Consider the following 228,820-nt stretch of genomic DNA (forward strand, 5'->3'; position numbering starts at 1 on the left):
AACGAAACACACCCTCACAGCTTAGCATGCTGTTTGACTTTTTGCGCCATCCGGACAAGAAAACGATATTTGACTAAAAAAGAAAGAGCCAATGGGCTCTTTCTTTTTTATAATGTAATGTGTTTTTCGTTGGCGAGTTTTAGAAGGGTCAAAATAGAATCGGCTTGTTTATGGCCGAGTTTTTGCTTTAATTTGTTTTCTTCAACTAATCGGCTGCCATAAATTTTGACAGAGGCTTTGTCGACGACAGTATGCCAGTTTTCCTGTTTTTTTCCCTCAACAAGCGGTTTTTCATGTCTCTCAGAAAAAGAGAACACAAAGAGTACGAATGCAAGTGAAAGTAGGATGCCGACAACTTGTTTTTTGTAATCAGTCTGTGCTGCCACGTTGTTCTCTCCTTCACCTTTTACCTTCTATTTAATCATAGAATCAGCTTATTTTACATAATGGGAAAGTCATTTTTGGAGTTAGTGCATTTGGTTGAAAACAGAGACGTTTTTTGAGCGGAGCGGTGCAATTGAATCCATATTGGATTTGCGTGCTTATGCCTAAGGTCACGTTGTGAGCCAAAACAGCAGTGCAGAATAGAAAAAAATTGAAAGATTATGGTAAGATGAACGAAATTCGAGGGGGAATATATGATGCCTGCATCGAACATCGTGATCGCCTGCCTGCTGTTATCAATTTGATTATTTGTGGTAGTCCCTCTCTTTTTCGAAAGCGGGAGGTGAAGTGGAACATTAATTGCTGATTCTTTCAAGGGGAGTGACCGTACATGAATGTGTTAAACCGCCGGCAAGCCTTGCAGCGAGCGCTGCTCAATGGGAAAAACAAACAGGATGCGTATCATCCGTTTCCATGGTACGAATCGATGAGAAAGGATGCGCCTGTTTCCTTTGATGAAGAAAATCAAGTGTGGAGCGTTTTTCTTTATGATGATGTCAAAAAAGTTGTTGGGGATAAAGAGCTGTTTTCCAGTTACATGCCGCAGCAGACAAGCTCTATTGGAAATTCCATCATTAACATGGACCCGCCGAAACATACAAAAATCCGTTCAGTCGTGAATAAAGCCTTCACTCCGCGTGTGATGAAGCAATGGGAACCGAGAATTCAAGAAATCACAGATGAACTGATTCAAAAATTTCAGGGGCGCAGTGAGTTTGACCTTGTGCACGATTTTTCATACCCGCTTCCGGTTATTGTGATATCTGAGCTGCTGGGAGTGCCTTCAGCGCATATGGATCAGTTTAAAGCATGGTCTGATCTTCTGGTCAGTACACCGAAGGATAAAAGTGAAGAAGCTGAAAAAGCCTTTTTGGAAGAACGAGATAAGTGTGAGGAAGAACTGGCTGCGTTTTTTGCCGGCATCATAGAAGAAAAGCGAAACAAACCGGCACAGGATATTATTTCTATTTTAGTGGAAGCGGAAGAAACCGGCAAGAAGCTGTCCGGTGAAGAGCTGATTCCGTTTTGCACGCTGCTGCTGGTGGCCGGAAATGAAACCACTACAAACCTGATTTCAAATGCGATATACAGCATATTAGAAACGCCAGGCGTTTACGAGGAACTGCGCAGCCATCCTGAACTGATGCCTCAGGCAGTGGAGGAAGCCCTACGTTTCAGAGCGCCAGCCCCGGTTTTGAGGCGCATTGCCAAGCGGGATACGGAGATCGGGGAGCACCTGATGAAAGAAGGTGATATGGTTTTGGCGTTTGTGGCATCGGCAAATCGTGATGAAGCAAAGTTTGACAGACCGCACATGTTTGATATCCGCCGCCATCCCAACCCGCATATTGCGTTTGGCCATGGCATCCATTTTTGCCTTGGGGCTCCGCTTGCCCGTCTTGAAGCAAATATCGCGTTAACGTCTTTGATTTCTGCTTTTCCTCATATGGAGTGCGTCAGTATCACTCCGATTGAAAACAGTGTGATATACGGATTAAAGAGCTTCCGTGTGAAAATGTAATAGATAAGGAGACTGGAGATTCATGAAAAAGTACCATATTTCGATGATCAATATCCCGGCGTACGGACATGTCAATCCTACGCTTGCTTTAGTAGAGAAGCTTTGTGAGAAAGGGCATCGTGTCACGTACGCGACGACTGAGGAGTTTGCACCCGCTGTTCAGCAAGCCGGTGGAGAAGCATTGCTCTATCATACATCCTTGAATATTGATCCTAAGCAAATCAGGGAGATGATGGAAAAGAATGACGCGCCCCTCAGCCTTTTGAAAGAATCACTCAGCATTCTGCCACAGCTTGAGGAGTTATATAAGGATGATCAGCCTGATCTGATCATCTATGACTTTGTTGCGCTGGCTGGTAAATTATTTGCTGAAAAGCTTAATGTTCCGGTCATTAAGCTCTGTTCGTCATATGCCCAAAATGAATCCTTTCAGTTAGGAAATGAAGACATGCTGAAAAAAATAAGAGAAGCAGAAGCTGAATTTAAAGCCTACTTGGAGCAAGAGAAGTTGCCGGCTGTTTCATTTGAACAGTTAGCTGTGCCGGAAGCATTAAATATTGTCTTTATGCCGAAGTCTTTTCAGATTCAGCATGAGACGTTCGATGACCGTTTCTGTTTTGTCGGCCCCTCTCTCAGAGAACGGAAGGAAAAAGAAAGCCTGTTGATTGACAAGGATGATCGCCCGCTTATGCTGATTTCTTTGGGTACGGCGTTTAACGCATGGCCGGAATTTTACAAGATGTGCATCAAGGCATTTCGGGATTCTTCATGGCAAGTGATCATGTCGGTTGGGAAAACGATTGATCCAGAAAGCTTGGAGGATATTCCTGCTAACTTTACCATTCGCCAAAGTGTGCCACAGCTTGAGGTGTTAGAGAAAGCTGATTTGTTCATCTCTCATGGCGGGATGAACAGTACGATGGAAGCGATGAACGCAGGTGTGCCACTTGTCGTCATTCCGCAAATGTACGAGCAAGAGCTCACTGCAAATCGGGTTGATGAATTAGGCCTTGGCGTTTATTTGCCGAAAGAGGAAGTGACTGTTTCCAGCCTGCAGGAAGCGGTTCAGGCTGTATCCAGTGATCAAGAGCTGCTCAGCCGCGTCAAGAATATGCAAAAGGATGTAAAAGAAGCTGGCGGAGCGGAGCGTGCGGCAGCTGAGATTGAAGCGTTTATGAAAAAATCCGCTGTCCCGCAGTAAAAACATAAAAACCGAAATCAATTTGATTTCGGTTTTCTGTTTAAATATTTTTTTTCATCCCGCATCTCCGGCATTCTCTAAGAAATTTTCCGCCTTTTACAGAGCTTTTGAACAGTGTGTAATCACAGTTGTCGCAGCGCCCGCTGCGGGCGTCCGGATATTCATTGAATTCGTAAACAATCGATGTATCGTAGCCTTTTGTTTCATATTCTTCTTTTTTTGTTTCCATGTCGATCCTCCGTTACAAGACGTGTCTGCTGTTTATCTTACAGCAAGCTTCCGGCGTATTCAATGGATTTTAGAGGTTTGGGTTTATCTTGATTTCTCCCTTGGTTTGCGCCAAAATAGCTTTATTAAGCTTATATACATAAAAAGCCTATGCAAAGAGGAGAGGAAACGGGTATGGGAAAAGGGTTACTTGGAAAACGCGTGGCAATCGGTGGCTCACGAAAAACGGAAGAAATTAGTACAATCATTGAAAAACAGGGCGGAATACCTGTCATCCGGCCTCTCCAAGGCACGGTTTACTTAGCAGAGAAGCAGGTGGAGCCGGATTTGCGGACGTTTGCGGAAGAAAAAGCTGACTGGGTCATTTTCACGACAGGCATCGGGTTGGAGACTCTTGTCGATATGGCAGAGAAAATTGGACTGAAAGATGAGTTTCTGCAGGCCATTCGCCAAGCGAAAGCGGCATGCCGGGGATACAAAACGCTGTCTGCGTTGAAAAAGCTTGGGATCACACCGGAAGCTTCGGATGAAGACGGGACAACAAGAGGCTTAATCCGTTCTTTGGAGCCTCACGACTTTTCAGGAAAAACAGTCATGGTGCAGCTTCATGGCGAAAAAGCGCCAGCTCTCATCGCATTTCTTGAAGAAAAAGGCGCGTCTGTCCTGCCGATTCTGCCTTATCAGCACATCCCGCCGGAGGAGGAAACGGTGGAGCGGTTATGCCGAGAGCTGATGAACGGTGAGGTCGATGCCGTTTGTTTTACAACGGCCATTCAGGTTCGTTCCCTGTTTGATTTTGCTAAGGGGCGAGGTTATATCAATGAAGTGAAGAAGGTATTCGAAGAACGCGCCATCGCAGCTGCTGTCGGAAAAGTGACTGCTGAAGCACTGCGGGAAGAGGGCATTACGAGACTGCTTGCGCCAGAGATTGAGCGGATGGGTGCGATGATTGTTGAGCTGGCCAAGTATTATGAAGAAAAGGAATAACAAGTACAAAAAGCCGCTTTTCCCTCGGAAAGCGGCTTTTGTCTGTCATTCATTCTGCTTCAGCTGCTGATGAACGGTGAATAATGATGGGTATGTCAGGACGCTTAAGATTACACAAGTCAGCGCGGCTGAGGCCATCGTTGTAAACACGATTAAGAGTTGAAAGCGTACTGCCTGAATCGGGTCCGCGCCGGCTAGAATCTGGCCAGTCATCATGCCGGGAAGCTGGACAAGACCCAGTGTTTTCTGGCTTTCGAGCGTCGGGATCATACTCATTTTCATCGCTGAAGTAAGAATGCGCTGTATGGATTGCTTCGGTGTGCCGCCAAGTGACAATATTAATTGAATTTCTTCTTTGCGAACGCCGACTTCTGAGTTAAGCCGGTTTAGAAACAAACTTGAGAGCACCATCGAATTTCCGATGACCATCCCGCTGATCGGAATGACATATCGTGCCGTAAGCGGAATGATATGAAGAGACAGCAGAATTCCCTGCGTCACAATTTCTACGATTGCTAACGCGGCAAACACCCTCCAAAACGAACCGATAGTATTTTTCTTTCGCTTGATGACATTTTGCGCCGCCACCGCGAGCATTAACAGCACCATCAGCAGGATAAAAACAGGGTGGTCTCCGCGAAAAATCAGCGACAAAACATAACCGATGATAAGCAGCTGCACTGCGGCCCGGATGGTGGCGATGATCATGTCTTTTTCTACACCTGCTTTAAAGGATTTTGATAAAAACAAGGCGATCAAAACAAAGATCATCGTTAAAGAGAGAGAAAGGTAATCCATTACCGAGTGCCTCCCTTCAAAAATTCTTTTGCTGCTTCATGCTGCGGAGCGGAGAAAAATGTTTCGGTTTCAGCGATTTCAAGCAGCCGGCCATCTGCCATAAACCAAATGGTATCGGCTACTCGTTTTGCCTGCTCCATATTATGAGTGACCCACATGACTGTCCATTTTTTCTCTTGATGCTGACGTTTGATCAGTTCTTCAATCTCAAGAGCAGAAACCGGGTCCAAGGCCGATGTAATTTCGTCCAACAATAGAATGGAGGAAGGATTTGAGAGCGTTCTGGCCAGTGACAGTCTTTGCCGCTGCCCGCCCGATAAGTCTCTGGCGCTTCTGTCTAACAACTCTGGCGGCAGCCCTGCAAGAGAAGCCAGCTTTTCAGGAGAGTACAGCTGGGATTGATGCAGCCTTTGTACAAGACTTAAATTGTCACGCACTGTCCCGTCGAGCACGGGAGCCGATTGAAACGCGAGGGCTGCCGTTCGCCTCAGCTCATTGACATTCCATTCTCTGACTTCCTTTCCGTATATGTTGACTTCGCCGCTGTCAGGCGTTCTCATTAAATTACACATAGAAAGGAGGGTGCTTTTGCCTGTGCCGGAAGGACCTAAAACGGCTACGATTGCGCCCTGTTGAATGTCTCCGGTGACATCCTGCAGCACATCATAGGTTTGTCCATCTTGTTTATAGCTTTTTCGGACTGATCTGAAGGAGATGGCTGGTATGTTTTGTGTTTGATCGTTTGCTTCCATTACAATAATCACCTTTCAATATAAGTAGGCTGACATTATATTTAACTATAACGTGAAACAGATTCCTTTTGGTAGCACAAATAAAGGAGAACAGGCTTTCACCCATTCTCCTGCAGATGCTACGCAGTCAGATTTGACTGTGCTTTCTTTTTCGGTTTTCTCGGCTGTGAAGCGAAGGTATGTAACATCATCCCTGCTATTATAATGAATAAACCGGCAAATGATAAAAGAGATGGAAAAACGCCTGACAGCAGAACAATTTCACCAAGCAGCGCGAAAATCACTTCACCAGATTGAGTGGCTTCAACAGCTGCGAGTTTTTGCGGATTGTCTCTTACCATATCAGTGGCCCAGAAAAATAAAACCGTCGCAATGATGCCTGAGCTGACGGCAACGATAAAGGATTGAACGGTTTGGCTTGCTGTTGGAAGGCCATCTGACCACCAGCCGTAAGCTGCTAATATAAGCCAGAATGGGAGGCTTGCCAATGTCATTCCAAGCACGCGCTGAAATGTATCAAGCCGGCCTCCGTATTCTTCGAGCATTCTCCTGTTTCCTAACGGATAGGCAAAAGCCGCAATGACAACCGGCAGCACACTGAAAAGCAGCATCCTCCCAGAAAGCGATTCTGCATGCTGAAGCTGGATCAGAGCCGCTCCAATCAGGATGATCATGGAAGTGCCAAGTGAAACCAGGGGAATCTTTTGGCGAACGAGCTGCGGACCGCCCGGCATATCTTGTTTGACATAAAACAAAGGAGATAAGAGCACCCCGGCTACAATTGTAATTTGCCAGGTTCCGGCTATGAGCCACCCCGGACCGTATGCAGCCGCAAATGTAATCGGCGCGTAAAAAAGCACGAAGCCGACGAAGCTCCATTTGATCCAATAAAACGGCTTTTTCCTCATCTCTAGTAAGAGAGGCGTGAATGTCCCTCTCATGATGACAATCAAACATAAAAACGGCACCATAAAAATAAAGCGCAGCGAAGAGCTCCAAAGCCAGCTGCCTCCTGATAACTCCATCGCTCTGTTTAATATAAAGGTAACGGCGAAAAAGAGTGAAGCCAATATTCCGATAACGATAGCTTTCATGATATCCCTCATTCTGGCATTATTTTTTTATACTATACTATTCGGTATCATGCAGATCAATGGAATCATGAGAAAAACATCATGTTTTGCGAACCGCTATGTGTGGAAGACAAAAAAGGGAGGTGAAATTGATGGAAAAAGAGACACAGACATACCTCTTTCCGGATGACGGCAGGATTCCGAATCACCCTGATTTTCCGCTCGTGGTGTATCAAAACGCGCTTAAGGACACCGGACTGGCAGAGCGGATCGTCATCCGGCATGGCTGGTCAAACAGCTGGTCAGGGAGTGTTTTTCCATACCATCATTATCACAGCAATACGCATGAAGTCCTGATTGCCCTTAGGGGAGAGGCTGTGATTCAGTTTGGGGGAGAAAAAGGGGCTGCCATCCCTTTCAAATCAGGCGACGCAGTCGTGATTCCAGCCGGAGTCGGACATAAAAAGCTCAGCTCAAGTCCCGATTTTACTGTCCTTGGCGCCTATCCCGGTGGCGTTCAGTATGATATGAAGACGGGGAAGCCCAATGAGCGGGAGGAAGCGCTCAAACAGATTAAGCAGGCGGCGTTGCCGACGAATGATCCGATCACAGGAAAAAGAGAGCCTCTATTGGAAATATGGGTAAAGTGAAGGGGAGAAATTGCTGGATTGTCAATAACTAGTGCCGCAGAAACGATATGACATGAGCTCCATATAAATTAATTTCATAATCGAAGCAATTCACGTTCAAATTTTGTTCAAAAAGTGTTATCATATAGAAGGTAATCGAATTGGAGTTTTTTGTGTTTGCTATTTTCAGAGAGAGTAAAGGATTTTGACTTATTCAATTGTTTATTTTTAGATAAAAATAATACTGAATATGGCAAGATGAAAAACTGGGTAGTAAACATTTATTTTTGTAAATGATTGTGCACGAATTCACAATCCTTATTCTTATGCCTTAAAAGCGTGAGACAGGGAGAGGCACTACCCTTTCCAAAAAAATCAGCAAACTGCTTATAGTAAAGGAGAATTGGATATGCCAGAAACAATCGATCAAACAAATGCGTCTGTCAGCCAAAGCCAGCAAGATCTTATTGATCAGCTATTAAAGCCAGAAGTTCAAGAATCATTGACTGTTTTAGTTGACCAGCTTCCGAAGCTGACTGAGTTAGTGAATATTTTAACGAAGTCTTATGATTTCGCTCAGTCTGTAGCGACTGACGAAGTGTTAAAGAGCGACACAGTCGGTGCGATCACTGAAATTCTTGAGCCTGTAAAAGAAACAGCGAAAGAAGTAGCTGCGACTGCGATCGAAGCAAAAGACCGCGCGGAAGCAAGCAACGAAACAATTGGTCTTTTCGGCCTATTGCGTATGCTGAAAGATCCTCAAGCTCAAAAGCTGTTCCGTTTTGCTAACAGCTACCTTGAAGTCATGAACGAACGCGAAAACCAAAAATAATCTCAGATTCAAATTGATATAAAGGACGGAGGATATACGATGTCAAAACATATTGTCATTCTAGGCGCTGGTTATGGCGGAGTTCTTTCTGCTCTAACAGTTCGCAAACATTACACAAAAGAACAAGCACGCGTGACAGTGGTAAACAAATACCCTACTCACCAAATCATTACGGAATTACACCGCCTTGCTGCAGGCAACGTGTCTGAAAAAGCGGTTGCAATGCCATTAGAAAAACTTTTCAAAGGCAAAGACATTGATCTTAAAATTGCGGAAGTAAGCTCTTTCTCTGTTGATAAAAAAGAAGTTGCGCTTGCTGACGGTTCTACATTAACTTACGATGCGCTTGTTGTAGGTCTTGGTTCTGTAACGGCTTACTTCGGCATCCCAGGTCTTGAAGAAAACAGCATGGTATTGAAATCTGCTGCTGATGCGAACAAAGTCTTCCAGCATGTTGAAGATCGTGTGCGCGAGTACTCTAAAACGAAAAACGAAGCAGATGCAACAATCCTTATCGGCGGCGGCGGCTTAACAGGTGTTGAGCTTGTTGGTGAGCTTGCTGACATCATGCCGAACCTTGCGAAAAAATACGGCGTAGACCATAAAGAAATCAAATTAAAACTTGTTGAAGCAGGTCCGAAGATCCTTCCTGTTCTTCCGGATGATCTTATCGAGCGTGCGACTGCAAGCCTTGAAAAACGCGGCGTTGAGTTCTTAACAGGTCTTCCTGTTACAAATGTAGAAGGAAACGTAATTGATCTGAAAGACGGATCTAAAGTTGTTGCCAACACATTTGTTTGGACTGGCGGCGTACAAGGTAACCCATTAGTCGGTGAATCAGGTCTAGAAGTGAACCGCGGACGCGCGACTGTAAATGACTTCCTGCAATCTACATCTCATGAAGATGTATTCGTTGCTGGAGACAGCGCAGTTTACTTCGGTCCAGACGGCCGTCCATACCCGCCAACTGCACAAATCGCATGGCAAATGGGTGAGCTGATCGGTTACAACCTATTCGCTTACCTGGAAGGCAAAACGCTTGAAACATTCAAGCCAGTAAACTCTGGTACACTTGCAAGCCTTGGACGCAAAGACGCGGTTGCCATCATTGGTGCTAATTCTACACCGCTTAAAGGTCTTCCTGCTTCCTTGATGAAAGAAGCAAGTAATGTACGATATTTGACACATATTAAAGGACTTTTCAGCCTGGCTTACTAATCCTTTTAATGAATCTGGCATTGCCAAAAGCATTCCTTTCTGAGTGCTTTCTGGCAATGTCTTTTTTATGTTTATGACAGCGTTAACATTTCATTTTCAAAAAAGAGATTGATCCCAGAGGAATATAAAGGTAAAATAAAAACAAATCAAAATGTTAACGTTAACATTTTGAAATAGAATGAAAGACGGTGAGGACATGGAACCCTTCATGGGCGAAAACTTTTTATTGAAAAATAAAACCGCTGTCAGCCTCTATCATAATTATGCGAAAGACATGCCAATTATTGATTACCACTGCCACTTAAGTCCGAAAGAAATCTATGAAAATAAGACATTTCAAAACATCACGGAAGCCTGGCTGTATGGTGACCATTATAAATGGCGCATCATGAGAGCCAATGGAATTGAGGAGACATACATCACCGGAGATGCGCCTGATGAGGAGAAATTTATGGCTTGGGCGAAAACCGTGCCGATGGCGATCGGCAATCCGCTCTACAACTGGACTCACTTAGAATTGCAGCGTTTTTTTGGCATTTATGAAATTTTAAACGAGAAGTCCGGGCCGGCTATATGGAAACGAACAAATGAACTGCTCAAAGGGGAAGGCTTCGGGGCAAGGGATTTAATCGTGAAATCAAATGTAAAGGTTGTGTGCACCACGGATGACCCTGTCGATTCTCTTGAATACCATCTATTATTAAGAGAAGACAAAGACTTTCCTGTCAGCGTGCTGCCTGGATTTCGGCCGGATAAAGGACTTGAGATCAATCGTGATGGCTTTACTGAGTGGGTGCAGGCGCTTGAAGATGCCGCCGCCATATCCATTACAACCTATGATGAGTTTTTAAAGGCGTTGGAAAAACGAGTGCGATTCTTCCACTCAGCCGGCGGCAGAGTTTCTGATCACGCGATAGATTCAATGGTATTTGCCGAAACAACAAAAGAAGAAGCTGGACGGATTTTTTCTGACAGATTACAAGGAACAGAGGTTTCTTATGAAGATGAGAAGAAATTTAAGACACATACGCTTCAGTTTCTTTGCGGTTTGTATGCGGAGCTCGATTGGGCGATGCAGTTTCATATCAACGCTTTAAGAAACACGAATACAAAAATGATGAAAAGGCTCGGACCTGATACAGGCTATGATTCAATGAACGATGAAGAAATTGCTAAGCCTTTATACAAGCTGCTGAACTCAGTTGAGATGAAGAACCAGCTGCCGAAAACGATTTTATATTCATTGAATCCAAATGATAACTATGTCATCGCCAGCATGATCAACAGTTTTCAGGACGGTATTACCCCGGGAAAAATACAATTCGGCACAGCCTGGTGGTTTAACGATACTAAAGACGGGATGCTCGACCAAATGAAAGCGTTATCAAATGTTGGCCTTTTCAGCCGTTTTATCGGCATGCTCACCGATTCCAGAAGCTTTCTTTCGTATACGCGCCACGAATATTTCAGGCGGATCGTCTGCAATTTGATTGGAGAATGGGTGGAAAACGGCGAAGTGCCACGCGATATGGAGCTTCTGGGAAGCATCGTTCAGGGGATTTGCTATGACAATGCGAAACACTACTTTCAATTTCAAGAAGAGAAAGCAAACGTGTAACAAAGTGATCCGCTCAGTATCGCTGAGCGGATCACTATCCGAAAATTCTTAAGACACAGAGGTGGAACATGCGAACTGAACTGGCAAATAAGGTTGTGTCGGTCGAAACGGAAAAAAGGCTTTCATTGAAAGAGAAAATGTCCTATGGCTTTGGTGATTTTGGCAACGGTTTTATGTTTGATCTCGGCCAGATTTATTTATTGAAGTATTTCACTGATGTAGCGGGAATCCCCGCTGCGATGGCCGGCGGCATTTTTTTAGTCAGTAAGCTGTTTGCAGCGATAACAGATCCAATTGTCGGCTCATCAATCGATTATCGCAAAAACATCGGCAAACGGGGGAAATTCAGGCCTTATCTATTAATCGGCAGCATCGTGCTTGCGGTGCTTACTGTTCTTATTTTTCTGTCTCCCAATGTATCAACGACCGGAAAACTGATATATGCATATGCATCCTATATGATTTGGGGCATCGGTTATTCGTTTGTGAATATTCCGTACGGCTCATTAGGGGCAGCGATGACTCAAAATTCTGAGGACCGGACCTCCATTTCGACGTTCCGCCAAATCGGATCACTTGGCGCCTTGTTTATCACAAGTGTTGCCGTGATGCCGTTGCTCGTCAAGTTTGATAATCCGAAGGTCGGCTACCCGGTGGTCATGGGCTTGTTCGCCGCGCTCGGTGTGTTTTGGTTTTATATTTGCTACCGCAACTGCAAAGAGCGCATTGTCATATCGGAAGCACCCAAAGAAAAATTAACACTCTCATCTGTCGTCAAAACATTTATTACAAATAAACCGCTGTTAACCCTTGTCCTGATGACGATTTTTTCAATTTCCGCATACAACATTAAATCCGCTATGCTAGTCTATTTCGCACAATATAACCTGGGCAATGTTGAATTAATGGCTTATATGAACTTCATCATTATTGGTTCTTCCTTTTTGGGCGTCGTATTCCTTCCAAAGCTCGTCAAGATGTTTGGAAAGAAACGAACGGCAATGATCGGCTTCGGCATCAGTGTGGCCGCGGACCTGATCAACTTTATGCTCCCATCTAACGTGTATGTGTTTACAATTCTCGCCAGTATCGCCTTTATCGGAATCAGTATCCCAAATGGCATCACGTGGGCTCTTGTCTCCGATATTATCGACTATGGCGAATGGAAATCCGGTGAACGGAAGGAAGCAACGACATATTCACTTTTCAATTTCTCAAGAAAGCTTGCTCAATCTTTGTCTGGCTTTCTCTCGGGGATCGGTTTAGGGATTATCGGCTATGTGCCGAATGCAGTCCAGACAGCACAGGCGCTGATTGGCATCAAAGCGCTGCTTCTTCTGTATCCGGCCATTGCTTTGGCATTAGCGATGATCATTATCGGCTTTCTTTATAAACTCACAGACCAGCAGCATGCTCAGATCGTTCAGGATCTTCATCAAAAGAGCTGACAATATAATATAGAGAATATTTAAAATAATTTGTAAATAAAATGTGTTTGTAGGGGTTTCGCTAGGAAAGTGCCCAAAAAACTGAAAAGGAAGGAGGCTCTTACTTGAAAACGATAACAATTGCATCTGAAGAAGCAAAGGAACTCGTTCGGAAAAAGCTGGCCGGTGCCGGTTTGAATGAACGAGATGCTGAAAAAGTAGCAGATGTTCTCGTGCACGCTGATTTGCGCAATGTACATTCGCATGGCGTGCTGCGCACAGAACACTATGTGAACAGGCTTTTAGCGGGAGGGATCAATCCTGGGGCACAGCCTGTTTTTAAAGAAACGGGGCCTGTGACCGGGGTGCTTGACGGAGACGATGGTTTCGGTCATGTGAATTGCGACATGGCGATGGACCATGCAATTGACATGGCGAAGAAAAAAGGAGTCGGCATGGTCACGGCCGTAAACAGCAGCCATTGCGGAGCGCTAAGCTATTTTGTGCAAAAAGCGGCTGACGAAAAGCTGATCGGAATGGCAATGACGCATACAGACAGTATCGTTGTCCCATTTGGGGGGAGGACTCCTTTTTTAGGGACAAATCCGATTGCTTACGGTGTTCCGGCTAAGCATAAAAAACCGTTTATCCTAGATATGGCGACATCCAAAGTGGCTTTTGGGAAGATTCTGCAGGCCCGTGAAGAGGGCAAAGAAATTCCTGAAGGATGGGGAGTCGATGAAAACGGAGAAGCAGTAACTGATCCTGACAAGGTCGTCTCACTTTCAACATTCGGCGGCCCGAAAGGCTATGGACTATCGATTGTTGTGGATGTATTTTCAGGATTGCTGGCGGGCGCGGCCTTTGGCCCTCATATTGCCAAAATGTACAGCGGCCTTGATCAAAAAAGAAAGCTGGGGCATTACGTTTGCGCGATCAATCCAGCCTTTTTTACTGACTGGGATACGTTTTTAGAGCAGATGGATGCCATGATTGATGAACTGCAGCAATCAGCGCCGGCTGTTGGATTCGAAAGAGTGCATGTGCCCGGCGAGATCGAGCAGCTGCATGAAGAAAGAAATAAGAAAAACGGAATTTCTATTGCCCGGAGCGTGTATGAATTCTTAAAAAGCAGGTGAGTAAAATGAAAGCGGTTCAAGTGCGAAAAGCGTATGATCTGATGACAGCGGAGGTGAAGAAGCCAGTTCTTTCAAAGGATGATGAAGTGCTCGTGAAAGTCAAGCGAGTCGGCATTTGCGGTTCAGACATGCACATTTATCATGGAACGAATCCGCTTGCTACCCTCCCGAGAGTTATCGGACACGAGGTAACGGGACAAGTGGAGGTAGTTGGTGCGAATGTACAGAGCCTAAAACCCGGTGATCATGTGGTGATTGAGCCGATTTCTTATTGCGGATCGTGCTATGCCTGCCGCAAAGGGCGGCCGAATGTTTGCGCCAAGCTTTCTGTATTTGGCGTACATGAGGACGGAGGCATGCGGGAATATATTGTGCTTCCGGAAAGGCAGCTTCACGCGGTCTCAAAGGACTTGCCTTGGGAGGAAGCAGTCATGGCCGAGCCTTATACGATAGGCGCCCAGGCAGTGTGGAGAGGCCAAGTGGAAAAAGGTGATACCGTCCTGATCCAGGGAGCGGGGCCTATCGGGATCTGTGTGTTGAAAATGGCAAAGCTGGCGGGCGCTGCTGTCATGATGACTGACTTGAACAACGAGCGGCTGTTATTTGCGAAAGAAAACGGCGCCGATGCTGTTGTAAATGTCCAATCAGAACATGTTGCCGAGCGGGTCCTTGAATGGACTGGGAATGAAGGAGCAAACGTGGTCATTGATGCTGTTTGCCTGCCGGAGACTTTTGCACTTTCAATTGAGGCTGTGTCACCGGCGGGACATGTGGTTGTGCTTGGACTTGATGAAAGAGCGGCTCAGATTTCTCAGCTGCCAATTACAAAAAAAGAAGTCACGATAACCGGATCGCGATTGCAGACCAATCAGTTTCCAAAAGTGATAGGGCTTTTGAATGGAGGCCGGTTAGTGCATAACGGGCTGGTGACCCATACATTTTCAGTTGATGACGTTCATCATGCATTTCAGTTTATTAAGGAGCATCCAGATCAGGTGCGAAAAGCCGTCATCACGTTTGATTAAATGACTGAATCCGGAGGTGCGAGCATGAATATGACATTCCGATGGTATGGACGAGGCAACGATACAGTCACACTTGAACACGTGAAGCAAATTCCCGGAGTCAAAGGCATCGTTTGGGCTCTCCATCAAAAGCCTGTCGGCGACGTGTGGGAAAAAGAAGAAATCGGAGCCGAGACTGAATATATTCAATCCTATGGTTTTCATGCTGAAGTTGTAGAAAGCGTGAATGTTCACGAAGCAATTAAACTTGGGAACGAAGAACGTAGCCGGTATATTGAAAACTACAAGCAAACGATCCGCAACCTTGCCGGATTTGGCGTGAAAGTGATCTGCTATAATTTTATGCCGGTTTTTGACTGGACACGCACGGACATGTTCCGGCCGCTAGAAGATGGATCGACCGCTCTGTTTTTTGAAAAGGCCAAGGTGGAAAGCCTTGATCCTCAAGAGCTGATTCGGACGGTGGAGGATGCATCTGACATGACACTGCCGGGGTGGGAGCCCGAAAAATTGGCTCGGATCAAAGAGCTTTTTGCTGCCTACAGAACGGTCGATGAAGAAAAGCTATGGGACAATTTATCATTCTTTTTGCAGGAAATTCTTCCTGTTGCTGAGGCCTATGGTGTTCAAATGGCCATTCATCCGGATGACCCGCCGTGGCCGATTTTCGGACTGCCGCGCATTATCACAGGAGAGGCAAGCTATAAGAAACTGCGGGCGATATCAGATTCACCGTCTAATTGTATCACCCTTTGTACAGGTTCAATGGGAGCCAATCCCGCTAACGACATGGTGGAGATCGCTAAAACGTATGCCGGCATCGCTCCATTTTCACATATTCGCAATGTGAAAATTTATGAGAATGGTGATTTTATTGAAACATCTCATTTAACAAAGGATGGTTCAATCAACATTCAAGGCGTGATGGAAGAACTGCATAAGCAGGATTACGAAGGATATGTCAGACCGGATCATGGGCGCCATCTTTGGGGCGAGCAATGCCGCCCGGGATATGGCTTATACGATCGGGCACTTGGCATCATGTATTTGAACGGGCTGTGGGACGCCTATGAAGCAATGGCAAAAAAAGAGGTGGGCGTATGATCCCGCTGCATGAGAACCTGGCTGGTAAAACGGCTGTCATCACTGGCGGCAGCGGCGTGCTTTGCTCTGCGATGGCACGGGAGCTAGCCCGTCATGGCATGAAGGTGGCGATATTGAATCGGACGGCTGAAAAAGGCCAAGCGGTCGTGAAGGAGATAACGGCGGCTGGCGGCACAGCGTGCGCTGTTGCTGCGGATGTGCTGGACAGGATGTCACTGGAGCGGGCAAAGGAAGACATCCTTGGCCAATTTGGCGCTGTTGATCTGTTAATTAACGGGGCTGGCGGCAATCATCCTGCCGCGATAACCGATGTGGAGACATATGAAGAAGCGGGAGAAGGCCAATCCTTTTTTGATATGGATGAGAGGGGCTTTCTAACTGTATTCTCCACCAATTTCACCGGTGCGTTTCTGGCCTCGCAAGTGTTTGGAAAAGAGCTGCTGAAAGCCGATTCACCGGCGATTATCAATCTTTCTTCGATGAGTGCTTATTCACCTATGACGAAGGTTCCGGCATACAGTGCCGCCAAAGCATCGATCAATAATTTTACGATGTGGATGGCTGTTCATTTTGCCGAAACCGGGCTGCGGGTCAATGCGATTGCCCCAGGCTTCTTTCTGACAAAACAAAATCATGATCTGCTGATCAACCAAGACGGAACGTTCACCAGCCGATCTCACAAAATTATTGCGGGAACACCGATGAAGCGCTTCGGAAAACCCGAGGATTTGCTCGGTACGCTTCTTTGGCTGGCGGATGAATCCTATTCCGGTTTTGTCACTGGGATCACCGTTCCTGTCGATGGAGGATTTATGGCTTATTCAGGTGTGTAACGAAAGCGATGCAACAGAAACTGAACCAACATAGGGGTGAGGTTGAGATGTTTTCAAAAGATAAGCTTCCCGTTATCCTTTTTTTGTTCCTGGCAGGGGTGATTAATTACCTGGATCGCTCGGCGCTTTCCATTGCAGCTCCTTTTATTCAGGATGATCTCACATTGTCTGCAACGCAAATGGGCTTGATTTTCAGCAGTTTTTCGATTGGTTATGCGATTTTTAACTTTCTTGGGGGCGTGGCATCCGACCGCTATGGGGCAAAGCTGACCTTGTTTGTCGCGATGGTTGTTTGGTCGCTGTTTAGCGGAGCAGTCGCCCTTGCTTTTGGCTTTGTCAGTCTGCTGATTATACGCATTCTCTTCGGAATGGGAGAAGGCCCGCTTTCGGCGACCATCAACAAGATGGTGAACAACTGGTTCCCGCCGACCCAGCGGGCGTCTGTTATCGGTGTAACCAACAGCGGCACGCCGCTCGGGGGAGCCATTTCCGGCCCGATAGTCGGCATGATCGCAGTGGCGTTTAGCTGGAAGGTATCCTTCGTTCTCATTATGATTATTGGATTGATATGGGCAGTGCTCTGGTTTAAGTTTGTCAAAGAAAAGCCGCAAGAGACGATCAAGGAAGCACCGGCAATAAAAGCAGAAACGTCTCCCGGAGAAAAAATACCGCTCACCTTTTACCTGAAGCAAAAAACGGTCCTGTTCACGGCGTTCGCTTTTTTCGCTTACAACTACATCCTCTTCTTCTTTTTAACATGGTTTCCGAGCTATCTTGTCGACGAACGGGGATTAAGTGTTGAATCGATGAGTGTCATTACGGTCATCCCGTGGATTTTAGGCTTTATCGGGCTGGCTGCGGGGGGATTTGTTTCTGACTATGTGTACAAAAAAACGGCCCGAAAAGGTGTGCTGTTCTCGCGCAAGGTTGTGCTTGTCACGTGTTTGTTTTCATCAGCTGTCCTGATTGGTTTTGCCGGGCTTGTGGCAACGACTGCGGGGGCTGTCACTCTTGTCGCTCTGTCAGTGTTCTTTCTTTATTTGACCGGTGCTATCTATTGGGCTGTCATTCAAGATGTGGTTGATCAAAACAATGTCGGTTCTGTTGGCGGCTTCATGCATTTCCTCGCCAACACGGCAGGAATTATCGGCCCGGCTCTAACCGGATTTATTGTTGACCAAACAGGCACGTTTTCTGGAGCATTTTTGCTTGCCGGAGGGCTGGCTGTCTTCGCTTCACTTGCTGTGATTCGTTTTGTCCGTCCAATCATTGGCAAGCCAGCAGGAACAGAAGCTGAGAATCCTGTGTCTTATTAATCTGGAAATATAGTGGGAGAGGCGGTATGTTTGATGATACAATATACAGTAAATAATCGCAGCCGGTATGATAAGGAAGGGAATTAGATGGTAACCATAAAAGATATCGCAAAACTCGCAAACGTATCCCACACAACCGTTTCCAGAGCACTCAACAACAGTCCTTACATCAAAGAACATACGAAGAAAAAGATATTAGAGCTAGCAGAGCAGCTCAACTATACACCAAATGTAAATGCGAAAAGCCTGGCGATGCAAAAGTCGCATACGATCGGGCTATTCTTTACAAGCATTACAAACGGAACCTCACACAGCTTCTTTGCAGACACAATCAAAGGCGTCAATCAAGCCATAAGTGAGGATTACAATCTGTATGTGCGCGGCATTGATGATCTGAAAAACTATGACTCCGTTACACCGATGAGGTATGACGGCATCATTTTAATGAGCCAAAGTGACATTGATAATTCTTTCATTTACCATATTCGCGAAAAAAACATTCCGCTTGTCGTGCTGAATCGTGATATTGATGATCGCACCATCACGAATATTTTGTCCAATGACAAGGAAGGCTCTCAAGAAGCTGTAGAATACTTCATTCAGTCCGGCCATCAAGACATCGCCATCATCGAGGGGATCGAAGGCTTTAAATCCTCCCAGCAGCGAAAGGAAGGCTACTTATCTGCACTGATTCAACATCATATTCCGATCAAGCATGAATACAGTGTCAAAGGACAGTACGATATGGAAAGCGGCTTTCAAGCGATGGAGAGGCTGCTGGCACTGCCGAATCCTCCAACCGCTGTTTTTTGTTCGAATGATGACATGGCAATCGGAGCGATGAATGCGATATTCGCAAAGGGCCTGCGCGTTCCTGATGATATTTCGGTGATCGGGTTTGATGATATTGGGTTTTCACAGTACATCACGCCAAGACTTACAACAGTAAAGCGCCCAGTGGAGAAAATCAGCGTGCTCGGTGCGCAAAAACTCTTGTCTCTGATCAGCGAGCCCGAAACAAAAGCAGAAAAAATCTTGGAAAACACAGAATTCATGGTGCGTGATTCAGTCAGACGATTGACGACGTGATGCCCCGTTTTTCAGCGGGCATTCTTTTATAAAGAAAAATGTTAACGTGTGCATAAGAAGAGGGAGGCAATAAGGATGCAGAAACTGAATAAAAATGTGTACGATCACTATACTCGGTATCCAGAAAAAATTCTCCAATTCGGAGAAGGAAACTTTCTTCGGGGATTTGTTGATTGGCAGATTGATCAATTGAATCAACACACTGATTTTAATGGGAGCGTGGCAGTTGTCCAGCCAAGAGGCTCAGAAAAAATCAAACGATTAAATCAGCAAGATGGATTATATACGCTTTTTTTACAAGGAATGAAAGACGGAGAAGCGGTAAACGAGCATATGATTATCAACTCAATCAGCCGGGGGATTGACCTGTTTTCTGATTATGAAGCATACAAAGAATTGGCATCAAGCGAAGGGCTTCGGTTTATCATCTCCAACACCACTGAGGCTGGGATTGTATGTGATGAAAAAGATCGTTTAGAGGATAGGCCGCAAAAAACATTCCCTGGGAAATTAACAGCATTTCTCTACTTCCGCTATCAGGCTTTTAAAGGAGATCAGACAAAAGGGTGTGTCCTAATCCCATGTGAACTGATTGAGAACAACGGCGAAAAGCTGAAGGAAACGGTTCTTCATTATGCACATCTGTGGAAGCTGGAGGAAGGATTTACACAGTGGATTCATGAGGCCAATACATTTTGTAATAGTTTAGTCGACCGGATTGTCCCGGGTTTTCCCGTCGACAGCATTGATGAGATCACGGCAGAGCTTGGCTATCAGGATGATTTGATAGTTGTGGGAGAGCAATATTATTTATGGGTTATCGAGGGGCCTGATTGGATTGGAAAAGAACTTCCCTTTGCGGCTGCAGGGCTCCAGACAAAGATCGTCAGCGACCTCACCCCATACCGGACTAAAAAAGTAAGAATTTTAAATGGCGCTCATACAGCAATGACGCCAGTGGCTTTATTATACGGCTTAAAAACTGTTAGGGATGCTGTCGAGCATCCGGAAGTGGGGCAATTTATAAGAGAGCTGATTGACGACGAAATTCTTCCTGTTTTAAAAATGGAAGGTCTTTCTCAGTATGCTGACGATGTGCTGAACCGTTTTAAAAACCCGTATATTAAGCATTACCTGGAAAGCATTGCATTGAACTCCGTTTCCAAATTCAAAACGAGAAACCTGCCGACTCTTAAGGAATATGCTGAACAAAAGGGACAGCTTCCTGAACGCTTGGTGTTTTCTTTCAGCGCTCTTCTGTATTTTTATCATGATAACGAGACATTGCAGGATGATCCGGCAGTGCTTCAATTTTTCAAAGAGGTTTGGTGTCAGGAGGATGGCGACATGCTTCGGATTGCATCAAGAGTGTTAGGCGAACAGCAGCTATGGGGGGCAGATCTCAATGAGATACCGAGGCTGACTGATAGAGTCGCTGTTTACTTGAATCATATTCATGAGCTGGGCATGCAGCGGGCTCTTGAGCAATACTGCATACAAGGGGGAGAGGTACGTTGAAGTCGTTTATAAAGATTCATAAGCAAGATAATGTCCTTCTTGCTCTGCGGGATATCCAAAAGGGAGAGAGGCTGCATGCGGACGGCGTGTCGCTTGAAGTAAAGGATGATATAAAAAGAGGTCACAAGATTGCATTGCAGCCTATTAAAGAAAATGACAGCATCATCAAGTACGGGTTTCCAATCGGTCATGCATCACAAGATATCTCGATCGGAGAGCATATTCATGTCCATAATACGAAAACAAACCTGTCTGATATCCAATCATACAGCTATACACCAAGATTTGATGAAAATCCGTATTCTAATGAGAACCGGACGTTTAAAGGTTTTAGAAGAGAAAACGGAGATGCGGGTGTACGGAATGAATTGTGGATTGTCCCAACTGTCGGCTGTGTCAATGGGATAGCAGAAAAAATGCTGCAGCGTTTTGTCAGAGAAACAGGGGATATCGCTCCATTTGATAACGTACTGGTGTTAAAGCATCAATACGGATGCTCGCAGCTTGGCGACGATCATGAAAATACGAAGCAAATCCTGCTGAATGCCATTCGCCATCCAAATGCCGGCGGCGTCTTGGTGCTAGGGCTTGGCTGTGAAAACAATGAGCTGGCCGGAATGAAGGAAGCACTGCAGGATGTGAATCTGAAGCGGGTAAAGTTTCTGGAATCCCAGTCGGTGACCGACGAAATGGAGGCAGGTGTTGCTTTGCTGAAGGAAATTCATGAAGCGGCCAAAGGAGATAAGAGAGAAGACATTCCGCTGTCTGAACTGAAGATCGGGCTGAAATGCGGAGGTTCGGACGGTTTTTCCGGCATAACCGCAAACCCGCTGCTAGGCCGTTTTTCAGATTATCTCATTGCACAGGGAGGAAGTACTGTGCTGACGGAAGTACCGGAAATGTTCGGCGCAGAAACCATCCTGATGCAGCGGGCTGCCAATGAAGAAGTGTTTCATAAGATAGTCCAATTAATCAATGATTTTAAACAATATTTTATCAAACATGATCAGCCGGTGTACGAAAATCCCTCACCGGGCAACAAAGCGGGCGGCATTTCTACACTTGAGGATAAATCGCTAGGCTGTACGCAAAAAGCGGGGATTTCTCCTGTCACGGATGTCTTGAAATACGGTGAAGTGCTCAAGACAAAAGGGCTGACGCTTTTGAGCGCACCGGGCAATGATTTGATCGCCTCCTCCGCATTGGCGGCGGCCGGCTGCCAAATTGTCCTCTTTACAACGGGGAGAGGCACGCCGTTTGGCACCTTTGTCCCGACGGTGAAAGTAGCGACAAACACCGAGCTGTATGAAGCGAAGCCGCATTGGATTGATTTTAACGCAGGCCTTTTAGCAGAGGATGATGTTCATGAGGAATATGTGCTGCGTGAGTTTATCCACTATATGGTTGAGGTGGCAAGCGGCCAGCTTGTGAACCATGAAAAAAATGATTTCAGAGAACTCGCCATTTTTAAATCGGGTGTGACGCTATAATAAGAAAAGGCTATCCTTCAAGCGGATAGCCTTCTTCATTAAATCAATTTTAAACCGCTGACTAAAATAATGGACGCCATAATAAATTGCAGCGGACGCGGGGAGAATCGAGGCGAAAGATGGCTCCCGATCAGCACGCCGGGAATTGAACCGAGGAGCAGATTAGCTGCCAGCATGTAATCCACGCTTCCGAAGCTTGCGTTCAAAATGCCTGCTGCCGTAACAAGAAGAAATGCATGCGCGATATCGGTTCCGACAATCTGTGACGCTTTCATGTTAAATAAGTAAATCATGGCAATTGCAAATAATGAGCCGGAACCGATTGATGTTAATCCGACGATAAACCCAAACACAACACCAATAAGAATTGTCAGAGCCCTCTTATTTTCAAGCGGCATCAGCTGCCAGCGGTTGGGACGAAGTTTTCTATCCAAAAACAAACGAACGATGATTGAAATGGCAACCAGCGTTAACACATATCCTAGAGCGTGTTTAATAATTTCTTCCTGATGCTGGTGAAAGGCGGGGAACAAATGCAATATGCCAATGGCTAGCGAAGCACTCGGAATACTGCCGATGGCTAAGTATTTTACCAATTTAAAGTTAATCGTTTTCTGCCGCCAATGGGAGGCAACGCCAAACAGCTTTGTGATCGAGTTATATACAAGATCTGTACCGACCGCGATGGAAGGATTAATTCCAAGCACAATTAAAAGCGGAGTTAATAAGGCCGCTCCACCCACTCCCGTCAATCCGACTAAGGCTCCGACAAACAAACCCATCAATATGATGCTTACACTCATGATAAAGGCCTCCTGAAAACCCGACTATTTTTATCAGATTATATATGATTAGGACGCGTTAATCAATTAAATTTTTTGAATTTTTGCACGTTAGCTGCTTGAAATTTTGGTATGCTCAATATCTCTATTCATTTGCCCTATAATGAGTGTCTGGACGAAATCGAGAAGTACTAAAGGCGCAAAAAAAAGATACCTCTTAACAGGTATCTTTTTTCTTGTTTACGCTACATGCGCTGCTGATAGAAAGGAAGCTCAGTGTGGCCCATTTCCCGCACATACACGAACAGGTTGCCTTTATGGTGAATTTCATGCTCCATTGCAAGCTGAAGCAGCGCGCGGCCTGTGACTTTTCTGCCGAAAGCGGATGTCAGATCAATTTCTCTGTCCAGCTGCTCTTCAGTCAGCTGTTCAAGGATAGCGACCGTTTTTTCTGTATATGTTTTTGCCAGAACATTGAGATCTGTTTCTGTTTCTTCCTGCTTGTTTTGAAATGGTGAGGCATTGCCTTCCTGAATGACATTTGCGAACAAGTGGAAAGACGTAAGAATGTGTTTGACCAGCTCTTCTGCTGACATTGATGTTTCTGCCGGTTTGTAGCTGTAATGGTCTTTGCTGATTTTTTCGGCAAGCTCATTGGTCACGTTTCGATGGGATAAAAAATGGCTGACAATTTGATTGGATTGGCTCATTATGATCTCCTCCATATGTAAAAATAAATGGTGCAATGAAATCCTATATCAACGGTTATGAATTCACAAGTAATATGCTGTGGGATGAAACAAAATGCTATGTCAATCGTATATATAACGTTCACAAAACATGAAATGGAGTATAAACATGACTAACATACCTTTCATTTATCAGTACGAAGAAAAAGAGAATGAAAGAGCTGCGGCGGGCTACGGCACTTTCGGTTACCTTATCACACGGATTGAAGAAACGCTTTATGATCAATACGGTGTATTCTATGAGCTCTATGCCAGTGATGATCCAAATACGGAATACTGGGAGCTTCTTGTAGAAGATGTCCGCAGCGGTTCATTGGAGCCTGAGCATGTGGCATATATATTTGAAAAGCTTGAAAAGAAAACCTTTGCTTACGATGAAGATGAGAAAGAACCGGATTATACCGTCCATAAGTCTATAAGAAACAGTGTATACGCGTATCCTGAAAAGGGAGTTGCTTTTGCCAGAATTCCATATTTTCAAGATGGGAGCATTATGAGTTTTGATTGTCTGTTTGCGGTTAACGATGAAAAGATGCGTGCATTTCTGGAGGGAGTCAGACCGCGTCTTTGGGAAAAAAGCAAGCGGAAAGTGACCGTGTTTACGGATGGAGATGGAGGGACTTCAAGAGAGCAGGAAGCCATTGTCAGAGAGGTTCAGCGGAGTCAAGTCATCATGAATCCGCTATTGAAAAAAGAGATATACAGATCAATTGATCAGTTTTTTCATAGTGATAAATCGTTTTATCAAACATATGACATCCCTTACAAGCGCGGCATTCTGTTATATGGACCTCCTGGAAACGGAAAGACGACGTTAGTGAAGTCGATCGCAGGCAGTATCGATGCACCTGTTGCTTATTGGCAAATTACTGAATTTACGTCGAGCGAGACAATAGAAGAAGTCTTTCAGGCAGCGAGACGCCTCGCTCCTGCAGTTCTGGTCATCGAGGATATAGATTCGATGCCGGAAGATGTGCGGTCCTTTTTTCTCAATACGCTGGACGGCGCGACATCAAAAGAGGGGCTATTTCTCATCGGTACGACAAACTATCCCGAAGAGATCGATCCAGGTTTGATGAATCGTGCAGGGCGATTTGACCGTGCCTATGAAATCGGGCTTCCGGATGAAGAGCTGCGGCTGGAATATATGAAAATGAGAGGCTTTGGCATCTTTTTGAGTGAAGGAGAAATAAAAAACGCCGCAAAACTTACAGAAGGCTTTTCCTTTGCACAGCTGGGAGAATTATATGTATCTTCAGCCCTTCAATGGCACCAAGAAGGGAATCACCATATTGAAACCATGGTGAAAGACATGACAGGAGAGCAAAGAAAAAGCCAGCGGGGAAGCTGGATGGAAAGAAACAAAGTCGGTTTTCACTAAAAGAAAGCACGGGTGTTTGAAAAACCCGTGCTTTTTTGTTGCGGTTAGCCGAAATTCGACAATTGCGGTTATTTTGCGTTCTTCTTTTTCTTGTAAATATGATAAAATATGACATATCTCGGGTAATTCAAAAGGGGGGATTAATTGAGGATGAAGCAGACGATTCCGTCCTCTTATGTCGGGCTTAAAATTAATGAATGGTATACTCATATCCGGCAGTTCCACGTCGCTGAAGCCGAACGGGTCAAGCTCGAAGTAGAAAGAGAAATTGAGGATATGGAAGAAGACCAAGATTTGCTGCTGTATTATTCTTTAATGGAGTTCAGGCATCGTGTCATGCTGGATTACATTAAGCCTTTTGGAGAGGACACGTCGCAGCTGGAGTTTTCAGAATTATTAGAAGACATCGAAGGGAATCAGTACAAGCTGACAGGGCTTCTCGAATATTACTTTAATTTTTTTCGAGGAATGTATGAATTTAAGCAGAAGATGTTTGTCAGTGCCATGATGTACTATAAACGGGCAGAAAAGAATCTTGCCCTCGTCTCGGATGATATTGAGAAAGCCGAGTTTGCTTTTAAAATGGCTGAGATTTTTTACAATTTAAAACAAACCTATGTTTCGATGAGCTACGCCGTTCAGGCATTAGAAACATACCAAATGTATGAAACGTACACCGTCCGCAGAATCCAATGTGAATTCGTTATTGCAGGTAATTATGATGATATGCAGTATCCAGAAAGAGCATTGCCCCACTTAGAACTGGCTTTAGATCTTGCAAAGAAAGAAGGCAATCCCCGCCTGATCAGTTCCGCCCTATATAATCTCGGAAACTGCTATGAGAAAATGGGTGAACTGCAAAAGGCAGCCGAATACTTTGAGAAATCTGTTTCTATTTGCAAGTCGGAAAAGTTCGATAATCTTCCGCATTCTATCTACTCTTTAACACAAGTTCTGTATAAACAAAAAAATGACGCCGAAGCGCAAAAAAAGTATCGTGAAGGATTGGAAATCGCCCGTCAATACAGTGATGAATTATTCGTGGAGCTTTTTCAATTTTTACATGCGTTATACGGAAAAAACATAGACACAGAATCAGTCTCACACACCTTTCAATTTCTTGAAGAACATATGCTGTATCCTTATATTGAAGAGCTGGCGCATGATGCTGCCCAATTCTATATAGAAAACGGACAGCCCGAAAAAGCACTTTCATTTTATGAGAAAATGGTGCACGCACAAAAACAAATCCAGAGAGGAGATTGTTTATATGAAATCTAAATGGATGTCAGGTTTGTTGCTCGTTGCGGTCGGGTTCAGCTTTACTCAGGTGATGGTTCATGCAGGTGAAACAGCAAACACAGAAGGGAAAACATTTCATATTGCGGCACGCAATCAAACATGATGCATAAAAAAAGACCCTTAGGGGTCTTTTTTATTTCAGCTTCCATTCTTTTATCGTCAGCTCAGAAGATCCGCTTGCCACCAGCGGATCCGCATGCCCGATTTCCGCTGCCTCTTCCAGCGAATCTGCTTCGATGACATACGCTCCGCCTGTGGCGTCGCTGAATGGCCCAAACATTTTTAAAACGTTTTTCTGCCTGTAAACGATCCAGAAATTCATAGTGCCCAGCCACATGCTCCTGATTAAATTTCTCCGTTCTCATTGTCAGCATTAAATATGTATACATTTTCAGACCCTCCGTGAACTTCAGTTTAACACATTTATCCATATTACGGTGATAGATGATATGAGCTTTTCGTCCTACGAATGCCACCTATTTATGAAAAAAGAAAAGGAGAGATGATAGGTGAGCATTCCAGTAAAGAAAAATTTGGTTTCTGAGGCGAAATATGCGTTGAAGTGTCCTAATGCAATGTCCGCTGAATACATTACCATTCACAACACGGCAAACGATGCGTCAGCGGCCAATGAAATCAGCTATATGATCGGGAACACAAGCTCGACAAGCTTTCATTTTGCGGTCGATGATAAAGAGGTAATTCAAGGTCTGCCGCTTAACCGAAACGCCTGGCACACAGGTGACGGCACAAACGGTCCGGGAAACCGCAAATCAATCGGCGTTGAGATTTGCTACAGCAAATCGGGAGGCCCGAAGTATGAGGCAGCTGAAGCCTTGGCGATTTCATTTGTTGCACAGCTGTTGAAGGAGCGCGGCTGGGGCATCGATCGGGTGAGAAAGCACCAGGACTGGAACGGAAAGTATTGCCCGCACCGCATTTTATCAGAGGGGCGCTGGGATCAAGTGAAGGCGGCAATTGAAAAGGAATTAAACGGGGGCTTATCAGCTAAAAAAGCTGCAGTCTCTTCTTCAGCGTCTGTATATCATGTGAAAAAAGGCGACACATTGTCAGGGATTGCCGCATCACACGGAGTCAGTGTGAAAACGCTGCAAAGCATCAATCATATTACTGACCCGAATTACATTAAAGTCGGACAAGTGATCAAACTGCCTCAGACGGCATCTGCTTCTAAAAGCCATGCCGCATCCTCATATCCGCTCCCATCCGGCGTGATCAAAGTGACAAGCCCGCTGACGAAAGGGACAAAAGTAAAGCAGGTGCAGACCGCTTTAGCCGCTCTTTATTTTTATCCTGATAAAGGAGCGAAAAATCACGGCGTTGACGGCGTTTATGGACCGAAAACAGCAAATGCAGTGAAACGTTTTCAGTCTGTCAGCGGTTTAACGGCTGATGGGATTTACGGTCCGAAAACGAAAGCGAAGCTGGAGGAAAAGCTGTAAATGAAAAGCCGGAAGCTGTGAAGCTTCCGGCTTTTTATCTTACATACAAACTGCGGCAAGCACCTTTTGAATATCATAAATGCTCTCATCTTTTTTAAACTGCTTTGAGACGGCTGGAAGTTCCGCGCCAGAGATCCAAATTTTCAGCTCTGAATCAAGGTCAAAGCGGCCGGCGGTTTCCACGCTGAATCTGGAAATGCTTTTGTACGGAATCGATTGAAATTCCGTTTTCTTGCCTGTGATTCCCTGTTTATCTACAAGGATAAGCCGCTTTTCAGTAAAGACAATCAAATCGCGAACCAGCTTAAACCCGGCTTCAACATTCTCACCCTCCAGCAAAATATGGGCAAGCTCTTCTTTCACAGCTGCCGTTGACAGTGTTGACGCATTGCCGAGTAATCCATCAATAAACCCCATCATATACCTCCTCTGCGTATTCTATCAAATCATACTATAAAAAAGGTTTTCATTCATAGATGAGTAGAGTAAACTGGTGCTGACTGGTAAAGGGGGCGTTCAAAATGGAAGATATGTATGACAACTTTGCGGCCCTTTCTGCTTCTGAGTCGGAGTACCGGATTATTTATGAGGAGAAAAACGGAAGTGAGCTTATCGTCCTCGGTCCTCACGGCGGCAGAATTGAGCCTGGCGTCAGTGAACTGGTGCGGGCATTTTCTGATCGATGTTCCATCTATTTATTTGAGGGTCTAAAGCAGCGAAACAACCGTTCCTTGCATCTCACTAGCATTCGTTTTGATGAGCCGCTGGCTTTAGAAAAAGTGAATGACCACCATTACGCATTAGCGTTTCACGGGTATTATGATCCGAAAATCCCGCATACATTGGTCGGCGGGGCGGATCGTAAAAAAGCCAAGCTCATTTGTGAGCGTCTGAATGAAGCGGGTTTTAGCGCCGAGCTCACTAATGAGAAAGACCGCCTGGCAGGTGTACACCCAAACAATATTGTCAATCGGACGAAAAGAGAAATGGGATTGCAATTGGAGGTGAGCACGGCGCAGCGAAACGCGCTATTCCGCAATTTTGGGTGCCGTGATAAAAGCTACATACAAAACGATTTGTTTGATCGATATGTGGAAGCCGTCAAGCTTGGCTTTTATACATAAAACGAAACGGGACCTGCACTGTCAGCCTATTCCTTCATACGCTGGGGTTGTGCGAAAGTGTGGGGAGGAATGATTCATGTTTTATCATATAAAAGAGCTTCAATATCAAGCAAAGCCAGCTCATCCCGATCCGGTTTATGCGAAAAAACTTCAAGAGGTGCTCGGCGGCCAATTCGGTGAAATTAGCGTCATGATGCAGTATTTGTTTCAAGGGTTTAACTGCAGGGCGGATGCTAAGTATAAAGATTTGTTATATGATGTGGGGACCGAAGAGATCGGGCACGTAGAAATGCTGGCAACGATGATTTCCAGGCTTCTGGACAATGCACCCGCGGATGTACAGGAGGATGCTTATAAAAGCAATCCTGCTATCGCAGCAGTCATGTCAGGGATGAATCCTCAGCACGCGATTGTGTCCGGATTGGGGGCGATGGCATCAGATAGTGAGGGCTATCCGTGGAATGCAAAATACATTATCTCAAGCGGAAACCTGCTGGCCGATTTTCGCGCTAACTTAAATGCGGAGGCCCAAGGACGCCTTCAGGTGACACGGCTTTATGCCATGACCGATGATCCAGGGGTAAGAGATATGCTGTCATTTTTGATTGCAAGGGATACCTATCATCAAAATATGTGGTACGCGGCCATTAAAGAGCTGGAGGAAAGAGAACGGGATATTGTCGTCCCGACGACGTTTCCGCGTGAGCTCGAAAAGCAGGAAGTCTCCTATGACCTGTTTAACTTTTCCAGGGGGGATGAAAGCTCACAAGGAAGATGGGCACATGGGGAAGCCTTTGACGGCCGGGGTGAATTCAGGTATATCCCGGCTCCGATTGCGTTCGCATCTGCGCCTCATCTTAAACCGGCGCCCATGTGGCTGCATAATACAGTTCCCCCAATGTTGAAATGTTAGGTTCTCTTCTGGGCTGAGGAATATATCCTTAGCCCGTATTTGATCAGATGTTTTTGCCAATATGATATAACGCTTTTTCCTCAGCGACCTGCAAGTGCTGCTGATCGCCTTCCTCGTACGCATTTGGCCGCTTGTGAGATAATAAATAAGCGAGCCGCTTCTGAAATTGAATACCTGCTTTACGCCGTTCAAACATGTCAAGCCTTTTATCAGCAAATTCCTTTGTTACCCGGAATACCGCCGCAATTGTGGCGAGTGCCTGGCTTCTCCATTGCGGCAGTTCCATCTGCAACAGCATAAAGGTTGGCACACAGAAGTGGTACATAAATTGATTTGCCTGGAATTCTTGAAGCTCTCTGAAGAGCTTGTTCATCTGAAAATGATTGCCTGCATGCTTTAACACGTGGCACAGTTCATGGCCAAAATCCTCCCATTGCTCTTCCCGTGACTTTTTTTGGTTCAATACGATACTGTACATGCCGTCGTATTTCACCATCATGCTCCCCATATCCTCAAAATGCACCCAAATATCCAGATCCTTTGCGATTTTCAGCATGTCAATGTGATGAGGGGATGTGATGCCCAGCCGGCCGTATAAATTTTTAACGTATTCTTCCAGATGTGATAAGTAATCGCCCAATTGAATACTCCCTTTCGAACATTTGTTCTGTTTTTAGCGAGAAAGAAAAGCCCGTATAGGACTGGAAAGTAGTGTAGAAATCTTTCCCTTTTCTTTAAAAAATAAACACTTTTTTCTTTATATCGGTCTACTTTTTATATGTTTTAGAGAACAGAGAACGATTTATTTATTTTTCGGTTTGCGGTTTTTCTCTTTTTCTTTTAAATAGTTGATAAATTCGATGGCCTGCTGTTTGCTTTCTGGGGAAAAATCCTGCATATCGCGGTATGCAAGCTGCAGGTCCGGATCTGAGAACATATCGTCATCGGATTTTTTGTCTTTTCCCGTTAATAAGTAATCAGTCGTTACTTGAAAGTAATCAGCCAGCTTTTGGAGTGTGTCGTAATCAGGTTCGCTTCGCCCGTTTTCATAGTGGGAATATCGTGCCCGTGACACACCGATGTGTGATGCGATTTCTTCCTGTGTCCTTTTCCCTCTGAGACTCTTCAATCTGCCGCCTATCATACTATGACCTCTCTTTTTTAAACTCCCTAAGTTACTTATGATTATAGATACAATATGTATCAAAATAAAGTTATGATAAAAAAAGTATCAAAAATAACTTGATGATACAGTTCGTATCGTTTATACTTGGTAACAGCCGATACAAAATGTATCAAAAAAAGATCAGGAGAGTGATCACATGTATCCGATCCAAATCGTTTTTAGTGAAAATCCCATAGATCAGCGCCACCTTGGACAATCCGGCGGCACCATTTCGTTTACCGCTTGCGGACTTCCGGTGTTTCACTTTGAAACGCAGGAACAGTTTCAAGCATACATGATGTTAAAAGGAGAAGCGGCGTACAATGAAAAACGATAAAAGCTATCCTTTTCCGACGTATTCAGGGTTATTGAATTCAGAACATTATGACAAAATCGGCCCGGCGCTATGGCTGTTTCTCTGGTTTATCAGCTCAACAACAAAAGAAATCGAAAAAGACGGCGTAAGCTGGGGCATCGTACTCGGCCATAAGCCTTTAAAAGCGAGAGAAATGGCGGTAGTCTTCGGCGTAAGTGAAAAAACCGTCAGAAGATGGCTGGAGCTTCTCGAAAACCATGATTACATAAAGGCCGTCCGTGCGCCATACGGACTGATGATTTCGGTCAAGCATTCCAAAAAATTCAGCTTCAGATCGGACAATACTGTACACGGGAGTCTAAAAGAACGGCCATTTTCGCCGCAGACACCGGACACAAACGACCGTACAGATATAGATAAAACAAACAAATATACTGCTGCTGATGATGCAGTGGATCACATTGCGAAGCGGTTTACACAATTACGGTCGGCTCAAGAAGGACGCACCGTGTATCCTTCCTCAAGAGATTATCAAGCCATCGCCCGCATTGTTGCCATCGGCGTTCCTGTCACGCAAACAATCAAATGGCTTGAAGAATGCTTTCAGGCTTTTGAAAACCGGCGGACCGCCGCTTCTGAAACAATCAAGGCTTTTCGCTACTGCTCGAAATTCATTGAAGATCGATTTTTCGCGCAGCAAGCCAAAAAGAATGCCGCAATTCAGAATGAGAGGATGAAAAAACATGACAAAACGAACAATCGAACAGATTTTGGACGAGCTGAGAAGAGGGAGACGTCCATTACTGGCGGACAAACCGGCCGAATCAGACGCAAGCAGGTATGATTGCCTGCGCTGCAAGGATCAGGGAGGCTATCTCGTCAGGCAGAATGGCCTGGAAGTCTGGACGATGTGCAGCTGCATGGCAGAACGAAAAGTGAAGCGACTGCTGGGTGCAAGTGAGATTACCCACGCTTTCCGACAGCTCGGCTTCAAGGAATTCCGCACGGAGGGGAAGCCGCAGGCCATAAAAGACGCATTTGAATGTACAAAAGAGTATGTTGCCGATTATGAACAAATCAAGGATTGCCGAAAAAACAGCATTGCCCTTTTAGGACAGCCCGGATCAGGGAAAACACACCTTTTGACCGCCGCTGCCAACGAATTAATGAGAACATGCTATGTGCCTGTCATTTATTTTCCGTTCGTGGAAGGCTTTACTGATCTGAAAAATGATTTTGCCCTATTAGAAGCGAAGCTGAACCGGATGAAGCAGGCGGATGTGCTGTTCATAGATGATCTGTTTAAACCGGTTAACGGCAAACCCCGCGCTACAGATTGGCAATTAGAGCAAATGTATTCGGTACTCAACTATCGCTACTTAAATCATAAACCAATTTTGCTTTCGAGCGAGCTGACAATTGAAGCACTTGTACGGGTCGATGAAGCGCTCGGCACGAGAATCTATGAGATGTGCAGTGACTATTTAGTGATTATCAAAGGAGCAGCCTACGAGCTTAACCATAGATTGGAGGGCGTCAGATAATGTGTAAGCTTTGTCAAACAAAGAAAGTCATTGTGGAACATACCGGTATTGGAGTCGTTTTTCATCCATGTCCGAACTGCCGGTCCGGCACTGACTTAACGCCTGTCATTCAAAAGCTGGAGCAAATGCTGACAGCGGGAAAAGCGAGGCTGAATATCTATGATTAAACAGCTGACTGCTCTAATCGCTTTGCTGTTTCGGGCAAAGCGAACAGAAAAAAACATTGAACAATGGTATAAGGACGACGGGAAGTGAAAGTGTTGGCAAAGACAAAACAGGCAGAGAAAAGCCCTGCGCCGTGGCGTGCTGTCCCGTGCGGGGATACGAAACCGATCTATATTTATTCAGCTTATAGTGAAGAAGAAAAAGAAAGATTCCCATATTCAAACGGACGGCTGATTGCCGCTGTATTTGACCTCAGCTCTTATTCGCAAAAAAGCAATGCCGCTTTGATGGCCGCTGCGCCTGAATTGCTGGAAGCGTCTAAAGCTGCACTTGATTTTCTGAAAGGGAATTCTGTTCATTCAAAGGAGCGCATCATTCAGCTATTAGAAAAAGCCGAAGCAAGCGCTGCACCGAAAAAGGGAGGAAATAAAACATGATTCATCCTAAAAAACTGCTGCATATTGATTCCGTCACGCTTAAGAGCCAGCTGGAGGACGGAAAAATCCGTGTCATTATTGTGGACGGGATCAAGCAAGAAGCATGGATCACAGAAGCGCCGGAGCATGGAAAAACGCTCGTCGAAACAAGAAAGGGCGATCTTGCCCGTGTGGAATTTGAAATCGGCTACAAATTAAATTAAAGCGAAAACAGAATACGTCCAAGACGGAAAGCCTGCGGACACTGATCAACTGCACAGCATTTGTGCGTTGATTGGTGTCCGTTTTTTATTTGCCAAAAATAAGGAGGATCATAGAATGCAAGACTTACTATTTGAATATAAACGCACGCTCAAACAAACAAGAATACAATATAAACCGCTCGCTGAGGCAGATGAATCTGTGCTCTCAGCTGAAGAGCTGAAGGATAAAAAAATCATCAGAAATATGATTACTGATCTTGAATATGTAACAGAATGGCTTGAAAAAGGAAGGCAGCCCGGCATCAGACGGGCGATTGACCGGCGTGATGCCTACCAGCGGCTGATGATCAAAGACCCGAGAATCATCGAATCATTTTCCAGCGCTATGATGTTTGAGCCGGACGGACAGGTATCAGAAGAAGACAGAGAGAAAATTCGAGAAGCATTAGCCCTGTTAACGGACAGAGAAAAGGAAATGTTTTTGCTGCATAAGGTAGAATGTTTTTCTTATGAACGGATCGCCGATCTTCTCGGCGTGAAAAAATCGACAGTGCAAACGACGATTAAACGGGCGAGTTTAAAGATGCAAAGACAGCAGGAAGACATGAATCGATCACTTGCCTGAAAGCTTGTCATACGTTTGCCACCTATAAGTGAATAGAGCATGACACATAAGCGGCTGGCATGATCAGCCGCTTTTATGAATAAACAACCATGCTGGAGGTGGCGGTGATGCCGTAGCATGAAAACACAACTTCGCGAACAAGCATTAGCAATCTATCAACAACATCAAGGAAAGATCACAAATCGGGCGATTGCGGACACAATCGGTGTTTCCGCGAAAACAATCGGCATCTGGAAAAAACAAGACAAATGGAAAACGGCCTTGTTTTCTGAAGCTGGAAATGAACCAAAACAGCGGCGGATAAACAACGATGAATTAAATGAACGCCAGCGGCTGTTTTGCCTGTATTACGTCAAAAGCTTCAATGCCACACAGTCAGCAATCAAAGCGGGCTATTCTCCGGACAGCGCTCATGTGACGGGCAGCCGGCTCTTAAAAAACGAAAAGGTCGCTGCTGAAATCAGACGCATAAAAAAAGAAATGGTCAATGAGATGTTTATTGAAGCGATGGATGTGCTGCAGGTTTATATCAAGATCGCGTTTGCGGATATTACGGACTATGTGACCTTTGGAAAAAAAGAGGTCCAGGCTGTCGGGAAATCGGGTCCGCTGTTTGATGAAGATGATAACCCGATTATGAAGGAAATCAGCTTTGTCGATGTCAAAGACTCGGGGCTCGTTGACGGCACCATTGTAACGGAAGCAAAGCTTGGCAAAGAAGGCATTGCCATCAAGCTTGCAGATAAAATGAAGGCGCTTGAGAAGCTGTCCTTATATTTTGATTTGTTTCCAGATCAATTTAAACAAAAAATTGAAAATGAGAAATTGAAGCTTGCCAAACAAAAAGCGGAGAAAACAGATGACAGCCAGGAGCCGATTGAAATTATGATCAAACGAAAAGAGGGCAAGTCATGATTGTAAAAGAAATCAATCCTCATTTCGAAGATTACGTGTTCAATTGGGAGCAGACGTACCAGTTTCTCGTCGGCGGCTACGGCTCCTCCAAAAGCTATCATACCGCATTGAAAATCGTGCTAAAGCTGCTGAAGGAAAAACGGACGGCCCTTGTGATCCGGGAGGTGTTCGATACCCATCGGGATTCGACCTTCGCCTTGTTTCAAGAGGTGATCGAAGAGCTCGGTCTCACAAAGGCTGTGGCATCTCTTTCTTCCCCGCTGCAGCTGCGATTTCACAATGGCAGCCGGATCATGTTCAAAGGAATGGACAATCCGGCAAAATTAAAATCGGTTCATAACATTTCATTAATATGGATTGAAGAGTGCTCAGAGGTGAAGTATGAGGGGTTCAAGGAGTTAATCGGACGTCTTCGCCATCCTGAGCTGAAGCTTCATATGATCTGTACCACCAATCCCGTCGGCACCTCCAATTGGACGTACAGACATTTTTTTCGGGATGAACGCAAGAAACGGTTTGTGCTGGATGACAGCGAACTTTACGAAAAGCGGACGATTGTGAAGGGAGATACGTATTACCATCATTCCACCGCTAACGACAATCTTTTTCTCCCGGAAAGCTATCTGAAACAGCTTGACGGACTCAAAGAGTATGATCCCGACCTGTACCGGATTGCCCGCAAAGGACGATTCGGCGTCAATGGGATCAGGGTGCTGCCGCAGTTCGAGGTACTCCCGCATAATCAAATGAAAAAATGTATCGCAGCCATCAGCAAGCCAATCTTTCGTACAGGCATGGATTTTGGATTTGAGGAATCCTACAATGCCGTCGTCCGGCTTGCTGTAGATCCTGAAAAAAAATACCTCTACATTTATTGGGAGTATTATCAAAACAAAATGACAGATGACAGGACGGTTGAGGAGCTGCGTGAGTTTATTGAGACACAGGAATTGATCAAAGCCGACTCGGCTGAGCCGAAAAGCATTCAATATTTCCGCCAGCAGGGCTTTCGGATGGTTGGAGCCAGAAAGTTTCCTGGCTCCAGGCTTCAATATACCAAAAAGGTAAAACGGTTCAAAAAAATCTTCTGTTCGGATCGCTGTGAAAATGTCATCTATGAGCTCAAAACGCTGACGTATGCCAAAGATAAAAACGGAGCTCTGATTGAGGATGAATTCACGATTGACCCGCATACGCTTTCTGCCATTTGGTATGCGCTTGATGATTATGAGGTTGCTGATATGAAAGAGACAGCACACAAACGAATCCGGCCGAACCGAGAAAGGAGGAGGTCATAAATCATGCACAATCAAACAGTCAGAGCAACTGTATTTAAAGCCAATGCCGCGGCTCCTCAGACAAAGCAAATCTATGAAGATGACTTTTCTGAGCTGTACGGAGAGGACATTATCGCTCCGCCCTACAATATCATCGAGCTCAAAACCATTGCCGAATACTCGACCATTCTTCAGCAATGCATTGATGCGTACAGAGTGAATATTACAGGCTTTGGATTCGACGTTGAGTACACATTTGATGTCAACGCAAGTGATGTCGATCAGGCAAAAAAGAAAAGAGCGGAAAAAGACTGGGCCAGACTCGAAGCCTTTTATAAATGTCTTCACTTTGATGAATCAGCTGAAATGATTTTAGGCTATGCCATCGAAGACAGAGAAAAAACAGGCAACGGATTTATGGAAGTGCTTCGCGACGGGGCGGGAAAACCTGCCGGCATCGAATATTTAGATGTGAAATATATGCGTGTATGCGGAGCCGGCGAGCCTGTAGAGGTCTCATTTGTATATGAAGAAAACGGGAAAATGAAAAGGATCAAAAGGCAAAAACGCTTCCGAAAATATGTGCAGATGATCAATGGAAAGAAAGTATTTTTTAAAGAATACGGCGATCCGCGAAAAATGGATATGCGCACAGGTGAATATGTAAACACATTGGCAGAGAAGTATCAAGCAAATGAAGCCATTCACCTTAAAATTGGAAGCGGCGTATACGGTGTACCCCGCTGGATCGGCAATATTGTCAATTTATACGGAGCCCGAAAAGCAGAAGAGCTCAATTTTATGTATTTTAAGCAGGGGCGTCACGTCCCCGCTGCGATTACAGTGGAAAACGGGATGCTGTCTGAAGCTTCTTACCGGGAGCTGCAGGAATACATGAATGATCTTGAAGGTGTTGAAAACGCCCATAAATTTCTCCTGATCGAAGCGGAAGGAATCGCAAAAGAAAAGGATCTCCATGGAGGCGAGGATATTACGCCGGTTTCCGTGGAAATCAAATCCTTGGCGGAAATTCTCCAAAACGACGCCTTGTTTCTTGAATACGATGAAAAAAGCAGAAATAAGCTGCGGTCGGCGTTCCGCCTCCCGCCGCTGTATACAGGCGAGGCCCAGGAATACAACCGGGCGACAGCGGATACTGCTAGAAAAATTACGGAGGAGCAGGTCTTTCAGCCGGAGCGAAAAACGCTCGTGAATAAACTGAACACGCTGCTTTTGCCGGAGCTGAATATCCATGACGTCAGGCTGACATTAAAAGGACCGGACTTTCGTGATCCGCTTGAGATTGCGAAGGTGCTCGGTCCTTTTATTACAGCAGGAGCAGTCTCGCCGAATGATTTACGCGACCTTGCCGGACGGGTGCTTGGCAAAACACTGGAGGAGTGGCCGGAGGACATTTATAAACGGCCTGCAGGACAGGATGCGGAAAAGACAAACCTGACTGCGCTCATGCAGGAGTTGAAAGAAAGCATCGAAGATATCAAAACGTCCTGAAGGGAGGTGAATCAAGCAGGTGGCGCGAGAATTAAGAAATGCCAAAATCAGCTTTGTCAGTTATGTGGACAAGGCGGCTAACCAGACAGAATTTTTCTTTACGAAGTCAGCCAAACCTCCGTCATTTGAAAAAAAGGTTCGGCTGTTTACAAAAAGTGAGCAGGATGAACAAAAGCTCGTGTACGGAATCGTGTATGAGCCTGATGTTCCTGATGCCCACGGCGATTTTATGACCGCCGAGGAAATTGAAAAAGCGGCGCACGGTTTTCTCGCGGAGGCACGGGAGATTGATATCAATCACAGCTTTGAGGGCGGAACCGGCGTCGTGGTCGAGTCCTATGTGGCGCCCGATGATTTTATGATCGGATCAAAGCGGATTACAAAGGGCTCATGGGTGCTCGTGACAAGAGCGTCAGACGAGGTGTGGGAACAGATCAAGGCTGGAATCATCACCGGCTACAGCATGGCGGGCACTGCAGATGTGTATGAAGAAGAACCGGTCGAAAAAGCAGGGTTCTTCAGTGTATTCAAGCAAATGCTTGCTGACAAAACAGGGAAGGAGACTGAAGAAATGAGAAAAGAAGACATGAGAGAATCATTCGAGCATGCGCTTTACCCTCTGCTCAAACGGCTTGAGCGGATTGAAAAAAACACAGACACGGAGGAAAAGCCGGAGCAGACGGGGGATGACGAGCGTCTGAAAAAGCTCGTTGAAGACATGCTTGCCCCGCTGATCGAACGCATTGAGGCTTTGGAAAAAGCGCGAGGCGCGTCTAAGCAGACAGCGGACGATACGGGCGGCAATACAGAGCAAGTCAAAAAATCAATCTGGAGCGGACTGCTGTAAAACCAGTCAAGGAGGAGGAAATCAATTGAGAAATCAAGAGATCATTCGGAAAGCGGAAATGTCGCTTTCTGCTTTAAAAAGCGGCGGGCTTATGAACCCTGCGCAAGCATCGGCTTTCATCCGCATGGTGCAAAACACGCCGACCATTTTTAGTGAATCCCGCGTGATTCAAATGGAAAATGACTCGCAAAAATTTGAGAAAATCGGCTTCGGCCAGCGTATTCTGCGGGCTGCGCAAGAAGGAAAAGCACTGTCAAACGACGAGCTGACAGTTCCAACGACAAGCACTGTCCAGCTGAACACGAAGGAAGTCATTGCGGAAATTAACATTACGTATGACACACTTGAAAACAATATTGAAAAAGACGGCCTGCAGCAGACAATCATGCAAATTTTAGCAGAGCGCGCAGCAGTTGATATTGAAGAGCTGATCGTTAACGGCGATACAGCATCAGCTGATCCGTATCTGGCACAGCTGGACGGCATCCGCAAACAGGCAGTTTCCCATATCGTTGACATGAACGGTGAAGAACTGTCCAGAGCGACATTCAAGAAAGGCTTAAAGGCAGTTCCGCCAAAATATTTGCGCATCCCTCAGGAATTCAGATTCTATACGTCTCACGGCTTAGAAGTTGAATGGAAGGACCGCATGGCAGACCGCCAGACAAACCTTGGGGACCAGGCTGTGCAGGGTGGCTTGTCAACAGCATTCGGCGTACCGGTCAAAGGGGTATCCAATATTCAGCCGTACACAGTCGGTGAGGGAGACGCGCAATATGACGCTTCTGACATCATTCTCACACATCCGAAAAATATCATTCTCGGCTTCTCCCGCAATATCCGAATTGAAGTCGACAAAGACATCCGCTCCCGTAAATTCATTATTGTCTTAACGGCCAAGCTGGACAGCAAGTTCGAGGAAGAGGATGCCTGCGCGAAATTAATTAACGTAAAAGAATAATAGAAACGAGGTGGTCAGCTCATGCTCATTGAACCGACTGACGTAGCCTCCTATTCGGTCTATGATCGGGTGAAAAACAGGCCGGAAGAGCTGCTGGCGCAGGATATCATCGAGGCGGAAGCAGAAGTGGCTCTCATCACGGGCTACCGCTTTGAAGACAGCTTGTATGATCCGCTGCCCGGTAAGGTGAAGTTGGCTTTGCTGAAGCTTGCCCAGTATTTTGCGCTTGTCAACAGCGATGAATCTGCCTCATCAAGCTATCAGTCTGAGAAAATGGGGGATTATTCCTACACGGTTTCCGGAGAGAGCGGGATTCAGCGGCCTGAGGTGTATCATTTGCTCGAAGAGTTTATCAAGCCGGGCTACGTTCCTGAATCCTCCAGACTGAAGGTGAGATCTTTATGAGCTACAAGCAGATGCTTATTCACCGTTGCGATATTTATCATGAAGCAGCGCAAGCGCCGTCTGCAGGCCGATTTGGGATTCCGGCAGACAGGCTGCAGCCGGTGATTTCATATCCGGATACACCCGATGAACAAGATGTCCCTTGTTATTTTACCGAAAAAACGCAGCAGCTGATTCAGGAGAAGCCGGATCAAACTGTATATCATAGCTTTCTCGTCCATTTTCCGTTGTCAGCGGACATCCGCGTGAACGATAAAATCATTTGGGAGAATCATAAATATATACTAAAGCTGCCGAAAAGGATCAGACATCATCATTGGGAGGTCGTCGCAGTCAGGGATGAAAGCCTATGAAAATAGCGGGATTGAAACAGCTGAACACGGCATTAAAAGAAGCGGCTTCAGGCGGTTTTTCCAGACAGGCGTCCCGGTGGCTTGAGGAGTGCGGCCAAGATTTTCTGGAGATCGTCCAATCTGAACTCATCAGCACACAAACGATTGATACAGAAAAACTGCTCAGTTCCTTTGAGAAAGGCGCAGAGGACAATCTCTGGATTGTGCAAAGCGGCGGGCTTTCGCTTGAGGTGGGAACACAGCTTGATTACGCCTCATTTCTTAATGACGGCCATTGGACGTCAAAACAAGATGTGAGATGGGTGCCGGGGCGTTTTCAAGGCTCACGGTTTATTTATGATCCAGCGGCTTCAACGGGAATGGCGCTCAAGAGAAAATGGATACCGGGCACGGGCTACTGGGATCATGCACTGCTTTTATATGAACAGCTGTTTGGAAAATCGCTGGAAAGCAAACTGCGCCAGTGGCTGAAGAAGCTGTAAAGGAGGAGCAGGATGAACAGTGAAACAGGATCGATCATGGCGTTTTTGTACAGCCGGTGGTCTGTTCCCATTTATGAACGCGAGCTTCCTGATCACTTTCAGGTGCCGTCGTTATACGTCCCGCTACCATCTGTTTTCGAGGAAACAGATACGGTCTCCACATTTAAAAAAACCTACAGTCTCAATGTAAAACTGTTTCATCTGGACTCCGTTCAGGCGCTGGGTGAAGCGGACAGGCTCGCGGATGCCATCAGAGAAGCGAGAAATATGATTCCGCTGCTGAGTGAATCCGGTGAGAAGACGGGGGATATGGTTCGCATCTCCCGAATCGAGACAAGGGTAGGAGACAGGGGCGAGGCGGCCATGGTGATCAGGTGGAGCAGCCGATATTATTATCACAAAACAGAACAGCCTGTCTTACAGGATATCGACATGAACAGCGGGGTGAAATAAACGGTGTCAAAGGACAAACAACAGAAGAAGGCTGTACATACAAAGAGCCGGGAAGCTCTATTTGATACAGCGGATTTGATTAAGCACGCGAAGGAACTGTTCGGCGTTAAGCCGGATATTCTTCAGGGGGCTTTATTTGGCGTGGATCAACCACGTATGACGAAATCAGAAGCCAACCAATTGATTCAAACATTTCTAACCAAGGAGGTCATGTCATCATGAATGGCGGAACATTTACAACAGGCAAAGAAAAAGAACGTGCAGGCATTTATTTTAACTTTAAAACGACGGCACAGGAGCGGGTATCACTCAGTGAACGGGGAACAGTCGCACTTCCGGTCGCATCAAGCTGGGGTGAAGCGAAAACGTTCGTCTCCATTTCCAGTGTTGAAGACCTAAACAAAAAAGTGGGCCTCAGCATCGATGACCCGTCTTTATTGCTGCTGCGTGAAGCGAAGAAAAATGCGAAAACGGTATTGATGTACCGTCTAACCGAAGGTGTCCGAGCGTCTGCTGATATTGCTGAAGGCGTCAAAGCAACTGCAGTATATGGCGGAACAAAAGGAAATGACATTATCATCCGCATCAATCATAATGTGCTGGATGCTAATTCTTTCGATGTGACAACATATATGGACGAATCAGAGGTTGATAAACAGACTGTCAAAAAGGCTGAAGAATTAACAGCTAACGGCTATGTCACTTTTACCGGAACAGGCGATCTTTCTTCAACGATTCCTCTCACTGGATCAGAAGGAGACACTGCAGCTGAGACGCTGAATGCATCCGCGGGAATCCGTTTATCCGGCGGTACGGATAAAGCCCCTGTCAACTCCGACTATACAGATTTCTTAGCAGCGGCTGAAACGGAGAGCTTTGATGTGATTGCGCTGCCTGTTGCAGAAGGTGACCAGTTGAAGGCGACGTTTGCTGCTTTCATTAAACGCCTGCGCGACGGCCAAGGACAAAAAGTGCAAGGCGTCACAGCCAATTATGCCGGTGATTATGAAGGCATCATCAACGTAACCGAGGGTGTGCTGCTTGAAGATGGCACGGAAGTTACACCGGACAAAGCAACAGCTTGGGTAGCTGGAGCGAGTGCAGGAGCAACCTTTAACCAATCACTTACATTTGTAGAGTACGAAGGCGCAGTTGATGTGTTACACCGCCTTGACCACGATACGATTGTTGAACGTCTGGGCAAGGGTGAATTTTTATTCACATTCGACGCCCGTGATAAATCCGTCAGCGTAGAAAAGGACATTAACTCACTCGTGACGTTCACAGCTGAGAAAAACAAGAAATTTGCGAAGAACAAAATCGTTCGTGTCCTGGATGCTGTGAATAATGATTTAACACGCGAGCTGAAAGCCTTAATTAAATCAAGAAAAGGCAGCGGAAGCGATATCCCGGCATCTGAAGACGGACTGCAGTATGTAAAAACGATGATCACACAATACATGACAACGCTTCAGGATGCAGGCGGCATCACTGGCTTTGATTCCGATGAAGATATCACAATTTCAATGAATGAAGATCGTGATGGCTTCTTGATTGACCTGGCTGTTCAGCCTGTCGACGCAGCAGAAAAATTCTACTTTAATGTGGAGGTAAATTAATATGGCATTAAAAGCACAAAACACAATCTCAGGAAAAGAAGGCCGTTTATTCCTCGATGGCGAGGAAATGGCGCACATCAAAACATTTGAAGCAAACGTTGAGAAAAACAAATCTGAAGTCAACATTATGGGCCGCCGCATGACAGGCCATAAAACAACAGGGGCAAATGGAACAGGGACCGCGACGTTCTACAAAGTCACATCAAAATTCGTGCTATTGATGATGGACTATGTCAAAAAAGGAAGCGACCCTTATTTCACGCTCCAAGCCGTGCTGGATGATCAATCCTCCGGCCGGGGCACAGAGCGAGTCACACTGTACGACGTCAACTTTGACTCTGCGAAAATCGCAAGCCTTGATGTCGATTCAGAAGCGTTAGAGGAAGAAGTTCCATTTACATTCGAAGACTTCGACGTCCCTGAAAAGCTATCTGACACGTTTTAATCAAAGCTGAATCAGCCCATACGCAGACCTTTCTCAGAAAGGTCTGTTTTTAAAAGATGAAACCAAACAATAGACAAGGGAGTTTTTTACATGAGCGAGAAGAACGAAAACGTATATGATCTTTCCTTTTTTATGCCGGGAAAAACAATTGAAGCTGAGGAAATCAAAGTGCCGATCTCAAAGCGTTTTGTTGATAAAAAAGGGAATGTCATTCCGTTTATTTTAAAACCAATTACTACTGAACGGATTGATGAATTAGAGAAAGAAAATACCACGTTCAAAAATGTGAAAGGCCGCGGCCGCGTCAAAGATTTAGACTCCCAGCGCTTTTATGCGAGAATTGCCATCGAATCTACTATTTATCCTGATTTTCGTTCAAAAGATTTAAGGGAAGCATACAAAACTGCGGATCCGGTAGAAGTTGCCAAACGTGTATTATCTGTTGGGGGAGAGTATGCGAACTGGCTGAATAAAGCAATTGAAATCAATGGTTTTGAAGATGATCTTGAAGATCTAGAAGAAGAAGCAAAAAACTAGTAAAGGATGGCGATAAGGAAGCTGTGTATTTGTACTATGCAATGCATGAGCTTCATTACTCGCCATCCCAACTTCTTGAATTATATGAAGCACCAAAACATTTTAAAGCTCTTTTATTTGGGTTGATAGGTTATAAGCTAGATCTATTAGAAAAAGAATCAAGGAGAGGAGGGAACTAATATCGCAAAATTAACAGCCCGTTTTGATCTCGAAGACAAGGTATCTAAAAAACTAAAACGGATACATAAAGGATTCCAAGAGGTCGAAAAAAAAGTCAAAACCATTAATCGGCAAATCAAAATCAGTATCAGAGCGGAAGATCAGGCATTTTACCGGCTGAGAAAAATAAACGACTATATCATTTTGAAATTCGCGAAATCGCTTGAGATTAAAGTTGTACTTGATGACCAAGTCACATCAAAGCTTGATGCAATTGAAAGAAAACTTAAACGGCTGCCGAAAGAAACGAAGCTGACTGTCTCTTTGGTAGACCGGACAGCAGCTGCATATAAAAAAATAAAGAAGATGCTATCTAATCAAAAGCTATCATTCCTTTTGATTCCAGATGACAAGGTTACTTCTACAGTTAAAAGGATTATCGGTTATATTAAGAAAAATTTGAAAAACGGATACACAGTCAAACTAAAGGTCATCGATGAAATCACCAAAACAGTTAATCGATTAACAGCCCTTCTAAGGAAATTTGAAAAAACCTATTATGTAAAAGTGGTTGTTAAGACAAAAATATCAGACAAAATCAATAAAAAAGAAAGCCCGATTAACAAAGAAACTTCTAAGAAAGAATCAGATAAATCCTCAGATAAAGGCTCTGATAAAAGCTCAGATCAAAAACCTGGATGGGTCGGAAAAATAAAAGGTTGGCTGAAGGATTGGTGGACAAAATCAGCTTGGCCTTGGATTAAAGATACACTCAATGAAATAGGCAAAGCTTTTTTGGATCGTTTCAAAGAGAGATTGATAGAAAAGCTGAAAAATGATGTGTTTGATAAGATCATTGATAAAATTCTAGGACCACAAAAAAAGGACGATTCTGGTGAAAATTCTGACACAGATAAAAAAGTCCTTAACCGTAATACAGGAGGAAATTGTTGCTGTGACTGCTGTGAAGGCGGCGGCCTCAATCCGAGCACTAAAAATAAAAAAACCTATAGAAAAAAGAAAAGTCCCACAAAGGCTCCAAACAGAACACTCAAGGTTCCTGGAGAGGTGATAAGAAGACGCCAAAGCGGCACACCTGCTGAAAGTGCACCTAGGACCTCGGGTTCCAAGTTAAAGAACTGGCTTGGAGGGTTAAAATCGCTAGGGAAAGATTCATCCAAACTAGGTAAAGCGTTCAGAGGAATGGGAAAGGCTGTTCCATACGTAGGATCTGCTTTAGCAGTGTTTGATTTAGCTGGAATCAATAAAGATAATGCTGGCGAAAAGGTTGGTTCAATTGGAGGACGTATTGCCGGAGCGGAAGCTGGTGCAACAGCCGGAGCGGAAGCTGGTGCAACGATTGGATCTTTCGTTGGCCCGGAAGGTACAGCAATCGGCGGGGCAATCGGCGGAATTGGCGGCGGGTTAGTAGGCGGAATCGGCGGCGAAGAAGCAGGTAAGAACATTGGTAAGATGTTTGATACTTCTCAAATCAAAGAAAACATTTCAAATACATTATTTAATGGTGATTGGTGGAATGAAAAATGGACAGGTGTTAAAACAACAACGAGTGATACTCTCGGAGGCCTTAGTGATACGTGGACTAATATAAAAGATACAGCTTCTACTACTTTTTTTGACTCAAATTGGTGGGCTGAAAAAGCTGGTTATGCATACGGTACATTAGAGTCTACGCTTTTCAACAGTGATTGGTGGGGCGGAAAATGGGAATCGGTAAAAGGTTGGACACAGGAAAAATGGGATCAAGCTTCCTCTGTATGGAACTCTGTTAAATCAAAAGTAAAAGAAACAGTCTTTAATAAAGATTGGTGGTCCGGTAAGTGGGAAGGCGTTAAGAGCTGGGCTCAAGAAAAATGGAACGGTGCCGTTTCTGTTTGGGAATCAATTAAGTCGAAAGTAAAAGAAACAGTCTTTAATAAAGATTGGTGGTCCGGTAAGTGGGAAGGTGTTAAAGGCTGGACAAAGGAAAAATGGGAAAATACAAAGTCACTTTGGAAAAAATTCAAATCTACACTTGAAGACAGCCTATTTAATAAAGACTGGTGGTCTGGAAAATGGGATTCAGTAAAAGAGTGGGGAAAAAATATATTAGGAGATTCTTGGGATGCTATAAAGTCTGCAGGCGGGAAGGTAGTAAAAACTGCTCAAAAAGTGGGCGGCGGAATGAAGTCTTGGGTTCAAGAAAAGGTAGAGCATTTTCAAAATGGACGAGAGAAAGCTCACAGAGACTTTGGAATGAAAACTGATAAAAACGCCTCAGGTGGTTTTATTACCAAACCAACTATTTCTTGGATCGGTGAAGCGGGTAAGGAATTTGTCATTCCAGTCGACAACAATCGCGGCCGCGGCAAAATGCTGTTAGCGCAAGCCGCATCGAAATTGGGCATGCATGTGGTCGATGATATGGCATCAGCCTCTACACTTTCAGGTAGTACAACTCTAAACACTGTTGGCAGCCATTCTGCTTCAATGTCACCTTCTATTAACACATCTAGCCTTAACGGACAAGCGTCCACACTCGGACAGCAATTTTCAGAAGGCTTTGGTAAAGGCATCAGCGATCAGCCGGTCAAAATGGAAGACTGGAAAAAGAAAAACATCAATACGCCATTTACACAAATGATTTCTGCTTCACCAAATTACGGTAAACAAATGGTAAGCGGGTATGCCAAGGGCCAAAACGGTACAGCAACCGGAACGGACGGCTTTTTGCAATCAAAAGTTAAAACGCCGTATCAAGCCACTGTGAACAAATCGTCTTCATGGGGCACAGGAACGGTCAAAGGCTTTGCGCAAGGACAAAACTCAACCCAAACAGGGACTGCACAGTATGTAAGTACACATGTTGACAAACCGTTCCTGCGTTCAAAAGACACATCGAACAGCTGGGGCTCCGGTTTGATCGGAAACTTTGTGACAGGCATTAATTCTAAATCCAGTGAAGTAAAACAAGCAGCAAAGGATATGGCCAAGAGAGTGGAACAGGCTTTCCGAGAGGAGCTAGATATCCATTCACCTTCCCGTGTCATGATGAGCTTGGGGCGTTTTGCTTCAATTGGTGTTGTCAAAGGTCTTGGCTCAGTAGATGTAAAGAAATATGCTGAAAAACAAGCCGGATCACTGGCGGCTGCCTATTCCGGAATGGGAGCCATGGGCGGGAACGTAAAACAATGGATTATGGCTGCTCTCATGGCCACCAAGACACCGATGAGCTGGCTTCCGGGACTCATGACGATTGCGCAGCATGAATCCGGAGGCAATCCGAATGCAATTAACTTGTGGGACAGCAACGCAAAAGCGGGGCATCCGTCACAAGGGCTAATGCAGACGATCCCAAGCACCTTTAATGACCATAAAGCGCCAGGCATGGGTAACATTAAAAACCCGATTCACAACGCAGCTGCTGCGATCGGCTACATTAAAAGCAGATATGGATCAATCAACAATGTGCCGGGTATTAAAAGCTTGAATCATGGCGGACCGTATGTCGGTTACGCAAACGGCGGGCTGATTACAAAAGAACAAATTGCCCGTGTCGGAGAAGGAAACAAGCGGGAATGGATCATTCCGGAGGAGCGAGGTATCCGCGGCCGCTACCTCCTTCAGAGAGCTGCGCAAGCTCTTGGTATGGAAGTGACAGATTCGTCTCAATCCCAGCAGTCTGAGCTTTCTTCAGAACAAGTTTCAGCAGTTACATCCGGTACACGGCAAACGATACAAACAGCCGGAACGAAAGAAATAAAGATTGAGTTTAACGGAGACCAGCACTTCCATAATGGACAGGACGCTGAAAGCCTTGCAGCGAAAATCAAGCAGGCGCTTATAGATGAACTGCAAAAGGATATCAATATTGGAACGAAGGGAGTCGTTGCATTTGACTAAATCCGTATATGAATTTTGGATTTCACAAGGGAAGGACAAGCTGCGGCTCCCCGTTCTTCCCGACCAGCTGAATATTTCAAATACGATTCAGAATGAGACGGTTAAAGTAGCCAAGTTCGGTGACCTTACATTTATTGACGAACAAGGAGCGAAAGAAATTTCGTTCTCTTCGTTTTTTCCGAAGAAATACAGCCCAATAGCTGAATATCAAACCTTCCCGTCGCCGGAAAATGCGATAACAAAAATTGAAAAATGGATGAAGGCCAAAAAACCGGTTCAGTTCTTGATTACGGGAACTAAAGTGAATTTAACATGCAGCATTGAAGGTTTTTCCTATAGTGAAGGCCAGCAGGATATAGGTGATCGCACCTTTGATATTCAATTAAAAGAATACAAAACCGCTTCCCCGCGGAAAATCAAGCAGAAGAAAAAAACAAAGGCAAAACGTCCGTCGAAGGCTGCGCCGAAGACGTACACAGTGAAAAAGGGAGACACGCTATGGGACATTGCAGGCAGATTTTACGGGAACAGCACTCAATGGCGCAAAATTTGGAACGCCAATAAAACAGCAATGATCAAACGAAGCAAACGGAACATCAGGCAGCCGGGCCACTGGATTTTTCCCGGCCAAAAATTAAAGATACCACAATGAAACAGGTGATGTATGATGATAGAACTGTTCGTCATTAAAGACACAGAGTGGCTTGAGCTGGTTGCAGAAAGCGTATCGCTTGAAGGCCATCGTTATCAGGCGCCGCGTTCTATTGAAGCGACCATCGTCACCAAGCAGGGCGACCAGACGTATTACAGTGTCTCAGAAGGAGATACGGTTTTGTTTAAATGGAAGGGAAAAGAGCTGTTTCGGGGCATTGTTTTTGCAAGAACCCCGGACGAGCATACGCTTGCCTTCAGCGCTTATGACATGCTTCAGTACCTGGTCAAAAACCAGGATATGTACGTGTTTTCCAATCAGCGGGCCGACCAGATCATCAGAAGGATTGCCAGTGACTTCCAGATACCGACTACCTCGATCGCAAACACAGGCCATACGATCAAAAGTCTTGTCATTAAAAATGATACGACATTGTATGACATCATATTAAAAGCGCTGAAACAGACGAAAAGCCAGACAGGACGACATTACCAGCTGTATTCGGAAAAAGGAAAGCTCGGTCTGCGCGCTTGGCCAGATCCGTCAGAAGTATGGGTGCTTGAAACGGGAGTCAATATCACGGGCTACCAATACAGTACTTCTATAAACGACACTGCTACTCGGGTGGTGCTTCGCCGGCAAAAGGACAATAAGACATATAAAGCCTCTGCCAAGGACAGTTCAGGCTTAAATAAATACGGTGTGCTTCAATATACAGAAACGGTCACAGATGACATCAACCAGGCACAGCTTCAGCAGCGGGCTGATGTACGCCTTGCTGAAAAAAAGGGCGTGAAAAAAGAACTGAAAAATATTCAGGCAGTGGGCATCCCGGAAGTGCAGAGCGGCTTGCCTGTCTATATTTCGATTCCGGAGGCCGGCATCAAGAAAACCTATTGGGTAGATACGGACCGGCACGAATTTAAAGGAACGAAACATACGATGACTATTGATGTTGTCGAAAAGAATACGATGCCGGAAGGAGTTTCCTAATGAGATTAAGTGAGGCTATCAAACATTTGGCAGTCGGCGCAGTTGACGCTGAGTCTCCGGTAGAACTGCTCCCGGCTGAAGTCGTTTCGGTTTCTCCTGTGGAAATCAAATTAAAAGAAAACAGCAAACTGATCATACCGGCAGACGCCATCATTATCCCAAAACGGATGCAGTCCGGAGGAGACGATGCACTCGAACCGGGGGATCGCGTCATGACCGCAGCTCTGACTGGCGGGCAATCGTTTTTTATTTTAGATAAAGTATAGACAAAACCGCTTCAGTACGAAGGGGTTTTTATTTAGCATGTAAAAGGAGTGGGCATCATGGCCCTGACACCAGAAGTGGAGTTTGAAGATATTGAAGATGAGAGCGAAATCATTGAAACCTCGCAAACGTACAAAATAGATTTTGAAAACGGAAGAATTACGAATGAGCTGATTACCGGGCTTGAAGCGATCAGGCAGTTCGTGTATATCGCCTTACAGACTGAACGCTATGCGTATTCCGTATACAGCCATAATGTCGGAAACGAGCTTCAGGACGTGCTGACAGATAATGAGACGACTGATGCGTATAAAAAGATGGAGATTCCGAGGCTGATAGAAGAGGCGCTGGTTTATGATGACCGGATATCGGCTGTAACAGATTTTGAGATTGAAAAACAAGGCGATGCGTTTCATGTATCCTTTGTGGTGGAGACTGATGAAGGGACGCTTGAGATTGAGGAGGTGATTGGCGAACATGTTTGAAGATCAGACCTTTGAAAATATTATGGAGCGAATGCTGAACAGCATTTCCGCAGATATTGACACAAGAGAAGGCAGCGTCATTTATAATGCGTTAGCCCCGGCGGCGGCCGAGCTTGCGAAGTCTTATATATGGCTGGATACTGTGCTTGAGCTAGTCTTTTCTGATACCGCACAAGGCGAATTTTTAGACAGGCGTGCAGCGGAAGCGGGAATTGAACGGACAGCCGCGACAAAGGCGGTCAGAGCGGGAGAGTTTACATCTGGAGTTACTATTCCTGTCGGCTCCCGCTTTTACGTGGATAATCTTTATTTTCAATATACGGCAGACGGGACGCTCATCTGTGAAACACCTGGTGAAGCAGGAAACGCCAATCTGACCGGACGCAATTTACTGTCATTGGATACCATTCCCGGTTTAGAAACGGCCATAGTCAAAGAAATCCTGATTCCGGGACGCGAGGAAGAGGGAGATGACAGCTTGCGAGAACGGTATTTTACAAGGGTTCGGCGTGAGGCCGTCAGTGCCAATAAAATGCATTATAAAGAGTGGGCTGAGGAAGTGGACGGTGTGGGGAAGGCAAAGATCTTCCCGCTTTGGAACGGTGAAGGCACGGTTAAAATTGTCGTCACCAATGCGAATCTTGAGCCCGCTTCTCCTATTTTAATTCAAAAAGTGAAAGATTATATCGACCCTGAACCAGGACAGGGAGAGGGACAGGCGCCAATCGGAGCCGTTGTCACAGTGGAGAGCGCGGTCTGGAAAGAAGTTGAGATTTCTGCCGAAGTGCTGCCTGAGATCAATCACTCAATTGATGAAGTGAAGTCAGAAATTGAGGAAGGCGTTTTAAATCTCTTTAAGAAAATGGCTTTTGAAGATAACGTCATCCGCCTTTCTCAAATTAACAATATCGTCTATAATTCACCATCAGTCAGTGACTACTCCAATATTCAAATCAACGGCACGTCTGAAAATCTGGTGCTGAGCGACGTGGAAATTCCTAAGCTTGGGCAGGTGAAGATCATTGAGCAAACAAGATGACATGACAGCGTATCTGCCGCCGTTTCTTACCAGCCTTAAAGAAATGGCTGAGCTGCTGAAAGCGGAAGCGCCTGAGTTTGATAAACAAAATGACAGCATATTTGATCTGACGGATCAGTTATTCGTACCGACGGCGACATGGGGGCTCAGCCGCTGGGAAAAGATTTTAAACGTACCGCGGGAATCAGGCGACACTGATGAGATCAGACGATTGCGGCTCATTTCCAAAATGTCGAACATCCCGCCAATCACATACAGGGCCATTGAGCAGGCGGTAAACCGTTTCTTGAAAAACCCGTCTGCACAGGTCCGCCTGATTCCCGGCGAATACCGATTTAACGTCGATATCAATGTTGATGACCTCCAGCACATGAATGAGCTGATCGAAGCGATAGAAAACATGAAGCCCGCTCATTTGGCGTATACGCTCAGAGGCGGATTAAATGAGACGCTTCAAATCAAAGATACTGTCATCCTGAATCACCGCAGATACCGAACAGCCAGTGAGCTCAAGGTCGGTTATTCTGTCACTCTTAACAACAATGAGGTGGTCTTAACTTGATTTCAACCATATACAGAGAACGCACAGCGGCTGATCTAAAAAGCAGAATCGATCACGTGCTGCTCAACGGCCAAAAAACAGAAATAGTAGAGCTCGCCATTGACGGTGCGACCGTCACCGTTCTGACAAAACGTGAGGAAGACATCAAGCATATCGAAACGGTACAAATTTTTGACGAGCTGGGCAATGTGATCACAGAGAGAAAGACTGACCTGGACGTCAGCGAAAACAGAACACTCGATTTCAGATTTACTTTTGAGGTGGTGTAAACATGGCATACGAAGAAAAAACAGACTGGCTTCCGGACGACCCCATCAACGAAGATGACGTCAATCGCTGGGAAAAAGGCATAAAAGACGCCCACACCGACCTGGCCGCCCACAAAAACGACATGAACAACCCCCACAACACAACAAAGGCGCAAATCGGGCTGGGGAATGTGGATAATGTGCAGCAGGCGGCGAAGAAGGATTTTGACAAGCATGAGCAAGATCAGGTGCGGCATGTTACAGAGGAAGAGCGAGAGAAATGGAACAAAGGTCAATTATCTAAGATTACAAAAGATGATGGACAGCCTATGTTCAATATAACGAGTGATTTCCATACGGAACTGTTGAACTATCCTACATTGACTTATTTTTCTTATACTGGCACGCCTCTAAATTCACCAGGCGGCTCAGGAAGAGGATTTTGGACTTGCAGCGACAGCAAATTAAATGGTCATGTAATTGTGGTGACAAATGATAATAAAACTTTTCGTAAAACTCTCTTAAACGGTATCTGGTCAAATTGGGTTGAATTGGAGACGACAGAGGGCGCTCAAACAAAAGTGAACGCTCATGCAGACATTTCAGACATACATGTCACACAAGCAGAAAAAGACAAGTGGAATAACAGCCAGCTTTTTAAAATTACTGCAGACAACGGTCAAGGAAAACTATACTTAAGCGAAACAGATGATTTTCATAAAATTGTTCCACAGAACACTGGATTGGTTCATTTTGCTTCTGCACCAAATACACTAAACGGCCCCGGCACTTCAGTCAGGGGCATATGGACAATTAATGCGACTGGAAATTACGGGCAAATTATCGCTTTTGACAATACAAATAAAACGTATCGAAAGACGATCTCAGGAGGAGCCTGGTCAGATTGGGTTGAATTAGAGACAACAGCTGGGGCAGAGGAAAAGGTATCTAATCATGCTAAGGACTCAGCAATACACATTACATCTGTTGAGAGAAGTAAATGGAATGGAGCTCAGCTTACTAAAATAACAAGTGATATAGGAGGGGTGTCCATTGCAGCAAACGAAGGAGAGGACATTCTTCAAAAAATAATTGATCAAGGTAGAGGTATGGGCACATTTTATGCACATGGAAAAGCTGTAAACGCTCCATCCCCATTTTCAATAAGAGGAGTATTTCATTTGACTAGCCAATCAACTGAGGGGAAAGGTATGTTTGGTTGGGTCTTAGCTACCGATTACAGAAACAACGTTTTTACGAATTATTATGATGGAAGTACTGTTGCATGGCAAGGATGGAATAAGGTTGAAACTGAAACCAGTGCTCAGGCTAAAGCAGATAAAGCCTTAGCTGATGCTAAAAACTATGTTGACTCTAATTATACGAATAATAAATTAACAGTTCTTACAGGATCCAATGCAATTCAAGACGCTAGAACAAGCGGCAATGAGTATCCAGCTGGGCTGACTTTTATGGATATAGGAGCAAATAATACAACAGGATACCCGCTTACCTATGGAATTGTAAAAAATGAAAAACACAGTAATTATAGATTTTCTCAATACTTTTATGGAACTGGAAATGAATCTAGCTCCTATTTTACTAACACAGGTTCTTGGATCCGCCATTGGTGGGCGGATTCAGGATGGACGGCTTGGCAGAAAATTTCAGGATTTGCACATGCCAATATTCGGGCTAACAGCATACAATATTTAAATAAAGCTAACCATACAAAAATTCAGTTTAAACGCAAAATAAAAGATAGTCATAATGCTTTTGACACAAATAATAGTAGATTCGTTGCCCCTAATGATGGAATGTTTTTAGTGGGAGTTGGGCTGTATATGATAAATACACCGGCTTACATCAATTTTCATCTGAAACTCTATCTAAATGGATCATTGTATAAACCAATTGACCATAAGAGAGGGGACTTTGTTGATAAGCAAAATGAAATGTACCTTGGATTAAATGGTAATGTAACCGTTCCTATGAACAAAGGTGACTATATAGAGATCTATTGTTATTGCAATTATAGCGGTGATGATAGAAGAGGTGTATCCGATTTTAACGAGCTATACAACTATATAGACGTCCAAGAACTTGGAGGACTTAACTATCCTACAGTATAAGATAGGAGGCAAAATGATGATCGCAGAAGCAATCATGTTTAAATACCCCAGTGCAGACCCAACAAGAGATTTTATCGTTCAAAATGACGGGGAAGGGTCTTATATAGCCGAGTGGAACCTGCGCGCCCCAATCCCAACCCAAAAAGAACTCGAATCCTGGTGGGAAGAGCTGCAAAAAAATCCGCCGTATGAGCCGCCTGATCAGGTGGAGCTTCTCGCTCAAGAATTGTCACAAGAAAAGCTGGCACGCAAGCAGCTTGAAGAATTGAACAAAACATTAGGTAACGAGTTGTCAGATATAAAGCTATCATTACTTTCCTTGAAAGGAGATCTTGCCGAATGAATTATTGGGTGCTTGCCCTCTATTATGAGTGGGCGACAGCAGATATGGTAAAACAAGCATTAGCATATAAAGACTGTTCAATTGAGGATCTGGCAGAGGGTGTGAACAAAAAGCTGATCACAGCTGACCAGTATAAAGAAATTACCGGTAAAGCCATGTAGTAAGGCTTTTTTATTTTGCCTGTTTTTAGATCAAAGGAGGATGAAGATGGTGAAGTATCAATATGAATTTCCTCTCGATAGGACTGGAAAAGCCGGCGCTGTAAAGCCCTATCGAGGAGGAAAAAATGATTTTGTGACACCTGTTTCGAATTTGTCAGGCGTAGCGGAGATTTTAACAAATGCTGCTTTAAAGGCTACTGAGGCATACAGTCAGCTCGGGCAGGACAGGCTTGGCGCAGTTCTGATTTCGAAAGTGAAGGGCTGGGCGTATGCGGATCGTGAAGGTACGCTCTTTATAGAAGAAAGCGACAACAACAATGTTTGGACAACGACAGCAGCAGTTAATGTCGCAGCAGGTGTCCTGACAGCGACGGACTGGGTATATCTTTCTAAACGCTATTACCGTTTCCGCTATGTGAACGGGAATCTTCAGCAATCTGAGTTTGTATTATACCAATCAGTCGGTGCGGGTGAGATGGATGTGCGTGTCAATGGAAAAATGCCTTTACAGATTGACTTTGCGGAGAATCAAACACACGATGGACGGCTGAAAGTCGAGGTTCGCAAAACATTTGACTTTGTCTTTCATGAAAATGCAGAGTCCGCCGGCGAGGGGGCTGCTTTACCTGTTGACGGTGCCGCGCATTTACTCGTTGAAGTCTACGGCACAGCAGAAATGAGCGAAGTCAAATTTTGGGGCAAATCGGTGTCAGGACAGAAACTTCCGATCAGAGGCGTGAAAACTGATGATGCTACCACTGCCTCCAGTACATTAGGAAAAGCTGAGGCATGGGCCTTTGATATTAAAGGGTTTAAGGAGATCATCATGGAGATTATCAGTATCACCGGCGGTACTCTTTCGGTAAAAGGGACCGCGGTTTCATAACAGTCTCGGCCCTCGGAAGGGAGGTGATCTGCATGTGAAGGAGGAGTGAATAATGCAGCAAGAGGCAGATGTGAATGTGTTTCAGCAGGACTTAGCAGACATGAAAGGCGAGCACAAAGCACTTGAGCAGAGGGTTTCTGCATTAGAACGCGTGTCTGACCGGCAAGACCAGCAAATCATGACGCTGAACGAAAAATTAAACAAAATTGAAGAAAACACCACGTGGATTAAACGCACCATCACAGGTGCCATCATTACAGCAGTGTCTACAGGCATCATTGGCGGAGCCATCGCCATTATGTACAGCCTGCTGCAGCATTAAAGGGGGATTTTCATGAACACGTTTGACAAGGGCACGGTCATCAGGACGGTGCTTCTTTTAATTGCTTTAATCAACCAGACCATGCTGATGCTCGGCAAATCACCATTGGACATTCAGGAGGAGCAGGTCAATCAGCTCGCTGACGCTCTTTATTCAGCCGGTTCCATTGCCTTTACAATTGGAACGACACTTGCCGCTTGGTTTAAAAACAACTATGTAACAGAAAAAGGGAAAAAACAGCGTGACTTGTTAAGAGACAATAATCTGACGAAATAAGGAGAGATGAAAATGGTTAACATTATCCAAGACTTTATTCCGGTTGGCGCAAATAACCGTCCAGGCTACGCAATGACGCCGCTTTACATTACGGTGCACAATACAGCGAATACCGCAGTAGGGGCAGATGCTGCGGCCCATGCCCGCTATTTGAAAAATCCTGATACGACGACAAGCTGGCATTTTACAGTTGATGATACAGAAATTTATCAGCATCTGCCTTTGAATGAAAACGGCTGGCATGCGGGAGACGGAAATGGCAGCGGCAACCGGGCTTCTATCGGAATTGAAATTTGCGAAAATGCTGATGGAGATTTTGCAAAAGCAACAGCAAATGCCCAGTGGCTTATCAAAACATTAATGGCTGAACAAAATATCAGTCTCGCCAATGTCGTCCCTCATAAGTATTGGTCAGGGAAGGAATGTCCGCGAAAATTGTTAGATACGTGGGATTCGTTCAAAGCAGGAATTGGGGGAGGCGGCAGCCAAACTTACGTCGTGAAACAGGGCGACACACTTACATCTATAGCGAGAGCATTTGGTGTTACGGTTGCTCAGCTGCAAGAGTGGAACAATATCGAAGACCCGAATCTTATTCGCGTTGGTCAAGTATTAATTGTAAGTGCTCCATCATCCACTGAAGAACCCGAGCTCTATCCGCTCCCTGATGGTATCATTCAATTGACAACACCTTATACCTCAGGAGAACACGTCTTTCAGGTGCAACGAGCACTTGCGGCTCTGTATTTTTACCCTGATAAAGGCGCTGTTAACAACGGAATTGACGGCGTTTACGGACCGAAAACAGCTGACGCAGTTGCCCGTTTTCAGTCTGTTAACGGTCTAACTGCTGACGGTATCTACGGGCCTGCGACGAAAGAGAAGATCGCAGCGCAATTAAGCTGATCAAAGACCATAAAAATCCCGGAGCGCTCCGGGATTTATTTTTTCTTCTTCAACTTTTTAATAATTCCAGCACTGCGCTCCCTCACCCGAAGCGAGTACCCGGAAAGCCCAAACCTTCCGTAATCAACAAACTTCACACGCCTCACCAATTTTTTCACTGTATCACCTGACATTATCCTCTGTTTGTATTTATTATATGTAACCCTTTAAGAAAAGGAATAAGGACAAGAGCTGTTTTCCCTTGTCCTTTTAGTGTGATCATGCTTTTTTTCGTTTATACTCGTCAATCAGCCGTTCGTTTTCTTTGAAGATTCTTGCTGTATGCGGACTGACTTGATAGCTTGCGACACTGGTGGTTGAACGTTTTTTCAGGATTTTAAACGGCTTCGCCGCTCTGGGCTCGCATCTGTTTTGAAACGCACGTTCCATTATCCTTCACCTTCCTCCTCAATTGGCAGCACCAAATCATATATGCTCGTTAATGACGTAAATAGCAAATAATCAAATTCCGTGACAATGCTGTCAGACGTCAGCTTGATGACATAGTTCTGTGTCTCGATGGTAAAAGGGATGAGAACCACTTTTCCGTATTGGTCGTAATAAACATCCTTTCGATCGAGCCGTGTTTGTACATCTGCCGGATCATCCATATGCTCGGTTAACCGGTCTTTATCAGCCTGTGTCGAATAGTGGCAAAGAGAAGCCGTTAAGTTCATTTTATCAGCATAGGTTTTCAGCAGCTTATCAATACCTTCAGCATAAGCATCTATACTTCCATAATAAACATGGATCGGTTCGTTTTTCAATAGGTATTGGTATGTTTTCAGCCGATTGAGGTACATGTGGAGCATTTCGTTGTTTTCTTCAAGAATTTCCCTTGTGTCTGTTTCAAGCTCGCTGCCGGCCAGTTTTTTGACGTATGCACTTAAGAAAATGAAAGCATCAATCAAAGCAAAACTGACTGCGACAATGAGATACCGTTCCCAGTGGGTAAATAGGGAAGTGGGCTCATATGTCCAGTATACCATAGCGCCCAGAACGAACAGCAAATACCATGTTTTCCGGATGGCGGACATTTTTTCTTTGACCTTCGCTTCGAAACGCCACGTGGCATACACGTATAACCCCAGTCCGGCCACGATGCACCAGACCATGATCTGAAAGAATAAAACCATATTCGAATCCCTCACATCTGAAATAGGTTCTGCTTATTGTATTCGAGAGATCCGGATGGTTTTCCTGTTCCATCAAAAAAACCGCTCCTTTGACAGAAGCGGTGTGACATTAAAATATCATATTTAAAATAAAGTAGGCGATGGCACCAAGTGTCGCTGAAATCGGAAGCGTGATGACCCATGTAATGAGCATTCGCTTGGCCGTACCCCAGTTTACGCCTTTTACCCGGTGTGACGCACCGACGCCAAGAATTGATGAAGAAATGACGTGGGTTGTACTGACCGGCAAATGAATAAACGTGGCGCCGAAAATAATGGCTGCTCCGGTTAAGTCAGCGGAAACACCGTTTACCGGGCGGATTTTCATGATCTTTCCGCCAACGGTTTTGATGATTTTCCAGCCGCCGATTGATGTTCCGAGACCCATGGCTGTTGCGCAGGCGAATTGCACCCAGGTTGGGATATCATTAGCAGAAGTATGTAAATTTGCTGTGATGAGAGCCATTGTGATAATACCCATTGCTTTTTGCGCATCATTTGTGCCGTGTGTATACGATTGCAGGGCAGCTGTTACAATCTGCACTCTGCGGAATTGCTTGTTCGTTTTCGCCAAGTTGCTGTCTTTGAATATCAGCTTGACGATGGTGTATAAAATATACCCAACGACAAAAGCAAGAATCGGTGAAAGGATCAGTGCTTCAATGATTTTAATGAAACCTTTATAATTTAATGAAGCAAATCCGGCTGCCGCTACTGCCGCACCGGCAATTGCCCCGATGATGGCATGGGATGAGCTGCTTGGAATACCGTAGTACCATGTGATCAGGTTCCAGGCAATCGCAGCGATTAACGCAGCCAAAATCACGACAGAGCCATTTTCCAGCGTATAAGGATCCACAATGTCTTTTGTAATGGTTTTGGCAACACCTGTGAATGTCATTGCTCCGATAAAGTTCATCACAGCCGCCATTATTATGGCATGGCGCGGTTTTAGCGCTTTTGTCGATACCGAAGTCGCAATTGCGTTCGCCGTATCATGAAACCCGTTGATGAAATCAAACGCCAGAGCACAAATGACTATTAGTATCGTTAATATTAATAGAATATCCATTTTTACCCCTCGTTACGCGTTTTTCATAATGATGGTTTCAAGATTATTGGCAACACTTTGACAAGAGTCGGCGATTTCTTCAAGCGTTTCGTATATTTCACGATATTGAATGACTTTGATTGGATCTGTTTCATTTCCGAAAAGATTCTTTAATGATTTTCTGTGCAAGTTGTCACAGCTGTGCTCATACTCTTTAATTTTGATTGCGTGAGGCTGAATATCCTTTAAGCGATTTTCTGCCAGCAGCTCGATCGTAATCAAAATCTCTTTCGCACATTCTCTGATGTATCCGCTGAATTTATCGATATGCTCGTCTGATGAAGTAATTGAGAAAATCTCCATCATGGCAGAGAAATGTTCGATTCCGTCAAGCACATCATCCAAGCTGTTTGTCAGCTGAAGGATATCTTCGCGCTCAATAGGAGTGATGAACGCTTTGTTAAGCTCTTTAATCATGACATGAACATGATTGTCACCTTTTGTTTCATATTCCTTTAACGTATCTGCAAATTCTTTAAGAGTCGTTTGGTTAGTGACCTTAAAATTCACAAAATATTCTGCAGTTTCGTCTATGTTCTTTGCAATTTCTGTTAAAAGGAGTGAGAACTTATCTTTTTTTCTTCTTATCATTAAAAACCCTCCATAGTTTGAATGAACAATGCACACATCAAATTATTATATAGCCTTTTGTCGAAAAAAAACAGGTAAAGTCGAAAAAAACGCATCTTGACTTTTTCGATAAATCGTGTCTCCTTATTTTGACCTACTTCGCTTTTAAAAAACGACCCAAGTTTGCAAAAACTTTCTGCTTAACGTAAAAAGTATATCAAAAGTTGTGTTTTTCCTGTCAACTTTTATCTTCTGTTTCACCAAAAAACGGTTCCCTAAACAAGGGAACCGTTTTATCAGCTTGCTTTTCGTTTTTTCATCCCGTAATAAACAGGCAGTCCGGCAAGGCCGATGAGGATGGATAATCCGCAGCTCATTGTATCTGTAATGAGTGTGCTGCCTAACACAAAGAAGGAGCCCGCGATTGCCAGAATTGGCATAAATGGATAAAGCGGAACACTGTAGGCGCGCTTTTCTCCCTTTGCTCGCTTGCGGAGAATAAACACTGCAAAAAAGGCCATCACATAAAAAATGTAGATCATGAAAATGGAGATTTCTGAGAGCTTATCAGGGTTGCTGATCAGCATCATAATCAAAGCCAAAGCAATTTGAAAAGAAATTGCAATCCATGGTGTGCGGAACGACGGGTGTACATGTGACAGTTTTTCAGCAAATGGAAGCTGTTTGCGTTCCGCCATTGCAAATGAAACACGCGGGAAAGAAAGCACTTTTCCATTTAAGCACCCAAAGATGCTGACGATAATCCCGACACTGATCAGCTTTCCGCCAATTGAACCGAACAGCATGGTTGCAGCGGTGCTTGTCGCATTTTCACCAAGCGTGACAATTTCGTTCGCTGACAGGATGTGAAGCAATGCAAAATTAATGAAAATATAGATCGCCGTTACAATTAATAATCCGCCCGTCATAGCGCGTGGCAGCAGCTTTTCGGGATTTTTCATTTCTCCGCCGAGAGCGGCTAGGAGAATCCATCCGTCATAAGCAAACAACGTAGCTAAAATAGCCGCCCCGAAGTTCATATCGGAAATGCTTTCGTTTACTGCTGTGAAGATGTGCTGATCGCCTTTCCAAAGGCCGAAGATGATGATGCAGGCAATCGGAATCAGTTTTCCGATCGTTGTCAGCGTTTGGACAAAACCGCCGTATTTTGTACCGATAATATTAATGACGCATAAAAAGAGAACTGCTATAATTCCAATGACTTTTGATAGTCCAGATCCCCAGCCGAAAAGATTGGCCATTAAAGATCCAAAATATAAACCCAGCGCGCCAATAATCGCCGGGCCGTAAATGATAATCTGCACCCAGCCGCACAAAAATCCCCAAAACTCGCCGTACACTTCTTCAAGGTACGTATAAAGACCGCCGGTTTTTGGAATCTGCGTTCCGATTTCCGCGATTGTCAAACCGCCCGCCAGTGTTAAAATACCGCCTAACAGCCAGGCGAATAGCGCCGTTTTTGAATCACCTGAATAAGCAAGCACAGCGCCGGGCTTCATAAAAACACCAGAACCGATAATGGTTCCGATGACAAGAGTAAGGGCAAACAAGAGGCCTATCTCTTTTTTCAAACCGTTGTCTTCAGTATGCATGTCCTTAACCTCCTATGATGTTGAAGCTTCATGTTGAAGAATCTATTTTTTCATATTGTAAACCCTATTTTAGAAAAGTGAAATAAAATAAATTTTCTGATTTTCGAAATTTGCTTTGTGTACAGCAGATAAAACTGTGGAAACACCTGTTTTAACAATCTATAAACGAATAAACTTAATGTTTTTTATTTCTAAAGTTCGTGTTTTCTGTATTAGGATTTTATCCGGTACAGAGGGGAGATGAGAATTCAGAAAATGAACGAACCTTCGGGTGAAGCTGATATGTTGACTTTCTCATGCGAATAAAATACTTTGTTATTAGAACAATAAATATACAACTATGATATAATATCTCGAAATCGAGATAAAATAACCTGGAGGGACAGCATATGAAAGTTAACGGCATTCACCACGTATCGGCATTAACGGCTGACGCACAAAAAAACTTGGATTTCTATAAGAAAGTATTAGGATTAAAGCTCGTCAAAAAATCCGTCAATCAGGATGAACCGACAATGTACCATCTTTTCTACGGAGATGAAGTGGCAAACCCGGGAACTGAGCTGACGTTTTTCGAGATTCCCCGCATTGCACCGTTTCATGCGGGAACAAACAGTATTTCTTCTATTGGATTGCGCGTTCCAAGCACAGAAGCCCTGCATTACTGGAAAGAACGTTTTGAAGAACAGCAAGTAACGAACAGCGGCATCTCCAAAAGAGCCGGACGTGACATATTGGCATTTCAAGATCATGAAGGGCAGCGACTTGTGCTGACTGCTGATGAGGAAGGAAAAGGATATGGCCTGCCTGTTAAACAGAGCGGCATACCGGAAGAATTTTCGTTTCGCGGGTTAGGGCCGGTTGAACTGACTGTGCCATATGCTGAACCAACCTTACACGTATTGACGAATATTCTTGGATTTACAGAAATCAGCCGTGAACCAGTCGAAGGGCAAGGAACCGCCGTTATTTTGGAATCAGGAGAAGGCGGTGCTGCAACGGAAATCCATTTAATAGAAAGAAACGATCTTCCGCGCGAGCGTCAAGGCAAAGGAAGTGTCCACCACGTCGCATTTCGGGTAAGAGATGAAGAAGAACTTGCCGGGTGGCACCGGATCATCAGCCGGGAAGGCTTTAGCAATTCCGGCATTGTGGAGCGCTACTATTTCAAGGCGCTGTATTTCAGAGAACCGAACGGCATATTGTTCGAGTTATCAACAGACGGACCGGGCTTTATGGTAGATGAAAATCTTGATGAGCTTGGCCAAACGATCGCTCTTCCGCCGTATCTTGAGCATCGAAGAGCTGAAATTGAAGCAAAATTGAAACCGATCCAGTAAATTGTGATTCATTTGCCTTCCGGCGTGCCGGAAGGCTTTTTTATTTTGGGAAAACGCATCGCCGATTACGATTTGGAGAAAGGGCTTGAAACCAGCTGTATATAGGATGATTGGCATGAAATGGCCTCGGCAAAAATATTGTCTTTGTTTATTAATAGTTTATTCATATTTGCTTGTTACACTATTTCAAAGTTAGACAAAAAGGAGTGAAAAATAAGTGGAAAAGAAAAAACGCGAGCTGGATATCGTCCTCCTCCTCATTTTGCTCGCATCTGCATTCTTAAATATCTATAACATTTGGAAGGACGACACGGTGAATCCTTATTACACCGCGGCAGTTACAAGTATGATGCAAAGCTTTCATAATTTCTTTTATGCTTCGTTCGATGCTGCCGGCTTTATAACAGTGGATAAACCGCCTGTTACATACCAAATCCAAACGATCAGCGCACTGATATTCGGTATGCACGGGTGGAGCGTCATTCTGCCTCAGGCATTGGCGGGTGTAGGTTCAGTCCTTCTTATGTACTTGCTGATAAAGCCGACATTCGGAAAAACGGCGGCGCGTATTGCCTCATTTGTTATGGCATGTACGCCGATAGCTGTAGCTGTAGCACGTACAAACAATGTTGATGCATTACTGGTATTTTTCTTATTGCTTGCTACATGGCTTCTCTTTAAAGCGATCAGAACAGGGAAGCTGATCTGGCTGTTAGCGGCGTTTTTCGTTGTTGGAGTAGGTTTCAATACAAAAATGCTGCAGGCTTACATGATTTTACCGGCCTTCCTATTGTTCTATTTGATTGCGGCAAATGCCGTGGTGAAGAAAAAAATCATTTCGCTGGTCAGTGCGTTAGCCGTATTAGCAGCCGTTTCGTTATCGTGGCCGCTCATTGTCGACAATATCCCTGCAAGCAAGCGGCCTTATATCGGAAGCAGCCAGACCAACTCTGTTTTGGAATTGGCTTTCGGATATAACGGGATTCAGCGGCTGACAGGCCAAAATTCCGGCGGCGGCCAGGGTGCGCCAAACAAAGACGCTTCAAAAGAAATGTCTTCTTCTGATAACACTCAAGCACCGCCTAATCAGTCATCAGGCAGCAGCTCATCAAGCGATGGTAAATCCTCAAATGGCAATATGACGGTACCTCCATCCAATGGCCAAATGCCAAGCGGCGGTCAAGGAGGCCCTCCAAGCGGCGGAGATGGCGGCCAAGGCGGACCCGGCGGAGACGGAGGGAAAGGCGGTACAGGAACCGGTTCGAAAATGCAATCAGGTTCAGGGATGTTTGGAACGGGAACACCTGGTCCACTGCGGCTTTTCCAACAAGAGTTATCTGATCAAATCAGCTGGCTTCTGCCATTTGCGATATTTGGAATCGCAGGCTTACTGATCGCAGGCGCGAGAGAAAGAAGAAGATTATCTGTAGAGCAGAAGGAAACGGTGTTCTGGGTTGCGTGGCTTGTACCGATTGCCGGATTCTTCAGTGTCGCAGAATTTTTCCATCATTATTATCTCATCATGCTGGCACCGCCGATTGCGGCTCTTGTCGGTGCGGGATGGGTTGCTCTTGTTCATCTGTATCGCAATCAGACAGGCTGGAAAGCATGGCTTTTGCCGGGAGCAATTATTGCGACAACTGGATTTGAATTGTTTATTCTCAGAAACTACAACGATCAAATCGGTGCAGGCTGGAGCATCGGTGTAGGTGTTATCGGCGTGTTGTCAGCGATTGCTTTGCTGCTGTTTAAACAGCGCCAAAAACCGTTCAGTTATTATATTTCACTTGCAGCTCTCCTCGCATTGCTGGTGATGCCGATTTATTGGGCAAGTACACCGCTTCTGTACGGAGGCAACAGCTCACTGCCTGAAACAGGCCCTCAGCTCGCATCAATGAGCGGAAAAGGCATGGGAATGTCTGATGCGACTGTAAATGAAAAACTGATCAAATATCTAGAGGAGAATAACTCCGGAGCTGAATACCTATTCGCCACAACCGATTCGAACACAGCGGCACCATATATCATTAAAACGAAAAAAGCTGTCATGGCTATTGGCGGATTCAGCGGTTCTGACCCGGCTATCACGCTGACTCAATTCAAAAAGCTTGTAAAAGAAGGAAAAGTGAAATACTTCTTGGCTTCTGGAATGGGAAGAGGCGGAAATAATGACATTGTTGAATGGGTTGAGAAAAATGGAAAAGAAGTAGCATCAGAAAAATGGCAATCAAGTTCTGATCAAAAAACAGAAAATACTGATTCAACTGATACATCAAGCAGCAAGGCTTCAGGTAAAAACGGAAAAATGGGCGGACCTGGCGGAATGAATCAGTCAGCAACATTATACGAACTACATGCTGATGAATAGGAGGCAAAAACATGAGCAGACATATTCAATATTCAATTGTTGTACCTGTGTATAATGAAGAGCTTGTCATTCATGAAACCTATCAGCGCTTAAAAGAGGTCATGGATCAAACGAAGGAAAACTACGAGCTGCTTTTTGTCAACGATGGCAGCAAAGACCGCAGTATTGAGATTTTAAGAGAGCACAGCCTGATCGATCCGAGAGTGAAAATTATTGATTTTTCAAGGAATTTTGGACACCAGATCGCCATTACAGCGGGTATGGATTATGCACAGGGGAATGCAATCGTCGTCATTGACGCCGATTTGCAGGACCCTCCTGAACTGATTTTAGATATGATTGAAAAGTGGAAGGAAGGCTATGAGGTCGTGTACGCCGTGCGGACTAAACGAAAAGGGGAAACCTTTTTCAAAAAACAAACCGCGGCTATGTTTTACCGGCTTCTCAGCGGTATGACAGATATTGATATCCCGATTGATACGGGGGATTTTCGCCTCATGGACAGAAAAGTCTGTGATGAAATGAAGAGATTAAAAGAAAAAAATCCATTTGTCAGAGGGCTAGTCAGCTGGGTGGGCTTTAAACAGACAGCGGTCGAGTATGTACGTGATGAAAGGCTTGCCGGAGAAACAAAGTACCCGCTCAAGAAAATGCTGAAGCTGTCAATGGACGGCATCACGACATTTTCACATAAACCGCTGAAGCTGGCAAGCTATGCGGGGATTTTAATGTCAGGTGCTGGATTTCTGTATATGTTTATCGTGCTGTATCTGAAGCTATTCACAGACAGCACGATTACCGGCTGGTCATCACTTATTGTGATCCAGCTCCTGTTCAGCGGCATTGTCCTTCTGATTTTGGGCGTGATCGGCGAATATATCGGCAGAATCTACGATGAAGCCAAAGACAGGCCGCTTTACATCGTCCAAAAATCGTATGGAATTGAAAATAAAAGACTCTTTAGAGACCAGCATATGTCATAACCTCAAACCCCCTGTCCGTAACGGACAGGGGGTTTTTATGCTCTGAGCCCGATCTAAAGCAAAAGATGCTGATAGATATATGGAGATTGGGTAAAGAAGATATTGTGAGCTTGTACTGCGGTTCAGTCATGCTGAAATAAAAACAGCAAAACTTAAAGATTTCGTCATCGGCTTTGCTGCATGTCAGCTGTTAGATTGGGGGCTTTTAAGAAACGCATGATTAGAGCCGTACCAGTTATGTTTAATAGAATACTGGTACCCAATACAATTCCCCACGTCAACGTCGATTCAGAGAGAAGAAAGCTCAGCAAAAGAAAAGCCAATCCTGCGCAGATCATACTCAGTCCCACGGTTTTCATGTTCATGCCTCCTAGCAAACGATGTTTCTAGTATCTGATGAGAATGATGTCAATCTGTATGATATACGGATATCTCGTCAGAAAGTTTCATAGAGCAATTAGGTCTTTTATCTAATAAAAAGCCTCAGACCGCTTTTGCGGCCTGAGGCGTTATGTCTTACGAAGTTTTCTCTTCTTTTTGATCAAGTTTAATTTTTTTCGTCATTTCTTTGCCGTTTCGGAGAATTTTCACTTCAACGGTATCACCGATCTTTGCGTCTTTATATAAGATATTGCGCAATTCACTGCCTGTATCAATTTCTTTACCTTTTAGGCCGATGATAATATCCTCCGCTTTTAATCCGGCCTTTTCAGCAGGAGAGCCTGAAGCGACCTCACGGATGTAAACACCTTTATTCAGCTGGCTGCCGAACAGGCCGAGTGTGCCTTCTTGGTAATTTTGCGGCACTTGTTCTAAATCAAGCATGCTGACACCGATATATGGACGTTCAATTTGTCCTTTAGAAAGCAGTTCTTCAGCAATCGGTTTTACGTCATTGCTTGGAATGGCAAATCCGATACCCTCAACATCATCCTCACTGATTTTCATACTGTTAATGCCGACAATTTTGCCGTCTGTATTTAACAAAGGACCGCCGCTGTTACCTGGATTAATTGCTGCGTCTGTCTGAATGACGTTAATGCTCGTTTCGCCGGCTGATGTAGACATTGAAACCGTTCTGTCCACGCCGCTAACAATTCCTTGTGTTACTGTGCGGGACAGATCTTTTCCAAGCGGATCCCCAATCGCAATAACGGTCTCGCCTGTTCTGAGATCAGATGAATCACCGAAGTTTGCCACTTTTGTGACGTGGTCATCACTGATTTGGAGGACGGCTAAATCAGTTAACGAGTCACTGCCTACCAGCTTTGCAGTAACCTCAGTGCCGTCATATAAAGATACCTTCAGTGATGATGCCCCTTCTACGACGTGGTTATTTGTAATGATATAAGCCTTGCCATTCTCTTTTTTGAAAATGACACCTGACCCTGAACCGCTTTCTGTATCTTCGCTGGAATCAGAAGAACTAGAGCCGAACAAAGAGCTGTTTGATTGTGCCTGAAGATTTGTAATACCGACAATCGCTGGTGAAAGGTCTTCTACCATATCTGAGATTTTAGAAGAGTCCTCGCTCTTGAATGCAGATGAGCTGCTTGAGCTTGATGAGCTTTTTTTAGATTCAGAGGAGGTGCTTGTTGCTGTAACAGATTGCGTTTGCTGCTGGCTGGATGATTGTTTTGCAGTGTCCTGAGAATCATGGTCGCCAAGCGGTGTAAACGTGTAAATGCCAAGGGCAAGACTGCCGCCGATCACTCCGCCAAGCAACGGTCTGAACCATCCGAATCCTCGTTTTTTCTTCTCCTGATCATGAATGACATTGCGGGCCGAGTAGGAGGTGCTCTGATCGTTCTCTTTCGTTAAAAAGACCTCATTCTCATTACCTTTCGTTCTGTTTTCATCACGATAGTTATCCATCATGTTCACTCCGTTTCTCTATTTTCACATGTCTATTTATATTGATAGGTTTATGACTTGAGTTTATCATAAACAAAAACTGTGGGATAAAAATGAAAAGATTATGGGAAATTGTGAAAAAGTGCGGAAAACGGTACACTTCATATTGTATATGAAAGGACTGAGTCGATGGAACAGATTGGATTGATTGGATATGGCAGCATGGCGGATATGATCGCCAGACAGCTGTTGAAACATGAACAAATAAAAGAGAATGAGCTATTTATTGAGACGAGAACGAAGGGGGAGCGGCAGCGGGCACTCCTGTCAGATTATCCAAACGTATCGGCTGATCCGCTGGAGAATTGGGCAAATACGTGCCAATTGATTTTGATATGCGTCCCGCCGCTCCATGTCTTCGAAACAATGCGCCGTCTGCACCCGTATGTGAACAGAAATACTCATATCGTATCCATAGCTGCCGGTGTGCCGCTGCGTCTTTTGGAGGCAGAAACAGAAGCCGGTATATCACGTGTTATTCCTGCCATTACGTCCGAAGCAGAAGCCGGTATATCACGTGTTATTCCTGCCATTACGTCCGAAGCAGAAGCTGGAATCTCACTTGTCGTTCACAGTGAAGCACTGGCTGCAGAGAAAAAAGAACGTCTGAATGAATTGTTATCGGTTTTCAGCCGTGTACGAGAAATCAAAGAATCGAATTTAGATGCGGCCAGCAATTTAACGAGCTCGGCACCGGGATTCATAGCGGCAATCTTCGAAGAGCTGGCACTGTCTGCCGTCAGAAACAGCAGCCTGTCCAAAGAAGAAGCCTTTGATTTTCTGATTCATTCGCTATACGGAACTGGCAAGCTGCTGATCGAAAAAAATATGTCTTTCGAGGAGACGCTGGAACGTGTTGCAACCAAAGGCGGAATAACGGGAGAGGGAGCTGAGGTGATACGCGCCTCTGTGCCGGACGTTTTTGATGAGGTGTTTGAAAGAACCCTGAAAAAATATGAACTGCTTACAGAACAGGTTGGTAAACAGACATGAATCCTTGAAAGAGGATTCTTTTTTTATCACTGAGTGGTTGAGATTTTCCCCAGTTATATTGCATTTTTCCTCTTTTTTTAATATAATCTGTTAGAATATTCATAATTTAGTAAAAAAGGAGGAGCGTTATGAAATTGTACATGTCAGTAGATATGGAAGGTATTTCGGGTCTTCCGGACGATACCTTTGTGGATTCCGGCAAGCGGAATTATGAACGCGGACGGCTTATCATGACTGAAGAAGCAAACTACTGTATTGCTGAAGCATTTAACAGCGGGTGTACCGAGGTGCTTGTCAATGACAGTCATTCGAAGATGAATAATCTGATGGTTGAAAAGCTTCACCCTGAAGCAGACTTGATTTCTGGTGACGTCAAACCATTTTCAATGGTGGAGGGACTGGATGATACGTTTACAGGCGCTTTGTTTCTCGGTTATCATGCGAGAGCCTCGACTCCCGGTGTCATGTCACACAGCATGATTTTCGGCGTCCGTCATTTTTACATAAACGATCGGCCTGTCGGTGAGCTTGGATTAAATGCATACGTTGCCGGTTATTATGATGTCCCGGTATTAATGGTAGCCGGGGATGACCGGGCGGCGAAGGAAGCGGAAGAGCTTATCCCGAACGTGACGACAGCCGCAGTCAAACAAACCATTTCAAGATCCGCAGTGAAGTGCTTGTCCCCTGCGAAAGCCGGACGGCTGTTGACAGAAAAAACTGCGTTTGCCCTGCAAAACAAGGACAAAGTCAAGCCGCTCACCCCGCCTGACAGGCCAGTTCTGAGCATTGAATTCGCCAATTATGGCCAAGCAGAATGGGCGAATCTGATGCCGGGAACGGAAATCAAGACGGGAACTACAACCGTTCAATTTCAGGCGAAGGACATGCTTGAAGCCTATCAGGCGATGCTTGTCATGACTGAGCTTGCGATGCGGACATCATTCTGCTAAAGGGGTGTTTTAGGCTTTGGCGCGATACATGATAAAGCGTTTTTGGGCAATGGCAGCTACGATTTTGGTGATTACCACCCTGACTTTTGTTCTCATGAAGGTCATTCCCGGATCTCCTTTTAACGAGGAGAGAGGCACAAATGAAGCCGTTCAAAAAAATCTCGAAGCCTACTATCACTTAGACGATCCTCTCATTTTCCAATACATTTTCTACTTAAAATCCATCATTACATTCGATTTCGGACCTTCAATAAAAAAACCGTCGGACAGCGTAAATGATATGCTGGAACGCGGATTTCCCGTTTCCTTTGAGCTTGGGATGACAGCGATTGTCATTGCTGTGATTTCTGGGCTGGTGCTGGGCGTAATCGCTGCACTCCGCCGCAATGGCTTTTTGGACTACGCCGCGATGAGTCTTGCAGTACTCGGCATCTCCATCCCGAATTTTATTCTGGCAACATTGCTCATTCAGCAATTTGCTGTCAATCTCAAACTATTTCCCGCTGCGACATGGACGAGCCCGATTCATATGGTGCTTCCGACCGCAGCGCTTGCTGTAGGGCCAATGGCGATCATTGCCAGGCTGACACGGTCGAGCATGGTCGAAGTTCTGACACAGGATTATATCCGCACAGCAAAAGCAAAAGGGCTTTCTCCGTTCAAAATTATCGTAAAACACGCACTCAGAAATGCACTCATGCCCGTCATTACCGTCCTGGGCACACTCGTCGCCAGCATCTTAACAGGAAGCTTTGTCATTGAAAAAATCTTTGCCATTCCGGGAATGGGAAAATATTTTGTTGAAAGCATTAATCAGCGGGACTATCCCGTGATTATGGGAACGACCGTTTTTTACAGCGTCATTCTGATTATCATGCTGTTTTTGGTCGATTTGGCCTACGGTCTCTTAGACCCGCGCATTAAACTGCATAAGAAAGGGTGAAGCGTGTGAATCTCCCTGTGCAAACGGATGAACGCCAGCCAGAACAGCACAATCAGGTGCCTGATGAGTGGTTTGTCTCGAATCAGGAAAAAAATCGGGAAGCCGATTCGGTTAAGCGACCGAGTTTGTCATACACGCAGGATGCCTGGAGGAGGCTGAAAAAAAATAAATTAGCGATGGCCGGACTCTTTATTCTTTTATTTCTTTTTGTCATGGCAGTTATCGGGCCCTTTTTATCGCCCCATAGTGTCGTACGCCAATCGCTGACAGAACAAAATCTTCCGCCCTCAGCCGATCATTGGTTCGGCACCGATGAACTCGGCCGGGATGTGTTTACCCGAACATGGTATGGTGCGAGAATCTCGTTGTTTGTCGGCGTGATGGCAGCACTGATTGATTTTTTGATCGGTGTCATTTACGGAGGTGTTGCCGGCTATAAAGGCGGCAGGATTGACAGCATTATGATGCGGATTATCGAAGTGCTGTACGGACTGCCGTACCTGCTTGTTGTCATTTTGCTGATGGTGCTCATGGGACCGGGACTGGGCACGATTATTGTGGCGCTGACTGTGACCGGGTGGGTCGGCATGGCGAGAATTGTAAGAGGCCAGGTGCTTCAGATTAAAAATTATGAATATGTACTCGCCTCGAAAACCTTTGGCGCGAAAACCTTTCGCATCATCCGAAAGAATTTGCTGCCGAATACTATGGGAGCGATCATCGTACAAATGACATTAACCGTACCTGCCGCCATATTCGCAGAATCATTTTTAAGCTTTCTCGGCCTCGGCATACAGGCTCCGTTTGCAAGTTGGGGCGTGATGGCGAATGACGGCCTGCCTACGATTTTATCTGGGCATTGGTGGCGCCTGTTTTTTCCGGCCTTTTTCATATCTCTGACGATGTACGCGTTTAATGTGCTGGGGGACGGATTGCAGGATGCGCTTGACCCTAAGCTGAGGAGGTAGCTGTATGGAAAAAGTTCTGTCAGTCCAAAATCTGCACGTGTCTTTTACGACTTACGGCGGGACGGTTCAGGCGGTCAGAGGGGTAAGCTTTGATTTGTATCAAGGAGAAACCTTTGCGATCGTCGGCGAATCCGGCTGCGGCAAAAGCGTTACTTCCCAAAGCATCATGGGCCTGCTTCCGCCTTATTCGGCGAAGGTGACAGACGGCAGCATTCTATTTAAAAACAAAGACCTTTGCCGTCTCTCTGACAAAGAAATGAGAGGTATCAGGGGAGCCGACATTTCTATGATTTTTCAAGACCCGATGACGGCGTTAAACCCTACGCTGACTGTCGGCGACCAGCTGGGGGAAGCGCTATTGCGCCACAAAAAAATGAGCAAAAAAGCGGCACGGAAAGAGGTGCTTTCCATGCTGTCATTGGTTGGTATTCCAGATCCCGAAGAGCGCCTAAAGCAATATCCCCACCAATTCAGCGGCGGTATGAGACAGCGGATTGTCATTGCGATGGCGCTGATTTGCGAGCCTGATATCTTAATTGCGGATGAACCGACCACCGCCCTGGATGTAACCATTCAGGCACAGATTTTAGAGCTGTTTAAAGAGATTCAGAGAAAAACGAATGTGTCTGTCATCCTGATTACACATGATTTAGGGGTCGTTGCCCAGGTAGCTGACAGAGTCGCAGTCATGTATGCCGGGAAAATGGCGGAAATCGGCACGAGAAAAGATATTTTTTATCAGCCGCAGCACCCTTATACAAAAGGACTGCTGGCTTCTGTCCCGCGGCTGGATTTAGATGGCGCTGAGCTGACCCCGATTGACGGAACGCCGCCGGATTTATTTTCGCCTCCGCCGGGCTGCCCGTTTGCCGCTCGGTGTCCGAACAGGATGGTTGTGTGTGACAGGGTGTACCCGGGCCAGACGATCAGATCTGACTCGCACACCGTCAACTGCTGGCTGCAGGATCAACGAGCAGAGCATGCGATGCTGTCAGGAGATGCGAAGGATTGAACATGAAAAGGGGGAAGAGGATGAAACGAGTGAAAAAGCTATGGGGCATGGGTCTTGCATTAGGACTTTCATTTACGCTGATGGGATGCACAGCAAATGAACAGGCCGGAAAAGAAGGCAGTCATGATAAGGCAAAAACCAGCGGAGAAAAGGTGCTGTATGTAAATAATGAAAATGAACCGACTTCATTCGATCCGCCGATCGGCTTTAATAATGTGTCATGGCAGCCGTTAAATAACATCATGGAGGGGCTTACGCGTCTTGGCAAAGATCATGAGCCTGAGCCGGCAATGGCGGAGAAGTGGTCTGTTTCGAAAGATAAAAAAACCTACACATTTACGATTCGGGAAAATGCGAAATGGACAAACGGAGATCCTGTAACAGCTGGAGACTTCGAATACGCGTGGAAGCGGATGCTTGATCCGAAAAAAGGCGCTTCATCGGCATTCCTAGGTTATTTTATTGAAGGCGGCGAAGCATATAACAGCGGGAAAGGGAAAAAAGACGATGTGAAGGTGACGGCAAAGGATGATCGAACCCTTGAAGTTACACTGGAAGCACCGCAAAAATATTTTCTGAGCGTTGTGTCCAATCCTGCGTATTTTCCGGTAAATGAAAAGGTCGATAAAGACAATCCGAAGTGGTTTGCTGAGGCGGATACATTTGTCGGAAACGGCCCGTTTAAGCTGACGGAATGGAAGCATGATGACAGCATCACAATGGAGAAAAGCGACACGTATTGGGATAAAGATACAGTGAAGCTTGATAAGGTGAAATGGGCGATGGTCAGTGACAGAAATACAGATTACCAGATGTTTCAATCAGGGGAACTTGATACCGCTTATGTCCCTGCAGAGTTAAGCGACCAGCTGATGGATCAGGATAACGTCAATATTGTTGACCAGGCGGGTCTCTATTTCTATCGATTTAATGTCAACATGGAGCCGTTCCAAAATGAAAACATCAGAAAAGCCTTTGCGATGGCTGTGGATCAAGAGGAAATTGTAAAGTACGTCACGAAAAATAATGAAAAACTGGCGCGCGCCTTTGTATCGCCTGGGTTTACGCAGCCTGACGGCAAAGATTTCCGTGAAGCAGGCGGAGACTTGATCAAGCCTAACGAAAGCAAAGCGAAGCAGCTGCTCGAAAAGGGCATGAAGGAAGAAAACTATAATAAGCTTCCTGCGATCACGCTTACTTACAGCACAAAGCCGGAGCATAAAAAGATTGCCGAAGCTATTCAGCAAAAATTGAAAAATAGCCTTGGAGTCGATGTAAAGCTGGCCAATATGGAATGGAACGTATTTTTAGAGGATCAAAAAGCGCTGAAATTCCAATTCTCTCAAAGCTCATTTTTGCCTGATTATGCAGACCCTATCAGTTTTCTGGAAGCCTTTCAAACGGGTAATTCGATGAACCGCACAGGCTGGGCCAATAAAGAATACGATCAGCTGATCAAACAGGCGAAAAATGAAGCCGATGAAAAAACACGGTTCTCTCTTATGCATCAAGCTGAAGAGCTGCTCATCAATGAAGCGCCGATCATTCCGGTTTATTTTTATAATCAGGTTCACCTGCAAAATGAACAAGTAAAAGGAATTGTCCGTCACCCTGTCGGCTATATCGATTTAAAATGGGCAGATAAAAACTGATGGCGGTGATTGAGGAAATACTGCTTCTTTATGCGAAGGAGCGGTATTTTTTCTCTTTCTTGCACGTATACGTAGGGTGCAGAGCAAATGAAAGGAGTGTTTTCGTTGAATTACAAGCCGAAAGCGCTGAAAAAGGGTGATACAGTCGGAGTGATCGCGCCCGCAAGTCCGCCGGATCCAAAAAAGCTTGACACCGCGCTTTTATTTTTAGAAGAGCTCGGTCTTCAGGTGAAGTTGGGCAAGGCGCTGAAAAACCAGCACGGCTATTTAGCGGGACAGGATGATGAGCGGCTGGCGGATCTCCATGAGATGTTCAGAGACGAGGAGGTAAAAGCAGTGTTGTGCGCATGCGGGGGTTTTGGGACAGGACGTATCGCCGCGGGCATTGATTTCAGTTTGATCCGCAAACACCCTAAAATCTTTTGGGGATACAGCGATATTACGTTTTTACATACTGCCATTCATCAAAACACAGGTCTTGTCACCTTCCATGGCCCAATGCTCAGCTCGGATATTGGCCTTGACGACGTTCACCCGCTGACAAAAGCGTCATATAAGCAGCTCTTCCAGGAGACGGAATTCACCTATACAGAAGAGCTTTCTCCGCTGACCACGCTTGTTCCTGGAAAAGCGGAAGGCGAGCTTGTCGGGGGAAATCTGTCTTTGCTGACGTCTACACTGGGCACGCCATTTGAAATTGATACGAGAGGAAAGCTTCTGTTTATTGAAGATATTGACGAGGAGCCTTATCAAATCGACCGAATGCTGAATCAGCTGAAAATGGCGGGGAAGCTGACGGACGCGGCAGGAATTCTAGTTTGTGATTTTCACAATTGTGTCCCGGTGAAGCGAGAGAAGTCTCTCTCGCTTGAGCAGGTGCTGGAAGACTATATTATTTCTGCGGGCAGGCCTGCTCTGAGAGGATTTAAAATCGGCCACTGCTCGCCAAGTATTGCCGTTCCGATCGGTGCGAAAGCTGCTATGAATACAGCAGAAAAAACAGTCGTAATAGAGGCAGGCGTTTCAGAAGGGGCGCTGAAGACATGAAAATCATTCGAATCGAAACAAGCCGAATCGCTGTCCCGCTGACAAAGCCGTTTAAAACCGCGCTTCGCACTGTGTATACGGCTGAATCAGTCATAGTAAGGATTACTTATGACAGCGGTGCAGTCGGATGGGGAGAAGCACCCCCGACGTTAGTGATTACAGGAGACAGCATGGATAGCATTGAAAGTGCCATTCACAATGTTTTAAAACCGGCATTGCTTGGAAAAAGCCTGTCCGGCTGTGAGGCCATACTGCACGACATCCAGCATCTTCTTACAGGAAATATGAGCGCGAAGGCTGCTGTAGAAATGGCGCTATACGACGGCTGGGCGCAGATGTGCGGGCTGCCGCTTTATCAAATGCTTGGCGGATATCGAGATACGCTGGAAACAGATTATACCGTCAGTGTCAACTCACCTGAAGAGATGGCAGCTGATGCCGAGAATTATCTCAAACAAGGCTTTCAAACGCTGAAAATAAAGGTCGGAAAAGATGATATTGCAACAGATATCGCCCGTATCCAGGAAATCAGAAAACGTGTCGGATCAGCTGTGAAACTGCGTTTAGACGCTAATCAGGGGTGGAGGCCGAAGGAAGCGGTAACTGCCATTCGGAAAATGGAGGATGCGGGTCTAGGCATTGAGCTTGTCGAGCAGCCTGTCCATAAAGATGATCTCGCTGGGCTTAAAAAGGTGACAGATGCAACAGATACGCCGATTATGGCTGATGAAAGTGTTTTTACACCGCGGCAGGCATTCGAAGTTCTGCAAACCCGGAGCGCAGACTTGATCAATATTAAATTGATGAAAGCGGGCGGCATCAGCGGAGCAGAGAAAATTAATGCCATGGCAGAGGCCTGCGGGGTGGAGTGTATGGTCGGCAGCATGATCGAAACGAAGCTGGGCATTACGGCCGCGGCGCATTTTGCGGCAAGCAAGAGAAACATCACACGCTTTGATTTTGACGCGCCGCTGATGCTGAAAACAGATGTATTCAAAGGCGGCATAACATATAGCGGCAGCACGATTTCGATGCCTGGCAAACCGGGCCTCGGAATCACCGGGGCTGCGCTTTTGAAAGGGGAAAAAGAGCAATGATGCACACTGTCATATCAGCAGTGGCCAACATCTGGACAGCGCCTGATTCACCGCGTCCGTCTGATCAATTCATGCTTCAACCGACTGTAATGATCAGAGACTGGCTGGAGCGCATGACGTATGATGAACGGCTTGGATTATGTACAGACAATGTAATCCAAACTCAGGTTCTCTTTGGCGAAAAGGTACTTGTGACAGCGGAACAAGGGGAATGGGTTTCTGTGATCGTGCCTAGCCAGCCATCCCGAAAGGATCCGCGCGGATACCCGGGCTGGATGAGAAAGAACCAGCTGGAAAAATCTATGCCCATCCATTCACAACACGATGTGATGATCAGCAAACCTGCTGCCTTTTTGTACAGAAGCAATGGGGAAAAGGAGATCGAATTAAGCTTTTTGACGGTTCTCCCCTTCATTGCAGAAGAAAACGGATATTTTAAGGTTTCGACTGTTTTTGGGGAAAGGTTTGTGAAGCAAAGTGATGCAGTGCCTGTCCGCGAACAGAAAGGGACTGCTGAAGACATCATTCAAACGGGAGCTTTTTTTCTCGGCCTTCCCTACCTATGGGGAGGGATCAGCGGGTTTGGGTTTGATTGCTCCGGATTTATGTACAGTATATTTAAGGCGAATGGATACAGCATCCCCCGTGATGCGGGAGATCAGGCTAAGGCGGGGGAGGGTGTCCCGCTTGATGATATGAAGACTGGTGACCTGCTGTTTTTTGCTTATGAGGAAGGAAAAGGAGCGATTCATCACGTCGGTCTGTATGTAGGCGGCGGGAAAATGCTTCATTCTCCAAAGACAGGAAAATCAATCGAAATCCTTACATTAAAAGAGACAATCTATGAAAAAGAACTTTGTGCGGTGCGCCGCTGTTTTTCAGAATAAGGAGGGAGACAAATGACGCCACTGCCTTTGTTAGAGGTCAGCCAACTAAAAATGCATTTTGACGCAGGGAAAAAGCGGACAGTCAAAGCCGTCGACGGGGTCACCTTTCAGATTCGTGAAGGAGAAACGTTCGGGCTAGTCGGGGAATCAGGGTGCGGGAAATCAACCTTGGGGAGAGTGCTGATGCGCCTTTATCAGCCGACAGAAGGAAGCGTGACATACCGCGGCACAAATCTTCATGCACTAAGTGAAAAAGAGCAGTTTGCCTTCAACCGCAAACTGCAGATGATTTTTCAGGACCCTTATGCTTCACTTAACCCGCGCATGACCGTTCGAGAAATTATTTTGGAGCCGATGGAGATTCACAATCTCTACAATACCCATAAAGCGCGGCTTCTCGTCGTGGACGAGCTGCTTGAGGCAGTTGGGCTTCATCCTGATTTTAGCAGCCGTTATCCCCATGAATTCAGCGGCGGGCAAAGACAGAGGATCGGGATTGCCAGAGCACTGTCACTGAATCCTGAATTTATCGTGGCAGACGAACCGATTTCTGCACTTGATGTCTCTGTTCAAGCACAGGTGGTCAACCTGCTGAAGCGGCTTCAAAAAGAGAAAGGGCTAACGTTTTTATTCATTGCCCATGATCTTTCGATGGTGAAGCATATCAGTGACAGGATCGGTGTTATGTACTTAGGGCACATGATGGAAATTACAGAGAGCGGCACCTTGTATCGTGAACCGCTCCATCCCTATACAAAGGCGCTTTTGTCCTCGATTCCAATTCCAGATCCTGAATTGGAGGACAAGCGTGAGCGTATTCTCTTAAAAGGAGAGCTGCCGAGCCCGGTCAATCCGCCAAGCGGCTGCGTGTTTCGGACCCGCTGTCCTGAGGCGATGCCTGAATGTGGAGAATCTCGTCCCCAGCTTCAAGAAATCGAACCCGGCCGTTTTGTCGCTTGCCATTTGTATCGAAATGCTGAAACGAAGGAAAAAGTGAGATAAATAAAAAGAGTGGCTCCTTTTTACTAGAGCCACTCTATTTGTTTATATTTGATGTAAAAACTTTACACAAACCGGGTAAGGGACAGAAACCGTTGATGGGAGGAGTGTCAATCGGCCGGTTTCTTTGTCTCTTTCAAACAAGACAAGGTTGCCTGTTTCTTCATTTGAAGCAACGAGGAACCCTTCCGTTGGGTCAAATACAAAGTCACGAGGCCAGTTTCCTTCTGTCGACACTCTTTCTACGAAAGCCAGCTCTCCTGAATATTGATTCACTTCAAATACGGCGATACTGTCATGGCCGCGGTTTGCGACATAAACAAAACGTCCGTCCTGCGTGACATGAATTGCGCTTCCCTGGCTGTTATCTGTAAAATCATCAGGGATGGCAGAAACGACTTGGATTTCTCTAAATTCGCCGGCTGTCGGGTTGTATTCAAGCGCAATCACTTCATTGCTTAATTCTGTCATGACATAAGCGTATTTTTCTTTCGGATGAAAAGCGATATGGCGAGGTCCTGCACCGGGAGCGAAGGAATGGCTTCCGGATTCAGTCAATACGCCGTCTTTCAGCTTATAGGTGTAGAGCTTATCTATACCTAAATCAACCGCTACCACATAATTGTGTTCAGGTGTGAACCCCGCGTAGTGTGTATGCGGTTTTTCTTGTCTTTCGTGCGGCCCTTTTCCTGTGTGAGCGGCCTCTGAAACAGGTGATTGCAAGCTGCCGTCTTCCTGAACCGGAAAAACGTGTACCTTCCCGCTGTGATAATTGGCAGTCAGGACGAATTGATTTTGATCATCAACGCTTACGTGGCATGGTGAAGGGCCATCAATTAACTGATGATTCAGAAATGTCAACTCGCCGCTGTTTTTATCGATTTGATAGGCGGCAACTCCGCCTTGGCCGTCTGCTTTTTCGATGGAATAAAGGATGGTGTTGTTTTTATTCGGCGCCACATATGTCGGGTTGCCCAGCTTTGCGGCAAGTTTTGGCTCGCTGAGTGCTTTTTTCTCAGTATCAATCTCAAATGAATAAATTCCTTCGCTTCCGCCTTTTGTATATGTTCCGACATATCCTATGTATTTTGTCATGCGATTTCCCCCTTAAAAATGATGTCACCTCTATATTAACGTATCTTGCTAAAATAAGCTGTTCAAAACATGAAAAAGGGGAAGATTCTTCATTCGCCTCGAATCAGCGGCATTGTACAGCACCTGAAGGAGCCGCCTGATTTAATAATTTCTGACAGGTCAATTTCGATAATGTGATAGCCTCTTTTTGATAGCTCTTGATTGACATGTCGGTTGCCAGGGAGGCTGATGATCGTTTTTCTCCCGAGTGAAAGGACGTTGGTGCCGAGCGTAAATTGTTCGTCCTCGGGCACCTCAATAAGATCATAACGTTTTGCCAGCATATCGGCTGCATCTGGCTCAATGGCCTGTGGATAAATTAACGCTTCGCTTTCAGATACAATGTTAAATACGCAGTCCAAATGCAAAAATTTTTCATGAAGCTTCACTGGAACGATCGTATATTCAGGAAGTGCCTCTTCCAGCTGGCCGATAGCTGAAATGTCGGTGCGCTGGCTGATTCCGACATAGACAATGTCATCATCGATAATGACGTCTCCGCCTTCAATACTCGTATCAAGCATGCGGGTGTAAGAGATACCTTGGCTGTGAAAAAAATCTTTTATAACGGCTTCTTCTCCTTGGCGAATCGGTTCAGTCATGCTCGATAGGAAGGCTTTTTCTCCGATGACAAACCCTATATCCCTAGTAAAAACCTGCTCTGGGAGCCCGTCGCGAACGGGCAAAAGGACGACTTCAACGTTGTGTGACCTAAGTGCCTCCACTAAACGGCTGTGCTGGTCGTTGGCGGTTTTTACATGAATATTGTCATCTTCAAAATGTTTTTGTGTTTCGTTTATAACATCTTTTATGGTCATGTGCTCAGGTTTGCATAAAATCACTTTCTGAAGTGTGTCGTATTCCGTTCGACATACCGTTTTGTGCTGAAATTTCGGGATGGATACGTCCATTTGTTTTTCCTCCTAAAGTGTGAAGAATACATTTATTATTCCCTCATCATGAAAATCATTAAACCATTTTAAATTTTAGACAAATGGAAGAGAATATTGTTTAATAGGAGAATATAAGTGCATTTAGCTAAAAGATCAGACATCAAAGGGGAGAAAGGTATGGAAACACCGGAAACAAAATTTTGTAAAGAGTCAAAGGTTGTGAAAACCAGCAGGGTGTTCCCGCTTGACACGAACAACCATAATACGCTGTTTGGCGGAAAATTAATGAGCTACATAGACGACATTGCCTCTATTTCAGCGGCGCGCCATTGCAGACGTGAAACGGTAACAGCTTCAATGGATTCTGTAGATTTTTTAAAGCCGATCGGGCAAAAGGATTCTGTCTGCCTAGAGTCATATGTGACATGGGTCGGCACATCTTCCATGGAAGTATTTGTGAAAGTTATTAAGGAGCATTTGATGACTGGCGAACGGGAACTCGCTGCCACATCCTTTTTGACATTTGTCGCATTAGATTCAAATGGCAAGCCGGTGCCTGTACCGAGGGTTGTACCGGAAACAGAAGAAGAAATCATGCTTCATAATACAGCAGTACAGCGCGCTAATGAACGAAAGAACCGCAAGAAACACAGCCAAGCGCTTGCAAATGCGCTCGGAACTGATAAGCCTTGGTGAACGTTAAACCCAAAACATAAGTTGTTTTGGGTTTTTTTGTGCTTTTCAATGGTGATTATTACAATGGTTAGTCCGTTTTTGCTAGGGAATTCTATAAAAAAGCAACAAATGTCACGTTAAATTGATAATTTTGTGACAACTTTATAAAAGATTCATTTTAGATATATCTTTTAATCGTGAGATCATGTATTTTAAAGATATATTCTAAATACATCTTTTTGAAAGGATTGTTTATACAATGTTAGATAACAAAACAATCGAAATTATTAAAAGCACTGTACCCGTATTGCAACAGCATGGTGAAACAATCACTGGCCGTTTTTACGATCGAATGTTTCAAGACCATTCAGAGCTTTTGAACATTTTTAACCAAACAAACCAAAAGAAAAAAACACAGCGAACTGCATTGGCAAATGCCGTTATTGCAGCTGCGGCGAATATTGATCAGTTAGGAAATATTATTCCGGTTGTCAAACAAATCGGCCACAAGCACCGCAGTATCGGAATTAAGCCTGAGCACTACCCAATCGTCGGTAAATATTTGCTGATTGCGATTAAAGATGTATTGGGAGATGCTGCAACCCCTGACATTATGCAGGCATGGGAAAAAGCGTACGGAGTCATTGCTGACGCGTTCATCGGAATTGAAAAAGACATGTATGAACAGGCGGAAGAGCAAGCTGGCGGCTGGAAGGAGTATAAGCCATTCGTTATCGCAAAAAAAGAGCGGGAAAGCAAAGAAATTACATCCTTCTATTTGAAATCGGAAGACGGCAAGCCGTTACCTGAATTCCAAGCGGGGCAGTACATCAGCTTAAAAGTTCGGATTCCTGATTCTGAATATACGCATATCCGCCAGTACAGCCTGTCTGATATGCCGGGAAAAGATTATTATCGAATTTCAGTAAAAAAAGATGGTGTCGTGTCTTCCTACTTACACGATGGGCTGCAGGAGGGAGATTCAATAGAGATCAGCGCACCGGCAGGGGACTTTGTTTTAGATCATGCATCACAAAAAGATCTCGTTTTGATCAGTGCCGGAGTTGGCATTACACCAATGATCAGCATGCTTAAAACATCTGTTTCCAAACAGCCTGAACGGCAAATTCTGTTCATTCATGCGGCGAAAAACAGTGAATATCATGCATTGCGCCATGAAGTAGAAGAAGCAGCAAAACATTCTGCTGTTAAAACAGCATTTGTGTATCGCGAGCCGACAGAGGAAGACCGTGCAGGTGATCTGCATTTTCATGAAGGACAGATTGATCAGCAATTCCTCAAAGAACTGATTGCCAACACAGATGCGGATTACTATATTTGCGGTTCACCGTCGTTTATTACGGCAATGCATAAGCTTGTATCAGAGCTCGGATCAGCGCCGGAATCTATCCATTACGAGCTATTCGGCCCGCAATTAAGTTTGGCGCAGTCCGTTTGAACACATACATGAAACTCTTCTCCTTTTTAGAGAAGAGTTTTTTATTGAGATATAAGAAGGCAGACAAGCGCCGGATTCTACATCCGGACAATCACTGACCCGCCGCCGTTTGTGCATACACGGTTTTGCTGTTCTTGCATTGTTCTCAGTAATTCATTGTTTACCTCAATCGCTCTAATTAGTTGTTCCATCCTTAGCTCCAAACCGGCCAGCCTGTCGATTGTTTGCTGCTGGTAGCCCGCGGGTTGGGGAGCCAATGGCAGATCAAAGGGCCAATGGGTATTCGACTTCTGATTTTTCATATTGCGTATTGCGCCTCCAATCGGTGTCACTTTCTATTATGTTATGTTCAGGCGATGTGCACGTTCGCCTATTTAGACACTGATGCATAGCGGGCCTGCCACGGGGCACAATAGGCTCAATATGACCAGCGGATGGAGGTAAAGATCGGTGTTATGGATGGTATGGGTATTTTTACTGAAGCCAGTTATCGTATTTTCGATTGCATATATTTTGTTTCGGCTTGCCGGTAAAAAAGCTGTGTCACAAATGAACAATTTTGATCTGCTTTTGACCTTTGCAATCGGAACCATTATCAGTGAGCCGATCCTTACATCCAAGCTGCCGATGTCAATTTATTATGCGGGTGCTTTTTTGGTGCTTTATCTTATCATGAGCAAGCTCTCTTTATCTAATAAATGGCGATGGCTCCTGGTCGTGAGCCCGACTGTCCTAATCCGAAACGGGGATATTGATGAACGCGGCCTTCGTAAAGAAAGGCTGACTGTTAATGAGCTGCTTGGAAAGCTGAGGGAAAAGGGCTATGCCGACCCGGCTGACATTGATCTTGCTATCATTGAAGAAACGGGAGAAGTAAGCGTCATCCCGAAAGAGGAAGCGAGAGCGGTGCAGGTGCGGGATTTAAATATGGAAGCTGAACGGAATTTTATCCCGATTCCGCTCATACTGGATGGCGAAATCCTTGATCATAATTTGAAATATCTCCAAAAAAACCGATCTTGGCTGTTTGAGAAGCTTGAGGAAAAAGGGTACAGCCCCAAACTGCTGTCTTCGATTACCCTTGGCACGATGAATGCACGCGGTGATATATCCCTTGATTTAAATACCGCTAATGAACCGCAGCATGATCCTTACTTATATAAACCGGGAAATAACAATTAAGATGGCTCTCTCTTGTTATGAGAGCTTTTTTCTTTTTTAAAGGGAATTTTTGTTTGGTGTCAAATGTACCTAGTTAGGAGGGGAACTGAACATGAAGGACTTATCCATAAGAAACGACATGGCGCCAACGGTCAGTTTGCTGTATTCCGCAGTGGAAGAAAACAGTCTCCGTCTGGCTTCCATCGTAAGCCATATGACACACAGTGAACTTTACTATAAGGGGCGCTGCCAAACAAAAAACAGCACGGCTCAGCTTTTGCACCATATCGCAAATGTTGATATCAGATGGGTCTGGCGTATCAAGGAAAATCGGATACCGGACCATATTGAACAGGCATACGGCCCGATGACAGATGAAAGCGGACGGCTGCCTGAACCGGTGAATCAGCCAGACTTAGATGAACTCCTGAAAAGACATCAGCATGTAGTAGAGGAGTTGAAATCGGTATGCTTCACTTTAACTGAAAATGATTTGAATCAGCCGCTTTCTTTTGAAGGTGACACCGCGACGATACGATGGGGAATTTGGCATATGGCAGATCATAATCGCTATCATCAGGCACATATTGAAGCTCTCAAAAAAGAATGGAAGCAGGATGTGGCGAAGTATGAATGCTAAAACGAAGCTTGTGACCGATCGAATTCGTTTGCGCTGTATGGAAGATCGGGATCAAGCCACTTTGTTTGGGCTGCTTTTTAATGATCCTGACGTCATGACATATTATTCCGGTTTAAAAGATAAGAGGCAAACCCGCGAGTGGGTCAATTGGAACCAACGAAATGAAAAAGGGTACGGCGTTAGTCTGTGGATCGCCGAAGATAAGCGGACAGGGGAGTTTTTGGGGCAATGCGGCATCGTTCCCCAGCAGATCGAAAATCAAACCGTAATGGAAATTGGCTATATGTTTGCCCGCCGCCACTGGGGGAACGGCTATGCGCAAGAAGCGGCTCGGGCCTGTCTGGACTATGGCTTTAACGAGCGGCAGTTCGGCAAAATGGCGGCTTTGATTGATCCGGGTAACAAAGCGTCCATACGGGTAGCGGAGAAAATCGGCATGCATTACAGCAAAACGATCAGAAAATGGAATAAACCGATCGCGGTATATGAAAGAAAATCTTACAATTGAAAGATAGAGCTGAGTTTAGTATCATGATATCATGTAAAGTTTTCTAGGGTTCCGCATGTCAATTGACATGGACTGGTCCGAGAGAAAACACATACGCGTAAATAGAAGCGCGTATGCACACGGAGGGAAAAAAGCCCGGGAGAGTCAATCTCATGTGAGACGACTGTCCGGGGTTTTTTTGTTTTCGGAAAATCTTAATAGATAGAAAGGAATGACTCAAAATGAAATGGGGATTGGTCGTGCTTGCCGCTGTTTTCGAGGTTGTCTGGGTGATAGGCTTAAAGCACGCTGACTCAGCCTTAACGTGGAGCGGCACTGCCATCGGCATCATATTCAGCTTTTATCTTCTAATAAAAGCGACTCACAGTCTGCCTGTTGGTACCGTGTATGCCGTCTTTACCGGGCTCGGCACAGCGGGAACAGTACTTAGTGAAATCGTTCTGTTTCATGAACCGGTTGGATGGCCGAAGCTATTGTTAATAGGCGTGCTCTTAATCGGTGTAATCGGATTAAAGCTTGTGACACAGGATGAGACAGAGGAAAAAGGAGGCGAGGCATAATGCTGCACTGGATCAGTTTACTGTGCGCGGGCTGTTTAGAAATGGCCGGCGTGGCCCTTATGAATCAATACGCGAAAGAAAAAAGCGTGAAATGGGTGCTGTTGATCATTGTTGGTTTTGCCGCTTCATTTTCCTTGCTGTCGTACGCAATGGAAACCATTCCGATGGGAACGGCTTACGCGGTCTGGACAGGAATTGGCACCGCCGGCGGGGCGCTTGTCGGCATCCTTTTTTACAAGGAACAGAAAGACGCCAAACGGATCTTCTTTATCGCGTTGATTTTATGCTCAGCGGTTGGTTTAAAAATTCTGTCATAAATTGATTTTTATCAAATCTTCAGTATAATGGATAAATAGTTTAGACTTACAAAGATAAGAGGGATTATTCATGAAATCATATATGACTCAGCGGTTGGACGAATACCGTGACGGAAATGAGGATAAAGGGCGGCTCTTGGTCAGCTGCCCCGATCAGCCGGGTATTGTCTCTGCGGTTTCCGCGTTTTTATTTGAACACGGTGCCAATATTATAGAATCAAATCAATATACGACAGACCCTGAAGGCGGCCGGTTCTTCCTGAGAATCGAATTCGACTGCGCGGGCATTCGTGAGAAAAAAGCATCTCTTCAGGCGGCGTTTGCCTCTGTAGCGGAAAAATTCGACATGACATGGGGCTTAACTTTGGCAAGTGAATTGAAGCGTGTCGCCATTTTTGTTTCAAAGGAGCTTCATTGCCTGCATGAGCTGATTTGGGAATGGCAAACCGGCAACCTGATGGCGGAGATCGCTGTTGTCATCAGTAACCATGAGGAAGCGAGAGAGCTGGTTGAGCGCCTGAACATTCCATTCCACTATATGAAAGCGAACAAAGACATCAGAGCGGAAGTCGAAAAGAAGCAGCTTGAACTGCTGGAGCAGTACGATGTTGATGTCATCGTTCTCGCACGCTATATGCAGATTCTAACTCCTGATTTTGTTTCGGCTCATCCGAATCGCATCATCAATATCCACCATTCATTCCTGCCAGCTTTTATCGGTGCGAATCCGTACAAACGGGCCTACGAGCGCGGCGTGAAACTGATCGGTGCGACATCTCATTATGTGACAAACGATCTTGATGAAGGGCCGATCATTGAACAGGATATTGAGCGTGTGGACCACCGCGATAATGCGGAAGCGCTGAAAAACATCGGAAGAACAATTGAACGCAGCGTGCTTGCCCGTGCTGTGAAATGGCATTTGGAAGACCGTGTCATCGTTCATGAAAATAAAACAATCGTCTTTAACTAGACTGCAAGAGGCCCGCGCAATGCGGGCTATTTTTGATGACAAAAAACCTTGACAAGTGTCTTTTTTCTTTGCATAATATAAAAAAATCATTGAGCGTTGAAGAGGATTAGTAAGCAGACCTTTCTGTGACAGAGAGCAAAATGAATCGCTGAAACATTTTGCCGCATGAAACCTGCCGAACCTGCCTTGGAGTCCTAGGGGGAAAACCTAGGCGCATAACCTGGCGTTACAGGAGAGCGGAGCGTGCACAAGCGCGTTCAATCAAGGTGGTACCACGGAAACCCATTTCGTCCTTATGAATCAGGATGAAATGGGTTTTTTTATTGTAGAAGAGCCGCGGAGGAGAATAAATGAAAAAACAAAGAATAGTAGTGAAAATAGGAAGCAGTTCGCTCACGAATAGCAAAGGAAGCATTGATGAGGCAAAAATCAGAGAGCATGTTCAGGCGATTTCCGTGTTAAAAAAAGCGGGGCATGAAATGATTCTGATTACCTCGGGTGCCGTAGCGGCGGGGTTTTCCAGCCTCGGTTATCCATCCCGTCCCGTTACCATCAAAGGAAAACAGGCGGCGGCCGCGGTCGGACAAACACTGTTAATGCAGCAATATATGAATCAATTTAAACAATACTCATTAACTCCGGGACAAATCCTTTTAACGAGAAATGATTTTTCGAAAAGAGAACGGTACCGAAACGCGTATGCTACGATAATGGAATTATTGGAACGCGGCGTCATTCCGATTATCAACGAGAACGATTCTACGTCTGTTGAAGAATTGACATTCGGAGATAATGATATGCTTTCTGCGTTAGTCAGCGGATTGATTCACGCGGACCAGCTCATGATTCTCACCGACATTAACGGACTGTATGATGCCAATCCAAATGAAAATCCTAAGGCGAAACGATTTGATTATTTGCCAGAGATCACGCCTGAATTGCTTGGATATGCAGGTTCAGCTGGATCAAAGGTCGGCACAGGCGGAATGAAATCAAAGCTGTTAGCCGCACAAACCGCGCTGTCTCTGGGAGTGAAAGTATTCATTGGAACTGGCAGCGGAGAGCAAAAACTTGCGGACATTTTGGACGGCAGGGGAGACGGCACTTATATCGGAGACAAAGAACTATCTTCGGTTAACAACACAAGGCAGTGGATTCAGTTCCACTCGCCGATATCGGGAGAAATTATCATTGATGCGGGTGCCGAGGAGGCGATGATCCATAATGGAAGCAGCCTTTTGCCCGCTGGCGTTGTGGGTGTGAACGGAAGCTTTCCGAAAGGGGCGGTCGTGGAAGTCAGGGGACCGGGCGGCGTGATCGGCAAAGGTCAAACCCATTACTCCTCTGAGGAGATTATGAGGGCCAAAGGCAAACGCAGTGACGAACTTGATTTTGAGAAAACGTTTGAGGTTATTCATAGGAATGACTGGGTCAATGTAAACGACTAGGAGGCGGAAAAATGAGTGAAGTTTCTGTAAAAGCGAAGCTGGCGAAAGAAGCAGCAGCCGAAATGATCATGAAAACAACAGCCGAGAAGGATGAGGCGCTCAGCCTCATTGCAAACGGACTCCGCAAAGAACTTGATTTTCTCTTGGCGGAGAATGCAAAAGACGTTGAAAAAGGAAAAGAGAATGGTTTAACACCGGACATCATTGACCGTCTCACATTGGATGAGAAACGGATACGCGATATCGCGGACGCGGTGGAGCTCTTAATCGACTTAGCGGACCCAATCGGCGACTCTCTTGAAACGATTGAAAAAGAAAACGGCCTGTTTATTGAAAAAATCCGTGTGCCGCTCGGTGTCGTAGGAATGATTTATGAGGCGAGGCCAAACGTCACAGTTGATGCGGCTACCCTTTGCCTGAAGACAGGGAACGCGGTTGTGCTGCGGGGAAGCTCCTCAGCCATCCATAGCAACAAAGCGCTCGTCAGTGTCATTCACAGAGCACTTGAGCAATCAGCGCTTCCGATTCACGCTGTGCAGCTGATTGAGGATACGACCAGAGAGACAGCAAAAGAGCTCTTTACGTTAAATGATGGCTTAGACGTATTGATTCCGCGCGGAGGCAAGAAACTGATTGATCTCGTTGTGAGAGAATCAACAGTTCCTGTATTAGAAACGGGAGCAGGAAACTGCCACATATTCATTGACGAAACAGCCAAACCGCAAATGGCAGAAAAGGTTGTCGTAAATGCCAAAACGCAACGCCCTTCCGTATGCAACGCGATTGAATCATTGCTGATTCACAAGGCTTGGGCAAGACAGCACGGGAAAGAATTGCTGGGCCAGCTGGAAAACGCGGGAGTTGAAATTCGGGGTGATGAATTGGTGTGTGAACTTCATCCTTCAAGCAAACAAGCATCAAAAGAAGATTGGGAAACCGAATTTTTAGCGCCTGTCCTCAGTGTAAAGACGGTTGAAAACGTCCAAGAAGCTGTGAAGCATATCCAACAATACGGCACCAATCATTCAGAAGCAATTTTAACTGAAAATGACAAAAACGCGGCATATTTTCAAACGGCTGTCGATGCTGCCGCGGTCTATCATAACGCGTCAACCCGCTTTACCGACGGCTTTGAATTCGGCTACGGAGCCGAAATCGGCATCAGCACGCAAAAGCTTCATGCAAGAGGACCGATGGGGCTTCCTGCACTGACTTCTACAAAATACATCATTAAAGGAACTGGGCAAATCCGTGAATAGCGGGGCAATGTTCAATGAAAAAGCTTATCTCATTAAGAGATAAGCTTTTTTATACGCAAAAAATTGACATCTCAAATTTAATTGTGTACAATTTAATTGTATAAAATATATTGGGGGAATGAAAAATGAGTCAGCCATTATTTACAGCAACTGTTTCAGCGGTAGGAGGAAGAGAAGGAAAGGTCATTTCATCAGACCGCGTTCTTGAGCTTGATGTCGCAATGCCGGGGACACCGAGAGCCAAGAAATTAGAAAAAGCGACAAATCCAGAGCAGCTGTTTGCAGCAGGTTATGCAGCTTGCTTTGACAGCGCCCTGCAGCTTGTCGCAAGAACAGAACGGGTAAAAGTAGAGACAGAGGTTACAGCGAATGTTAGCCTGTTAAAGGATGAAGCGGACCAGGGCTATAAGCTGGGTGTGACGCTGCAAGTAAAAGGAGAAGGAGTCAGTGCATCAGAATTGGAGGCGCTTGTGAAAAAAGCGCACGGCGTCTGCCCGTACTCAAAAGCAACCTCCGGAAATATTGATGTGACACTTGAAGTTGCTGAATAAATAAAAAGAGGATGCCTGTACAAGGCATCCTCAATTTTTTTGATGAAGTGTTTCCAGCAATGTATATAGAGCGGATTTTAACTGTTTGAGATCCTCCCCAGACTGCTTTGAGAGCCCCAGAATTGTCTCTGGAATGTCAACCGCTTTTTCTTTTAATAACGCTCCGTCCTCTGTCAGGCTGATCAACACGGACCGCTCATCCTCTTCAGATCTTTTTCTCGTAATCAAACCCTGTTGTTCCATTCGTTTAAGCATCGGAGTGAGCGTTCCTGAATCTAAATACAGCTGTTCGCCCATTTTTTTGACAGTAAGCGTTTCATGTTCCCATAACAAGAGCAAAGCCAAATATTGAGGGTATGTTATATTCAGCTTATCAAGCAGCGGCTTGTATTGCTTTGTCATTTCCCGCGAACTCGCATATAGCAAAAAACAAAGCTGATTCTCCAATTTCATATGATCAAATTTATTTTCCATTTTGTTCACCAACTCTTTTTTGTCATTCGATTCTATTGTATCTGAAAAACCTCACTTTTCCTATTCTCGGCAAACTTAGCATGTTTAAAAAGATCAGAAAGGGAAATATAACAACTAGATACAAATAAGGAGGTTGGGAAATATGGCACTATTTACAGCAAAAGTAACCGCGCGAGGCGGACGGGCAGGACATATTACATCAGATGACGGTGTTCTTGATTTTGATATTGTCATGCCAAATGCCAAAAAAGAAGGACAAACCGGCACAAATCCTGAACAGCTCTTTGCGGCAGGGTATGCTGCATGCTTCGGCGGCGCGCTCGAACACGTAGCCAAAGAGCAGAATATCGAAATTGATTCGGAGATTGAAGGGCAGGTCAGCCTCATGAAGGATGAGAGCGACGGCGGGTTTAAAATCGGTGTCACACTTGTTGTGAACACGAAAGATTTAGACCGGGAAAAGGCACAAGAGCTTGTCAACGCCGCTCATGAATTCTGTCCTTACTCAAAGGCAACCAGAGGAAATGTTGATGTAAAACTAGAATTAAAATAATGACCGGCATCCTGAGTGTTCTCAGGATGTTTTTTGGTGTCGGAGCGGGTGTGATCTTTTCGAGGTCTGAAACATGTCTTATAAATGGATTCAGACTTATATCCATTATGAATTGACGCGGAACGGGGTAGGAGTGGGCACAGAAATTGATAAAACGTCAGAGAAGCGATCACAGCGTTTAAAGCCTGCAAAAGTTACAGATGAAGGGGGGGCGACTGGCTCGGTGTCTGCCAAGCTGAATTCCGGCGCGCATGATTGCTGTTTAGTATTTGTACAGGGCATAGCGCTACTTGGAGAAATAACAAGGACCAGGCCGCGCATGCCTGATCCTTTTAATATTCTTTCTTATTGGCGAAGTTTCGCCATGCTTGAAACGGGGATAAATGCTTTGTTAGTGTCACTTGATAAAAGGGGATCGTTCTTTCTTCAGCAGGTTTATCAATTTCTTTATAAATGAATGAATCATCAAACCCGGCTTTGGCAGCGTCTGTGTGCTCAGCTGCATAGAAAACGGCTTTAGGCCGGGCCCAGTAGATGGCGCCCAAGCACATTGGGCATGGTTCACAGCTCGTATACAAAATGCAGTCATCAAGCTGGTATGCTCCTAGCACCTTACAGGCTTTCCGAATAGCAGTGACTTCCGCGTGGGCAGTCGGATCATTGCTTGTTGTGACGTTGTTCTGTCCCTCGGCAATAATGGCTCCGTCTTTCACGATAACGGCTCCAAAAGGCCCGCCGATTCCTGCATTCACTCCTTCACATGCGAGAGTGACAGCCCGTTTTAAGAACGTTTCATGATTCATCCCAATCCCTCCTGTCAATAGAGTGTTATTAGTATAGCCGAAAAAAGGGCAAAGAACATTCTCAAAAAAGTGTAAAATAAACAAAGTTTTTGGGGGATTTGCTAAGATAAGAGGAGAAAAGAGGAGGGGTAATCATGCTGCATTTATATATTGCCAGACACGGACAGACCCAATGGAACGTAGAAAAACGGATGCAGGGCTGGATGGATTCTGATTTAACAGAACTTGGGCTGTACAATGCCCGTGCTCTTGGGGAGCGTCTGAAGGATATTGAATTGAATCAGGTATACATCAGCCCGAGCAAGCGGACAGAAGAGACAGCAAAAACCGCACTAGGGTCTCGCAGGCTCCCGCTGGTGATAGATCATATGTTCAGAGAAATGTCACTGGGCTCATGGGAAGGGAAAAAACAAGAGGATATTGAAAGGGACGAACCAGATCTTTTTCACGCTTATTTTCATTATCCCGAAGCTTATCGCCAGCAGGGAAGTGAAACGTTTTTTGACTTTGAAAACCGGGTAAGGCTGGCTCTCCAAACGATTTTAGACAGCCATTCTTCCGGTAATGTTCTCTTGGTTACCCATTCTGTCTTTATATTAATGCTGTTAAATATCATAAAGGGAAGACACGTTAATGACATATGGAATTCTGCTTACATACATGATACATCATTGAGCCTTGTGGAATTTGATGAAAATGGAATAGCCGAAATAATAATAGAAGGGGACGGGAAGCATCGGAAACCGATTTCCGCTTTCTAATAGAAAAAACCATCTGCCAAATGCAGATGGTTTTTTCAAATTATACTAGCTGTGTCTGCTGTGCTCTTGCCTGTTTTGCAGCTTCAACCATGTTTTTCAATGCTGCAACCGTTTCTTCCTGCTGTCTTGTTTTCAATCCGCAGTCTGGATTTACCCAGAAGCGGTCAGTCGGACAGACGGCAAGCGCATCAACGATAATATTGTACATTTCTTCAGTTGACGGCACACGAGGGCTGTGAATGTCATATACACCAAGGCCAAGCCCTTTCAAATACGGGTGATCTTTTAAGTAATCTAAAAATCCTCCGTGGCTTCTGCTATGTTCAATTGTAATCACATCGGCATCAAGATCATTGATCGTATCAACGATATCTTCGAAGTTGCTGTAGCACATATGTGTATGAATTTGTGTTTCGTTTTTCACGGAAGAAGTGGTTAATCTGAATGCTTCTGCCGCCCAAGTCAAATACTCATCCCAATCGCGGGTTTTCAATGGAAGGCCTTCGCGCAGCGCTGGTTCATCGACTTGAATGATTTGAATGCCTGCGTCTTCAAGCGCTTTAACTTCTTTGCGAAGGGCAAGCCCGATCTGGAAGGCGATTTCTTTCCTCGAGATGTCGTTTCGAGGGAAAGACCAGTTTAAGATTGTAACCGGGCCCGTCAGCATTCCTTTCACATGCTTGGAAGTCAATGACTGTGCGTAGACTGTGTCTTTCACTGTCATCGGTTCAATAAATTCAACATCTCCATAAATGACTGGCGGGCGGACACAGCGTGAGCCGTATGATTGAACCCAGGCATATTTAGTGAAGGCGAAACCGGCCAGCTTTTCACCGAAGTATTCGACCATGTCTGTCCGTTCAAATTCGCCGTGAACAAGGACATCAAGCTCCAATTCTTCCTGAATATCAATCCATCTTTTTGTTTCCGCATTGATAAAGTTTTGATACTGTTCATCGGACCACTCAGCTTTCCGCCATTTTTGGCGTGCGCTCCGCACTTCAGCAGACTGCGGGAAGCTGCCGATCGTTGTCGTCGGCAAAAGCGGAAGGCCGAGAGATTCATTTTGCAGGGCTAAACGTTCTTCAAACGGAATCGGACGCTTGAAGTCTTTATCAGTTAATTGCTCAAGCTCTTTCTTTTGTTCAGAATTGGCGCCTGTTGCAAACTGTTTAAGCGCCTGGATATCAGCCTTAGCCTGCTGAATCTCTTCGCTGATCGCCGCTTTTCCTGATACTAAGCCTTCTTTCAAAGCTGTCAGCTCGGCCAGCTTTTCTTTTGCGTAGGATAATCCGTTCAATAGGTCTTTTTCCAAATGCTCATCAGGGTGTTTCGCTACCGGAACATGCAGCAGGCTGCTGGAAGGCTGAATCCACAGTTCATCAACTTTTGCAATGCTGAGAATATCAAGAACGGCATCGAGACGCTCTTCAAGGTCCGCTTTCCAAATGTTGCGTCCGTCGATAACGCCAGCTGCCAGCACTTTGTCTGTCGGAAAGCCATGTGTTTTAAGCTGTTCCAGGTTTCTGCCTTTGTCGTGAACGAAATCAAGGCCAATACCCTGAACCGGGTAAGAGATCAGCTCTTCATAAGCATCAACAGAATCAAAATACGTCTGCAAAAGCACATTCAAGGATGAAAGCTCACTTGTAATGCTTTCAAATAATTCTTTTGCACCGCGGACATCTTCACTAGAGGCGGTAACGAGCGCCGGCTCATCGATTTGAACCCATTTTACGCCTTCTTCTTCAAGCTCTTTCAAAAGCTGTACATATAATGGCACAAGTCGTTTTTGGATCGCTTTTGCTTCAGACGGTTCATAGCCTTTAGCAAGCGTAACGAACGTATAAGGGCCGACAATCACAGGCTTTGTTTCCACACCGTATTCCTGTTTGATCCGGCGATAATCTTCAAGTTGTTTGTTTCTTGTCAGACGGAACTCAATGCTCTCGTCATATTCCGGAACGATGTAATGGTAATTTGTATTAAACCATTTTGTCATTTCACTAGATACGGCGTCTTTGATTCCGCGGGCGATAGCGAAGTATGTATCGGTAGCGTCAGTCAAATGTCTGAAACGTTTCGGGATCCAGTTGAAGCTGACTGCTGTGTCGAGTACATGGTCATACTGTGTGAAATCAGAAACAGGCACAACATCAATCTGCTGGTCAATTTGTGTTTTTACTGCGGATAAAAATAGTTCGTCGATTTGCTTCAAAAACGTATCTTTATCAGTACTGCCTTTCCAATACGCTTCAAGTGCTTTTTTCCATTCCCGGTTCAGTCCGATTCTCGGAAATCCTAAATTCGATGTTTTGATGGTTGTCATTGTTTCTCCTCCTTTATATGTAAAACACTCTCTTTCACCCGCGGATACAGGCTGCTAAGAGGTTTTCTCACAACAAAAAGCCTCTTTCCCATGAGAGAAAGAGGCTTTTCTACGTAAAACACTGCCTCTCTCATCTCTCAGACACAATCTGATGGAATTAGCACCGTGCCTTATGAGACATCAGTCTCGGCGCGAAAAGCAGTGCGCCCCATTTCACAATGGTATTACGGTCGGTTGCTGTTGGGGTCAAAAGGCCAATCCCTCGCCCAACTCTCGATAAGAGAAAATGTTATTAATTTTTTGAAAAGTTGAATCATTTGTTGGTAATCTTAACAGTAATTCAAATTCATTGTCAACATAGAATTTGAAATTTTTATTTACATGATGTGGTGTATATTATATAAGAAAAATAATCTTATAGGGTCAACAAATGTGATTGCTCTGCTTTTTCTGCGAGCTCATCAGGAGCTGTTAAATACAGGAATCCATTGCCTGCCAGCGTTTTTGCAATATCAAGAGGAAGTGTCCTGCGGATTAGCTGTGCGAAAACCTCAGATTCAGAAAGCTTTCTTTGAAATGATTCTTCTTCATAGCTTTTGATTAAAGCAAGCGCACCGCTGACATGAGGGGCAGCCATTGAAGTGCCGGTCAGCTTACCGTACTTCTTGTTGGGAAGGGTGGATAAGATGTTTTCTCCTGGTGCCACAAGGTCAATCTCTTTATTTGCGTTAGAAAATTCTGATAATTCTCGCGCTACAGAAACAGATCCAACTGCAATCACTTCATTATAAGCTGCGGGGTAGGAAAGCTCTTCTGTGCGTTCGTCGCCGTCACCTTCATTTCCCGCTGCACACACGACAAGCACTCCGTTTTTCACTGCGTTTTTCACTGCTTCTTTTAGCTCTGGCACATCGCTTGGCCCTCCAAGGGACATTGAGATGATGTCGACTTTCTGTTCCACCGCGTAGTTGATGCCGTTAATTATCCATTCGTATTGTCCGCTGCCGTTCTCGCCGCCAAGAACCTTCACAATCAATAGGCTTGCCTCAGGCGCGACTCCGGCAATGCCTCCGTTTGAATCATTAGCTGCAATTGTTCCGGCGACGTGTGTGCCGTGTCCGTTGTAGTCGGAAATCGCATCTTCCTTGCCGCCGTCGTCATCCGTGAAGTTCTTTCCGCCGATGATTTGATTTTTTAAATCAGGGTGGCTTGTGTCGCAGCCCGTGTCTAATACAGCAACTTTAATATTTTTGCCTTTTACCCCTTTTGCCCACATTTCTGGCGCCTTAATCACTTTAATGCCCTCAGGAAGCTCGTTTACATCCATGATCTGCTCATTCGTCACATACGGGATCAAGCGGATTTCACCATTCATAAAAAAGCCCTCCTTTTTTATGCTTGCAAGTGGATTCAAGGGTGTTGCCTCATATTATATGAAAAAAGCAAGCGCTCGGACAGAGCCATTTGAAGCATTTTGAAAAAATAGGATACACACCAAAGAATTAGTAATCTTCAAAATATTGGATGGCTTCAACATGTATGACTGGGATTCAACTGTAAGTCAAGTTATAATAGTGTTGGGGAAAGGAGCAGTGTCATGAAACTGAATGAAAAATTATATGCATTTTTTTCAGAGCATGTGGAACAAATGGCCGAGGAATGGATTGAAACGATGGAGGAAAGTGATCCGAATTCGCTTTACGCCCTACATAATGCAACAGTAACGGAAGAATTGAAAGAGCAGGACAGAGAGTTTTACCGGCATCTGAATTACATGTATGTTTTACCGGAAAAACAATTTCTCGAAGAGTTTCAAGAGTGGGTCATTGAGCTGACCAACGATCAAAAACATCTCGACACACCGGTTCAGTATGTCATTCGGGAGTTTATGAGAAACAGGAGATTATATACGAAGTATTTTGAGAAGTTCGCAGAAGAAAATGAATCAGCGTTTGAACCGGGAGAGAAGCAAAAATGGGCTGATTTGATTGTGAAAGTATTTGATTTCACCATTTATACATTCGTTGATCACGCTGAAATGAATGCCAAGCAGCAATTAAACGCCCAAAGAGAAATGATATTGGAATTAAGCTCACCTGTCATTACCCTGAGCAAATCAACAGCTCTGCTGCCGCTTGTCGGTGACATTGATACCGAACGGGCGAAGTTTATTCTGGAAAACACGCTTCAAGCTTGTGCGAAAAGACGTGTGGAGCATCTGTTAATCGATCTGTCAGGTGTTGTTGTGGTGGATACGATGGTGGCGCACCAGATCTTTAAATTGATTGAGGCGCTTAATCTGATCGGTGTCCGGTCAACCCTGTCAGGAATCAGGCCTGAAATTGCGCAAACTGCTGTACAGCTGGGGATTGACTTTTCGAATATTACCATTAAAACCAACCTTGCCCAAGCATTAAACTATCATCAATAAAAAAATCCGCTATCTGTGATAGCGGATTTTTTATGATGCGAAACATAAAGATACGAGAAAGGATCCCGCGAATAATATGAGGACGAGGCAAAAGAACACCCAGTCGCGCCGGTTCACGCTCAATGTCCTGTAGTATGTCCGGTTTCTGCTTCCTGTAAATCCTTTCGACTCCATCGCAAGCGCTGTCCGTTCCGCTTTTCTAATGGCGCTTGCCAATAGCGGTATGGTATATCGTTTTAACGCACCGATTTTATTAATGATGCCGCTCTCCGCCGCTCCTCCTCTGATTTTATGAGCCTGCTGAATCAGCTGGACCTCATCTTTTAACAGCGGAAGAAAGCGAAAGCCTGCAATGACACCGTACGCGAGCTTTGGTGAGAGCCTGCACTGCTGGACAAGGCTCAGCATAAATAGAATCGGATCGGTTGTAAAAACGAACATCATCGATAAGGCGGAAAAGCATAAAATACGAAACCCAAGGGAGATGCCGACAGACACATTATCGCTGTTAATTGAGATAGGGCCTGCTTGAAACAAAAAATTATCCGGTGTTGTCGGTACCTTTCCAAAAACTGCGGCTGTCCACACGCATCCGAATGCTAAAATCAAAAACGGAATCGTAAACAACAACCATTTTTTCAATGGGATTCCGGCCGCCAGTAGAACGCCCGTAACGATGATGATATAAAAACATGCCGGAGTGTAAGGGTTGTAAATAAACGACAGCATGACGACACAACAAAAAACCGCCGCCGCTTTCACAGTCGGATTAATGAGATGTAACGGCTGCTTCATCACGCACCTCCTCTTGATATGCCATCCATTCATATAGAAGGGGAAGGGTGAGCTTTGCTTTTTGGACAAGCCCTGTTTCTTGAGAAAACAACTGCGCTGGAGATCCGTCAAAGGCCAGGCCCGTATCGTGAAGCACAAGCACGCTGTCAGCATACGAAGAGACTAGCTCCATATCGTGTGTAATCATAAGGACAGCGGTTCCCTCTGCCTTGATACGCTGAATCATTTCCATGCATTCAGCCGCTGTGCGGGCGTCCTGGCCAAAGGTTGGTTCGTCTAATAATAAAACCTTTACGTCATGCATGAGCATAGTAGCTACGCTCAGTCGCCGTTTTTGCCCTTGGCTGATCGCAAACGGATGATGATCAGCCAAATGCGCAAGACCAAAACGCTGCAGCAGGTGTTGCGCTTTTTTCTCAGTTTCAGCATTTGCTTTCTGGCCGAACAGAAGCTCGTCATACACCGTATCGGTGACGAATTGATGCTCAGGGTTTTGAAAAACAAATCCCATCCGTTTACGCAATTCTTTTTCTTTATATTTCTGCAGCGGCTGGTCATAAAGAAGGATTTTGCCGCTTTGCGGTTTCATGAGACGGGCCAAAACTGATAGGAGCGTCGATTTTCCAGTTCCGTTCGGACCGACAAGCGCCGTTAAAGAACCTTCGCGCAACGAAAAGCTGATGTCTTTGAAAATCGCCTGCTGTCCTCTCGCGAACGAAAGGCTGCTGACTTCAAGCACACTCTCCCCAGAAGGGGCTTTCTTCTTTTTGGCATGCCCGGCAGGAATAGGCTCTTTGAACAGCATCTCTTTTGATAAAGTAAACGGCATACTCAGCTTTTCCTGCAGATGACAGACCTTTGGAATGGCGATGCCCAATTTCTTTAGTGTCTCCGCTTCATGCTGAAATAGATTTTTCGTCAGGCCATCCAGCGCCTTTTTGCCTGATTTGTCGAGCACGATCGTTCTCTCAATCCAAGGCGCCCATTCATCAAGCTGGTGCTCAATGACGAGGAGGCTGAAACCTTTTTCCCGCTGAAGATCTTTCATCAGATGAACGAACTCCCGCGCTGAGAAAGGGTCTAAAAGAGAGGTCGGCTCATCTAAAATAATAAGCTCAGGCTCCATCGCCAAAATACAGGCGAGAGCCACTTTCTGCTTTTGTCCTCCTGAAAGGGTTGAGATCGTTTTTTCTTTTAAATGGGTAATGCGTAATTTTTCTAATATGGCGTTGATTTTCTCTGTCATTTCTTCTTTTGGAATTTGCAGATTTTCCAGTCCGAACGCAATTTCGTCCTCCACCGTCAGCATGCAGAACTGCTGATCAGGATCCTGAAAAACGACCCCGGCATGCTGAGCAATCGTTTCGGAGGTTTCAGCATCTGTGACCGGCTTTTGAAATAGAAAGACATGTCCGGACTGAATGCCGTCGCAAGCCTCCGGATATAGACCGTTTAAACAAAGGGCGAGCGAGCTTTTACCGCATCCGCTCGGTCCTAATAATAAAACACATTCTCCTTTTTGAAGCTCAAACGAAATGTCTTGAAAAACCGGTTTCTCGTCTTCTTCATAAGAGAAGCTGAGCCGGTCAACCGTCAGAAGCTCATCAAAGGCTTGCATGCTCTGACGCCCGCTTCCGTTTCTTTTTCAGTTCCTTTCCGAGTGCCATTCCGTTTAACACACCTGTATAAGCGAGAGAGTCGCTGACAGCTTTTCCGAGAAGCCCCGCCAAAAGCGCGCCGGAAATGAGGCGGATCACAAGCATAATGAGCAGATAACCTGGTGAATAGGCTGCATAGCCAGAAACAAAGAGATCATAGATAAAGCTGGCTACTGAAGACCCCATACCGGCAAGCATAAGGACAGGGAGAGAGTATGCTTTCCAGCGTGTTGCAAGAAACACAGCCTCAGCCCCGAGCCCTTGAACAATGCCAATGACGATGACCATCGGGCCAGACGGATTTCCCAGCAGGCACTCAACGAGAGCGGCAATGATTTCAGAAACGAGCGCCGCACCCGGTTTTCGAATCATGTACGCGGCGATCACAGAAACGATAAACCAAATGCCGTAAATCGGTTCATAGGCGATTGGCCCAAACATACCTGCAAGCACGTTTCCGAAATGTGTAAATAATAAATAAACAACGGCAAATACGATACTGATAACCGACATGATGACAATTTCTTTTACTTTCCAGCTTTTCATTTTATCCCTGCTTTCTGTTTTTTCTTGATGGACTGTTAGCCGAAAGATTCACAGTCATGATGATATGGTTTGTTTGCTGCTCAGCCATGCGGAAAACGGCTTCCAATGTGCTGAATACGTCATGCGCATCCCCGTCAAGCTCGCTCGCGTAATGGACACCCTGTACGAAAGTGCCTTGGGCTTTTGTAATGTCGACAGCCTTCATAATCAATCCCATATAATCCGGCTCGTTCATTGGATAAAGGGCAAATTGGCACGGGGCTTCCGCCTTCAAGCCTCGGACAGCATCTTCATTGACACGCTTATCGCCTTTGGAAAGATATGTATCCCCCTGTATGTCACCCGGGCATCCAATGGAAAACGTGCCGTTCATGACGATGTGTTTTTCGCTGTTTGCTGCATGAAGGTAAATGGCTTTTGCAGCATCGAATACATGATCAATCGATCCGCGTAACACCGTGCTGATATGGTCGGTTTTCGTCCATACCTTGGATGTATCTGTTTTTTTCAGCGCAGACTTGATCACACTGATAAAATCATCCGTCATCGGATATAAAGAGAAGCGAAAACCGGCGATTCTGCTTGTACCGCAAATATGCTCCATTTCTCCGACCTCCTGTTTTTTTGGTAAAATAAAAAACTGCATATCCTAAGGGAATATGCAGTCATAGATCGATTAAGCGCACAAAAAAATACACCATTCGGTCAACCTGCACTTCCCCACGCTGGTATTATCCAGATCGGGTCATAAGGGATCAAAGTGCGTTTCTTTCGCGCTTTATCTCAGCCAAAACAGCACCCCTAGTGCTTTCCGTATACAATTTTTTATTTTGACATCATAATAGATGATAAGAATCATTTTGTAAACAACGAAATCATTTTTTTCATATAGGGACGGGAGAGGATGATCAAATTTGGAAAAAGGACACATATTAATTGTGGAAGATGAAGAAAAAATCGCCAGGGTTCTTCAGCTTGAATTGGAATATGAAGGATACAGCGTCACTATCAAACACAATGGCACAGAAGGTCTGGATGCGGCAGCGAAAGGCGGGTATTCCTTGGTGCTTCTTGATGTCATGCTTCCGGGGCTTAGCGGACTGGAAGTGCTGCGCCGCTTGAGAAAAACGGATCCGCAGACACCGGTCATATTATTAACGGCGCGAGACAGTATTCCTGATAAGGTAACAGGTCTGGACATCGGTGCGAATGACTATGTCACCAAGCCGTTTGAAATCGAGGAATTGCTTGCGAGAATCAGGGCGGCGCTGCGGCAAAATGGAACAAAAACGGAAGATATCGGCACCTTTCTTACATATGACGATTTGCGGGTGAACGAAAAAACCCGTGAAGTGAGACGCGGAGACAAAGAGGTGGAATTAACGCCGCGGGAATTTGATCTACTCGTCTATATGCTAAAGCATCCGCAGCAAGTGCTGACACGGGAGCAAATTCTAAGCTCAGTATGGGGATTTGATTATATCGGTGATACAAATGTCGTGGACGTCTACATAAGATACATCAGAAAAAAACTGGACTATCCTTACGAAAAACAGCTGATCCATACGATTCGCGGGGTCGGCTATGCCATTAAGGGGTAAACGATGAAGCTGAAGACCAAGATTCATCTATACACTTCGATATCACTGTTGATTTTATTAATTTTGGTTCATACCGCAGTATATCTCATTTTTTCGTCTGCGCTGACATCAAAGGATGCGGCCCGGCTTGCTGATGAGACGGATAACATTGCCGAAGCGCTGCGTGCCGCTGAAACAGAAGGAGTGGCTTTGCAGGATATGCTGCAGGCCTATCTTCCGGCAAATGGCATGGTGCGTGTAGTGAATGGTGATCAAAAAGCCGTTATGACGATCACAAAAGAAAAAGCCTATAAAGATTTTCCTCTCTCTTTTCATAGCGGAGAAACGGCAGATGTGAGGAAACATGACGGCAAGCTGTTTGCCGAGGCTGCTGTTCCGGTGATTTGGACCGATGGACAAGTGGTGTCTCTTCAGCTGGTTGAAAGGCTGGAGAACACAGAAGAGAGTCTGTTTCTGCTGAAAATCATCTTAATCGCTGCAAGTGCTGCTGTCTGCATTGCTTCTTTTTTTGCAGGCAGCTTGCTTGCCCGCCGTATCATCAATCCGATCAGACGATTAATGATCACAATGAAAGACATACAGCGAGACAAAGAATTTAAAACGATTTCTTTAGAAGGACAGTCCAACGATGAATTGTATCAAATGGGGCTGACATTTAATGAAATGGCAATGATGCTGAAGGAGCACTATGATAAACAGCAGCAATTTGTTCAAGATGCTTCACACGAATTGAAAACCCCGCTCACTATTATAGAAAGCTACAGCAGCCTGATGAAGCGGTGGGGGGCAAAAAAGCCGGAAGTGCTTGAGGAGTCGATAGAAGCCATTCACTCAGAAGCGGTGCATATGAAAAAACTGACCAATCAGCTTTTGGCGCTGGCCAAAAGCCATCAAGGACTCGAGGTTGATCTGAAAACAATCGATCTGATTGAAGCTGCGCGCGCGGTTATGCAAACGCTCCAGTCCGTTTATCAGCGTGACATATTGCTTGAAACAGATAAAGAGAGCCTGCTTGTAAAGGCTGATGAAGAACGCATCAAGCAGCTGTTGACCATTTTGCTTGATAATGCAATAAAGTATAGTGAAAAGCCTATTGAGATGTCAGCCGGAACGAGGAATGGACGGCCATTTCTATCAGTGAGGGATGAAGGTATCGGAATACCTGAGGAGCATATCCCGCATTTGTTCGAACGGTTCTACCGGGCAGATGAGGCACGAAACAGAAAAACAGGCGGAACAGGTTTAGGCCTTTCCATTGCCAAGCAAATCGCTGATGAGCATGGCATTGAGCTGTCTGTCAAAAGCAAGCCGGGACAAGGAACAGCTGTCACCATGCAATTCAGCGAACAGAATGGGGGAGGCCGATGACTAAAACAATAAAAACAGTATCTTTTGCTGCAGCAGCCATTTTAGTTGTCATCATCTGTACGTTTCTCATCATTCGGCAAACCCATGAGAACGTATTGTCAAAGGAGACTGTCGTAAAAAAAGTCGAAGCCTCTTATGAAGGCAAGGTCACGAAAGCAACACAATCAAAGGATAAAAAAACATTTGATATAACCCTTGAAAATCCAAAGGGAACTTACTTTGTAAAAGCAGATGCAATATCGGCTGACATTCTTTCAATGAATAGAGTAAAAGCAGTGAATCCATCTGCCATGACAGAAAAAGAAGCCGAGCATCTCGCGCTTGAGCGGGTGCCGGGAACGGTCAAAAAACAAACACGACAAAGTCGAGTTGCCACTTATACCATACAAAAAGAAGATGGGAAAACATACGAAGTGAAGGTAGACATGCAGGCAAAAACAGTCTTGTCTGCCGATCAAATCAGCAGCAAAGATCAACAAAAAACGCCGATTACGAAAAAAGAAGCCAAAACAATTGCTGAGCGAGAAACGGGAGGAACAGCGGATGACGCAGATCTCGAAGAAAGTGAGGGCACTCTCATCTTTGAAGTGGACGTTGATCTTCCTGATGATAAGGAAGCGACAGTGAAAATCAATGCCTACACAGGAAAGGTAGCTAACATTGTGTATGAAGACTGACGGTTTCTCATCAAATTCTCATCTTGCTCTCGTTTTCCTTTCATGTTGAGTGTGTAAACTGTACTCATACAAAACAAAGGAGGACTCACAAATGCTCAAGAAAAAATGGATGGTCGGTCTTTTAGCAGGATGCCTAGCGGCCGGAGGATTCAGCTACAACGCGTTTGCCAAAGAAAACAATGAAAACAGCCAGGCTTCTTCTAAGACGGATGCACTCACTGAACAAGAAGCAGAAGCAATTGCTAAAACAGTTGTTGACGGCACAGTAGAAGACATTGACAGAGACCTTTACAACGGCAAAGAAGTCTATGAAGTGGAAATTGAAAAAGAAGGTGAAGACTACGACGTTTATGTAGATATTCATACAAAACAAGCGCTTAATGACCCGCTAAAGGAGAAAGCAGAACAAGTCGCCATAACCAAAGAAGAAGCTGAAGAAATTGCTTTAAAGCAAACAGGCGGAACCGTAACAGAAAGTAAGCTTGACGAAGATGACGGTGCTTACATCTATGAAATGGAAATCCAAACGAAACAAGGAACTGAGACAGAATTTGAAATTTCCGCAAAAGATGGACGCATTATCAAACAGGAGATAGATGACTAATCAAAACCCCCGCTGCAGCGGGGGTTTTTCATGATAAGAAACCTTCTTTTGGACAATCTAAGTAGAAAAGGAGGCGAAACGCATGGAAAAGAAAGAGGAGCAATACATCAATCAGGCTGAATATGTCCCTCATCCGACGAAGGAAGGAGAGTATGCCTTATTTCTTCATGAAACGTATCATTTGCTTTCTGAAGATGACGAGACACAAACAACAGAATAAGGGCTTAGGCCCTTGTTTTGTTCCGTAATTGTGATGTAAGCGCATTTATTACTTTTTTGAGTTGACACAGCTTGTTTTTTTCTGTAATCTCAGTGTGTCAATTCAATTAGGAACTTCGTTAGGTGAGGCTCCTGTATGGAGATACGCTGCTGCCCAAAAATGTCCAAAGACGCCAATGGGTCAACAGAAATCATCGACATAAGGTGATTTTTAATGCAGCTGGATGCTTGTCCTATGCCATACAGTGCTAAAGCTCTACGATTGAAGGCGCCCGCACGCTTTTTTTGCCGTGCTTCTTTCACCTTCAATCCCGAAGGCTTTTTTTATGCCTTTAAAACGAAACCAATCAAAGGAGGTGCGGAGTATGGATTCTCCCCATTCGAGTCAATCTGAAGAAGTACCCATATACTATGACAGCAAGACAATTGATTACACGATGAGGAGACGAACTGCCGCACCTTCTGGCGAGGCCGGCACGTCTCCGTAGAGGAGGTACGAGTCCCGATGGTTCAAAACATGACCTATGACGAACTCATTTTACGCATCATTATTTTACTGCGAGACGGGAAAATCAGGGATTTCAGAAGTGTTATTGATGAGCTTCAGCCCTATGACATGGCATTTATTTTTAAAGAAATGCCGGAAAAACACCGCGCCCGCTATTTATCTTATTTAACTGTAGACGATATCACTGATATGATCGGGGAGCTGGAACGCGAATTTCAGCTTGTCGTCTTAAATAAAGTCGGAAAAACAAAAGCAACACTGGCGATGAATAAAATGGACAACGATGACCTCGCTCAATTGCTTGAAGAAATGGACGAAGAACTGAAGGAACAGCTTTTGTCCAGCATGGAAGCGTCAGAGTCAAAAGCTGTACAGCTCTTAATGAATTACCCGGCTGATTCAGCGGGACGCATGATGACAAACCGGTATGTGTGGATCCCTCAGCATTACACGGTAAAAGACGCGGTCGTCAAACTGAAAAGCTTCGCTGAAATAGCTGAATCGATCAACTACTTATATGTTATTAATGAAAGCAAACAGCTGGTTGGGGTTCTTTCCTACCGCGATTTGATACTGGGTGAACCTGAAGAAAAGGTGCAGGATTTAATGTTTACCCGCGTCATATCAGCAGATGCTCTTCAGGACCAGGAAGAAGTTGCCCGCCTGATTGAACGTTACGATTTTTTGGCAATACCGGTTGTAGAAGAAAACAACGTGCTTGTCGGCATTGTGACGGTCGATGATATTATCGACGTCGTTATTCGGGAAGCTGATGAGGATTACGAAAAATTTGCCGCTTCCGGTAAAGATATCACCTTTGACACAAAAGCTTACGTGGCGGCTTACCGGCGCCTGCCATGGCTGATTTTACTCTTGTTTATCGGACTGATTTCAGGAAGCATTATCAGCTATTTTGAAGACGCGCTGAAGCAGGTTGTCGCGCTTGCGTTTTTCATGCCGATGGTGTCAGGGATGACAGGAAATACGGGAACACAATCTCTCGCGGTTGTCATCAGAGGTTTGTCTAAAGAAGAAATGAACAAAAAAACGATTGTGCGCCTGATCTTCCGGGAGTTCAGAACAAGCATTTTTATCGGAGCGGTTTGTTCTGTGCTGATTGCGATTGTCTCCATCATATGGCAGGGGAATGCGCTTTTGGGATTTGTTGTCGCCTCTTCACTGTTCTTAACCTTAATCATCGGCACGATGTCAGGAACGATTATCCCTATTATTTTGCACAAACTGAAAGTGGACCCGGCGATTGCTTCTGGACCGCTGATTACAACGCTAAACGATATTTTATCTTTATTAATCTACTTTGGCATTGCCACTGCATTCATTCACTCATTATAAATGTAAAAAGTCCGTCTCAACTGCGAGCCGGACTTTTATTATTTAACGGTTTTTGTACCGAAAGTGAGCATTAAGCTGCCCCTCCAGCATTTTTTTCCGCACTTGCGGATCGTTTTTTAACATCTGTTCTTTTTTGCGCATATCCTTTAAAATCTCTGCCGTCTGTACGCCGTCTTCACGCTTATTGGCGATATCCATCAGCCGCTCCACATCGGCAAAGGAGTATTTTCTTGTCCCCCTTGAAGAACGCTGCGGGTAAATGAGCTTTCGTTCCTCATAATACCTGATCTGTCTTACGGACAATCCTGTCAATTCACTCACAATTCCGATTGAAATCACTTTTTTGTCTTTATAAGAATGATCTTCTGTGGTCATTTTTCCACCCCTGGATGTCTTTTGATAATAGTATATAAAAAACAAAGAGAAAAAACCTGACGCTTGTCATATTTTCTAACATCAAATAGAAGATTTTTGAAAAAATACGGAAGAAAAATTAACAAGAATAATGCGTAACACCCAAGCGCGTTTTATCCTTTATGTAACGAATCAAACGAGGAGGAAGGATAATCATGGAGGAAGAAAAAGCGGTCTCACTGGCAAAAGAAATTATAGAGTTAGATATCAAGCGTGATGAAATGCTGGAGACGTTTATGCAGCTTGCCGGAGAACAGGCTTTTCAATTATTAAGATCGGTTCAAAACGGACAATACCGAAAATCTTCGTAAACATAAATTCTTTACATTAGATTCATACCACGTTCATTTAAAAAGAGTATCTTTTGTATAGGATACCTCAAAATGAAGGAGGACGCTATGAGTAATTTATTGAAATCCGCTTTAGAAAAAGAACGAAGCCATTATTCTGAAAAACTCTATCAGATTGGGGTTTATAATAAAGAGGTCATGAACAAAATGACGATTTCTGAGCTTCGGAAAGAATACGCTTATTTCTTTCGAAGCATTACAAATCATAAAAATTATCCTTATACAAGATAATGTATAAGGATTTTTTTTGCTTTTAGAAGGAATTTCTCGAATTATAGCGAATACGTATAGTAAGGGACTGAACTCTTATTATATGTAAGGGTTTTCATTATTTTTTTATAAAAATCCTATATACGAGGTAGATATGATGAGATTATCGTTTAACGAAGAAGAAGTTGAGCGTGCGATGAATTTGTACAGAGTTTTTGCAAGGGCTTTCAAAAGTGTGTCCGAACATAGTATCCGTGATAGCAAAGAGCACGGTTTTAATCCCACTGAATTTGCTGTACTGGAGCTCCTGTACACAAGAGGCCCGCAAAAATTACAGCAAATTGGGTCGAGACTTCTGCTTGTAAGCGGAAACGTCACATATGTTATTGACAAACTAGAAAGAAACGGGTTTTTAGTAAGGGAGCAGGACCCGAAAGATAAACGCTCTGTTTACGCACATTTAACTGACAAGGGAAATGAGTATTTGGATAAAATTTATCCGATTCATGCACTGCGTATTGCGAGAGCGTTTTCAGGCCTTTCGTCTGATGAACAGGACCAGCTGATCGTCCTGCTCAAGAAAGCAGGCATACACAGCCAGCATTTGCTGTTTCGTTAACTATTCTACACTCTCTATTTCAGGAGAGTGTTTTTTTGTTTCCATATGATTCTTTTTAAAACATCTTCAATCTTCCTATCAGACATTTCGCCAAGGTATCCATTGACGTGTTTTTTATACTCCTTCATCTGTTCGTTCGATTGAAAAAATGCCGCGATATACTCTTCTGCTTTCTGCATGTCCCAGTTTCTCATATCTGTGACGAGTTTCCTTTCATGTAGAAGGTTTAAATTCATTTCCTCCTGTCCCGGCAGTGCATGATAAATAAATACCGGAAGCCGTTTCTGTAAGCATTCACTGATGGTCACGCCTCCGGGTTTAGTCATGATGCCTGTCGACTGTTCGTACAAACGGTTCATCTCTGCTTTGCTGTGAAGGTAAGGAATCGCCTCAATCAAGGGGTGGTGTAAACTTTTGACATAGGAGTAGAGCTTTTCGTTTCTGCCGCATAATATTTTGTATAAGATCTTTCCGCCTGGCGACAGTTCCTGCACCCATTTTAAAATCCCGCCGACCCCCATACTGCCCCCAGTGATGATGATGGTATATGGCGGATGGTGCTGCAAGGTATCTGCTGATTCCATTTCAAAATTTCGGTGAACTGGAATGCCGGTCAAGTATATGTTGTTCTGATCGATCCCCTCTGATTTTAGCTGCTTCTTTACTTCCGTGCTCGGAACAAAATGGTAATCAATGTTCTTCCGTCCCCATAATTGATTCACGAAAAAATCAGTGTATACATTCACAACCGTCAGATTCGGATATTCAGGCTTTAATCGGTTCAGCAGATAAGAAGGCAGCGCATGTGTGCAGAAGGCGATATCAGGCTGTTTTTCTTGGAGGATGTGCCTCATTTGCTGTGTGAACAGCCATTCGTACATGAAATAGCGTTTGTCATGCTGAAATTCTCCGCAGGCGAGGAGCCTGTAAATGCCGCTGTACGTTTTCGGGAAATATTGAATCCATTTTAAATAAGCCACGGAGGACAATTTTTCTAACCGCCTATACGAATGTGAAAAGATATCAATCTTTTCAGCTGCCAGCCCTTGAGACTCTAATTCAGCCTGCAATGCATCAGCCACATGATGATGGCCGGTGGAAATGCTTAAAAAAGGAAAAATGAGAATGTTTTTCATGACGGTCCTCCTAAAAAATATGGCAACTATATTTTGAGGAGAACGTTCACAAAATATAAGGGTGTTTTTGATCATGAGGAAGGTGAAAAGATGAAAACCTGTTTCCTTTCCATTTGGAGAATGGTTGATCCGATTTATTTCTTTTTTTCAAGGCTAAGCTTGATTGACAACGATCAAAAAAGCGTTTTTCGAGTCAGGCTGACGAAGTACAAAGGACATCATGTCGTGCTTAGCGACGGAACGCATATAAGAAAAAATGATGTGCTCGTTAAAATCCACCTGCATAACATAAAGCTGATCAGGGAGCTGCAAAGCATTGAGAGCGCAGTCAGAAAGGGAATCATTATTTATCAGAAAGTATATCAATCGATGCCGCTTCTTCTTAACTATATCAACAATCATAAAAAAAGCGAGAAAATCAAAGGAATCATTGGGATTACAATGCTTGACAAAGGTGTGGAAAGGCTCGGCTTTGATGTGATCACCCCGGTGAATCCTTGTTACAGATTCTTTAAAAAAGTGTCCCATGTGCCGATTTTATATTTGACTTCAAAGCCTGTGAGCTTGCGGCATTTACCGAATTCATCCTATTTGTTTATCTCAAAAGAAAAGCTGCAGAAAACCTATCAAAAAAAAGACTGATGCCTCGGTCAGCACAGTCTTTTTTGATTAAATCTGATGAAATGTTACTTCAGGGCGGCTTCCGACACGGATATTTACGCCGGTTTGTCCCAAGCCCTCGCTGATATAAAATGGTTTATCGTGATGATAATGAAGGCCTTTAATCATGTCCATTCGCACGAGCTTTCCCATTTTCACCAAATGATACGGTTTTGGCCAGTGGATTTGCCCGCCGTGAAAATGCCCTGACAGCAGGTAATCATAGTGAACATCTTTCATATCCAGAATAATATTTGGGTCATGTGTTAAGACAAGATGATAGCCATTTTCCAGACTTTGATAAGAGCCGGTGATATTACTCCGATTCGTACTGTAATCATCAATGCCGATAATATTGACTGGCCCTGCAGCCGTCTCGATTCGAACATGTTCATTTTGCAGCGTGATACAGCCGTTTTCCTCTAAAACTCGCTTCAATCTCTGAAAGTCCTCTTCTTTTAATACATAATCGTGGTTACCGAACACCGCATACATTCCATATGCAGGCTTTAGCTTTTGCAAGGCGTTCAAGTAACCTGCCAGCTTCGGAATATTACGTTTCCGATCAAGAAAATCCCCGGTAAGAGCAATGATGTCCACAGGCTGATCTTTTGTTAAATGATACAGCTCCTCAGGTGAGACTGAAATGTTTTCCAAGTGAAGATCTGATAAATGAAGGATATTTAATTTTTTTCTGGCTGGAAGGCCGTCTTTTTGGTCGATTGAAATGGTGTTGACTTTCACATCTTTTGTATTGCGGTTCGCTTTATATAGAAATGGCACAAATACGAGTATGGCCAATGAAAGTAAGATTGTAAACAAAATATATCCCCTCCCTTCTATCAGTATAGTAAGTGATCAAGCCCTATGGATAGCGGGAATTAATGGGTAGAGACAGGTTGAAAAACGGATTGTCATATGATGAATGATTTGGAAGGGAAAAGGGATAATAAATTTTGACACATGAGGCAGAACATGCCGACGGAGTCAGAATAACAAATGGATGTGTAAGCAATGTTACGATTGATGAGACAACAAAAAAAAGAAACATATTATCTCTGGATCGCATTATTTCTTCTTTTATTGTATGTATCCCCGCTTTTTATTTTAAAGGAAGATGCCCATATCCGGGTCCACGATAATTTAGATTCCAACATCGCTTGGTACAAGGTTCTGGCCGATAGCGGAGAAATCGTCGGCAAGGTTGACGCTGCCATTCCGCAAATCATTAACGGGCTGCCCCGGGATGCCTTTGGCACCGAGTGGAGCGGAATTGTTTGGCTCCATGCTTTCTTTTCTTCCATGACCGCCTATGCAATAAGCCAGACGGTTACAAGAGTTGTCGCTTTTTTTGGAATGTATGTGCTGCTGAAGAAACATATAATCCCGGAGCCAAAAGCGGCTTTCATCCGAATTGGCGTATCGCTTGCATTTGCCTTAACACCTTTCTGGCCTTCGGGAATGCTGAGTACGCTTGGGTATCCTTTGGCACTGTGGGCATTTTTAAATATCCGAAAAGGGGATATTTCATGGAGAGAGTGGCTGACGCTGGGCTTGCTCCCTCTATACTCAAGCTTTGTTCTAGGCTTCTTCTTTTTCCTGGCAGGGATGGCGTGTTTTTGGCTGTATGATGCCATTACAAAAAGAAGATGGAATTTGATGTTCTTAGGCAGTATTGCATTTATGACGAGTATCTATCTTTTCGTTGAATATCGGCTTGTCTATTCGATGCTGTTTGAACACGCACCGATGCATCGTATCGAATTTATCTCATCCAGGCATGACGTTTGGCATTCTCTTCGGCTATCCGTAAAAAACTTTGTCTATGGCCATAATCATGTGATGACCGTTCATACCGTTGTCATCCTTCCGATCCTGCTGGTCGTATTTGCTGCTCTGCTGTTCAAACGAAATCGGACAAAGCCAGAAAATGTTTATCTGTTTTTATGTGTGCTTAATTATGGATTGTCATTATGGTATGCGTTTTGGTTCAACAAAATTTGGGCTGTTCCAAAGCAGAAATTTGCCTTTTTAGCTGAATTTAATTTTGCCCGTTTTCATTTTCTTCGGCCGCTTGTTATATACGTGAGCTTTGCGCTTGCTTTATATCTCATTTGGCGGATGGGGAAAGGATGGAAATGGCTTGTGTATGCCGCAGTCGCTGCACAGCTAATGGTGTTGGCGCCTTTTAATGAAGAATATACGTATGGCGTTCATTACAACGCGCCGACATTCAAGGAGTTTTATGCATCGGAGCAATTCAAAGAGATTAAGGAATATATCGGACGTCCGGAGGATTCGTACAGGGTGGCGAGCATCGGACTGCATCCGTCTATCGCCCAATATAACGGGTTTTATACGTTAGATACGTATAACAATCTGTATCCGCTTTCATATAAATATGAATTTAGGAAAATCATCGAAAAAGAGCTGGAAAAAAATTCTCGGTTGAAACAATATTTTGATGAATGGGGCAGCCGCTGCTACCTTTTTGTCGATGAACTCGGTAAACGATATGATTTCAAAAAGAACTCGAAGAAAACGATCAACAACCTTCAATTAAATACAGATGTATTTAAAAAAATGGGCGGACGGTACATTTTTTCTTCAGTTCCGATCATGAATGCTGAACAAAACCATCTCGCGCTCGTAAAGACGTTTGACCATAAAGATTCCGCCTGGCGCATTTATTTATATGAAACAAGATAAGGAGGATATCGATTGAAACAGTCACAGCCAGTATTAACCATCGTCGTCCCGTGTTTCAATGAAGAGGAAGTGTTTCAAGAAACAAGCTGTCAGCTGACAGAGGTTGTAGATGATTTAATTGAAGAAAAATTAATTGCTGAAGACAGTAAAATTCTGTTTGTCGATGATGGCAGCAAAGACCGCACTTGGGCTTTAATTGCTATGGAGAGCATAAGAAACAAGAAGGTTACCGGCTTAAAATTAGCCTGCAATGTCGGCCACCAAAAAGCGCTTTTAGCCGGACTGCATAAAGCGAAGAATAGGTCAGACTGCGTCATTTCGATCGATGCTGATCTTCAGGACGACATCTCTGTGATCCGGGATTTTATGCTGAAGTATCATGAGGGCTGCGAGATCGTTTACGGTGTACGCCGGAGCAGAAAAACCGATACCTTTTTCAAGCGCACGACCGCGTTAGGGTTTTATCGTCTCATGAATAAGCTTGGGATCAAATTAATTTATAATCATGCTGATTTTCGTTTAATGAATAAAAGGTCCCTTGAAGAGCTTGAGCGTTATCCGGAAGCGAATCTGTTTTTAAGAGGTATTGTCCCTATGATCGGCTTTAAATCGGCCGAAGTGTTGTATGACCGCAAGGAACGCTTTGCTGGCAAAACGAAATATCCGCTGAAAAAGATGCTATCCTTCGCTTTTAACGGGATTGCTTCATTCAGTGTCGCACCAATTCGATTCTTTACGCTTTTAGGGTTTGTTTTGTTTTTCCTCAGCGCTGTGGCAGGGATTGGCGCGTTTATTCAAAAGCTGCTCGGCCATACGAATGCAGGCTGGGCGTCTCTCATCATATCCATTTGGTTTTTGGGCGGGTTGCAATTGATGGGAATTGGCATCATCGGAGAGTATATTGGAACGATTTTTTCTGAAGTGAAAAGACGGCCGAAATACGCGATTGATATTGATTTGTATAATGAGCAGCTGAGCCCGCTCCAGCGCCAGGAAAAAGAGCGGTTAGAAAAAAAGTACAGTTAAACGGAAAGAGCTGACTTCATTAGTCAGCTCTTTTTCTTTAACTGATGCAATATGGCGCTAAGCGGTTCGTCTTGCGGGTTGCGGTAAAAATCAAAAAATGGGCAGCCCTGCTTCTTAATTCGATCGATGACCGTATCAATTGTAAACAGAGCGGGTGTTAAAGATGATTGCACCTCATGCCAGTAGAGAGGGGCTGCGACAGTCCCAAGCTCATTTCCTCTCGTCGAATAAGGACAGATAATCGTTTTTCCTTCTGCATGCTGCAAATAATCAAGATACAATTTGCCGTGTCTGTTTTTAATCAAGCGTTCAGTGGTAAATAGCTCGGGAAATGCATTGGTGCAGTACTCTGCGATCAGCTGCGTAAATTGGCGTGTTTCTTCATACGTAAATGCCTCGGGAGACAAGGGAATATAAAGCTGGATGCCTTTGTTGCCGGACAGCTTCGGGTACGATGTGATGCCAAAGGAATCCAACAGCCGCTTCAGTTCATTTGCGGCCTGCACGGCCATAAGAAAGTCATCTCGCGAAGGCGGGTCTAAATCAATGACAATCTCAGCCGGACGCCTGCTTTTAATGGTTTGAAAAGGAACGTGAAACTCCAAAGCAAGCTGGTTACAAAGCCATAGCAATGTAGACATATCCTCACAGACAATATGTTCATGGCTTCCATCATAGAAAGATTGAACAAAATCCGGCGCATAGTCCGGCTTGTTTTTTTGGAAAAATGATTCGCTCCTAGATCCATGCGGATAGCGGATGACGGTGACAGCCCGGTTTTTCAGAAATGGGAGCAGATAGTCACTGACTTCAATCATATACTGAATAAAATCTTCTTTTGTTTTTTTATTCTTTTCAAATATGATTTTATCCAGGCTTGTGAACTGGAGCTTTGGGTGAACCGGTTTGGAGTGTCGTATGACTTGCGCATATGTGCATTCGGTCCAGTCCATTTGGAATTCGAAACCGATAAACGATACCTCTCTTAATGTGCCTTGGAGAATTGTTAAGTATTGAACAGCTGCACAAATCGAAGGTTCAAGCGTAAATTCGCCTGAGGGTGTTTGCTGTCCGTGCTGTTCCATAATCTTGCGTATAGCGCTTTTTTCCTCATCGCGCATTCCGTGCGAGACAGAGGCAATCGGTGTCATTATTCCGTTTTTTAACACAGATACCGTCAGAAACCCGTTGTTAGGATTGAACCCTGTTATGCAAACATAAGCTTGTTTAAAGTTTTTATATTTGAGCCAATCGGACGACCGCTTCTTTTCAAGCCATTTGCTGTTTGTTTTCTTCGCTACAATTCCTTCTCCGTCATATTTTATTACCATCTCCCAGAGTTGATCAAAATGATCATAACAGGGAATGGATTGAATGGTTTCTTTTGCGTAAGGATCTGGAGATGCAGGAAGCTTTGCTGCGGATATGAGTTCACGCAGAGATTTTTTGCGGTCCAAATACGAAAGAAGCGTTACATCTTCTCCGCTTCGCTCTAACAAATCAAAGGCGAGAAAGCAGCACGGCCGCGCGTTTGCCGATTCCTGAATCTTGTCTGGCCTTTTCAAACGCCCCCGCACTTGAAGGTGTTCAAAATCTGCACGACAAGGATTCACCAAACATACGATTTCACCATCAAGTGTCAGCGGAAGCTCTTTTTCCATGTGCTGAAAGGCAGTTTTGGCGAATTGTGTGATTTCAGGGAAGGTGCTGCTGAGCTCCACACCATTTCTGCTGGTTAAGGTCACACCTGAAGAATGGATGCGGAGAATACAGCGGTACCCATCATATTTTACTTCGTAACGCCATTCTGCTCCGATTGGCGGTGACGAAGTTAAGACCGGCTGCATGGTAAACGCCATGGGCTATGACGTGCCGGAGGCTTTTTTTCTAGTTGTTTTTTGTTTTTTATCTCCGGCTCCTTTCGGTTCAGCGGCTTGTGCAGGTGCGGCAGCCGGTGTCTCCCTGTTCGGCCTTCTGGTTCTGTCAATGCTGGCTTGCAGAGCGCTTACCAGATCAATGACATCTTCACGAGGTGGCGCTTTATCAGGAGTGACGGCCGTTTCTTTATTTTCTAGCTTGTCGTTGACTCTTTGCAGCAGCGCCTGTCGGTACGTGTCTTCATATTTCTCAGGTTCAAACTCAGCAGTCAGTTCATCTATTAATGTGATAGCAGTTTGCAGTTCCTTATCGTTTACATTCGATTGATCAGGTACACCTGGGACATGAGCGGCGCTTCTGACCTCATCCGGATAATGGATAGACTCCATGACGATACAATTTTCATAAACGCGGAGAATCGCCAGCTGCTGCTTTGACCTGATTGTCATATTGGCGATACCGATCTTTCCGGTTGAGCGCAGCGCCTCACGCAGCAGGGTATAGGCCTTTGTCCCATTATCCCCGGGGCCGACAAAGTAGGAGCGGTTAAAATAAATCGGATCAATTTCCTGAAGCTGAACAAAGTCAACAATCTCAACTGCTCTCTCCTCATGCTCCTGTTTTAAGCTTTTTAAATCTTCGTCCGTCAGCACTACATATTTCCCTTTTACATATTCATATCCCTTCACAATTTCATCAGGACTAAGAGTTTTTTCGCAATTTGTGCAAACTTTCTCGTATTTGATTGGTGCGTGATCCTCTTTATGGAGGCTGCGCAGTTTAATATCTTTATCTTCTGTGGCCGCATATAGCTTGATGGGGATGTTTACTAATCCGAAGCTGATCGATCCCTTCCACATTGTATGCATATCGATAAACCCCTTTTTTTCTTTAGTGTGAAGAGAAGGAGTACGATTCATGTGTAGTAACTTATGGGTGAAAAAAAGCCGGCGCTGTTATTGCGACGGCTGTTCAATAATGAATTGTTCGAATTGTTCCGGAGGTATTGGCCTGCTGAAAAAGAAGCCCTGCAAATGGTCGCAGCCTTTTTCATATAGAAGCTGCTTTTGAGCTGCATTTTCCACACCTTCGGCAATCACCTGCAAAGACAGCTGATGCCCCATGGCAATAATAGCTCCGGTAATTTGCTCTGATTTAGGATGGGTCTGAATATCGTCAATAAATGATTTGTCAATCTTCAGCCTGTGAATCGGGAAGTCCTTCAAATAGCTAAGGGAGCTGTGACCAGTACCGAAATCGTCAATACTGATTCTGATTCCTAATTCTGTAAGGGATGACAAAACCTTTTTGGAGTGATCGAGATTGTCCATTGTCATGCTTTCCGTCACCTCCACTTCAAGAAGCTGCGGAGGAAGCCGGTATTTATTAAGCGTATCCTTGATGAGGGGAATCAGATCTTCGGATTGGAACTGTCTGGCGGAAATATTAATGGCGACAGAAAGATCATAGCCTTTGTCGTGCCAAATCCTTGCCTGCTTGCATGCTTCATCTATAATCCACTTTCCGATATCAATAATAAGTCCCGTTTCTTCTGCGACACCGATGAATTCTCCGGGCGGACGCAGTTGCCCGTCTGGTGTCACAAGGCGTATCAGTGCTTCTGCTCCTGTCATTTTTTGTTTTTTTACACTGAATTGCGGCTGATAATGCAAGACAAATCTATCGTTTTCGATTGCTTCTCTGAGTACCATCTCTTGGTTAAGCTTGACGGTTTCTTTGTTGCCGATTGAAAAAGAATAGTATCTGTATTTGCTTTTGTTTCGTTCTTTAGCCGCATACATCGCCATATCAGCCTTTTTCATCAATTCAAGGCCATCAGTCCCGTCTTTTGGAGATATCGCAATCCCGATACTGACAGATGTGACAAGGATGTGATCTTGAATTTTAAAAGGTTTTTTGAATTTTTGGATAATTTTTCTTGCTAAAACATCTGCTTCGCCTGTTCCTGTATTGGCGTCTGTCAATATAATAATAAATTCATCACCGCCAAGACGGGCGATAAATCCGTTATCAGGGACTACAGATGACAGGCGTTTAGCTGCAAACTGAAGCAGTTGATCACCGACATTATGCCCTAATGCATCGTTAATCACTTTAAACCGGTTTAAGTCGAGAAAGAATACAACGGTGTTATAATGCAAGGAATGCTCGCGATGCAGCACCTTTGTTAGATGAGAGATGGCATGCCTTCTGTTAGGTAAGTCTGTAAGCGAATCATAATGAGCCATTCTATGGATTTCTTTTTCTGCTTTGTACTGCTTCGTCATGTCTTTGCAAATGACATAAATGCTGTCCAGTTCCTGATTGACCTCAACAGGTATAAGCGTAATATTTAAGTGAAACTGGCCTTTTTCAGTGATAAGATCGCTATCGCTGTTCATCGCTTGTTTATCTTTTTTAACTTGCTCAAAAAGGCGCTTAATCTTCTGTGATGTGTAATTCCTCCAGTCATGCATGCTGAAGCCAAATTTGCTGATCATTTCCTCACCAGCGTGATTGGAAGATATTATGTCTCCTTCTAATGATAAAATAAAGATTGCATCAATATTGTGGACGATTAAAGACTGAAATCGCTGTTCGTTATCTTTTATGCGTTCGCTCTGTTTAATAAACTTTCGATCTGCATGGGAACTGAATAACAATAACGTTTGGATACAAAAAATAATTAAAGTAACAAAAATTGACCAATGAAACGTTTGCACCTCCATATGGCTTCCGGGCGGAGCCATGTCCTTATGGAAAGTTGCCGCAAGCATCCCTGTGTAGTGCATGCCCGAAATCCCAATGCCCATTACAATTGAACTGACGACTTTATAGAATATAAGATGCTCAGAATGTTTTTTCACGGCCAAGTCAAAGAATATTTTTAACGAGACGAAAGAGGCTGCAATCGCAATGATAATTGAAACTGTAAATAAAATCGGTTCGTAAATAATCATTACCCGGGAAATGGCAGACATTCCGATATAGTGCATAGAAGCAATAGATGCGCCAAGCACAACTGATCCGGTAAGCAGTCTGTAATATGTAAGAATGTGCCGGCTGACAAAATATAATGACACAAATGATCCCGAAACAGATGCGCCAATGGCTGCCATTAAAGGCATGAATTCATATTCCATCGGCATTTCCATATGGACCGCCATCATCCCTACAAAATGCATTGACCAAATACCGAATCCCATAATAAGTGAGCCGCCGATCAGCCAAATTTTACTTTTTAAGCCTGTATTGATGGTGACTTTCCTTGAAAGTTCAAGGGAAATATACGAGGCGGTACAGGCGATAAGAAAAGATAAACATATGAGCGTCGTATTATATGTAACGTGTATTTCCAAATGGAGATTCCCCCCGTATCGTGTGTTCCAGTCTTGTTGACTCTCTTTATTATCGGCTGCTTAACCGCAGAGTTTCAGCCTTCAAAACGATAGAAATACGAGGGAGATCTATTTTTAGTTCAACTGACCGTGAAAAATGTGTTAAAATCATCTTGACGTTTTCCGAAAAAACAAAAATGTATGATACATAAACATGAAACAAGGGAGTTGGTGGCTATCGAAGAGCTGGTTATGTCATGGATAGAAGCATTTAAAAGCTTATCTTATTTTGGAATATTTCTAGCGCTCAGTATTGAGTTTATCCCGGCCGAAGTCGTCTTGCCGCTTGCGGGCTATTGGGTATCTAAAGGCGATATGACACTTGCCGGCGTTGTTTTGGCAGGTTCGCTTGGGGGAGTGGCCGGCCCGCTTACGCTGTATTGGATAGGCCGGTACGGAGGAAGGCCGTTTCTTGAACGTTTTGGGAAGTATCTCTTTATTAAACCTGAAGCGCTTGATAAGTCAGATGAATTTTTCAAAAAACATGGAGGCTTTGTCGCCTTCAGCGGCCGTTTCTTGCCTGGCATCAGGACATTGATTTCCATACCGTGCGGAATTGCAAAAATGAATGTTTGGGTGTTTTCGCTTTATACATTCATTGCTATGCTTCCGATTACATTTGTATATGTTTATCTCGGTGTGAAGCTCGGTGAAAATTGGAAGGAAGTCGGCTCTATTCTTGATCAATATATGCTTCCGATCGGGATAGCGATTTTGGCGCTTTTCCTGCTCTACTTACTGATGAAAAAGAGGAAGAAACGCACGCACTCCGAACAATTATCTGTATTTTTGAAAAATAAACGTTGACAAATCATTGCGCTGCGCATATCATTGACGTATAAAATCATATTTCTTGAAATCCCAAAGGGGAGTAGCGTCCGGAATGTATTCCGGAAACAAAGTCGTCATTTCATGGATTGTATCCATCGGCTTTGTTGGCATGCCTGAATTCATGTCTAGCAAGACCTTTGCCTTATGTCGGCAAAGGTCTTTTTTGCATGGTCCGGCCGGCATAAGATCGGATGAAGAGAAAGAAAACAACTTTTTTGGGAGGGTATCATTTATGGATGCAGCATTATTATTAGAGTATGGTTGGGTTCTTCTCGTCTTGATCGGGCTGGAAGGGATTTTAGCCGCCGATAACGCGCTGGTTATGGCGGTAATGGTAAAACATTTGCCGGAGGAAAAAAGAAAAAAAGCGTTATTTTATGGATTGGCAGGGGCTTTTGTTCTGCGATTTGGCTCTTTATTCGCCATTTCATTTTTGGTCAACGTATGGCAGGTTCAAGCGATTGGCGCGATCTATTTGCTGTATATCTCAGCAAGCCACTTATTGAAAAGATATGTATTTAAGAAAGAAGACACACATAAAGAGACGAAGCAAAGCGGTTTTTGGCCGACTGTTTTAAAAGTTGAACTGGCAGATATCGCGTTTGCTGTTGATTCCATCTTAGCAGCAGTAGCGCTGGCGGTTACACTTCCTGGGACATCACTCCCGAAGATCGGCGGACTTGACGGCGGACAATTTCTCGTCATTTTGGCCGGCGGTATCATCGGACTGGTGATCATGCGGTTTGCGGCTTCCATGTTTGTGAAGTTATTAAAGGAACGTCCAAGCCTAGAAACAGCAGCCTTTGTGATTGTCGGCTGGGTCGGAGTGAAGCTTGCTTTATATACGCTTGCCCATCGCGACATAGCGGTTGTTTCTGAGCACTTTATCCATTCTGGAACATGGAAACTGATATTCTGGGGTGTCTTAGCAGCAATCGCGGTTTGCGGCTGGTTTATGTCAGGTGGGAAAAAACAGCCGGAGGGCGCACAAAACGAACAAAAAAACAGCACCCGTGAACGGGCATAATCTGAAAGACTCTGCTTAAAAGCAGAGTCTTTTTGTGTTTGAAGCGTTTTCATAAGCGAAATAAAATAACATTTTTATAACATCTTTGTTACAAAAAACACGCATAAAACCCCCTTAATTCTTTAGAAAGGCACGAAATCATGTATAGGACGTCAGAATGGTTTGTCATAATTGAGACATTGGAAATCAATATTTCTTTTTCTCCTTTGCGAATCCCTATCAAATTAGCTATCATTAATGAGTAGTTATAGGGAGGAACTGAGGTGAAACCAGTGCTTAGCCTTTTGTTTAAATTGGGAAAAAAGAAGCAAACACTTGAAAAAGCTGTTGAGAGTATACAAAAAGGCAATAAAGATCTGCAAAATGAATTAATACAGCAATATAAGCCATTTATCGCAAAGACGGTTTCATCCGTTTGTAAACGATATATAGATGAAAAAGACGATGAGTTCAGTATTGGACTGATCGCGTTTAATGAAGCTATAGAAAAATATTCACCTGAAAAAGGAAATTCTCTGCTCGCATTTGCTGAGCTTATTATAAAAAGAAAAGTCATTGATTACATTAGAAAAGAAGCCAGAAGCGCACAAAATATAAATATCGATTTACAGGAAGGAGACGATCAGGAGTCATCACAAAGCCTGATTGAAGCCGAGCTTTCCATAGATGAATACCGCCGTCAGATTGAACAGGAGCAGAGGCGGGAGGAAATCCTCTATTTTCAAAAGCAGCTCAAGGATTATGGTTTATCGTTTAAAGAACTGCTTGAAAATTCTCCAAAGCACACGGATGCAAGGCAAAACGCCATAAAGGTGGCAATGACGCTTGTTGAACATGAAGAATTGGCCGCTATCCTGTATACAAAGAAGCAGCTTCCGGTCAAACAGCTTGAACAGCTTGTCTCTGTAAGCCGAAAAACGATTGAGAGAAACAGAAAATATATTATTGCGATGTGTATTATCATTACGGGTGATTATATTTATTTAAAAGATTATCTTAAAGGGGTGCTGCACTCATGAGAAGAGGGATTATAGTAGAGAAAAATAAAAAATTCGTCACGTTGCTGACCCCTGACGGACAATTTTTAAAAGCCAAAAATGATCGACACAGCTATGAAATCGGAGAAGAAATCATGCTTCCGAGTGAAACACGCATGGGCAGAAGGGCCAGCTTTTTTGATTTTTTTAAACTGCGCCCTTTCAAAATGGGGATTTTTACGATGACTGCTATTATGCTCTTTATTTTTATAGTTCTCCCCGTTTTTTCTAATAATAAGGCCTATGCGTATATGACAATCGATATCAATCCAAGCGTCGAAATGGCGTTAAACAGCGATTATGAAGTGATTGAACTGACGCCTCTAAACGATGAGGGACAGAAAGTCGTGAATGATATAGATGATTGGGAGAAGACTGATTTTAAAAAGGTGATTGACGATATTATAACCGACTGCAGTGAACACGGGTATGTAAAGAAATCGAAAGAAATATTGATTTCCACTGTTTATGAAAACACAGAAGACAATACATATAAAAAGGCTGTGAAAAAACAGCTGAATGATGTGACTGAAAAATATAAAACGACATACCGCATGGAATCTCTCGAGTCAGATATGCAAACGAGGGAAAAAGCGAAGAAAGAAGGCGTCTCAACAGGCAGCTACATCAAATCAAATGAAAAGAATGACAATAAAGATTTAAAGGATGACTCCAGCAAACCATCCGGGGAAGAGGATCAAAAGAGTGTTGAAAAAGAGGATGAAAACACCGATCAAACTGACACCCAGGACAGCAAGCAAGGAGATAATGAACAGCTGAATGATGCGGATTCCGGAGACCAGAATGAAGATAAAGCGGATGACCAGACTGATGATAGTGACCAAGATAAAAAAATAAAGGAATCAGATGAAAACACAAATACCGAAAAAGATGGGGACCATGAGCAAACCCCAATACAAGATCCTCAAGATAAAGGAAATGAAAATAACGGCGCTGACAAGGGTCAAAGCCAATACCACAGGGACTGGAACAATGGTGAACAAGGCAAGAACCGTTCTTCGTCCAGAAGGGATAACGCTTCAGACCGACGTAATCCAAACGGCTACAGCAGTGATAATAATTCAGCTCAAAATGAAGATTCGCCGAGTGCCCCCGGCGAATAAAGACCTGAATTTATTTAGTTGTGCCATTTAATTGTGATTGTGCTTGCTGTACCAGCCGCTTTGTCATTTCTCCGCCTACAGAGCCGTTAGCGCGTGCGACTGTATCAGAACCAAGGTTCACACCGAATTCTTGAGCCACTTCGAGTTTAAATTGGTCTAGTGCCTGCTCCACCCCTGGAACAACGAGTTTATTTCTGCTCGCCATCTTTTTCATCTCCTTTTTCGATAAAGAAATTCTTAACGCGTATTTAGTTTGAAATATACGGGGTTTATTTATGCTGGCAATTGTTGTGGAGAAAAATAAAACCCCGGCCTCTGAGCCGGGGTGACGCAGACTATAGAATGTCTGCTGTCATTTTATGTGCGGTTGCCTGAATATGGAACGTCAAAATGGAGAGAACTGTAATGGCGATAATTTGTCTGATTTTAAGCCATTGGCCGTCATTCAGTTCTTCAAAACGGTGACGGAGACGCTCTGTCTCCTGTTCGGCGATCTCCTGTAGATTTGATTCTTTCATAGAAGGAGTATCTTGGTGATGGATGGCATCAAGCACATATGCGCAGCTTTCATAATAAGCAATCGGGCTGATGACATCATCAGATCTGTCTGAGATTGTGTTAAAGGCCACTTTTAAAATAGCCCGTATGTGTTCAAAGTCATAAATGGATTTTAAATCACGTACAATTAAAAGAATAACTGCCTGTTCAACTGAGTATTTTTTGCCCAGCTCAGGGTGTCCGATCAGATCTTTGATATCACGCTTTACCCAGTTTTGAATCGCGGTTGACTTTAACGAAGTCAGCTCGCATAAGTTGCCAAGCTCTACGATTTCATTTGTAGAAAGACCGTATTCTTTTTTCTGTTTTTTTCGTTCGTATCTTGTAAGAAATTCAGGAATTTCTAGATGATTGGCTGCTTTTTCTGCTGACATGTTCGCTGATTGGACGAGAATGTCGAGCGGGCTATGTTCTCCTTGTCCTTTTAGGGAATAGAGCAGCCGCACCATATCGGTTCGAGAGAGTTTAAAAATGTTCATTGTTCACCTCTTTAAACAATTTGACGCGGATATCGGTCTATGTATAAATTCAAAGTTCAAGCGTCAGCAAATTACATTAACATCATACGTCGAATTCCTTGCATTTTCAAATGGATGTTTTATAATTTAAATATACGGGTTCTTTTGAACTTAAAATAACGGAGGTTGTTATGGCGAAAAGAATTTTTCTGTTTATTCTAACGAATATTTTGGTGCTTACAACAATCGGGATCGTTTTGTCTGTTTTAAGCTCTGTTACAGGAGTCGGGACGTATTTTACAGCTGATGGCGGTATCGATCCAATGGCGCTTCTTGTGTTCAGTTTAGTCGTTGGATTTGTTGGTTCCTTTACGTCTCTTGCGATGTCCAGATGGATGGCAAAGACGATGATGGGCGTCAGAGTGCTGAATCCGAAAAAACACTCGCTCAGCTATGAGGAACAGCAATTGGTTGATCGTGTTCACAGATTAAGCCGCTCTGCCGGTTTAACGAAAATGCCGGAAGTCGGGATTTACCGTTCACCTGAAGTAAACGCGTTTGCGACTGGACCGTCAAAACGCCGTTCACTTGTCGCAGTATCGTCCGGGCTGCTGGAGCAGATGGATGACGCAGCGGTTGAAGGTGTGCTTGCCCACGAGGTCGCGCATATCACAAATGGTGATATGGTAACAATGACGCTTTTACAAGGCATCGTTAATACCTTTGTCGTCTTTTTATCGCGTATCGCCGCTTGGATTGCAAGCCGTTTTGTCAAAGAAGATCTAGCGCCGATCGTTCATTTTATTGCAATGATTATTTTTCAGATTGTCTTTTCGATACTTGGCAGCCTGGTTGTGTTTGCGTATTCACGTCATCGTGAATTCCATGCTGACAGGGGAGGAGCGGATCTTGCCGGCAAGGACAAGATGATTCATGCGCTGCGGACGCTTAAAAGCTATTCTTCCCGGATTATGGAAGACGATCAGACAGCTGTCCAAACGTTAAAGATTAATGGCAAGAAGCGCTCTTCGCTTTTCTCTACTCACCCTGATTTAGATGAGCGAATCAGACGGCTGGAAGCTAAATAATACAAACACATTGTTCCTCTGAGAGAATTCTCAGAGGTTTTTTATTTTATCCATTGACTAAAATCATAAAAAAATAAGCAAGTTAAGAAAATGTTTCGTAAAAGCCTTTAAAAATGGACCTAATATCTTTAGAATAATTACCGTACTTAAAAAGAGAGGCAGAAGGATTTTACATGAGATTAAAGTTTGGAAAATTGATACAGGCCTTGTCACCGGCCCAGTTGATCGCATTATATTATTTTCTTGCAGTTACTGTGGCTGTTATATTGCTGAGTTTGCCGGCGGCCCATAAACCGGGGGCGGATTGGACGTTTATTGATGCGCTTTTTACAGCTGTCAGTTCAGTCAGTGTAACGGGGCTGACGGTAGTTGATACAGCTGATACATTCAGCACAATAGGGATTTTTATATTAGCATTTGTTCTGCAATTTGGCGGAATCGGAATTATGACGCTCGGAACGTTCATTTGGCTGATCATGGGAAAACGAATCGGGCTGAAGGAACGGAAACTGATTATGGTTGATCAAAACCAATCCCAGTTTTCGGGAATTGTCAATCTGATGAAGCAGGTACTGTTTCTGATCTTGTGGATTGAATTTTTTGGCGGGCTGATACTCGGCACATATTTCTTAACCTACTATGACTCCTATCAGGAAGCTTATTTACACGGATTTTTTGCCAGTATCAGTGCAACGACAAACGGCGGATTTGATATTACCGGTAATTCGATGATTCCATTTCGCCACGATTACTTTGTGCAGTTTATTACAATGCTTTTAATTATATTTGGAGCGATTGGATTTCCCGTGCTTGTTGAAGTAAAGGATTTCCTGTTTTCAAAGCATCGGCGTTATCCATTTACGCTTTTTACAAAGATCACGACGATTACGTTCGGCTCACTTGTCTTGTTTGGAGCCATTGGCATCTTTGCCCTGGAAGCAAACCATGCGTTCGCAGGAAAATCATGGCATGATATTTTGTTTCTGTCCCTGTTTCAATCAACGGCAACCCGAAGCGGGGGACTGGCAACAATCGATATCAGCCAATTATCAGATTCCACACTCTTTTTTATTTGTGCGCTGATGTTTATTGGAGCGTCGCCAAGCTCAGTCGGGGGAGGCATACGGACAACGACTTTTGCTTTGAACCTTCTTGCGCTGTTTCATTTTGCCCGCGGCAATAAGGCCGTAAAGGTATTCAAACGGGAGCTTCACCCTGCTGACTTGATGAAGTCGCTTGTTGTCACGATGATGGCGATCTTGCTCGTTTTTGGCGCGACACTCATTCTGACCATTACAGAAAAGCATTCCCTGCTGGAGCTTTTGTTTGAAGTGTGCTCGGCATTCGGTACAACCGGCCTGTCGCTTGGAATTACGGCAGATTTGAGCAGTGTTGGAAAATGCGTCATTATGATTGTCATGTTTATCGGGCGAATCGGCATCCTAACCTTCCTGTATCTGATCGGAAGAAAGGAAATTGAAGCGAATTATCACTATCCGAAAGAAAGAGTGATTATCGGATAGGCAAAACACCGCATATTTTGCGGTGTTTTTTGATTGCCAAAAAAAAGATGTGTGCCTCCTGTTCAGTTGGAGAACCTAACTTCGACAGGTGCAATTTACGCTCCTGCATCTTAAAATGTCTGAAAACTGGCGAGGAGGATTCGTATGAAGCGTAAAGCTGAAGTGAATGAAGCCATTAAAAATAACAATACACCTACCGAGAGCATGGACCCCAATTCATATAAGACACAATATCATGACGACCCCAATTTTAGAGGGGCAAACCGCAATTCCAAACAGGGCCAGCAGGGAGGCATGTAATTGTGAAGAAAAACCGTCATAGCAGAGACATGCAAAATCATAAAAAGCCTATGAATAAAAAGGTGCTGGAGGAAGAATTCTCAAGTGAACTTGGGGATTACAATGCCGGAAAGATCATCGAAACGCTGGAAGTCACCAAGCCTGAAAAGAAAAAAGAAAAAAACAAAAATAAAAAACAAAAATAAAAAAGACCTCTTAGGCGGCGTCCGCTTAAGAGGTGCTTTTTCTATTTTAAATAAGCATTTTTGCCCGTTCCTCTGACAAATTGCAATAAGCTGGTCATCCTCAGCTCAATGAAGGGCTGAGCGACTGTCTTAACAAAGTTGCTGGAGAGGACTGATGTCAGGGCTGCTGTTAATAGCAAGAGGATCACTAAGCTTTGATAGTCAGTAAGCCAATCCTCAAGCCCGACCTGCCGTAATGTTTTAATAATAAACCCGTGAAGCAGATACACGTAAAATGTCCGGGTTCCCCATTTGGTAAAGAAATACCTTTTTTGCGGAACAAGCGCTAAAAAGCTGAAGGTTGCCCCAAAGGCGAGTACATACCAGCCGATTCGGGATAGTCCGCTTACCAGGGTAACGTCTCCAAATGAAGAATACGGTTTTGAACCAAACAGAAAAGAATAGTCAAAATCGATGCCCCAGCAGATGACGAATACTGCGGCAAGCACTCCGAGCGCAATTTGTTTGCCGCGTTTTGATCTCAATAAATCAAAATGATGTTTATTTAAATAAAAACCGACAAGGAACATCGGTAAGAATACGAATGTCCGTGACAAGCTCAGCGTGCTGCTGACAAAGTCCAGATAACCGATCAGCACGGCGATTCCGCAGCTGACAAACAGCGCCCACTGTTTTGAAAGCTTTGAAAAAGGATATAGGAGCAGGTTCCAAAAGAATAAGCTTACAAGAAACCATAAAGACCATTGCGGATCAATCGGGTTCACATTTGCCATGCTTTCATCTTGCATAATGTAATAAAAGACGGAATAAATGATTTGGAAAATCAAATACGGAATAATCAGCTTGACCGCCAGCTTTTTTACATATCCCGCCCGTTTAAAGCCTTTCGCGAAATAACCGGATACAAGAATAAATGCAGGCATATGGAATGTGTAAATGAACTTGTAGAGGTAGAGCATAAAATGATTATCATTAATAAAGGAACGAAGGATATGACCGAATACAACAAGGAATATCAATAAAAATTTTGCGTTATCGAAATAACTGTCCCGCGATTTACTCATAGCATCACCTTCTCTTTCATCAGTCACTAAGAGATTATTCCCTGCTGGTACATATTTTAAAATAAAAGATGAAAAAGGAATCTAAAAAAATGCTGATTGTTAGGTCGATGTAAAGTGACGGTAAGGATCGTAGAAAATGTCTTCGTAATGTAATGGCGCTGAAATTTTCTGAAATTTATAGGGCAAATGAAGGAAGTTCCCGCATTTTGTAGAAATATTGAGGGATAGGTTTTGAAGAAGGAGTGTACATGCATGGAAACTCTTGGTGTCCAGACAAACTCGGAGCTGCGAGAGGAACTGAATCGCCTCAAAGAAGAAAACGCGCGACTGAAAAAGGAATTGAATCAGCATCAAGTGATTGTCAACAATACGCTCGATGCTATTTTTATTTGTGATAACGAAATGCGGATTGTTCAGGCAAATGAAGCAACAGAAAGGATGCTTCAAGTTGACTCGGAAGATTTGAAAAAGCGTTCTGTTTTGGATTTTTTGTTTTCAATTCCAAAGGATGAACTGAATCTTTCCGTAAAGAAGTTTTTTAAAAAAGGCTTTCTGTGGAAGGAGGTTCCGATCAGGCTTGATTGCGGGGCAACAAAATACATAGAGTTTCTGGCCAAAAGAGGTATTGGCGAGGATTTCTTTTTTGTTGTCATGAGGGACATATCTTCTAAGAAGATTCTGGAGCGGGAATTCTCTATGAATGAACAGCTTTTTAAGGACTTGTTTGACAGAGCAGTTGACGGAATCGTCCTGTTTGATAAAGATGGCGGTTTTATTGATGCCAATTTGTCCTTTTGTAAAAGCTTTGAAATCAATCATAATGAGCTGTCTCATTTATCTTTGTATGAGTTCATAGACAGCGGCTCACGAAAAGATTTCGACAATATCTGGAAGACGCTCAACCGCAAGGGAAAAGCGAAGGGGGAGCTGCCTGTCAAGCTTCGTTCAGGAGTTCAAAAACTATTTGAATTCACGATTACATCAAACATCATCAGCGGTTTTTATATGTCCATTATGAGGGATATCACAGAGAAGCGGTCTATGGAGCTGCAGCTCTTTAAAAGTGAGGAGCGCTTCAGAGAAATCTTTGAAAATGCAATGGACGCCATCATCATCTGGTCGAATGACGGAAGAATCGTAAAAGCGAATCAATCAGCCTGTAAAATTTTTGAGCTGCCGATGAATTTGCTGTTGAAAAGAAAGCTGTGTGATTTTCTCGTTGACTCGCAGCAGAAATACAGCATAACGAAGAGGAAATACGCAAAATACGGAGAGATCAGAGAAGAGCTGCTGTTTCAAATGGGGAACGGCCAATTCAAAGAGCTTGAATTTACTTCAAAACGGACAATCCTTGAAAATCAGCATTTGACGATCTTAAGAAATGTAAGCGACAGAAAGCGAATGGAAAAGGAGCTTCGGGAAAGCGAGCTGAAATTCAGAAAAGTGTTCAACGGCTCAATGGACGGCAATGTATTGTTCGACAATCAATACAGGATCATCGACGCCAACCCGTTAGCAAGCCATATTTTGGGCCTGTCACATGAAGAGATCAAACAGCACAGCCTGTTAGATATTATTTCTGCTTATGAAATAGAAAATCTGGCATCACCGGCAAGGCAGATTAATTTTGATGAAATGGACAACGAAATTCCATTTTTGCTGAGCAGCGGTGATAACAGAAAACTCGAATTCTCATTTAAACGGAATATTATTCAAAATATGAACTTGGCTATCTTTAAAGACGTAACAGAGCGAAAAGAATTGGAGGAGCGCCTGCGCAAATCAGATACCCTTCATGTTGTCGGCGAACTCGCAGCCGGCATTGCTCATGAAATCAGAAATCCGATGACTGCTCTTAAAGGCTTCATTCAGCTTCTGAAAGGGAGTGTCGAGGGAGACTACGCCCTTTACTTCAACGTGATCACCTCAGAACTAAAGCGCATCGAATCCATCATCACCGAATTCTTGATTTTAGCCAAGCCCCAGGCCATTATGTATGAGGAAAAACATGTTACCCAAATTATGAGGGACACGATAGACCTTCTAAATGCGCAAGCCAATCTCAGCAATGTACAAATGCAACTTGATTTAATTGACGACATTCCCCCGATTTACTGTGAACCGAATCAGCTGAAACAGGTTTTTATCAATATATTAAAAAACGCCATCGAAGTGATGCCTGACGGCGGAAATATTTTTGTAACGATAAAGGCATTGGATCAAGATCATGTTCTAATCTCCTTAAAAGACGAGGGAATCGGAATGACAGAAGATAAATTAAAGCGACTTGGTGAACCGTTTTATACGACAAAGGAACGGGGAACTGGACTTGGGCTTATGGTAAGCTATAAAATTATTGAAGAACATCAAGGCGAAATTATGGTAGAAAGTGAAGAAGGGAAGGGCACCGTTTTCCATATTACGCTTCCTGTCAGACAGAATGCTGAAGAAAGAAGGAATGATGAATGAACTACTATACGACAGCCGAAACGCCGCTCGGTGAACTTATCATTGCCGAAGAGGAGGACCGGATCACTCGTCTATTTCTCAGTCAGGAAGATTGGGTGGATTGGAAAGAAACGGTTCAGAATACTGAGCACATGGAAACACCTAATCTTGCAGAAGCGAAACAACAGCTTCAAGAATATTTCGCAGGCGAAAGGAAGACATTCACCCTGCCGCTCAGCCAAAAGGGCACTCCTTTTCAGCAAAAAGTGTGGCAAGCGCTGGAGAGGATTCCATATGGTGAATCCCGAAGCTATGGGGATATTGCCGCTGCTGTCGGCAGTCCGAAAGCGGTGCGCGCTGTCGGGCAAGCTAATAAACGTAACGACCTGCCGATTTTTGTCCCGTGCCACAGAGTGATCGGCAAAAACAGTGCGTTAACAGGATACGCCGGAAGCAAAACGGAGATCAAAGCATTTTTGCTAAACATCGAGCGAATCTCCTATAAAGAAAAATAAAACATATGGCACGTTCCCTTTTTTCACGGCCGACATATCATTTTATTAAGTTAAAAAAGTTGGTCTGATGAAAAAGGAGGACAAAGCAATTGAAGCCGAGCCGCTCTGAGAAACTTGCCGTTTTTGCCGAACTGTTTGTGAAACTGCATATCTTATCAAGCGCTCAAAAAGATGAAATCATCAATGTTAACAAAAAGAAACAAAAAAACCGCTGACTCGGCTCCAAATGAGCAAAGTCCAGCGGTTTTTTAATGCACCTTTTCTCCTCTAAACAGCTGTTCAATCTCTTCTTCATAGTTTCCGGTCATAATCCCTTTTTCTGTGATGATTCCTGAAATGAGATTATGAGGTGTAATGTCGAAAGCGGGATTAAAGACAGGCACATTGGATGGAGCGGTCCGAACTCCGGAAATCTGCCTGACTTCCTCGGGATCCCGTTCCTCTATCGGGATATCAGCGCCGCATTTGACCTTTGTATCAAATGTAGATAAAGGTGCGGCGACAAAAAACGGAATATCAAAGGCGTTTGCTAAAATAGCAAGACCGTATGTGCCGATTTTATTTGCCGTATCACCGTTCTTTGCAATTCGGTCGGCTCCGACGATAACAGCGGAAATTTGTTTTTCCTTCATCGTATGGGCAGCCATGCTGTCTGTGATCAGAGTGACATCAATGCCCCCCTGCATCAGCTCCCAAGCAGTAAGGCGTGAACCTTGCAGAACAGGCCTTGTTTCACAGGCATAAATGTGTAATCCCAAATCTTTTTGTTTGGCCAAGTAAAACGGAGCTAGCGCCGTTCCATAGCGGCTTGTCGCGATTGAGCCGGCATTGCAGATTGTCATGATCCTGTCGCCTTTTTTGAAAAGCTGCAGGGCGTTTTGGCCGATCAACCGGCACGTTTCCTCATCCTCGACCTGAATCTGAATTGCTTCATGGACAAGGTTTGTTTTTGCTTCATTTACGGAAATCGCGTTTTCGACCGAATGACTCAGTCTCTCAAGCGCCCATGACAAATTAATGGCGGTAGGCCGTGAGCTGTTTAAATATTGTTTGATGTCTTCCAGTCTGCGGCGGAATTCCGTGACATTATCTGTTTCAATGTTTTTGGCAGCAAGCGCTAGTCCGAAGGCAGCCGTAATGCCGATCGCCGGAGCGCCCCTTACTTTGAGCGTGACAATCGCATCAAATACATCCTCTTTCGTCGTCAGCTCCAAATATTCCGTCTCATCAGGAAGCTTTTGCTGATTTAGAATGGTAATAGCTGTTTCTTTCCATTCAACAGAACGTGGAACAGCAAATGAATGGGTCATGAATAGATCATTCCTTTACAAGTAACTTAAATAATTCAATAACATCTGTTATCGTTTTGAATTCCGAACGTTTTTCGATAAAGGCTGTGCCGGTTTCGAGCGCCAAGCGTTTTCTGCCGATTCGTTTATCAAACGGCACGATCGTATCCAGGTCAGCTACATGGGCAAGGCCGATCGTGCGTCGTATCAGCTCACAGCCCGCAAATCCGATTGCTTCTTCAAAAATATGGATGAGCGTATCAGTGAGGTAACCGTCGATGTTGGCGTAAACATCCAGACTGTCCTTCCGCCAGGCTTCACTAAACGTCTCTTCAAACGTTTCCCAGACCTGGTTGACATGTTCATATAACGGCTCTCTGTCAGCCCCGTCACGGCTGAGTGCGTTCAAAAATAAGTTGGCGATAAATTGCCCTACATCAAAGCCGATCGGTCCGTAAAAAGCAAACTCAGGATCAATCACCTTTGTTTCGTGCTCACTTGCGAAAATGCTTCCTGTATGCAAATCACCATGAATCAATGTTTCTGCAGACGTTAAAAATGACTTTTTCAGCTTAGCGGCTTCGATTTTAACGCTGTCATTATTCCAAAGCTTTTCGACAAAAGGACGAAGCTCTTCTTCAAAATCATTTGTGTCATGGTCGAAGAAAGGATCTGTAAAAACAAGTCTTTCCGTAATGTCGCATAGCTCTGGATTTGTAAACTGTTTAACAAGCTGTTTTTTCACCTTAGGTTCAAGCGCGTAATCTGATGAGTAGAAAAGTGTTTTTCCTAAAAATTCACCGATGTGCTGCGACAGATGAGGATAGTTTTCACCCTCAATGAGTCCTTTTCTTGCGATCTTGAGGTGAGAGAGATCCTCCATGACGGTAACCGCCATTTCCGTATCAGAATAAAACACTCTTGGAACCAGGTGAGGAACATGCTCGCCCTGACGGATGAGAGCGCTGCTTTCGATTCTTGCACGGTCGATTGTCAGCGGCCAGCTTTCTCCCACCACTTTTGCATACGGAACCGCCTGTTTAATGATCAATGCCCTGTCATGTTCTTGATCATAAATATGAAAAACGTAATTTAAGTTGCCGTCTCCGATCTCCTGGCATGTCAGCGTGCTTTTGCTTGGAAAAAGGCCAAGCTTCACCGCCAACGCCACAGCGGAGCTTTCATTTAACGTTTCGTATAAAGGTGTTTTTGTGACTCCCATCATCATAACCTCCAATTATGTAATCACTTAATATGTGGCCGTAAAAAAGCCTCCTTCTCAGAGAGAAGGAGGCTTAACATCTATGTCCGCCTCTCTTATCTCTCAGATCAGATCTGAATGGAATTAGCACCGTGCCTTAAGAGACCAGCGTCTCGGCGCGAAAAAGATGCGCCCCATTTCACAATGGAATTACGGTCGGTTGCTGTTGGGGTCAAAAGGCCAAATCCCTCGCCCAACTCTCGATAAGAGAATATATTCACTTGTTTGACAATTCTAATTTATCAGTTGATGAACATGGTAACAGGTAATTTAGTTAGTTGTCAATATATTTTTTAATATAAATCTTTTCTGATATCATCGAAAACAGGAATGCTCTCCCGAACTTCTGCGCTTTCTTGAAGGTCAATTTCCGCTCGGACTATGCCTTCTTCCCGGCCGCCTTCAGCAAGTACACGCCCCCATGGATCAATAATCAGACTATGACCTGCAAATTCATTATCCGGATTTGAACCGGTACAATTGCAGGCTGCGACAAAGCATTGGTTTTCAATGGCCCGCGCAATAAGCAGGCTTTTCCAATGATCAAGGCGGGGAAGAGGCCATTCCGCAGAAATAAACAGCACGTTGGCGCCTTTTGTCGTATGTTTTCTGATCCATTCCGGAAAACGGATATCGTAACAGATCAATCCTGAGCTTTTGACGCCGTCAAGCTCAAAGTATCCGTCTTCGGAACCGGCTGATAAATACAGATGCTCATCCATCAGCTGAAAAAGATGAGCTTTTCTGTACTCTTTAATGATTTGCCCTTCCTTATCCGCGATGTACATTGTATTATAAACATCAGAATTCTCCCTGACAGCGACCGATCCGGCGACAATATGAACACCATGTTTTTTTGCCGTTTTCTTCAGCCAGCTCTGAGCGGAGCGGCCGTCTTCATCAGCGAGTTCATCAAGATTGGCCAGATCATATCCGGTCGTCCATAATTCAGGCAGAACAAGAACATCAGCATGTTTGCTTTCTTTTTCGATGAAAAATTCAGCCTTTTTTATATTTTCCGAAGGTTTTCCGTATGAAATATCAAATTGAAGACAAGATATCGTCCATTTCATCTTTTTAACACCCCAAATTTTTCTTTACTTTTTTCATTTAACCATATATGATGATGGACTATCATTTCAAGATTTTTTTAGAAGGTGAGAATAGATGAAATTTGAACAGTCTCATGTATTGAAGGAATTGCCTAAACAATTCTTCGCTTCTTTGGTGCAGAAAGTGAACCAAAAGCTCGCAGAAGGACATGACGTTATCAATCTGGGACAGGGAAATCCAGATCAGCCGACTCCTGAGCATATTGTTGAGGAGATGAAACGAGCTGTTGCTGATCCTGAGAATCATAAATATTCGTCTTTTCGCGGCTCATACCGTCTGAAGTCAGCGGCTGCTGCATTTTACAAAAGAGAATACGGCATTGATCTGGATCCGGAAACCGAAGTCGCTGTATTATTCGGCGGAAAAGCCGGTCTAGTCGAGCTCCCGCAATGCTTGTTGAATCCCGGTGATACGATTTTGGTTCCCGATCCGGGTTATCCTGATTACTGGTCGGGTGTCACACTTGCAAAAGCAAAGATGGAAATGATGCCGCTCGTAAAGGACAGGGCGTTTCTCCCTGATTACAGCAGCATAACCGCTGAAGCAAGGGAACAGGCGAAATTGATGTATTTAAATTATCCGAATAATCCGACCGGAGCTGTTGCTACTTCCGAGTTCTTTGAAGACACCGTGCGTTTTGCGACTGAAAACGGAATCTGCGTCGTTCACGATTTTGCTTACGGGGCTGTAGGATTTGACGGCTGCAAGCCTTTAAGCTTTTTGCAGACTGAAGGTGCGAAGGATATCGGAATTGAAATTTACACGCTGTCAAAAACGTATAATATGGCAGGATGGCGGGTTGGCTTTGCCGTCGGAAACGCTTCGGTCATTGAAGCGATCAATCTTTATCAAGACCATATGTTTGTCAGTCTTTTCAGAGCGACTCAGGAGGCTGCAGCAGAGGCACTGTTAGCCGATCAGACGTGTGTGGCAGAGCAAAATGCCAGGTATGAGAGCAGGAGAAACGCTTGGATCACGGCATGCCGGGAAATCGGCTGGGATGTAACAGCTCCCGCAGGTTCTTTTTTTGCATGGCTGCCTGTGCCTGAAGGCTATACTTCTGAGCAGTTCTCAGATCTTTTGCTGGAAAAAGCGAATGTGGCAGTTGCGGCTGGAAACGGCTTCGGTGAATATGGCGAGGGCTACGTCAGAGTCGGACTTTTAACAAGTGAAGAAAGACTTAAGGAAGCCGCTTATCGAATTGGCAAACTGAACCTGTTTACCCAAAAAAGCATTGACAAGACCTTATAACGATGGGATAATTCAAAATAATTTATAAAATCTATATTTTCTTATCAAGAGCAGGCAGAGGGACGAGCCCGATGAAGCCCGGCAACCGACTTATAAAGCACGGTGCTAATTCTTGCAGCTAGCGGCTGAGAGATAAGATTCGGACGAGAAACGAAACCTCTTTAGACGCGATTGCAGTTTGAAGAGGTTTTTTGATATGGATGAAATGAAAGGAGCTCTGGCATGAGTGAGTTATTAGCGACATATCTCCTGACCGAACCGGGAGCCGATACAGAGAAGAAAGCAGAACAAATCGCAACAGGATTGACAGTAGGCTCCTGGACTGATCTGCCCCTTGTAAAACAGGAGCAAATGCAAAAGCACAAGGGGCGGGTGATAAAAGTTGAGGAGAGAGAGGGAACTGCTGCATCAGAAAAACAAGCGGTCATCACAATTGCCTATCCTGAAATCAATTTCTCTCAGGATATTCCGGCTTTGCTGACAACAGTGTTTGGCAAGCTGTCGCTGGACGGAAAAATCAAATTAATCGATCTTCACTTCTCTGAAGTATTTAAGCGTGCACTGCCGGGACCGAAGTTTGGCGTATACGGCATCCGGAAGCTGCTGGGAGAGTTTGAGAGACCGCTGTTAATGAGCATATTTAAAGGCGTAATCGGAAGGGACCTGAGTGATATTAAAGAACAGCTCCGGCAGCAGGCGCTTGGCGGAGTTGACTTGATTAAAGACGATGAAATTTTCTTTGAGACAGGTCTAGCACCTTTTGAAACAAGAATTGCAGAAGGAAAGCAAATATTGAAAGAAACGTATGAACAAACCGGACATAAAACGCTGTATGCGGTGAATTTGACCGGACGTACGGCTGATCTGAAAGACAAAGCGAGACGCGCCGCCGAGCTGGGAGCGGATGCGCTTTTGTTTAATGTCTTTGCTTACGGCTTGGACGTTATGCAAGGCCTTGCAGAAGATCCTGAAATCCCAGTTCCGATTATGGCGCATCCAGCAGTGAGCGGAGCGTTTACGTCTTCTCCGTTTTACGGTTTTTCTCACGCTCTTTTACTCGGAAAATTAAACCGATATTGCGGTGCTGACTTCAGCCTCTTTCCGTCTCCATATGGTTCGGTTGCGCTTCCAAGAGCAGATGCACTGGCGATTCATGAAGAATGTGTGAGAGAGGATGCTTTTAACCAAACATTTGCGGTTCCGTCAGCAGGCATTCATCCCGGCATGGTTCCGCTATTAATGCGTGATTTCGGCATAGACCACATTATTAACGCCGGAGGAGGCGTACATGGACATCCGAACGGTGCCCAAGGCGGGGGGCGAGCGTTCAGAGCCATTATTGATGCGGTCCTAGAGGCCCAGCCGATTGATGAAAAAGCCGAACAATGCAAGGATCTTAAGCTTGCGCTAGATAAATGGGGAAAGGTTGAAGCCGTATGACGACTCGAAAACCTTTTATTATTTGTGATTTTGACGGAACAATCACGATGAACGACAACATTATAAATATCATGAAAACATTTGCTCCCCCAGAGTGGGTGGCATTAAAAGACGGCGTACTTTCCAAAACGCTGTCGATCAAGGAAGGTGTTGGGCGGATGTTCGGCCTTCTGCCCAGCCGTTTAAAAGAAGAGATTACAAGTTTTGTATTGGAAGATGCAAAAATCAGGGAAGGCTTTCGGGAATTTGTAGCATTTATCAATGAGCACGAGATTCCGTTTTATGTCATAAGCGGTGGAATGGACTTTTTTGTATATCCTTTGCTTGAAGGCATTGTGGAGAAAGACCGCATTTATTGCAACCATGCTTCATTTGACAATGACTATATCCATATTGACTGGCCTCATTCCTGCAAGGGCACATGCAGCAATCAATGCGGGTGCTGTAAGCCGTCGGTCATTCATGAACTTTCTGAACCGAACCAATATATCATCATGATCGGTGATTCGGTTACAGATGTGGAGGCAGCAAAGCTGTCTGACCTATGCTTTGCAAGGGATTATTTATTAAACGAATGCCGGGAGCAAAACCTCAATCATCTTCCGTATCAAGATTTTTATGAGATCAGAAAGGAAATTGAGAATGTAAAGGAGGTACAGGAATGGCTGCAAAACAAGAACGCTGGCGAGAGCTCGCTGAAGTAAAACGGGAATTGGCAGAGAGAGATTGGTTTCCGGCGACTAGCGGTAATCTGTCAATTAAGGTTACAGATGAGCCTTTAACATTTCTCGTCACTGCAAGCGGAAAAGATAAACGCAAAGAGACGGTTGAAGATTTTCTGCTGGTCGATCAAAACGGAGAGCCTGCTGAAAGCGGGCATTCTCTGAAACCGTCAGCAGAAACGCTTTTGCATACACATTTGTACAATAAAACCAATGCCGGATGCTGCCTGCATGTCCATACGGTAAACAATAATGTGATTTCAGAGTTATACGGAGACCAAAAGAAAATCACATTCAAAGGCCAGGAAATTATAAAAGCACTCGGCTTGTGGGAAGAGAACGCAGAAGTGACCATTCCGATTATAGAAAATCCGGCACATATCCCGACGCTTGCGGCACTGTTTGCGGAAGAGATTTCAGAAGATTCAGGAGCTGTTCTGATCCGAAATCATGGTATTACGGCTTGGGGGAGAACAGCATTTGAGGCAAAAAGAGTGCTTGAAGCGTATGAATTTTTGTTCAGCTACCATTTGAAATTGAAAACACTCCAGCATCAGCTGGTTAAATAAAAGGAGGAATTGAAATGGCTACAATTCGAATTCATGATGAGGCAAATACAACGATTGAAAATCAAGAGGAAGTGGCAAGCTTTCTGGACAGTCAAGAGGTTATTTATGAGCAATGGGATATCACGAAGCTTCCGGAACATCTCTCAGAGAAATATGACCTGAAAGAAGAAGAAAAACAGCAAATTCTTGATACCTTTGAAACTGAAATTAAAGATATCTCAACCCGCCGCGGCTATAAAGCACAGGATGTTATTTCATTGTCAGACAGCAACCCAAAACTTGATGAACTGCTTGAAAATTTTAAAAGAGAGCATCACCATACAGACGATGAGGTTCGTTTTATCGTAAGCGGACACGGTATTTTTGTCATTCAAGGCAAGGACGGCACGTTTTTTGATGTCCGTTTAAACCCTGGAGATTTAATCTCTGTGCCTGAGAATATCCGCCATTACTTCACGCTTCAGGAGGACCGCAAAGTTGTCGCGGTGAGAATTTTTGTCACAACTGAAGGCTGGGTTCCGATTTATGAAAAAGACAGCGTGAATCAATAAGCATGAGAAAGCCCCGTTCATCGAACGGGGCTTTTTATATTTATTGCAAACGCCACTTTTCATACTGTGACAGTTCTTTTTTAATCAGTGTCCAAATCAAACCTAAAACAGCTGCATCGTCAATGAATCCAAGACCGAGGATTACGTCTGGAATGATATCGAGCGGCATGACGATATACAGGATTGCGGCAGTTAACAGCAAAAGTGTTTTAACCTGTGAACGAGGGTAGTCGCCATTTCGCCAATCGCGAAGCATCTGAAAAAAAGTAGTGATGTGCTGAATACATTTTTTTCGGTTTTTCCTCTTCAAAATTGCTTTTCCGCCTGCCGCTCCGAGCATAATTGCTTTCTTTTTCTTCATTGGGCATACCTCCTGCCTGGCGGCGTGTTTAAGATATTCTTCACCTGGGTATTGTTCTTCTAATCCTATCAATATATCTATTATACCTGAAAAATTAACTTATTTAATGAAAATATGTTTACAAATAAAGTATAATCTGTAATAATGCACAATAACCCAATCAAACTTGTTTCCTATTTCTTAGCGGCGAGGGGTGAAGTGAATGGGCGGTTCTTCTGAACAAGAAAGATTGTTGGTGTCTATTGATGAAAAAAGAAAGTTAATGATAGATGCCGCTAGAAAGCAGGGATTTACAGGGCATGACACGATCAGGCACAGTCAGGAGCTGGATTGTTTAATAAATGAATATCACCAGCTTATGCACGAAAACGAACATTCCCAAGGGATTCAAGGCCTTGTAAAGAAATTAGGCTTGTGGCCCCGCAGAGATGTTATGCCAGCATATGATGCAAATAAATAGCGGCCTATCAGATGCATATATAAAGAGAGAGCTTTTCGGAAGCGCTCTTTTTTTCTGGAAAAAATTCATATGAAAGAGGGAACTAATGAAGGAACTGGCGATTCTCATTACCGAAATGGTCAATCAATTTCATGATGCTTTTATTTCCTTATGCGGAATATTTGGCATTTATTTAACTGACAAAGAAATGCATTTTTGGGTGATCGGCATTTTTGGCATATTCTTTTTCGGCGTCACTCACGCTGTGTTTACATGGCTTTCTAAATGGAGTATGACAGCCTTGTCCTTTATCTATACCGTTACAGTCATCATTGTCATCGTATTTGCGATTGAGATTCAGCAAAAGGTGACGGGGAGAGGGAATATGGAGTTTTTAGATGCCACGGAAGGTATAAAGGGTTTTTTAGTATTTTTTATGTTTTTTTTGCTTTTGAAAATGCTGTTGCGTTTCATCAAAATCCTTTTTTCTGGAAGACCAGCAAGCAAATCGAATGGCAATACCCGATCACGAAGATAAAAAACCCTCCTGACATGGTCAGGGGGGTTATGAAGCGGATACAGGGAGGGTGATTGTCACCTCTGTGCCTCTTCGCACTTCACTTTCAATATGAATAGAGCCTCCGTACATCAGCACGATCCGTTTACAAACAACAAGGCCGAGACCGGTTCCTTTTTCTTTAGAAGTAACAAAGGGAAGGAAGATGTGATCCAGCATTTCCTGAGAAATCCCTTCACCGTTATCCACAACTTTGATTATGGCTTTTTTATCTAAAGCTCCCAGGGAGATCGTCAGTTTGCCTCCTTCAGGCATTGACTCGAGGCCATTTTTTGCTACATTTAAAATCACTTGTTTAATATGATCTTTTGTACATTTTACGAGTAAGGGCTGCTCGGTTAAATACTGTAATTCGACTTCAACATTGTATAGATTGCCCTCAGAATAAATGATCGGCATAATTTCTCCGATAATGTCCTGAAGTGAGTTCAGCTCCCATTTTTCAGCTGTCGGCTTGCCGAGAACGAGAAACTCACTCACTATTTGATTGATGCGCTTTATCTCCTGTTCGATAATGGAGAAGTAAAGCTGATCTTCCTCACCTTTATATTTCTTTTGCAACAGCTGAATAAAGCCGCTTATCCCGGTAAGAGGATTACGGATTTCATGGGCTGTGCTGGCAGCAAGCGTCCCGATCAGCTCTAATTTTTGCGCCTCATTTTCTGAGCGCTCCAGCTGGGTCTGCCGCTTCAGCAAATAATACAGCACGAGAATAAAAAGGATATTCAGCAGAACAATAATACATGAAAGCGGAAGCACTAGGCTTTTCGTCAGTTCTTCTATTGTGACCGGGTTCGGATAGACTTTCATATTCCAGCTGATATCATCCAGATATCCGCTGACAGGTTTCTGATCCTCTGCATGAGAGGCTTGTCCACTCGCAAAAATCATTTTCCCGTCTTGGTTCACAACTTCAATATAAACATCAGGGCTTAGTAAATTAATGAGATTTTTCAAATAATCAATTTGAATTGCTGCGACAAGATAATCTGTCACATTACGTTTTGAGTCCAAAACAGGTACACAAATTGTGAAAATTGGCTGACCAGTAATTCTGCTCGAATAACTATCTGAAATGACTGTCTTTTTAGTTTTCTTTGCTTTTGTAAAAAAAGATCTGTCGGCCAGGTTTACTTTCGTTTTTAATTCGGTTGTGCTTGCGGTGACGTCTCCTTTGGCATTGAGAAAATAGAGACCGGAAAATCTCGGCTCTGAATCAAAGGTCTTTTCCAAAATTGACTGCATTTTCTTTATATCAACCGGTCTGTCGATGGCGATGGACAAGGAGGTCATTCTCGCCATTGTTTCTCCGATTAAATAATTGATTTTGTTGCGGTGAAGGTTTAGCAGGACACTTGCTTCTTGTTTATGTTCTGCAGCTATTGTATCTTTTTCTTTTTCATATACGAAAAAGCTGATGACGATTGCCGGAATCACGACCAGTATGATATAAAGTTTGACTCTCCCGCAGGCGCCTTTTAGTATTTTCAATTTGCATCGCTCCAACATACACCTGATTAGAGGTATTATATCATTGTTTCTTCTTCTTTAATAAGAAAAAATAACCAAAAAAATTAGAAAAAGGTGTTGGCAAGCTTACATTTTAAAAAAGAAGAGAAATATTGGAAAGATTTTTATTGACATTTTGGTCTTTGTTTATTAATGTTTCTCTGTAACGGTTTCTAAAAGGATGATTGAGACATGACAGAAAAATCACTGAAGTTATTTATCGTGCTGTCGCGCGCGTATCGGTCTATTAACGATCATATGAATAAGCATATTCATAAGCATGGGCTGAATCCGACTGAATTTGCTGTGCTAGAGCTTTTGTACCATAAAGGCGATCAGCCGCTGCAGCAGATAGGAGATAAAATTCTCTTGGCTAGCGGGAGCATCACATACGTTGTAGATAAGCTGGAGCAAAAAGAACTTCTCATTCGGAAAGCGTCTCCTACAGACAGACGAGTGACATTTGCGCAAATTACTGAAAAAGGCATCGGTCTTTTGAACGATATTTTCCCTGATCACGCTGCTGAAATTGATGAAATGATCAGCGTATTAAGCGAAGAAGAGGTAGAGATGTGCACCGAAATGTTAAAAAGAGTAGGATTAAACGCAAAACAGTTTCATAATAAGTAAAAAAAGGAAGCCTGATATGTCACAAGGCTTCCTTTTTTGCTATTTTTCATTTGTTTCCGCTGCGCCTCTCGGCAAAATGAGAACTTCAACCCGCCGGTTTTTGCTTCGGCCTTCCGCAGTTTTGTTGGAAGCCACCGGTTTATACTCGCCATAACCCTTGGCGCTGAACACTTTTGCATCGAGCTTGGGGTTTTCAATCAGGAGCCCCATAAAGTTTACCGCTCTCATGACGCTTAAATGCCAGTTTGATTGGAATTCAGAATTTTTAATTGGCATATTATCAGTATGTCCGCTGATAATGATATTTCTTGGCGGGTTAATCACAAGAAGATTTGAAATCTCTTTTGCAAGCGGCACATCTTCCTTACGGATGGTCGCTTTTCCAGAATCAAAGAAGATGCTGTCTTTAATCGTAATCAGAAGGCCTTCACTAGTCATCTTCGTCTCCAGCTGATGTTCCAGCTTTTTATCTTTGATGAACTTTTCCACCTGGCTCTTCACATTTTCAAGTTCTTCTTGATCAGCTGCTTTTTCTTTTTCTTTCTTGTTTTTCTCTTTCTCTTCTTTTTCCTTTTTCACTTCATCGATGCCGTCTGACTCGTTTTCAGGAGGAGTGACACTGGAGTAGTCCAGTACACCGGTGCCGCCTGTAAAAACTTCATTAAATGATTTTGAGAGCATTTGAAACTTAGCTGCGTCAATCGAGCTGCTCGCGTACAGCACAATAAACAATGCCAGGAGAAGAGTAAGGATGTCGGCGTAAGGAACGAGCCATGATTCATCAACGTGCTCGTCCTCATGCTTCTTCTTCTTTTTTCTCGCCATTTTGCGCCTCTCCTTGTTCTGCAAATTTCAAGCGGTCCTTCGCAGGAAGATACATTAAAAGCTTTTGTTCGATGACTTTCGGTGCTTGTCCTTCTAAAACGGATAAAACACCTTCAATCATGACCTCACGCAGTTTTACTTCTTGTTTTGATTTTCGTTTTAATTTATTTGCGAAAGGATGCCATAACACATACCCTGTAAAGATACCGAGAAGTGTGGCAACAAAGGCAGCACTGATGGCGTGTCCAAGCTCATCTGTATTGTCCATATGAGAGAGAGCGGCAATCAGCCCGATTACAGCGCCGAGTACTCCAAGTGTCGGAGCGTACGTTCCCGCTTGTGTAAAAATAGCGGCTCCGGCTTGGTGCCTGTCCTCCATTGCTTCGACTTCCTCTGTCATAATATCTCTTATAAATTCCGCGCTTTGCCCATCAACAGCCATGCTGAGCCCGTTTTTCAAGAAAGCATCATCTACATCCTCAATGCTTGCTTCTAAAGCAAGCAGACCTTCGCGGCGTGCAAGCTGAGCCCATTCAGAGAACATAGGAATAAGTTCCTCTATTGTGAGCTGTTTATTTTCCTTAAATAACACTCGAAACAGCGCAGGCACTTTTTTAATTTCTTTTGTTGGGAACGCAATAACGACTGCTGAGATTGTCCCGGCGATAATAATTAAAATGGCAGCGGGGTTTGCAAGGGCGCTGAAACTGACGCCTTTCAGAACCATCCCGACGCTCAATGCCACAAAAGCAAGAATAATACCGATTAACGAAGTTTTATCCATAGTTTTTCACCAAATCCTTTTTTACTAGCTTGTCTATGGTTAATATCGGTTTTGGTGCCCGGAACTTTAGGGACATTGTGAATTTGTTCATGAAATATTCAAGGAAGAGGCATAGAAGGGAGAAATAAACAAAAACGGGCTCTCCAAAATTGAAAAGCCCGGGTGTCTACTGAAATTAGCAGCTTTCTTGCAAGCTGTCCTTCAGATGGTATTCATATAATAGTAGAAATACATATTCACTGTATATAAACATGTTCCATCCCTCCTTAAAAAAAGTGTAAAGGATGAAGGGAAGTAGCGCTTCAGGGGAAGGGACGGTATTTTCTAAGTCAAGAGTATGAAAGCATAAAAAAAGCGGCTTCCTAAAAGGAAACCGCTGATTGTTATTTCGCTCGCACTTTGATTTTATCATCTTCTAAAATCACGTGAAAACTTGTGATCTCGCCATTATCAAGCAGCAGATCGGTCATTTCATCCTCAACCCATTCTTGGATGGTTCTTCTAAGCGGACGTGCACCGAATGAAGGGTGGTAGCCCAGCTCAGCGATTTTTTCTTTCGCTTCATCTGTCACATTCAAGCTAATGCCCCGTTCAGCCAATGTTTCTTCAAGTTCTCCAAGAAGAAGGCTGACGATTTTGACAAGATGTTCTTTTTCCAATGAGCGGAACTCAATAATGCTGTCAAAACGGTTGAGGAACTCAGGTTTAAAGAACATGCTCAGTGAATCAATCAATGTTTGTTCTTCGATGACACTGTCATCTGATTGGAAACCGACTTTCGTTTGTTTCTCACCAGCACCCGCATTACTTGTCATGATGATCACTGTGTCTTTGAAGCTTACGGTTCTGCCTTGGCTGTCTGTCAGACGGCCATCTTCCATAATTTGCAGGAACATATGCTGAACGTCTGGATGTGCTTTTTCAATCTCATCCAGCAACACAATGCTGTAAGGATTGCGGCGCACTTTCTCAGTTAATTGTCCAGCTTCCTCATGGCCGACATATCCAGGCGGTGAACCGATAATTTTAGATACGGCGTGTTTCTCCATGTATTCGCTCATATCGAGTCGGATAATAGCGTCTTTTGTGCCGAATAATTCATCTGCCAGTGTTTTAGAAAGCTCTGTTTTCCCTACGCCGGTAGGACCGACGAAGAGGAAGGAGCCGACTGGTCTGTTTTTGGATTTTAATCCGGCGCGGCTTCGTCTTACCGCTTTTGCCACTTTTTGAACAGCGGCTTCTTGTCCGATCACGCGTTCATGAAGTTTTGCTTCAAGCTCTTTCATTTTCGTTTGTTCGTCTGCCTGCAGTTTGCCGACAGGGATGCCTGTTTTTTGTTCAACAATTTCCTGAATGTGCTCAGCTTCCACAGTGACAGCGGTATGAGCGGAGGAGCTGTTCAGTTTTTTCTCCAATGCGAGTTCTTCATCACGGAGTTTTGCCGCCAGTTCGTAATTTTCTTCTTCCAGGGCTTTTGTTTTTTCGGCTTCAATTGCAGTTAAGCGTTCAGCGGCATCCTCATCATTCAGTTCATCAATTAACAGGTTGGCTTTTGAACCTGCTTCATCTAATAAATCAATTGCTTTATCCGGCAGGTGTCTGTCCTGAATGTAGCGGGATGATAAAGTGACACACGCTTTGATTGCTTCATCACTGAATGTTACGCCATGGTACGCCTCGTATTTGTCTTTAATCCCTTGCAGAATGAGGATAGCTTGTTCAATTGAAGGCTCCTGCACCATGACAGGCTGAAAACGTCTTTCCAGCGCGGCATCTTTTTCGATTTGACGATATTCTTTCAGTGTTGTCGCGCCAATGACTTGCAGTTCGCCTCTGGCTAGGGCCGGTTTGAGAATGTTGCCGGCGTCCATTGATCCTTCTGCAGAGCCTGCGCCGACGAGAAGGTGAATTTCATCAATGAACAGAATGACATTTTTTCGTTCCTTCAGCTCAGTGATCAGCTGTTTCATTCTCTCCTCAAATTGGCCTCTGATCCCTGTGTTTGCAACAAGGGATGCAACATCAAGCAAATATAGCTCTTTGTTTTTCAGTTTGTTTGGAACATCGCCTTCAGCAATTTTTAAAGCGAGTCCTTCAGCGATGGCAGTTTTCCCCACACCCGGCTCACCAATAAGAACCGGATTATTTTTGTTCCTGCGGTTTAGAATTTCGATCACTCGTGCCACTTCATCATCACGGCCGATGACGGGGTCAATGAGACCGGCTTTTGCACCGTTTGTAATATTTTGAGCCAGCTCATCAAGCAACCCTTTTTTTCCGCTTTGTTTTGCTGCGCTGTGTTCTTTCGGCTGGAATGCCTGTTCAAACGGAAAGCCGAAAGATTGAGGACCCATACTCATTGAAGGTTTACGGGTCAGTTCGTTATAGCAAGTTTCACAAAGAACCATCTGTTTATGAACGGAATTTATTTGCATGTTAAGGCGAATCGTCGCCTCGTTTTGATGACAATGTTGACAACGCATTTGCCAAAACCTCCTTAATAATTTGATCTTCTTTGACCAATGAAAGTGAATAAAAAGGTCTATTGGATTTGACCTTCTTTGACTATTAGTATACGGCAAACTTAACGGCATTCAAACCAATATGCTCAAAGCAGACTGAACATTTGACTAACTTTGACCAATTGATTTTTAAAAAAGGCCGGTTTGTTTGACCAACTTTGATTAATAGTATACTCTGACTATCTTTGACTTTCAAGTCTTATGCACAAAAATTTTTGATTTGTTACAAAGTAAAACATGTTTTCTTCGTCTTTTCAAGGAACTTGTCTCATAGGTTATAAAAAGGCATATATGGACAAAACTGCGGTTCGTTCGGAGGGAAGAAATGGAACAATCAAAAGGGTCTGCAAGTCAGCTTGCTTTTGTGTATGTCGGCACAGTAGTCGGAGCTGGATTTGCGACTGGGAGGGAAATTGTTGAGTTTTTTCTGAAGTTCGGCTGGTTCGGTTTATTCGGCATTCTCGTCAGCGGCGGAATGTTTACGTTACTGGGGGCCAAGCTGATGATCATTTCAAAGCGAATCAATGCCAAGTCATATCAAGAAATGAACATATTTTTATTCGGGGCGACGGCTGGGCGGATTATCAATGTATTTATGCTGTTTGTTCTCCTTGGAGTTACATCTGTTATGCTTTCAGGGGCAGGGGCGCTTTTTGAGGAACAGCTGGGGATGTCCGCTCAGATTGGGATGCTCATTACAATCGGTCTGAGCTTAATTGTGATGACTAGAGGAGTAAAAGGCATTTTCGGTGTCAATGTGTTTGTTGTTCCTCTTTTAATCATCTTTTCAATGATTGTGGTGGCCGACTCTTTTATATTCAGCGAATCACGAAACGCAGCTCAGTGGGTCTGGCCGCATCGATGGGATTGGCTGTTATCAGCTGTTTCTTACGGGGCTTTGAATTTATCGCTTGCCCAAGCAGTTTTGGTTCCGCTGGCGAATGAAATGTCATCGGAGAAAGTGATCAAAAAAGGCGCTTTAATCGGAGGGACGATGCTGACGATTGTGCTGTCCGCGAGTTTTCTGTCTTTGTCAACTCTTCCGGATGTATTTTTATATGATATACCGATGGCACAAGTGGTTTATCTCTTTGCACGATCTGTCCATTTGATTTATTTACTCATTATTTTCGGAGAAGTGTTCACATCAGTTATCGGTAATTTATATGGATTAGAAAAACAAGTGCAAAGCTTTCTTCCAGTGAAAAGCAAATATATCTTTGCGGCCATTATGATCACGGCTTATATTACGAGCCAAATAGGGTACGGCAGGCTTATTTCAACGATTTATCCCTTGTTTGGCTATGTGAGCCTGGCCTTCATAGGCGCTTTGCTTTGCAAAAAAGCTCCTCGGCGGCGCAGTTTATAAATATATATAATGAAGCGAACCGTCACTATAGAGCGATAATTGATCTAGGAACCGGGGACTGACTTTTGTATTGTCAAGAAAAACAACATTATGGTAAGATAGCAGAAGTGAAAAAATTGAAGAAAATCCGTGCGATATGCGGGAGAGGTTCTAGCTACACCCTCTATAAAAAACTAAGGACGAGCTGTATCCTTGGATACGGCCTTTTTTATGTTTTTCTAGAGCACCTTCCGAAAAAAGGTGTTTTTTTGCGTGAATTAGCTGTAGCGATGTCTCTCGCCGGCGTTTTTATTGCGGAGAAGGAGAGGAATCATGAAAAAAGAAAAAGCAATTGTCGTATTTAGCGGCGGCCAAGACAGCACAACATGCTTACTGTGGGCTTTAAAAGAATTCGAAGAAGTCGAAACGGTGACTTTTCATTATAATCAGCGACATTCGCAGGAAATTGAAGTGGCAAAATCCATTGCGGAAAAGCTTGGTGTGAAAAATCATTTGCTTGATATGTCACTTTTAAATCAGCTTGCACCGAATGCTTTGACTAGAAATGATATTGAGATAGAAGTAAAAGACGGCGAACTGCCATCCACATTCGTCCCAGGCCGCAATTTGGTATTCTTATCCTTTGCGTCTATCCTGGCTTACCAAATTGGCGCGCGCCACATTATTACAGGAGTTTGCGAGACAGACTTCAGCGGTTACCCTGACTGTCGTGACGAATTCGTGAAATCTTGCAATGTAACGGTAAATCTGGCGATGGAGAAGCCGTTTGTGATTCATACGCCTCTCATGTGGCTCAATAAGGCGGAAACGTGGAAGCTTGCAGATGAGCTTGGCGCGCTGGAGTTTGTGAAAAACAACACGCTGACATGCTATAACGGCATCATCGCCGACGGCTGCGGCGAATGTCCGGCATGTCATCTTCGTTCAAAAGGTTATGAAGAATATATGGTGATGAAAGGAGAACGTGTATAAATTGTTATCTCAAATTTATCCGCAGGCCCAGCATCCTTATTCGTTTGAACTGAATAAGGACATGCATATCTCAGCCGCTCATTTTATCCCTAGGGAAAGTGCGGGAGCGTGCAGCAGGGTTCACGGACATACGTATACCGTAAATATAACCGTCGCCGGCGACGAACTTGACAATTCAGGCTTTCTTGTCAACTTCAGCGTACTCAAAAAATTGGTGCACGGAAACTATGATCACACGCTATTAAATGATCATGAAGATTTTTCTCAGGACGATCGGTATTCGCTGCCGACAACTGAAGTCGTGGCGAAAACGATTTATGACAACGTACAGGCTTATTTAGACACTTTGGAGAATAAGCCGACCTGTGTACAGGTGTTTGTCCGTGAAACACCGACAAGCTACTGTGTCTACCGTCCGAAAAAGGGTGGTTTGAATGGCTAAAGGAATTCCTGTATTAGAAATTTTCGGCCCGACGATTCAAGGAGAAGGCATGGTGATCGGACAGAAAACGATGTTCGTCCGGACAGCCGGCTGCGATTATTCCTGCAGCTGGTGTGACTCCGCTTTCACTTGGGATGGGTCTGCTAAAAAAGATATTCGCTGGATGACGGCGGAGGAGATTTTTGCGGAGCTTAAGGACATTGGGGGAGATGCGTTTTCTCATGTGACGATCTCAGGCGGCAACCCGGCTCTGTTAAAACAGCTGGATGCTTTTATTGAACTGCTGAAGGAAAATAACATCCGTGCAGCGCTTGAAACTCAAGGGACCGTTTATCAGGATTGGTTTACGCTGATTGATGACCTGACAATTTCTCCAAAACCGCCAAGCTCAAAAATGGTAACGAACTTTCAAAAGCTTGACCACATTTTAACTTCACTTCAAGAGAATGATAGACAGCATGCTGTCAGCTTGAAGGTTGTCATCTTTAATGATGAAGATCTGGAATTTGCCAAAACTGTGCACAAGCGGTATCCGGGAATCCCGTTTTATTTACAAGTCGGAAATGATGACGTGCATACGACAGATGATCAGTCACTGATCGCACATTTGCTTGGGAAATATGAAGCGCTTGTTGATAAGGTAGCTGTCGATGCGGAGCTGAATCTCGTCAGAGTGCTCCCGCAGCTGCACACCCTGTTATGGGGCAACAAACGCGGAGTATAATAGAAAGGAAGATGAACATGACGACAAGAAAAGAATCAGAATTAGAAGGTGTAACACTCTTAGGCAAACAAGGTACAAATTATTTGTTCGAATATGCACCGGACGTGCTGGAATCCTTCCCTAATAAACATGTAAACCGTGACTACTTTGTAAAATTCAATTGTCCGGAATTCACATCTTTATGTCCTAAAACAGGGCAGCCTGACTTTGCGACAATCTACATCAGCTACATTCCTGATGAAAAAATGGTTGAAAGCAAATCATTAAAGCTGTATCTATTCAGTTTCAGAAACCATGGTGACTTCCACGAGGACTGCATGAATATCATCATGAATGACTTGATCGAATTAATGGACCCGCGCTACATTGAAGTATGGGGCAAATTCACGCCAAGAGGCGGAATTTCCATTGACCCGTACACAAACTACGGAAAACCTGGCACGAAATATGAGAAAATGGCCGAGTACCGCATGATGAATCATGATTTGTATCCGGAGACGATTGATAATCGTTAATTATTCCGTTGTGTGATACGGTGTGTGAAACGAAGTGGAGTCACAGTAAAATTCGAACATTCAGCGTTAATTTTCAGCGTGTGACCTGGTCACAGCGAAGTGTGACCCGAAGTGACCGGAGTGTGACCCGCACTAAGCTCAATAAAAGTGGGAAAAGTCACACCTGAAAATGGCTCTACTCATGGGAATTGTATTAAAATGTGTGACCTGAGGTGCAACCTGAACTGTGACTTTTATGCAGTGAAAAATTGATAGTACAGAAGCAGATTAAGGCGTACAATTTGTACGTCTTTTCTTTTTTATCCGAAAGAAAAAATGCCTGTCTAGAGATCATAGGCATTAAATATTATTATCAATATCTTCATTTATTTTTTGGCTAAGTTTCTGAACCTTCTCTTTAACATTTGAAACAGCTCTTTTTTGAATTTCATCAATTCTCCTGAATATAGTCGATGACACTTCTTATTAGAACTTCACTTTCAAAATTGAATATCTCATTTATTTCTGACTGTTCTTCATCTGTTAGGTGATGGTATTGAAGTTGTTTAGCATTTGCTTCAGCAGCTACATCAATCCTAACTTAGTTGTTCTGGTTGTACAATTTCATATTCACCTTCTGCATACTCTTGCTCCGCATAATAGCCTCCCCATTGACAGAGCTCCTGCAAGATAGGTTTAAGAGATTCTCCAAGTTCAGTGGATGAATATTCAACCTTCGGCGGTACTTGATTATACATCTTTCTGCTCACAAGTCCACTGGCTTCAAGCTCTCTAAGTGTTTGAATCAGCATTTTCTGAGTGATATTTGGGATAATGCGCTTTAATTCACTCGTTCTCTTTGGTCCATTCATTAAAAAGTATAATACAAGACCTTTCCATTTTCCTCCAATAACTTCCTTTGTCACTTCAAACCCACAGCTAAATTTTTTCATGTCTAAAGCTCTCCATTCCACATTTATTACTTTTTAGTTACTATATCACAAAAAAGTGGGTACTTCCGATAATGTGCTTACTGAAGGATACTATATCTTGTAAGTTGTTCTTCAAGTACTTAAAGGTACTAGACATAAAATAATATTAATTCTAAAGGAGTGTTAAGTATGGGTAAATTTGAAGGTAAAATAGCGCTTGTAACGGGTGGAACAAGTGGGATTGGTCTTGCTACAGCACAAAAATTTGTAAACGAAGGTGCATATGTTTATATCACGGGACGTAGACAAAACGAACTTGATAAAGCTGTTAACCAAATTGGCAAGAACGTAACCGGTGTTCAAGGTGATATTTCTAAGCTTGAAGACTTAGACAAACTATATGACATGATAAAGCAGGAAAAAGGTAAGTTGGACATTCTTTTTGCTAATGCAGGCATCGGCAACTTCCTTCCATTAGGTGAAATTACTGAAGAGCAGGTTGATAGAACGTTCGACATTAACGTGAAAGGAACCATCTTTACTGTTCAAAAAGCATTATCACTATTCCCAGACAAAGTAGGTTCTATTATTGTAACGGGCTCTACTGCTGGATCAATTGGCAACCCAGCGTTTAGTGTATATGGAGCATCTAAAGCAGCATTAAGAGCACTAGTTCGCAACTGGATTCTTGACCTAAAAGGTACTGAAATCCGTGTAAATGTGGTTAGTCCAGGAGCTATTCTTACACCTGCATACGATGAGCTTTTTGGTGATGCACTTGAAGGAGCAATGGAAAATGCCAGAAATACTGTTCCAGCTGGAAAAGTTGGGACACCTGAAGAAGTAGCAAACGCTGTATCTTTCCTTGCTTCAGACGAAAGCAGTTACTTGACGGGTGTTGAATTGTTCGTAGATGGCGGGCTAGCACAGGTATAATTTCACTGCGCAGAGATTACAAATAGTCCCCAAAAAAGGTTGATGGGAATCTTACTTGAAGAAGTCGTATAAAAAAGTCGTTTTCCTTAAAGGACAGGGAATTCGACTTTTTTATATTTGAATTTGCTTAACGTTGTAAATTCGCATTTTCCTGGGGCTACCACTAAATGACCTGTAAAAAAGATTACACTGTGAATAAATGTACTTAAAGTAACGGGGGCGTTAGTTGAAGAACAAACAACACCGTTGTTGTAGTAAATGAGGTCATTTGTTGTACAAAAAAAGGATAGTTGAATACAGGCATTTTCACCCTGTTCATCTATCCTCTCTTTTTGTTTATAAAATGTGCGACATTTTATTTGGTTTCTTAATTATTAATAAAATTAAACATTTTCTTGACTTTTAATAAAAAATAATATCCCTGTCTTTGTATTCTAATACTTTTGAAAATATTTAAAGGAATCCTTATGTCCTGAATAACCACATAGGAAAATATGTTGTAGGTTGCTTTCTATTTTTGTGGGGCATCCCACACAAGCTATCACGTGATCTCACACCTGAACGTTTTTTATAGACTAGTACCGCGACAAGTTATATTACAGATACATACCAATAAAGTAGACATTAAAAAGTGAAAGAGAGGATGGAAATGTGTGAAAATTCTTTTCCTTGAGAGTCATCCCATGTGGCTCTATGGTTTACCGAATGGGTTTAGGGAAGCAGGACATACCGTAATGATTTCCGGTCCTGTAAGTCGGGAAAATATCACTGAAATGATAGACGAATTTAAACCAGATCTAATAGTATCTATGGGATGGACACCAGAGCATTCAAGGGAAAAGCAGGCCTGGATTCGCAACGCTATTAAAAAGGTGAATATCCCTCTCGTTTATTGGGCTACTGAAGACCCGCTGCACACTCAAAACTTTACTATCCCGTTAATTAAAAAGATGAAACCAGATTTTGTTTTCACGGTTACGCCTTCTCTGTGTAAAACTTATGAAAGCATGGGGATTAAAGCAGCTCACTTAGATTTTGCATTTCACGAAAGTATACATCACCAGATTAAACCATTAGCAAAATACAGTTGTGATATAGCGGTGGTGGCTAATGCTTACCCTAATTTTCTTGAAGAACATCCGGAAGTGTTCCGTTCGTCCTCTTTAAAAACGCTGATTCGTCCTCTTATACGGAAGGGTATTCGCATTGATTTTTGGGGGAGAAACTGGGAAAAAATGAGTAAATATATAGGGAGAGAAATTCCCCGCAATTGGATCCATGGATACCTTGATTATACTGAAGCATATAAAGTTTACAGTTCAGCAAAAATCATTATCGGTTTGCAAAACTGTGAAAGCCAACTTACGCAACGCACCTATGAGATTCTTGGTTCCGGGGGGTTTTTATTGACATCGGATACACCAGCAGTTCGAGGTAAATTCAAACCTGGCCGCGATCTCATCGTTTCTTCCTCCCCAAAAGAAACTTTGGAAAAGGTTAAATACTATTTGAATCATGATAGCGAGAGAAAAAAGATTCAGATAAACGGTAAAAAGGCTGTAAAGAATGATTCCTATCGGCATAGAGCCGAGAGAATGCTTGAGGTGCTAAAAAGCAGAGGAATTATAAGAAACTTAGGGGAAACCATTCATTATGTAGATGTTCTCAAAGAAAAATACGTGATCCATCATGTTACTCCCGGTGAAACATTATCAATAATTGCCAGGAAGTATAATGTTTCCCTGCAGCAGCTCATGGAGCTTAATCATTTCAAATCAGATCAAATATATGCTGGACAAATCATTAAGATTAGAGAGAAACGGTTTAGAAATATGAATAACAAATTTTTCTAAAGGAGAGTAATATGAATGAAGGGGAGAATACCAAAAATAGGAAATCGAGCGAATGAAGTAAAAAGAACGCCTCGTTATATGGAATTTCCCGTGACATACGAAGTATATCATGTGGAATCCGGCGATACATTATGGACGATTTCTAAATCCTTCAATATCCCGGTACAACAACTTATGAATCTTAATAAGCTTTCTTCAGATAGAATTTATCCTGGACAAATTATAAAGATAAAAGAAAGGTAATCTTTGAGGTTTCGGAAACGAAACAAATTGAAACGATAATCCTCATTTTTTTATTTGTAGGGAATTGATATTTTTGAGGATGAAGGGGTTATGAGATGTTTCAAATGAGCTATTTCTATTCTGGATTAGGATGGGATTTTATTCAACACGTTGATCAAACGAACGGAGTATTAAATGTTGTGTCTCCTGATTTTTTCTATATCAGAAAAGATGGATCATTACTTCTCCGTTCAGCTAATCCCGATGTGATTAAAGCTCTTCATAGAAGGAAATTAAAAGTAGTTCCTTTTCTAAGCAATCATTGGGATCAGGATTTGGGACGATTTGCATTAATGAACCGAGTTCTTTTAGCTAAACAAATTTCTCATGCAATAGAAGAATTGGATTTGGACGGAGTTAATATCGATATAGAAAACCTTACAGAAAAAGATCGGAATCTTTTTATAGATTTTGTTAGACTGGTAAGAAAAAGTATTCCTAGACAAAAAGAAGTATCAGTTGCAGTGGCGGCAAATCCTTTTGGCTGGACGAAGGGCTGGCACGGATCATATGATTACGAGTATTTAGCTAAATATGCAGATTACCTTTTGATTATGGCCTACGATGAAAGCCACCTTGCTGGGCCTACTGCAAGTGTAGGATGGGTGGAAAAGTCCATTCAATACGCTCTGACCCAAAAAATCTCTCCTCAAAAACTAGTTTTAGGATTGCCATTCTATGGCCGCTGTTGGATGAAAGGCCAATCTGCCTCTCAAGCCATTCCCCTTTACCTTGTTGACTCATTAGTAAAAAGGCATAACGGGACAATTATTTTTGACACAAAGAGTCAATCTCCAAAAGCTATTTTTACTGTCAATCACGATAACAAGGGGCCGTTGCCTTCGGGAACATATACATTATGGTTTGAAAATGAACAGTCACTCAGAGCAAAAATAAAACTCGCTCAAAAATATAATCTGAAAGGTCTTGGCAGCTGGAGTCTTGGACAAGAGGATGCGTCAGTCTGGAATACAGTGTTTAAAAATATATAATGATTTATAGTTCAGAACAAAATTCGAAGATAATTGCAATGAATCTCTAAATGGACATACTGAAAGGAGTTTATTACGAGTGAGGGCATTCCATAGGCCCTTGTCCCGAAATGTTCTATACGAGGCATTACATTGGGCTTGAAATACACATTCAAACTTATGTTATAGTACGCATTTTACGGATGTGTTGAATTTATTCTGCTTCCATGATTTAATCATACACATGCTACTTGATAGCAGGATTATTGCATTTCATTACAGAATTGTTCAAGATCGATATGGAAGCGCACGAATAACTAGAACTTTAAAAACATACACTCATATACTTCCTGAATGGATGCTGGTTTATCTAAAAAACATGATGAGAATTGATTGACCGCTCTCATTAAAGGATGGAGAAATTCAAGGCGCCAAGGTACGCATGGTGAAACATGACTTGTTGATAATCGACCATATAGTTTCTCCTTAGAAATGAGGGGGTTTTTACATAAAAAAGACGAGCGAATCCGGGGGGGAATTCCACTCGCCACTTTCTAATGAAAAGACGGGATGCTGGATGGCAGCTCGTCTGTTTTATTATAATTTAACGAACGTATGTTTGTAAAGGTGTCTTTTCGAATGAATTGGTTCATATAACCGTTAAGAACAGATTCATTGTAAACATTCGCTAAGGTATGCTAAGATGCATGGACTATAAAGGAGTGATATGAAGTGAAGACATTGCGGTTAAACAATGTAACGTTAGAAATGGCTGCATATCAAGAGGAGAGCGAGCCGAAGCGTAAAATTGCATTTACCTTAAACGTTACGAGTGAGACTTACCATGATATCGCTGTCCTGTTGTATGAAAAAACGTTTAATGTCGAGGTTCCGGAACGCGATCTTGCCTTCCGGGGGGAAATGACAAATTATTCAACATCTTTGACCAACCTGTACGAACCAGGGGCCGTCAGCGAGTTCTATATAGAAATAACGGAAATAGACAAAAACGCCGATTCATGATCGGTGTTTTTTATGTAAAAAAGCTGCCGGCCGGCAGCTTTTGAGAAAGCGAATTTCATATGTAAGGTGTTAAATTGTCCGTCTTGCAGTTTTTTGAATAAATGTGGAAATAAGGAGGTTTTAATAGGAGTCTCTGATGATCTTATAATTTTTATGATTAACAACTGTCAATGAATCTAACTCAAGATCCCGATAGTTATCCATGATCGTCACATCAACGATAACAGAATTCTCATTTACTTTTTCAACCACACCGGTTAATCCGTTTTTAAATTCAATGACATTCCCAACCTTAGCGATTTTCACAAGCTTCCTCTCCTTTAAACATAATAATGCCTTTTGAAAGTATTTTGCAGTATTTTCATTGAGAAGTAAAGCGATAAGGAGTTTTATCTCCCTTATGAATTGTCCTGTCGCTATAAAGATGATATATTGATTTTCGTCAATAGAAAGAAAAGGGGGAATTTTTGTTGCGTCCCGAAGAAATAACAGAAATGATTGAACAGCTGCGCACCGGCGCCATAAACGAACTGAGAGTCCAGAAAGAGCATTTTCTTGATTTCAGGGCCGTGTTATCTAAACAAGATGATTTTAAACATTTCCGGGGAATTGCCCAGCAAGGCGGAGATGTTATCTTTCAATACTTAGAACAGCCAAGAAGCTGAAGGTTTCTCATACGTGAGAAGCCTTTTTATCATATATGACAGAATACAAGCCTTTTATTACAGCTGTCTGTAACAGGTGTAAATAAAATGTAAAGTGCCAAAGATGGATAAACATGTTTTAATTTGACAATATTTATAGAATTTCAGACTGTTTTTTTGCCATTAAGCAGTGAGTCATCCTCTTTATTCCATCCTGATACCTCCTTGGGAGAGTTGGAAAATCTTTTTCCGTGAAAATGAATGGATCTCTTGTTAAGGTTATGAAGTGTTTTTTGGAGCACTTTAAGGAGGAAACTGTATGACAACGAAATTCACTGCTCTGGCTGTTTTTCTTCTTTGTTTCATGCCTGCAGCCAAAATTGAGCATACACAAGCTTCACTACTGAGCGCAAAGAAGACAAAACATGAAGAAGCGAAATGGCTTACACATATAGATCGAAATACGAATGAATCTTTCCCTTCACTGTCTGCTGATAAAGACAAGAAAATAAAACCGATTAAGCTATCAGCACACACTGAAAAGAAAGAGAAAGATAAACCGGACAAAACAAATGATGAGAAAGAAACATATACACAGTCTGAAAAAGAGTTGCTGTCCCGTCTCGTTCACGCAGAGGCCAAAGGAGAATCATATAAAGGCAAGGTCGCTGTAGCAAGCGTTGTACTGAACAGAACGGAGAAAAAAGGTTTTCCTGATACGATAAGAGGAGTTATTTATCAGAAAAACGCCTTTGAACCGGTCGCAAACGGGAGCATTAACCAAAAGCCTGATAAAGAATCGATTGAAGCTGCCGAAGAAGCGCTGTCCTCAAAAAATAGAGAAACAGATGCCATATTCTTTTATAATCCGAAAACAGCGTCAGATAATTGGATTCGTTCAAGAAAAATCGTAGAAAAAATCGGCAGACACGTTTTTGCCGTCTAAGCATAGAAGAGACAATTTGTCTCAGCTGTGCTTTTTTTCATATAAAGAGTAAAAATAAAATAATTTTTGAACTTGTCTCATATGATGTTGGTAGTACAAGAGACAAGGAGAGACATCATGAATCGATTTGTGAAAGGGATCATTCTTTTATCCATTGCCGCCTTTTTCGCTGAATGCCTTGAATTTGTCGTCAATATGATTTTGGCGCGGGAGCTTGGCGAGCATGGGATGGGGCTTTACATGAGTATTTTGCCCACGATCTTTTTAATTATTGTCATCGCGAGCCTGGAACTGCCGATATCCATTTCTAAATTCATTGCCGAGTCAAACCCTAAGCTTCATGAAAGCATGCTGAGGCACGCTTTCAGAATGACAGCCATTTTTACTGCTTTTTCTACTGCCGCCGCTAGTATTGCGCTTCCGTTTATACCGGTATTTGATACATACCACCCGTTTATTAAAGGGATTGTCATCGGCTTAATTCCTGTTGTCGCCTTTACTTCAATCGCCAGGGGCTACTTTATGGGTGTGCAGAAAATGGGGAAGATCGCAATTGCCAATGTGCTGAAAAAAATCATCCAGCTCTTGTGCTTATTCCTCTTTTTTCAATGGTACTCATTTGAATTGGACATGGCTGTGCTGATTTCCTTGTTTGTTCTAGTCGTGAGTGATGTAGTCGTGCTTGTTTATTTATATTCACAATTTATCATGGCAAGGCGGGCGTTATCCGGCCAGCAGCACATTCATTTGCGCGGAAAAGATGTAAGGAAAAGACTGCTTGCTGTTTCAATTCCTACAACAGGACTGCGCATTTTTCATGCGGTTGTCAATGCAATTGAACCCTTTTTAGTAAAAGGAGCTCTTTTGGCTGCGGGTGTTGCCGGGACAGCGGCGATCGATCAATACGGAATGCTAGCAGGTGTGGCTGTGACGATAGGGTCGTTCCCTGCTTTTATTGCCCATTCGTTAATGGTCGTCATGATACCGAGTATTTCGGAAGCTTATGCACTTTCTCAGTATGACATCGTGTTAAAAAGGCTGAAGCAGTCGATTTTCATTACATTAGGTTACGGTATACCTGCTGTCTGGGTCATGTTCCAGTTTGCGGGACCTCTCACGCATTTGTTTTTTCACTCTCCTGAAGCGCAGTATTACTTGCAGCTGTTGTGGCCTTACTTTCTCTTTCATCTGTTTGTCATGCCGCTGCAGGCGTGCTTAATCGGGATGGGTTTTGTGAAAGAGGCTTTTTATCACAATGTATGGAGCCATATCGTTGCGCTAAGTATGATGTATGTACTGGGATCAATGGAGAATCTGCAAATGCTCGGGATTATCCTTGGAATGAACACTGGCATGATTCTTTTGACGAGCCTGCACTATGCCACGATCTGCAAAGCATTGAAGGTATCCGTATTCCTTACGGGAGGGACCAGAACGCCGCGAATTGAAGGATGATAAAGGAACTGCAGGGGCAAGCTAATTGAAAAGCATGAAAGGAAGATTCCATGTTGACGAAGCGCTTGCTTACTATATACATTATGTTATTAGGGTTGATTGCATGGTTTCCAGGTGCGGCACAAGCTGAGGAAAAACAGCCTGCTGTTCCCGCTGTTTTTCTTATGAAAACGATAGAAGGGGAGGATATCTCGATTCCGAATAAAGGGCAAAAAACAATTCTCCATTTTTGGACATCATGGTGTCCGCCCTGCAAAAAGGAGCTTCCCCAGTTTCAATCGTTTTATGATGCCCATCCATCCTACAGTGTAAAGCTGGTAACGGTGAATTTAGTGAATTCGGAACAAAATCAGCAAGTCGTTGAAGATTTTATTAAAGCAAACAAGCTGACGTTTCCGATTGTCCTTGACTCAAAAGGGGAATTGATGAAAGAGTATCATATCATCACGATCCCAACATCATTTTTGCTGAATGAAAAGGGCGAAATTGAAAAAACAAAAATTGGCCCGATGACGGCGGAACAACTGAAGGAATGGACGAAAGAATAGCTGAGAGCATAGACTCTCAGCTTTTTTCATATAGAGAAGAAGCGAATAAACATTAATGATAATTATTATCAAAAAGAAATTAAAATAATTATAATTGAAATTCTCTTCGTGCGTGCTATAATAAAGGAAGACATCAAGAAATAACTGACGATAAAGCTGCCTTTTGGGCAGCGATTTTGTTTTTATAAGAGAAATGAAGATGATTTACGTTCTCAATTAGAGAGGAGAATTCGATATGAATGAACAAGTTATCGTTCAACGCGACCCGCATGAGCCATTGAAAACAGACAAGAGGGAAAAAAACTGGGCACAGCACGCAGAGCTTATTGCAGCACTTGTATCAGGCGCTCTTATTTTGGCAGGCTGGCTCTTATCCGGATATCAGGTATTATCCATAATACTTTTCTTGCTGGCTTTTGTGATCGGCGGATTTGCTAAAGCAAAGGAAGGAATCGAAGAAACACTCGAATCCAAAACGCTGAATGTAGAACTTTTAATGATTTTCGCTGCCGTTGGTTCCGCCTTGATCGGATACTGGGCAGAGGGTGCTATTTTAATATTTATTTTTTCCTTAAGCGGAGCTTTAGAAACATACACGATGAATAAAAGCAGCAGAGATTTAACGTCTTTAATGCAGCTTGAGCCTGAAGAAGCGACATTGATGGTCAATGGTGAAACCAAAAGAGTTCCGGTTTCAGACTTGCAGGCCGGTGATATGATTGTGATCAAACCTGGAGAACGCGTAGCGGCAGACGGTATCATTGAATCGGGCTCGACAAGCCTTGACGAGTCGGCTTTAACAGGTGAATCAATGCCTGTAGAAAAAAACACAGGCGACACTGTATTCACAGGAACGGTGAATCGCAATGGCTCCTTGACTGTCCGTGTCACGAAAGCAAATGAAGATTCGTTATTCAGAAAAATTATCAAACTGGTTGAATCAGCGCAAAATAGTGTTTCACCCGCGCAGGCTTTCATCGAACGATTTGAAAATGTTTATGTGAAAGGTGTGCTAATTGCGGTGGCGCTCCTTTTATTCGTCCCGCACTTTGCGCTGGGCTGGAGCTGGAGTGAAACCTTCTACCGCGCAATGGTGTTTATGGTTGTCGCGTCACCTTGTGCGCTTGTCGCCTCTATTATGCCGGCGGCGCTGTCCCTGATTTCAAATGGCGCCCGCAACGGTATGCTTGTGAAAGGAAGCGTCTTTCTTGAACAGCTGGGCTCTGTGCAAATGATCGCCTTTGATAAAACCGGCACTGTAACAAAAGGCCAGCCTGCCGTAGAGACGATCAGAATAGCAGAAGGATTCAGTGAAGCGGAAGTTCTTGAGGCTGTCTATGCCATCGAAACGCAATCAAGCCATCCGCTCGCCCAAGCCATAACGGCGTACGCGGAAAGCCGCGGCGTGAATCAGTCCGGCTACATATCTATAGAAGAAACCTCAGGGTTTGGCGTTATGGCAGAAGTGTCGGGTGCGAAATGGAAGGTCGGTAAAGCAGGTTTTATCGGCGAGGAAATGGCAGCACAATTTTTGAAACAAACAGCATCAGATGTCATTCAAAGCGGTCATACAATTGTATTTGTGAAAAAGGATGATCAAATAGCAGGCTGTATCGCACTGAAGGACCAAATCAGGCCTGAAGCAAAAGAGGTCATGGAAGAACTGAACCGACTTGGGATTAAAACGGCCATGCTGACAGGAGATCACGAAGACACGGCTCAAGCGATTGCCAAGGAAGCCGGCATGACAACTGTCGTAGCAGAATGCCTCCCTGACCAAAAAGTGAATGAAATCAAACGCTTAAAAGAAGAATTCGGAACGATTGCAATGGTGGGTGACGGAATCAATGATGCGCCGGCACTCAAAGCGGCGGATGTCGGCATTGCGATGGGTGGCGGAACAGATGTAGCACTTGAGACCGCTGATATGGTCCTCATGAAAAACGATTTGAAAAAGCTCGTAAACATGTGCCGCTTGTCTCGGAAAATGAACAAGATCATCAAACAAAATATCGTGTTTTCTCTAGCTGTAATCTGCCTGCTGATTTGTGCAAACTTTTTGCAGGTGATGGAATTGCCATTTGGCGTGATTGGTCATGAGGGCAGCACGATTTTGGTCATACTAAACGGTTTAAGACTCCTAAAATAAAACCAGCAGCCCTAATCAGGCTGCTGGCTTTTTATGTATCAAGCTTTCCCTTCATTTTTGTCTTTTTCAGATCTTTTCATAACCAGGATGAGAGCGAGGATGCAGCAAAGGAAACCCGCTGCACAGCCTATGATAGAGCTGTAATAATAAAAGCCCACCATCTTCATCCCGATAAAAGGAGCGGAAATTCCCAAAACCGTTAAGAGCATAACTGCTTTTCGTCTGAAAAAATTCATCAGCAAACGGAACAACCCCCCTGCGATTGAACGTTACTGTCAGTATACAGGAAGAGGAGCAGGAAATAAAATACATTAGAAAATGAAGGCGTCGTGAAAGGCAAACACCGGTAAAACCTGTTACAATGGAAGACAGAACAATGCATTGCAAATGGCAGGGAGGAACAAGAAGTGAATAGAATACAACGCGTCTCTTCATGGCTGAAGGAAGCGGGGCATACTGCCGCATTTATTCATACGAAAGAAAATGTTTTTTACTTAACCGGTTTTTACACTGAGCCGCATGAAAGATTAATGGGGTTATTTATTTTTCAAGAAGAGGAGCCTTTCTTTGTTTGTCCAGGAATGGAAGCAGGACAGGCCCGCAACGCAGGCTGGAATCATGAAATCATTGGCTATGCGGATCACGAAAATCCGTGGGAGCTGATAGAGAAGGCCTTGAAAAAGCGAAATATCAGCATACATACGCTTGCGGTCGAAAAGGATTCAATCTCGCTATCTCGTGCAGAACAGCTGAAGCACGCGACGGGCGGGGCTCAATTTGTTTCAGCAGAAGAAACACTCAATCAATTTCGCCTGATTAAAGATGACAATGAAATTCGTTTGCTGAAAGAGGCGGCAAAGCTTGCGGATTACGGTGTTGAAGTCGGCACAGCCGCTTTGCGTGAAGGCATCAGTGAAGTGGAAGTGCTCGCACAAATTGAGTATGAGCTGAAGAAAAAAGGAATTCAGGGCATGTCTTTCTCAACAATGGTTTTATTTGGAGAAAAATCTGGCCAGCCTCATGGAAATCCTGGTACAGCCACGTTGAAGAAAGGTGATTTTGTTTTATTTGATCTCGGTGTTATTCTTGACGGCTATTGCTCTGATATTACAAGAACGTTTGCTTACAAAACCATCAATCCGAAGCAGGAGGCCATTTACGAGACTGTACTTCAAGCGGAAAAAGCCGCGATTGAGGCAAGCAAACCCGGTGTGAGAATCGGAGATCTGGACTTAACCGCCCGCGGAATCATTGAAAAAGCGGGATACGGTGACTATTTTCCTCACCGGCTTGGGCATGGACTCGGAATTTCTGTCCATGAGTATCCATCAATGAGCCAGGCCAACGATACACTGCTGCAGGAAGGCATGGTCTACACGATCGAACCGGGGATTTATGTGCCTGAAATCGGCGGCGTGCGCATTGAGGATGACGTTCACGTAACAAAGGACGGGGCAGTTGCTCTGACCCAATATCCAAAGGAATTAATCATACTGCCGTAATAAGAAATAAAAAAGGACTTTGTTCTCGACATCGTCCTTTTTTATCTGCATTAAATAAAAAAATCATCAAATGTTCGAAAGGGTTTAATTTCATGTTTTTGGTTGAGAGGTTTTACAGCAAGACAGCTGCCACCGAGAACAGTGAGACATAACCCAATTAAAATGAAGAAACCCATGTGATCTTCTCCTTTCAGCTTAAAACACAAAAAGATATCTGGTACGTCCATATCATATTGTATGAAACGCATTCCAGATCAAGGGGATTTAGAAAGAAGGGAATCTATGGCTAATATTAAAGACATTGCAGAAAAAGCCGGTGTCTCTGTTACAACGGTTTCCCGAGTCATAAACAATCATCCATACGTCAGTGAAGACAAACGAAAAAGAGTGTTTGAGGCAATGGAATCATTGGAGTACACGAGAAATATTCACGCTGTACATTTGTCGAAGGGATTTTCAAACATGATTGGTGTTGTCTTACCGACGGTTAATCTGCCATATTTTGCAGAGCTGATTGCAGGAATAGCCGACGCAGCCGCGGAATCCGGGGTTCACCTCTCTTTATTTCAAACAAACTATGAGGTACAAAAAGAAATCTTTGCGCTGTCCCAATTAAAGCAGCGCCAGGTTGACGGCCTGATTTTTTGCTCAAAGGCGCTTGCTGATGAGAAACTCATGGAATGGGAGGGCCCGATTTTGCTTTGCCAGAATTCAGATAATGCCCGCTTCCCAACCATCAGCATTCCTCATCAAGAAGCATTTCGGAACGGCTTGGACTATTTAATTGCAAAAGGGCACAAAAAAATAGCCATCTGTTTGGCAAGAAAAAAAGGCATGAACAGCCATTTTCGAATCAAAGCCTACAAAGAGGCATTGGAAGAGATCGGCGAGGTATTTCGTGAAGACTGGGTAATTGAGAAAGCGATTACAATCAATGATGGGAAGGCGCTTTTTCATAAATGGAAAACGTGGAAGGAAAAGCCGACGGCTATTTTTGTTGCCAATGACCAAGTCTCAGCAGGGCTTTTTCTTGAAGCAAAGAACCAGCGGGTGTCAGTACCGGATGAGCTTGCAATCTTAAGCGTTGATAACCACGAAATCAGCCAAGCGCTTGGTATCACAACGATCGATATTCAGACAAGGGAAATGGGAAAGCAGGCATTTACCATACTGGAAAAAAGAATTCAAGGACAGCCGATTGAAAGGAAAGTTCTGGATTACCGTCTCATCGAACGATCGACTGTTTAGTGAATGCATTGAAAAAAGGTTTGACGTGCATTCCGTTCGTTATGTACGATATGAGGTATTGAATGACAAAGGAGCTGAGGATCGTGAATGGGTCCTTCACAGTGAAAAAGGTACTGAATAATAACGTATTAATTGCTTCTCATCATAAATACAGCGAAGTCGTTTTAATCGGAAAAGGTATTGGTTTCGGAAAAAAACAAGATGATGTCATTGAAGATAAAGGCTACGATAAAATGTTCATTTTAAAAGACGAGAAGGAACAAAAGCAGTTTAAAAAGCTCCTTGACTATGTTGATGAAAAGCTCGTTGATATTTCAAACGATGTCATCTATCACATAAGCAATAGGACTAATCACTCATTAAATGAACATATTCACATTGCGTTGACAGACCATATCGCATTTGCGATCAAAAGGCAGCAGCAGGGATTTGATATGAAAAATCCATTTCTAATGGAGACTCAGTCACTATATCCTGAGGAGTACCAAATTGCCAAAGAAGTCATAGATATGATCAATGAAAAAGCGGGAATCTGCCTTCCGGAAGGGGAGATTGGTTTTATCGCTCTGCATATCCATTCAGCGTTGACAAACCGTCCGCTGTCCGAGGTCAATCAGCACTCTCAGCTCATGGCGCAGCTTGTCGAGGTGATTGAAGACTCATTTCAAATGAAAGTAAATAAGGAAAGTGTCAACTATTTGCGGCTGATCAGGCATATCAGATTTACAATAGAAAGAATTAAAAAAGAAGAACCGACTAAAGAACCAGAAAAATTAATGTTGTTATTGAAAAATGAATATCCGCTATGCTACAATACAGCTTGGAAATTGATTAAAATCTTGCAGCAAACATTGAAGAAACCAGTTCATGAGGCGGAAGCGGTTTATCTGACGCTTCATCTGTACCGATTAACCAATAAAATTTCATAAATTCAGTTTATCCTTATAACGTGTTACTGATTCGATCAGGCATGAGTGATTGAGGGAAAAAAACGGGAAGTTCATTCTCGTTCTTTTGCGCACCCAATTTTGCTCATGCCTTTTTGTTGTGTAAAAGGGCAAATGTAAACGGTTAAACTGGAAGACTTACGCCTGTGAATTCGTTGTCATGATTTTTAGCTGTAAGGTCAGACTAGTAAAAAGAGGAGGTCAATTCTTATGTTTAAAGCATTATTCGGCGTTCTTCAAAAAATTGGGCGTGCGCTTATGCTTCCAGTTGCGATCCTTCCGGCTGCGGGTATTTTGCTTGCGATCGGGAATGCGATGCAAAATAAGGACATGATTCAGGTCCTGCATTTCTTGAGCAATGACAATGTTCAGCTTGTAGCAGGTGTGATGGAAAGCGCTGGGCAGATTGTTTTCGATAACCTTCCGCTTCTTTTCGCAGTAGGTGTAGCCATCGGGCTTGCCAACGGTGATGGAGTTGCAGGGATTGCAGCAATTATCGGTTATCTTGTAATGAATGTATCCATGAGTGCGGTTCTTCTTGCAAACGGAACCATTCCTTCGGATTCAGTTGAAAGAGCCAAGTTCTTTACGGAAAACCATCCTGCATATGTAAACATGCTTGGTATACCTACCTTGGCGACAGGGGTGTTCGGCGGTATTATCGTCGGTGTGTTAGCTGCATTATTGTTTAACAGATTTTACACAATTGAACTGCCGCAATACCTTGGTTTCTTTGCGGGTAAACGTTTCGTTCCAATTGTTACGTCAATTTCTGCACTGATTCTGGGTCTTATTATGTTAGTGATCTGGCCTCCGATCCAGCATGGATTGAATGCCTTTTCAACAGGATTAGTGGAAGCGAATCCAACCCTTGCTGCATTTATCTTCGGGGTGATTGAACGTTCGCTTATCCCATTCGGATTGCACCACATTTTCTATTCGCCGTTCTGGTATGAATTCTTCAGCTATAAGAGTGCTGCAGGAGAAATCATCCGCGGGGATCAGCGTATCTTTATGGCGCAGATTAAAGACGGCGTACAGTTAACGGCAGGTACGTTCATGACAGGTAAATATCCATTTATGATGTTCGGTCTGCCTGCTGCGGCGCTTGCCATTTATCATGAAGCAAAACCGCAAAACAAAAAACTCGTTGCAGGTATTATGGGTTCAGCGGCCTTGACATCCTTCTTAACGGGGATCACAGAGCCATTGGAATTTTCTTTCTTATTCGTTGCTCCAGTCCTGTTTGCGATTCACTGTTTGTTTGCGGGACTTTCATTCATGGTCATGCAGCTGTTGAATGTTAAGATTGGTATGACATTCTCCGGCGGTTTAATTGACTATTTCCTATTCGGTATTTTACCGAACCGGACGGCATGGTGGCTTGTCATCCCTGTCGGCTTAGGGTTAGCGGTCATTTACTACTTCGGATTCCGATTTGCCATCCGCAAATTTAATCTGAAAACACCTGGACGCGAGGATGCTGCGGAAGAAACAGCAGCACCTGGGAAAACAGGTGAAGCAGGGGATCTTCCTTATGAGATTCTGCAGGCAATGGGTGACCAGGAAAACATCAAACACCTTGATGCTTGTATCACTCGTCTGCGTGTGACTGTAAACGATCAGAAAAAGGTTGATAAAGACCGTCTGAAACAGCTTGGCGCTTCCGGAGTGCTGGAAGTCGGCAACAACATTCAGGCTATTTTCGGACCGCGTTCTGACGGGTTAAAAACGCAAATGCAAGACATTATTGCGGGACGCAAGCCTAGACCTGAGCCGAAAACATCTGCTCAAGAGGAAGTAGGCCAGCAGGTTGAGGAAGTGATTGCAGAACCGCTGCAAAATGAAATCGGCGAGGAAGTTTTCGTTTCTCCGATTACCGGGGAAATTCACCCGATTACGGATGTTCCTGACCAAGTCTTCTCAGGGAAAATGATGGGTGACGGTTTTGCGATTCTCCCTTCTGAAGGAATTGTCGTATCACCGGTTCGCGGAAAAATTCTCAATGTGTTCCCGACGAAACATGCGATTGGCCTGCAATCCGACGGCGGAAGAGAAATTTTAATCCACTTTGGTATTGATACCGTCAGCCTGAAGGGCGAAGGATTTACGTCTTTCGTATCAGAAGGAGACCGCGTTGAACCTGGACAAAAACTTCTTGAAGTTGATCTGGATGCAGTCAAACCGAATGTACCATCTCTCATGACACCGATTGTATTTACAAACCTTGCTGAAGGAGAAACAGTCAGCATTAAAGCAAGCGGTTCAGTCAACAGAGAACAAGAAGATATTGTGAAGATTGAAAAATAAGGGTGTTAGTACGCCGTGCTTGTCAGATGACAAGTACGGTTGTATGATATAATATTGTGAAGTAATAAAGCTTTAAGTTAAAAGGAGAATGATAAAAATGGCACAAAAAACATTTAAAGTAACTGCAGATTCTGGAATCCATGCTCGTCCTGCGACAGTTCTTGTACAAACTGCTAGCAAATACGACGCTGACGTTAATTTAGAATATAACGGCAAAACAGTTAACCTTAAATCTATTATGGGTGTTATGTCTTTAGGTATCGCTAAAGGCGCTGAGATCACAATCTCTGCTTCCGGAGCTGACGAAAACGATGCTCTTAACGCTTTAGAAGAAACAATGAAAAGCGAAGGACTCGGCGAGTAATGCAAGAATTAAAAGGGATTGGTGCTTCAGCCGGCATCGCGATTGCAAAAGCATACCGGCTTGAAGAGCCAGATTTAACGGTTGAAAAGAAAAACATCTCTGATTCTGAAGCGGAAGTAAGCCGTTTTGATGAAGCGATTGCACGTTCAAAAGAAGAGCTCGAAAAAATCAAAGAGCACGCTTTGAAAGAACTGGGTCAGGATAAAGCTGATATTTTTTCTGCTCACCTTTTAGTTCTCAGTGACCCTGAGCTTCTGAACCCTGTGAAAGAAAAAATCAGCACTGATTCAGTGAACGCTGAATTCGCTTTAAAAGAAACGTCTTCTATGTTCGTTACTATGTTTGAATCTATGGACAACGAATATATGAAAGAGCGTGCGGCAGATATCCGCGATGTAACAAAACGCGTAACCGGCCACCTGCTTGGCGTCGAAATTCCAAACCCAAGCATGATCTCAGAAGAGGTTATTATTGTAGCTGAAGACTTAACACCGTCTGACACAGCTCAATTAAACCGTGAGTTCGTAAAAGGATTCACTACTGATATCGGCGGACGCACATCTCACTCTGCCATCATGGCACGTTCTCTTGAGATTCCAGCAGTTGTTGGAACGAAAGCGGCTACTGGCACGATCCAAAACGGCGTGACTGTTATCGTTGACGGTATCAATGGCGATGTCATTATTGACCCATCTGCGGAAACTGTAAAAGAGTATGAAGAAAAACATAATGCTTATTTGGCTCAAAAAGCTGAGTGGGCGAAGCTTGTCAATGAACCGACTGTCTCAAAAGATGGACATCATGTAGAGCTTGCAGCGAACATCGGTACTCCTGATGATGTAAAAGGTGTTCTTGAAAACGGCGGAGAAGCAGTTGGCCTTTACCGTACAGAATTCCTTTACATGGGAAGAGATCAGCTGCCTACAGAAGATGAGCAGTTTGATGCTTACAAAACGGTTCTTGAGCGTATGGAAGGAAAATCAGTCGTCGTGCGGACACTTGATATCGGCGGAGACAAAGAGCTTCCTTACCTGCAGCTTCCTAAAGAAATGAACCCGTTCCTGGGATATAGAGCGATTCGTCTTTGCCTTGAAGAGCAAGAAATCTTCAGAACACAGCTTCGCGCGCTGCTTCGTGCAAGTACATACGGAAACTTAAAAATCATGTTCCCTATGATTGCGACAGTTAACGAATTCAAAGAAGCAAAAGCGATCCTTCTTGAAGAGAAAGAAAAGCTCGTAAAAGCGGGACAGGCTGTATCTGACGATATTGAAGTCGGAATGATGGTTGAGATTCCGTCAACTGCAGTCATCGCTGATCAGTTTGCTAAAGAGGTTGATTTCTTCAGTATCGGAACAAACGATTTGATCCAATACACAATGGCAGCTGACCGTATGAATGAACGTGTATCTTACCTGTATCAGCCATACAACCCGGCAATCCTTCGCTTAATTACACTCGTAATTGAAGCAGCACACAAAGAAGGAAAATGGGTTGGCATGTGCGGAGAAATGGCAGGAGACGAGATTGCGATTCCAATCCTTCTCGGCTTAGGCTTAGATGAGTTCTCAATGAGCGCAACGTCTATTCTTCCGGCAAGAACACAGATCAGCAAATTGTCTAAACAAGAAGCTGAGTCATTCAAAGAGAAAATCTTATCTATGAGCACGACAGAAGAAGTTGTCGCGTTCGTAAAAGAAACATTCAAGTAATGTACAAAAACCAGACGGCCTCCGGCCTGTCTGGTTTTTTTCATAAGTAAGGGTATAGAAGGACACAATAACATGGCTAGGAGGGATAGTATGTCAAACCAATTTAACGCAGGAGATACTGTTTATGTGATCTACAGAAATCCGCACGCCGCCAATGTAGCCCACATAAAGGAAGCCGAAATTGTGCACCATCCATACCATGAAGGTGAGCTTTCCCTGTTTATTTATGAAACCTATCACCCGTTCGCAGAGGACGATGCTGTGTTTGCAAGCTATGAAGAAGCTAAATCGCTTTACAAAGAACTCTTTGATATTGATCCGTATGAGTAACAAGGAAATCATTACAACTCATATCCTTTCCGCCTAGTGAGAAAAGTAATGTTAGTAAAGGAAAAGGATGTGGCATCATGCAGAACCCATTTGTTCCGCAGCTTGTATATATAGAACCGAGGGCGCTGGAATATCCGCTAGGCCAAGAATTACAAGAAAAATTTGAGAATATGGGCATTGAAATCAGAGAAACAACATCCCACAATCAGGTGCGTAATATTCCTGGGAAAAATCATCTTCAGCAATATCGCAATGCGAAATCAACTTTAGTTATCGGTGTCCGGAAAACATTAAAGTTTGATTCATCCAAACCCTCGGCTGAATATGCTATTCCGTTTGCAACAGGCTGCATGGGGCATTGTCATTACTGCTACCTGCAAACAACCATGGGATCAAAGCCGTATATCAGAACTTATGTAAACGTCGAAGAGATTTTAGATCAGGCAGATAAGTATATGAAGGAGCGCGCACCAGAGTTCACAAGGTTCGAAGCATCATGTACGTCAGACATTGTAGGAATTGATCATCTGACACACACGCTGAAGCGCGCCATTGAACATTTTGGCCAAAGTGATCTCGGAAAGCTCCGATTTGTAACGAAATTTCATCATGTCGATCACCTATTAGACGCAAAGCATAACGGGAAAACGAGATTCAGATTCAGTATTAATGCCGACTATGTGATTAAAAACTTTGAGCCGGGAACTTCACCTCTTGATAAGCGGATAGAGGCGGCAGTAAAAGTTGCAAAAGCAGGCTACCCGCTAGGCTTTATTGTTGCTCCGATTTATATTCATGAAGGCTGGGAAGAAGGATACAGACATCTGTTTGAAAAGCTTGATGCTGCTTTGCCGCAGGACGTTAGACATGACATAACGTTTGAATTAATTCAACACCGTTTTACAAAACCGGCCAAACGAGTGATAGAGAAAAATTATCCGAAGACGAAGCTCGAATTAGATGAAGAAAAGCGCCGTTATAAATGGGGACGCTACGGGATCGGAAAATATATTTATCAGAAAGATGAAGAGCATGCACTTCGAGAAGCACTTGAATCCTATATTGATACCTTTTTCCCTAACGCGAAAATTGAATATTTCACTTAAACGGGCTGTTGTGATCAACAGCTCTCTTTTTATAAAAAGGATTATTCCATTCCATCAAAACGCCGTAATTCAATGATTCTTTATCCTCTACATAATTGCTGACTACACGAATAGGTGAACGCCCGCAACGGAGGAGAAAGGACAGTACAGGGTCGTTTTTCCTGCCTTCCATCACATCTTCAACGTACTGAACAGCGCTGATCTCGTGTGCGTATTTATGATATAAAGGAATGCGGCCGCCGCCGAGAAGGCGCTCCAGTCTCTTATCAACAGTCAGCTCATACATCGTATTCATCAGCCATTTTCCGATTCCAAGCTTTCGATAATGAGGAGAAACAGAAATATCCACTACATATAAAGTATTTCCATAAGGTTCATGGTTTTTAATCGATCCGTTGTCTGTTGCTTGCGCCCATGTATGGTCAGGAGATTCAGGCTCAAATTGTACAATAAGAGCAGTCATGGAACCGATAATTCTGCCATTGATGAGCGCGCATAAAGCGCCTTCCGGAAAGTTTTGATATGGCTGTCAAGCTGGTTCTCTGACCACAGCAATTCCTGGGGAAACGGAGGAGGGAAACATTCTTCTTGAAGAGAAATCAGCCTCTCGAGTCAGTCTCAGTGTAGTTTCTGATGGTCAGAGCCTCAAATTTTCTGCTGTCGCGCACATACATTTGTTTTAGTATGATCATCACTCTCCTTATGTTGTTTCATTATAACGGAGATTGAATTTTCAGTAAATATATTCCGATTTTCTTATAATTTATTTTTTGATTATTCATTTTTCAAACGAAAGGGCCGATATAGAAATTAGGAGGGGATTGGTTTGTTTAAAAAACTTCACTTGAAGATTGCTGTTTTTGTTTCGATTATGTTAATCGTCACAGTTGTTCTTTTAATGCTGTCTTCTTATTTGACGCTAAAACCGATGATTACAGAGGATGGGAAAAATACAACTCAAAACGTGACGCAGTCACTTGAACAAAATATTGAATTGCAATTAAAGAGTTATGCCATTTCGTTATCAAGATTGGCTAATGGGGAATTAACGCATACATTTGTAACGAAACCAAGTAAAGAAGCTGCTCGGCTGTTTCACGATGACATTAAGCAAATCAAAGATAACGATGATTATGTTGCGATGGCTTACATAGGCACCGCAAAAAAAGAAATGTTTACATATCCAAAAGCGGATTTCGCTGAGGAGTACGATCCAACATCAAGACCATGGTATAAGCTTGCAGCTGAAACCCCGGATCAAGTTGTTTGGACGGAACCTTATAAAGATGTCGTGACAGGAGACATGATTGTTACTGCATCGAAAGCGATCTTAGACGGGCAAAAAGTGATAGGGGTTGCCAGCTATGACTTGAAACTCTCTGCTATCCAGAGTATGGTCAATAAACAAAAGGTGCCTTACAAAGGATTTGCCTTTTTAGCTGATGCGAGCGGCAATCTTTTAGCCCATCCGTCAAATCAAGGAAAAAATATATCAAAGGATCAAACACTGCAAACCATCACATCCGAGAAAAAAGGGATACAAGATGTGAATGGGAAAATGGTTGTGTACCAAACGATTGGCGAGACAGGCTGGAAGGTCGGAACGCAATTTGATACTGATCAATTAATGTGGATTTCAGATAAAATGAATCGGGCAAATCTTTGGATATCATTGATTGCGCTTATCACAACAATTATTCTCAGCTACTTCCTGGCCAAAACGATAACCGGTCCGATACAGCAGCTGATCGCAAAAACGAAAGCTGTTTCCGCAGGCGATTTAACAGTGCGCGCGGAATCAAAATCTAAGGATGAAGTCGGTATTTTAACAAGAGATTTCAATCTGATGGTTGAAAATATGAAGGAAATGGTTGAGCAAGTGAGACTCTCTTCAGGGAAAGTATCTGACACCTCTGAACAACTAACGGCTGTCTCTGCCGAAACTAATGAAACAAGCGGACAAATTGCAAAAGCGATTGAAGAAGTAGCCGCAGGAGCATCGGAACAGGCTTCTGAAGTTGAAACCATTAATGAAAAATCGGAAAGCCTGTCAACGAAAATCAGGCAAATCGCTGAGGAGGCAGGCGGAATTAAAGAACGCTCAAAATCGTCCGAGGATGCAAGCTATAAAGGACTTGACGCGCTCGGCCAGCTGCTGATGAAATCAAACGAAGCCAATATGGAAACGAAAAAGGTTGAAACGATGCTGCTGGATTTGGAAAATCAAACTAAGAATATTGAAGAAGTCGTTACAGCGATTTCAAACATATCTGATCAAACCAACTTGCTTGCCTTAAATGCCAGTATTGAGGCAGCCAGAGCCGGAGAAAGCGGGCGCGGTTTTGCCGTCGTAGCCGATGAAGTGCGGAAGTTAGCTGAGCAATCAGCCCTTTCTACAAAGCATATCAGTGAGACTGTGAAGCTTATCCAGCTTGAGACAAAAGAGGCCTCTCACGCGATGGTTGAGGCAAGCAGAATGAATGATGAACAAAACAGTGCCATTCACGAAACTGGAGAGGTATTAAATACGATAACTGCAGAAATGCAGTCACTGGTACAAGGTATTGATCACATTTACGCGGAAATTCAAAGAATGAGTGAAGAACAGCTTGCGATTTCTGAAGCTATTCAAAGCATTTCAGCCATATCACAGGAATCAGCTGCCGCAGCAGAGGAAGTGAACGCATCAACCGATGAACAGCTTGTCACCCTTGATAAAGTCAAACACTCAACGGAAACACTAAAGCATGCAAGCCAAGAGCTTATGAACACAATTGCAAAATTCACATTGTAATCCAATTACATCCCCAAACATCATTTGTTTTGGGGATTTTTTATTTTATAAGATGAATAGATATGGTAGTCTAAAAAATGAAGGAAAAATGATAAATTTTAACTAAAATCAAAACGAAACATCTGGGAGGAATGACCTTGAAAAAAACAATTGGTTTTATCGGTCTTGGAGTGATGGGAAAGAGCATGGCATCACATATTCTGAATGACGGCCACCCTGTTTTGGTGTACACCCGGACAAAAGAAAAAGCAGAAAGCATACTTCAAAAAGGCGCGATCTGGAAAGATACGGTCAAAGATCTTTCGAAAGAAGCGGATGTCATCATTACAATGGTCGGCTATCCCAGTGATGTTGAAGAAGTGTATTTCGGAAGCAATGGAATTATTGAAAACGCAAAAGAAGGCGCATATCTTATTGATATGACGACATCTAAGCCTTCGCTTGCGAAGAAGATTGCTGAAGCGGCCAAAGAAAAAGCATTGTTCGCTTTAGACGCTCCTGTTTCCGGTGGAGACGTCGGTGCACAAAACGGAACACTCGCGATTATGGTCGGTGGAGAAAAAGAAGCTTTTGAAGCCTGCATGCCGATTTTCTCTTTAATGGGAGAGAATATTCAGTATCAAGGACCGGCTGGAAGCGGACAGCATACCAAGATGTGCAATCAGATTGCAATTGCAGCCGGTATGATCGGTGTTGCTGAAGCGATGGCTTATGCCCAAAAATCAGGCCTAGAGCCAGAAAATGTTCTGAAAAGCATCACAACAGGCGCAGCCGGAAGCTGGTCATTGTCAAATCTTGCTCCCCGTATGCTGCAAGGCAACTTTGAACCGGGATTTTATGTGAAGCATTTTATTAAGGATATGGGAATTGCACTAGAGGAAGCAGAATTAATGGGGGAAGAAATGCCAGGCTTGTCGCTCGCAAAATCCTTATATGACAAGCTAGCTGCTCAAGGTGAAGAAAACAGCGGAACACAGAGTATATATAAGCTTTGGGTGAAATAAAAAAAGATTGCCTGTACGAAACAGGCAATCTTTTTTTTATTATTTTCCGATGAATTGTTGTGTCCAGATGCTTCCAGACTCAACGTAGCCAACACCGATGTGAGTAAAGTTAGGGTTTAGAATGTTTTTTCTGTGTCCTTCACTGTTCATCCAAGCTTTTACTACTTCTTCAGGTGTCTTTTGGCCCTTCGCAATGTTTTCACCTGCTGTTTTGTAGCTGATTCCGAAAGATTTCATCATATCAAACGGTGAGCCGTATGTTGGGCTTTGGTGATCAAAGTAGTTTTTGTCCTTCATATCCTGAGATTTTGCGCGTGCAGATTTGCTTAACGTTTCATCAATTTGAAGCGGTTTTAAGCCTTGTTTTTGTCTTTCTGCATTTGTAAGCTCAACAACTTTTTTCTCATATGCACTTACAGATGAAGGTGCAGATGTTGTTGTGTTTGTTTTTTCAGCAGTTGCGGGTGCTTTAGAAGCAGTGTTTTGATCAGCAGCTGCTTTTTCAGTAGTCTTTTGTGCAGGTTTTGCCGTTTCTGTCTTTTGAACATCCTGAACTTTCACGTTAGATTGCTTCGCATGTTTTTGAAGAAGCTGCTTAATCTCTTTTTCGTTTGCAGCGTTTAACGTTTTGATATTTGTGTTAATATGCAGTTTTTTCACTGCATCGTTAAGTGACATGTTTTGTACTGTGTTCCCCGTTTTTACTGTAACCACAGGCTGGCAGGAGAGTTCTTTCGCTGATGCTTGCTGTACGCCCCCGAATGTGAATAATCCAACCGCAGCGGCAGCAGATAAAATAAATGCTTTCTTCATTAGTTCGTAACCTCCTAGAGTTGTTTGTTTCTACAGAAAAATCATAACATAGCTTTTTTGTCATAAAGATTCCAGCACTTTCCTTTGACAAATAGAGATTGTCATTTTCGTAAAGTAAATCCGTTGAATCACTAAGAATAAGGGAATCAGCGGTATATATGATTTTATCGTACCGTTACATAGCTTCCTTTTTTTTGAACCGTTAGTTATATTTTAATGTGTTTTTATATTGACAGCTTTTTTTACTCCTTTTCGCTGTAACAACTATTACAAAGGTGTTACAATTAATCTCAGTATATGTAAATATATTGAATGATTTGAGAGGGGTAACCAGAAGTGACTGAAATAGGACGTGAACCAAAGAAAAAGAGCAAAGGAAACAGAGCAATCAGAATGAACCTTTTTTTCCTAGCTGTCTTTGTTCTATTCACTGCATTAATTTTTAAGCTCGGGGTTGTTCAAATAGTTGAAGGCGAACAGCATGAAGAAGACGCTGAGAAATCAAATGCAAAAACAGCTTACTATCCTGCGCCTCGCGGGAAGATGTACGACAGAAACCAGAAAGTTGCTGTCGACAACCAGAGCGTTCCAGAAATTGTGTATGTATCAACATCTAGCACAAAAACAGAAGATAAAATCAAAACAGCGAAGCGGCTTGCTTCTTTCATTCATATTGATACTGAATTTTTGAAGGAAAGGGATCTTCGTGATTACTGGATCGCAGCTCATCCGAAAAAAGCCGCCGCTCTGCTTAAGGAATCAGAAAGCAATCTGAAAGGAGACCAGGCTTACAAGCTTCAAATAGAGCGTGTTCCGGAACAAGAATTAAAGGCTATTCAGCAAGATGACGAAGAAATGGAAACTGCTGCGATATATACAAGGTTTTCAAGCGGAAATGCTTACGAACCTCAAATCGTAAAGGCAATGAATCCAAATAAGAGCAATAGCAATGGAAAAAACGGAGCGCTGCTTGATGAGAAGAAAAACTCCTCGCAAAGACCAAAAAATGACTTAACATATGATGAAATTTCCATTGTTTCTGAGCATTTAGAAGAACTTCCGGGAATCGATATCGTAAACGATTGGACACGAAAATATCCTTATGACAAAACCCTTTATTCTGTTTTCGGGGGCGTCACGACACCTGATCAGGGCCTGCTGAGCGACCGGAAAGATTTCTACTTAACAAGAGGCTATGCGAATAATGACAGAGTGGGAAAAAGTTATTTAGAGTATCAATATGAAGAATATTTAAATTCGCATAAAGAAAAAGTGGAATACGTAGAAGATAATAAAGGAAATGTCGTCAGCCAAAAAACCATTGATAAAGGCAGCAGGGGATACGATCTTCAGCTTTCTTTTGACATGGAGCTTCAGGCAAAGGTAGAAAAGATCATTGAAGAAGAAGTAAGAAACAGCCGTGCACGCGGAAATTACATGCTTGACAGAGCCTTTGCCGTAATGATGGACCCGAATAACGGCGATATTTTATCAATGGCAGGGAAAAAGATAGATTTAAAAACCAACAAAATTGAAGATTATGCGATAGGGGCATTTACCACCCAATATGAAATGGGATCAGCAGTAAAGGGGGCCACCGTGCTAGCCGGCTATCAGGACGGGATCCCGCATTATAAATATTTTGTTGATACACCTCTTTATTTAGCAGGATACGGTGACAAACCGAAGAAATCCTACATGAACATGGGAACCATCAATGAATTAACCGCTCTGCAAAAAAGTTCAAACGTATATATGTTTAATGTTGCCATGCACATTGCCGGTGTCACATACAAGCCGTATGGACCTCTTCCTGCTGACCAGAAGGATTTAAACAAAATGAGAAATTACTACAGCCAATTTGGCCTGGGAGTAAAGACAGGTATTGATCTTCCGCAGGAATCAGCCGGAATGCAAACTACACCTGATGCGGTAGGGGGGTTAATTTTAGACTTGGCCATTGGACAATACGATACATATACACCGCTTCAAATGGCACAGTACATCTCATCAATTGCCAATGGGGGCTACCGTGTTCAGCCAAGAATTGTTACAAGTATCCATGAGCCCAGCAAAAAAGAAGGCCTTGGGAAGACCATTGAACAAAGAAAGCCAAACATTCTCAACAAAATTAACAACTCAGAAAGTGACATTCAGCAGGTGAAGACCGGAATGAAGCTAGTTACCACTTCAGGGACAGCAAAAAATACGTTTACAGAAGATGTATCAGGGAAAACGGGAACAGCGGAAACATTTTACTACGGCACGAATCGCAACTGGTGGGGGAAAAAAACATACAATCTGACTTTTGTCGGCTATTACCCATCGAAAAATCCAAAAGTGGCTTTTAGTGTTGTTGTTCCATCAGTAAATGATGATGATAAGATCAATAAAATTATTGCCAAAAGAGCTATCCACGCCTACGCAGAGCTCGAAAAAAAACACAGTAAAAAATAAAAAACAGGGTGCACAACTAAAAGATTGTGTGCCCTTTCTTTTATTCAAAAATTGACGTTCACCATAAGAATAGAAGGAGAATACTCATTTTCTAGCGAATCATACTAGGTAAAAGTCAATCTGTATATGTCGAAACACGATGATCATGCAAAGGAGGGATTCTGTGGAACAGGATACGCAGCATGTTAAACCACTTCAAACAAAAACCGATATTCATGCAGTCTTGGCCTCTAATGGACGCATCATTTATATATCTGCCAACTCCAAACTGCATTTGGGCTATCTCCAAGGAGAGATGATTGGATCATTCCTCAAAACGTTTCTGCATGAGGAAGACCAATTTTTGGTTGAAAGCTATTTTTATAATGAACATCATCTGATGCCGTGCACCTTTCGTTTTATTAAAAAAGATCATACGATTGTGTGGGTGGAGGCTGCGGTAGAAATTGTTACGACAAGAGCTGAGCGGACAGAACGGGAAATCATTTTGAAAATGAAGGTTCTTGAAGAAGAAACAGGCCATCAATCCCTAAACTGCGAAAAACATGAAATCGAACCTGCAAGCCCGGAATCGACTACATATATAACGAATGATTATGAACGGTTGGTTGAAAATCTCCCGAGTCCGCTATGCATCAGTGTCAAAGGCAAGATCGTCTATGTAAACAGCGCGATGCTTTCAATGCTGGGAGCCAAAAGCAAGGATGCTATTATTGGTAAATGGTCCTATGAATTTATTGAAGAAGAATATCATGATATCGTGAAAAACAGGATTATACGAATGCAAAAAGGAATGGAAGTCGGAATGATTGAACAGACGTGGAAAAGGCTTGATGGCACACCTGTTCATTTAGAAGTGAAAGCATCCCCGACCGTCTACAAAAACCAGCAGGCTGAGCTGCTGCTGCTGATCGATATCTCTTCAAGGAAGAAATTCCAAACCATCCTGCAAAAAAGCCGTGAACGATATCAGCTGCTGATTCAAAATTCCATTGATACCATTGCGGTGATTCACAATGGAAAATGGGTGTTTATGAATGAATCGGGAATTTCCCTGTTTGAAGCGGCTACCTATGAGGACTTAATTGGCAAAAACATATACGATCAGCTGCATCCTTGCGATCACGAGGATGTAAAAGAGAGAATCCAAAACATCGCCGAGCAAAAAACAGAATCTGAAATTGTCAAGCAATCCTGGTTCACCTTTCAGAACAGGGTCATCTATACAGAGATGGTCTGCATTCCGACGACCTTTTTTGGTGAAGCGGCCGTCCAGGTCATTCTTCGGGACATTTCAGAGAGAAAACAAACAGAAGAATTGATGCTGAAATCGGAAAAATTATCAATCGCAGGGCAGCTCGCGGCGGGAATCGCCCATGAGATCCGCAACCCTCTTACAGCGATCAAAGGATTTTTACAGCTGATGAAGCCGACAATGGAAGGCAACGAGCATTACTTTGATATTGTGTTTTCTGAACTCAGTCGTATCGAATTAATACTCAGTGAATTGCTCATGCTGGCGAAACCTCAGCAAAATGCTGTCAAAGAATATTTGAACTTGAAAAAATTAATTGGTGAGGTTTCAGCCCTGTTAGAAACGCAGGCGAATTTAAATGGCATTTTTATCAGAACCAGCTATGAAAAAGACAGCATTTATATAAACGGGGATCAAAACCAATTAAAGCAGGTATTCATTAATTTAATCAAAAATGCAGTTGAATCAATGCCTGATGGGGGAACAGTAGACATTATCATAACCGAAGATGAGCATTCTGTTCATGTTACTGTCAAAGACGAAGGGGAAGGTATACCTGAAAAGGTACTAAACCGGATTGGAGAGCCATTTTTAACAACAAAAGAAAAAGGTACGGGGCTTGGATTAATGGTGACATTTAATATCATTGAAAACCATCAGGGAGTTATACATGTGGACAGCCATCCTGAAAAAGGCACAGCGTTTAAAATTTCATTTCCAAAAAAATAAAACAACGGCTTAAACGCCGTTGTTTATCGTCTGCATGGCTTCACGTTTTTTTAATACAAATAATTCTAAACGGTCCAGGCCTTCTCTCAGCGTGTCCATTGAGCATGCAAAAGACAGCCTTACATATCCTTCACCATATGTTGAGAACGAGCTGCCCGGCACGAGTGCCACACCAGCGTCTTCCAAAAGAGCCATACTAAAATCAAATGAAGTCATTCCAAAGGTTTTAATAGAAGGGAAGATATAAAACGCACCGGACGGTTTAACAACATCAATTCCCATGGAAACAAGACGGTCATAAACATAGTCCAGACGTTTTTTGTATTGTTCTCTCATAATTAGGGCATCGTCAAAGCCATTTGTGACAGCTTCAAGCGCGGCTTTTTGAGAAATGGATGAGGCACATGACACATTGTATTGATGAACCTTTAAAATGTGCTTTGCAATGTCTTTCGGTGCAAATAAAAATCCAATTCTCCAACCGGTCATGCTGTGGGATTTTGACAAGCCGTTAATGACAATTGTTTGATCCCGCAAATGGTTTGCGATGGAGTAATGCGGTCTGTCATATGTTAATTCACTGTATATTTCATCGGACAATACGAAGACATTTCTGCCTTTTAAAAGGGCTGCGATGCTTTTCAGTTCTTCTTCAGATAAAGTCACGCCGGTAGGATTTGACGGATAAGGAAGCACGACACACTTGGTGTTGGGTGTCAGAGCATCTTCAATCAGCCGGGCGGTAAGCTTAAAGCCGTGTGATGTAGTATCAACAATGACAGGCTTGGCCCCGCACAAATTGATAATAGGTTCATAGCCCGGATAAATAGGCCCTGGCATAATGACTTCATCACCGGGAGATAAAATCGTCCGGAATGCAGCATCAATGGCTTGGCTTGCGCCTGTTGTGATGATAATTTCAGATTCAGCATCATAGTTGAAATCCGCTTTTTTCTTCATATAAAGCTGCACAGCTTGTCTCAGCTCCAGGTAGCCGGCATTCGGAGTATATGACGTCACGTTTTCATCAATGGCTTTTTTTGCGGCAGCTTTCACATGATGCGGTGTGAAAAAATCAGGCTGGCCGATTGTAAGTGAAATGACGTCTTCGTGTTGGGCTACAAGATTCGAGAATTTGCGTATTCCTGAAATTTCGATCTCTCTTGCTTTCGGATTCAGCAAATGTTCCATAATTCATCACCTTAACAAATATAATGAGTTTATCCTATTTTACCACTAGCTGATCATTTGTCACCTTTTTAACTGATATATTTCGATTGTATGCGCCTTTTTTCTAAACATACCTTTCTTTTCAGAAAAAAAGAAGACAACCAGCGATTTGATTGTCTTTATTGTATCATGTTCTATTATTGTTTATATGTGCCAATTTCATTAATAGCCATAATCAAAATGAAGGTCTTCGTGCCAAATCAGATACGGAGGATGCTCTTCTCGAAGATCAGCTGATTCTTTCTTCATATTCAGGTAAGTTTCTTCACTGATATCCTCTAAAACAGTCATTTCGTTTTCTTTAAATATTACTAAGGTACCCATTATTTACACCCTTCTTTGGAAAAATCCTTGACTATTTTATCACTGTTAGTTGGAAAGTCAATGGTTATTAGGAAAAAAGTTTCTTTTTTGAGGAACGCGGCTTGTTGCCTTCGGAATTCGATTTTGAAGAGCTGCCATTCACTTTTTACAAATTACGCCGATATATACAGTACAATACTGAATGCGAATAGCGAGGGATTGAATTGTCGTTACAACAATACGAAATTTTATTGGATTCTGGTACAAATGAATTAGAAATTGTGAAGTTTGGCGTGGGTGAAAATGCTTTCGGAATTAACGTCATGAAGGTAAGAGAAATTATTCAGCCTGTCGAGGTGACATCAGTGCCTCACTCCCATCAGCATGTAGAAGGAATGATTAAACTCAGAGGAGAAATCCTCCCTGTGATCAGTCTCTTCTCATTTTTTGGAGTAGAGCCTGAAGGATCAAAAGATGAGAAATATATCGTGACTGAATTTAATAAACGGAAAATTGTTTTTCATGTCGGCTCTGTTTCTCAAATTCACAGAGTATCCTGGGAAGCGATTGAAAAGCCGACATCGTTAAATCAAGGAATGGAGCGGCACCTTACCGGGATTATTAAGCTCGAAGACCTGATGATCTTTTTGCCTGACTATGAAAAAATTATTTATGACATTGAATCAGATTCAGGTGTTGACACGTATAATATGCATACCGAGGGCTTCGATGAAAGAAGAACTGATAAAAAGCTTATCATTGTAGAGGACTCACCGCTTTTGATGCGCCTCTTGCAGGATGAATTAAAAGAAGCAGGGTACAACAATATCGCTTCGTTTGAAAATGGAAAAGAGGCATATGAATACATTATGAACCTTGCTGAAAACGAAACTGATTTATCAGAACAGATTGATATGATCATCACTGATATTGAAATGCCAAAAATGGACGGACACAGGCTCACAAAGCTGCTGAAGGAAAATCCGAAAAGCTCAGATGTGCCGGTTATGATTTTCTCATCGTTAATTACGGATGATCTGCGTCACCGCGGCGAAGTCGTAGGCGCAGATGAGCAAATCAGCAAGCCTGAGATCAGTGATTTGATTAAAAAAGTGGATACGTATGTTATTGAATAAATAAAAACAGCCGTTGCCAGAAAGAGGCACGGCTGTTTTTATTTTAAAAGTAACTCTCGCCAAGTTTTTTAAAGACCGGTTTATGGTAAGCTGGCTGCTGGCGATTTGGCACTAGCGGCTTTTCTTTCATGCCGACATATTCTTGCAAAAGGTGTTTCGCTTTTGTTAAAGACATTTGAGCTTTAGGATTTCGGTACGATTGATTAAGTGTACCTAAATGCGGAAGATGTTCGAAGTCTTCTTTAGTTGGAGGCATGTGAAAATAGTAGTCTCCGATTGAGATAAGCACGTCCGATTGCTGTTGGCTGAACCTTGGATTTTTTGAAAAATGAAGCCCTATTTTCTTTCCTTTACCTTCTTTGACAAGCTTTTGCAAAGCCCGTTTTTTCAGCAGATATAGGTATTTAGGGTTGGGGGCGGTTTTTGCATGGCGGTTCACAGTGTAAACTGCTTTTGAAAGATTTTCTACGGTTGGCTGCAGATCTTTCGTATATGCATGGTCGTCCATTATTTCTCTCCTTTGCTCTTATCAATTTCTATATGTTTAGATTATACTTTTTTAAAGTTGAAATGCAAATATTGAATGTAAAAATGCGCTTTTTTCTAAGAAAAAAAGCGCATTATTAACCTGCATTATACAGATCTTGCCTTCTTTTTCGGCTGTTCTTGAAATGCTTCCTGAACATTCACTTCCACAGCCTGAGCACTGTATTTTGGCAGTGCAATAAAATAAAAAATAAAAACGAGCAGGATAATAACACCCATGCCGTAATAAAGATAATCAATGTTTGAAACAAACTTAGGGAATAACAGCGCGACTAAGCCAAGTGTCAAAGACTGTGCAAACATCATAAAAGGGTCCTGCATGCCGCTTACACGTCCCATCAGTTTGGGATGAACAATTTTTGGCATCCACCCTCCGATTGCAATGTTGATCGGTCCGATGCACATTCCCAGTGCAAAAGCTGCCGCGTAATACACCCATAAAATATTGGTGTAGCCGAGGACGAAGATCAGCAAACCTGCAATGAAAATCGGTATCGACATTAAAAAGTGCGGCTTCACTTTTTTAGAGATGATCGTGCCGATTACGCTGCCTGCCAGCAGCCCAAACCCGAGTGCGATCGTAAATACAGACGTATGCCACTCATAACGGTCAGGCGCCAATCCATATTTCATTGTAAACATCGGCAATACGGCGAATCCTCCATTGACAAATCCAAAAATGAAGAAGCCAAAAATAAGAGATGCCAGCAATTTGTTTTTTAAAATATAGAGGATGCCTTCTCTAAAGTCATTTATTGAATCCTTAACAGAAGTCTTTCTCCAGCTGAATGCACCGTTTGGCTGTCGGGCTTCTTTTGGAATCCGGCAGCTGCGGATCAGCAGCCCGGAAATGATAAAGCTGACAAAATCAAGAATAATGGCGCCTTCAATACCGATGGTGTTGTACATAAACGCGCCTATACCGACTCCAAACACCATAAAAATGCTAAAAAGCATCTGATTAAGCCCTGCCGCTTTCGCATAATGCTCCTTCGGCAGAATGGCTTGTACCAAACTGTTTTCTGCCGGAAAGAAAAACTTTGTTACAGCGCTTCTGATAAATAAGATACAAAAAACAAGAGGAATATTGCCGGTAAATAAAGTGAAAAAAAGCCCGACAGTCAGACCTGCTCTGATCCAATCACAATTTTCTGCCACCTTTTTTCTGTCAAACCGGTCCGCGACGACTCCCACGATCAGAAATACAAATATGGTCGGAAGAGAATACATCAGCTCCGCCAAGGTCGTATATGAAGGCTGGCTGCTGAATCGGTCCAGCAAAAAAAAAGCAAAGGCCATGTTGCCTACTGTCGTGCCCATTTGAGAAGCGAGTGCTGCGAAAAATAGACGAACAAAATTACGATTTTTAAATATATCCATAAAAACGCTCCTTACCCTAAAGGTCCCACTTTATCATATTATAAACCGCCTGTTTTTGAAACAAATAAGAAAACATTACCGGTTAATCGTGACTCTTGTTCCGTTTGGCACAATTGTAGCAAGTTCAATCACGTCTTTGTTATGCATGCGAATGCAGCCTTTAGAAACAGCCTTACCAATCGAAGCGGGATTATTCGTCCCGTGTATTCCGTAGTGCTGCTTTGAAAGGCTCAGCCAATAAGCGCCAAATGGGCCGCCGGGATTGCGCTGGCGGTTAATAATGTAAAACTCGCCAGTAGGCGTTTGCGTTAGTATTTTACCAACGGCGATGGGATAGGTTTTCATTACCCGATTATTTAGGAACAGCGTAAGGGTCTTCGCTCCGATTGAGACTGCGATATGATACGGAATTGTATAAGGGTCCGGCAGTCCGGGGATGACTATGGACTGTCCCGCGGTGAGCCCTGCCTGCAGTGACGGATTAGCCTGGAGTAATGCAGCCGTGCTGATTCTGAAATCAGCCGCGATGCTGTTCAGTGTATCACCTTGCTTCACCTGGTACGTAAGCAGTTTCCTCATCCTCCTTTTTTACTTATAAGTATTGATGAGGAGCCCATCCTGCTACATTAATTTGTGCTTTTTAAGGTGAAGACAGTGATTTCAGGCTTGGCCAGAAACCGCAAAGGCAGCCTGGTCATCCCGAGGCCTCGGTTTACGTAAATATGAGTGCTGCCCGCTTGATACATTCCCTCTGTGTAGACTTTTCCATATGGAGGCGTAATAATCGGTCCGTAAAAAGGCAGCTGAATCTGGCCGCCGTGTGTATGGCCGGAAAGCTGAAGGTTCACGGGATAATCTGTTGTTTTCAAGGCCGCATCAGGTTCATGGACGAGAAGAATGGAAAAAAGTCTGTCGCTCAGCCTTGAAAGGGTGCCTTCATAATCTGGGTTTCCCAGCATTAAGTCATCAAGCGAAGCAATTTCGATTTTGCTGCCATCTGCGAGTGACAATGTTTGATAGCCATTGCGATATACCGTGAAACCTCCGGCCGTCATCAGGCTTTTGTAAACGGCAGTTCCATAGCCTCCGTGATCATGATTGCCGTAAATACAAAGCTTGCCGAAGGGAGCATTAAGCTTTCTCAATAATGGAATGACTGCCTGGTGGTGCTGGTACGTATCAGGATTATCGATAATATCACCTGTAAAAACAATGAGATCAGGTTTAGATTCATTAATTGTAAGTATGACAGTTTTTAAATCTTCGAGAGTAAAGTAATCACTCAAGTGTGCATCGCTGAACTGCACGATTTTAAAACCGTCAAATCCGTGCGGGATGAGAGAGCTTTTTATTGTGTGTTCGGTTGTCTCGATCATATGCGGCTCGAGATACCTGGCATAGCCATATCCCCCGCCGGCCGTTAAAGCCCCGGCAGCAAGAGCGCCGAACATTCCTTTTAGAAATTGTCTTCTGGACATCTTTTTCATTTCAAACCAACCTTTAATAGAGTTTTTCTATTATATCATCTGTATCTGATAAATATCTCATTTGAGCATGTACTGACAGAGGCAGGGATATAATGATAGAATATTATTGAATGAATACTCATTCACAATAGGAGGGAGAAACATGGAAAAAAAAGCGGTTATCATTACCGGCGGGTCAAGCGGAATGGGAAAAGCGATGGCAAAAAAACAGGCTGAATTAGGGTGGCACGTTATGGTGACAGGGAGGAACCATGAAGCACTTGAGGAAACAAAAAAAGAAATTGAGACCTTTGAGGGACAGGTCGCTTGTTTTCAAATGGATGTCCGTTCCGATTCCGCCGCTTCAGACATGATTAAAGAAGCGATAAAAGCCTTTGGCCGGCTTGACGCGCTGATTAACAACGCGGCCGGAAACTTTATTTGTCCGGCAGAAAAGCTGACGCCCAATGGATGGAAAGCCGTTATTGAGATTGTTTTAAACGGCACATTTTTTTGCAGCCAAGCAGCGGCAAGGCATTGGATTGACCAGAAGCAGCAGGGTGTCATTTTAAATATGGCAGCCACGTACGCTTGGGGAGCGGGAGCGGGGGTCGTTCATTCCGCTGCAGCCAAAGCAGGGGTATTGTCACTGACAAGAACGCTGGCCGTTGAGTGGGGGAGCAAGTACGGCATCCGCACAAACGCGATAGCCCCCGGACCGATTGAACGAACAGGCGGTGCGGAGAAGCTATTTGAATCGGAAAAAGCGATGGCCCGCACGATGAACAGTGTGCCGCTCGGCCGATTGGGCACACCGGAGGAAATCGCCGCTTTGGCAGCGTTTTTGCTTTCTGATGAAGCATCCTATATAAACGGGGATTGTATCACAATGGACGGAGGGCAATGGCTGAATCCTTATCCGTTTTAAAGAATATTAATCTTTGGATTCAATGTGGTATAATCAGACAAAGATAGAGAAGCAGGTGATAACATGTTGGATCCACTTGATATTTTAACGAACATTGATGATGTCCTTCCATATTACCAGGCGATTTTCAGTGCCGAGGAACAGAAGGTTGTCGGATATGAGGTGCTTGGACGAATTTTGGCAGATTCAGAAATCCAAAGTCTCGGGCCCTTCTTTTTAGATGCGGGGATACCCGAAGAATATAAATTAGAGGTTGATAACAGAATTATCCGCCAGGCTCTAGACCGCTTTTTAGATGCGGATTCTGATCTGCTGATTTTTATGAATCAGGATGCCAATCTGCTGATGCTGGATCATGGTGAAAGCTTTCTGGAGCTTCTGAAAGAATATGAAGCGAAGGGAATCGAACTCCACCGTTTTGTGCTTGAAATTACAGAGCACAATTTTGAAGGGGATATTGAGCAGCTCTACCATATGCTTGCATACTATCGTACATACGGAATTAAAATCGCAGTTGACAACATCGGAAAAGAAAGCAGCAACTTGGACAGAATCGCGCTGCTCTCACCAGATCTGTTAAAAATCGATTTGCAGGCGCTGAAAGTGTCACAGCCGTCACCGTCATATGAGCATGTGCTGTACAGCATATCTTTATTAGCAAGAAAAATCGGTGCGGCGCTGCTGTATGAAGACATTGAGGCGAACTTCCAGCTTCAGTACGCCTGGAGAAACGGAGGCCGCTATTTTCAGGGCTATTACTTGGTGTCTCCATCTGAAACGTTTCTAGAGAGAGATGTATTAAAACAAAGACTTAAAACTGAATTTCACCAATTTATCACACATGAGAAAAAGAAACTGGAGACCGTCTATGAGCACTCTGAACAGTTTTACAAACGAGTGCATCAGGCTGTGACCTCTTTGAGAAAAAACAATCTGTCTTCTGATGATGACTTTATTAAAAAGCTGGCGGAAGAGCTGACAGATTGCAGCTTCAGGATTTACATGTGTGATGAAGAAGGCGATCAGCTGACGGGAAATGTGTTTAAGCAGGATGGAGAATGGATTTATCAGCCGGAATATGCGGAAAAGAACTGGAGCTGGCGCCCTTATTTTCTGGAGAACATTATGAGAATGAGAAATCTCAGAAAAGGTTTTTTCAGTGATCTGTATAGTGATTTGGAAACAGGTGAAATGATTAGAACGTTTTCGTATCCGATGGAGGATCAGGTGTATTTATTTATAGACTTGCCTTATTCATATTTATATGAGCAGGATGGATTGATTTAACGGCTGAAAGGCCGTTTTTTTATGAATTGAAAAAAATATCAAAAAACGATTGACATTGATACTGAGAATCATTATCATTTAATTATAGAGAGAAGCTACTCTCTGTTCCCCAACCCCTCTATCAGATCAAGATCCGAAAAAACTTGGCGCTACCCCCGCCAAGTTTTTTATTTGTCAAAGCATAGGACAATCCAATGAAACAATAAACCTAACTAGTGGTAAACGTTTAACACGGGGAGAAACATTCAGTGCCGAACACCCCTGACACTGCTGCACGGGTGAGGAGGAAAATTCGTTCTGAAATGATTATTTATTTCAGGTCCGTGTTTACTCTATCCAGCATGACTCCCATTGATTATGGCCACGCGGGACTTCACCATAAAATTCAAAAGAAGGTTTTGCCAAAGTTGCAAAAAGGCATTCTTAATGCTGCCAAAGATTCGAAAAAAATTATAATTGTGTGCATGACATTCAAAAAAAGCCTCAAACTAAAGAAAAATAGTTTTTTTCACTTTTTTTCTTTGCTTAAATTCAGCAGTGAAAATGCCATCCTGTCCGACTTTATGGTATGATGCTCAATAGAACTTGTATTATAATAAATACTTGTTGATTTGAAGTTGCTTTTTGAAAGGAGTCTTTTTTTAGAATGTCACAATTAATGGGTATCATCACACGGCTGCAAAGTCTGCAAGAAACAGCGGAAGCGGCTAACGAGCCAATGCAGCGCTATTTCGAAGTGAATGGTGAGAAAATATGCAGTGTTAAATATTTCGAAAAAAATCAAACGTTTGAACTGACGGTTTTCCAAAAAGGTGAAAAACCTAACACATATCCGTTTGATAATATCGACATGGTTTCCATCGAAATCTTTGAACTTCTTCAGTAAGATTCCTGAAATAGGGGGGAACAAGCTTCCGCCTTTGCAAAAGTAATCGAAATAAACGGTAAGGAACATACTTGTTTCATGGTTGTAAATCCTTGAAAAGGAGTGTCGTGATGGCTGATTCTTTTCTGTTTTATAATCTTTCAGAAGCACAGATGACCTTTCAAGATGTGATGGAACGGCTTAAAGCCTTTGTTCAAAAGGACCCCCGTTCTTCTTATGTGTTATCGATCGGAACCGATTCACAGGTTTACCGCGATTACACAAAGTTTATTACCGCATTGCATTTGCATCGTACAGGCAAGGGAGCTTGGGGCTGCTTGAAAAATCATACAGTCGACAGACCCATACATAGCCTTCGGGAGAAGATTTCGTTAGAAACGGCGTACAGCCAAGAAACGGCCGCTCATATTCTTGATGGACACTTAATGGATATTACCGATCTGCTCCTGCCCTTTACCGGTGAGGGGGCGGATCTTACCTTTGAAGTTCACTTGGATATTGGGAAAAAAGGGCTTACAAAAGATCTGATCCAAGAAATGACTGGACGTATTACCTCCATGGGGATTGAGGCCAAAATAAAGCCGGATTCATACACTGCCTTCAGCTATGCAAATCGTTTCACAAAATAATTTGGCTGAAAAGCCAAGGTAAATGTCGAATTATGCGGTTGACGTTTGTTATCTGATTACTTATTCTAGCGGTAGAGCTGAAAGTAAGTTGTCTTGCTTTCAGAGGTATTCAGTATAAAACAGGGGGCCTGATTGCGAATGAGTCTTATCGGTGAACGATTTACAGAAGAAGAACAAAAACTTCTGCTGAATATCCTGATCAACCATGAGTATGCCATCGAGCTATTAAGCAGTGAGATCAACGATATAGAGACAGGGACCAAAAACGTTGACGGAACCACCTACAAAAAACTTGTAACGCTATACGACCGATTTCGATTTGAAAATTAATGGGACACCCTATAATTGATACTCCACAAAGAGTATCTTTTTTATTGAAAGGAAACTTTTCGACAAATACTGATAAAGTTTATATTATTGCAATATAGGGAATGTATTGATGATGAAAATGAAAAGGGGTCGAAAACATGATAAGCTTACAATCAGATCAACTTCTTGAGGCAACAGTCGGACAATTTATGATTGAGGCGGACAAAGTAGCGCACGTGCAAGTCGGAAATAACCTTGAGCACGCATTATTAGTATTGACAAAAACCGGATACACAGCCATCCCGGTTCTGGATCCTTCCTACCGTTTACATGGCTTAATCGGGACAAATATGATCATGAACAGTATTTTTGGACTTGAGCGAATTGAGTTTGAAAAGCTTGACCAAATCACTGTTGAGGAAGTCATGCTGACCGACATTCCGCGCCTTCATATCAATGATCCGATTATGAAGGGATTCGGCATGGTCATTAATAACGGATTTGTCTGTGTTGAAAATGACGAGCAGGTATTTGAAGGGATTTTTACGAGAAGAGTCGTTTTAAAGGAATTGAATAAGCATATACGCTCGTTGAATAAGTAGGCTGTACGGCCTATTTTTATTATATAGCCAGAGCGAAAAAGAAAGCGCATACATAATTTAAACGAGAATAGGGCTTGAATAAGAAACTAAGATTTTATTAGAATGGGAGATAAGAAAAACTTATTGATAACAAAAAGGAGGACGACATGCAGCTTCAAGAGCTTCATATGCTCGTAGTTTTAGCTGAGGAATTAAATATGAGAAAGGCGGCAGAACGGCTTTTTGTATCTCAGCCGGCTTTATCTCAGCGCTTACAAACCATTGAAAAGGCGTGGGGAACAAAAATCTTTTTAAGATCCCAAAAAGGATTAACGGTAACGCCCGCCGGTGAGAAAATCATTCAGTTTGCGAATGATGTGACATTAGAGCAGGAAAGAATAAGAGAAAATATTGACGAGCTTGAAGGTGAAATTCACGGCACATTGAAGCTTGCCGTCGCCTCCATAATCGGTCAGCATTGGCTCCCTAAAGTCCTGAAGACGTATGTGGAAAAGTATCCGAATGCAAAGATCTCGCTCATAACCGGGTGGAGCAGCGAAATGCTGAAAAGCTTGTATGAGGATCAGGTTCATATCGGCATTATAAGAGGCAACCCTGAGTGGAAGGGGCGCAAAGATTACTTAATGACAGATCATCTGTATTTAGTAGATACTGAAATTTCCTGCATCGAAGATATTGCCCATACAGAACGGCCGTTTATCCAGTTTAAAAGTGACAGTACTTATTTTCAGGAAATTCAGCACTGGTGGCATCAAAAATTTAAAACGTCGCCGAAACAGACGATATTGGTTGATCAGATTGAAACGTGCAAACAGATGGCGCTGCACGGAATCGGTTATGCTATTTTGCCGTCTGTTACCCTTCAAAATGAAGATAAAGTGAATAAAATGCCTCTTTTAGACATGAAAGGGCATCCGATCGGTCGGGATACATGGTTATTAGGCTATGAGCCTGCCTTTGAACTGAAACAAGTCCAAGCTTTTGTACAAGTGATAAAGGATATGCTGGATCAGGAAAATCCATTTTAAAGACAGCGAGGTGCTGTCTTTTTTTATTTAGATGTTGACAATGAAAATCATTATCATTTAAAGTGATACATATGATATTGAAAATCATTATCAATTAATGGGGTGATAACATGGCTAAAGCCTTGATTACATATGCCAGCATGTCAGGAAATACAGAAGACATTGCCTTCATAATAAAAGATACGCTTCAGGAATATGAGTTGGATATCGATTGTGTCGAGATAGACGATGCGGATGCGTCTGCTTTAACCTCCTATGATTATGTACTGATTGGCACCTATACATGGGGGGACGGCGATTTGCCCTACGAAGCGGAGGATTTTTTCGAAGAGGTCAAACAGCTTCAGCTTAATGGTTTAAAAACAGCCTGTTTCGGGTCTGGCGATTATTCTTATCCAAAGTTTTGCGAAGCGGTGAATTTGTTCAATGTCATGCTGCAAGAGGCGGGAGCTGCTGTTTACCAGGAAACACTAAAAATTGAATTAGCGCCTGAAACAGATGAAGATGTGGAAAGCTGCCGAGCGTTTGCGAGAGGTTTTCTTGCATGGGCAGATTATATGAACAAGGAAAAAAGCCATGTTTCATAAAGGAGCAACTGCTGTTACGGCATCGGCGTTTTCTGGATATTTTGTGGCGGTACAAAGAGAAGGCATTTTTCATTATTCTTTGGAGCAGGGCTGGAGAAAGCTTTTTCGTTTGAAAAGTAAGATACACTGTATCAGCTACATAGGGCCTTACTTATTTGGCGTCGGTGAAAAGGGAACAGTCATTCGTTCGGCTGATGAAGGGAAAACCTGGACGATGTCGAGCTTTCCGACAAATGCAACAGTGTGGGCGATTACCGGCAGAAACAACGGGTTTGTCTGCGCCCACGGTAAGCATTGTATTTATGTATCGGATGATTTTGGTGTCTCATGGCGCGTAGCCAAACCTTTTGCCGAATTTCATAATCCCCCTGTTATCCGGTCGTTATGCCTTCACGGGGGCAATCTTTTTATCGGCACGCAAATACACGAATATTTTGGCGGCATTTGGGCTTACGACATTAAGCGTGACACTGTCCAAGTTGTCAAAAAAGAAAAAAACCGGATGACGGCATCCATGCTCGTGTTCAATGAAAATTGGCTGGTGGCGGCGATGGGTTCTGTGAAAGGAAAGCACGGTGCTGTCACTGTACGAAATCTTTTGAATGGTGAAGAATTTATCATTCAATCCAGCATGATCAGAAAAGAAGAGTCATTTCTTGATCTTTCAGAGGATGATGGCATTATATATGTCACTACAACACAAGATGAAAACGGTTTTTCAAGAATTTACCAGGCTGATCTCGAAGCCCGGTCGCTAAAATGGTTCGATACCATTAAGGGACATGGATGGAGAGTGGCCAATCAGAAAGAGAATTTCTTTTGCGCAGGCTTGTATGAATGTAAATTTGTCCAGCCGTACGAAGTTTCAGCAATGATTCATTAGAGGAGGAACAAGGAATTGGCGAAGATTTTGCTTGTTTATGCAACAATGTCAGGCAACACTGAAGCAATGGCAGATTTAATTGAAAAGGGGCTTCAGGAGGCGGAAGCAGAAGTAGACCGTTTCGAAGCAATGGATATTGATGATGCCCAGCTGTTTACCGATTATGACCATATCATAATGGGAACCTACACGTGGGGAGACGGAGATCTGCCTGATGAATTTTTAGATCTTGTTGAAGACATGGAGGAGATTGATTTTTCCGGTAAAACATGCGCTGTATTCGGTTCTGGTGATACAGCATATGAATTTTTCTGCGGAGCGGTTGATACGCTCGAAGCAAAAATAAAAGAATGCGGTGGCGACATTGTGCTGCCTTCGGTAAAAATCGAAAATAATCCAGAAGGTGACGAAGAGGAAGAATTAATAAACTTTGGGAGACAATTCGCAAAGAAAAGCGGGTGCGCTGTCTGATCACTCACTGGGAACTGCTAAAACGGCTGTTCCTTTTTTTCTTGTCTTTGTATCTTTCCTTTGATACAGTAATGAGGTAGAAAATCAGGAGGAGGACTATACATATGAAAATGATGGACGCAAATGAAATTATTTCATTTATTCAAAATAGTACAAAATCAACACCTGTAAAGGTTTACGTGAAAGGTGAGCTGGAAGGAATCAATTTCGGCGAATCTGCGAAAGCTTTTATCAATGGAAACACTGGTGTCGTTTTCGGTGAATGGAGCGAAATCCAAACAGCAATCGAAGAAAACCAAAGCAAAATCGAAGACTATGTGGTTGAAAATGACCGCCGCAATTCTGCAATCCCAATGCTTGATCTTAAAAACATCAAAGCGCGTATCGAGCCGGGCGCGATCATCCGCGACCAAGTTGAAATCGGTGATAACGCAGTCATCATGATGGGTGCTTCTATTAATATCGGTTCAGTCATCGGCGAAGGCACAATGATTGATATGAACGTTGTGCTTGGCGGACGAGCTACTGTCGGAAAAAACTGCCATATCGGCGCGGGTTCTGTACTTGCGGGCGTTATTGAGCCGCCATCCGCTAAACCGGTTGTGATTGAAGACGACGTCGTAATCGGCGCAAATGCTGTTGTGCTTGAAGGTGTAACAGTAGGTAAAGGAGCTGTTGTTGCTGCGGGAGCGATCGTGGTAAACGACGTTGAGCCATACACTGTCGTTGCAGGCACACCAGCTAAAAAAATCAAAGACATTGATGAAAAAACAAAAGGCAAAACTGAAATCAAGCAGGAATTACGCCAGCTGTAAGGAAAAGTTTGATAAAAAAGGCGTGGATAATATATCCACGCCTTATTCGTATAGGCAGGAGGAATAGAAATGAAGAAAGAGGAGCTCATCGCAATTCGCAGAGATCTGCATCGTATACCGGAGCTTGGATTTCAGGAGTTCAAAACCCAGCAGTATTTATTAAATGTCTTGGAACAATATCCGCAAGACAGAATTGAAATTGAGAAATGGCGAACAGGGCTTTTTGTAAAAGTGAACGGGACGGCGCCGAAAAAAATGCTGGCGTACAGAGCGGATATCGATGCGCTTTCGATAGAAGAGCAAACTGGTCTTCCATTCGCATCAGAGCATCACGGCAACATGCACGCCTGCGGTCACGATTTGCATATGACGATTGCACTCGGCATTATTGATCATTTTGTTCACCACCCAGTTAAACATGATTTGCTTTTTCTGTTTCAGCCGGCAGAGGAAGGGCCTGGCGGTGCGGAACCAATGCTTGAGAGCGATGTATTAAAAAAGTGGCAGCCTGATTTCATCACTGCGCTTCATATTGCTCCAGAGCTTCCGGTAGGCACCATTGCGACAAAAAGCGGCCTTCTATTTGCGAATACATCAGAGCTAGTCATCGATCTGGAAGGCAAAGGGGGACATGCGGCATATCCGCATTTGGCTGAGGATATGGTTGTAGCAGCAAGTACACTTGTCACCCAGCTGCAAACGATTATCTCTAGAAACACAGATCCGCTAGACAGTGCTGTTATTACAGTTGGTACCATTACCGGAGGCTCGGCACAAAATATCATTGCAGAAACGGCCCACCTGGAAGGCACGATCCGCACGCTTTCTGAAGAATCGATGAAACAGGTAAAGGAACGGATTGAAGATGTAGTGAAAGGAATCGAAATCGGATTCCGCTGCAAAGGAAAAGTGACATATCCGTCTGTATATCACCAAGTTTACAATACGAGCGGATTAACAGAAGAATTTATGTCTTTTGTTGCTGAACATCAACTGGCGACAGTAATTGAAGCAAGAGAAGCAATGACTGGAGAGGATTTTGGCTACATGCTGAAAAAATATCCCGGCTTCATGTTCTGGCTCGGCGCTGATTCTGAACATGGGCTTCATCATGCTAAGCTGAATCCCGATGAAAATGCGATAGAAACAGCGGTTAATGTCATGACAGGTTATTTTTCTGTTTATGCCAATTAAGTACAAATGAAAGAATAAAATTCCATAAAATGAGCACTCTAGTAAACGGAGGTGTTCAAAAATGGCTAAAAAAATTGGAATTGAACAATCATTATCAGATGTAGAAGCTGCTTTAAAAGAAAAAGGATATGACGTTGTAATGATGAAAAGCCCTGCTGATGCCCAAGGCTGTGACTGCTGTGTCGTAACAGGTCTTGATAATAATGTGCAAGGGATAGCCGATACGGTAACACAAGCACCTGTCATTACAGCTTCCGGGATGACGGCTGAAGAAATTTGCAGCGAAGTTGAAAGCAGAATTCAGTAATATAAAAACCGAAGCAAAAAGCTTCGGTTCTTTTATTTATTCTGTTTCTTTAGGGAAAGCGCGGTCGAACGCGTTCTTTATTTCTTTTCTCAACACTCGTTCGACTCGCCACTGTTCCATATTTTCTGTTTTGGCAATGACCCTGATTACAATTTCGGAAGTCCCCAGTTCTTGAATGCCGATGACATTTGGGCCTTCTTTTATTTGTGGAAGAGCTGCTGCCGTTTCATCACAAACCTGCTGTAAAATATGAATCATTTCATCAATATTTCTTTCAGCCGGTACTTTAATATCAACAAGAGCCTGCATGGTACCACGAGAATGATTGCTCACGTTTGTGATGTTTCTGTTGGGGATGTAATGCAGTGTTCCGTCAAAGCTGCGGATTTGAGTTGTCCTTAAGCCAACCTGCTCGACAATTCCGTCAAAGGTGGAAACGGTAATATAATCTCCGACATCCAATTGTTTCTCAAGCAAAATAAAAAAACCTGTCACGATATCACTGACAAGCCCTTGGGCGCCAAATCCGACAGCCAGGCCGACGATTCCTGCCCCCGCTAAAAGAGCGCTTGGATCGTAATGAAACAAATCTAGAAGCATGACGAAAAATATGAAAATCAATGTATAAGCAAATATGTTAAGAGTCAGGCTTCGGAGCGTATGTGCACGTCCGATAGACAAGCTATTCTGCTCCTCGAATTTTGCAAACAGATGTTTAATGATTTTCATGCCTAATGATCGAACGATAAAATAGAGCAATATCATAATGGCGAGTTTAATGAGCAGAACACCGGCATTTGTAATCAGTCCCGCCCAATCATATTGTTTAATAAAGTCCATGTTGAGCTCCTTTTCTAATTGATTGCTGCACATTGAGACTAGTTACCCTGTACATGACCATGTTAAACGTTTTATTCAAAAATGTCGAAGCCAAAGACATACATGATTTGTTAAAAATTGACTCAGGAAATCTGCTTTTATATAATGGCATTGCAATATAACTAAAAATGGTTAATCACCCTTTATTTTCATGCGATTTTGACCTTTAAGCCAAACAATAAATTGGAGGGATACATATGGCAGAACGTATGGTAGGTAAACAAGCTCCTCGTTTTGAAATGGAAGCAGTCCTTGCAAGCAAAGAATTCGGCAAAGTAAGTCTTGAGGAAAACATGAAAAACGACAAATGGACAGTGCTATTCTTCTATCCAATGGATTTCACTTTTGTTTGTCCGACAGAAATTACAGCAATGTCTGACCGCTATGACGAGTTCGAAGATCTTGATGCAGAAGTCATCGGGGTTTCAACTGATACCATCCATACTCATTTAGCTTGGATCAATACAGACCGCAAAGAAAACGGTCTTGGCCAGCTGAAATACCCGCTTGCTGCTGATACAAACCATGAGGTATCCCGGGAATATGGCGTTTTAATCGAAGAAGAAGGTGTGGCTTTGCGCGGATTGTTTATTATTAATCCTGAAGGGGAGCTTCAATATCAAACTGTTTTCCATAACAACATTGGGCGTGATGTTGATGAAACGCTTCGTGTTCTCCAGGCGCTGCAAACTGGCGGACTCTGTCCGGCTAACTGGAAACCAGGCCAAAAAACACTTTAATTCTTTCCAAGAACGAAAAGCGGTCTAGCATATTCGTTAGGCCTCTCTTTTAAAATAGGAGGGAAAAAGCAATGAAATTACGTCAGCCCATGCCGGAATTGACGGGAGAAAAAGCTTGGTTAAATGGTGAAGTGACGAGAGAGCAATTGATTGGGGAAAAGCCGACGCTTATTCATTTCTGGTCCATCAGCTGCCACTTGTGCAAAGAAGCGATGCCGCAAGTGAATGAATTTCGTGATAAATATCAAGATCAACTGAATGTTGTAGCTGTACACATGCCCCGTTCCGAAGATGATCTTGATCTTGGTAAAATTAAAGAAACAGCTGCTGAACACGATATCACTCAGCCGATTTTTGTTGACAGTGACCATGCTTTAACCGATGCATTTGAAAATGAATACGTACCTGCGTATTATGTGTTTGATAAAACAGGACAGCTCCGTCACTTCCAAGCCGGCGGGAGCGGTATGAAAATGCTTGAAAAACGTGTGAACCGCGTTTTGGCTGAAACGGAATAGGTATCTGACTAAATAGTATTTCCTAAAAACCTGATCACATCAGGTTTTTTATTTGTGCAAAAAGCAATGGAAGAAGAGTAAGAAGCTTATTTTTCCAAATTTGGGTATAGGAATTGATGATTTGTTTGATTGATACGCTAGAAAATACAGCTAATTTTTGATGTTTTTCCTCAATTTTAGATAAATCTCATATCTCATAACTCGAAAATTGTAGATATTACACTAAATTTCTTTAAAGAAGTAAGTAAAATATATATTTTCAACATTATACCAAATAAACTAGAAAGACCCTTGACTCCTTGAGAATAAAGGACTCTTTTGAAAAATAAAACATTTTCAGAAAATAAGGAATTTTTCATAGAGTAAATATAATAGTAAAATGCTAAAATAATAGTTGATAAAATTACTTTTGTAATCTAATATCTTAATTAAAGATGTTAATTTTGATAGGGGGTACATTGAGGAATGTTTAATGAAAGAGAAGCTTTGCGCTTGCGGTTAGAACAACTAAATGAAGCTGAAGTGAAAGTCATTCGTGAATATCAAATTGAACGTGATAAAATATACGCAAAATTAAGAGAGCTGGACAGAAATGGAAGCCCTTCCGAAATCAAAAAGGATTTCCGTTCTGAAAAAAAACCTGACTCTCTGCCGGTTCTCGCTGAGCTTGCAGCTCAGGAAATCAGAAGCTATCAGCCGCAATCACAGCAGCAGTCTGTCCAGCCTCAGCTTCAATCTATTTCCTCTCTTCCTGCCGGTATACCAGACGGAACAACACGAAGAAGAAGAGGAACGGCAAGACCGGGATCAAAAGCAGCTAAGCTGCGTGAAGCTGCTATTAAAACATTAAAACGCCACAACGCGGCGATTAAGAGCTCCGAGCTTCAAAAAGAGATTGAAAAAGAAAGCGGTCTTGAAATCCCTAATATGACAACGTTTATGCAAAGCTTAATTAAAATGTACCCGGAAGTGAAAAAACCATATCGCGGGCAGTACATTTTAGAGGGTGAAATCGAATCTGCAGAATCAGCTGAATCAGCTAATGAATAAATATAAAGAAAAACTGCTTGGCATCGCTCAAGCAGTTTTTTTATTGAGGTTTTTTCTGTGAAGGTTTGTTTTCTTTTTCAAGATTAAGCTTATACACCCACTTTTGATAAGGCTTTTCTTCAGCGGCTCTGTTTTTCAGCTCTTCGATTGTATGGCTCTTGGCCTGGTCTGATGATTGGGCGCGGGCAAGCTGTTTTTGGAGCACATGTATCTGTTTGGTGACATCTTCAAGGATGGTCTCTACATGATATGGCTGCGCGTAGGCCGCTGGAGCTTCTTCTTCCATTTTTTCTTTTTGTTTTGTGCCGCCATCAATATCGGCAAAATGAGAAGCAATCCAGGCATCGCTTTCATCAAGCTGCCGTTTATACGATATAATAGTTTCGTGAAATAATTTTTCTTTCGTTTTTTCTATGTCTAGCAGTCTTTCTTTCGTTTCTATGATTCGATCTTTCATATGATCAACTTCTATTTTAATATGTTTTAGCTGATATTCTTTTTCTACCATTTGCTCTTTTAGACGCCCATTTTCGGCTTTTATCAATTCGGCTTGCTGTTTTGCCTGAAGCAGTGCATTTTGTTCTTGCTCAATTGAGGCTTGAAGTTCGCTGATCCGTTTATGAAGATTTTTATTTTCTTCTTCGATTTTGACTTTAGCAATATGAAGTTTATGTTTTTCTTCGATTTCGGCTCTGCGTTTATAGGTTTCAGCAGATAGAAGCTCCTGCAAAACAACGATTTTATCAAGCAGTTCAGCTCTTATTTGGTGCAGGGTTTGGCTGGTGTGGGAGGCATGTTTTTCTTTTGTTGACATATGTGTTAATTCGGCAGACAGCTGCTGGAGTTTTTCTTTCATATCGGTATTTTCTTTGAGCAGTTTGTTATTTTTCTGATGAAAGTAGCTTGCTTCAAGTTCAGAAATCAGCTTATGGCACCTTGAAAGCTCGGATTTTAAATAAAGGTTCTCCTGAGACACGTCGTGGAAAAAAGGACCTGATCTTTTCATTCGAACCATCTCCCTCATGATGTTAACACTACAATATGCAAATACTGAACAGCTATTCCTCTTTAATAAACAGACAAGCAGTAGCGTTGAGCCTTTGCTTTTGCTATGCTTTTAACGAAACTAGAGGTGAGATGATATGAAGCATGTAAACGTACTGCTGGCAGGGGGAGCCTCGCGGCGATTTGGAGAACCGAAGGCGTTTGTCAAATGGAAGGGCAGGATGCTTTACGAATGCGCTAAAGAGGCACTTGGAGAACAAACGGTTATCATCAGCCGTCCCGAATTTATTGATAGATTTCAAGAAAACGGTGAAAATGAAGTGTATCAAGATGCTGAGCCATTTCAAGGCATGGGGCCATTGGCTGGTATATATACCGCTTTTAAAAAGACAGACGGTGATCTTTATACTGTTCTTTCCTGTGACACACCGCTGATACAAAGAAGGACGATACTGGAGCTCAAACGTCTGATGACTGCCGGTGCTGACGCGGTAGTCCCAATTTCAGACGGACAAGTGCAGCCATTGATTGCGATTTACCACAAACGTATCATGCCGGTTCTATACGATCAGCTTTCTGAGAAGAGGTTGAGAATATCAGATTTATTAGGCAGAATTTCGGTTTGTTACGTACAGGCTGAAAATATCGGAGCAAACCCGGCAGAATTTATCAACATTAATACACGTGATGATTTTAGCTGTTTGGAAGAAAAATCGAACTCCCTCAAGCGGGACTGACGGGGCAATAACATGATAAGATGACATAAAAGATAAGGAGAACAGGTTTGATGGAGGAACGTTATTCACGGCAAATCAGATTTAAGCAAATTGGGGAAGAGGGCCAGAAAAGACTGGCAGACAGCCATGTGCTGATTGTCGGAGCGGGAGCGCTCGGCACTGCAGGAGCTGAAGGGCTTTCGAGAGCGGGAGTCGGTACTATTACCATTATTGACCGTGACTATGTGGAGTGGAGCAATCTTCAAAGGCAGCAGCTTTATACAGAAAGCGATGCCAAACTCCGCATGCCGAAAGCCATGGCTGCCAAAGAGCATCTATCAGCGATTAACAGCGAGATACATATTGAGGCGTATGTTACCGAAGGAACAGCCGAAACGCTTGAGCCGCTGATTGAAAAAGCAGATGTCGTGATCGACGCGACAGATAATTTTGAAACCCGCATGCTGATAAACGATCTTGCCCAGAAAACAAAGACACCTTGGGTCTATGGCGCCTGTGTAAGCAGCCAGGGAATGTTCATGACTGTCATTCCCGGAGAAACCCCTTGTCTGTCTTGTCTGTTTGAGCAAATTCCTGTCGGCGGGGCGACGTGTGATACTGCCGGCATTATTCCGCCTGCTGTGCATATCGTTTCAGCATATCAGCAGGCTGAGGCATTAAAGCTGTTAACCGGCCAAAAAGAAGCAATACAGCGGGGTTTTGTGACATTTGATGTCTGGAACAATTCGCATATGAAGATGAACGTTAATCATGTACGCCGTGAGGAATGCCCATCTTGCGGAGCTAATGCGGTATATCCTTATCTTCAGGATTGGAACACACCAAAAGCTGCTGTACTATGCGGCCGTGATACAGTGCAGGTAAGGTCAGAATCATTAAAAAGAATCCCGAAACAGGAGCTCATTAAGCGGCTGAAAACAATAGGTAAGGTCGAGGCTAATGCGTTTTTGCTGCATATTTTTTACGAGGATTTCAGAATTGTCATTTTCAATGACGGACGGGCACTGGTGCATGGAACAAATGATGTGAAAGAAGCCAACTCCGTGTTGGCAAGAGTGATTGGACTGTAACAACAGGAGGGGTCAGAATGCTGGAGAAAAGAACACCGATACCGGTAGACGAGGCAGTTCGGCGTGTCTGCCATTTTCAAAAACAAGGTGAAACAGAATGGGTGGCGCTTGAAGACAGCCTTCATCGGTTTTTAGCCGAAGATATAACTGCGGATCACCACGTACCTGCGTTTGACCGTTCGCCATACGATGGTTTTGCTGTCAGAGCGTGCGATACGGCAGAAGCTTCACGTGAAAACCCAGTTCGGTTTGAAGTTATTGACCATATTGGAGCGGGAGCAGTATCTGAAAAAAAACTTGGCCCGTTTCAGGCCGTGCGGATTATGACTGGCGCGCAAATCCCTGAAGGGGCAGATGCAGTCGTCATGATTGAACTGACTCAAACCTTTGAGGAGAATGGGAAGTCATTTATGTCTTTAAAACGCCGCTTTCAGACGGGGGATAATATTTCAAAAACAGGTGAGGACGCTCAAAAAGGGAGTGTTTTACTGACAAAGGGCACCCGGGTGACACCAGGAGTGACGGCTCTTTTGGCAACATTCGGATACGCATCTGTGCCTGTCGTGAGAAAGCCTGTAGTCGGAATTATCGCAACCGGTACCGAATTGCTGAATGTCAGTGATCCGCTGGAACCGGGAAAAATCCGCAACAGCAATGCGAGTATGGTATATGCGCAAGCGATAGAAGCAGGCGCAACACCGCTTTATTTAGGGAAAATCTCTGATGAACTGGATAAAAGCTTTGCTGCAGTTAAAGAGGCGATGAAAAAAGTGGATTTCCTGATCACAACTGGCGGTGTGTCAGTCGGTGACTTTGACTTTTTGCCTGCGATCTATGAAAAACTCGGAGCGGACGTGCTGTTTAATAAAGTTGCCATGCGCCCGGGCAGCGTGACAACGGTGGCGCATGCAAACGATATGCTGCTGTTTGGCCTTTCAGGTAATCCGTCGGCATGCTATGTCGGTTTTGAACTGTTTGTCAAACCGATAATCCAGACATGGCTGCTCAATGAAACACCGCATTCAATTTGTGCGGAAGCTGTTTTGACCAAGGATTTTACGAAGCCGAACCCATTTACCCGATTTGTTCGTGCGCTCGTGCACCATCAGGAAGGGAAGCTGTTGGCGACACCCGTTGGCTTAGATAAGTCGAGCTCTGTCACATCACTTGCAGATGCCAATGCATTTATTATCCTGCCGGGCGGCACGCGAGGCTACGAATCTGGCAGAACGGTTAAAGTACTGCTCATCAGAGAAGAGAATGGAAGTGAATGGCCTTGGTCCGTCCTTTCCCGATCGTCCAAGTTGTAGGATTTCAAAACAGCGGGAAAACAACGTTTATTGAGCGCATTCTTGAAAAAGCCTCTGAACAGGGAGTCCATTTGGGCTGCCTGAAGCATCATGGTCACGGCGGTGAACCGCAAACGCTCACGGAAGGAAAAGACACGGACCGTTACAAGGCGGCAGGTGCTGATGTAACAGCGGTAGAAGGTGCTGGTGTGTTACAGCTGACTGCCCGCCGCAATTGGGATTTGGCACGGCTGATCGAGTTATACCAATTTCTCGAAACAGACTGTCTTCTGATTGAAGGCTTTAAAAAAGCCCCTTATCCTAAAGTGGTTATCCTAAGTGAAAAGGAAGATCTGGAAGCGCTGCAAGCAGTAAATATAATCGCCATCATCTATAGAAAAAAAGAGCAAATGACAGAGCATCAGGGATTACCCGTTTTTCATGCGGATGATCCGGTTGCCGTGGATTTTGTGCTTTCACAGCTGAAGGGGGAATCTGCATAATGGAACGGTTTGAGATTACGAAAACACCCATTAATACTGAAGACATCATCAAAAAAGTGGAGAAACGGGAAGCAGGGGCCATTACGACATTTATTGGTACGGTTCGGGAATGGACAAACGGAAAAAGAACGGTTCGGCTTGAATATGAGGCATATGAACCGATGGCCGTGCAAATGCTTGCTCAAATCGGCGCTGAAATCGAAGAAAAATGGGAAGGTGCCTCAGCTGCGATCACGCACCGTATAGGTGTGCTTGATATCGGTGAAGCAGCGGTAGTGATTGCTGTATCTTCTCCCCATCGAAAAGCCGCATATGAAGCCAATGAGTATGCGATTGAACGCATTAAACAGATTGTGCCAATTTGGAAAAAAGAAATTTGGGAAGACGGTGAGCAATGGATCGGCGACCAGCTAGAAACAACAGCTTATCCGAACGGAAAACCAGACCTAAGCGAGGGAGAGCAGCATGATTAAAATTCTTTTATTTGCAGGACTGGCTGAACAGGCCGGTACACAAGCAATAGAAATAGATATGGAACAAGCAACCACAGATGAAATAAAAGCGAGTCTAAAAGAACAATACGGTCTTGAATCTATTGATACGGCTATGATTGCCGTTAACGAAAGCTATGTAAAAGAAAATACCTCTGTATCTTCGGGTGACACGGTAGCCATCATACCGCCGGTCAGCGGGGGATGAAAACCGGACGGCATTTCAGCCGTCCGGTTTTTCTGTATTTCATTGGCATATCCCCAAGTATCCTCAGCATACAATGATTTTCTGTAAGCGTTTATTCTACATATGTTACTCCCTATAAAGTAAGAGACTCACTCCATAATTAGACTGAAATTTTGAAAAATAATAGAAATTTATTTCGGGTATCGATATAGTGAAGATGATAAATGTTGGAAAGGTGCTGGATATGGAGACATTTAAAAGATTAAAAATGTATTATTGGCCGTACAGAAAAGTGTTTATGTGGTCGCTTCTAGCCATGCTTTTGATGACTGCAATTACTGTCGTTTATCCGATTATCCTGCAAATTACGATTGATGAGATCGTGCTGGGACGGCAGTATCAGCTTGCGGCGTGGGTCAGCTTAGGATTTATTGCGGTAATGGTTTTGAAAGGAATGGCTACCTTTTTTCATCAGTATTTAGGTGATATGTTCGGGATCAAATCCGTTTATCGGCTGAGAAATGGTCTGTATGAAAAACTGCAGCGGCTTTCTTTTTCTTACTATGATAACGCGAAAACAGGAGATTTGATGTCCAGGCTGACTGCTGATGTTGAAGGGCTTCGTTTTTTCTTATCATACGGTCTCGCTGAGCTCATTCGCTTCGGCCTGCTGGTAGCCATCAGCCTGTCGGTTATGTTTTACTATTCTGTTCCTCTCACGCTTGTGACAATAGCTGTTCTGCCATTTCTCGCGGTTGCGGTATACCGGTTTGACAAAAGAGTCCATCCCGCCTTCAGAGGCATCCGCAAATCGTTTGCGAAACTCAATACAAAAGTCCAGGAAAATATCAGCGGCATTAATACGGTTAAATCTCTTTCCAGGGAAGATTTTCAGATCAGCACTTTCAATAAAGCCAATGCAGAATACAGGGCGCAGTATTTACAAACATCATCCATCTGGTCTGCGTATTTCCCTTTAATGGAGTTCATTGGTAACATTTGTATTGTAGCTCTCCTCTCATACGGCGGTTACTTGGTTATGCAAAATCAGCTCAATCCCGGCGAGCTTGTTGCTTTCTTCAGCCTTGTCAATTATATGATGTGGCCGATTATGAACTTAGGTTTTGTCATCAATATGTTCTCTCAAGCAAAAGCGTCAGGAGAACGCCTGCTCGACATTCTGGAAAAAGAAGAAGACATTACAGATCATCCTCATGCTTTGCATAAACAAAAATTAACCGGAGATGTCCATTTCAAAAATGTTTCTCTTGCATACGGAAAAGAACAAACAAACGCGCTGTGCAATGTAAGCTTTGAGGCAAACAGCGGGAAGGTAATCGGACTGTTGGGCCCGACAGGTTCAGGCAAAAGCTCAGTGACACAGCTTCTCACCAGATTTTACAGTCCTGTTGGCGGAATGATTACCATTGATCACAAACCCATCACAGATTATTCGTTAAAAACCCTTCGCTCCAATATCGGGGTCGTACTTCAAGAATCCTTCCTGTTTTCATCTACGATTAGATCAAATATTTCGTATGGGCGGCCGGATGCCTCAATGGAAGACGTCATCGAAGCGGCAAAAAGGGCGCAGGCTCATAACTTTATTATGGAGCTTCCTGATGGGTATGACACCATGCTGGGAGAGAGGGGAATGGGGCTTTCCGGCGGACAGAAACAGCGTATTGCCATTGCGAGAGCCATCTGCTTGAACCCGAGCATTTTAATATTGGATGATGCCACAAGCGCAGTAGATATGCAAACGGAGCACAGCATACAGCTTGCCTTAAAAGAAGTCATGAAAACCCGCACAACCTTTATCGTCGCTCACCGCATTTCTTCACTGAAACACGCCGATGAAATTCTCGTTTTTAATAAAGGACGCATTCGTGAAAGGGGTACACATCACGAGCTTCTTGAAAAAGGCGGCTACTATAAAAAGATTTACGATTTGCAATACCGTGATGTCAAAATGATTAATGAGCCGCATGAGGTCGGATAGGGAGGGGCCAAATGAAACAAACGAAAAAACAGGGGATTTTAGAGCGTTTCTATTACTCTTCAGATGAAATCATTGAAAAGCCGTTTAACTGGGCTCAAATGTGGCGGCTGCTGAGCTATGTCAAACCATATCGAAAAACAATTTTGCCGCTTTCTTTTCTCACCGTATTGATTGGCACTGCTGTGAAGCTTGTGATCCCCATTCTGATCGGCGTTTATGTTCTTGATCAAGCGATTACAGGGAGAAACTCGGAGCTGCTGATTCAGCTCATTTTTATTATTAGCGGTTTATATGTCCTCAATTACGCCGCCAATGTGTTAAGAATCAGGTGGATGAATCAGCTTGGCCAGCATGTCATTTACGATTTGCGACAGCATTTATTTACCCATGTGCAGCGCTTATCCCATCGATTTTTTGATCAGCGGTCGGCGGGATCGATCTTAGTCAGGATCATGAATGATATTAACTCTCTTCAGGAGCTCTTTACAAGCGGAGTCATCAATTTGTTGACCGACTTGCTGCTTCTGGCCGGCGTGATTATCATTTTGTTTACGCTGAGCCCTGAGCTGACTATAGCCATCATGGTGACATTGCCGATTATGTTTTTTATTTCAACAAGTCTCAGAAAAAAAATACGCCGATCCTGGCAAACGGTACGGCTAAAGCAATCGAAGCTCAACTCTCATCTAAACGAAAGCATTCAGGGCATCCGGGTCACACAGGCATTTACGCAGGAAGAAGAAAACATGGCGTATTTTGACGGTGTCAATCAGGAGAACTACGAATCATGGCGGGAAGCAACTAGAAAAAATGCCATGTTCCGTCCGCTTGTAGAAATGACGAATGCGATTGGGACGGCTGTCTTGATTTGGTATGGAGCCACACTCATCATGAATGAAACCATCACGATTGGCGTATTCGTTTCTTTTGCTTTCTATCTGGGAATGTTTTGGGAACCTATTTCGAGACTGGGTCAGGTCTATAATCAGCTATTAATGGGGATGGCATCATCAGAACGGATTTTTGAGTTTCTGGACGAACAGCCAAATGTCAAGGAGAAGCCGAATGCCATTCATAATGAAAAGATAAATGGGGAGATCAGTTTTGAAAAGGTTGAATTTTCGTATGATGAAAAACGAAAAGCCCTTCACGCCGTTTCCTTCTCTATTCCGGCGGGCTCGACGCTTGCGCTTGTCGGGCATACAGGGAGCGGGAAGACGACGATTGCGAATTTAATCAGCCGTTTTTATGATGCGACCGGAGGCACCATTAAAATAGACGGTATACCGATTAAGGATCTTTCCCTTGCCAGTCTGCGCTCTCAAATTAGCATTGTCCTGCAAGATACATTTATTTTCTCTGGGACCATCATGGAAAATATTCGTTTTGGAAGGCCAAATGCTTCGGATGAAGAGGTGATGAAAGCGTCCCAAGCGGTCGGAGCGGATGAGTTTATTTCCGATTTAGCGGAAGGGTACGCAACAGAGGTAGAGGAAAGGGGCAGCGTACTGTCTGCCGGTCAGCGTCAGCTCATTTCCTTTGCAAGAGCATTGCTCGCCGATCCGGCTATTATCATCCTTGACGAAGCAACGGCAAGCATTGATACAGAGACAGAAGTAAAAATTCAGCAAGCGTTAAAAACGCTTCTGAAAGGGCGTACAGCAGTGATGATCGCTCACAGATTGTCTACGATCCGCGACGCCGACCGTATCATTGTTCTTGATCACGGCAGGAAAATAGAAGAAGGGAACCATGATCAGCTGCTCGCTAAAGGAGGCATTTATGCCGGGCTTGTGAAAGCGCAATACAGCACAGCGATAGAATAATATGAAAGGCCTTCAATATTGAAGGTTTTTGGAAATTTATTAGAAAAACATGAAACTTTTTGATATCCTTCCCGTACTATTTGTTAGATATTCTCAAGGAGGTTTTGAAATGGAAACGAATGTAGAAAAAAACAGCGGAACGGCGACTGAAAAGCCTTCACTTTTCGGAGTAATCACAAGTCCGTCCGTACAATTTGAAAGAATAAGAGAAAGGCCGGCAGTATGGGGACCGCTTTTGATTGTTGCAGCAATTATCATCGTCGGTGCCGTGCTGCAATCACTCGGTACGGATTATAGTGAGCTTTTGAAAAGCCAGGATACGCAAGGGCTATCTGCTGAACAAATGGAAACTGTCGCAACAATAACCAAATTTGGCGGAATGGCAGGCGCTATTATCGGCGGTATCGCAGCATTATTTATTGCCCCTCTTATTTATTGGCTCTGTGTAAAAATATCAGGCGGAGTTACGACATATAAAAAAATGCTTTCTCTCGGTCTGTTTGTCTCTTTAATTAGCAGTCTCGGATTATTGGTTAATGGAATCGTTGCTTTTACGACTGACGTGAATCCTCTTTACAGCACGACGTCACTGGCAGGGATTATCCCATCTGACGGGGCTCTTGCCAGCGTGTTAAATACCTTTGAAATTTTCAGCATCTGGAGCTTTGTATTATTAGCAATCGGACTTCACAAAACGGGAGGCATCTCCAAAAAAGCCGGGTGGATTTCAGCAATCATTCTATTCGGAATTTTAGTTGTATTTTCGCTTTTTTCAGGTTTAATCAATTCTGTGGCGGGTGCATAAGCTCATGAAAAAAGTCTGGATCGGAATTGGAATCGCAGTTATAGTCGCTCTTTTTGTTGGAATCAATATATACCGGTCTGCCGCTCCGACAAGCGGCAGCGCCGGCAAGGAGATACAGACGGGGAGCGTTGAAGAAAATGAAATCTCATCAACGGTTATGGTTCCTGGCACGCTAAAATTTTCAAATGAACAGTATGTCTTTTATGAAGCGGATAAAGGGACATTAGAAGACATTAAAGTTAAGGAAGGCGATAAAGTTAAAAAGGGCACGCCTTTAGTCACCTATACAAATGAGCAGCTGAGCCTGGAAAAAGAACAGAACCAGTTAACATCTGAATCCAACCGGCTTCAAATTGACCAAATTCAAGAAAAGTTAAAAGCCTTAGACAGCAAAGAAAGAGAATTGGAAAAACAGGTAGGAAAGAAAGAAGCAGAAAAACAAATCGAATCTGAACGGACAGAGCTTCAAATGCAGAAAAAAACAGCGGAGATCGAATTAAAACAAACCGAGCTTCAGCGACAGTCACTTGCCAACCGGGTATCAGATCTTGAAGTGAAAAGCGAAATTGAAGGCACCGTTATTTCTGTCAACCAAGAAGCGGCATCCAAAAAGTCAGATATTCAAGAGCCTGTCATACATATCGGCAACCCAAAAGACCTTGTCGTCTCAGGGAAATTGTCTGAATACGATACATTGAAAGTCAAAAAAGGCCAGAAGGTCACACTCACTTCAGATGTAATACAGGGTAAAACATGGAAAGGCACGGTTTCCGCAGTCGGGCTTGTTCCGGATCAGCAGGAGAGCGCTGCGGCACAAGGAACAGAACAGGCGGTCCAATACCCGCTTCAAGTGAAAATAAAAGGAAATCTTCCAGAAGGAAAGCCAGGCTTTAAATTTATCATGAATATTGAAACAGATAAACGGAAAGCAAATACGCTTCCTTCAAAGGCAGTCAAAAAAGAAGATGACCAATATTATGTGTATACAGTAAAAGACGGAAAAGCAAAGCGAGTTGATGTCAAAATCGGCGAAGTGACAGATGACCTGACAGAAATTAAAGAGGGGCTTTCCCAAGATGATCAAGTCATTTTGAATCCATCTGATCAGGTGACTGACGGAATGGAAGTGAAATCCTAAATGATTCAGCTTTCTAATGTGCGAAAAAGCTACCAGATCGGAAAGGAAACGTTTGATGTTCTCCATTCTATTGATTTGGACATTCATCAAGGTGAATATGTCTCGATTATGGGGCCGTCAGGATCAGGAAAATCGACGATCATGAATATTATCGGCTGTCTTGATCGGCCGACTTCCGGTACATATCAATTGGACGGCGAAGACATTTCTTCATATAAAGATAAAGAACTGGCGGCAGTCCGTAACCGGTCCATCGGTTTTGTATTTCAGCAATTTCAGCTTCTTCCGCGGCTGAACGCAAAAAAAAATGTCGAGCTGCCGATGATTTATTCCGGGATAGGCAAAAAGGAACGTCAAGAGCGGGCTGAGAGAGCATTGGAAAAGGTCGGGTTAGCCGATCGAATGCTCCACATGCCCAACGAGCTGTCGGGCGGGCAGAAGCAGCGGGTGGCGATTGCGAGGGCGATCGTGAATGAGCCGAAATTGATTTTAGCTGATGAACCGACCGGCGCGCTGGATACGAAAACAAGCGAGGCGATTATGGATCAGTTTACAGCATTAAATGCCGAGGGAACGACAATCGTTCTGGTTACTCACGAGCCTGAAGTAGCAGATTGCACGAATCGGATCGTCATGGTGCGTGACGGAAACATTGTTCCTGCCAGCTCCGGACAAAGGAGTGTGGGAGAATGAGCCTGTTGGAAAACATCAGAATGGCTCTAAGCTCTGTCCTTGCCCATAAAATGCGTTCGATCTTAACGATGCTCGGCATTATCATTGGTGTAGGCTCTGTCATTGTTGTCGTTGCGGTAGGACAGGGCGGCGAGCAAATGCTGAAGCAGTCGATCAGCGGCCCGGGAAATACTGTGGAGCTGTACTATATGCCTAGCGACGAGGAGCTTGCAAGCAACCCGAACGCCGCAGCTGAATCTACGTTTACAGAAAACGATATTAAAGGTTTAAAAGGGATAGAAGGCATTAAACAAGTCGTTGCTTCGACTTCTGAAAGTATGAAAGCGCGTTATCACGAAGAAGAAACCGATGCTACGGTTAACGGAATAAATGATGGATACATGAATGTCAATTCTTTAGAAATCGAAAGCGGCAGAACATTTACCGACAATGACTTTCTCGCGGGGAATAGAGCCGGAATCATCTCTCAAAAGATGGCTGAAGAACTGTTCGATAAAACCTCCCCTTTAGGTGAAGTTGTCTGGATAAACGGACAGCCCGTTGAAATTATCGGCGTGCTGAAAAAAGAAACAGGCTTGCTTTCTTTCGGTTTAAGTGAAATGTATGTGCCATTTAATATGATGAAATCCTCTTTTGGCACAAGTGATTTCAGTAACGTATCATTGCAGGTCGAATCAGCAGACGACATAAAATCGGCTGGAAAAGAAGCGGCACAGCTGGTAAATGACAATCATGGCACAGAGGATTCGTATCAAGTGATGAACATGGAAGAGATTGCGGCCGGAATTGGCAAAGTAACTGCAATTATGACGACGATTATCGGCTCAATTGCAGGTATTTCCCTTTTGGTCGGCGGAATCGGTGTCATGAATATCATGCTCGTATCAGTCACAGAACGGACACGGGAAATTGGAATAAGAAAATCCCTCGGTGCGACGAGGGGACAGATTCTGACTCAGTTTTTAATTGAGTCAGTCGTATTAACGCTGATTGGCGGTCTGGTCGGGATTGGTATTGGATACGGAGGGGCCTCGCTTGTTTCAGCCATTGCGGGCTGGCCGTCACTCATATCCTGGCAGGTTGTATGCGGGGGCGTGCTGTTCAGTATGCTCATTGGTGTTATTTTCGGCATGCTTCCTGCAAATAAAGCTGCAAAGCTTGATCCCATTGAAGCGCTGCGTTATGAGTAGCCTCATGCAACATGCATGAGGTTTTTTTATGTTTAGTGATTTCTACTATGAATATAAAAGACTTTTTTCATTAAAATAAGAAGAAAATGTCGTACAATTGTCCTTATTTTTGTCGAATTTACAGTTTACAAACCCTATAGACATACGTTAATATGGAGAAACGTGAAAGATTTTGATAGTTATTGAATGAATTTGAATGATTTTAGTTGCCTAAACCGAAAATAGCGTTTACAATGAAATTGTATTCAAAATGAATACGTTTTCATTAGGAGGTGAAGCATGCTAACTCCTGAACGGCATCAATTGATTATTGATCAAATAGAAAAGCATGATGTGGTAAAGATTCAAGAGCTTATAAATCTGACTAATGCTTCTGAATCAACAATCAGAAGAGATTTATCGACCCTTGAAGAACGCGGTTTTTTAAAGCGCGTTCATGGTGGAGCGGCCAAGCTTTCCGATATCAGACTTGAACCCGATATGCTAGAAAAATCATCCAAAAACCTTCACGATAAATTGAAGATTGCTGAAAAAGCAGCTTCTCTTTTAGAAGAAGGGGATTGCATTTACCTTGATGCAGGCACGACGACATTGCACATGATTGATTTTATGGATAAAACCAAAGATATTGTCGTTGTCACAAACGGGGTAATGCATATCGATGCATTAATAAGGAAAGAAATTTCTTTTTATCTGCTTGGAGGATACGTAAAGCACAGAACGGGCGCGATTATTGGAGGCGCTTCATTGATTGCCATGGACCAGTACAGATTTGACAAGAGTTTTCTGGGGACAAACGGTGTCCATACAGAGGCTGGATTTACAACGCCGGACCCTGATGAGGCCCTTTTAAAACAGAAAGCGATCAAACAGGCAAAACACGCTTACGTCTTAGCAGACCCTTCGAAGTTCGGAGAAATTTCATTTTCGGCATTCGCCGGAATAGGCGACGCAACAATCATTACGACTGACGCTGAAGAGCTTACATTCGATAATTACCAAGAAAAAACTGTCGTAAAGGTAGTGAAACCATGATTTACACTGTAACACTTAATCCATCTGTCGATTATATTGTTCACGTTGAAGATTTTACTGTAGGAGGCCTGAACCGTTCTTCGTATGATACCAAGTATCCAGGGGGCAAAGGCATCAACGTATCGAGACTGCTGAAAAGACACCATGTGGCGTCTAAAGCGCTCGGATTCGTCGGCGGATTTACCGGAGAATATATCAAAACATTTTTACGGGAAGAAAACCTGGAAACAGCTTTTTCTGAAGTAAAAGGGGATACCCGTATCAATGTAAAGCTGAAAACTGGTGATGAAACTGAAATTAACGGGCAGGGACCGACAATTTCGGATGAAGATTTCAAAGCCTTTTTAGAACAGTTCCAATCTTTGCAAGAGGGAGATATCGTCGTTCTTGCAGGAAGCATTCCATCTTCACTCCCTCACGATACTTATGAAAAAATCGCAGAGGCCTGCAAACAGCAGAACGCACGAGTTGTTCTGGATATCTCAGGCGAGGCTCTTTTGAAAGCAACAGAAATGAAACCATTTTTGATGAAGCCAAATCATCATGAGCTTGGAGAAATGTTCGGCACGACCATTACATCTGTTGAGGAAGCTGTTCCTTATGGGAAAAAGCTTGTAGAACAAGGCGCTGAACATGTAATCGTATCAATGGCCGGAGACGGAGCGCTTCTGTTTACGAACGAAGCTGTTTATTTTGCTAACGTGCCAAAGGGGAAATTGGTAAACTCAGTCGGAGCAGGGGATTCCGTTGTTGCAGGTTTCCTTGCCGGAATTTCCAAACAGCTGCCGCTTGAAGAAGCATTCCGCTTAGGAGTTACTTCAGGCAGTGCTACCGCGTTCTCTGAAGAACTTGGAACAGAAGAATTTGTCCAGCAGCTTCTTCCTGAAGTTAAGGTCACACGTCTATAGAGGAGGAAACACAAGTGAAAATAACTGAGCTTTTAACGAAGCATACGATAAAGCTTAATATTGAGAGCAAAGAAAAAGAAAATGTTATTGACGAAATGGTCACTGTTCTTGATAAGGCTGGAAAGTTAAATGACCGACAAGCCTATAAAGAAGCCATTTTAAATCGCGAAAGCCAAAGCTCCACGGGTATCGGTGAAGGAATCGCTATCCCCCATGCGAAAACGGCAAGCGTTATCAACCCGGCGATCGCGTTCGGACGTTCAAAAGACGGCGTCGATTATGATTCATTAGACGGCCAGCCGGCTCACTTAGTGTTCATGATCGCGGCGACTGAAGGCGCAAACAACACTCACCTTGAAGCATTGTCAAGACTTTCAACGCTGTTAATGCGTGAAGAAATCCGTAAGCAGCTCCTTGAAGCTGAGTCTGAAGATGCCATCATCGACATTATTAATCAGCACGATAAAGATGATGACGAAGAGGAAGAAGAAGAAGCGGCACCAGCACCTGCCGGAAAAGGAAAAATTTTAGCGGTTACTGCATGTCCGACAGGTATTGCCCATACATTCATGGCTGCGGATGCCCTTAAAGAAAAAGCGAAAGAGCTTGGAGTGGAAATTAAGGTCGAAACAAATGGGTCAAGCGGCATTAAGCACAAGCTCACGGCCCAAGAAATCGAAGATGCACCTGCAATCATTGTCGCAGCGGACAAGCAGGTTGAAATGGAACGTTTTAAAGGCAAGCGCGTACTTCAAGTTCCTGTAACGGCGGGTATCAGACGTCCGCAAGAGCTTATCGAAAAAGCGATGAATCAAGATGCGCCGATTTATCAAGGCAGCGGCGGCGGTTCGGCAGCTTCAAACGATGATGAAGAAGCGAAAGGCAAGTCTGGAAGCGGTATCGGAAACGCGTTTTATAAGCACCTGATGAGCGGTGTCAGCAACATGCTTCCGTTCGTAGTCGGCGGCGGTATTCTCGTTGCGATTTCATTCTTCTGGGGAATTCACTCTGCTGATCCGAATGATCCTAGCTACAACACGTTTGCAGCAGCATTAAACTTTATCGGCGGCGACAATGCATTAAAACTGATTGTTGCAGTTCTGGCCGGTTTCATTGCGATGAGTATTGCAGATCGTCCTGGTTTTGCGCCTGGTATGGTCGGAGGATTTATGGCTACTCAAGCGAATGCTGGATTCTTAGGCGGCTTAATTGCCGGGTTCCTTGCCGGTTATGTCGTGATTTTACTGAAAAAAGTATTTACGTTTATCCCTCAGTCACTTGATGGATTAAAACCTGTTTTGATTTACCCGCTGTTCGGTATTTTTATCACTGGCGTATTAATGCAATTTGTCGTCAATACACCTGTAGCGGCATTTATGAATTTCTTAACAAACTGGCTTGAAAGCCTTGGTACTGGAAATCTTGTGTTAATGGGTATTATCTTGGGCGGCATGATGGCGATCGATATGGGTGGCCCGCTTAATAAAGCAGCCTTTACGTTCGGTATCGCCATGATCGATGCAGGCAACTATGCGCCTCATGCAGCAATCATGGCCGGCGGTATGGTTCCTCCGCTTGGTATCGCACTTGCAACAACCATTTTCAGAAACAAATTCACTCAGCGTGACCGTGAAGCTGGTATTACATGCTATTTCATGGGAGCTGCTTTCGTAACAGAGGGAGCGATCCCATTTGCTGCGGCTGATCCGCTTCGCGTCATACCAGCTGCTGTAGTCGGTGCAGCTGTTGCCGGCGGATTAACTGAATTCTTCCGAGTAACGCTTCCGGCGCCTCATGGAGGAGTATTCGTAGCTTTCATTACAAACCATCCGATGCTTTACCTTTTAAGTATCGTGATCGGTGCTGTCGTGATGGCAATTATCCTCGGTATCGTCAAAAAACCTGTTACAGAAAAATAAGAAAAAAAGCGTCCTTGGTTCGAAAGGACGCTTTTTCTTATCCGGCCGGCAGGGAGCGCGGTTAAGTTATGTATTTTATTCTTTTTTATGATAAAGTAAAAGAAGAGAAACAACTGACATAGCAATTGTCTAGGAGGAAACACTTTGACCGAGGAAAAAAATACGAATACTGAGAAAACGGCGAAGAAAAAAACCAATACGTACCTGGAATGGGGTAAAGCGATTGTCATCGCTGTTCTGCTGGCTCTCCTGATCCGTCACTTTTTGTTTGAACCGTATTTAGTTGAAGGTTCATCTATGTATCCCACATTACATGACGGAGAAAGGCTGTTTGTGAATAAAACAGTCAACTATATCGGCGAGCTGAAGCGCGAAGATATCGTTATTATCAACGGTGAAACTTCTAAAATCCATTATGTAAAAAGATTGATCGGAAAGCCTGGAGAAACCGTTCAAATGAAGGATGACACGCTTTATATAAACGGTAAAAAAGTAGCCGAGCCTTACTTGTCTAAAAACAAGAAGGAAGCAGAAAAACTTGGTGTCAGTCTGACAGGAGACTTTGGACCGGTTAAGGTTCCGAAAGGCAAATACTTTGTCATGGGAGATAACCGGCTGAATTCTATGGACAGCCGAAACGGGCTGGGACTGATCGCGGAAGATCGAATTGTCGGCACATCGAAGTTTGTCTTTTTCCCGTTTAACGAAATGCGTCAAACAAAATAAAAACGCCTTGCTGGCCTAGGACAGCAGGCGTTTTTATTTTGAAAAAGAAGCGACCAATGCAATGCATAAAACCGTGATGAACACTGAACCGATAATAGCTAGCACACTGAAGAAAAGGTGAACCTGTTTGTTCTCTTTTCCGCGCTTTTCTAAAAGCCGTTTAGAAAAAATGTGCGAAAATATGTAAATAAGGGCTATGCCTATATATAAGCCGATATCTTTGGCGGTAAAGCCTGTTACGGCAAGGTAAAAGCCCGTAAAAAAGATCAGTAAGCAATATTCAGTAAGTGTTAAAAGCCTCAACGTGTTCCTCCATGAGAGTGTGTAATTTTCCAGGGCGGATGCATTCTCTCTCTTTAATTGTAACACAGCTGGCTGGTTTGGGTGTATAAGTGTTTTCTCTCTGTTTTATCAGGGAATCATTTCTCTTGCCCTGCATTCATGGTATACTTTTATTGATGATAGACATGATGGAGGATAATAAATGATTGCTGTAAATAATGTAAGCTTGCGGTTTGCGGATCGCAAGTTATTTGAAGATGTTAATATTAAATTTACCCCAGGCAACTGCTATGGGTTAATTGGTGCAAACGGTGCCGGTAAATCAACGTTTCTAAAGGTGCTGTCAGGCGAAATCGAGCCTCAGACAGGCGACGTGCATATGAGTCCTGGCGAGCGTCTTGCCGTCTTGAAGCAGAACCATTTTGAGTACGAAGAGTATGAAGTGCTGAAAGTGGTCATTATGGGCCACAAACGCCTGTATGAAGTCATGCAGGAGAAAGACGCTATTTACATGAAGCCTGATTTCTCAGATGAGGATGGGATTCGTGCTGCTGAGCTAGAAGGTGAATTTGCAGAACTGAACGGTTGGGAAGCGGAAAGTGAAGCTGCGATCCTGTTAAAAGGCCTTGGTATCTCAGAAGATCTGCACACAAAAAAGATGGCAGACCTCGGCGGTTCGGAGAAGGTAAAAGTTCTCTTGGCACAGGCATTATTTGGCAAGCCGGATGTTCTGCTGCTCGATGAGCCGACGAACCACTTGGACCTTCAGGCAATCCAGTGGCTTGAAGAGTTTCTGATTAACTTTGAAAACACAGTTATTGTCGTGTCCCATGACCGTCACTTCTTAAATAAAGTATGTACGCACATTGCCGACCTTGATTTTAACAAAATTCAAATCTATGTCGGAAACTATGATTTCTGGTACGAGTCAAGCCAGCTGGCGTTAAAGCTTTCTCAAGAAGCGAACAAGAAAAAAGAAGAGCAGATTAAACAGCTTCAAGAGTTTGTCGCTAGATTCAGCGCCAATGCGTCTAAATCTAAGCAGGCTACATCAAGAAAGAAACTTCTCGAAAAAATCACGCTGGATGATATTAAACCGTCTTCCCGCCGCTATCCTTATGTTAACTTCACGCCGGAACGGGAAATCGGAAATGATGTTCTTCGCGTGGAAGGCTTAACAAAAACAATCGATGGCGTAAAGGTGCTTGACAATGTCAGCTTTATTATGAATCGAGAAGATAAAATTGCTTTCACTGGCCGAAATGAACTTGCTGTTACTACGCTGTTTAAAATCATTTCCGGGGAAATGGAAGCTGACAGCGGAACGTTTAAATGGGGTGTTACCACATCTCAAGCGTATTTTCCAAAAGACAACAGCGAATATTTCGAAGGCAGTGATCTGAACCTTGTAGACTGGCTTCGCCAATATTCTCCGCACGACCAAAGTGAGAGCTTTTTACGCGGTTTCTTAGGACGCATGCTGTTCTCTGGAGAGGAAGTCCACAAAAAAGCAAACGTACTCTCCGGGGGAGAAAAGGTCCGCTGTATGCTGTCGAAAGCGATGCTTTCTGGCGCCAATATTTTAATTTTGGATGAGCCGACCAACCATTTAGACCTAGAATCCATTACAGCGCTCAATAACGGCTTAATCAGCTTTAAAGGCGCTATGCTGTTTACTTCCCATGACCATCAGTTTGTGCAGACCATTGCCAACAGAATTATAGAAATTACACCTAACGGCATCGTCGATAAGCAAATGAGCTATGACGAGTTCCTTGAAAATGCTGATGTGCAGAAAAAATTGACTGAACTATATGCGGAATAAAAAAAGCAGAGATTTCTCTGCTTTTTTTGCTACATAGATATGAAAGGGGACACGACATGAAATTTTTAGTTGTCGGAGCAGGAGGAGTAGGCGGGTATATTGGCGGACGGCTTGCAGAGAAAGGCAATGATGTGACATTTCTCGTACGCCAAAAGAGAGCTGAGCAGTTAAAAGAAACCGGGCTTGCCATTCATAGTGAAAAGGGGAATGTATCATTTCAGCCCGCATTAATCAGTGCTGGAGAAACAGGGCAGTTTGATGTCGTTATCATCGCTTCTAAAGCATATTCACTTGGTCAAGTGATAAACGATGTCAAACCGTTTATCAATCGCGAATCTGTCATTATCCCTTTCTTAAACGGGTACCGCCACTACGAGCAGCTGTTTGCGGCATTTTCAAAAGAACAGGTGCTGGGCGGCCTGTGTTTTATAGAAAGTGCTTTAGACAACAAAGGAGAAATTCATCATACGAGCGCATCGCATCGTTTTGTATTTGGAGAATGGAACGGCGAGCGTACGGAGCGGATAAGAGCGCTTGAAGAGGCATTTTCAGGTGTGAAGGCTGAAGTCATCATTAGCGGGCATATCGAGAAGGACATTTGGAAAAAGTATCTCTTTATTGCAGCGCAAGCGGGGATCACAACGTTATTTCAACGACCGCTTGGCCCAATCCTCGCCACAGAAGCCGGACGTCACACGGCCCAAACTCTTATTGGGGAAATTTGCGCTGTTTTACGAAAAGAAGGTGTTCCGGCTGATCCGGATCTTGAGGAAGAGAGCTTTCGTACGATGACCAGCATGTCTTACCATATGAAGTCCTCCATGCTTCGGGATATGGAAAACGGCCAAACGACAGAAGGCGACCACCTGCATGGATTTTTGCTTGAAAAAGCTAAACGTTTATCTCTCGCTGCACCAGTATTAGAAACAGTTTATGCGAATCTGCAAATGTATGAAGCAGAAAAATAAAAAAGGAGGCGGAAAAGCCTCCTTTTATTTACTTAAAAAGCCCAATTTCCGTTTCTGAAGATAGGCTCTCTTTTCCCGTCTGCCGTAATTCCGTCAATATTCATATCCTTAGAACCAATCATAAAGTCCACGTGTGTAATGCTTTCATTTAGGCCTTCTTTGACAAGCTCTTCACGAGACATCTGCTTTCCGCCTTCAATATTAAAGGCATAGGCGCTTCCGATCGCCAAATGATTTGACGCGTTTTCATCAAACAGCGTGTTATAGAAAAGAATGTTTGATTGTGATATAGGCGAATTGTAAGGAACAAGTGCCACTTCACCTAAATAGTGAGAACCTTCATCTGTTTCCACCAGTTCTTTTAAAATATCCTCACCTTTTTCAGCTTTAATGTCGACTATACGACCATTTTCAAACGTCAGGGTGAAATTTTCAATAATATTTCCGCCGTAGCTTAATGGTTTTGTGCTTGATACCACTCCGTCAACCCCGTCTTTTTGCGGCAGCGTGAACACTTCTTCTGTCGGCATATTGGCCATAAATTCATGGCCGCTTTCATTCACGCTTCCCGCACCTGCCCAAACATGCTTCCTAGGCAGCTTAATTGTTAAATCAGTTCCTTCAGCTTGATAATGTAAGGCAGCGTAATGTCTTTCGTTCAAATGGTCAACTTTTTCATGAAGATTTTGGTCATGATTGATCCACGCCTGAACCGGGTTGTCTTCATTTACGCGCGTCGCTTTAAAAATTTCTTCCCACAGAAGGTGGATCGCTTCCTCCTCTGATTTGCCAGGAAACACCTTGTGAGCCCAGCCTGCTGATGCCGCACCTACGACAGTCCAGCTGACTTTGTCTGATTGAATATATTGTCTGTATGTATGTAATGCTTTGCCTGCTGCTTTTTGGAATGCCGCAATCCGTTTGGAATCTATACCTTTTAGCAAGTCTGGGTTTGACGACACAACAGAAATGAAAGCAGCTCCATTTTTGGCAAGCTCTTCTCTGCCTTTTGCTTCCCATTCAGGATATTCTTCAAATGCTTCAAACGGCGCAAGTTCGTATTTTAATTTGGCGACTTCGTCATCCTGCCAATTCACGGTGACGTTTTTTGCGCCCTTTTCATATGCGTGTTTTACAATTAAACGGACAAAATCCCGAACGTCTGTTGAAGCATTTACGACTACATACTGGCCTTTTTGGACATTAACGCCGACTTCTACCGCCAGCTGTGCATATGTATTTAATTTCTGTGAAAATGAATCCATGAATCATTCCTCCAAGCTTTTTTCTCATCATATCAAATATGATCCTATAAAGGAAAGAAGGAGCCCAAAGTGAAAAACCCAAAACGACACGTCTTGGGTTTTTCAATATTATGGATGATTCAGTTTTACAGTGCCGCCTGCAGGCGAATGAGGCATATTTGCCAAAGAAATGCTCATGCCTCCAAGAATAATTCCGCTTAAAATGGCTGCGATCGCTACTCTTCTTCCTAAATCTCTTAGCATCTGTTTCCTCCTTAACGTTTCTCCATTTCCCACAATATGAAGGAAGTGAGGAAAAAAGAAGCAAGAAATTTGCCGCGTGTGAGAATTTTGCGGGGAAAGACTATTTAATTGCCTTTTGCAGCTTATCAATCACTTCTAAAGAACGACCTGTGCCGATTGCCACAGATTCAAGCGGGTTTTGCGCCACGTGTACAGGCACGACAATCTCTTCTGTGAGCCATTCTTTAATTCCATTAAGGAGCGCGCCGCCGCCTGTTAAAATAACGCCGCGATCAACAATATCTCCGCTCAATTCAGGCGGACAGTCCTCAAGTGTCGCTCTGATGGCTTCAAGAATATGCAGGAGGGATTCACGCATTGCATCTTGAATTTCGTTGGATTGAAGCATAATGGTTTTTGGAAGACCTGTCACGAGGTCACGTCCCCGAATTTCCATTGCCTCTGGTATATGTTCAATCAGGGCATGGCCAATTTCCATTTTTACCTGCTCAGCTGTGCGTTCGCCGATTAGCAAATTGTATTTTTTACGGACGAAAGAAACGATATCCTCATCAAGCTGGTCTCCGCCGATCCTGATAGAATGGCAGGAAACAACGCCACCGAAGGAAATAATAGCGACCTCTGTCGTCCCTCCGCCGATATCTACTACCACATTGGCAACCGGCTCATCAACCGGTAAATCCGCTCCGATGGCGGCTGCAACTGGCTCTTCGATTAAATGAACGTTTTTCGCGCCGCAATTTTTCACCGCATCACTGATGGCGCGGCGTTCTACTGCTGTTGAGCCTGAAGGTGTGCAAACGACTACGTTCGGTTTTCTGAACGACATGCCGATGCTTTTTGCGGCTTTTTTCATAATGTGCTTTAGCAGATCAGTTGTCATATCATAGTCTGCGATCACGCCATCTTTCATCGGTCTGACAGCGACAATTTTTCCCGGTGTTTTACCGATCATGTTTTTCGCATCAGCTCCGATTGCAAGCACTGCTTTTGTCGTCGTATCCACTGCGACAACAGATGGTTCATTTAGGATAATCCCTTTATTTTTGCTGTAAACAAGTATATTAGCTGTTCCTAAGTCAATCCCGATTTCAGTTGATTGAAACATGTTTTCACCCAATCTCTATCCTAATTTAATATGATTCTACATTTAAAGTTTCTCAGAAATACTGCGATTTTTGGGGGTGTGCGTCGGTAAAGAAATGTTTTTGTAAAAAATCAAGGAACTGTGTAACAGAAGTAATACATTTTTCGGTTTTATGGAAAAAATATCTTGTAATTCTTATAGAAAGCGGGAAACTTTTTCAAAGTTTCATTCGTCTACGATATATTGAGGTACATCCTTAAAACATTACATGAGAAAAGAAACATTTAAAGGAAGAAGGGTTTTTATGAAATCAATAGGTGTTGTGAGAAAAGTAGATGAATTAGGCCGCATTGTCATGCCGATTGAGTTGAGACGGGCATTGGATATTGCCATAAAAGACAGCATTGAGTTTTTTGTTGACGGAGATAAAATTATCTTGAAAAAGTACAAACCTCATGGCGTTTGTTTAATGACTGGAGAAATCACTTCAGAAAATAAAGAATACGGCAACGGTAAAATTACGCTAAGCCCTGAGGGTGCACAGCTGCTTCTCGAAGAAATTCAAGCCGCTTTAAAAGAATAAAATTATGCTAAAAAAGGCGGAGTGATATCACCTCCGCCTTTTTTGCGTGCCAATTTTTGATTACCGCCGCCTAAGATATGACATCAAGATATTTGGTAATGAATGATTTGGGATACTTTACATATTTTACTCAATTATTTGTCGAAGAATGGTACAATAAGTAGAGAAACACAAGCGGCAGGTGGTCATATGAGAAAATATCAAGCTCGTATCATTTCCATCATTTTGGCAATGATTTTTATAATGTTTTGGGATTATTTATTTTATTTTATAGGCAAAAACCCGATTAATTGGCCTGTTGATATTGTGTATACTGCAGTCACGCTGGTAAGTGTCTGGATGCTGGCTTATTATATTGATGAGAAACAGCAGCTGGTTAAGAAAATGAAGGATAACGAATGGAAGTATAAACAGCTTTCTGAAGAAAAAAACCGCATCATGGATAATTTGCAGGAAATCGTATTTCAAACGAATGCAAAAGGCGAAATTACATATTTAAACCAAGCGTGGGCATCAATAACCGGCTTTTCAATCAGTGAATGTATGGGAACAATGTATAACGATTACTTCATAAAAGAAAAGCACGTAGCCGACCACATTAACACCCAAATCCAAAACAAAGCGTCTTCTGGCATGTTTACGGCAAAATACGTGACAAAAAACGGCACGATTTTTTGGGGAGAAGTTCATTATAAACTTTACTATGACCGGAATGACCAATTTACAGGCAGCCTGGGTACAATGTCAGATATCACTGAGCGGAAAGAGGCTGAAGATGAGCTCATTGAGATTAATGAACGGCTGGCGAGGGAATCCCAGAAACTATCAATCACAAGTGAACTTGCCGCAGGTATTGCTCATGAGGTCAGAAACCCTTTAACATCTGTCAGCGGTTTCCTCCAGATTATGAAAACACAATATCCGGACAGAAAAGACTATTTTGACATCATCTTTTCAGAGATTAAAAGAATCGATTTAGTGCTCAGCGAGCTGCTGCTGCTTGCAAAACCGCAGGCAATCACATTTAAAACACACCAGCTTAATGAGATCTTGAAACAAGTCACGACATTGCTTGATACCAATGCAATTCTGTCCAATATCGTCATAGAGAAAAATTTCAAAGAGACAGATGGCTGTATGATTAATGGAGACGAAAATCAGCTGAAGCAGGTCTTTATCAACATCATTAAAAACGGAATTGAGGCAATGCCAAAGGGCGGTGTCGTAACCATTTCAACTGCTAAAACCGCCTCTCATGCAGTGATAAGCGTAAAGGATGAAGGAAACGGCATGCCGCAGGAAAAGCTGAAGCAGATTGGCAAACCTTTTTATTCAACAAAAGAAAAGGGCACTGGACTGGGACTTCCCATTTGTTTGAGAATCCTGAAGGAACATGACGGGGAATTGAAAATCGAAAGTGAAGCTGGAAAAGGCAGCGTCTTTCAAGTGGTTTTGCCTTTAAAATCAGACAGCTGAGAGGAGAAAAATAAAGTGAACTCGCTTCTGTTTGTATACGGGACATTAAGAAAGCATGAAAAAAACCATCATTTGCTGGCACAATCGGCATGTATCAATGAGCAGGCGAGAACAAAGGGAAGTTTGTTTGCTGCAAAAGAGGGGCCCACAGCTGTTTTAAATGGTGAAGGCTATATATACGGCGAAGTATATGAAGCAGATGAATTGTGTATACATAAGCTCGATCAATTTTTTCAAGGATATCATAAACAAACGGTGTTTGTAGAAACGGATGTCGGGATTAAAAATGCGCTTGTTTATTTTATGAACAAAGAAGGGTGTGCCGGTTTTACGAAAATAAGCAGCGGCGACTGGAAAGAACATCAGATGATCAGCAAATCGAAAAATCCCATTTATTATTTTGCCTATGGATCATGCATGGATCATGCCCGCTTTCAAAAAGCGGGAGTCGATCACTATTTTCAAGATCCAGAAGGAAGAGCTGTTTTAAAAGGATACACAACCCGCTTCACGCTAAAAAGGGAAGACGGTTCAAGAGCGGACATGTTGGAAGACGGAGGAACAACAGAAGGCGTTTTATACCGTATCCCTTATTCTGCTCTCTCCTATCTATATAAAAGGGAGGGCGTCGAATCTCTTACGTATCGGCCGGCATTTGTAGACGTTGAAGCTGGCGGAAGGCACTACAAAGACTGCTTAACCTTTCTCGTCCTCCAAAAAGAAGCGGAAATTGCCCCGCCTCAGCACTATCAGATTGAAATCGAACGCGGAGCGGAGCTGTATTTGTCGCCTGAGTTTACTGAAAAGCTCAAGCGGCATATGAATTCGCTGCCAAAAGGATAACACTGTAACAAAAGAATATGATAAAATTTGATCAATATTATGTCATATAAAGGAGCACCACGATGAAAAAAGAATTTGCGGTAATTGGGCTGGGCCGTTTTGGTGGCAGTATTTGCAAAGCATTAAGCGAAGAAGGCGTCGAGGTTATGGCAATGGATATCGATGAAGATAAAGTCAACGAGTATGCCAAGATTGCATCTCACGCAGTTATCGGTGATTCGACAGACGAATCTGTCCTGAAAAATTTAGGCCTGCGAAATTTTGACCACGTTATTGTAGCAATCGGGGAAAATATTCAAGCGAGTATTTTAACGACACTCATTCTGAAAGAACTTGGCGTCCATACAATTACAGTTAAAGCGCAGAACGATTATCACGAAAAAGTGCTGTCTAAAATTGGCGCGGATCACATCGTCCACCCGGAACGCGATATGGCAAAACGAATTGCGCATAATATCGTATCCAACAATGTACTTGACTATTTGGAGCTGTCTGAAGAGCATAGTCTTGTTGAAATCGTAGCTAACAGCCGCCTGGCTGGAAATACACTTCTCGATTTAGATATTCGCGCAAAATACGGTATTAATATCGTAGCCATAAAAAGGGGCAAGGAAGTCATCGTATCACCGCTTGCAACCGAAGTCATCCACCAAGAAGATATACTCATTGTTATTGGATCAGTTACAGACATCTCCCGTTTTGAAAAAAGAGTTCTTCATACTAAATAGCAGTCAAATAAGCCGTCCTCAAAGGGCGGTTTTTCATATTATCAGAATATAACAACTTTAATGAACTGAGCGCCAATTTCTTAAAATTTCATTGACTAAGCACAGGCGTTCCGATAGCATATTGTACCATATAATAAAAAAGAGGAGGGGCCTATTTGAATAAAGAAGCGCTAGTCAATAGGCTGAATGCTTCAGCCAAAAGACAAAAAGCTGATATCGTCATTAGGAACGGAAAAATCATGGACGTATATAATCAAGAATGGATATATGAAGATATTGCGATTACAGATGGAGTTATTGTAGGCCTCGGTGAGTATGAAGGCGAAAATATTATTGATGCAGAGGGACAAATGATTGTTCCGGGTTTTATTGATGGACATGTACATATTGAGTCATCAATGGTTACACCGATTGAGTTCGCTAAAGCAGTGTTGCCTCATGGCGTGACGACGGTTGTTACAGATCCGCATGAGATCGCAAATGTGTCTGGTGAAAAAGGGATTGTGTTTATGATTGAACAAGCTCGGCATACACCGCTGAATATCCATTTTATGCTTCCTTCCAGTGTGCCTGCCGCAAGTTTTGAGCGATCAGGCGCAATTCTCAAAGCTGCCGATCTCAAGCCTTTTTATGAAGAAG

246 protein-coding genes, 4 pseudogenes and 7 riboswitches (2 of these 257 running past the window's edge) are annotated in these 228,820 nt (G+C 43.5%); of the genes and pseudogenes, 186 read left to right on the top strand and 64 right to left on the bottom strand.

Translation table 11 applies throughout. The annotated features are described in order from the left end of the window. Positions 1-77 carry the 3' portion of an NUDIX hydrolase gene (locus NYE53_RS06655; protein WP_251186970.1) on the top strand. Its footprint begins 550 nt before the window's first position, so the window shows 77 of its 627 coding nt (coding positions 551-627); the start codon falls outside the window, past its left edge; it ends in the stop codon at positions 75-77. A gap of 30 nt (positions 78-107) precedes the next feature. On the opposite strand, the gene NYE53_RS06660 is transcribed toward NYE53_RS06655, so the two are convergent. After that, positions 108-386: a hypothetical protein gene (locus NYE53_RS06660; RefSeq protein WP_003232791.1), complete on the bottom strand. Its 279-nt coding sequence runs from the start codon at positions 384-386 to the stop codon at positions 108-110. Between the two features lie 389 nt (positions 387-775). On the opposite strand from NYE53_RS06660, the gene yjiB reads away from it, so the two are divergent. After that, on the top strand, positions 776-1,966 hold the full coding sequence (yjiB, locus tag NYE53_RS06665) for a monooxygenase YjiB (protein ID WP_339247867.1): 1,191 nt from the start codon (positions 776-778) through the stop codon (positions 1,964-1,966). Positions 1,967-1,988: 22 nt separating this feature from the next. After that, entirely contained in the window at positions 1,989-3,167 is a 1,179-nt protein-coding gene (locus tag NYE53_RS06670) for a glycosyltransferase (protein WP_336156320.1), read from the top strand. Positions 3,168-3,207: 40 nt separating this feature from the next. Here NYE53_RS06670 and NYE53_RS06675 read toward each other — a convergent pair whose 3' ends face one another. After that, positions 3,208-3,396 carry a hypothetical protein gene (locus NYE53_RS06675; RefSeq protein ID WP_003232781.1) on the bottom strand — a complete coding sequence of 63 codons (189 nt, stop codon included), beginning with the start codon at positions 3,394-3,396 and terminating at the stop codon, positions 3,208-3,210. 173 nt (positions 3,397-3,569) lie between these two features. Here NYE53_RS06675 and NYE53_RS06680 point away from each other — a divergent pair, with 173 nt between their 5' ends. Then, positions 3,570-4,382, top strand: a complete 813-nt coding sequence (locus NYE53_RS06680; RefSeq protein ID WP_339247869.1) for a uroporphyrinogen-III synthase — start codon at positions 3,570-3,572, stop codon at positions 4,380-4,382. Between the two features lie 45 nt (positions 4,383-4,427). Here the strand turns inward: NYE53_RS06680 and fetB are convergent, their stop codons facing one another. The 3 genes from fetB to NYE53_RS06695 form a co-directional block, all read right to left on the bottom strand. Continuing rightward, the gene (gene fetB / locus NYE53_RS06685) at positions 4,428-5,180 is read right to left on the bottom strand and encodes an iron export ABC transporter permease subunit FetB (RefSeq protein ID WP_003232776.1); all 753 of its coding nucleotides are present in this window, start codon (positions 5,178-5,180) and stop codon (positions 4,428-4,430) included. Continuing rightward, complete coding sequence (locus NYE53_RS06690) at positions 5,180-5,932, bottom strand: ATP-binding cassette domain-containing protein (protein ID WP_339247870.1); 753 nt, start codon at positions 5,930-5,932, stop codon at positions 5,180-5,182. Before NYE53_RS06690 ends, fetB begins: the two co-directional genes overlap by 1 nt. A gap of 119 nt (positions 5,933-6,051) precedes the next feature. After that, positions 6,052-7,026 carry a multidrug resistance efflux transporter family protein gene (locus NYE53_RS06695; RefSeq protein WP_020425117.1) on the bottom strand — a complete coding sequence of 325 codons (975 nt, stop codon included), beginning with the start codon at positions 7,024-7,026 and terminating at the stop codon, positions 6,052-6,054. 131 nt (positions 7,027-7,157) lie between these two features. On the opposite strand from NYE53_RS06695, the gene NYE53_RS06700 reads away from it, so the two are divergent. From NYE53_RS06700 to NYE53_RS06760, 13 genes are all read left to right on the top strand, one after another. After that, the gene (locus NYE53_RS06700) at positions 7,158-7,655 is read left to right on the top strand and encodes a cupin domain-containing protein (RefSeq protein WP_339247872.1); all 498 of its coding nucleotides are present in this window, start codon (positions 7,158-7,160) and stop codon (positions 7,653-7,655) included. 388 nt (positions 7,656-8,043) lie between these two features. Beyond that, positions 8,044-8,466 carry a DUF1641 domain-containing protein gene (locus tag NYE53_RS06705; protein WP_003220510.1) on the top strand — a complete coding sequence of 141 codons (423 nt, stop codon included), beginning with the start codon at positions 8,044-8,046 and terminating at the stop codon, positions 8,464-8,466. A gap of 39 nt (positions 8,467-8,505) precedes the next feature. Next, positions 8,506-9,684, top strand: coding sequence for an FAD-dependent oxidoreductase (locus tag NYE53_RS06710; RefSeq protein WP_003232765.1), 1,179 nt, complete (start codon positions 8,506-8,508; stop codon positions 9,682-9,684). Between the two features lie 196 nt (positions 9,685-9,880). Continuing rightward, the gene (gene uxaC, locus NYE53_RS06715) at positions 9,881-11,302 is read left to right on the top strand and encodes a glucuronate isomerase (RefSeq protein ID WP_339247875.1); all 1,422 of its coding nucleotides are present in this window, start codon (positions 9,881-9,883) and stop codon (positions 11,300-11,302) included. Between the two features lie 68 nt (positions 11,303-11,370). After that, positions 11,371-12,750, top strand: coding sequence for an MFS transporter (locus NYE53_RS06720; RefSeq protein WP_123373419.1), 1,380 nt, complete (start codon positions 11,371-11,373; stop codon positions 12,748-12,750). Between the two features lie 104 nt (positions 12,751-12,854). Continuing rightward, positions 12,855-13,868 (top strand): ureidoglycolate dehydrogenase, encoded by a 1,014-nt coding sequence (gene allD, locus NYE53_RS06725; protein ID WP_327829614.1) that lies wholly within the window; start codon positions 12,855-12,857, stop codon positions 13,866-13,868. A 5-nt stretch (positions 13,869-13,873) separates the two neighbouring features. After that, a complete protein-coding gene (locus NYE53_RS06730; protein WP_339247877.1) occupies positions 13,874-14,893 on the top strand; it encodes a zinc-binding alcohol dehydrogenase family protein in 1,020 nt (339 codons plus the stop codon). Positions 14,894-14,917: 24 nt separating this feature from the next. After that, the gene (uxuA, locus tag NYE53_RS06735; protein WP_339247879.1) at positions 14,918-15,997 is read left to right on the top strand and encodes a mannonate dehydratase; all 1,080 of its coding nucleotides are present in this window, start codon (positions 14,918-14,920) and stop codon (positions 15,995-15,997) included. Next, positions 15,994-16,830, top strand: coding sequence for an SDR family oxidoreductase (locus NYE53_RS06740; protein WP_038828735.1), 837 nt, complete (start codon positions 15,994-15,996; stop codon positions 16,828-16,830). The genes uxuA and NYE53_RS06740 overlap by 4 nt, the downstream gene beginning before the upstream one ends. Before the next feature lie 47 nt (positions 16,831-16,877). Beyond that, positions 16,878-18,146, top strand: a complete 1,269-nt coding sequence (locus tag NYE53_RS06745; RefSeq protein WP_003245531.1) for an MFS transporter — start codon at positions 16,878-16,880, stop codon at positions 18,144-18,146. A gap of 87 nt (positions 18,147-18,233) precedes the next feature. Next, positions 18,234-19,235, top strand: coding sequence for a LacI family DNA-binding transcriptional regulator (locus NYE53_RS06750; protein ID WP_021479486.1), 1,002 nt, complete (start codon positions 18,234-18,236; stop codon positions 19,233-19,235). Between the two features lie 75 nt (positions 19,236-19,310). After that, positions 19,311-20,753 (top strand): tagaturonate reductase, encoded by a 1,443-nt coding sequence (locus tag NYE53_RS06755; protein WP_339247882.1) that lies wholly within the window; start codon positions 19,311-19,313, stop codon positions 20,751-20,753. Then, on the top strand, positions 20,750-22,243 hold the full coding sequence (locus tag NYE53_RS06760) for an altronate dehydratase family protein (RefSeq protein ID WP_339247884.1): 1,494 nt from the start codon (positions 20,750-20,752) through the stop codon (positions 22,241-22,243). Before NYE53_RS06755 ends, NYE53_RS06760 begins: the two co-directional genes overlap by 4 nt. A gap of 38 nt (positions 22,244-22,281) precedes the next feature. Here NYE53_RS06760 and NYE53_RS06765 read toward each other — a convergent pair whose 3' ends face one another. Continuing rightward, positions 22,282-23,046 carry a sulfite exporter TauE/SafE family protein gene (locus tag NYE53_RS06765; protein ID WP_003245643.1) on the bottom strand — a complete coding sequence of 255 codons (765 nt, stop codon included), beginning with the start codon at positions 23,044-23,046 and terminating at the stop codon, positions 22,282-22,284. Between the two features lie 224 nt (positions 23,047-23,270). After that, on the bottom strand, positions 23,271-23,735 hold the full coding sequence (locus NYE53_RS06770; protein WP_339247887.1) for a DinB family protein: 465 nt from the start codon (positions 23,733-23,735) through the stop codon (positions 23,271-23,273). A gap of 148 nt (positions 23,736-23,883) precedes the next feature. Between NYE53_RS06770 and yjoB the strand changes: the two genes are divergently transcribed. The 3 genes from yjoB to phrA all read left to right on the top strand — a co-directional run bounded on the left by yjoB (position 23,884) and on the right by phrA (position 26,560). Then, positions 23,884-25,155 (top strand): ATPase YjoB, encoded by a 1,272-nt coding sequence (gene yjoB / locus NYE53_RS06775; protein ID WP_003245490.1) that lies wholly within the window; start codon positions 23,884-23,886, stop codon positions 25,153-25,155. 144 nt (positions 25,156-25,299) lie between these two features. Further along, complete coding sequence (rapA, locus tag NYE53_RS06780) at positions 25,300-26,436, top strand: response regulator aspartate phosphatase RapA (protein ID WP_015252291.1); 1,137 nt, start codon at positions 25,300-25,302, stop codon at positions 26,434-26,436. Then, a complete protein-coding gene (phrA, locus tag NYE53_RS06785) occupies positions 26,426-26,560 on the top strand; it encodes a phosphatase RapA inhibitor PhrA (protein ID WP_003245487.1) in 135 nt (44 codons plus the stop codon). The genes rapA and phrA overlap by 11 nt, the downstream gene beginning before the upstream one ends. 30 nt (positions 26,561-26,590) lie before the next feature. Here the strand turns inward: phrA and NYE53_RS06790 are convergent. Continuing rightward, a pseudogene (locus NYE53_RS06790) lies at positions 26,591-26,846 on the bottom strand (YciI family protein). A gap of 120 nt (positions 26,847-26,966) precedes the next feature. Here NYE53_RS06790 and NYE53_RS06795 point away from each other — a divergent pair. Next, entirely contained in the window at positions 26,967-27,920 is a 954-nt protein-coding gene (locus tag NYE53_RS06795; protein WP_339247889.1) for an N-acetylmuramoyl-L-alanine amidase, read from the top strand. A 39-nt stretch (positions 27,921-27,959) separates the two neighbouring features. On the opposite strand, the gene NYE53_RS06800 is transcribed toward NYE53_RS06795, so the two are convergent. Beyond that, positions 27,960-28,337, bottom strand: a complete 378-nt coding sequence (locus NYE53_RS06800) for a PH domain-containing protein (RefSeq protein WP_339247892.1) — start codon at positions 28,335-28,337, stop codon at positions 27,960-27,962. 104 nt (positions 28,338-28,441) lie between these two features. Here NYE53_RS06800 and NYE53_RS06805 point away from each other — a divergent pair, with 104 nt between their 5' ends. Together NYE53_RS06805 and NYE53_RS06810 are read left to right on the top strand one after the other, a co-directional pair. After that, complete coding sequence (locus NYE53_RS06805; RefSeq protein ID WP_339247895.1) at positions 28,442-29,044, top strand: poly-gamma-glutamate hydrolase family protein; 603 nt, start codon at positions 28,442-28,444, stop codon at positions 29,042-29,044. Positions 29,045-29,120: 76 nt separating this feature from the next. Beyond that, positions 29,121-29,957 (top strand): manganese catalase family protein, encoded by an 837-nt coding sequence (locus NYE53_RS06810; RefSeq protein WP_187954321.1) that lies wholly within the window; start codon positions 29,121-29,123, stop codon positions 29,955-29,957. 43 nt (positions 29,958-30,000) lie between these two features. Here the strand turns inward: NYE53_RS06810 and NYE53_RS06815 are convergent, their stop codons facing one another. Continuing rightward, positions 30,001-30,597, bottom strand: a complete 597-nt coding sequence (locus NYE53_RS06815) for an ImmA/IrrE family metallo-endopeptidase (protein WP_003232721.1) — start codon at positions 30,595-30,597, stop codon at positions 30,001-30,003. Between the two features lie 162 nt (positions 30,598-30,759). Next, complete coding sequence (xre, locus tag NYE53_RS06820) at positions 30,760-31,101, bottom strand: HTH-type transcriptional regulator Xre (RefSeq protein WP_003232719.1); 342 nt, start codon at positions 31,099-31,101, stop codon at positions 30,760-30,762. Between the two features lie 178 nt (positions 31,102-31,279). Here xre and NYE53_RS06825 point away from each other — a divergent pair, with 178 nt between their 5' ends. The 36 genes and pseudogenes from NYE53_RS06825 to NYE53_RS07000 all read left to right on the top strand — a co-directional run bounded on the left by NYE53_RS06825 (position 31,280) and on the right by NYE53_RS07000 (position 57,549). Continuing rightward, positions 31,280-31,459, top strand: coding sequence for a hypothetical protein (locus NYE53_RS06825; protein ID WP_003232712.1), 180 nt, complete (start codon positions 31,280-31,282; stop codon positions 31,457-31,459). Beyond that, a complete protein-coding gene (locus NYE53_RS06830) occupies positions 31,446-32,282 on the top strand; it encodes a phage portal protein (protein ID WP_339247898.1) in 837 nt (278 codons plus the stop codon). Before NYE53_RS06825 ends, NYE53_RS06830 begins: the two co-directional genes overlap by 14 nt. After that, positions 32,182-32,982: an ATP-binding protein gene (locus tag NYE53_RS06835; RefSeq protein ID WP_015252287.1), complete on the top strand. Its 801-nt coding sequence runs from the start codon at positions 32,182-32,184 to the stop codon at positions 32,980-32,982. Before NYE53_RS06830 ends, NYE53_RS06835 begins: the two co-directional genes overlap by 101 nt. After that, positions 32,982-33,149: a hypothetical protein gene (locus NYE53_RS06840; protein WP_003245588.1), complete on the top strand. Its 168-nt coding sequence runs from the start codon at positions 32,982-32,984 to the stop codon at positions 33,147-33,149. The genes NYE53_RS06835 and NYE53_RS06840 overlap by 1 nt, the downstream gene beginning before the upstream one ends. Positions 33,150-33,233: 84 nt before the next feature. Continuing rightward, positions 33,234-33,584: a phage-like element PBSX protein XkdD gene (xkdD, locus tag NYE53_RS06845; RefSeq protein WP_251186991.1), complete on the top strand. Its 351-nt coding sequence runs from the start codon at positions 33,234-33,236 to the stop codon at positions 33,582-33,584. After that, positions 33,581-33,787 (top strand): phage-like element PBSX protein XtrA, encoded by a 207-nt coding sequence (gene xtrA, locus NYE53_RS06850; RefSeq protein WP_003244900.1) that lies wholly within the window; start codon positions 33,581-33,583, stop codon positions 33,785-33,787. The genes xkdD and xtrA overlap by 4 nt, the downstream gene beginning before the upstream one ends. A gap of 115 nt (positions 33,788-33,902) precedes the next feature. After that, a complete protein-coding gene (locus NYE53_RS06855; protein ID WP_120028003.1) occupies positions 33,903-34,412 on the top strand; it encodes a sigma-70 family RNA polymerase sigma factor in 510 nt (169 codons plus the stop codon). Positions 34,413-34,529: 117 nt separating this feature from the next. Next, positions 34,530-35,327, top strand: a complete 798-nt coding sequence (gene xtmA, locus NYE53_RS06860; protein WP_327829624.1) for a phage terminase small subunit — start codon at positions 34,530-34,532, stop codon at positions 35,325-35,327. Next, entirely contained in the window at positions 35,324-36,625 is a 1,302-nt protein-coding gene (locus NYE53_RS06865; RefSeq protein WP_339247903.1) for a PBSX family phage terminase large subunit, read from the top strand. Before xtmA ends, NYE53_RS06865 begins: the two co-directional genes overlap by 4 nt. A gap of 3 nt (positions 36,626-36,628) precedes the next feature. Then, a complete protein-coding gene (locus tag NYE53_RS06870) occupies positions 36,629-38,116 on the top strand; it encodes a phage portal protein (protein WP_003232695.1) in 1,488 nt (495 codons plus the stop codon). Between the two features lie 19 nt (positions 38,117-38,135). After that, positions 38,136-38,963: an XkdF-like putative serine protease domain-containing protein gene (locus tag NYE53_RS06875; RefSeq protein ID WP_076457805.1), complete on the top strand. Its 828-nt coding sequence runs from the start codon at positions 38,136-38,138 to the stop codon at positions 38,961-38,963. A 25-nt stretch (positions 38,964-38,988) separates the two neighbouring features. Beyond that, a complete protein-coding gene (locus NYE53_RS06880; protein WP_339247906.1) occupies positions 38,989-39,924 on the top strand; it encodes a phage major capsid protein in 936 nt (311 codons plus the stop codon). 21 nt (positions 39,925-39,945) lie between these two features. Further along, positions 39,946-40,329: a DUF3199 family protein gene (locus NYE53_RS06885; protein ID WP_251186993.1), complete on the top strand. Its 384-nt coding sequence runs from the start codon at positions 39,946-39,948 to the stop codon at positions 40,327-40,329. Next, the gene (locus NYE53_RS06890) at positions 40,326-40,682 is read left to right on the top strand and encodes a YqbH/XkdH family protein (protein ID WP_003232682.1); all 357 of its coding nucleotides are present in this window, start codon (positions 40,326-40,328) and stop codon (positions 40,680-40,682) included. The genes NYE53_RS06885 and NYE53_RS06890 overlap by 4 nt, the downstream gene beginning before the upstream one ends. Next, positions 40,679-41,164: an HK97 gp10 family phage protein gene (locus tag NYE53_RS06895; protein WP_336154441.1), complete on the top strand. Its 486-nt coding sequence runs from the start codon at positions 40,679-40,681 to the stop codon at positions 41,162-41,164. The genes NYE53_RS06890 and NYE53_RS06895 overlap by 4 nt, the downstream gene beginning before the upstream one ends. Before the next feature lie 12 nt (positions 41,165-41,176). Further along, complete coding sequence (locus NYE53_RS06900; RefSeq protein ID WP_339247909.1) at positions 41,177-41,617, top strand: phage portal protein; 441 nt, start codon at positions 41,177-41,179, stop codon at positions 41,615-41,617. Between the two features lie 3 nt (positions 41,618-41,620). After that, positions 41,621-41,839 (top strand): hypothetical protein, encoded by a 219-nt coding sequence (locus NYE53_RS06905; RefSeq protein ID WP_003232679.1) that lies wholly within the window; start codon positions 41,621-41,623, stop codon positions 41,837-41,839. Continuing rightward, on the top strand, positions 41,836-43,236 hold the full coding sequence (locus tag NYE53_RS06910; protein WP_124048335.1) for a phage tail sheath family protein: 1,401 nt from the start codon (positions 41,836-41,838) through the stop codon (positions 43,234-43,236). The genes NYE53_RS06905 and NYE53_RS06910 overlap by 4 nt, the downstream gene beginning before the upstream one ends. A gap of 1 nt (position 43,237) precedes the next feature. After that, positions 43,238-43,681 (top strand): phage tail tube protein, encoded by a 444-nt coding sequence (locus NYE53_RS06915; RefSeq protein WP_003232677.1) that lies wholly within the window; start codon positions 43,238-43,240, stop codon positions 43,679-43,681. Positions 43,682-43,771: 90 nt separating this feature from the next. Continuing rightward, positions 43,772-44,218, top strand: a complete 447-nt coding sequence (locus tag NYE53_RS06920) for a phage-like element PBSX protein XkdN (RefSeq protein WP_003232676.1) — start codon at positions 43,772-43,774, stop codon at positions 44,216-44,218. 29 nt (positions 44,219-44,247) lie between these two features. Further along, positions 44,248-44,397, top strand: a complete 150-nt coding sequence (locus NYE53_RS06925; RefSeq protein ID WP_003239113.1) for a hypothetical protein — start codon at positions 44,248-44,250, stop codon at positions 44,395-44,397. A gap of 1 nt (position 44,398) precedes the next feature. Continuing rightward, on the top strand, positions 44,399-48,280 hold the full coding sequence (locus tag NYE53_RS06930) for a transglycosylase SLT domain-containing protein (protein ID WP_339248501.1): 3,882 nt from the start codon (positions 44,399-44,401) through the stop codon (positions 48,278-48,280). Continuing rightward, positions 48,273-48,932: a LysM peptidoglycan-binding domain-containing protein gene (locus tag NYE53_RS06935; protein ID WP_029317672.1), complete on the top strand. Its 660-nt coding sequence runs from the start codon at positions 48,273-48,275 to the stop codon at positions 48,930-48,932. The genes NYE53_RS06930 and NYE53_RS06935 overlap by 8 nt, the downstream gene beginning before the upstream one ends. 15 nt (positions 48,933-48,947) lie before the next feature. Continuing rightward, positions 48,948-49,925, top strand: a complete 978-nt coding sequence (locus NYE53_RS06940) for a phage-like element PBSX protein XkdQ (RefSeq protein ID WP_003245730.1) — start codon at positions 48,948-48,950, stop codon at positions 49,923-49,925. Then, positions 49,925-50,191, top strand: coding sequence for a DUF2577 family protein (locus NYE53_RS06945; RefSeq protein ID WP_019714098.1), 267 nt, complete (start codon positions 49,925-49,927; stop codon positions 50,189-50,191). Before NYE53_RS06940 ends, NYE53_RS06945 begins: the two co-directional genes overlap by 1 nt. Before the next feature lie 57 nt (positions 50,192-50,248). Next, on the top strand, positions 50,249-50,674 hold the full coding sequence (locus tag NYE53_RS06950) for a DUF2634 domain-containing protein (protein WP_339247914.1): 426 nt from the start codon (positions 50,249-50,251) through the stop codon (positions 50,672-50,674). Then, on the top strand, positions 50,667-51,713 hold the full coding sequence (locus tag NYE53_RS06955; RefSeq protein ID WP_041850931.1) for a baseplate J/gp47 family protein: 1,047 nt from the start codon (positions 50,667-50,669) through the stop codon (positions 51,711-51,713). Before NYE53_RS06950 ends, NYE53_RS06955 begins: the two co-directional genes overlap by 8 nt. Beyond that, the gene (locus NYE53_RS06960) at positions 51,697-52,275 is read left to right on the top strand and encodes a YmfQ family protein (protein WP_021479464.1); all 579 of its coding nucleotides are present in this window, start codon (positions 51,697-51,699) and stop codon (positions 52,273-52,275) included. The genes NYE53_RS06955 and NYE53_RS06960 overlap by 17 nt, the downstream gene beginning before the upstream one ends. Then, positions 52,272-52,544: a hypothetical protein gene (locus tag NYE53_RS06965; RefSeq protein ID WP_003232665.1), complete on the top strand. Its 273-nt coding sequence runs from the start codon at positions 52,272-52,274 to the stop codon at positions 52,542-52,544. Before NYE53_RS06960 ends, NYE53_RS06965 begins: the two co-directional genes overlap by 4 nt. 2 nt (positions 52,545-52,546) lie before the next feature. Continuing rightward, positions 52,547-52,810, top strand: a pseudogene (locus NYE53_RS06970) (terminase); the annotation flags it as partial. Positions 52,811-54,668: 1,858 nt separating this feature from the next. Continuing rightward, positions 54,669-54,998 carry an XkdW family protein gene (locus NYE53_RS06975; RefSeq protein ID WP_339247918.1) on the top strand — a complete coding sequence of 110 codons (330 nt, stop codon included), beginning with the start codon at positions 54,669-54,671 and terminating at the stop codon, positions 54,996-54,998. Next, positions 54,995-55,159, top strand: a complete 165-nt coding sequence (locus NYE53_RS06980; protein WP_014479563.1) for an XkdX family protein — start codon at positions 54,995-54,997, stop codon at positions 55,157-55,159. Before NYE53_RS06975 ends, NYE53_RS06980 begins: the two co-directional genes overlap by 4 nt. A 46-nt stretch (positions 55,160-55,205) precedes the next feature. Then, positions 55,206-56,045, top strand: coding sequence for a phage-like element PBSX protein XepA (gene xepA, locus NYE53_RS06985; protein ID WP_339247921.1), 840 nt, complete (start codon positions 55,206-55,208; stop codon positions 56,043-56,045). 52 nt (positions 56,046-56,097) lie between these two features. After that, positions 56,098-56,367, top strand: a complete 270-nt coding sequence (locus tag NYE53_RS06990; protein ID WP_003232655.1) for a hemolysin XhlA family protein — start codon at positions 56,098-56,100, stop codon at positions 56,365-56,367. A gap of 12 nt (positions 56,368-56,379) precedes the next feature. Then, positions 56,380-56,643, top strand: a complete 264-nt coding sequence (locus NYE53_RS06995) for a phage holin (protein WP_003232653.1) — start codon at positions 56,380-56,382, stop codon at positions 56,641-56,643. A gap of 12 nt (positions 56,644-56,655) precedes the next feature. After that, positions 56,656-57,549 (top strand): N-acetylmuramoyl-L-alanine amidase, encoded by an 894-nt coding sequence (locus NYE53_RS07000; RefSeq protein ID WP_339247924.1) that lies wholly within the window; start codon positions 56,656-56,658, stop codon positions 57,547-57,549. A 35-nt stretch (positions 57,550-57,584) separates the two neighbouring features. Here the strand turns inward: NYE53_RS07000 and spoIISC are convergent, their stop codons facing one another. From spoIISC to steT, 6 genes are all read right to left on the bottom strand, one after another. After that, on the bottom strand, positions 57,585-57,722 hold the full coding sequence (spoIISC, locus tag NYE53_RS07005) for a three component toxin-antitoxin-antitoxin system antitoxin SpoIISC (RefSeq protein ID WP_003232648.1): 138 nt from the start codon (positions 57,720-57,722) through the stop codon (positions 57,585-57,587). Between the two features lie 85 nt (positions 57,723-57,807). Continuing rightward, positions 57,808-57,978, bottom strand: a complete 171-nt coding sequence (gene spoIISB, locus NYE53_RS07010) for a three component toxin-antitoxin-antitoxin system antitoxin SpoIISB (protein ID WP_003232646.1) — start codon at positions 57,976-57,978, stop codon at positions 57,808-57,810. Further along, positions 57,978-58,724, bottom strand: a complete 747-nt coding sequence (spoIISA, locus tag NYE53_RS07015) for a toxin-antitoxin-antitoxin system toxin SpoIISA (RefSeq protein ID WP_003244695.1) — start codon at positions 58,722-58,724, stop codon at positions 57,978-57,980. Before spoIISA ends, spoIISB begins: the two co-directional genes overlap by 1 nt. 109 nt (positions 58,725-58,833) lie before the next feature. Next, positions 58,834-59,835, bottom strand: a complete 1,002-nt coding sequence (locus NYE53_RS07020) for an inorganic phosphate transporter (protein ID WP_014476558.1) — start codon at positions 59,833-59,835, stop codon at positions 58,834-58,836. Between the two features lie 12 nt (positions 59,836-59,847). Then, a complete protein-coding gene (locus tag NYE53_RS07025; RefSeq protein ID WP_003218470.1) occupies positions 59,848-60,465 on the bottom strand; it encodes a DUF47 domain-containing protein in 618 nt (205 codons plus the stop codon). A 275-nt stretch (positions 60,466-60,740) separates the two neighbouring features. Continuing rightward, positions 60,741-62,057, bottom strand: coding sequence for a serine/threonine exchanger (gene steT, locus NYE53_RS07030; protein ID WP_041850924.1), 1,317 nt, complete (start codon positions 62,055-62,057; stop codon positions 60,741-60,743). Positions 62,058-62,446: 389 nt separating this feature from the next. Here steT and NYE53_RS07035 point away from each other — a divergent pair, with 389 nt between their 5' ends. The 4 genes and pseudogenes from NYE53_RS07035 to NYE53_RS07050 all read left to right on the top strand — a co-directional run bounded on the left by NYE53_RS07035 (position 62,447) and on the right by NYE53_RS07050 (position 66,748). Next, on the top strand, positions 62,447-63,397 hold the full coding sequence (locus tag NYE53_RS07035) for a ring-cleaving dioxygenase (protein ID WP_339247926.1): 951 nt from the start codon (positions 62,447-62,449) through the stop codon (positions 63,395-63,397). Positions 63,398-63,505: 108 nt separating this feature from the next. Then, positions 63,506-63,607: pseudogene (locus NYE53_RS07040) on the top strand (hypothetical protein); the annotation flags it as partial. Positions 63,608-63,614: 7 nt separating this feature from the next. Continuing rightward, on the top strand, positions 63,615-65,765 hold the full coding sequence (locus NYE53_RS07045) for a glycosyltransferase family 39 protein (protein WP_339247929.1): 2,151 nt from the start codon (positions 63,615-63,617) through the stop codon (positions 65,763-65,765). A gap of 11 nt (positions 65,766-65,776) precedes the next feature. Beyond that, positions 65,777-66,748 (top strand): glycosyltransferase family 2 protein, encoded by a 972-nt coding sequence (locus NYE53_RS07050; protein WP_339247932.1) that lies wholly within the window; start codon positions 65,777-65,779, stop codon positions 66,746-66,748. Positions 66,749-66,912: 164 nt separating this feature from the next. Here NYE53_RS07050 and NYE53_RS07055 read toward each other — a convergent pair whose 3' ends face one another. After that, positions 66,913-67,107: a hypothetical protein gene (locus NYE53_RS07055; protein ID WP_033884949.1), complete on the bottom strand. Its 195-nt coding sequence runs from the start codon at positions 67,105-67,107 to the stop codon at positions 66,913-66,915. Positions 67,108-67,264: 157 nt separating this feature from the next. Beyond that, on the bottom strand, positions 67,265-68,623 hold the full coding sequence (gene htrA, locus NYE53_RS07060; protein ID WP_015252257.1) for a serine protease HtrA: 1,359 nt from the start codon (positions 68,621-68,623) through the stop codon (positions 67,265-67,267). Positions 68,624-68,791: 168 nt separating this feature from the next. Between htrA and NYE53_RS07065 the strand changes: the two genes are divergently transcribed. From NYE53_RS07065 to NYE53_RS07110, 10 genes are all read left to right on the top strand, one after another. Continuing rightward, entirely contained in the window at positions 68,792-69,655 is an 864-nt protein-coding gene (locus tag NYE53_RS07065; protein WP_339247934.1) for a pyrroline-5-carboxylate reductase dimerization domain-containing protein, read from the top strand. A gap of 128 nt (positions 69,656-69,783) precedes the next feature. Then, complete coding sequence (gene dppA / locus NYE53_RS07070; RefSeq protein WP_014479576.1) at positions 69,784-70,608, top strand: D-aminopeptidase DppA; 825 nt, start codon at positions 69,784-69,786, stop codon at positions 70,606-70,608. Between the two features lie 16 nt (positions 70,609-70,624). Next, positions 70,625-71,551, top strand: coding sequence for a dipeptide ABC transporter permease DppB (gene dppB, locus NYE53_RS07075; protein ID WP_003245446.1), 927 nt, complete (start codon positions 70,625-70,627; stop codon positions 71,549-71,551). A 5-nt stretch (positions 71,552-71,556) separates the two neighbouring features. Further along, the gene (dppC, locus tag NYE53_RS07080; protein ID WP_014476568.1) at positions 71,557-72,519 is read left to right on the top strand and encodes a dipeptide ABC transporter permease DppC; all 963 of its coding nucleotides are present in this window, start codon (positions 71,557-71,559) and stop codon (positions 72,517-72,519) included. 4 nt (positions 72,520-72,523) lie between these two features. Beyond that, positions 72,524-73,531 (top strand): dipeptide ABC transporter ATP-binding subunit DppD, encoded by a 1,008-nt coding sequence (gene dppD, locus NYE53_RS07085; RefSeq protein WP_339247938.1) that lies wholly within the window; start codon positions 72,524-72,526, stop codon positions 73,529-73,531. 2 nt (positions 73,532-73,533) lie between these two features. Beyond that, positions 73,534-75,183 carry a dipeptide ABC transporter substrate-binding protein DppE gene (gene dppE / locus NYE53_RS07090; RefSeq protein ID WP_339248504.1) on the top strand — a complete coding sequence of 550 codons (1,650 nt, stop codon included), beginning with the start codon at positions 73,534-73,536 and terminating at the stop codon, positions 75,181-75,183. An 87-nt stretch (positions 75,184-75,270) separates the two neighbouring features. Further along, positions 75,271-76,230: an LD-carboxypeptidase gene (locus tag NYE53_RS07095; protein ID WP_049139772.1), complete on the top strand. Its 960-nt coding sequence runs from the start codon at positions 75,271-75,273 to the stop codon at positions 76,228-76,230. Then, positions 76,227-77,327, top strand: a complete 1,101-nt coding sequence (ykfB, locus tag NYE53_RS07100; RefSeq protein ID WP_339176381.1) for an L-Ala-D/L-Glu epimerase — start codon at positions 76,227-76,229, stop codon at positions 77,325-77,327. Before NYE53_RS07095 ends, ykfB begins: the two co-directional genes overlap by 4 nt. Continuing rightward, positions 77,324-78,214, top strand: coding sequence for a gamma-D-glutamyl-L-lysine dipeptidyl-peptidase (eepC, locus tag NYE53_RS07105; protein ID WP_339247940.1), 891 nt, complete (start codon positions 77,324-77,326; stop codon positions 78,212-78,214). The genes ykfB and eepC overlap by 4 nt, the downstream gene beginning before the upstream one ends. A gap of 12 nt (positions 78,215-78,226) precedes the next feature. Further along, positions 78,227-79,216 (top strand): oligopeptide/dipeptide ABC transporter ATP-binding protein, encoded by a 990-nt coding sequence (locus NYE53_RS07110; protein WP_160221527.1) that lies wholly within the window; start codon positions 78,227-78,229, stop codon positions 79,214-79,216. A 42-nt stretch (positions 79,217-79,258) separates the two neighbouring features. Here the strand turns inward: NYE53_RS07110 and pgl are convergent, their stop codons facing one another. Further along, positions 79,259-80,308 (bottom strand): 6-phosphogluconolactonase, encoded by a 1,050-nt coding sequence (gene pgl, locus NYE53_RS07115; RefSeq protein WP_339247943.1) that lies wholly within the window; start codon positions 80,306-80,308, stop codon positions 79,259-79,261. 89 nt (positions 80,309-80,397) lie between these two features. Further along, a complete protein-coding gene (locus NYE53_RS07120; protein ID WP_251187012.1) occupies positions 80,398-81,258 on the bottom strand; it encodes a dimethylarginine dimethylaminohydrolase family protein in 861 nt (286 codons plus the stop codon). Positions 81,259-81,417: 159 nt separating this feature from the next. Here NYE53_RS07120 and NYE53_RS07125 point away from each other — a divergent pair, with 159 nt between their 5' ends. Together NYE53_RS07125 and hmpA are read left to right on the top strand one after the other, a co-directional pair. Next, complete coding sequence (locus tag NYE53_RS07125) at positions 81,418-81,936, top strand: acyl-CoA thioesterase (RefSeq protein WP_032732170.1); 519 nt, start codon at positions 81,418-81,420, stop codon at positions 81,934-81,936. Positions 81,937-82,162: 226 nt separating this feature from the next. Beyond that, positions 82,163-83,374 carry an NO-inducible flavohemoprotein gene (gene hmpA, locus NYE53_RS07130; protein WP_339248506.1) on the top strand — a complete coding sequence of 404 codons (1,212 nt, stop codon included), beginning with the start codon at positions 82,163-82,165 and terminating at the stop codon, positions 83,372-83,374. A gap of 77 nt (positions 83,375-83,451) precedes the next feature. On the opposite strand, the gene NYE53_RS07135 is transcribed toward hmpA, so the two are convergent. Further along, positions 83,452-83,676: a hypothetical protein gene (locus tag NYE53_RS07135; RefSeq protein WP_032725555.1), complete on the bottom strand. Its 225-nt coding sequence runs from the start codon at positions 83,674-83,676 to the stop codon at positions 83,452-83,454. 148 nt (positions 83,677-83,824) lie between these two features. Here NYE53_RS07135 and NYE53_RS07140 point away from each other — a divergent pair, with 148 nt between their 5' ends. From NYE53_RS07140 to NYE53_RS07180, 9 genes are all read left to right on the top strand, one after another. Then, the gene (locus NYE53_RS07140) at positions 83,825-84,556 is read left to right on the top strand and encodes a DUF421 domain-containing protein (RefSeq protein WP_015715759.1); all 732 of its coding nucleotides are present in this window, start codon (positions 83,825-83,827) and stop codon (positions 84,554-84,556) included. A 91-nt stretch (positions 84,557-84,647) separates the two neighbouring features. Then, the gene (locus NYE53_RS07145; RefSeq protein WP_327829180.1) at positions 84,648-85,175 is read left to right on the top strand and encodes a DinB family protein; all 528 of its coding nucleotides are present in this window, start codon (positions 84,648-84,650) and stop codon (positions 85,173-85,175) included. Continuing rightward, the gene (locus tag NYE53_RS07150; RefSeq protein ID WP_003244793.1) at positions 85,165-85,683 is read left to right on the top strand and encodes a GNAT family N-acetyltransferase; all 519 of its coding nucleotides are present in this window, start codon (positions 85,165-85,167) and stop codon (positions 85,681-85,683) included. The genes NYE53_RS07145 and NYE53_RS07150 overlap by 11 nt, the downstream gene beginning before the upstream one ends. A gap of 32 nt (positions 85,684-85,715) precedes the next feature. Then, positions 85,716-85,827, top strand: a riboswitch (guanidine-I (ykkC/yxkD leader). A gap of 77 nt (positions 85,828-85,904) precedes the next feature. Next, positions 85,905-86,243 (top strand): multidrug efflux SMR transporter subunit YkkC, encoded by a 339-nt coding sequence (gene ykkC, locus NYE53_RS07155; protein ID WP_015383469.1) that lies wholly within the window; start codon positions 85,905-85,907, stop codon positions 86,241-86,243. Further along, positions 86,243-86,560 carry a multidrug efflux SMR transporter subunit YkkD gene (gene ykkD, locus NYE53_RS07160; protein WP_014476583.1) on the top strand — a complete coding sequence of 106 codons (318 nt, stop codon included), beginning with the start codon at positions 86,243-86,245 and terminating at the stop codon, positions 86,558-86,560. The genes ykkC and ykkD overlap by 1 nt, the downstream gene beginning before the upstream one ends. A 70-nt stretch (positions 86,561-86,630) precedes the next feature. After that, positions 86,631-87,533: a formyltetrahydrofolate deformylase gene (purU, locus tag NYE53_RS07165; RefSeq protein WP_014476584.1), complete on the top strand. Its 903-nt coding sequence runs from the start codon at positions 86,631-86,633 to the stop codon at positions 87,531-87,533. Positions 87,534-87,883: 350 nt separating this feature from the next. Further along, complete coding sequence (proB, locus tag NYE53_RS07170; protein WP_339247949.1) at positions 87,884-88,981, top strand: glutamate 5-kinase; 1,098 nt, start codon at positions 87,884-87,886, stop codon at positions 88,979-88,981. Positions 88,982-88,992: 11 nt separating this feature from the next. Then, complete coding sequence (gene proA, locus NYE53_RS07175) at positions 88,993-90,240, top strand: glutamate-5-semialdehyde dehydrogenase (protein ID WP_327829182.1); 1,248 nt, start codon at positions 88,993-88,995, stop codon at positions 90,238-90,240. 125 nt (positions 90,241-90,365) lie between these two features. Continuing rightward, complete coding sequence (locus tag NYE53_RS07180; protein WP_003232574.1) at positions 90,366-90,791, top strand: organic hydroperoxide resistance protein; 426 nt, start codon at positions 90,366-90,368, stop codon at positions 90,789-90,791. Positions 90,792-90,821: 30 nt separating this feature from the next. Here the strand turns inward: NYE53_RS07180 and ohrR are convergent, their stop codons facing one another. Continuing rightward, the gene (gene ohrR, locus NYE53_RS07185) at positions 90,822-91,265 is read right to left on the bottom strand and encodes an organic hydroperoxide resistance transcriptional regulator OhrR (RefSeq protein ID WP_014476587.1); all 444 of its coding nucleotides are present in this window, start codon (positions 91,263-91,265) and stop codon (positions 90,822-90,824) included. Between the two features lie 142 nt (positions 91,266-91,407). Here ohrR and NYE53_RS07190 point away from each other — a divergent pair, with 142 nt between their 5' ends. After that, entirely contained in the window at positions 91,408-91,818 is a 411-nt protein-coding gene (locus tag NYE53_RS07190; protein ID WP_003232570.1) for an organic hydroperoxide resistance protein, read from the top strand. 332 nt (positions 91,819-92,150) lie between these two features. Here the strand turns inward: NYE53_RS07190 and guaD are convergent, their stop codons facing one another. Then, positions 92,151-92,621 carry a guanine deaminase gene (gene guaD / locus NYE53_RS07195; RefSeq protein WP_251187019.1) on the bottom strand — a complete coding sequence of 157 codons (471 nt, stop codon included), beginning with the start codon at positions 92,619-92,621 and terminating at the stop codon, positions 92,151-92,153. Between the two features lie 134 nt (positions 92,622-92,755). On the opposite strand from guaD, the gene NYE53_RS07200 reads away from it, so the two are divergent. Beyond that, positions 92,756-93,382, top strand: coding sequence for a histidine phosphatase family protein (locus tag NYE53_RS07200; RefSeq protein ID WP_339247952.1), 627 nt, complete (start codon positions 92,756-92,758; stop codon positions 93,380-93,382). A gap of 40 nt (positions 93,383-93,422) precedes the next feature. Here the strand turns inward: NYE53_RS07200 and metE are convergent, their stop codons facing one another. Both metE and isp read right to left on the bottom strand, forming a co-directional pair. Then, the gene (gene metE, locus NYE53_RS07205) at positions 93,423-95,711 is read right to left on the bottom strand and encodes a 5-methyltetrahydropteroyltriglutamate--homocysteine S-methyltransferase (RefSeq protein ID WP_251187021.1); all 2,289 of its coding nucleotides are present in this window, start codon (positions 95,709-95,711) and stop codon (positions 93,423-93,425) included. A 127-nt stretch (positions 95,712-95,838) separates the two neighbouring features. Further along, a riboswitch (SAM riboswitch) is annotated at positions 95,839-95,994 on the bottom strand. A 132-nt stretch (positions 95,995-96,126) separates the two neighbouring features. Further along, a complete protein-coding gene (gene isp / locus NYE53_RS07210; protein WP_003232562.1) occupies positions 96,127-97,086 on the bottom strand; it encodes a serine protease Isp in 960 nt (319 codons plus the stop codon). Between the two features lie 222 nt (positions 97,087-97,308). On the opposite strand from isp, the gene rsbRB reads away from it, so the two are divergent. Further along, on the top strand, positions 97,309-98,142 hold the full coding sequence (rsbRB, locus tag NYE53_RS07215; RefSeq protein ID WP_003232560.1) for an RsbT co-antagonist RsbRB: 834 nt from the start codon (positions 97,309-97,311) through the stop codon (positions 98,140-98,142). A gap of 30 nt (positions 98,143-98,172) precedes the next feature. Here the strand turns inward: rsbRB and thiX are convergent, their stop codons facing one another. The 4 genes from thiX to thiU are packed head-to-tail and all read right to left on the bottom strand — an operon-like array spanning position 98,173 to position 101,745. Next, complete coding sequence (thiX, locus tag NYE53_RS07220; protein WP_251187022.1) at positions 98,173-98,937, bottom strand: HMP/thiamine ABC transporter permease ThiX; 765 nt, start codon at positions 98,935-98,937, stop codon at positions 98,173-98,175. Continuing rightward, complete coding sequence (locus NYE53_RS07225) at positions 98,912-100,555, bottom strand: energy-coupling factor transporter ATPase (RefSeq protein WP_339247954.1); 1,644 nt, start codon at positions 100,553-100,555, stop codon at positions 98,912-98,914. The genes thiX and NYE53_RS07225 overlap by 26 nt, the downstream gene beginning before the upstream one ends. Next, a complete protein-coding gene (locus NYE53_RS07230) occupies positions 100,542-101,141 on the bottom strand; it encodes an ECF transporter S component (RefSeq protein WP_003232554.1) in 600 nt (199 codons plus the stop codon). The genes NYE53_RS07225 and NYE53_RS07230 overlap by 14 nt, the downstream gene beginning before the upstream one ends. Position 101,142: 1 nt before the next feature. After that, a complete protein-coding gene (thiU, locus tag NYE53_RS07235; RefSeq protein WP_339247957.1) occupies positions 101,143-101,745 on the bottom strand; it encodes an HMP/thiamine ABC transporter substrate-binding protein ThiU in 603 nt (200 codons plus the stop codon). A 96-nt stretch (positions 101,746-101,841) separates the two neighbouring features. Beyond that, positions 101,842-101,954, bottom strand: a riboswitch (TPP riboswitch). Positions 101,955-102,055: 101 nt separating this feature from the next. On the opposite strand from thiU, the gene ykoG reads away from it, so the two are divergent. The 7 genes from ykoG (at position 102,056) to mgtE (ending at position 107,471) form a co-directional block, all read left to right on the top strand. After that, positions 102,056-102,742 (top strand): two-component system response regulator YkoG, encoded by a 687-nt coding sequence (ykoG, locus tag NYE53_RS07240; RefSeq protein WP_032730473.1) that lies wholly within the window; start codon positions 102,056-102,058, stop codon positions 102,740-102,742. A gap of 3 nt (positions 102,743-102,745) precedes the next feature. Further along, on the top strand, positions 102,746-104,110 hold the full coding sequence (ykoH, locus tag NYE53_RS07245) for a two-component system sensor histidine kinase YkoH (RefSeq protein WP_064671308.1): 1,365 nt from the start codon (positions 102,746-102,748) through the stop codon (positions 104,108-104,110). Next, positions 104,107-104,787: a PepSY domain-containing protein gene (locus NYE53_RS07250; protein WP_339247960.1), complete on the top strand. Its 681-nt coding sequence runs from the start codon at positions 104,107-104,109 to the stop codon at positions 104,785-104,787. The genes ykoH and NYE53_RS07250 overlap by 4 nt, the downstream gene beginning before the upstream one ends. Before the next feature lie 91 nt (positions 104,788-104,878). Further along, positions 104,879-105,391: a PepSY domain-containing protein gene (locus NYE53_RS07255; RefSeq protein ID WP_339247962.1), complete on the top strand. Its 513-nt coding sequence runs from the start codon at positions 104,879-104,881 to the stop codon at positions 105,389-105,391. An 82-nt stretch (positions 105,392-105,473) separates the two neighbouring features. Further along, positions 105,474-105,611 (top strand): transcriptional regulator SplA domain-containing protein, encoded by a 138-nt coding sequence (locus NYE53_RS07260; protein ID WP_003218541.1) that lies wholly within the window; start codon positions 105,474-105,476, stop codon positions 105,609-105,611. A gap of 107 nt (positions 105,612-105,718) precedes the next feature. Then, positions 105,719-105,884: riboswitch (M-box (ykoK) riboswitch) on the top strand. A 91-nt stretch (positions 105,885-105,975) separates the two neighbouring features. After that, a complete protein-coding gene (locus NYE53_RS07265; protein WP_009967087.1) occupies positions 105,976-106,098 on the top strand; it encodes a hypothetical protein in 123 nt (40 codons plus the stop codon). A 17-nt stretch (positions 106,099-106,115) separates the two neighbouring features. Further along, positions 106,116-107,471, top strand: a complete 1,356-nt coding sequence (mgtE, locus tag NYE53_RS07270; RefSeq protein WP_003232543.1) for a magnesium transporter — start codon at positions 106,116-106,118, stop codon at positions 107,469-107,471. Between the two features lie 42 nt (positions 107,472-107,513). On the opposite strand, the gene tnrA is transcribed toward mgtE, so the two are convergent. Next, complete coding sequence (gene tnrA / locus NYE53_RS07275; RefSeq protein ID WP_003232541.1) at positions 107,514-107,846, bottom strand: MerR family transcriptional regulator TnrA; 333 nt, start codon at positions 107,844-107,846, stop codon at positions 107,514-107,516. Between the two features lie 194 nt (positions 107,847-108,040). On the opposite strand from tnrA, the gene NYE53_RS07280 reads away from it, so the two are divergent. From NYE53_RS07280 to NYE53_RS07290, 3 genes are all read left to right on the top strand, one after another. After that, entirely contained in the window at positions 108,041-108,196 is a 156-nt protein-coding gene (locus NYE53_RS07280) for a hypothetical protein (RefSeq protein ID WP_003232538.1), read from the top strand. A gap of 87 nt (positions 108,197-108,283) precedes the next feature. After that, on the top strand, positions 108,284-108,466 hold the full coding sequence (gene ykoL, locus NYE53_RS07285) for a stress response protein YkoL (RefSeq protein ID WP_015252233.1): 183 nt from the start codon (positions 108,284-108,286) through the stop codon (positions 108,464-108,466). A gap of 133 nt (positions 108,467-108,599) precedes the next feature. Continuing rightward, on the top strand, positions 108,600-109,064 hold the full coding sequence (locus tag NYE53_RS07290) for a MarR family transcriptional regulator (protein WP_133954310.1): 465 nt from the start codon (positions 108,600-108,602) through the stop codon (positions 109,062-109,064). 14 nt (positions 109,065-109,078) lie between these two features. Here the strand turns inward: NYE53_RS07290 and NYE53_RS07295 are convergent, their stop codons facing one another. After that, positions 109,079-110,200, bottom strand: coding sequence for a glycosyltransferase (locus tag NYE53_RS07295; protein ID WP_339247965.1), 1,122 nt, complete (start codon positions 110,198-110,200; stop codon positions 109,079-109,081). 90 nt (positions 110,201-110,290) lie between these two features. On the opposite strand from NYE53_RS07295, the gene NYE53_RS07300 reads away from it, so the two are divergent. Next, entirely contained in the window at positions 110,291-110,842 is a 552-nt protein-coding gene (locus NYE53_RS07300; RefSeq protein WP_339247968.1) for a hypothetical protein, read from the top strand. A gap of 27 nt (positions 110,843-110,869) precedes the next feature. On the opposite strand, the gene NYE53_RS07305 is transcribed toward NYE53_RS07300, so the two are convergent. Continuing rightward, positions 110,870-111,682 (bottom strand): metallophosphoesterase, encoded by an 813-nt coding sequence (locus NYE53_RS07305; RefSeq protein ID WP_339247970.1) that lies wholly within the window; start codon positions 111,680-111,682, stop codon positions 110,870-110,872. Between the two features lie 192 nt (positions 111,683-111,874). Here NYE53_RS07305 and NYE53_RS07310 point away from each other — a divergent pair, with 192 nt between their 5' ends. Beyond that, on the top strand, positions 111,875-113,569 hold the full coding sequence (locus tag NYE53_RS07310) for a DUF6044 family protein (protein WP_339247972.1): 1,695 nt from the start codon (positions 111,875-111,877) through the stop codon (positions 113,567-113,569). Between the two features lie 12 nt (positions 113,570-113,581). Then, positions 113,582-114,595, top strand: a complete 1,014-nt coding sequence (locus NYE53_RS07315) for a glycosyltransferase family 2 protein (protein WP_339247974.1) — start codon at positions 113,582-113,584, stop codon at positions 114,593-114,595. Between the two features lie 23 nt (positions 114,596-114,618). Here the strand turns inward: NYE53_RS07315 and NYE53_RS07320 are convergent, their stop codons facing one another. The 3 genes from NYE53_RS07320 to NYE53_RS07330 are packed head-to-tail and all read right to left on the bottom strand — an operon-like array spanning position 114,619 to position 119,832. Beyond that, positions 114,619-116,454, bottom strand: coding sequence for a DNA ligase D (locus NYE53_RS07320; protein ID WP_033885095.1), 1,836 nt, complete (start codon positions 116,452-116,454; stop codon positions 114,619-114,621). Between the two features lie 3 nt (positions 116,455-116,457). Further along, positions 116,458-117,393, bottom strand: coding sequence for a Ku protein (locus NYE53_RS07325; protein ID WP_339247976.1), 936 nt, complete (start codon positions 117,391-117,393; stop codon positions 116,458-116,460). 36 nt (positions 117,394-117,429) lie between these two features. After that, entirely contained in the window at positions 117,430-119,832 is a 2,403-nt protein-coding gene (locus NYE53_RS07330) for an EAL domain-containing protein (protein ID WP_339247981.1), read from the bottom strand. Positions 119,833-120,012: 180 nt separating this feature from the next. On the opposite strand from NYE53_RS07330, the gene NYE53_RS07335 reads away from it, so the two are divergent. The 4 genes from NYE53_RS07335 (at position 120,013) to rsgI (ending at position 123,890) form a co-directional block, all read left to right on the top strand. Next, positions 120,013-120,678: a DedA family protein gene (locus tag NYE53_RS07335; RefSeq protein WP_026113618.1), complete on the top strand. Its 666-nt coding sequence runs from the start codon at positions 120,013-120,015 to the stop codon at positions 120,676-120,678. A gap of 76 nt (positions 120,679-120,754) precedes the next feature. Continuing rightward, a complete protein-coding gene (locus tag NYE53_RS07340) occupies positions 120,755-121,729 on the top strand; it encodes a TerC family protein (protein WP_009967096.1) in 975 nt (324 codons plus the stop codon). 263 nt (positions 121,730-121,992) lie between these two features. Continuing rightward, positions 121,993-122,748 (top strand): RNA polymerase sigma factor SigI, encoded by a 756-nt coding sequence (sigI, locus tag NYE53_RS07345; RefSeq protein ID WP_003245855.1) that lies wholly within the window; start codon positions 121,993-121,995, stop codon positions 122,746-122,748. After that, positions 122,745-123,890 (top strand): anti-sigma-I factor RsgI, encoded by a 1,146-nt coding sequence (rsgI, locus tag NYE53_RS07350; protein ID WP_339247984.1) that lies wholly within the window; start codon positions 122,745-122,747, stop codon positions 123,888-123,890. Before sigI ends, rsgI begins: the two co-directional genes overlap by 4 nt. A gap of 10 nt (positions 123,891-123,900) precedes the next feature. Here rsgI and sspD read toward each other — a convergent pair whose 3' ends face one another. Further along, complete coding sequence (gene sspD, locus NYE53_RS07355; protein ID WP_003218568.1) at positions 123,901-124,095, bottom strand: acid-soluble spore protein SspD; 195 nt, start codon at positions 124,093-124,095, stop codon at positions 123,901-123,903. Positions 124,096-124,225: 130 nt separating this feature from the next. After that, entirely contained in the window at positions 124,226-124,927 is a 702-nt protein-coding gene (gene htpK, locus NYE53_RS07360) for a transcriptional regulator HtpK (RefSeq protein WP_021479421.1), read from the bottom strand. Positions 124,928-125,097: 170 nt separating this feature from the next. On the opposite strand from htpK, the gene htpX reads away from it, so the two are divergent. The 4 genes from htpX (at position 125,098) to NYE53_RS07380 (ending at position 128,002) form a co-directional block, all read left to right on the top strand. Beyond that, complete coding sequence (gene htpX, locus NYE53_RS07365; RefSeq protein ID WP_003232513.1) at positions 125,098-125,994, top strand: protease HtpX; 897 nt, start codon at positions 125,098-125,100, stop codon at positions 125,992-125,994. Positions 125,995-126,167: 173 nt separating this feature from the next. Beyond that, positions 126,168-127,517, top strand: coding sequence for a Ktr system potassium transporter KtrD (gene ktrD, locus NYE53_RS07370; RefSeq protein ID WP_003244672.1), 1,350 nt, complete (start codon positions 126,168-126,170; stop codon positions 127,515-127,517). Between the two features lie 144 nt (positions 127,518-127,661). After that, the gene (locus NYE53_RS07375) at positions 127,662-127,817 is read left to right on the top strand and encodes a hypothetical protein (RefSeq protein ID WP_003232510.1); all 156 of its coding nucleotides are present in this window, start codon (positions 127,662-127,664) and stop codon (positions 127,815-127,817) included. A 2-nt stretch (positions 127,818-127,819) separates the two neighbouring features. Continuing rightward, positions 127,820-128,002: a hypothetical protein gene (locus NYE53_RS07380; protein WP_015715779.1), complete on the top strand. Its 183-nt coding sequence runs from the start codon at positions 127,820-127,822 to the stop codon at positions 128,000-128,002. A 41-nt stretch (positions 128,003-128,043) separates the two neighbouring features. On the opposite strand, the gene NYE53_RS07385 is transcribed toward NYE53_RS07380, so the two are convergent. Further along, on the bottom strand, positions 128,044-129,066 hold the full coding sequence (locus NYE53_RS07385) for an acyltransferase family protein (RefSeq protein ID WP_003245573.1): 1,023 nt from the start codon (positions 129,064-129,066) through the stop codon (positions 128,044-128,046). Between the two features lie 252 nt (positions 129,067-129,318). On the opposite strand from NYE53_RS07385, the gene kinE reads away from it, so the two are divergent. From kinE to NYE53_RS07400, 3 genes are all read left to right on the top strand, one after another. Continuing rightward, on the top strand, positions 129,319-131,535 hold the full coding sequence (kinE, locus tag NYE53_RS07390) for a sporulation two-component system sensor histidine kinase KinE (protein WP_032725588.1): 2,217 nt from the start codon (positions 129,319-129,321) through the stop codon (positions 131,533-131,535). Next, on the top strand, positions 131,532-132,029 hold the full coding sequence (gene ogt, locus NYE53_RS07395) for a methylated-DNA--protein-cysteine methyltransferase (protein ID WP_339247987.1): 498 nt from the start codon (positions 131,532-131,534) through the stop codon (positions 132,027-132,029). Before kinE ends, ogt begins: the two co-directional genes overlap by 4 nt. 89 nt (positions 132,030-132,118) lie before the next feature. Next, positions 132,119-132,244 carry a hypothetical protein gene (locus tag NYE53_RS07400; protein ID WP_003232500.1) on the top strand — a complete coding sequence of 42 codons (126 nt, stop codon included), beginning with the start codon at positions 132,119-132,121 and terminating at the stop codon, positions 132,242-132,244. Between the two features lie 33 nt (positions 132,245-132,277). Here the strand turns inward: NYE53_RS07400 and mtnA are convergent, their stop codons facing one another. The 3 genes from mtnA to NYE53_RS07415 form a co-directional block, all read right to left on the bottom strand. After that, positions 132,278-133,339, bottom strand: coding sequence for an S-methyl-5-thioribose-1-phosphate isomerase (gene mtnA, locus NYE53_RS07405; protein ID WP_339247990.1), 1,062 nt, complete (start codon positions 133,337-133,339; stop codon positions 132,278-132,280). 7 nt (positions 133,340-133,346) lie between these two features. Beyond that, positions 133,347-134,540 carry an S-methyl-5-thioribose kinase gene (gene mtnK / locus NYE53_RS07410; RefSeq protein WP_159377202.1) on the bottom strand — a complete coding sequence of 398 codons (1,194 nt, stop codon included), beginning with the start codon at positions 134,538-134,540 and terminating at the stop codon, positions 133,347-133,349. Positions 134,541-134,632: 92 nt separating this feature from the next. Further along, positions 134,633-134,789: riboswitch (SAM riboswitch) on the bottom strand. A gap of 83 nt (positions 134,790-134,872) precedes the next feature. Further along, positions 134,873-135,652, bottom strand: a complete 780-nt coding sequence (locus NYE53_RS07415) for a carbon-nitrogen family hydrolase (protein ID WP_047182533.1) — start codon at positions 135,650-135,652, stop codon at positions 134,873-134,875. A 94-nt stretch (positions 135,653-135,746) separates the two neighbouring features. On the opposite strand from NYE53_RS07415, the gene mtnE reads away from it, so the two are divergent. From mtnE to mtnD, 5 genes are all read left to right on the top strand, one after another. After that, complete coding sequence (gene mtnE / locus NYE53_RS07420; RefSeq protein WP_339247994.1) at positions 135,747-136,943, top strand: methionine-glutamine aminotransferase; 1,197 nt, start codon at positions 135,747-135,749, stop codon at positions 136,941-136,943. Between the two features lie 38 nt (positions 136,944-136,981). Further along, a riboswitch (SAM riboswitch) is annotated at positions 136,982-137,082 on the top strand. Positions 137,083-137,165: 83 nt separating this feature from the next. Beyond that, positions 137,166-138,383: a 2,3-diketo-5-methylthiopentyl-1-phosphate enolase gene (mtnW, locus tag NYE53_RS07425; protein WP_033880986.1), complete on the top strand. Its 1,218-nt coding sequence runs from the start codon at positions 137,166-137,168 to the stop codon at positions 138,381-138,383. Continuing rightward, positions 138,380-139,087: a 2-hydroxy-3-keto-5-methylthiopentenyl-1-phosphate phosphatase gene (gene mtnX, locus NYE53_RS07430; RefSeq protein WP_003232486.1), complete on the top strand. Its 708-nt coding sequence runs from the start codon at positions 138,380-138,382 to the stop codon at positions 139,085-139,087. Before mtnW ends, mtnX begins: the two co-directional genes overlap by 4 nt. Further along, on the top strand, positions 139,045-139,674 hold the full coding sequence (locus NYE53_RS07435) for a methylthioribulose 1-phosphate dehydratase (RefSeq protein ID WP_015483162.1): 630 nt from the start codon (positions 139,045-139,047) through the stop codon (positions 139,672-139,674). Before mtnX ends, NYE53_RS07435 begins: the two co-directional genes overlap by 43 nt. A 14-nt stretch (positions 139,675-139,688) precedes the next feature. Next, positions 139,689-140,225 (top strand): acireductone dioxygenase, encoded by a 537-nt coding sequence (mtnD, locus tag NYE53_RS07440; protein ID WP_339247998.1) that lies wholly within the window; start codon positions 139,689-139,691, stop codon positions 140,223-140,225. A gap of 40 nt (positions 140,226-140,265) precedes the next feature. Here the strand turns inward: mtnD and NYE53_RS07445 are convergent, their stop codons facing one another. After that, positions 140,266-140,586 (bottom strand): YkvA family protein, encoded by a 321-nt coding sequence (locus NYE53_RS07445; protein WP_003232481.1) that lies wholly within the window; start codon positions 140,584-140,586, stop codon positions 140,266-140,268. A 202-nt stretch (positions 140,587-140,788) separates the two neighbouring features. Between NYE53_RS07445 and spo0E the strand changes: the two genes are divergently transcribed. Both spo0E and NYE53_RS07455 read left to right on the top strand, forming a co-directional pair. Continuing rightward, positions 140,789-141,046, top strand: a complete 258-nt coding sequence (gene spo0E, locus NYE53_RS07450; RefSeq protein WP_003232480.1) for an aspartyl-phosphate phosphatase Spo0E — start codon at positions 140,789-140,791, stop codon at positions 141,044-141,046. Between the two features lie 85 nt (positions 141,047-141,131). After that, complete coding sequence (locus NYE53_RS07455) at positions 141,132-141,563, top strand: hypothetical protein (RefSeq protein WP_003232479.1); 432 nt, start codon at positions 141,132-141,134, stop codon at positions 141,561-141,563. Between the two features lie 27 nt (positions 141,564-141,590). On the opposite strand, the gene kinD is transcribed toward NYE53_RS07455, so the two are convergent. Then, complete coding sequence (gene kinD / locus NYE53_RS07460) at positions 141,591-143,111, bottom strand: sporulation kinase KinD (RefSeq protein ID WP_268554728.1); 1,521 nt, start codon at positions 143,109-143,111, stop codon at positions 141,591-141,593. A gap of 192 nt (positions 143,112-143,303) precedes the next feature. On the opposite strand from kinD, the gene mhqR reads away from it, so the two are divergent. Then, entirely contained in the window at positions 143,304-143,741 is a 438-nt protein-coding gene (gene mhqR, locus NYE53_RS07465; protein WP_003232475.1) for a MarR family transcriptional regulator MhqR, read from the top strand. Between the two features lie 39 nt (positions 143,742-143,780). Here mhqR and motB read toward each other — a convergent pair whose 3' ends face one another. From motB to clpE, 3 genes are all read right to left on the bottom strand, one after another. After that, a complete protein-coding gene (gene motB, locus NYE53_RS07470; RefSeq protein WP_003232473.1) occupies positions 143,781-144,566 on the bottom strand; it encodes a flagellar motor protein MotB in 786 nt (261 codons plus the stop codon). After that, the gene (gene motA / locus NYE53_RS07475) at positions 144,538-145,350 is read right to left on the bottom strand and encodes a flagellar motor stator protein MotA (RefSeq protein WP_003238984.1); all 813 of its coding nucleotides are present in this window, start codon (positions 145,348-145,350) and stop codon (positions 144,538-144,540) included. Before motA ends, motB begins: the two co-directional genes overlap by 29 nt. 383 nt (positions 145,351-145,733) lie before the next feature. Continuing rightward, positions 145,734-147,833 (bottom strand): ATP-dependent protease ATP-binding subunit ClpE, encoded by a 2,100-nt coding sequence (gene clpE / locus NYE53_RS07480; protein ID WP_172861659.1) that lies wholly within the window; start codon positions 147,831-147,833, stop codon positions 145,734-145,736. Between the two features lie 364 nt (positions 147,834-148,197). Between clpE and NYE53_RS07485 the strand changes: the two genes are divergently transcribed. The 5 genes from NYE53_RS07485 (at position 148,198) to queF (ending at position 151,894) form a co-directional block, all read left to right on the top strand. Beyond that, positions 148,198-149,241: a transporter gene (locus tag NYE53_RS07485; RefSeq protein WP_015383514.1), complete on the top strand. Its 1,044-nt coding sequence runs from the start codon at positions 148,198-148,200 to the stop codon at positions 149,239-149,241. Between the two features lie 138 nt (positions 149,242-149,379). Continuing rightward, a riboswitch (PreQ1 riboswitch) is annotated at positions 149,380-149,424 on the top strand. A gap of 129 nt (positions 149,425-149,553) precedes the next feature. Next, positions 149,554-150,213, top strand: a complete 660-nt coding sequence (queC, locus tag NYE53_RS07490; RefSeq protein ID WP_069837470.1) for a 7-cyano-7-deazaguanine synthase QueC — start codon at positions 149,554-149,556, stop codon at positions 150,211-150,213. Further along, positions 150,206-150,655 carry a 6-carboxytetrahydropterin synthase QueD gene (gene queD / locus NYE53_RS07495; protein ID WP_326211088.1) on the top strand — a complete coding sequence of 150 codons (450 nt, stop codon included), beginning with the start codon at positions 150,206-150,208 and terminating at the stop codon, positions 150,653-150,655. The genes queC and queD overlap by 8 nt, the downstream gene beginning before the upstream one ends. Beyond that, positions 150,648-151,379, top strand: a complete 732-nt coding sequence (gene queE, locus NYE53_RS07500) for a 7-carboxy-7-deazaguanine synthase QueE (RefSeq protein ID WP_003232460.1) — start codon at positions 150,648-150,650, stop codon at positions 151,377-151,379. Before queD ends, queE begins: the two co-directional genes overlap by 8 nt. A 17-nt stretch (positions 151,380-151,396) precedes the next feature. Continuing rightward, positions 151,397-151,894, top strand: a complete 498-nt coding sequence (queF, locus tag NYE53_RS07505; RefSeq protein WP_339248006.1) for a preQ(1) synthase — start codon at positions 151,397-151,399, stop codon at positions 151,892-151,894. 575 nt (positions 151,895-152,469) lie between these two features. On the opposite strand, the gene NYE53_RS07510 is transcribed toward queF, so the two are convergent. Next, positions 152,470-152,826 (bottom strand): winged helix-turn-helix transcriptional regulator, encoded by a 357-nt coding sequence (locus tag NYE53_RS07510; RefSeq protein ID WP_003245808.1) that lies wholly within the window; start codon positions 152,824-152,826, stop codon positions 152,470-152,472. A 168-nt stretch (positions 152,827-152,994) separates the two neighbouring features. Between NYE53_RS07510 and NYE53_RS07515 the strand changes: the two genes are divergently transcribed. From NYE53_RS07515 to NYE53_RS07535, 5 genes are all read left to right on the top strand, one after another. Next, entirely contained in the window at positions 152,995-153,741 is a 747-nt protein-coding gene (locus NYE53_RS07515; protein WP_339248009.1) for a glucose 1-dehydrogenase, read from the top strand. 653 nt (positions 153,742-154,394) lie between these two features. Then, on the top strand, positions 154,395-155,594 hold the full coding sequence (ykvP, locus tag NYE53_RS07520) for a spore protein YkvP (RefSeq protein WP_339248010.1): 1,200 nt from the start codon (positions 154,395-154,397) through the stop codon (positions 155,592-155,594). Between the two features lie 15 nt (positions 155,595-155,609). After that, positions 155,610-155,837, top strand: a complete 228-nt coding sequence (locus tag NYE53_RS07525; RefSeq protein WP_339248013.1) for a LysM peptidoglycan-binding domain-containing protein — start codon at positions 155,610-155,612, stop codon at positions 155,835-155,837. A 95-nt stretch (positions 155,838-155,932) separates the two neighbouring features. Beyond that, a complete protein-coding gene (locus NYE53_RS07530) occupies positions 155,933-156,868 on the top strand; it encodes a glycosyl hydrolase family 18 protein (RefSeq protein WP_339248015.1) in 936 nt (311 codons plus the stop codon). A 711-nt stretch (positions 156,869-157,579) separates the two neighbouring features. Continuing rightward, positions 157,580-157,870: a YkvR family protein gene (locus NYE53_RS07535; RefSeq protein WP_003245399.1), complete on the top strand. Its 291-nt coding sequence runs from the start codon at positions 157,580-157,582 to the stop codon at positions 157,868-157,870. A gap of 120 nt (positions 157,871-157,990) precedes the next feature. Here the strand turns inward: NYE53_RS07535 and NYE53_RS07540 are convergent, their stop codons facing one another. Beyond that, positions 157,991-158,176, bottom strand: a complete 186-nt coding sequence (locus NYE53_RS07540; RefSeq protein WP_003232446.1) for a YkvS family protein — start codon at positions 158,174-158,176, stop codon at positions 157,991-157,993. A 164-nt stretch (positions 158,177-158,340) separates the two neighbouring features. On the opposite strand from NYE53_RS07540, the gene NYE53_RS07545 reads away from it, so the two are divergent. From NYE53_RS07545 to pfeT, 5 genes are all read left to right on the top strand, one after another. Beyond that, entirely contained in the window at positions 158,341-158,535 is a 195-nt protein-coding gene (locus NYE53_RS07545) for a hypothetical protein (protein WP_003218622.1), read from the top strand. A 298-nt stretch (positions 158,536-158,833) separates the two neighbouring features. Then, positions 158,834-159,460: a cell wall hydrolase gene (locus tag NYE53_RS07550; protein WP_003232442.1), complete on the top strand. Its 627-nt coding sequence runs from the start codon at positions 158,834-158,836 to the stop codon at positions 159,458-159,460. 117 nt (positions 159,461-159,577) lie between these two features. Beyond that, positions 159,578-160,915 carry a sporulation protein YkvU gene (gene ykvU / locus NYE53_RS07555; RefSeq protein WP_003245552.1) on the top strand — a complete coding sequence of 446 codons (1,338 nt, stop codon included), beginning with the start codon at positions 159,578-159,580 and terminating at the stop codon, positions 160,913-160,915. Positions 160,916-160,965: 50 nt separating this feature from the next. Further along, positions 160,966-161,463 (top strand): sporulation thiol-disulfide oxidoreductase StoA, encoded by a 498-nt coding sequence (gene stoA, locus NYE53_RS07560; protein ID WP_339248019.1) that lies wholly within the window; start codon positions 160,966-160,968, stop codon positions 161,461-161,463. A 235-nt stretch (positions 161,464-161,698) separates the two neighbouring features. Continuing rightward, on the top strand, positions 161,699-163,612 hold the full coding sequence (pfeT, locus tag NYE53_RS07565) for a metal-transporting ATPase PfeT (protein ID WP_339248022.1): 1,914 nt from the start codon (positions 161,699-161,701) through the stop codon (positions 163,610-163,612). 38 nt (positions 163,613-163,650) lie between these two features. On the opposite strand, the gene NYE53_RS07570 is transcribed toward pfeT, so the two are convergent. After that, on the bottom strand, positions 163,651-163,854 hold the full coding sequence (locus NYE53_RS07570) for a hypothetical protein (RefSeq protein WP_015715796.1): 204 nt from the start codon (positions 163,852-163,854) through the stop codon (positions 163,651-163,653). 165 nt (positions 163,855-164,019) lie between these two features. Here NYE53_RS07570 and papB point away from each other — a divergent pair, with 165 nt between their 5' ends. The 8 genes from papB to splB all read left to right on the top strand — a co-directional run bounded on the left by papB (position 164,020) and on the right by splB (position 173,131). Further along, positions 164,020-165,114, top strand: a complete 1,095-nt coding sequence (papB, locus tag NYE53_RS07575; RefSeq protein ID WP_015715797.1) for a di/tri-peptidase — start codon at positions 164,020-164,022, stop codon at positions 165,112-165,114. A gap of 282 nt (positions 165,115-165,396) precedes the next feature. Next, complete coding sequence (locus tag NYE53_RS07580) at positions 165,397-166,362, top strand: LacI family DNA-binding transcriptional regulator (protein WP_133954333.1); 966 nt, start codon at positions 165,397-165,399, stop codon at positions 166,360-166,362. A gap of 62 nt (positions 166,363-166,424) precedes the next feature. Beyond that, entirely contained in the window at positions 166,425-167,291 is an 867-nt protein-coding gene (gene glcT / locus NYE53_RS07585; RefSeq protein WP_003218635.1) for a ptsGHI operon transcription antiterminator GlcT, read from the top strand. Positions 167,292-167,519: 228 nt separating this feature from the next. Further along, positions 167,520-169,619, top strand: coding sequence for a PTS glucose transporter subunit IIABC (gene ptsG / locus NYE53_RS07590; protein WP_003244661.1), 2,100 nt, complete (start codon positions 167,520-167,522; stop codon positions 169,617-169,619). 97 nt (positions 169,620-169,716) lie between these two features. Next, positions 169,717-169,983, top strand: coding sequence for a phosphocarrier protein HPr (locus NYE53_RS07595; protein WP_003154654.1), 267 nt, complete (start codon positions 169,717-169,719; stop codon positions 169,981-169,983). Next, positions 169,983-171,695: a phosphoenolpyruvate--protein phosphotransferase gene (ptsP, locus tag NYE53_RS07600; protein WP_003218638.1), complete on the top strand. Its 1,713-nt coding sequence runs from the start codon at positions 169,983-169,985 to the stop codon at positions 171,693-171,695. Before NYE53_RS07595 ends, ptsP begins: the two co-directional genes overlap by 1 nt. A gap of 90 nt (positions 171,696-171,785) precedes the next feature. After that, the gene (gene splA, locus NYE53_RS07605; RefSeq protein WP_003218644.1) at positions 171,786-172,025 is read left to right on the top strand and encodes a splAB operon transcriptional regulator SplA; all 240 of its coding nucleotides are present in this window, start codon (positions 171,786-171,788) and stop codon (positions 172,023-172,025) included. 77 nt (positions 172,026-172,102) lie between these two features. Next, complete coding sequence (gene splB, locus NYE53_RS07610) at positions 172,103-173,131, top strand: spore photoproduct lyase (RefSeq protein WP_003232425.1); 1,029 nt, start codon at positions 172,103-172,105, stop codon at positions 173,129-173,131. On the opposite strand, the pseudogene NYE53_RS07615 reads toward splB, so the two are convergent. Then, positions 173,124-173,823, bottom strand: a pseudogene (locus tag NYE53_RS07615) (GNAT family N-acetyltransferase). The gene splB and the pseudogene NYE53_RS07615 overlap by 8 nt on opposite strands. A 134-nt stretch (positions 173,824-173,957) precedes the next feature. Between NYE53_RS07615 and mcpC the strand changes: the two are divergent. Continuing rightward, positions 173,958-175,925: a methyl-accepting chemotaxis protein McpC gene (gene mcpC, locus NYE53_RS07620; RefSeq protein WP_339248025.1), complete on the top strand. Its 1,968-nt coding sequence runs from the start codon at positions 173,958-173,960 to the stop codon at positions 175,923-175,925. 137 nt (positions 175,926-176,062) lie between these two features. Continuing rightward, positions 176,063-176,929 carry an NAD(P)-dependent oxidoreductase gene (locus tag NYE53_RS07625; protein WP_015715802.1) on the top strand — a complete coding sequence of 289 codons (867 nt, stop codon included), beginning with the start codon at positions 176,063-176,065 and terminating at the stop codon, positions 176,927-176,929. Between the two features lie 39 nt (positions 176,930-176,968). On the opposite strand, the gene NYE53_RS07630 is transcribed toward NYE53_RS07625, so the two are convergent. Further along, positions 176,969-177,742, bottom strand: a complete 774-nt coding sequence (locus NYE53_RS07630) for a CAP domain-containing protein (RefSeq protein ID WP_024573418.1) — start codon at positions 177,740-177,742, stop codon at positions 176,969-176,971. A gap of 336 nt (positions 177,743-178,078) precedes the next feature. On the opposite strand from NYE53_RS07630, the gene NYE53_RS07635 reads away from it, so the two are divergent. Both NYE53_RS07635 and kinA read left to right on the top strand, forming a co-directional pair. Beyond that, positions 178,079-180,199 (top strand): penicillin-binding protein 2, encoded by a 2,121-nt coding sequence (locus NYE53_RS07635; RefSeq protein ID WP_339248029.1) that lies wholly within the window; start codon positions 178,079-178,081, stop codon positions 180,197-180,199. Positions 180,200-180,362: 163 nt separating this feature from the next. Continuing rightward, on the top strand, positions 180,363-182,183 hold the full coding sequence (gene kinA / locus NYE53_RS07640) for a sporulation histidine kinase KinA (protein ID WP_106610737.1): 1,821 nt from the start codon (positions 180,363-180,365) through the stop codon (positions 182,181-182,183). Positions 182,184-182,192: 9 nt separating this feature from the next. Here the strand turns inward: kinA and NYE53_RS07645 are convergent, their stop codons facing one another. Both NYE53_RS07645 and NYE53_RS07650 read right to left on the bottom strand, forming a co-directional pair. Then, positions 182,193-183,374 (bottom strand): aminotransferase A, encoded by a 1,182-nt coding sequence (locus NYE53_RS07645; protein WP_101502064.1) that lies wholly within the window; start codon positions 183,372-183,374, stop codon positions 182,193-182,195. A gap of 201 nt (positions 183,375-183,575) precedes the next feature. Then, positions 183,576-183,737 carry a hypothetical protein gene (locus tag NYE53_RS07650; protein WP_014476654.1) on the bottom strand — a complete coding sequence of 54 codons (162 nt, stop codon included), beginning with the start codon at positions 183,735-183,737 and terminating at the stop codon, positions 183,576-183,578. Positions 183,738-183,940: 203 nt separating this feature from the next. Here NYE53_RS07650 and cheV point away from each other — a divergent pair, with 203 nt between their 5' ends. After that, entirely contained in the window at positions 183,941-184,852 is a 912-nt protein-coding gene (gene cheV / locus NYE53_RS07655) for a chemotaxis protein CheV (RefSeq protein WP_014476655.1), read from the top strand. A gap of 43 nt (positions 184,853-184,895) precedes the next feature. Here cheV and NYE53_RS07660 read toward each other — a convergent pair whose 3' ends face one another. The 4 genes from NYE53_RS07660 to NYE53_RS07675 form a co-directional block, all read right to left on the bottom strand. Then, positions 184,896-185,360: a YkyB family protein gene (locus NYE53_RS07660; RefSeq protein ID WP_003232406.1), complete on the bottom strand. Its 465-nt coding sequence runs from the start codon at positions 185,358-185,360 to the stop codon at positions 184,896-184,898. 125 nt (positions 185,361-185,485) lie between these two features. Beyond that, on the bottom strand, positions 185,486-186,778 hold the full coding sequence (locus NYE53_RS07665) for an MFS transporter (protein ID WP_339248034.1): 1,293 nt from the start codon (positions 186,776-186,778) through the stop codon (positions 185,486-185,488). Between the two features lie 75 nt (positions 186,779-186,853). Continuing rightward, on the bottom strand, positions 186,854-187,348 hold the full coding sequence (locus tag NYE53_RS07670) for a L,D-transpeptidase family protein (protein WP_339248509.1): 495 nt from the start codon (positions 187,346-187,348) through the stop codon (positions 186,854-186,856). A 56-nt stretch (positions 187,349-187,404) separates the two neighbouring features. Next, entirely contained in the window at positions 187,405-188,265 is an 861-nt protein-coding gene (locus tag NYE53_RS07675; RefSeq protein WP_339248036.1) for a metallophosphoesterase, read from the bottom strand. Between the two features lie 142 nt (positions 188,266-188,407). Between NYE53_RS07675 and fadH the strand changes: the two genes are divergently transcribed. From fadH to NYE53_RS07740, 13 genes are all read left to right on the top strand, one after another. Continuing rightward, entirely contained in the window at positions 188,408-189,172 is a 765-nt protein-coding gene (gene fadH / locus NYE53_RS07680; protein WP_014476659.1) for a 2,4-dienoyl-CoA reductase, read from the top strand. Positions 189,173-189,235: 63 nt separating this feature from the next. Then, complete coding sequence (locus NYE53_RS07685; RefSeq protein WP_336154570.1) at positions 189,236-190,459, top strand: EAL-associated domain-containing protein; 1,224 nt, start codon at positions 189,236-189,238, stop codon at positions 190,457-190,459. Between the two features lie 646 nt (positions 190,460-191,105). Beyond that, positions 191,106-191,345: a DUF1797 family protein gene (locus NYE53_RS07690; RefSeq protein ID WP_003218671.1), complete on the top strand. Its 240-nt coding sequence runs from the start codon at positions 191,106-191,108 to the stop codon at positions 191,343-191,345. Between the two features lie 110 nt (positions 191,346-191,455). Next, entirely contained in the window at positions 191,456-191,974 is a 519-nt protein-coding gene (locus NYE53_RS07695; protein WP_003232389.1) for a ribonuclease H-like YkuK family protein, read from the top strand. 132 nt (positions 191,975-192,106) lie between these two features. Further along, positions 192,107-192,304 carry an AbrB antirepressor AbbA gene (gene abbA / locus NYE53_RS07700; RefSeq protein ID WP_010886502.1) on the top strand — a complete coding sequence of 66 codons (198 nt, stop codon included), beginning with the start codon at positions 192,107-192,109 and terminating at the stop codon, positions 192,302-192,304. Between the two features lie 137 nt (positions 192,305-192,441). Beyond that, entirely contained in the window at positions 192,442-192,885 is a 444-nt protein-coding gene (gene cbpB / locus NYE53_RS07705; RefSeq protein WP_003218674.1) for a cyclic-di-AMP-binding protein CbpB, read from the top strand. 146 nt (positions 192,886-193,031) lie between these two features. Continuing rightward, the gene (gene ccpC / locus NYE53_RS07710; RefSeq protein ID WP_003232387.1) at positions 193,032-193,913 is read left to right on the top strand and encodes a transcriptional regulator CcpC; all 882 of its coding nucleotides are present in this window, start codon (positions 193,032-193,034) and stop codon (positions 193,911-193,913) included. Positions 193,914-194,023: 110 nt separating this feature from the next. Next, positions 194,024-194,500, top strand: coding sequence for a flavodoxin (locus tag NYE53_RS07715; RefSeq protein WP_335388453.1), 477 nt, complete (start codon positions 194,024-194,026; stop codon positions 194,498-194,500). Further along, a complete protein-coding gene (locus NYE53_RS07720; protein ID WP_128992759.1) occupies positions 194,490-195,383 on the top strand; it encodes an exo-alpha-sialidase in 894 nt (297 codons plus the stop codon). Before NYE53_RS07715 ends, NYE53_RS07720 begins: the two co-directional genes overlap by 11 nt. A gap of 15 nt (positions 195,384-195,398) precedes the next feature. Next, the gene (locus NYE53_RS07725; RefSeq protein ID WP_041334138.1) at positions 195,399-195,854 is read left to right on the top strand and encodes a flavodoxin; all 456 of its coding nucleotides are present in this window, start codon (positions 195,399-195,401) and stop codon (positions 195,852-195,854) included. Between the two features lie 104 nt (positions 195,855-195,958). Next, positions 195,959-196,669 (top strand): 2,3,4,5-tetrahydropyridine-2,6-dicarboxylate N-acetyltransferase, encoded by a 711-nt coding sequence (gene dapD / locus NYE53_RS07730; protein ID WP_003218680.1) that lies wholly within the window; start codon positions 195,959-195,961, stop codon positions 196,667-196,669. 69 nt (positions 196,670-196,738) lie between these two features. Then, a complete protein-coding gene (locus tag NYE53_RS07735) occupies positions 196,739-197,863 on the top strand; it encodes an N-acetyldiaminopimelate deacetylase (RefSeq protein WP_339248044.1) in 1,125 nt (374 codons plus the stop codon). Positions 197,864-197,924: 61 nt separating this feature from the next. Beyond that, positions 197,925-198,170: a YkuS family protein gene (locus NYE53_RS07740; protein ID WP_003232382.1), complete on the top strand. Its 246-nt coding sequence runs from the start codon at positions 197,925-197,927 to the stop codon at positions 198,168-198,170. 36 nt (positions 198,171-198,206) lie between these two features. On the opposite strand, the gene mscT is transcribed toward NYE53_RS07740, so the two are convergent. Then, on the bottom strand, positions 198,207-199,010 hold the full coding sequence (mscT, locus tag NYE53_RS07745; RefSeq protein ID WP_133954342.1) for a small-conductance mechanosensitive channel protein MscT: 804 nt from the start codon (positions 199,008-199,010) through the stop codon (positions 198,207-198,209). A gap of 236 nt (positions 199,011-199,246) precedes the next feature. Here mscT and ahpA point away from each other — a divergent pair, with 236 nt between their 5' ends. From ahpA to rok, 3 genes are all read left to right on the top strand, one after another. Beyond that, the gene (ahpA, locus tag NYE53_RS07750; protein WP_003245371.1) at positions 199,247-199,789 is read left to right on the top strand and encodes a biofilm-specific peroxidase AhpA; all 543 of its coding nucleotides are present in this window, start codon (positions 199,247-199,249) and stop codon (positions 199,787-199,789) included. Between the two features lie 71 nt (positions 199,790-199,860). Next, positions 199,861-200,307, top strand: a complete 447-nt coding sequence (ykuV, locus tag NYE53_RS07755; RefSeq protein ID WP_015252187.1) for a thiol-disulfide oxidoreductase YkuV — start codon at positions 199,861-199,863, stop codon at positions 200,305-200,307. 465 nt (positions 200,308-200,772) lie between these two features. After that, positions 200,773-201,357, top strand: coding sequence for a transcriptional regulator Rok (gene rok / locus NYE53_RS07760; RefSeq protein ID WP_014113628.1), 585 nt, complete (start codon positions 200,773-200,775; stop codon positions 201,355-201,357). A 40-nt stretch (positions 201,358-201,397) separates the two neighbouring features. Here the strand turns inward: rok and cse15 are convergent, their stop codons facing one another. Beyond that, a complete protein-coding gene (gene cse15 / locus NYE53_RS07765; protein WP_339248047.1) occupies positions 201,398-202,363 on the bottom strand; it encodes a spore protein Cse15 in 966 nt (321 codons plus the stop codon). Between the two features lie 136 nt (positions 202,364-202,499). Here cse15 and NYE53_RS07770 point away from each other — a divergent pair, with 136 nt between their 5' ends. The 16 genes from NYE53_RS07770 to lepB all read left to right on the top strand — a co-directional run bounded on the left by NYE53_RS07770 (position 202,500) and on the right by lepB (position 218,881). Beyond that, on the top strand, positions 202,500-203,099 hold the full coding sequence (locus tag NYE53_RS07770) for a molybdenum cofactor guanylyltransferase (RefSeq protein WP_021479380.1): 600 nt from the start codon (positions 202,500-202,502) through the stop codon (positions 203,097-203,099). 50 nt (positions 203,100-203,149) lie between these two features. After that, entirely contained in the window at positions 203,150-204,169 is a 1,020-nt protein-coding gene (locus NYE53_RS07775; protein WP_339248050.1) for a molybdopterin-synthase adenylyltransferase MoeB, read from the top strand. Between the two features lie 17 nt (positions 204,170-204,186). Then, a complete protein-coding gene (gene glp, locus NYE53_RS07780; RefSeq protein ID WP_339248052.1) occupies positions 204,187-205,479 on the top strand; it encodes a gephyrin-like molybdotransferase Glp in 1,293 nt (430 codons plus the stop codon). Continuing rightward, positions 205,440-205,961 carry a molybdopterin-guanine dinucleotide biosynthesis protein B gene (gene mobB / locus NYE53_RS07785; RefSeq protein WP_049139878.1) on the top strand — a complete coding sequence of 174 codons (522 nt, stop codon included), beginning with the start codon at positions 205,440-205,442 and terminating at the stop codon, positions 205,959-205,961. Before glp ends, mobB begins: the two co-directional genes overlap by 40 nt. Beyond that, positions 205,961-206,434 (top strand): molybdenum cofactor biosynthesis protein MoaE, encoded by a 474-nt coding sequence (locus tag NYE53_RS07790; RefSeq protein WP_015715811.1) that lies wholly within the window; start codon positions 205,961-205,963, stop codon positions 206,432-206,434. The genes mobB and NYE53_RS07790 overlap by 1 nt, the downstream gene beginning before the upstream one ends. Next, a complete protein-coding gene (gene moaD, locus NYE53_RS07795; RefSeq protein WP_003232366.1) occupies positions 206,427-206,660 on the top strand; it encodes a molybdopterin converting factor subunit 1 in 234 nt (77 codons plus the stop codon). Before NYE53_RS07790 ends, moaD begins: the two co-directional genes overlap by 8 nt. A 223-nt stretch (positions 206,661-206,883) precedes the next feature. Next, the gene (locus tag NYE53_RS07800; protein ID WP_336154585.1) at positions 206,884-208,641 is read left to right on the top strand and encodes an ABC transporter ATP-binding protein; all 1,758 of its coding nucleotides are present in this window, start codon (positions 206,884-206,886) and stop codon (positions 208,639-208,641) included. 11 nt (positions 208,642-208,652) lie between these two features. Next, positions 208,653-210,467 (top strand): ABC transporter ATP-binding protein, encoded by a 1,815-nt coding sequence (locus tag NYE53_RS07805; RefSeq protein WP_133954349.1) that lies wholly within the window; start codon positions 208,653-208,655, stop codon positions 210,465-210,467. Between the two features lie 109 nt (positions 210,468-210,576). Further along, positions 210,577-211,272 carry a toxin SDP protection protein YknW gene (gene yknW / locus NYE53_RS07810; RefSeq protein ID WP_014479677.1) on the top strand — a complete coding sequence of 232 codons (696 nt, stop codon included), beginning with the start codon at positions 210,577-210,579 and terminating at the stop codon, positions 211,270-211,272. Positions 211,273-211,276: 4 nt separating this feature from the next. Continuing rightward, positions 211,277-212,410 (top strand): efflux RND transporter periplasmic adaptor subunit, encoded by a 1,134-nt coding sequence (locus tag NYE53_RS07815; RefSeq protein ID WP_015715815.1) that lies wholly within the window; start codon positions 211,277-211,279, stop codon positions 212,408-212,410. Continuing rightward, complete coding sequence (gene yknY / locus NYE53_RS07820; RefSeq protein ID WP_003232356.1) at positions 212,411-213,103, top strand: ABC transporter ATP-binding protein YknY; 693 nt, start codon at positions 212,411-212,413, stop codon at positions 213,101-213,103. Continuing rightward, on the top strand, positions 213,100-214,293 hold the full coding sequence (gene skiZ / locus NYE53_RS07825; protein WP_251187067.1) for a sporulation-delaying-protein transporter subunit SkiZ: 1,194 nt from the start codon (positions 213,100-213,102) through the stop codon (positions 214,291-214,293). The genes yknY and skiZ overlap by 4 nt, the downstream gene beginning before the upstream one ends. A 279-nt stretch (positions 214,294-214,572) precedes the next feature. After that, positions 214,573-215,328 carry a DeoR/GlpR family DNA-binding transcription regulator gene (locus NYE53_RS07830; protein ID WP_014476685.1) on the top strand — a complete coding sequence of 252 codons (756 nt, stop codon included), beginning with the start codon at positions 214,573-214,575 and terminating at the stop codon, positions 215,326-215,328. Continuing rightward, the gene (pfkB, locus tag NYE53_RS07835) at positions 215,325-216,236 is read left to right on the top strand and encodes a 1-phosphofructokinase (RefSeq protein WP_032725621.1); all 912 of its coding nucleotides are present in this window, start codon (positions 215,325-215,327) and stop codon (positions 216,234-216,236) included. The genes NYE53_RS07830 and pfkB overlap by 4 nt, the downstream gene beginning before the upstream one ends. Positions 216,237-216,250: 14 nt before the next feature. Continuing rightward, the gene (locus NYE53_RS07840; protein WP_339248058.1) at positions 216,251-218,155 is read left to right on the top strand and encodes a fructose-specific PTS transporter subunit EIIC; all 1,905 of its coding nucleotides are present in this window, start codon (positions 216,251-216,253) and stop codon (positions 218,153-218,155) included. A gap of 144 nt (positions 218,156-218,299) precedes the next feature. Further along, positions 218,300-218,881, top strand: a complete 582-nt coding sequence (gene lepB, locus NYE53_RS07845; RefSeq protein WP_339248060.1) for a signal peptidase I — start codon at positions 218,300-218,302, stop codon at positions 218,879-218,881. A 33-nt stretch (positions 218,882-218,914) separates the two neighbouring features. Here lepB and NYE53_RS07850 read toward each other — a convergent pair whose 3' ends face one another. Continuing rightward, complete coding sequence (locus tag NYE53_RS07850; RefSeq protein ID WP_003232345.1) at positions 218,915-219,184, bottom strand: hypothetical protein; 270 nt, start codon at positions 219,182-219,184, stop codon at positions 218,915-218,917. A gap of 181 nt (positions 219,185-219,365) precedes the next feature. On the opposite strand from NYE53_RS07850, the gene NYE53_RS07855 reads away from it, so the two are divergent. Both NYE53_RS07855 and NYE53_RS07860 read left to right on the top strand, forming a co-directional pair. Then, the gene (locus tag NYE53_RS07855) at positions 219,366-220,988 is read left to right on the top strand and encodes an ATP-binding cassette domain-containing protein (protein ID WP_003232344.1); all 1,623 of its coding nucleotides are present in this window, start codon (positions 219,366-219,368) and stop codon (positions 220,986-220,988) included. A gap of 56 nt (positions 220,989-221,044) precedes the next feature. After that, on the top strand, positions 221,045-221,956 hold the full coding sequence (locus NYE53_RS07860; RefSeq protein WP_339248062.1) for a ketopantoate reductase family protein: 912 nt from the start codon (positions 221,045-221,047) through the stop codon (positions 221,954-221,956). Positions 221,957-221,988: 32 nt separating this feature from the next. Here the strand turns inward: NYE53_RS07860 and NYE53_RS07865 are convergent, their stop codons facing one another. The 3 genes from NYE53_RS07865 to mreBH form a co-directional block, all read right to left on the bottom strand. Beyond that, the gene (locus NYE53_RS07865; protein WP_339248065.1) at positions 221,989-223,221 is read right to left on the bottom strand and encodes an aminopeptidase; all 1,233 of its coding nucleotides are present in this window, start codon (positions 223,219-223,221) and stop codon (positions 221,989-221,991) included. Between the two features lie 108 nt (positions 223,222-223,329). Continuing rightward, positions 223,330-223,464 (bottom strand): protein YkpC, encoded by a 135-nt coding sequence (locus tag NYE53_RS07870; protein WP_003238865.1) that lies wholly within the window; start codon positions 223,462-223,464, stop codon positions 223,330-223,332. Positions 223,465-223,564: 100 nt separating this feature from the next. Further along, a complete protein-coding gene (gene mreBH / locus NYE53_RS07875) occupies positions 223,565-224,572 on the bottom strand; it encodes a cell shape-determining protein MreBH (RefSeq protein WP_003245743.1) in 1,008 nt (335 codons plus the stop codon). A gap of 283 nt (positions 224,573-224,855) precedes the next feature. Between mreBH and abhA the strand changes: the two genes are divergently transcribed. From abhA to ade, 5 genes are all read left to right on the top strand, one after another. Further along, the gene (gene abhA, locus NYE53_RS07880) at positions 224,856-225,134 is read left to right on the top strand and encodes a transcriptional regulator AbhA (RefSeq protein ID WP_003244728.1); all 279 of its coding nucleotides are present in this window, start codon (positions 224,856-224,858) and stop codon (positions 225,132-225,134) included. Positions 225,135-225,323: 189 nt separating this feature from the next. After that, positions 225,324-226,610, top strand: coding sequence for a two-component sensor histidine kinase KinC (kinC, locus tag NYE53_RS07885; protein WP_123373521.1), 1,287 nt, complete (start codon positions 225,324-225,326; stop codon positions 226,608-226,610). A gap of 15 nt (positions 226,611-226,625) precedes the next feature. Beyond that, on the top strand, positions 226,626-227,453 hold the full coding sequence (locus tag NYE53_RS07890) for a gamma-glutamylcyclotransferase (protein ID WP_339248068.1): 828 nt from the start codon (positions 226,626-226,628) through the stop codon (positions 227,451-227,453). 62 nt (positions 227,454-227,515) lie between these two features. Beyond that, the gene (gene ktrC / locus NYE53_RS07895; protein ID WP_003222311.1) at positions 227,516-228,181 is read left to right on the top strand and encodes a Ktr system potassium transporter KtrC; all 666 of its coding nucleotides are present in this window, start codon (positions 227,516-227,518) and stop codon (positions 228,179-228,181) included. A gap of 155 nt (positions 228,182-228,336) precedes the next feature. After that, positions 228,337-228,820: the start of an adenine deaminase gene (gene ade, locus NYE53_RS07900; protein ID WP_339248071.1), read on the top strand. Its footprint extends 1,250 nt past the window's final position; the window shows 484 of its 1,734 coding nt (coding positions 1-484); it begins with the start codon at positions 228,337-228,339; the stop codon falls past the right edge of the window.

The organism is Bacillus sp. FSL R5-0523 (assembly GCF_037975295.1).
GTDB lineage: Bacteria > Bacillota > Bacilli > Bacillales > Bacillaceae > Bacillus > Bacillus subtilis.

Excerpts from the sequence above, each read along its gene's own strand:
- NYE53_RS06920 (WP_003232676.1), top strand. The coding sequence starts at position 43,772 with ATGAGCGAGAAGAACGAAAACGTATATGATCTTTCCTTTTTTATGCCG.
- fadH (WP_014476659.1), top strand. The coding sequence starts at position 188,408 with ATGGAAAAAAAAGCGGTTATCATTACCGGCGGGTCAAGCGGAATGGGA.
- pfeT (WP_339248022.1), top strand. The coding sequence starts at position 161,699 with ATGAATGAACAAGTTATCGTTCAACGCGACCCGCATGAGCCATTGAAA.
- mreBH (WP_003245743.1), bottom strand. The coding sequence starts at position 224,572 with ATGTTTCAATCAACTGAAATCGGGATTGACTTAGGAACAGCTAATATA.
- NYE53_RS06990 (WP_003232655.1), top strand. The coding sequence starts at position 56,098 with ATGCAGCAAGAGGCAGATGTGAATGTGTTTCAGCAGGACTTAGCAGAC.
- ahpA (WP_003245371.1), top strand. The coding sequence starts at position 199,247 with ATGGCAGAACGTATGGTAGGTAAACAAGCTCCTCGTTTTGAAATGGAA.
- NYE53_RS07830 (WP_014476685.1), top strand. The coding sequence starts at position 214,573 with ATGCTAACTCCTGAACGGCATCAATTGATTATTGATCAAATAGAAAAG.
- NYE53_RS07510 (WP_003245808.1), bottom strand. The coding sequence starts at position 152,826 with ATGAAAAAATTTAGCTGTGGGTTTGAAGTGACAAAGGAAGTTATTGGA.
- htrA (WP_015252257.1), bottom strand. The coding sequence starts at position 68,623 with ATGGATAACTATCGTGATGAAAACAGAACGAAAGGTAATGAGAATGAG.
- skiZ (WP_251187067.1), top strand. The coding sequence starts at position 213,100 with ATGAGCCTGTTGGAAAACATCAGAATGGCTCTAAGCTCTGTCCTTGCC.
- NYE53_RS07020 (WP_014476558.1), bottom strand. The coding sequence starts at position 59,835 with ATGGATATTCTATTAATATTAACGATACTAATAGTCATTTGTGCTCTG.
- NYE53_RS07190 (WP_003232570.1), top strand. The coding sequence starts at position 91,408 with ATGGCACTATTTACAGCAAAAGTAACCGCGCGAGGCGGACGGGCAGGA.
- NYE53_RS07065 (WP_339247934.1), top strand. The coding sequence starts at position 68,792 with ATGGAACAGATTGGATTGATTGGATATGGCAGCATGGCGGATATGATC.
- htpX (WP_003232513.1), top strand. The coding sequence starts at position 125,098 with ATGGCGAAAAGAATTTTTCTGTTTATTCTAACGAATATTTTGGTGCTT.
- NYE53_RS07550 (WP_003232442.1), top strand. The coding sequence starts at position 158,834 with ATGACAACGAAATTCACTGCTCTGGCTGTTTTTCTTCTTTGTTTCATG.
- NYE53_RS06945 (WP_019714098.1), top strand. The coding sequence starts at position 49,925 with ATGAGATTAAGTGAGGCTATCAAACATTTGGCAGTCGGCGCAGTTGAC.
- cse15 (WP_339248047.1), bottom strand. The coding sequence starts at position 202,363 with ATGAAAAGATCAGGTCCTTTTTTCCACGACGTGTCTCAGGAGAACCTT.
- NYE53_RS07110 (WP_160221527.1), top strand. The coding sequence starts at position 78,227 with ATGACGCCACTGCCTTTGTTAGAGGTCAGCCAACTAAAAATGCATTTT.
- NYE53_RS06705 (WP_003220510.1), top strand. The coding sequence starts at position 8,044 with ATGCCAGAAACAATCGATCAAACAAATGCGTCTGTCAGCCAAAGCCAG.
- ptsP (WP_003218638.1), top strand. The coding sequence starts at position 169,983 with ATGCAAGAATTAAAAGGGATTGGTGCTTCAGCCGGCATCGCGATTGCA.
- ykoL (WP_015252233.1), top strand. The coding sequence starts at position 108,284 with ATGAGTAATTTATTGAAATCCGCTTTAGAAAAAGAACGAAGCCATTAT.
- NYE53_RS07715 (WP_335388453.1), top strand. The coding sequence starts at position 194,024 with ATGGCTAAAGCCTTGATTACATATGCCAGCATGTCAGGAAATACAGAA.
- NYE53_RS06885 (WP_251186993.1), top strand. The coding sequence starts at position 39,946 with ATGCTCATTGAACCGACTGACGTAGCCTCCTATTCGGTCTATGATCGG.
- uxuA (WP_339247879.1), top strand. The coding sequence starts at position 14,918 with ATGAATATGACATTCCGATGGTATGGACGAGGCAACGATACAGTCACA.
- NYE53_RS07580 (WP_133954333.1), top strand. The coding sequence starts at position 165,397 with ATGGCTAATATTAAAGACATTGCAGAAAAAGCCGGTGTCTCTGTTACA.
- yknY (WP_003232356.1), top strand. The coding sequence starts at position 212,411 with ATGATTCAGCTTTCTAATGTGCGAAAAAGCTACCAGATCGGAAAGGAA.
- abhA (WP_003244728.1), top strand. The coding sequence starts at position 224,856 with ATGAAATCAATAGGTGTTGTGAGAAAAGTAGATGAATTAGGCCGCATT.
- guaD (WP_251187019.1), bottom strand. The coding sequence starts at position 92,621 with ATGAATCATGAAACGTTCTTAAAACGGGCTGTCACTCTCGCATGTGAA.
- dppA (WP_014479576.1), top strand. The coding sequence starts at position 69,784 with ATGAAATTGTACATGTCAGTAGATATGGAAGGTATTTCGGGTCTTCCG.
- NYE53_RS07325 (WP_339247976.1), bottom strand. The coding sequence starts at position 117,393 with ATGAATCGTACTCCTTCTCTTCACACTAAAGAAAAAAAGGGGTTTATC.
- clpE (WP_172861659.1), bottom strand. The coding sequence starts at position 147,833 with ATGCGTTGTCAACATTGTCATCAAAACGAGGCGACGATTCGCCTTAAC.
- NYE53_RS06980 (WP_014479563.1), top strand. The coding sequence starts at position 54,995 with ATGAATTATTGGGTGCTTGCCCTCTATTATGAGTGGGCGACAGCAGAT.
- proA (WP_327829182.1), top strand. The coding sequence starts at position 88,993 with ATGAGTGAAGTTTCTGTAAAAGCGAAGCTGGCGAAAGAAGCAGCAGCC.
- NYE53_RS07055 (WP_033884949.1), bottom strand. The coding sequence starts at position 67,107 with ATGAAAACCGTGGGACTGAGTATGATCTGCGCAGGATTGGCTTTTCTT.
- NYE53_RS06955 (WP_041850931.1), top strand. The coding sequence starts at position 50,667 with ATGTTTGAAGATCAGACCTTTGAAAATATTATGGAGCGAATGCTGAAC.
- NYE53_RS07340 (WP_009967096.1), top strand. The coding sequence starts at position 120,755 with ATGTATTCCGGAAACAAAGTCGTCATTTCATGGATTGTATCCATCGGC.
- NYE53_RS07415 (WP_047182533.1), bottom strand. The coding sequence starts at position 135,652 with ATGAAATGGACGATATCTTGTCTTCAATTTGATATTTCATACGGAAAA.
- eepC (WP_339247940.1), top strand. The coding sequence starts at position 77,324 with ATGATGCACACTGTCATATCAGCAGTGGCCAACATCTGGACAGCGCCT.
- NYE53_RS07770 (WP_021479380.1), top strand. The coding sequence starts at position 202,500 with ATGAAGCATGTAAACGTACTGCTGGCAGGGGGAGCCTCGCGGCGATTT.
- tnrA (WP_003232541.1), bottom strand. The coding sequence starts at position 107,846 with ATGACCACAGAAGATCATTCTTATAAAGACAAAAAAGTGATTTCAATC.
- NYE53_RS07435 (WP_015483162.1), top strand. The coding sequence starts at position 139,045 with ATGGCTGCAAAACAAGAACGCTGGCGAGAGCTCGCTGAAGTAAAACGG.
- NYE53_RS07265 (WP_009967087.1), top strand. The coding sequence starts at position 105,976 with ATGGATTCTCCCCATTCGAGTCAATCTGAAGAAGTACCCATATACTAT.
- htpK (WP_021479421.1), bottom strand. The coding sequence starts at position 124,927 with ATGAACATTTTTAAACTCTCTCGAACCGATATGGTGCGGCTGCTCTAT.
- NYE53_RS06895 (WP_336154441.1), top strand. The coding sequence starts at position 40,679 with ATGAAAATAGCGGGATTGAAACAGCTGAACACGGCATTAAAAGAAGCG.
- NYE53_RS06950 (WP_339247914.1), top strand. The coding sequence starts at position 50,249 with ATGGCCCTGACACCAGAAGTGGAGTTTGAAGATATTGAAGATGAGAGC.
- NYE53_RS07385 (WP_003245573.1), bottom strand. The coding sequence starts at position 129,066 with ATGAGTAAATCGCGGGACAGTTATTTCGATAACGCAAAATTTTTATTG.
- queF (WP_339248006.1), top strand. The coding sequence starts at position 151,397 with ATGACGACAAGAAAAGAATCAGAATTAGAAGGTGTAACACTCTTAGGC.
- ykvU (WP_003245552.1), top strand. The coding sequence starts at position 159,578 with ATGAATCGATTTGTGAAAGGGATCATTCTTTTATCCATTGCCGCCTTT.
- NYE53_RS06840 (WP_003245588.1), top strand. The coding sequence starts at position 32,982 with ATGTGTAAGCTTTGTCAAACAAAGAAAGTCATTGTGGAACATACCGGT.
- moaD (WP_003232366.1), top strand. The coding sequence starts at position 206,427 with ATGATTAAAATTCTTTTATTTGCAGGACTGGCTGAACAGGCCGGTACA.
- kinD (WP_268554728.1), bottom strand. The coding sequence starts at position 143,111 with ATGTTGGAGCGATGCAAATTGAAAATACTAAAAGGCGCCTGCGGGAGA.
- NYE53_RS07685 (WP_336154570.1), top strand. The coding sequence starts at position 189,236 with ATGTTGGATCCACTTGATATTTTAACGAACATTGATGATGTCCTTCCA.
- NYE53_RS07150 (WP_003244793.1), top strand. The coding sequence starts at position 85,165 with ATGAATGCTAAAACGAAGCTTGTGACCGATCGAATTCGTTTGCGCTGT.
- rsbRB (WP_003232560.1), top strand. The coding sequence starts at position 97,309 with ATGAAACTGAATGAAAAATTATATGCATTTTTTTCAGAGCATGTGGAA.
- mobB (WP_049139878.1), top strand. The coding sequence starts at position 205,440 with ATGGCCTTGGTCCGTCCTTTCCCGATCGTCCAAGTTGTAGGATTTCAA.
- NYE53_RS07300 (WP_339247968.1), top strand. The coding sequence starts at position 110,291 with ATGAAAACCTGTTTCCTTTCCATTTGGAGAATGGTTGATCCGATTTAT.
- dppE (WP_339248504.1), top strand. The coding sequence starts at position 73,534 with ATGAAAAGGGGGAAGAGGATGAAACGAGTGAAAAAGCTATGGGGCATG.
- NYE53_RS06675 (WP_003232781.1), bottom strand. The coding sequence starts at position 3,396 with ATGGAAACAAAAAAAGAAGAATATGAAACAAAAGGCTACGATACATCG.
- NYE53_RS06830 (WP_339247898.1), top strand. The coding sequence starts at position 31,446 with ATGAAAAACGATAAAAGCTATCCTTTTCCGACGTATTCAGGGTTATTG.
- uxaC (WP_339247875.1), top strand. The coding sequence starts at position 9,881 with ATGGAACCCTTCATGGGCGAAAACTTTTTATTGAAAAATAAAACCGCT.
- NYE53_RS06975 (WP_339247918.1), top strand. The coding sequence starts at position 54,669 with ATGATGATCGCAGAAGCAATCATGTTTAAATACCCCAGTGCAGACCCA.
- NYE53_RS06865 (WP_339247903.1), top strand. The coding sequence starts at position 35,324 with ATGATTGTAAAAGAAATCAATCCTCATTTCGAAGATTACGTGTTCAAT.
- ccpC (WP_003232387.1), top strand. The coding sequence starts at position 193,032 with ATGCAGCTTCAAGAGCTTCATATGCTCGTAGTTTTAGCTGAGGAATTA.
- NYE53_RS07000 (WP_339247924.1), top strand. The coding sequence starts at position 56,656 with ATGGTTAACATTATCCAAGACTTTATTCCGGTTGGCGCAAATAACCGT.
- NYE53_RS06825 (WP_003232712.1), top strand. The coding sequence starts at position 31,280 with ATGTATCCGATCCAAATCGTTTTTAGTGAAAATCCCATAGATCAGCGC.
- yjoB (WP_003245490.1), top strand. The coding sequence starts at position 23,884 with ATGACTAACATACCTTTCATTTATCAGTACGAAGAAAAAGAGAATGAA.
- thiU (WP_339247957.1), bottom strand. The coding sequence starts at position 101,745 with ATGGAGCATATTTGCGGTACAAGCAGAATCGCCGGTTTTCGCTTCTCT.
- NYE53_RS07050 (WP_339247932.1), top strand. The coding sequence starts at position 65,777 with ATGAGCAGACATATTCAATATTCAATTGTTGTACCTGTGTATAATGAA.
- NYE53_RS07125 (WP_032732170.1), top strand. The coding sequence starts at position 81,418 with ATGGAAACACCGGAAACAAAATTTTGTAAAGAGTCAAAGGTTGTGAAA.
- NYE53_RS07455 (WP_003232479.1), top strand. The coding sequence starts at position 141,132 with ATGAAGGAACTGGCGATTCTCATTACCGAAATGGTCAATCAATTTCAT.
- ykuV (WP_015252187.1), top strand. The coding sequence starts at position 199,861 with ATGAAATTACGTCAGCCCATGCCGGAATTGACGGGAGAAAAAGCTTGG.
- NYE53_RS07145 (WP_327829180.1), top strand. The coding sequence starts at position 84,648 with ATGAAGGACTTATCCATAAGAAACGACATGGCGCCAACGGTCAGTTTG.
- NYE53_RS07250 (WP_339247960.1), top strand. The coding sequence starts at position 104,107 with ATGACTAAAACAATAAAAACAGTATCTTTTGCTGCAGCAGCCATTTTA.
- spoIISB (WP_003232646.1), bottom strand. The coding sequence starts at position 57,978 with ATGGAACGTGCGTTTCAAAACAGATGCGAGCCCAGAGCGGCGAAGCCG.
- NYE53_RS07775 (WP_339248050.1), top strand. The coding sequence starts at position 203,150 with ATGGAGGAACGTTATTCACGGCAAATCAGATTTAAGCAAATTGGGGAA.
- NYE53_RS06940 (WP_003245730.1), top strand. The coding sequence starts at position 48,948 with ATGATAGAACTGTTCGTCATTAAAGACACAGAGTGGCTTGAGCTGGTT.
- NYE53_RS07320 (WP_033885095.1), bottom strand. The coding sequence starts at position 116,454 with ATGGCGTTTACCATGCAGCCGGTCTTAACTTCGTCACCGCCAATCGGA.
- NYE53_RS07800 (WP_336154585.1), top strand. The coding sequence starts at position 206,884 with ATGGAGACATTTAAAAGATTAAAAATGTATTATTGGCCGTACAGAAAA.
- mtnA (WP_339247990.1), bottom strand. The coding sequence starts at position 133,339 with ATGACCCATTCATTTGCTGTTCCACGTTCTGTTGAATGGAAAGAAACA.
- NYE53_RS06710 (WP_003232765.1), top strand. The coding sequence starts at position 8,506 with ATGTCAAAACATATTGTCATTCTAGGCGCTGGTTATGGCGGAGTTCTT.
- rsgI (WP_339247984.1), top strand. The coding sequence starts at position 122,745 with ATGAGAAGAGGGATTATAGTAGAGAAAAATAAAAAATTCGTCACGTTG.
- spoIISA (WP_003244695.1), bottom strand. The coding sequence starts at position 58,724 with ATGGTTTTATTCTTTCAGATCATGGTCTGGTGCATCGTGGCCGGACTG.
- sspD (WP_003218568.1), bottom strand. The coding sequence starts at position 124,095 with ATGGCGAGCAGAAATAAACTCGTTGTTCCAGGGGTGGAGCAGGCACTA.
- NYE53_RS07525 (WP_339248013.1), top strand. The coding sequence starts at position 155,610 with ATGAAGGGGAGAATACCAAAAATAGGAAATCGAGCGAATGAAGTAAAA.
- NYE53_RS06720 (WP_123373419.1), top strand. The coding sequence starts at position 11,371 with ATGCGAACTGAACTGGCAAATAAGGTTGTGTCGGTCGAAACGGAAAAA.
- motB (WP_003232473.1), bottom strand. The coding sequence starts at position 144,566 with ATGGCGAGAAAAAAGAAGAAGAAGCATGAGGACGAGCACGTTGATGAA.
- ykfB (WP_339176381.1), top strand. The coding sequence starts at position 76,227 with ATGAAAATCATTCGAATCGAAACAAGCCGAATCGCTGTCCCGCTGACA.
- NYE53_RS07445 (WP_003232481.1), bottom strand. The coding sequence starts at position 140,586 with ATGAAGAAAAAGAAAGCAATTATGCTCGGAGCGGCAGGCGGAAAAGCA.
- NYE53_RS06800 (WP_339247892.1), bottom strand. The coding sequence starts at position 28,337 with ATGGGGTTTATTGATGGATTACTCGGCAATGCGTCAACACTGTCAACG.
- kinE (WP_032725588.1), top strand. The coding sequence starts at position 129,319 with ATGGAAACTCTTGGTGTCCAGACAAACTCGGAGCTGCGAGAGGAACTG.
- NYE53_RS07260 (WP_003218541.1), top strand. The coding sequence starts at position 105,474 with ATGGAAAAGAAAGAGGAGCAATACATCAATCAGGCTGAATATGTCCCT.
- NYE53_RS06745 (WP_003245531.1), top strand. The coding sequence starts at position 16,878 with ATGTTTTCAAAAGATAAGCTTCCCGTTATCCTTTTTTTGTTCCTGGCA.
- yknW (WP_014479677.1), top strand. The coding sequence starts at position 210,577 with ATGGAAACGAATGTAGAAAAAAACAGCGGAACGGCGACTGAAAAGCCT.
- NYE53_RS06700 (WP_339247872.1), top strand. The coding sequence starts at position 7,158 with ATGGAAAAAGAGACACAGACATACCTCTTTCCGGATGACGGCAGGATT.
- NYE53_RS07860 (WP_339248062.1), top strand. The coding sequence starts at position 221,045 with ATGAAATTTTTAGTTGTCGGAGCAGGAGGAGTAGGCGGGTATATTGGC.
- NYE53_RS07595 (WP_003154654.1), top strand. The coding sequence starts at position 169,717 with ATGGCACAAAAAACATTTAAAGTAACTGCAGATTCTGGAATCCATGCT.
- splB (WP_003232425.1), top strand. The coding sequence starts at position 172,103 with ATGCAGAACCCATTTGTTCCGCAGCTTGTATATATAGAACCGAGGGCG.
- NYE53_RS07865 (WP_339248065.1), bottom strand. The coding sequence starts at position 223,221 with ATGGATTCATTTTCACAGAAATTAAATACATATGCACAGCTGGCGGTA.
- NYE53_RS07515 (WP_339248009.1), top strand. The coding sequence starts at position 152,995 with ATGGGTAAATTTGAAGGTAAAATAGCGCTTGTAACGGGTGGAACAAGT.
- NYE53_RS07660 (WP_003232406.1), bottom strand. The coding sequence starts at position 185,360 with ATGGACGACCATGCATATACGAAAGATCTGCAGCCAACCGTAGAAAAT.
- pfkB (WP_032725621.1), top strand. The coding sequence starts at position 215,325 with ATGATTTACACTGTAACACTTAATCCATCTGTCGATTATATTGTTCAC.
- NYE53_RS06730 (WP_339247877.1), top strand. The coding sequence starts at position 13,874 with ATGAAAGCGGTTCAAGTGCGAAAAGCGTATGATCTGATGACAGCGGAG.
- NYE53_RS06910 (WP_124048335.1), top strand. The coding sequence starts at position 41,836 with ATGAATGGCGGAACATTTACAACAGGCAAAGAAAAAGAACGTGCAGGC.
- thiX (WP_251187022.1), bottom strand. The coding sequence starts at position 98,937 with ATGAAGCAGCCGTTACATCTCATTAATCCGACTGTGAAAGCGGCGGCG.
- ktrC (WP_003222311.1), top strand. The coding sequence starts at position 227,516 with ATGAAAAAAGAATTTGCGGTAATTGGGCTGGGCCGTTTTGGTGGCAGT.
- purU (WP_014476584.1), top strand. The coding sequence starts at position 86,631 with ATGAAATCATATATGACTCAGCGGTTGGACGAATACCGTGACGGAAAT.
- mgtE (WP_003232543.1), top strand. The coding sequence starts at position 106,116 with ATGGTTCAAAACATGACCTATGACGAACTCATTTTACGCATCATTATT.
- NYE53_RS06770 (WP_339247887.1), bottom strand. The coding sequence starts at position 23,735 with ATGAGCCAATCCAATCAAATTGTCAGCCATTTTTTATCCCATCGAAAC.
- mtnX (WP_003232486.1), top strand. The coding sequence starts at position 138,380 with ATGACGACTCGAAAACCTTTTATTATTTGTGATTTTGACGGAACAATC.
- NYE53_RS07740 (WP_003232382.1), top strand. The coding sequence starts at position 197,925 with ATGGCTAAAAAAATTGGAATTGAACAATCATTATCAGATGTAGAAGCT.
- NYE53_RS07135 (WP_032725555.1), bottom strand. The coding sequence starts at position 83,676 with ATGAAAAATCAGAAGTCGAATACCCATTGGCCCTTTGATCTGCCATTG.
- NYE53_RS07375 (WP_003232510.1), top strand. The coding sequence starts at position 127,662 with ATGAAGCGTAAAGCTGAAGTGAATGAAGCCATTAAAAATAACAATACA.
- NYE53_RS06765 (WP_003245643.1), bottom strand. The coding sequence starts at position 23,046 with ATGAGTGTAAGCATCATATTGATGGGTTTGTTTGTCGGAGCCTTAGTC.
- NYE53_RS07485 (WP_015383514.1), top strand. The coding sequence starts at position 148,198 with ATGGAACAATCAAAAGGGTCTGCAAGTCAGCTTGCTTTTGTGTATGTC.
- NYE53_RS06900 (WP_339247909.1), top strand. The coding sequence starts at position 41,177 with ATGAACAGTGAAACAGGATCGATCATGGCGTTTTTGTACAGCCGGTGG.
- NYE53_RS07530 (WP_339248015.1), top strand. The coding sequence starts at position 155,933 with ATGTTTCAAATGAGCTATTTCTATTCTGGATTAGGATGGGATTTTATT.
- mhqR (WP_003232475.1), top strand. The coding sequence starts at position 143,304 with ATGACAGAAAAATCACTGAAGTTATTTATCGTGCTGTCGCGCGCGTAT.
- mscT (WP_133954342.1), bottom strand. The coding sequence starts at position 199,010 with ATGGACTTTATTAAACAATATGATTGGGCGGGACTGATTACAAATGCC.
- spoIISC (WP_003232648.1), bottom strand. The coding sequence starts at position 57,722 with ATGTCAGGTGATACAGTGAAAAAATTGGTGAGGCGTGTGAAGTTTGTT.
- ogt (WP_339247987.1), top strand. The coding sequence starts at position 131,532 with ATGAACTACTATACGACAGCCGAAACGCCGCTCGGTGAACTTATCATT.
- ptsG (WP_003244661.1), top strand. The coding sequence starts at position 167,520 with ATGTTTAAAGCATTATTCGGCGTTCTTCAAAAAATTGGGCGTGCGCTT.
- metE (WP_251187021.1), bottom strand. The coding sequence starts at position 95,711 with ATGACAACCATCAAAACATCGAATTTAGGATTTCCGAGAATCGGACTG.
- mtnK (WP_159377202.1), bottom strand. The coding sequence starts at position 134,540 with ATGGGAGTCACAAAAACACCTTTATACGAAACGTTAAATGAAAGCTCC.
- NYE53_RS07735 (WP_339248044.1), top strand. The coding sequence starts at position 196,739 with ATGAAGAAAGAGGAGCTCATCGCAATTCGCAGAGATCTGCATCGTATA.
- NYE53_RS06810 (WP_187954321.1), top strand. The coding sequence starts at position 29,121 with ATGTTTTATCATATAAAAGAGCTTCAATATCAAGCAAAGCCAGCTCAT.
- phrA (WP_003245487.1), top strand. The coding sequence starts at position 26,426 with ATGAAATCTAAATGGATGTCAGGTTTGTTGCTCGTTGCGGTCGGGTTC.
- NYE53_RS06995 (WP_003232653.1), top strand. The coding sequence starts at position 56,380 with ATGAACACGTTTGACAAGGGCACGGTCATCAGGACGGTGCTTCTTTTA.
- fetB (WP_003232776.1), bottom strand. The coding sequence starts at position 5,180 with ATGGATTACCTTTCTCTCTCTTTAACGATGATCTTTGTTTTGATCGCC.
- xtrA (WP_003244900.1), top strand. The coding sequence starts at position 33,581 with ATGATTCATCCTAAAAAACTGCTGCATATTGATTCCGTCACGCTTAAG.
- queE (WP_003232460.1), top strand. The coding sequence starts at position 150,648 with ATGGCTAAAGGAATTCCTGTATTAGAAATTTTCGGCCCGACGATTCAA.
- NYE53_RS06805 (WP_339247895.1), top strand. The coding sequence starts at position 28,442 with ATGGAAGATATGTATGACAACTTTGCGGCCCTTTCTGCTTCTGAGTCG.
- NYE53_RS06870 (WP_003232695.1), top strand. The coding sequence starts at position 36,629 with ATGCACAATCAAACAGTCAGAGCAACTGTATTTAAAGCCAATGCCGCG.
- NYE53_RS07805 (WP_133954349.1), top strand. The coding sequence starts at position 208,653 with ATGAAACAAACGAAAAAACAGGGGATTTTAGAGCGTTTCTATTACTCT.
- NYE53_RS07650 (WP_014476654.1), bottom strand. The coding sequence starts at position 183,737 with ATGGGTACCTTAGTAATATTTAAAGAAAACGAAATGACTGTTTTAGAG.
- ktrD (WP_003244672.1), top strand. The coding sequence starts at position 126,168 with ATGAGATTAAAGTTTGGAAAATTGATACAGGCCTTGTCACCGGCCCAG.
- NYE53_RS07280 (WP_003232538.1), top strand. The coding sequence starts at position 108,041 with ATGGAGGAAGAAAAAGCGGTCTCACTGGCAAAAGAAATTATAGAGTTA.
- splA (WP_003218644.1), top strand. The coding sequence starts at position 171,786 with ATGTCAAACCAATTTAACGCAGGAGATACTGTTTATGTGATCTACAGA.
- dapD (WP_003218680.1), top strand. The coding sequence starts at position 195,959 with ATGAAAATGATGGACGCAAATGAAATTATTTCATTTATTCAAAATAGT.
- NYE53_RS07790 (WP_015715811.1), top strand. The coding sequence starts at position 205,961 with ATGGAACGGTTTGAGATTACGAAAACACCCATTAATACTGAAGACATC.
- queC (WP_069837470.1), top strand. The coding sequence starts at position 149,554 with ATGAAAAAAGAAAAAGCAATTGTCGTATTTAGCGGCGGCCAAGACAGC.
- NYE53_RS07645 (WP_101502064.1), bottom strand. The coding sequence starts at position 183,374 with ATGGAACATTTGCTGAATCCGAAAGCAAGAGAGATCGAAATTTCAGGA.
- rok (WP_014113628.1), top strand. The coding sequence starts at position 200,773 with ATGTTTAATGAAAGAGAAGCTTTGCGCTTGCGGTTAGAACAACTAAAT.
- NYE53_RS07695 (WP_003232389.1), top strand. The coding sequence starts at position 191,456 with ATGGCTGATTCTTTTCTGTTTTATAATCTTTCAGAAGCACAGATGACC.
- yjiB (WP_339247867.1), top strand. The coding sequence starts at position 776 with ATGAATGTGTTAAACCGCCGGCAAGCCTTGCAGCGAGCGCTGCTCAAT.
- NYE53_RS07690 (WP_003218671.1), top strand. The coding sequence starts at position 191,106 with ATGTCACAATTAATGGGTATCATCACACGGCTGCAAAGTCTGCAAGAA.
- glcT (WP_003218635.1), top strand. The coding sequence starts at position 166,425 with ATGACAAAGGAGCTGAGGATCGTGAATGGGTCCTTCACAGTGAAAAAG.
- stoA (WP_339248019.1), top strand. The coding sequence starts at position 160,966 with ATGTTGACGAAGCGCTTGCTTACTATATACATTATGTTATTAGGGTTG.
- NYE53_RS06890 (WP_003232682.1), top strand. The coding sequence starts at position 40,326 with ATGAGCTACAAGCAGATGCTTATTCACCGTTGCGATATTTATCATGAA.
- xepA (WP_339247921.1), top strand. The coding sequence starts at position 55,206 with ATGGTGAAGTATCAATATGAATTTCCTCTCGATAGGACTGGAAAAGCC.
- NYE53_RS07180 (WP_003232574.1), top strand. The coding sequence starts at position 90,366 with ATGAGTCAGCCATTATTTACAGCAACTGTTTCAGCGGTAGGAGGAAGA.
- NYE53_RS07310 (WP_339247972.1), top strand. The coding sequence starts at position 111,875 with ATGTTACGATTGATGAGACAACAAAAAAAAGAAACATATTATCTCTGG.
- NYE53_RS07120 (WP_251187012.1), bottom strand. The coding sequence starts at position 81,258 with ATGGACGTATCCATCCCGAAATTTCAGCACAAAACGGTATGTCGAACG.
- NYE53_RS07855 (WP_003232344.1), top strand. The coding sequence starts at position 219,366 with ATGATTGCTGTAAATAATGTAAGCTTGCGGTTTGCGGATCGCAAGTTA.
- NYE53_RS07025 (WP_003218470.1), bottom strand. The coding sequence starts at position 60,465 with ATGATAAGAAGAAAAAAAGATAAGTTCTCACTCCTTTTAACAGAAATT.
- ykkC (WP_015383469.1), top strand. The coding sequence starts at position 85,905 with ATGAAATGGGGATTGGTCGTGCTTGCCGCTGTTTTCGAGGTTGTCTGG.
- NYE53_RS07815 (WP_015715815.1), top strand. The coding sequence starts at position 211,277 with ATGAAAAAAGTCTGGATCGGAATTGGAATCGCAGTTATAGTCGCTCTT.
- mtnE (WP_339247994.1), top strand. The coding sequence starts at position 135,747 with ATGAAATTTGAACAGTCTCATGTATTGAAGGAATTGCCTAAACAATTC.
- dppD (WP_339247938.1), top strand. The coding sequence starts at position 72,524 with ATGGAAAAAGTTCTGTCAGTCCAAAATCTGCACGTGTCTTTTACGACT.
- ykkD (WP_014476583.1), top strand. The coding sequence starts at position 86,243 with ATGCTGCACTGGATCAGTTTACTGTGCGCGGGCTGTTTAGAAATGGCC.
- NYE53_RS06740 (WP_038828735.1), top strand. The coding sequence starts at position 15,994 with ATGATCCCGCTGCATGAGAACCTGGCTGGTAAAACGGCTGTCATCACT.
- glp (WP_339248052.1), top strand. The coding sequence starts at position 204,187 with ATGCTGGAGAAAAGAACACCGATACCGGTAGACGAGGCAGTTCGGCGT.
- NYE53_RS07870 (WP_003238865.1), bottom strand. The coding sequence starts at position 223,464 with ATGCTAAGAGATTTAGGAAGAAGAGTAGCGATCGCAGCCATTTTAAGC.
- pgl (WP_339247943.1), bottom strand. The coding sequence starts at position 80,308 with ATGACAAAATACATAGGATATGTCGGAACATATACAAAAGGCGGAAGC.
- xtmA (WP_327829624.1), top strand. The coding sequence starts at position 34,530 with ATGAAAACACAACTTCGCGAACAAGCATTAGCAATCTATCAACAACAT.
- NYE53_RS06670 (WP_336156320.1), top strand. The coding sequence starts at position 1,989 with ATGAAAAAGTACCATATTTCGATGATCAATATCCCGGCGTACGGACAT.
- kinC (WP_123373521.1), top strand. The coding sequence starts at position 225,324 with ATGAGAAAATATCAAGCTCGTATCATTTCCATCATTTTGGCAATGATT.
- motA (WP_003238984.1), bottom strand. The coding sequence starts at position 145,350 with ATGGATAAAACTTCGTTAATCGGTATTATTCTTGCTTTTGTGGCATTG.
- NYE53_RS07200 (WP_339247952.1), top strand. The coding sequence starts at position 92,756 with ATGCTGCATTTATATATTGCCAGACACGGACAGACCCAATGGAACGTA.
- proB (WP_339247949.1), top strand. The coding sequence starts at position 87,884 with ATGAAAAAACAAAGAATAGTAGTGAAAATAGGAAGCAGTTCGCTCACG.
- NYE53_RS07230 (WP_003232554.1), bottom strand. The coding sequence starts at position 101,141 with ATGAAAAGCTGGAAAGTAAAAGAAATTGTCATCATGTCGGTTATCAGT.
- NYE53_RS07255 (WP_339247962.1), top strand. The coding sequence starts at position 104,879 with ATGCTCAAGAAAAAATGGATGGTCGGTCTTTTAGCAGGATGCCTAGCG.
- NYE53_RS07295 (WP_339247965.1), bottom strand. The coding sequence starts at position 110,200 with ATGAAAAACATTCTCATTTTTCCTTTTTTAAGCATTTCCACCGGCCAT.
- NYE53_RS07095 (WP_049139772.1), top strand. The coding sequence starts at position 75,271 with ATGAAAGGAGTGTTTTCGTTGAATTACAAGCCGAAAGCGCTGAAAAAG.
- NYE53_RS06680 (WP_339247869.1), top strand. The coding sequence starts at position 3,570 with ATGGGAAAAGGGTTACTTGGAAAACGCGTGGCAATCGGTGGCTCACGA.
- NYE53_RS06915 (WP_003232677.1), top strand. The coding sequence starts at position 43,238 with ATGGCATTAAAAGCACAAAACACAATCTCAGGAAAAGAAGGCCGTTTA.
- NYE53_RS06835 (WP_015252287.1), top strand. The coding sequence starts at position 32,182 with ATGACAAAACGAACAATCGAACAGATTTTGGACGAGCTGAGAAGAGGG.
- NYE53_RS07630 (WP_024573418.1), bottom strand. The coding sequence starts at position 177,742 with ATGAAGAAAGCATTTATTTTATCTGCTGCCGCTGCGGTTGGATTATTC.
- NYE53_RS07720 (WP_128992759.1), top strand. The coding sequence starts at position 194,490 with ATGTTTCATAAAGGAGCAACTGCTGTTACGGCATCGGCGTTTTCTGGA.
- NYE53_RS07290 (WP_133954310.1), top strand. The coding sequence starts at position 108,600 with ATGATGAGATTATCGTTTAACGAAGAAGAAGTTGAGCGTGCGATGAAT.
- NYE53_RS07225 (WP_339247954.1), bottom strand. The coding sequence starts at position 100,555 with ATGCAAGCCTTTGATGAGCTTCTGACGGTTGACCGGCTCAGCTTCTCT.
- steT (WP_041850924.1), bottom strand. The coding sequence starts at position 62,057 with ATGCATACTGAAGACAACGGTTTGAAAAAAGAGATAGGCCTCTTGTTT.
- NYE53_RS06855 (WP_120028003.1), top strand. The coding sequence starts at position 33,903 with ATGCAAGACTTACTATTTGAATATAAACGCACGCTCAAACAAACAAGA.
- cbpB (WP_003218674.1), top strand. The coding sequence starts at position 192,442 with ATGATAAGCTTACAATCAGATCAACTTCTTGAGGCAACAGTCGGACAA.
- ykoH (WP_064671308.1), top strand. The coding sequence starts at position 102,746 with ATGAAGCTGAAGACCAAGATTCATCTATACACTTCGATATCACTGTTG.
- NYE53_RS06755 (WP_339247882.1), top strand. The coding sequence starts at position 19,311 with ATGCAGAAACTGAATAAAAATGTGTACGATCACTATACTCGGTATCCA.
- mtnW (WP_033880986.1), top strand. The coding sequence starts at position 137,166 with ATGAGTGAGTTATTAGCGACATATCTCCTGACCGAACCGGGAGCCGAT.
- ohrR (WP_014476587.1), bottom strand. The coding sequence starts at position 91,265 with ATGGAAAATAAATTTGATCATATGAAATTGGAGAATCAGCTTTGTTTT.
- NYE53_RS07665 (WP_339248034.1), bottom strand. The coding sequence starts at position 186,778 with ATGGATATATTTAAAAATCGTAATTTTGTTCGTCTATTTTTCGCAGCA.
- NYE53_RS06695 (WP_020425117.1), bottom strand. The coding sequence starts at position 7,026 with ATGAAAGCTATCGTTATCGGAATATTGGCTTCACTCTTTTTCGCCGTT.
- xre (WP_003232719.1), bottom strand. The coding sequence starts at position 31,101 with ATGATAGGCGGCAGATTGAAGAGTCTCAGAGGGAAAAGGACACAGGAA.
- mtnD (WP_339247998.1), top strand. The coding sequence starts at position 139,689 with ATGGCTACAATTCGAATTCATGATGAGGCAAATACAACGATTGAAAAT.
- spo0E (WP_003232480.1), top strand. The coding sequence starts at position 140,789 with ATGGGCGGTTCTTCTGAACAAGAAAGATTGTTGGTGTCTATTGATGAA.
- NYE53_RS07035 (WP_339247926.1), top strand. The coding sequence starts at position 62,447 with ATGAAAGTTAACGGCATTCACCACGTATCGGCATTAACGGCTGACGCA.
- NYE53_RS07335 (WP_026113618.1), top strand. The coding sequence starts at position 120,013 with ATGATACATAAACATGAAACAAGGGAGTTGGTGGCTATCGAAGAGCTG.
- NYE53_RS07675 (WP_339248036.1), bottom strand. The coding sequence starts at position 188,265 with ATGAAAAAGATGTCCAGAAGACAATTTCTAAAAGGAATGTTCGGCGCT.
- NYE53_RS06750 (WP_021479486.1), top strand. The coding sequence starts at position 18,234 with ATGGTAACCATAAAAGATATCGCAAAACTCGCAAACGTATCCCACACA.
- isp (WP_003232562.1), bottom strand. The coding sequence starts at position 97,086 with ATGAATGGTGAAATCCGCTTGATCCCGTATGTGACGAATGAGCAGATC.
- NYE53_RS06690 (WP_339247870.1), bottom strand. The coding sequence starts at position 5,932 with ATGGAAGCAAACGATCAAACACAAAACATACCAGCCATCTCCTTCAGA.